At 34.0% G+C, this 230,686-nt stretch carries 227 protein-coding genes, 8 pseudogenes and 4 other annotated features (1 of these 239 only partly in view); of the genes and pseudogenes, 53 read left to right on the top strand and 182 right to left on the bottom strand.

Annotated elements, in window-relative coordinates:
• The 8 genes from ABH961_RS06410 to ABH961_RS06375 form a co-directional block, all read right to left on the bottom strand.
• A protein-coding gene (locus ABH961_RS06410; protein ID WP_000995761.1) for a YokU family protein crosses the window boundary here: on the bottom strand, positions 1–49 show its start. It extends 224 nt beyond the left edge of the window; only the first 49 of its 273 coding nucleotides appear in the window; the start codon lies at positions 47–49; the stop codon falls past the left edge of the window.
• Positions 46–1,467 carry a lysine 2,3-aminomutase gene (gene kamA / locus ABH961_RS06405; RefSeq protein WP_000902134.1) on the bottom strand — a complete coding sequence of 474 codons (1,422 nt, stop codon included), beginning with the start codon at positions 1,465–1,467 and terminating at the stop codon, positions 46–48. Before kamA ends, ABH961_RS06410 begins: the two co-directional genes overlap by 4 nt.
• A 210-nt stretch (positions 1,468–1,677) precedes the next feature.
• On the bottom strand, positions 1,678–3,063 hold the full coding sequence (gene rocR, locus ABH961_RS06400; protein WP_098631330.1) for an arginine utilization transcriptional regulator RocR: 1,386 nt from the start codon (positions 3,061–3,063) through the stop codon (positions 1,678–1,680).
• Positions 3,064–3,162: 99 nt separating this feature from the next.
• Entirely contained in the window at positions 3,163–4,008 is an 846-nt protein-coding gene (ablB, locus tag ABH961_RS06395) for a putative beta-lysine N-acetyltransferase (RefSeq protein ID WP_098079530.1), read from the bottom strand.
• Positions 4,005–5,273: a peptidase gene (locus tag ABH961_RS06390; protein WP_075311881.1), complete on the bottom strand. Its 1,269-nt coding sequence runs from the start codon at positions 5,271–5,273 to the stop codon at positions 4,005–4,007. Before ABH961_RS06390 ends, ablB begins: the two co-directional genes overlap by 4 nt.
• A 15-nt stretch (positions 5,274–5,288) precedes the next feature.
• Positions 5,289–5,951: a CoA transferase subunit B gene (locus tag ABH961_RS06385; RefSeq protein ID WP_048546596.1), complete on the bottom strand. Its 663-nt coding sequence runs from the start codon at positions 5,949–5,951 to the stop codon at positions 5,289–5,291.
• Entirely contained in the window at positions 5,936–6,634 is a 699-nt protein-coding gene (gene atoD, locus ABH961_RS06380; RefSeq protein ID WP_098631334.1) for an acetate CoA-transferase subunit alpha, read from the bottom strand. Before atoD ends, ABH961_RS06385 begins: the two co-directional genes overlap by 16 nt.
• Entirely contained in the window at positions 6,631–7,941 is a 1,311-nt protein-coding gene (locus ABH961_RS06375; protein WP_001205889.1) for an aspartate aminotransferase family protein, read from the bottom strand. Before ABH961_RS06375 ends, atoD begins: the two co-directional genes overlap by 4 nt.
• A gap of 1,003 nt (positions 7,942–8,944) precedes the next feature.
• Between ABH961_RS06375 and ABH961_RS06370 the strand changes: the two genes are divergently transcribed.
• The gene (locus ABH961_RS06370; protein WP_098642971.1) at positions 8,945–9,694 is read left to right on the top strand and encodes a DUF4397 domain-containing protein; all 750 of its coding nucleotides are present in this window, start codon (positions 8,945–8,947) and stop codon (positions 9,692–9,694) included.
• A 33-nt stretch (positions 9,695–9,727) separates the two neighbouring features.
• Here ABH961_RS06370 and ABH961_RS06365 read toward each other — a convergent pair whose 3' ends face one another.
• Entirely contained in the window at positions 9,728–10,861 is a 1,134-nt protein-coding gene (locus ABH961_RS06365; RefSeq protein WP_000425101.1) for a BA2291 family sporulation histidine kinase, read from the bottom strand.
• Positions 10,862–11,094: 233 nt separating this feature from the next.
• Between ABH961_RS06365 and ABH961_RS06360 the strand changes: the two genes are divergently transcribed.
• Complete coding sequence (locus tag ABH961_RS06360; protein ID WP_000247570.1) at positions 11,095–11,487, top strand: YueI family protein; 393 nt, start codon at positions 11,095–11,097, stop codon at positions 11,485–11,487.
• Between the two features lie 121 nt (positions 11,488–11,608).
• Here ABH961_RS06360 and ABH961_RS06355 read toward each other — a convergent pair whose 3' ends face one another.
• Together ABH961_RS06355 and ABH961_RS06350 are read right to left on the bottom strand one after the other, a co-directional pair.
• A complete protein-coding gene (locus tag ABH961_RS06355) occupies positions 11,609–13,033 on the bottom strand; it encodes an aldehyde dehydrogenase family protein (protein ID WP_048546594.1) in 1,425 nt (474 codons plus the stop codon).
• A 132-nt stretch (positions 13,034–13,165) separates the two neighbouring features.
• Positions 13,166–14,521 (bottom strand): hemolysin family protein, encoded by a 1,356-nt coding sequence (locus ABH961_RS06350; RefSeq protein WP_098049325.1) that lies wholly within the window; start codon positions 14,519–14,521, stop codon positions 13,166–13,168.
• A gap of 353 nt (positions 14,522–14,874) precedes the next feature.
• Between ABH961_RS06350 and racA the strand changes: the two genes are divergently transcribed.
• A complete protein-coding gene (gene racA / locus ABH961_RS06345; protein WP_000456016.1) occupies positions 14,875–15,417 on the top strand; it encodes a chromosome-anchoring protein RacA in 543 nt (180 codons plus the stop codon).
• A 96-nt stretch (positions 15,418–15,513) separates the two neighbouring features.
• On the opposite strand, the gene ABH961_RS06340 is transcribed toward racA, so the two are convergent.
• The 17 genes from ABH961_RS06340 to ABH961_RS06260 form a co-directional block, all read right to left on the bottom strand.
• Entirely contained in the window at positions 15,514–16,110 is a 597-nt protein-coding gene (locus tag ABH961_RS06340) for a hypothetical protein (RefSeq protein WP_000487799.1), read from the bottom strand.
• Positions 16,111–16,384: 274 nt separating this feature from the next.
• Positions 16,385–18,235, bottom strand: coding sequence for a hypothetical protein (locus ABH961_RS06335; protein ID WP_098079524.1), 1,851 nt, complete (start codon positions 18,233–18,235; stop codon positions 16,385–16,387).
• Complete coding sequence (locus tag ABH961_RS06330; RefSeq protein ID WP_142330317.1) at positions 18,225–20,045, bottom strand: AAA family ATPase; 1,821 nt, start codon at positions 20,043–20,045, stop codon at positions 18,225–18,227. The genes ABH961_RS06335 and ABH961_RS06330 overlap by 11 nt, the downstream gene beginning before the upstream one ends.
• 106 nt (positions 20,046–20,151) lie before the next feature.
• Positions 20,152–20,412: a hypothetical protein gene (locus ABH961_RS06325; protein WP_000391452.1), complete on the bottom strand. Its 261-nt coding sequence runs from the start codon at positions 20,410–20,412 to the stop codon at positions 20,152–20,154.
• A 75-nt stretch (positions 20,413–20,487) separates the two neighbouring features.
• Positions 20,488–21,915, bottom strand: coding sequence for a basic amino acid/polyamine antiporter (locus ABH961_RS06320; protein ID WP_000129474.1), 1,428 nt, complete (start codon positions 21,913–21,915; stop codon positions 20,488–20,490).
• Between the two features lie 213 nt (positions 21,916–22,128).
• A complete protein-coding gene (locus ABH961_RS06315; RefSeq protein ID WP_098076320.1) occupies positions 22,129–23,640 on the bottom strand; it encodes an ABC transporter permease/substrate-binding protein in 1,512 nt (503 codons plus the stop codon).
• 3 nt (positions 23,641–23,643) lie between these two features.
• Complete coding sequence (locus tag ABH961_RS06310; RefSeq protein ID WP_048546583.1) at positions 23,644–24,591, bottom strand: ABC transporter ATP-binding protein; 948 nt, start codon at positions 24,589–24,591, stop codon at positions 23,644–23,646.
• 100 nt (positions 24,592–24,691) lie between these two features.
• Positions 24,692–25,249: a YdcF family protein gene (locus tag ABH961_RS06305; protein WP_098076322.1), complete on the bottom strand. Its 558-nt coding sequence runs from the start codon at positions 25,247–25,249 to the stop codon at positions 24,692–24,694.
• An 86-nt stretch (positions 25,250–25,335) separates the two neighbouring features.
• Positions 25,336–26,805 carry an RNA-guided endonuclease InsQ/TnpB family protein gene (locus ABH961_RS06300; RefSeq protein ID WP_404519060.1) on the bottom strand — a complete coding sequence of 490 codons (1,470 nt, stop codon included), beginning with the start codon at positions 26,803–26,805 and terminating at the stop codon, positions 25,336–25,338.
• A gap of 169 nt (positions 26,806–26,974) precedes the next feature.
• Positions 26,975–28,204, bottom strand: a complete 1,230-nt coding sequence (locus ABH961_RS06295; protein WP_048541242.1) for an MFS transporter — start codon at positions 28,202–28,204, stop codon at positions 26,975–26,977.
• A 1-nt stretch (position 28,205) separates the two neighbouring features.
• Positions 28,206–28,742, bottom strand: a complete 537-nt coding sequence (locus tag ABH961_RS06290; protein WP_048541240.1) for an NADPH-dependent FMN reductase — start codon at positions 28,740–28,742, stop codon at positions 28,206–28,208.
• Positions 28,743–28,888: 146 nt separating this feature from the next.
• A complete protein-coding gene (locus ABH961_RS06285; RefSeq protein WP_404519057.1) occupies positions 28,889–30,043 on the bottom strand; it encodes a CgeB family protein in 1,155 nt (384 codons plus the stop codon).
• A gap of 34 nt (positions 30,044–30,077) precedes the next feature.
• Positions 30,078–31,298 carry a tetratricopeptide repeat-containing glycosyltransferase gene (locus ABH961_RS06280; protein WP_404519056.1) on the bottom strand — a complete coding sequence of 407 codons (1,221 nt, stop codon included), beginning with the start codon at positions 31,296–31,298 and terminating at the stop codon, positions 30,078–30,080.
• A 266-nt stretch (positions 31,299–31,564) separates the two neighbouring features.
• Positions 31,565–32,461: a phosphogluconate dehydrogenase (NAD(+)-dependent, decarboxylating) gene (gene gnd / locus ABH961_RS06275; RefSeq protein WP_000765992.1), complete on the bottom strand. Its 897-nt coding sequence runs from the start codon at positions 32,459–32,461 to the stop codon at positions 31,565–31,567.
• 18 nt (positions 32,462–32,479) lie between these two features.
• Complete coding sequence (locus ABH961_RS06270; protein ID WP_048541230.1) at positions 32,480–33,829, bottom strand: GntP family permease; 1,350 nt, start codon at positions 33,827–33,829, stop codon at positions 32,480–32,482.
• A gap of 14 nt (positions 33,830–33,843) precedes the next feature.
• Positions 33,844–35,382: a gluconokinase gene (gntK, locus tag ABH961_RS06265; RefSeq protein WP_048541227.1), complete on the bottom strand. Its 1,539-nt coding sequence runs from the start codon at positions 35,380–35,382 to the stop codon at positions 33,844–33,846.
• A gap of 442 nt (positions 35,383–35,824) precedes the next feature.
• Positions 35,825–36,262, bottom strand: coding sequence for an Lrp/AsnC family transcriptional regulator (locus tag ABH961_RS06260; protein ID WP_000372087.1), 438 nt, complete (start codon positions 36,260–36,262; stop codon positions 35,825–35,827).
• A gap of 142 nt (positions 36,263–36,404) precedes the next feature.
• On the opposite strand from ABH961_RS06260, the gene ABH961_RS06255 reads away from it, so the two are divergent.
• The 3 genes from ABH961_RS06255 (at position 36,405) to ABH961_RS06245 (ending at position 39,334) form a co-directional block, all read left to right on the top strand.
• Positions 36,405–36,986, top strand: a complete 582-nt coding sequence (locus tag ABH961_RS06255) for a DJ-1/PfpI family protein (protein ID WP_048541225.1) — start codon at positions 36,405–36,407, stop codon at positions 36,984–36,986.
• 429 nt (positions 36,987–37,415) lie between these two features.
• Positions 37,416–38,318, top strand: coding sequence for an ABC transporter permease subunit (locus ABH961_RS06250; protein ID WP_098642977.1), 903 nt, complete (start codon positions 37,416–37,418; stop codon positions 38,316–38,318).
• On the top strand, positions 38,315–39,334 hold the full coding sequence (locus tag ABH961_RS06245; protein WP_048541223.1) for an ABC transporter permease: 1,020 nt from the start codon (positions 38,315–38,317) through the stop codon (positions 39,332–39,334). The genes ABH961_RS06250 and ABH961_RS06245 overlap by 4 nt, the downstream gene beginning before the upstream one ends.
• 150 nt (positions 39,335–39,484) lie before the next feature.
• Here ABH961_RS06245 and adhP read toward each other — a convergent pair whose 3' ends face one another.
• The 5 genes from adhP to ABH961_RS06220 form a co-directional block, all read right to left on the bottom strand.
• Positions 39,485–40,516: an alcohol dehydrogenase AdhP gene (gene adhP / locus ABH961_RS06240; protein ID WP_098048466.1), complete on the bottom strand. Its 1,032-nt coding sequence runs from the start codon at positions 40,514–40,516 to the stop codon at positions 39,485–39,487.
• A 394-nt stretch (positions 40,517–40,910) separates the two neighbouring features.
• Positions 40,911–41,765: a MurR/RpiR family transcriptional regulator gene (locus ABH961_RS06235; RefSeq protein ID WP_001119633.1), complete on the bottom strand. Its 855-nt coding sequence runs from the start codon at positions 41,763–41,765 to the stop codon at positions 40,911–40,913.
• 192 nt (positions 41,766–41,957) lie between these two features.
• Complete coding sequence (locus ABH961_RS06230; protein WP_048541220.1) at positions 41,958–42,605, bottom strand: response regulator; 648 nt, start codon at positions 42,603–42,605, stop codon at positions 41,958–41,960.
• Between the two features lie 14 nt (positions 42,606–42,619).
• Positions 42,620–43,738, bottom strand: a complete 1,119-nt coding sequence (locus ABH961_RS06225; RefSeq protein WP_048541218.1) for a GAF domain-containing sensor histidine kinase — start codon at positions 43,736–43,738, stop codon at positions 42,620–42,622.
• A 157-nt stretch (positions 43,739–43,895) separates the two neighbouring features.
• Positions 43,896–44,789, bottom strand: a complete 894-nt coding sequence (locus ABH961_RS06220) for a mechanosensitive ion channel family protein (RefSeq protein WP_098048468.1) — start codon at positions 44,787–44,789, stop codon at positions 43,896–43,898.
• 254 nt (positions 44,790–45,043) lie between these two features.
• Here ABH961_RS06220 and ABH961_RS06215 point away from each other — a divergent pair, with 254 nt between their 5' ends.
• Positions 45,044–45,493, top strand: a complete 450-nt coding sequence (locus tag ABH961_RS06215; protein ID WP_098122433.1) for an NUDIX hydrolase — start codon at positions 45,044–45,046, stop codon at positions 45,491–45,493.
• Between the two features lie 36 nt (positions 45,494–45,529).
• On the opposite strand, the gene ABH961_RS06210 is transcribed toward ABH961_RS06215, so the two are convergent.
• The 10 genes and pseudogenes from ABH961_RS06210 to asnB form a co-directional block, all read right to left on the bottom strand.
• The gene (locus ABH961_RS06210; RefSeq protein WP_048541253.1) at positions 45,530–46,078 is read right to left on the bottom strand and encodes a cysteine hydrolase family protein; all 549 of its coding nucleotides are present in this window, start codon (positions 46,076–46,078) and stop codon (positions 45,530–45,532) included.
• A gap of 114 nt (positions 46,079–46,192) precedes the next feature.
• A pseudogene (locus tag ABH961_RS06205) lies at positions 46,193–46,447 on the bottom strand (hypothetical protein).
• Positions 46,448–46,512: 65 nt separating this feature from the next.
• Positions 46,513–47,001, bottom strand: coding sequence for a putative periplasmic lipoprotein (locus ABH961_RS06200; protein WP_048541213.1), 489 nt, complete (start codon positions 46,999–47,001; stop codon positions 46,513–46,515).
• Between the two features lie 259 nt (positions 47,002–47,260).
• Complete coding sequence (locus tag ABH961_RS06195) at positions 47,261–47,908, bottom strand: nitroreductase family protein (protein WP_046955687.1); 648 nt, start codon at positions 47,906–47,908, stop codon at positions 47,261–47,263.
• A gap of 98 nt (positions 47,909–48,006) precedes the next feature.
• Entirely contained in the window at positions 48,007–48,882 is an 876-nt protein-coding gene (gene dat, locus ABH961_RS06190) for a D-amino-acid transaminase (RefSeq protein WP_098131823.1), read from the bottom strand.
• Positions 48,883–49,013: 131 nt separating this feature from the next.
• Positions 49,014–49,979, bottom strand: a complete 966-nt coding sequence (locus ABH961_RS06185; RefSeq protein WP_404519049.1) for an ABC transporter substrate-binding protein — start codon at positions 49,977–49,979, stop codon at positions 49,014–49,016.
• 144 nt (positions 49,980–50,123) lie between these two features.
• Entirely contained in the window at positions 50,124–50,969 is an 846-nt protein-coding gene (locus tag ABH961_RS06180; protein ID WP_098848021.1) for a phosphatase PAP2 family protein, read from the bottom strand.
• 344 nt (positions 50,970–51,313) lie between these two features.
• On the bottom strand, positions 51,314–51,643 hold the full coding sequence (locus ABH961_RS06175) for a hypothetical protein (RefSeq protein WP_046955685.1): 330 nt from the start codon (positions 51,641–51,643) through the stop codon (positions 51,314–51,316).
• A gap of 48 nt (positions 51,644–51,691) precedes the next feature.
• A complete protein-coding gene (locus ABH961_RS06170; RefSeq protein WP_048541207.1) occupies positions 51,692–52,051 on the bottom strand; it encodes a GNAT family N-acetyltransferase in 360 nt (119 codons plus the stop codon).
• Positions 52,052–52,144: 93 nt separating this feature from the next.
• Positions 52,145–54,046 carry an asparagine synthase (glutamine-hydrolyzing) gene (gene asnB, locus ABH961_RS06165; protein ID WP_048541206.1) on the bottom strand — a complete coding sequence of 634 codons (1,902 nt, stop codon included), beginning with the start codon at positions 54,044–54,046 and terminating at the stop codon, positions 52,145–52,147.
• 217 nt (positions 54,047–54,263) lie between these two features.
• Between asnB and ABH961_RS06160 the strand changes: the two genes are divergently transcribed.
• Entirely contained in the window at positions 54,264–54,728 is a 465-nt protein-coding gene (locus tag ABH961_RS06160) for an Hsp20/alpha crystallin family protein (protein ID WP_001288088.1), read from the top strand.
• A gap of 34 nt (positions 54,729–54,762) precedes the next feature.
• Here ABH961_RS06160 and ABH961_RS06155 read toward each other — a convergent pair whose 3' ends face one another.
• On the bottom strand, positions 54,763–55,350 hold the full coding sequence (locus ABH961_RS06155) for an SCO family protein (RefSeq protein ID WP_046959312.1): 588 nt from the start codon (positions 55,348–55,350) through the stop codon (positions 54,763–54,765).
• A 335-nt stretch (positions 55,351–55,685) separates the two neighbouring features.
• On the opposite strand from ABH961_RS06155, the gene ABH961_RS06150 reads away from it, so the two are divergent.
• Entirely contained in the window at positions 55,686–56,660 is a 975-nt protein-coding gene (locus ABH961_RS06150) for an MBL fold metallo-hydrolase (protein WP_000167208.1), read from the top strand.
• Between the two features lie 200 nt (positions 56,661–56,860).
• Here the strand turns inward: ABH961_RS06150 and ABH961_RS06145 are convergent, their stop codons facing one another.
• The 4 genes from ABH961_RS06145 to ABH961_RS06130 form a co-directional block, all read right to left on the bottom strand.
• Positions 56,861–57,703 (bottom strand): DegV family protein, encoded by an 843-nt coding sequence (locus ABH961_RS06145; protein WP_033657798.1) that lies wholly within the window; start codon positions 57,701–57,703, stop codon positions 56,861–56,863.
• A gap of 152 nt (positions 57,704–57,855) precedes the next feature.
• Positions 57,856–58,107: a DUF2535 family protein gene (locus ABH961_RS06140; RefSeq protein WP_000629012.1), complete on the bottom strand. Its 252-nt coding sequence runs from the start codon at positions 58,105–58,107 to the stop codon at positions 57,856–57,858.
• Positions 58,108–58,435: 328 nt separating this feature from the next.
• The gene (gene tatC / locus ABH961_RS06135; protein ID WP_048541204.1) at positions 58,436–59,176 is read right to left on the bottom strand and encodes a twin-arginine translocase subunit TatC; all 741 of its coding nucleotides are present in this window, start codon (positions 59,174–59,176) and stop codon (positions 58,436–58,438) included.
• A 42-nt stretch (positions 59,177–59,218) separates the two neighbouring features.
• Positions 59,219–59,404 (bottom strand): twin-arginine translocase TatA/TatE family subunit, encoded by a 186-nt coding sequence (locus tag ABH961_RS06130; protein ID WP_000492443.1) that lies wholly within the window; start codon positions 59,402–59,404, stop codon positions 59,219–59,221.
• A 213-nt stretch (positions 59,405–59,617) separates the two neighbouring features.
• Here ABH961_RS06130 and trhA point away from each other — a divergent pair, with 213 nt between their 5' ends.
• Entirely contained in the window at positions 59,618–60,274 is a 657-nt protein-coding gene (trhA, locus tag ABH961_RS06125; protein ID WP_000136880.1) for a PAQR family membrane homeostasis protein TrhA, read from the top strand.
• 40 nt (positions 60,275–60,314) lie between these two features.
• On the opposite strand, the gene ABH961_RS06120 is transcribed toward trhA, so the two are convergent.
• The 6 genes from ABH961_RS06120 to ABH961_RS06095 all read right to left on the bottom strand — a co-directional run bounded on the left by ABH961_RS06120 (position 60,315) and on the right by ABH961_RS06095 (position 68,304).
• Complete coding sequence (locus ABH961_RS06120; protein WP_048541203.1) at positions 60,315–61,034, bottom strand: lysophospholipid acyltransferase family protein; 720 nt, start codon at positions 61,032–61,034, stop codon at positions 60,315–60,317.
• Positions 61,035–61,146: 112 nt separating this feature from the next.
• Complete coding sequence (locus ABH961_RS06115) at positions 61,147–61,782, bottom strand: FMN-dependent NADH-azoreductase (RefSeq protein WP_098076344.1); 636 nt, start codon at positions 61,780–61,782, stop codon at positions 61,147–61,149.
• A gap of 219 nt (positions 61,783–62,001) precedes the next feature.
• The gene (pbpC, locus tag ABH961_RS06110; protein WP_098076346.1) at positions 62,002–63,987 is read right to left on the bottom strand and encodes a penicillin-binding protein 3; all 1,986 of its coding nucleotides are present in this window, start codon (positions 63,985–63,987) and stop codon (positions 62,002–62,004) included.
• Positions 63,988–64,141: 154 nt separating this feature from the next.
• Positions 64,142–64,630 (bottom strand): dihydrofolate reductase, encoded by a 489-nt coding sequence (locus ABH961_RS06105; protein ID WP_000637215.1) that lies wholly within the window; start codon positions 64,628–64,630, stop codon positions 64,142–64,144.
• A gap of 19 nt (positions 64,631–64,649) precedes the next feature.
• A complete protein-coding gene (locus ABH961_RS06100) occupies positions 64,650–65,606 on the bottom strand; it encodes a thymidylate synthase (protein WP_048541197.1) in 957 nt (318 codons plus the stop codon).
• A gap of 115 nt (positions 65,607–65,721) precedes the next feature.
• Positions 65,722–68,304: a family 78 glycoside hydrolase catalytic domain gene (locus ABH961_RS06095; protein ID WP_404519044.1), complete on the bottom strand. Its 2,583-nt coding sequence runs from the start codon at positions 68,302–68,304 to the stop codon at positions 65,722–65,724.
• Positions 68,305–68,487: 183 nt separating this feature from the next.
• On the opposite strand from ABH961_RS06095, the gene ABH961_RS06090 reads away from it, so the two are divergent.
• Both ABH961_RS06090 and ABH961_RS06085 read left to right on the top strand, forming a co-directional pair.
• Positions 68,488–69,945, top strand: a complete 1,458-nt coding sequence (locus ABH961_RS06090) for a serine hydrolase (protein ID WP_098076349.1) — start codon at positions 68,488–68,490, stop codon at positions 69,943–69,945.
• Between the two features lie 123 nt (positions 69,946–70,068).
• Entirely contained in the window at positions 70,069–71,352 is a 1,284-nt protein-coding gene (locus ABH961_RS06085) for a S41 family peptidase (RefSeq protein ID WP_048541183.1), read from the top strand.
• Between the two features lie 35 nt (positions 71,353–71,387).
• Here the strand turns inward: ABH961_RS06085 and ABH961_RS06080 are convergent, their stop codons facing one another.
• The 6 genes from ABH961_RS06080 to ABH961_RS06055 all read right to left on the bottom strand — a co-directional run bounded on the left by ABH961_RS06080 (position 71,388) and on the right by ABH961_RS06055 (position 76,231).
• Positions 71,388–72,317, bottom strand: coding sequence for an aminoglycoside phosphotransferase family protein (locus ABH961_RS06080; RefSeq protein WP_048541181.1), 930 nt, complete (start codon positions 72,315–72,317; stop codon positions 71,388–71,390).
• An 11-nt stretch (positions 72,318–72,328) separates the two neighbouring features.
• Positions 72,329–72,715 (bottom strand): VOC family protein, encoded by a 387-nt coding sequence (locus ABH961_RS06075; RefSeq protein WP_048541179.1) that lies wholly within the window; start codon positions 72,713–72,715, stop codon positions 72,329–72,331.
• 1 nt (position 72,716) lies between these two features.
• Positions 72,717–73,352, bottom strand: a complete 636-nt coding sequence (locus ABH961_RS06070; RefSeq protein WP_141519951.1) for an HAD family hydrolase — start codon at positions 73,350–73,352, stop codon at positions 72,717–72,719.
• A 105-nt stretch (positions 73,353–73,457) separates the two neighbouring features.
• Positions 73,458–74,045, bottom strand: coding sequence for a YpjP family protein (locus tag ABH961_RS06065; protein WP_001134418.1), 588 nt, complete (start codon positions 74,043–74,045; stop codon positions 73,458–73,460).
• A 283-nt stretch (positions 74,046–74,328) separates the two neighbouring features.
• On the bottom strand, positions 74,329–75,528 hold the full coding sequence (locus ABH961_RS06060) for an ABC transporter permease (protein ID WP_098076353.1): 1,200 nt from the start codon (positions 75,526–75,528) through the stop codon (positions 74,329–74,331).
• Positions 75,521–76,231 carry an ABC transporter ATP-binding protein gene (locus ABH961_RS06055; protein WP_048540876.1) on the bottom strand — a complete coding sequence of 237 codons (711 nt, stop codon included), beginning with the start codon at positions 76,229–76,231 and terminating at the stop codon, positions 75,521–75,523. The genes ABH961_RS06060 and ABH961_RS06055 overlap by 8 nt, the downstream gene beginning before the upstream one ends.
• 153 nt (positions 76,232–76,384) lie before the next feature.
• Here ABH961_RS06055 and ABH961_RS06050 point away from each other — a divergent pair, with 153 nt between their 5' ends.
• Positions 76,385–76,816, top strand: coding sequence for a GNAT family N-acetyltransferase (locus ABH961_RS06050; protein WP_048540878.1), 432 nt, complete (start codon positions 76,385–76,387; stop codon positions 76,814–76,816).
• Between the two features lie 29 nt (positions 76,817–76,845).
• A complete protein-coding gene (locus ABH961_RS06045) occupies positions 76,846–77,373 on the top strand; it encodes an HAD-IIIA family hydrolase (RefSeq protein ID WP_098076355.1) in 528 nt (175 codons plus the stop codon).
• Positions 77,374–77,430: 57 nt separating this feature from the next.
• On the opposite strand, the gene ABH961_RS06040 is transcribed toward ABH961_RS06045, so the two are convergent.
• The 6 genes from ABH961_RS06040 to ABH961_RS06015 form a co-directional block, all read right to left on the bottom strand.
• Positions 77,431–77,871, bottom strand: coding sequence for a GNAT family N-acetyltransferase (locus ABH961_RS06040; protein WP_048540883.1), 441 nt, complete (start codon positions 77,869–77,871; stop codon positions 77,431–77,433).
• Positions 77,868–78,341 carry an SAM-dependent methyltransferase gene (locus tag ABH961_RS06035; protein WP_098076357.1) on the bottom strand — a complete coding sequence of 158 codons (474 nt, stop codon included), beginning with the start codon at positions 78,339–78,341 and terminating at the stop codon, positions 77,868–77,870. Before ABH961_RS06035 ends, ABH961_RS06040 begins: the two co-directional genes overlap by 4 nt.
• Before the next feature lie 87 nt (positions 78,342–78,428).
• Complete coding sequence (locus ABH961_RS06030) at positions 78,429–79,127, bottom strand: aspartate/glutamate racemase family protein (protein ID WP_000848584.1); 699 nt, start codon at positions 79,125–79,127, stop codon at positions 78,429–78,431.
• A 147-nt stretch (positions 79,128–79,274) separates the two neighbouring features.
• Positions 79,275–80,477, bottom strand: coding sequence for an alcohol dehydrogenase EutG (gene eutG / locus ABH961_RS06025; RefSeq protein WP_098076359.1), 1,203 nt, complete (start codon positions 80,475–80,477; stop codon positions 79,275–79,277).
• 52 nt (positions 80,478–80,529) lie between these two features.
• Entirely contained in the window at positions 80,530–81,969 is a 1,440-nt protein-coding gene (locus ABH961_RS06020) for a GntP family permease (RefSeq protein WP_098068634.1), read from the bottom strand.
• 205 nt (positions 81,970–82,174) lie between these two features.
• On the bottom strand, positions 82,175–82,840 hold the full coding sequence (locus ABH961_RS06015; RefSeq protein WP_098076361.1) for an HAD family hydrolase: 666 nt from the start codon (positions 82,838–82,840) through the stop codon (positions 82,175–82,177).
• 223 nt (positions 82,841–83,063) lie between these two features.
• Here ABH961_RS06015 and ABH961_RS06010 point away from each other — a divergent pair, with 223 nt between their 5' ends.
• Complete coding sequence (locus ABH961_RS06010; RefSeq protein WP_098076363.1) at positions 83,064–83,639, top strand: nucleotidyltransferase family protein; 576 nt, start codon at positions 83,064–83,066, stop codon at positions 83,637–83,639.
• A 38-nt stretch (positions 83,640–83,677) separates the two neighbouring features.
• Here the strand turns inward: ABH961_RS06010 and ABH961_RS06005 are convergent, their stop codons facing one another.
• The 4 genes from ABH961_RS06005 to ABH961_RS05990 form a co-directional block, all read right to left on the bottom strand.
• Positions 83,678–84,592, bottom strand: a complete 915-nt coding sequence (locus tag ABH961_RS06005) for an alpha/beta fold hydrolase (RefSeq protein WP_098076365.1) — start codon at positions 84,590–84,592, stop codon at positions 83,678–83,680.
• A gap of 37 nt (positions 84,593–84,629) precedes the next feature.
• Positions 84,630–85,970 carry a sodium-dependent transporter gene (locus ABH961_RS06000; RefSeq protein ID WP_098076367.1) on the bottom strand — a complete coding sequence of 447 codons (1,341 nt, stop codon included), beginning with the start codon at positions 85,968–85,970 and terminating at the stop codon, positions 84,630–84,632.
• 116 nt (positions 85,971–86,086) lie between these two features.
• Positions 86,087–86,335 (bottom strand) — a binding site (T-box leader).
• Positions 86,336–86,450: 115 nt separating this feature from the next.
• Positions 86,451–87,737: an aspartate--tRNA(Asn) ligase gene (gene aspS / locus ABH961_RS05995; protein WP_098076369.1), complete on the bottom strand. Its 1,287-nt coding sequence runs from the start codon at positions 87,735–87,737 to the stop codon at positions 86,451–86,453.
• A gap of 108 nt (positions 87,738–87,845) precedes the next feature.
• Positions 87,846–88,057 (bottom strand) — a binding site (T-box leader).
• 66 nt (positions 88,058–88,123) lie between these two features.
• Positions 88,124–89,506, bottom strand: a complete 1,383-nt coding sequence (locus ABH961_RS05990; RefSeq protein WP_116443125.1) for a UDP-N-acetylmuramoyl-tripeptide--D-alanyl-D-alanine ligase — start codon at positions 89,504–89,506, stop codon at positions 88,124–88,126.
• A gap of 219 nt (positions 89,507–89,725) precedes the next feature.
• Between ABH961_RS05990 and ABH961_RS05985 the strand changes: the two genes are divergently transcribed.
• Positions 89,726–90,208 carry a hypothetical protein gene (locus ABH961_RS05985; RefSeq protein WP_048540912.1) on the top strand — a complete coding sequence of 161 codons (483 nt, stop codon included), beginning with the start codon at positions 89,726–89,728 and terminating at the stop codon, positions 90,206–90,208.
• Positions 90,209–90,311: 103 nt separating this feature from the next.
• On the opposite strand, the gene ABH961_RS05980 is transcribed toward ABH961_RS05985, so the two are convergent.
• From ABH961_RS05980 to ABH961_RS05915, 14 genes are all read right to left on the bottom strand, one after another.
• Positions 90,312–91,823, bottom strand: a complete 1,512-nt coding sequence (locus ABH961_RS05980; protein ID WP_098076371.1) for a M36 family metallopeptidase — start codon at positions 91,821–91,823, stop codon at positions 90,312–90,314.
• 332 nt (positions 91,824–92,155) lie between these two features.
• A complete protein-coding gene (gene ileS, locus ABH961_RS05975; RefSeq protein WP_098076373.1) occupies positions 92,156–95,257 on the bottom strand; it encodes an isoleucine--tRNA ligase in 3,102 nt (1,033 codons plus the stop codon).
• A gap of 54 nt (positions 95,258–95,311) precedes the next feature.
• Positions 95,312–95,551 (bottom strand) — a binding site (T-box leader).
• A gap of 99 nt (positions 95,552–95,650) precedes the next feature.
• Positions 95,651–99,853, bottom strand: a complete 4,203-nt coding sequence (locus ABH961_RS05970; RefSeq protein ID WP_098076375.1) for a bacteriocin-processing peptidase family protein — start codon at positions 99,851–99,853, stop codon at positions 95,651–95,653.
• Positions 99,854–100,171: 318 nt separating this feature from the next.
• Positions 100,172–101,050: a class I SAM-dependent methyltransferase gene (locus tag ABH961_RS05965; RefSeq protein WP_098076377.1), complete on the bottom strand. Its 879-nt coding sequence runs from the start codon at positions 101,048–101,050 to the stop codon at positions 100,172–100,174.
• A 173-nt stretch (positions 101,051–101,223) separates the two neighbouring features.
• On the bottom strand, positions 101,224–102,912 hold the full coding sequence (gene argS / locus ABH961_RS05960) for an arginine--tRNA ligase (protein ID WP_098076380.1): 1,689 nt from the start codon (positions 102,910–102,912) through the stop codon (positions 101,224–101,226).
• A gap of 44 nt (positions 102,913–102,956) precedes the next feature.
• Positions 102,957–103,172 (bottom strand) — a binding site (T-box leader).
• A 36-nt stretch (positions 103,173–103,208) separates the two neighbouring features.
• A complete protein-coding gene (locus tag ABH961_RS05955) occupies positions 103,209–103,985 on the bottom strand; it encodes a class I SAM-dependent methyltransferase (RefSeq protein WP_098076383.1) in 777 nt (258 codons plus the stop codon).
• Positions 103,986–104,034: 49 nt separating this feature from the next.
• Positions 104,035–104,469, bottom strand: a complete 435-nt coding sequence (locus ABH961_RS05950; RefSeq protein WP_000063705.1) for a BrxA/BrxB family bacilliredoxin — start codon at positions 104,467–104,469, stop codon at positions 104,035–104,037.
• An 83-nt stretch (positions 104,470–104,552) separates the two neighbouring features.
• Complete coding sequence (locus ABH961_RS05945) at positions 104,553–104,936, bottom strand: thiol-disulfide oxidoreductase DCC family protein (protein WP_088080139.1); 384 nt, start codon at positions 104,934–104,936, stop codon at positions 104,553–104,555.
• Between the two features lie 3 nt (positions 104,937–104,939).
• The gene (locus ABH961_RS05940; RefSeq protein ID WP_098076386.1) at positions 104,940–106,067 is read right to left on the bottom strand and encodes a conserved virulence factor C family protein; all 1,128 of its coding nucleotides are present in this window, start codon (positions 106,065–106,067) and stop codon (positions 104,940–104,942) included.
• Positions 106,068–106,231: 164 nt separating this feature from the next.
• On the bottom strand, positions 106,232–106,570 hold the full coding sequence (locus tag ABH961_RS05935) for a single-stranded DNA-binding protein (RefSeq protein ID WP_046959283.1): 339 nt from the start codon (positions 106,568–106,570) through the stop codon (positions 106,232–106,234).
• Between the two features lie 158 nt (positions 106,571–106,728).
• Complete coding sequence (locus ABH961_RS05930) at positions 106,729–106,983, bottom strand: DUF4318 domain-containing protein (protein WP_046959282.1); 255 nt, start codon at positions 106,981–106,983, stop codon at positions 106,729–106,731.
• Between the two features lie 106 nt (positions 106,984–107,089).
• On the bottom strand, positions 107,090–107,821 hold the full coding sequence (locus ABH961_RS05925; protein WP_001260655.1) for a Bax inhibitor-1/YccA family protein: 732 nt from the start codon (positions 107,819–107,821) through the stop codon (positions 107,090–107,092).
• A 75-nt stretch (positions 107,822–107,896) separates the two neighbouring features.
• Positions 107,897–109,792: an ABC-F family ATP-binding cassette domain-containing protein gene (locus ABH961_RS05920; protein ID WP_000783185.1), complete on the bottom strand. Its 1,896-nt coding sequence runs from the start codon at positions 109,790–109,792 to the stop codon at positions 107,897–107,899.
• Complete coding sequence (locus ABH961_RS05915) at positions 109,789–110,436, bottom strand: HD domain-containing protein (protein ID WP_098076389.1); 648 nt, start codon at positions 110,434–110,436, stop codon at positions 109,789–109,791. The genes ABH961_RS05920 and ABH961_RS05915 overlap by 4 nt, the downstream gene beginning before the upstream one ends.
• 109 nt (positions 110,437–110,545) lie before the next feature.
• On the opposite strand from ABH961_RS05915, the gene ABH961_RS05910 reads away from it, so the two are divergent.
• Positions 110,546–111,331 carry a hypothetical protein gene (locus ABH961_RS05910; RefSeq protein WP_098069429.1) on the top strand — a complete coding sequence of 262 codons (786 nt, stop codon included), beginning with the start codon at positions 110,546–110,548 and terminating at the stop codon, positions 111,329–111,331.
• A 112-nt stretch (positions 111,332–111,443) separates the two neighbouring features.
• Here ABH961_RS05910 and spoVS read toward each other — a convergent pair whose 3' ends face one another.
• Positions 111,444–111,716, bottom strand: coding sequence for a stage V sporulation protein SpoVS (spoVS, locus tag ABH961_RS05905; RefSeq protein WP_000427790.1), 273 nt, complete (start codon positions 111,714–111,716; stop codon positions 111,444–111,446).
• A gap of 475 nt (positions 111,717–112,191) precedes the next feature.
• On the opposite strand from spoVS, the gene ABH961_RS05900 reads away from it, so the two are divergent.
• Positions 112,192–112,776 (top strand): hypothetical protein, encoded by a 585-nt coding sequence (locus ABH961_RS05900; RefSeq protein ID WP_002085940.1) that lies wholly within the window; start codon positions 112,192–112,194, stop codon positions 112,774–112,776.
• Positions 112,777–112,961: 185 nt separating this feature from the next.
• On the opposite strand, the gene ABH961_RS05895 is transcribed toward ABH961_RS05900, so the two are convergent.
• The gene (locus ABH961_RS05895; protein ID WP_098076392.1) at positions 112,962–114,563 is read right to left on the bottom strand and encodes an esterase/lipase family protein; all 1,602 of its coding nucleotides are present in this window, start codon (positions 114,561–114,563) and stop codon (positions 112,962–112,964) included.
• Between the two features lie 550 nt (positions 114,564–115,113).
• Here ABH961_RS05895 and ABH961_RS05890 point away from each other — a divergent pair.
• Positions 115,114–115,953 carry an arylamine N-acetyltransferase family protein gene (locus ABH961_RS05890; protein ID WP_048540941.1) on the top strand — a complete coding sequence of 280 codons (840 nt, stop codon included), beginning with the start codon at positions 115,114–115,116 and terminating at the stop codon, positions 115,951–115,953.
• Between the two features lie 94 nt (positions 115,954–116,047).
• Here the strand turns inward: ABH961_RS05890 and ABH961_RS05885 are convergent, their stop codons facing one another.
• Entirely contained in the window at positions 116,048–116,257 is a 210-nt protein-coding gene (locus ABH961_RS05885; protein ID WP_000830253.1) for a hypothetical protein, read from the bottom strand.
• A 216-nt stretch (positions 116,258–116,473) separates the two neighbouring features.
• Entirely contained in the window at positions 116,474–116,626 is a 153-nt protein-coding gene (gene exsG / locus ABH961_RS05880; protein ID WP_000395678.1) for an exosporium protein ExsG, read from the bottom strand.
• Positions 116,627–116,834: 208 nt separating this feature from the next.
• On the opposite strand from exsG, the gene ABH961_RS05875 reads away from it, so the two are divergent.
• Positions 116,835–117,770: an excalibur calcium-binding domain-containing protein gene (locus tag ABH961_RS05875; RefSeq protein ID WP_404519034.1), complete on the top strand. Its 936-nt coding sequence runs from the start codon at positions 116,835–116,837 to the stop codon at positions 117,768–117,770.
• A gap of 125 nt (positions 117,771–117,895) precedes the next feature.
• Here ABH961_RS05875 and ABH961_RS05870 read toward each other — a convergent pair whose 3' ends face one another.
• Complete coding sequence (locus ABH961_RS05870) at positions 117,896–118,465, bottom strand: group-specific protein (RefSeq protein ID WP_098076412.1); 570 nt, start codon at positions 118,463–118,465, stop codon at positions 117,896–117,898.
• Positions 118,466–118,739: 274 nt separating this feature from the next.
• On the opposite strand from ABH961_RS05870, the gene ric reads away from it, so the two are divergent.
• From ric to ABH961_RS05850, 4 genes are all read left to right on the top strand, one after another.
• Positions 118,740–119,447, top strand: a complete 708-nt coding sequence (gene ric / locus ABH961_RS05865) for an iron-sulfur cluster repair di-iron protein (RefSeq protein WP_098076415.1) — start codon at positions 118,740–118,742, stop codon at positions 119,445–119,447.
• A 432-nt stretch (positions 119,448–119,879) separates the two neighbouring features.
• Positions 119,880–120,842: an AAA family ATPase gene (locus ABH961_RS05860; protein ID WP_098076417.1), complete on the top strand. Its 963-nt coding sequence runs from the start codon at positions 119,880–119,882 to the stop codon at positions 120,840–120,842.
• Complete coding sequence (locus ABH961_RS05855; protein ID WP_098076420.1) at positions 120,842–122,056, top strand: DUF58 domain-containing protein; 1,215 nt, start codon at positions 120,842–120,844, stop codon at positions 122,054–122,056. Before ABH961_RS05860 ends, ABH961_RS05855 begins: the two co-directional genes overlap by 1 nt.
• Complete coding sequence (locus tag ABH961_RS05850) at positions 122,053–124,281, top strand: transglutaminase TgpA family protein (RefSeq protein ID WP_098076423.1); 2,229 nt, start codon at positions 122,053–122,055, stop codon at positions 124,279–124,281. The genes ABH961_RS05855 and ABH961_RS05850 overlap by 4 nt, the downstream gene beginning before the upstream one ends.
• Before the next feature lie 83 nt (positions 124,282–124,364).
• Here the strand turns inward: ABH961_RS05850 and bsaA are convergent, their stop codons facing one another.
• Positions 124,365–124,847 (bottom strand): glutathione peroxidase, encoded by a 483-nt coding sequence (bsaA, locus tag ABH961_RS05845; protein ID WP_098076426.1) that lies wholly within the window; start codon positions 124,845–124,847, stop codon positions 124,365–124,367.
• Between the two features lie 224 nt (positions 124,848–125,071).
• Here bsaA and ABH961_RS05840 point away from each other — a divergent pair, with 224 nt between their 5' ends.
• From ABH961_RS05840 to ABH961_RS05825, 4 genes are all read left to right on the top strand, one after another.
• Complete coding sequence (locus tag ABH961_RS05840; RefSeq protein ID WP_048540955.1) at positions 125,072–125,281, top strand: DUF3925 family protein; 210 nt, start codon at positions 125,072–125,074, stop codon at positions 125,279–125,281.
• A gap of 96 nt (positions 125,282–125,377) precedes the next feature.
• Positions 125,378–126,349 carry an MBL fold metallo-hydrolase gene (locus ABH961_RS05835; protein ID WP_098076429.1) on the top strand — a complete coding sequence of 324 codons (972 nt, stop codon included), beginning with the start codon at positions 125,378–125,380 and terminating at the stop codon, positions 126,347–126,349.
• 85 nt (positions 126,350–126,434) lie between these two features.
• Positions 126,435–126,869, top strand: coding sequence for a hypothetical protein (locus ABH961_RS05830; protein ID WP_048540960.1), 435 nt, complete (start codon positions 126,435–126,437; stop codon positions 126,867–126,869).
• Positions 126,870–127,179: 310 nt separating this feature from the next.
• The gene (locus ABH961_RS05825; RefSeq protein ID WP_000766029.1) at positions 127,180–127,422 is read left to right on the top strand and encodes a hypothetical protein; all 243 of its coding nucleotides are present in this window, start codon (positions 127,180–127,182) and stop codon (positions 127,420–127,422) included.
• Positions 127,423–127,476: 54 nt separating this feature from the next.
• On the opposite strand, the gene ABH961_RS05820 is transcribed toward ABH961_RS05825, so the two are convergent.
• Complete coding sequence (locus tag ABH961_RS05820; protein WP_098076432.1) at positions 127,477–128,157, bottom strand: DUF3600 domain-containing protein; 681 nt, start codon at positions 128,155–128,157, stop codon at positions 127,477–127,479.
• Complete coding sequence (locus tag ABH961_RS05815; RefSeq protein ID WP_048540965.1) at positions 128,154–128,732, bottom strand: sigma-70 family RNA polymerase sigma factor; 579 nt, start codon at positions 128,730–128,732, stop codon at positions 128,154–128,156. The genes ABH961_RS05820 and ABH961_RS05815 overlap by 4 nt, the downstream gene beginning before the upstream one ends.
• A gap of 207 nt (positions 128,733–128,939) precedes the next feature.
• On the opposite strand from ABH961_RS05815, the gene ABH961_RS05810 reads away from it, so the two are divergent.
• Both ABH961_RS05810 and ABH961_RS05805 read left to right on the top strand, forming a co-directional pair.
• Entirely contained in the window at positions 128,940–129,926 is a 987-nt protein-coding gene (locus ABH961_RS05810) for a quinone oxidoreductase family protein (protein ID WP_048540966.1), read from the top strand.
• A 29-nt stretch (positions 129,927–129,955) separates the two neighbouring features.
• Positions 129,956–130,594 (top strand): zinc dependent phospholipase C family protein, encoded by a 639-nt coding sequence (locus tag ABH961_RS05805; RefSeq protein WP_048540969.1) that lies wholly within the window; start codon positions 129,956–129,958, stop codon positions 130,592–130,594.
• Positions 130,595–130,638: 44 nt separating this feature from the next.
• Here ABH961_RS05805 and ABH961_RS05800 read toward each other — a convergent pair whose 3' ends face one another.
• From ABH961_RS05800 to ABH961_RS05780, 5 genes are all read right to left on the bottom strand, one after another.
• Positions 130,639–131,022, bottom strand: coding sequence for a VOC family protein (locus tag ABH961_RS05800; protein WP_048540971.1), 384 nt, complete (start codon positions 131,020–131,022; stop codon positions 130,639–130,641).
• Positions 131,023–131,145: 123 nt separating this feature from the next.
• Complete coding sequence (locus tag ABH961_RS05795) at positions 131,146–132,315, bottom strand: DEAD/DEAH box helicase (RefSeq protein ID WP_048540973.1); 1,170 nt, start codon at positions 132,313–132,315, stop codon at positions 131,146–131,148.
• Positions 132,316–132,334: 19 nt separating this feature from the next.
• Positions 132,335–132,862 (bottom strand): hypothetical protein, encoded by a 528-nt coding sequence (locus ABH961_RS05790; protein WP_116443145.1) that lies wholly within the window; start codon positions 132,860–132,862, stop codon positions 132,335–132,337.
• A gap of 90 nt (positions 132,863–132,952) precedes the next feature.
• On the bottom strand, positions 132,953–134,641 hold the full coding sequence (locus tag ABH961_RS05785; RefSeq protein WP_012644371.1) for a formate--tetrahydrofolate ligase: 1,689 nt from the start codon (positions 134,639–134,641) through the stop codon (positions 132,953–132,955).
• Positions 134,642–134,735: 94 nt separating this feature from the next.
• On the bottom strand, positions 134,736–135,416 hold the full coding sequence (locus ABH961_RS05780; RefSeq protein ID WP_060488566.1) for a class I SAM-dependent methyltransferase: 681 nt from the start codon (positions 135,414–135,416) through the stop codon (positions 134,736–134,738).
• Positions 135,417–135,620: 204 nt separating this feature from the next.
• Between ABH961_RS05780 and ABH961_RS05775 the strand changes: the two genes are divergently transcribed.
• A complete protein-coding gene (locus ABH961_RS05775; RefSeq protein WP_048540980.1) occupies positions 135,621–135,959 on the top strand; it encodes a hypothetical protein in 339 nt (112 codons plus the stop codon).
• Positions 135,960–135,989: 30 nt separating this feature from the next.
• Here ABH961_RS05775 and ABH961_RS05770 read toward each other — a convergent pair whose 3' ends face one another.
• The 4 genes from ABH961_RS05770 to ytfJ form a co-directional block, all read right to left on the bottom strand.
• Positions 135,990–136,202, bottom strand: coding sequence for a hypothetical protein (locus tag ABH961_RS05770; protein WP_000798747.1), 213 nt, complete (start codon positions 136,200–136,202; stop codon positions 135,990–135,992).
• A gap of 69 nt (positions 136,203–136,271) precedes the next feature.
• The gene (locus ABH961_RS05765; protein WP_048540982.1) at positions 136,272–136,592 is read right to left on the bottom strand and encodes a hypothetical protein; all 321 of its coding nucleotides are present in this window, start codon (positions 136,590–136,592) and stop codon (positions 136,272–136,274) included.
• A gap of 51 nt (positions 136,593–136,643) precedes the next feature.
• Positions 136,644–137,420 (bottom strand): oxalate:formate antiporter, encoded by a 777-nt coding sequence (locus ABH961_RS05760; protein WP_000014094.1) that lies wholly within the window; start codon positions 137,418–137,420, stop codon positions 136,644–136,646.
• 160 nt (positions 137,421–137,580) lie between these two features.
• Positions 137,581–138,006, bottom strand: a complete 426-nt coding sequence (ytfJ, locus tag ABH961_RS05755) for a GerW family sporulation protein (RefSeq protein WP_000349987.1) — start codon at positions 138,004–138,006, stop codon at positions 137,581–137,583.
• A gap of 132 nt (positions 138,007–138,138) precedes the next feature.
• On the opposite strand from ytfJ, the gene ABH961_RS05750 reads away from it, so the two are divergent.
• Complete coding sequence (locus ABH961_RS05750) at positions 138,139–138,924, top strand: GNAT family N-acetyltransferase (protein WP_098076435.1); 786 nt, start codon at positions 138,139–138,141, stop codon at positions 138,922–138,924.
• A 282-nt stretch (positions 138,925–139,206) separates the two neighbouring features.
• On the opposite strand, the gene ABH961_RS05745 is transcribed toward ABH961_RS05750, so the two are convergent.
• The 33 genes and pseudogenes from ABH961_RS05745 to ABH961_RS05595 all read right to left on the bottom strand — a co-directional run bounded on the left by ABH961_RS05745 (position 139,207) and on the right by ABH961_RS05595 (position 168,942).
• Positions 139,207–139,980, bottom strand: a complete 774-nt coding sequence (locus tag ABH961_RS05745; protein WP_141519953.1) for a DUF3952 domain-containing protein — start codon at positions 139,978–139,980, stop codon at positions 139,207–139,209.
• Positions 139,981–140,156: 176 nt separating this feature from the next.
• Positions 140,157–140,933, bottom strand: coding sequence for a hypothetical protein (locus tag ABH961_RS05740; RefSeq protein WP_098076441.1), 777 nt, complete (start codon positions 140,931–140,933; stop codon positions 140,157–140,159).
• A 188-nt stretch (positions 140,934–141,121) separates the two neighbouring features.
• Positions 141,122–141,898, bottom strand: coding sequence for a hypothetical protein (locus tag ABH961_RS05735; RefSeq protein WP_088093139.1), 777 nt, complete (start codon positions 141,896–141,898; stop codon positions 141,122–141,124).
• Between the two features lie 213 nt (positions 141,899–142,111).
• Positions 142,112–142,873 carry a hypothetical protein gene (locus tag ABH961_RS05730; protein ID WP_098131842.1) on the bottom strand — a complete coding sequence of 254 codons (762 nt, stop codon included), beginning with the start codon at positions 142,871–142,873 and terminating at the stop codon, positions 142,112–142,114.
• Between the two features lie 62 nt (positions 142,874–142,935).
• Positions 142,936–143,706: a hypothetical protein gene (locus ABH961_RS05725; protein WP_098076444.1), complete on the bottom strand. Its 771-nt coding sequence runs from the start codon at positions 143,704–143,706 to the stop codon at positions 142,936–142,938.
• A 218-nt stretch (positions 143,707–143,924) separates the two neighbouring features.
• Positions 143,925–143,972 (bottom strand): hypothetical protein, encoded by a 48-nt coding sequence (locus ABH961_RS05720; RefSeq protein ID WP_257141962.1) that lies wholly within the window; start codon positions 143,970–143,972, stop codon positions 143,925–143,927.
• Between the two features lie 141 nt (positions 143,973–144,113).
• The gene (locus ABH961_RS05715) at positions 144,114–144,935 is read right to left on the bottom strand and encodes a DUF3952 domain-containing protein (protein WP_098076447.1); all 822 of its coding nucleotides are present in this window, start codon (positions 144,933–144,935) and stop codon (positions 144,114–144,116) included.
• A gap of 33 nt (positions 144,936–144,968) precedes the next feature.
• Positions 144,969–145,771: pseudogene (locus tag ABH961_RS05710) on the bottom strand (DUF3952 domain-containing protein).
• A 199-nt stretch (positions 145,772–145,970) separates the two neighbouring features.
• Complete coding sequence (locus ABH961_RS05705; RefSeq protein WP_098076450.1) at positions 145,971–146,765, bottom strand: hypothetical protein; 795 nt, start codon at positions 146,763–146,765, stop codon at positions 145,971–145,973.
• Positions 146,766–146,861: 96 nt separating this feature from the next.
• Positions 146,862–147,007, bottom strand: a pseudogene (locus ABH961_RS30055) (DUF3952 domain-containing protein); the annotation flags it as partial.
• A 3-nt stretch (positions 147,008–147,010) separates the two neighbouring features.
• Positions 147,011–147,435, bottom strand: a pseudogene (locus ABH961_RS05700) (lipase); the annotation flags it as partial.
• Between the two features lie 19 nt (positions 147,436–147,454).
• Positions 147,455–148,276, bottom strand: a complete 822-nt coding sequence (locus tag ABH961_RS05695; RefSeq protein ID WP_098076453.1) for a DUF3952 domain-containing protein — start codon at positions 148,274–148,276, stop codon at positions 147,455–147,457.
• A gap of 199 nt (positions 148,277–148,475) precedes the next feature.
• Positions 148,476–149,270 (bottom strand): annotated as a pseudogene (locus ABH961_RS05690) (hypothetical protein).
• 92 nt (positions 149,271–149,362) lie between these two features.
• Complete coding sequence (locus tag ABH961_RS05685; protein ID WP_098076456.1) at positions 149,363–149,641, bottom strand: hypothetical protein; 279 nt, start codon at positions 149,639–149,641, stop codon at positions 149,363–149,365.
• Positions 149,642–149,735: 94 nt separating this feature from the next.
• Complete coding sequence (locus ABH961_RS05680) at positions 149,736–150,533, bottom strand: hypothetical protein (RefSeq protein WP_098076459.1); 798 nt, start codon at positions 150,531–150,533, stop codon at positions 149,736–149,738.
• A gap of 27 nt (positions 150,534–150,560) precedes the next feature.
• Positions 150,561–151,355 (bottom strand): hypothetical protein, encoded by a 795-nt coding sequence (locus ABH961_RS05675; RefSeq protein WP_098076462.1) that lies wholly within the window; start codon positions 151,353–151,355, stop codon positions 150,561–150,563.
• Between the two features lie 100 nt (positions 151,356–151,455).
• On the bottom strand, positions 151,456–152,280 hold the full coding sequence (locus tag ABH961_RS05670) for a DUF3952 domain-containing protein (RefSeq protein WP_176519554.1): 825 nt from the start codon (positions 152,278–152,280) through the stop codon (positions 151,456–151,458).
• A gap of 75 nt (positions 152,281–152,355) precedes the next feature.
• Positions 152,356–152,706, bottom strand: coding sequence for a DUF4176 domain-containing protein (locus tag ABH961_RS05665; protein ID WP_098076465.1), 351 nt, complete (start codon positions 152,704–152,706; stop codon positions 152,356–152,358).
• Between the two features lies 1 nt (position 152,707).
• Positions 152,708–152,968, bottom strand: coding sequence for a hypothetical protein (locus ABH961_RS05660; protein WP_016077813.1), 261 nt, complete (start codon positions 152,966–152,968; stop codon positions 152,708–152,710).
• 39 nt (positions 152,969–153,007) lie between these two features.
• Complete coding sequence (locus ABH961_RS05655) at positions 153,008–154,567, bottom strand: lipase family protein (protein WP_098076468.1); 1,560 nt, start codon at positions 154,565–154,567, stop codon at positions 153,008–153,010.
• A gap of 25 nt (positions 154,568–154,592) precedes the next feature.
• A complete protein-coding gene (locus ABH961_RS05650; RefSeq protein ID WP_098069216.1) occupies positions 154,593–155,387 on the bottom strand; it encodes a DUF3952 domain-containing protein in 795 nt (264 codons plus the stop codon).
• Positions 155,384–159,613 (bottom strand): annotated as a pseudogene (gene essC, locus ABH961_RS05645) (type VII secretion protein EssC); the annotation flags it as partial. The gene ABH961_RS05650 and the pseudogene essC, both read right to left, overlap by 4 nt.
• Positions 159,608–159,889 (bottom strand): annotated as a pseudogene (locus tag ABH961_RS30050) (FtsK/SpoIIIE N-terminal domain-containing protein); the annotation flags it as partial. The pseudogenes ABH961_RS30050 and essC, both read right to left, overlap by 6 nt.
• A 39-nt stretch (positions 159,890–159,928) precedes the next feature.
• Positions 159,929–161,128, bottom strand: coding sequence for a type VII secretion protein EssB (gene essB / locus ABH961_RS05640; protein WP_098076477.1), 1,200 nt, complete (start codon positions 161,126–161,128; stop codon positions 159,929–159,931).
• 73 nt (positions 161,129–161,201) lie between these two features.
• Positions 161,202–161,453, bottom strand: a complete 252-nt coding sequence (locus ABH961_RS05635; protein ID WP_001007566.1) for an EsaB/YukD family protein — start codon at positions 161,451–161,453, stop codon at positions 161,202–161,204.
• A gap of 4 nt (positions 161,454–161,457) precedes the next feature.
• Entirely contained in the window at positions 161,458–161,961 is a 504-nt protein-coding gene (gene essA, locus ABH961_RS05630; protein ID WP_048541007.1) for a type VII secretion protein EssA, read from the bottom strand.
• Positions 161,933–165,718, bottom strand: coding sequence for a type VII secretion protein EsaA (esaA, locus tag ABH961_RS05625; protein WP_404519021.1), 3,786 nt, complete (start codon positions 165,716–165,718; stop codon positions 161,933–161,935). Before esaA ends, essA begins: the two co-directional genes overlap by 29 nt.
• A gap of 126 nt (positions 165,719–165,844) precedes the next feature.
• On the bottom strand, positions 165,845–166,141 hold the full coding sequence (locus ABH961_RS05620; protein WP_000918598.1) for a WXG100 family type VII secretion target: 297 nt from the start codon (positions 166,139–166,141) through the stop codon (positions 165,845–165,847).
• 376 nt (positions 166,142–166,517) lie between these two features.
• A complete protein-coding gene (locus ABH961_RS05615) occupies positions 166,518–166,946 on the bottom strand; it encodes a GNAT family N-acetyltransferase (RefSeq protein ID WP_098079503.1) in 429 nt (142 codons plus the stop codon).
• Positions 166,943–167,314, bottom strand: a complete 372-nt coding sequence (locus tag ABH961_RS05610) for a cupin domain-containing protein (RefSeq protein ID WP_098079501.1) — start codon at positions 167,312–167,314, stop codon at positions 166,943–166,945. Before ABH961_RS05610 ends, ABH961_RS05615 begins: the two co-directional genes overlap by 4 nt.
• 12 nt (positions 167,315–167,326) lie before the next feature.
• On the bottom strand, positions 167,327–167,812 hold the full coding sequence (locus ABH961_RS05605) for a GNAT family N-acetyltransferase (RefSeq protein WP_000222830.1): 486 nt from the start codon (positions 167,810–167,812) through the stop codon (positions 167,327–167,329).
• A complete protein-coding gene (locus ABH961_RS05600) occupies positions 167,809–168,369 on the bottom strand; it encodes a 2'-5' RNA ligase family protein (RefSeq protein WP_098079499.1) in 561 nt (186 codons plus the stop codon). The genes ABH961_RS05605 and ABH961_RS05600 overlap by 4 nt, the downstream gene beginning before the upstream one ends.
• 6 nt (positions 168,370–168,375) lie before the next feature.
• On the bottom strand, positions 168,376–168,942 hold the full coding sequence (locus ABH961_RS05595) for a GNAT family N-acetyltransferase (RefSeq protein WP_098077113.1): 567 nt from the start codon (positions 168,940–168,942) through the stop codon (positions 168,376–168,378).
• 136 nt (positions 168,943–169,078) lie between these two features.
• On the opposite strand from ABH961_RS05595, the gene ABH961_RS05590 reads away from it, so the two are divergent.
• A complete protein-coding gene (locus ABH961_RS05590; RefSeq protein ID WP_098079511.1) occupies positions 169,079–169,705 on the top strand; it encodes a DUF1648 domain-containing protein in 627 nt (208 codons plus the stop codon).
• Positions 169,706–169,731: 26 nt separating this feature from the next.
• On the opposite strand, the gene ABH961_RS05585 is transcribed toward ABH961_RS05590, so the two are convergent.
• Both ABH961_RS05585 and ABH961_RS05580 read right to left on the bottom strand, forming a co-directional pair.
• On the bottom strand, positions 169,732–170,844 hold the full coding sequence (locus ABH961_RS05585; protein WP_098079497.1) for a metallophosphoesterase: 1,113 nt from the start codon (positions 170,842–170,844) through the stop codon (positions 169,732–169,734).
• A 147-nt stretch (positions 170,845–170,991) separates the two neighbouring features.
• The gene (locus tag ABH961_RS05580) at positions 170,992–171,414 is read right to left on the bottom strand and encodes a GNAT family N-acetyltransferase (RefSeq protein ID WP_048543069.1); all 423 of its coding nucleotides are present in this window, start codon (positions 171,412–171,414) and stop codon (positions 170,992–170,994) included.
• 130 nt (positions 171,415–171,544) lie between these two features.
• Between ABH961_RS05580 and pdxR the strand changes: the two genes are divergently transcribed.
• Complete coding sequence (gene pdxR, locus ABH961_RS05575) at positions 171,545–172,945, top strand: MocR-like pyridoxine biosynthesis transcription factor PdxR (RefSeq protein ID WP_098079495.1); 1,401 nt, start codon at positions 171,545–171,547, stop codon at positions 172,943–172,945.
• A gap of 46 nt (positions 172,946–172,991) precedes the next feature.
• On the opposite strand, the gene ABH961_RS05570 is transcribed toward pdxR, so the two are convergent.
• On the bottom strand, positions 172,992–173,837 hold the full coding sequence (locus ABH961_RS05570; RefSeq protein ID WP_000755133.1) for a YitT family protein: 846 nt from the start codon (positions 173,835–173,837) through the stop codon (positions 172,992–172,994).
• 169 nt (positions 173,838–174,006) lie between these two features.
• Positions 174,007–175,215, bottom strand: coding sequence for a macrolide family glycosyltransferase (locus tag ABH961_RS05565; RefSeq protein WP_404519016.1), 1,209 nt, complete (start codon positions 175,213–175,215; stop codon positions 174,007–174,009).
• A gap of 386 nt (positions 175,216–175,601) precedes the next feature.
• On the opposite strand from ABH961_RS05565, the gene ABH961_RS05560 reads away from it, so the two are divergent.
• The 3 genes from ABH961_RS05560 to ABH961_RS05550 are packed head-to-tail and all read left to right on the top strand — an operon-like array spanning position 175,602 to position 178,097.
• Positions 175,602–176,480, top strand: coding sequence for a nitrate reductase (locus ABH961_RS05560; RefSeq protein ID WP_098077118.1), 879 nt, complete (start codon positions 175,602–175,604; stop codon positions 176,478–176,480).
• A gap of 23 nt (positions 176,481–176,503) precedes the next feature.
• On the top strand, positions 176,504–177,391 hold the full coding sequence (locus ABH961_RS05555; protein WP_098048532.1) for a GNAT family N-acetyltransferase: 888 nt from the start codon (positions 176,504–176,506) through the stop codon (positions 177,389–177,391).
• Entirely contained in the window at positions 177,384–178,097 is a 714-nt protein-coding gene (locus ABH961_RS05550) for a class I SAM-dependent methyltransferase (RefSeq protein WP_048543080.1), read from the top strand. The genes ABH961_RS05555 and ABH961_RS05550 overlap by 8 nt, the downstream gene beginning before the upstream one ends.
• 20 nt (positions 178,098–178,117) lie before the next feature.
• Here the strand turns inward: ABH961_RS05550 and alr are convergent, their stop codons facing one another.
• Entirely contained in the window at positions 178,118–179,293 is a 1,176-nt protein-coding gene (gene alr, locus ABH961_RS05545; protein ID WP_033662679.1) for an alanine racemase, read from the bottom strand.
• A gap of 171 nt (positions 179,294–179,464) precedes the next feature.
• Between alr and ABH961_RS05540 the strand changes: the two genes are divergently transcribed.
• On the top strand, positions 179,465–179,926 hold the full coding sequence (locus ABH961_RS05540; RefSeq protein WP_048543083.1) for a DinB family protein: 462 nt from the start codon (positions 179,465–179,467) through the stop codon (positions 179,924–179,926).
• A 7-nt stretch (positions 179,927–179,933) separates the two neighbouring features.
• On the opposite strand, the gene ABH961_RS05535 is transcribed toward ABH961_RS05540, so the two are convergent.
• From ABH961_RS05535 to ABH961_RS05520, 4 genes are all read right to left on the bottom strand, one after another.
• Entirely contained in the window at positions 179,934–180,710 is a 777-nt protein-coding gene (locus ABH961_RS05535; RefSeq protein WP_098069221.1) for a Cof-type HAD-IIB family hydrolase, read from the bottom strand.
• A 6-nt stretch (positions 180,711–180,716) separates the two neighbouring features.
• Positions 180,717–181,307, bottom strand: coding sequence for a histidine phosphatase family protein (locus tag ABH961_RS05530; protein ID WP_098048535.1), 591 nt, complete (start codon positions 181,305–181,307; stop codon positions 180,717–180,719).
• Between the two features lie 264 nt (positions 181,308–181,571).
• Positions 181,572–182,543, bottom strand: a complete 972-nt coding sequence (locus tag ABH961_RS05525; RefSeq protein ID WP_046959225.1) for an SPFH domain-containing protein — start codon at positions 182,541–182,543, stop codon at positions 181,572–181,574.
• Between the two features lie 2 nt (positions 182,544–182,545).
• The gene (locus ABH961_RS05520; RefSeq protein ID WP_048543089.1) at positions 182,546–182,974 is read right to left on the bottom strand and encodes an NfeD family protein; all 429 of its coding nucleotides are present in this window, start codon (positions 182,972–182,974) and stop codon (positions 182,546–182,548) included.
• A 275-nt stretch (positions 182,975–183,249) separates the two neighbouring features.
• On the opposite strand from ABH961_RS05520, the gene ABH961_RS05515 reads away from it, so the two are divergent.
• A complete protein-coding gene (locus tag ABH961_RS05515) occupies positions 183,250–184,467 on the top strand; it encodes an MFS transporter (protein WP_048543091.1) in 1,218 nt (405 codons plus the stop codon).
• 45 nt (positions 184,468–184,512) lie between these two features.
• Here ABH961_RS05515 and ABH961_RS05510 read toward each other — a convergent pair whose 3' ends face one another.
• The 5 genes from ABH961_RS05510 to spoIIP form a co-directional block, all read right to left on the bottom strand.
• A complete protein-coding gene (locus ABH961_RS05510; RefSeq protein ID WP_048543580.1) occupies positions 184,513–185,988 on the bottom strand; it encodes an amidase family protein in 1,476 nt (491 codons plus the stop codon).
• A gap of 210 nt (positions 185,989–186,198) precedes the next feature.
• Entirely contained in the window at positions 186,199–186,645 is a 447-nt protein-coding gene (locus ABH961_RS05505; protein WP_048543093.1) for an NUDIX hydrolase, read from the bottom strand.
• Positions 186,646–186,668: 23 nt separating this feature from the next.
• Positions 186,669–187,409 carry a M15 family metallopeptidase gene (locus ABH961_RS05500; RefSeq protein ID WP_048543096.1) on the bottom strand — a complete coding sequence of 247 codons (741 nt, stop codon included), beginning with the start codon at positions 187,407–187,409 and terminating at the stop codon, positions 186,669–186,671.
• An 11-nt stretch (positions 187,410–187,420) separates the two neighbouring features.
• Entirely contained in the window at positions 187,421–187,918 is a 498-nt protein-coding gene (locus ABH961_RS05495) for a GNAT family N-acetyltransferase (RefSeq protein ID WP_048543098.1), read from the bottom strand.
• A gap of 226 nt (positions 187,919–188,144) precedes the next feature.
• Positions 188,145–189,299 carry a stage II sporulation protein SpoIIP gene (gene spoIIP, locus ABH961_RS05490; protein WP_048543100.1) on the bottom strand — a complete coding sequence of 385 codons (1,155 nt, stop codon included), beginning with the start codon at positions 189,297–189,299 and terminating at the stop codon, positions 188,145–188,147.
• Positions 189,300–189,388: 89 nt separating this feature from the next.
• Here spoIIP and ABH961_RS05485 point away from each other — a divergent pair, with 89 nt between their 5' ends.
• Positions 189,389–189,685 carry a hypothetical protein gene (locus ABH961_RS05485; RefSeq protein ID WP_048543102.1) on the top strand — a complete coding sequence of 99 codons (297 nt, stop codon included), beginning with the start codon at positions 189,389–189,391 and terminating at the stop codon, positions 189,683–189,685.
• 4 nt (positions 189,686–189,689) lie between these two features.
• Positions 189,690–189,995, top strand: a complete 306-nt coding sequence (locus ABH961_RS05480; RefSeq protein WP_048543104.1) for a hypothetical protein — start codon at positions 189,690–189,692, stop codon at positions 189,993–189,995.
• Here ABH961_RS05480 and ABH961_RS05475 read toward each other — a convergent pair.
• From ABH961_RS05475 to cbpA, 4 genes are all read right to left on the bottom strand, one after another.
• Positions 189,968–190,495 (bottom strand): DUF1572 domain-containing protein, encoded by a 528-nt coding sequence (locus tag ABH961_RS05475; protein WP_000351092.1) that lies wholly within the window; start codon positions 190,493–190,495, stop codon positions 189,968–189,970. The genes ABH961_RS05480 and ABH961_RS05475 overlap by 28 nt on opposite strands.
• Before the next feature lie 17 nt (positions 190,496–190,512).
• Positions 190,513–190,842 carry a chaperone CsaA gene (gene csaA, locus ABH961_RS05470; RefSeq protein WP_048543106.1) on the bottom strand — a complete coding sequence of 110 codons (330 nt, stop codon included), beginning with the start codon at positions 190,840–190,842 and terminating at the stop codon, positions 190,513–190,515.
• 66 nt (positions 190,843–190,908) lie between these two features.
• Complete coding sequence (gene brnQ4 / locus ABH961_RS05465; RefSeq protein WP_395940533.1) at positions 190,909–192,246, bottom strand: branched-chain amino acid transport system II carrier protein BrnQ4; 1,338 nt, start codon at positions 192,244–192,246, stop codon at positions 190,909–190,911.
• Positions 192,247–192,689: 443 nt separating this feature from the next.
• Positions 192,690–193,337, bottom strand: coding sequence for a cyclic di-AMP binding protein CbpA (gene cbpA / locus ABH961_RS05460; protein ID WP_001220512.1), 648 nt, complete (start codon positions 193,335–193,337; stop codon positions 192,690–192,692).
• Positions 193,338–193,581: 244 nt separating this feature from the next.
• Here cbpA and ABH961_RS05455 point away from each other — a divergent pair, with 244 nt between their 5' ends.
• From ABH961_RS05455 to ABH961_RS05445, 3 genes are all read left to right on the top strand, one after another.
• Entirely contained in the window at positions 193,582–194,451 is an 870-nt protein-coding gene (locus tag ABH961_RS05455) for a hypothetical protein (protein WP_048543110.1), read from the top strand.
• 208 nt (positions 194,452–194,659) lie between these two features.
• The gene (locus ABH961_RS05450; protein WP_048543114.1) at positions 194,660–195,967 is read left to right on the top strand and encodes a hemolysin family protein; all 1,308 of its coding nucleotides are present in this window, start codon (positions 194,660–194,662) and stop codon (positions 195,965–195,967) included.
• A gap of 1 nt (position 195,968) precedes the next feature.
• Positions 195,969–196,451 (top strand): DUF456 domain-containing protein, encoded by a 483-nt coding sequence (locus ABH961_RS05445; RefSeq protein ID WP_000217333.1) that lies wholly within the window; start codon positions 195,969–195,971, stop codon positions 196,449–196,451.
• A gap of 25 nt (positions 196,452–196,476) precedes the next feature.
• On the opposite strand, the gene ABH961_RS05440 is transcribed toward ABH961_RS05445, so the two are convergent.
• The 4 genes from ABH961_RS05440 to cls all read right to left on the bottom strand — a co-directional run bounded on the left by ABH961_RS05440 (position 196,477) and on the right by cls (position 199,383).
• Entirely contained in the window at positions 196,477–197,097 is a 621-nt protein-coding gene (locus ABH961_RS05440) for an NAD(P)-dependent oxidoreductase (protein WP_048543116.1), read from the bottom strand.
• A gap of 243 nt (positions 197,098–197,340) precedes the next feature.
• Positions 197,341–197,520 (bottom strand): hypothetical protein, encoded by a 180-nt coding sequence (locus tag ABH961_RS05435; RefSeq protein ID WP_001045960.1) that lies wholly within the window; start codon positions 197,518–197,520, stop codon positions 197,341–197,343.
• A gap of 188 nt (positions 197,521–197,708) precedes the next feature.
• Positions 197,709–198,167: a spore coat protein gene (locus ABH961_RS05430; RefSeq protein ID WP_048543118.1), complete on the bottom strand. Its 459-nt coding sequence runs from the start codon at positions 198,165–198,167 to the stop codon at positions 197,709–197,711.
• Between the two features lie 31 nt (positions 198,168–198,198).
• On the bottom strand, positions 198,199–199,383 hold the full coding sequence (gene cls / locus ABH961_RS05425; protein WP_141497543.1) for a cardiolipin synthase: 1,185 nt from the start codon (positions 199,381–199,383) through the stop codon (positions 198,199–198,201).
• Between the two features lie 160 nt (positions 199,384–199,543).
• On the opposite strand from cls, the gene ABH961_RS05420 reads away from it, so the two are divergent.
• Positions 199,544–199,630: a YjcZ family sporulation protein gene (locus ABH961_RS05420; RefSeq protein WP_000505094.1), complete on the top strand. Its 87-nt coding sequence runs from the start codon at positions 199,544–199,546 to the stop codon at positions 199,628–199,630.
• 126 nt (positions 199,631–199,756) lie between these two features.
• Here the strand turns inward: ABH961_RS05420 and ABH961_RS05415 are convergent, their stop codons facing one another.
• The 8 genes from ABH961_RS05415 to cotH form a co-directional block, all read right to left on the bottom strand.
• Positions 199,757–200,263, bottom strand: coding sequence for an acyl-CoA thioesterase (locus tag ABH961_RS05415; protein ID WP_000141167.1), 507 nt, complete (start codon positions 200,261–200,263; stop codon positions 199,757–199,759).
• A gap of 195 nt (positions 200,264–200,458) precedes the next feature.
• Entirely contained in the window at positions 200,459–201,328 is an 870-nt protein-coding gene (locus tag ABH961_RS05410; protein WP_048543124.1) for a TIGR03943 family putative permease subunit, read from the bottom strand.
• 3 nt (positions 201,329–201,331) lie between these two features.
• Positions 201,332–202,228 (bottom strand): permease, encoded by an 897-nt coding sequence (locus tag ABH961_RS05405; RefSeq protein ID WP_000418724.1) that lies wholly within the window; start codon positions 202,226–202,228, stop codon positions 201,332–201,334.
• A 198-nt stretch (positions 202,229–202,426) separates the two neighbouring features.
• Entirely contained in the window at positions 202,427–203,368 is a 942-nt protein-coding gene (locus tag ABH961_RS05400; protein WP_000932392.1) for a magnesium transporter CorA family protein, read from the bottom strand.
• 184 nt (positions 203,369–203,552) lie between these two features.
• Complete coding sequence (locus ABH961_RS05395) at positions 203,553–204,932, bottom strand: putative polysaccharide biosynthesis protein (RefSeq protein WP_048543127.1); 1,380 nt, start codon at positions 204,930–204,932, stop codon at positions 203,553–203,555.
• A gap of 96 nt (positions 204,933–205,028) precedes the next feature.
• Entirely contained in the window at positions 205,029–205,631 is a 603-nt protein-coding gene (gene uptA / locus ABH961_RS05390) for an undecaprenyl phosphate transporter UptA (protein WP_000881203.1), read from the bottom strand.
• Positions 205,632–205,735: 104 nt separating this feature from the next.
• On the bottom strand, positions 205,736–206,353 hold the full coding sequence (locus ABH961_RS05385; RefSeq protein WP_048543128.1) for an NUDIX hydrolase N-terminal domain-containing protein: 618 nt from the start codon (positions 206,351–206,353) through the stop codon (positions 205,736–205,738).
• A gap of 105 nt (positions 206,354–206,458) precedes the next feature.
• Complete coding sequence (gene cotH / locus ABH961_RS05380; protein WP_048543582.1) at positions 206,459–207,535, bottom strand: spore coat protein CotH; 1,077 nt, start codon at positions 207,533–207,535, stop codon at positions 206,459–206,461.
• A gap of 181 nt (positions 207,536–207,716) precedes the next feature.
• Between cotH and exsB the strand changes: the two genes are divergently transcribed.
• Positions 207,717–208,277, top strand: a complete 561-nt coding sequence (gene exsB, locus ABH961_RS05375) for an exosporium protein ExsB (protein ID WP_048543130.1) — start codon at positions 207,717–207,719, stop codon at positions 208,275–208,277.
• Positions 208,278–208,474: 197 nt separating this feature from the next.
• On the opposite strand, the gene ABH961_RS05370 is transcribed toward exsB, so the two are convergent.
• The 6 genes from ABH961_RS05370 to ABH961_RS05345 all read right to left on the bottom strand — a co-directional run bounded on the left by ABH961_RS05370 (position 208,475) and on the right by ABH961_RS05345 (position 213,342).
• A complete protein-coding gene (locus ABH961_RS05370) occupies positions 208,475–209,086 on the bottom strand; it encodes a phosphoserine phosphatase 1 (protein WP_098048543.1) in 612 nt (203 codons plus the stop codon).
• Positions 209,087–209,098: 12 nt separating this feature from the next.
• Complete coding sequence (locus ABH961_RS05365; protein ID WP_098077143.1) at positions 209,099–209,644, bottom strand: short-chain dehydrogenase; 546 nt, start codon at positions 209,642–209,644, stop codon at positions 209,099–209,101.
• A 12-nt stretch (positions 209,645–209,656) separates the two neighbouring features.
• On the bottom strand, positions 209,657–210,073 hold the full coding sequence (gene fosB, locus ABH961_RS05360; RefSeq protein WP_000943776.1) for a FosBx1 family fosfomycin resistance bacillithiol transferase: 417 nt from the start codon (positions 210,071–210,073) through the stop codon (positions 209,657–209,659).
• Positions 210,074–210,131: 58 nt separating this feature from the next.
• A complete protein-coding gene (locus ABH961_RS05355) occupies positions 210,132–211,793 on the bottom strand; it encodes a peptide ABC transporter substrate-binding protein (RefSeq protein ID WP_098048545.1) in 1,662 nt (553 codons plus the stop codon).
• A gap of 84 nt (positions 211,794–211,877) precedes the next feature.
• Positions 211,878–212,882 (bottom strand): DUF2628 domain-containing protein, encoded by a 1,005-nt coding sequence (locus ABH961_RS05350; RefSeq protein ID WP_088110210.1) that lies wholly within the window; start codon positions 212,880–212,882, stop codon positions 211,878–211,880.
• A 7-nt stretch (positions 212,883–212,889) separates the two neighbouring features.
• Entirely contained in the window at positions 212,890–213,342 is a 453-nt protein-coding gene (locus ABH961_RS05345) for a methylated-DNA--[protein]-cysteine S-methyltransferase (protein ID WP_048543142.1), read from the bottom strand.
• Positions 213,343–213,475: 133 nt separating this feature from the next.
• Between ABH961_RS05345 and namA the strand changes: the two genes are divergently transcribed.
• Positions 213,476–214,513 carry an NADPH dehydrogenase NamA gene (namA, locus tag ABH961_RS05340; protein WP_048543144.1) on the top strand — a complete coding sequence of 346 codons (1,038 nt, stop codon included), beginning with the start codon at positions 213,476–213,478 and terminating at the stop codon, positions 214,511–214,513.
• Positions 214,514–214,743: 230 nt separating this feature from the next.
• Here the strand turns inward: namA and ABH961_RS05335 are convergent.
• From ABH961_RS05335 to ABH961_RS05325, 3 genes and pseudogenes are all read right to left on the bottom strand, one after another.
• Positions 214,744–214,908: pseudogene (locus ABH961_RS05335) on the bottom strand (DinB family protein); the annotation flags it as partial.
• A 501-nt stretch (positions 214,909–215,409) separates the two neighbouring features.
• A complete protein-coding gene (locus tag ABH961_RS05330; protein ID WP_048543146.1) occupies positions 215,410–216,069 on the bottom strand; it encodes an oxidoreductase in 660 nt (219 codons plus the stop codon).
• A 115-nt stretch (positions 216,070–216,184) separates the two neighbouring features.
• Entirely contained in the window at positions 216,185–216,334 is a 150-nt protein-coding gene (locus ABH961_RS05325) for a hypothetical protein (protein WP_000540924.1), read from the bottom strand.
• Positions 216,335–216,601: 267 nt separating this feature from the next.
• Here ABH961_RS05325 and ABH961_RS05320 point away from each other — a divergent pair, with 267 nt between their 5' ends.
• A complete protein-coding gene (locus ABH961_RS05320) occupies positions 216,602–217,552 on the top strand; it encodes a metal ABC transporter substrate-binding protein (protein WP_001126161.1) in 951 nt (316 codons plus the stop codon).
• A gap of 135 nt (positions 217,553–217,687) precedes the next feature.
• A complete protein-coding gene (locus ABH961_RS05315) occupies positions 217,688–218,158 on the top strand; it encodes a GNAT family N-acetyltransferase (RefSeq protein ID WP_048543147.1) in 471 nt (156 codons plus the stop codon).
• Between the two features lie 97 nt (positions 218,159–218,255).
• Here the strand turns inward: ABH961_RS05315 and ABH961_RS05310 are convergent, their stop codons facing one another.
• Positions 218,256–219,206 carry a CobW family GTP-binding protein gene (locus tag ABH961_RS05310; RefSeq protein ID WP_048543148.1) on the bottom strand — a complete coding sequence of 317 codons (951 nt, stop codon included), beginning with the start codon at positions 219,204–219,206 and terminating at the stop codon, positions 218,256–218,258.
• 165 nt (positions 219,207–219,371) lie between these two features.
• Between ABH961_RS05310 and ABH961_RS05305 the strand changes: the two genes are divergently transcribed.
• Positions 219,372–220,274, top strand: coding sequence for an aldo/keto reductase (locus ABH961_RS05305; RefSeq protein WP_048543149.1), 903 nt, complete (start codon positions 219,372–219,374; stop codon positions 220,272–220,274).
• 24 nt (positions 220,275–220,298) lie between these two features.
• Here ABH961_RS05305 and ABH961_RS05300 read toward each other — a convergent pair whose 3' ends face one another.
• Together ABH961_RS05300 and ABH961_RS05295 are read right to left on the bottom strand one after the other, a co-directional pair.
• Positions 220,299–220,883: a GNAT family N-acetyltransferase gene (locus ABH961_RS05300; protein ID WP_048543150.1), complete on the bottom strand. Its 585-nt coding sequence runs from the start codon at positions 220,881–220,883 to the stop codon at positions 220,299–220,301.
• Between the two features lie 84 nt (positions 220,884–220,967).
• Entirely contained in the window at positions 220,968–222,431 is a 1,464-nt protein-coding gene (locus ABH961_RS05295; RefSeq protein ID WP_048543151.1) for a flavin monoamine oxidase family protein, read from the bottom strand.
• Between the two features lie 240 nt (positions 222,432–222,671).
• Here ABH961_RS05295 and ABH961_RS05290 point away from each other — a divergent pair, with 240 nt between their 5' ends.
• Both ABH961_RS05290 and ABH961_RS05285 read left to right on the top strand, forming a co-directional pair.
• Positions 222,672–222,863, top strand: a complete 192-nt coding sequence (locus tag ABH961_RS05290) for a DUF3896 family protein (protein ID WP_048543153.1) — start codon at positions 222,672–222,674, stop codon at positions 222,861–222,863.
• A gap of 105 nt (positions 222,864–222,968) precedes the next feature.
• Positions 222,969–223,970: an LLM class flavin-dependent oxidoreductase gene (locus ABH961_RS05285; protein ID WP_048543155.1), complete on the top strand. Its 1,002-nt coding sequence runs from the start codon at positions 222,969–222,971 to the stop codon at positions 223,968–223,970.
• Between the two features lie 45 nt (positions 223,971–224,015).
• Here ABH961_RS05285 and ABH961_RS05280 read toward each other — a convergent pair whose 3' ends face one another.
• The 3 genes from ABH961_RS05280 to ABH961_RS05270 form a co-directional block, all read right to left on the bottom strand.
• Positions 224,016–224,960, bottom strand: a complete 945-nt coding sequence (locus tag ABH961_RS05280; protein ID WP_098077149.1) for an alpha/beta hydrolase — start codon at positions 224,958–224,960, stop codon at positions 224,016–224,018.
• A gap of 207 nt (positions 224,961–225,167) precedes the next feature.
• Positions 225,168–225,623 carry a DUF3939 domain-containing protein gene (locus ABH961_RS05275; RefSeq protein ID WP_048543159.1) on the bottom strand — a complete coding sequence of 152 codons (456 nt, stop codon included), beginning with the start codon at positions 225,621–225,623 and terminating at the stop codon, positions 225,168–225,170.
• A gap of 107 nt (positions 225,624–225,730) precedes the next feature.
• A complete protein-coding gene (locus ABH961_RS05270; RefSeq protein WP_000105195.1) occupies positions 225,731–226,174 on the bottom strand; it encodes a Dps family protein in 444 nt (147 codons plus the stop codon).
• 241 nt (positions 226,175–226,415) lie between these two features.
• On the opposite strand from ABH961_RS05270, the gene ABH961_RS05265 reads away from it, so the two are divergent.
• Complete coding sequence (locus tag ABH961_RS05265) at positions 226,416–227,456, top strand: YkvI family membrane protein (protein WP_048543161.1); 1,041 nt, start codon at positions 226,416–226,418, stop codon at positions 227,454–227,456.
• 36 nt (positions 227,457–227,492) lie between these two features.
• Here the strand turns inward: ABH961_RS05265 and ABH961_RS05260 are convergent, their stop codons facing one another.
• The 3 genes from ABH961_RS05260 to ABH961_RS05250 form a co-directional block, all read right to left on the bottom strand.
• Positions 227,493–227,867: a DUF3979 family protein gene (locus ABH961_RS05260; protein ID WP_404519000.1), complete on the bottom strand. Its 375-nt coding sequence runs from the start codon at positions 227,865–227,867 to the stop codon at positions 227,493–227,495.
• Positions 227,868–228,163: 296 nt separating this feature from the next.
• Positions 228,164–228,469, bottom strand: coding sequence for a hypothetical protein (locus tag ABH961_RS05255; RefSeq protein ID WP_000539573.1), 306 nt, complete (start codon positions 228,467–228,469; stop codon positions 228,164–228,166).
• 195 nt (positions 228,470–228,664) lie between these two features.
• Positions 228,665–230,647 (bottom strand): HAMP domain-containing methyl-accepting chemotaxis protein, encoded by a 1,983-nt coding sequence (locus ABH961_RS05250; RefSeq protein WP_048543162.1) that lies wholly within the window; start codon positions 230,645–230,647, stop codon positions 228,665–228,667.
• Between the last annotated feature and the right edge of the window lie 39 nt (positions 230,648–230,686).

Here is a 230,686-nt window from a genome sequence, read left to right as displayed (position 1 = left end):
TATTCAAGCTTTCTTTCGCTTCTGTACTGTCACACCACATACAATTCATACTGCATCACCCTCATTTTTTTTGTCGTTTTCTTCTAATTTAGCCATTTGCGATTGATACTTTTTATCTTTAAGTTGATCACGCTTATCACGTTTATCTTTTAGTGATGCATGAGTGTCATTATCTTCATAGTCTTTACGACGGCTCATACGCTGTAAGTCGTCTGGAACAAGGTTAAATTTCTTATCACTCATAAGACCTGCGATACCAACATCTGAACGTTTTTCTTCGTAGTTTGGATAGATTTCTTTAAAGTACCCTTCTGCTCTTCCTGGGATATAACTCTCTGGCTCTGGATACGTTGTAATAACACCTTCAAAGTTACGAAGCACAACTTTATCTGCACTTTGCGAAATTAAATAGTTTGGTTGAAGCGCAATTTTCCCGCCGCCTCCTGGTGCATCTACAACGAATGTTGGAACCGCATAACCAGATGTATGACCGCGTAAACCTTCAATAATTTCAAGACCTTTAGATACTGGTGCACGGAAATGACCAATACCTTCAGATAAGTCACATTGATAAATATAGTATGGACGTACACGGATTTTTACTAAGTCATGCATAAGTTTTTTCATAATTGGAACGCTGTCGTTAATACCAGCTAAAATTACTGCTTGGTTTCCAACTGGAACACCAGCATTCGCTAGCATTTCACATGCTTTTTTCGATTCCTCTGTAATTTCAATAGAAGTATTGAAATGTGTATTTAACCATACTGGATGGTATTTTTTAATAATATTACATAAGTTTTCTGTAATACGCTGCGGGAATACTACCGGCGCTCTCGTTCCGATACGAATAATCTCGACATGCGGAATCTCTCGTAAATTTTTTAATACATATTCTAAAATTTTATCGTTAATAAGAAGACCGTCACCACCAGAAATTAATACATCTCGTACTTGTGGTGTATCACGAATGTAACCAATTGCATCATCTAATTGTTTCTTAGGCACACCCATTCCAATTTGTCCACTAAAACGACGGCGTGTACAATAACGACAATACATAGAACATTGATTCGTTACTAAGAACAATACGCGGTCTGGATAACGATGTGTTAGCCCTGGAACTGGTGAATCTTCATCTTCATGAAGCGGATCTTCTAAATCATATTTTGTTTTATATAACTCTTCCGAGATCGGTACAGATTGCATCCGAATCGGACAGCGTGGGTCATCAGGATTCATTAGCCAAGCATAGTACGGTGTAATATTTAACGGGATCGTTTTTGTTGAAATTTTAACACCTTCTTCTTCTTCAGGTATTAAATTGATCACTTTCTTTAAGTCATCCAAAGTTTTGATCGTATTCGTTAATTGCCAAACCCAGTCATTCCATTGCTCTTCAGTAACATCCTTCCACAACTCGATATCCTTCCAGTGACGATTTGGTTTGTATACATCATGTAACATTGCTATTCCCCCTTTTTATACGCTCATCCTTTATATAAGCAATAGTTATGCCAACTTTACATTATTGATAAGTAAATGTACGGTGAACGCTATTACATAAACGAAAAAATATTTGTAAGCACTGTATAAAATCCATACATACTATCATATTCATTACTTTTTATATATGTAAACGCTCTTTTATTGGTGCAAACACACAAAAACCGCCAATTATTCGGCGGTTTTGTCGTACTTACTCAATTTATATTGAAGCGTTTGGCGAGGGATACCTAACATTTTTGCAGCTTGTAATATATTCCCTTCCGTTTCAATTAACGCTTGATCTATTAATTCCTTTTCCGTTTGATGAAGTGCTTCTCTAAGTGGCAATATGCTCTTATTCTTTGGCAGATTCTCTTTCCGAAATGTACGCGGTAAACAATTGGCTGTTAGTGTATCCCCTTCTGCAATAATGACAGCATGTTCAATCGTATGTTTTAGCTCACGAACATTGCCAGGCCATTGATAAGCTTGTAGTCTTTCTTTCGCTTCCTTATCCATTTGAAGTACACCTTTTTTATAACTTTTATTATATTCGTTCAAAAAATAAGACGCTAATAATAAGACATCCTCAGTTCTTTCACGTAGCGGCGGAATATATAATGAAAAGACATTTAATCGATAATATAAATCAGTACGAATTTTATTCTCTCTTAAACATATTTCTGGTGGCTGATTCATTGCAGTAATAACGCGAACATCTACTTTTCTCGTCTTATTATCACCAATTCGACGAATAACACCATCTTCTAATACACGTAACATTTTCGCTTGTAAATCGAGAGGCATTGAATTCAGTTCGTCTAAAAACAATGTCCCACCATCTACAAGTTCAAATAATCCCGCTCGTTCAATTGCCCCAGTATAGCTACCTTTCGTCGTTCCGAACAATAAACTTTCTAATAGCGACTCTGGCAAAGCTGCGCAGTTTTGTGCAATAAATGGCTTGTTCTTCCGTTTAGAAGCTTCATGAATCGCTTGTACAAATAACTCTTTCCCTGTTCCTGTTTCCCCATATATTAAAACATTTGCATCAGTTGGCGCTACTTTTTGTGCTAATTCTTTCGTCTGTTTAAATCGAGCATCATCCGTCACAATCGTCTCAAATGCAACATGCTTTTTAATTGCTTTTTTTCTAGATGACCGCTTTATTTTTGACTGCAAATCTACAATTGTATCCGTAAGTTTTTGAACTGTGGAATAATCCTTTGCAATTTCAACAGCCCCAGCAATATTTCCATCTATAAAAATAGGTAACGTCGTATTTACTGTACAAATGTCTTCCCCATTTAAATTTTGATAATGCTGAACTTGATGAACGATTGGTTTTTTTGTATCTAACACTTTCATTAACGTACTCGTTTCCCTAGATAAAGAAGGAAACGCTTCTAACAAATGTTTTCCTAACACTTTTTCAATTTTTGACCCATTTTGTTTTGCAGCTACAGTATTATAGAAAATTGTAATACCATTTTCATCTACTGCGTGTATAGCCTCATCAATACTGCCCAAAATCGCTTCAATGACTTCTTGTGTCGAAACTGCTAGCAATGTCATCCCCCCTTTTGCCGAAAATTCAGCAATCACATGCCGAATTTCCGGCATACCTATATGCGATTATAAGCATGACGATTCCGTTCCATTTTTTATACCGTACTATTTAGACAAATCTTTCACCCATATATTCATATCTTCCAGCTTATCGAAAATGTAGCAATTGTTCGCCAGTCTTCCTGTATACGTATAACCTAACTGATGAAAGGCCGCATTCATTCCGAAAGAAAGCGATCGAGCAATTGTATAGGAGCAGAAAATCGATTTTTCTTGCAGTTCTTCTTCTAACTTAATTAGTAAACTTTTCATAAACCCATGCTTACGATATTCGGGTAAAGTAGCACAATTCGTTAATTCTGCATTTCCTTCTTTTATATTCATTTCTGCAGATGCTGTACTAATTATTTTCCCCTCGAATTCGTACACATAGTATATTGTATCGTCTTCCTTCATCGTTTGTTTTACATAACTCGCTTCGTTTAAAGGAGTCGGATAAACTTCAAATACTTTTCCAAAGACAGCCGCTAATTCTTCCGCATCCTCTTCTATCGCTTTTCTTAATAAAAATTTCTCTGGTACTATTTTTTCCTTTACTTCTTTTGCTTTAACACCGCTTAAAATGGTATCTTCCTCAGCCCAATGAATACTATTTCGTCTTTCATCATTAATAAATTTCACGAAGAAGTATGCATCGTGACCTTGAAAATAATGCGGTATTGTTGCTTCCAATAAAAAACCGAAAGAGAGCCATGTAGAAACATGCTCTCCCTTTCCTTTAATAATACATTTAGTGAAAGAATGCTTCTCTGCTAATTCGTCAATTGTTTGGATAATCCTCTCAATATTTCCTGTGTAGTGGTCTACTCGAATACGTTTATTAAAATAATCTAAAACGCCTTCTACTGTATAGCCATCCGTCTGTTCTCTAAAAGATTCATAGTATTTCATTTTTTCACCTCACACCAATCTAGTAATGTACATGCAATAATTTTTGCGGCAGCTATCATTTTATCAACTTCTATATATTCGTTTGGATAATGTGCTACTTTCGTCTCTCCTGGACCAAATACTATCGTTGGTACACCTGAGATTTGTGTAAATAAACCCCCATCAGTCCCCCACGGAGATGCTTCAATAATCGGTTCATTCCCTTCGATTTCAACAAAGTTATGCTCTAGTGTTGTAATTAACTCATGATTTTCTTCTAGTTCACCAGGAACCCATCTCGCTCCAAACCATTCTACTTCTACAGGATTTTCAACAAACCAATTGTCCACATTATTTAATTCAGCGATCCAATTCTCGAACTCTTCTTTTGCTGCCTCTATAGTCTCATTCGGCGCAATACCACATCTTCCTTCTAAATTTAATGAATCAGGAACAGAACTTGGCCAACTCCCACCTTCAATTTTCCCAATATTAATTGGAATTGGAATGGGGATTCCTTTAAATAACGGGTCTGTAATTCGGTCATTTCTCTTCACTTCCAATTTTCTCAAATGATCTACAACAAACATACTTTTTTCAATTGCACTTACTCCTTCATAACGCGTTCCACCGTGTGCTGCTTTGCCTTTCACATGTAGACGAAACCACATGGACCCTTGTTGTTTCGGGAAAAACTTCATATTTGTTGGTTCTGGAATAATGACACCATCTGCTTTATATCCTCGTAATATAGTCGCTAATGTTCCTGCCCCGCCACTTTCTTCTTCAATTACACTTTGGAAATAAATATCTCCTTTTAATTCAATACCAGATTCAATAATAGCTTCCATCGCAAGCATCAGTGCGACATTGCCGCCTTTCATATCCGTTGTTCCACGACCATATATACGATTCCCTATTTGCTCACCACTATAAGGGTGATGGTCCCACTGATTCACATCTCCTTCTGGTACGACATCAATATGTCCATTTAATATCATAGATTTCCCGTCGCCACTTCCTTTTAAAGTTGCCACTATGTTCGGGCTATCTGAAAAACTTGTACGCGGTGATACAAAATAAGGATGATCTTTCATTTTAGAAAATGAAGGTTCCCAAATATCAAGATCTAAACCTAGCTCACGTAATTTTTCAATCACAATTGCCTGCGCACCACTTTCATCACCAGATACGCTTTTTTCTTGAATTAATCGTTTTAAAAATTTTACGCTTTCCTCTTCATGACTCTCGATATAATCACAAATTTTCTTTTTTAATTGCTCCATATATTACATCTCCCCTCATTCGATTACTAGTAAGTTAGAGCCAATTTTGAAATCAGCTTCTGTATGTTGTTTTATATCTTCCACTGTGTATGGACTCATTAATTCTTGTAAAACGAGTCCACCCTGCGTCACTTCCATAACTGCCATATCCGTAATAATTACATCTACACATTTCTTTGAAGTTAATGGTAATGTACACTCCGAAACAATCTTTGCATTTCCGTACTTATCGACATGATTCATCACAACAACGACCCGCTTCGCTTTTTGTGCCAAATCCATCGCTCCCCCAATACCTGGAACGCGTTTTCCTGGTACAATCCAGTTCGCTAAATCACCATTCTCACTTACTTGTAATGAACCAAGAATCGTTATGTCTAATAAACCTTTTCGAATCATCCCAAACGCTGTGCAACTATCAAAATAACTCGCTCCTGTAATTAGAGAAGTCGGTAAACCTGCTGCGTTACATAAATTTTCGTCTTCATTCCCTTTTCTTGGCGTAGGTCCCATACCTACAATTCCATTTTCCGCATGAAACATAACGTTTATATCGTCAGGAAGATGATTCGGTACAAGCGATGGTATACCAATACCTAAATTTACAATCATACCATTTTGTATTTCTTTCGCTGCGCGCCTAGCAATCTTATCTCTCACTTCTACGCCCATACCCATTTCCAATTCACTCCTTCCGACGGTACGATATAATTTACAAATACTCCTGGGACAACAATTTCTTCTGGATCTAAACTTCCAAGTGGAACTATTTCTTCTGCTTCTACAATCGTTATATCCCCTGCCATAGCTACGTGAGGATTCATATTACGAGCACTTTTATCAAACACAAGATTACCAAACGGATCCGCTTTTTTCGCATATACAATTGCAACCTCAGAAGTTAATGCTGTTTCAACTAAATATGTCTTGTCATTCATTTCAACTGTACGTTTTCCCTCTTCTACAATCGTATCAACACCTACATCAACTAATACACCTCCAAGTCCTACACCACCAGCGCGAATACGCTCTGCTAATGTTCCTTGAGGAGAAAACTCGATTTGTAACCTTCCTTCGTTTAGCTGTCTTCCTGCATTTGGATTTGAACCAATATGTGAAGTAATTAATGATTTTACTCTTTCATTCGTAACAAGACGACCGATTCCTACATCAGGAAATCCCGTGTCATTTCCTATTAAATTTAAATTTGTAACTCCTTTTTCTAAAATCGCCTGTATTAAAGATGGAGGGGATCCAATCCCCCCAAATCCTCCAAACATTAATGTCATATCATCGTGGAACAAAGAAATTACTTCCTCTATCTCTTTTAATTTATCGAATGTATTCGTAATAGTTGTCATGCGATACTATGCCCTCCTTTTTGCATCATTTCTTCTACACTTTTTGCAAAAATTGAAAGTAATTCATCTAACTCGGAATATGTAGTTGTCATCGGCGGTGCTACAAGCAGTGCACTATCTTCTTTTCCTGCTTGCCCTGAAACAGCTTGGTATAAAAGAAGACCATTTTTAGCTGCAACCGAAATAAGTTCCGACGCTTTTGTAAACGGTTGCAATTCTACTCCAATCAGCAACCCTTTTCCGCGCACATCAGCAATGATTGTCGATTGTTGCTGAACTTTCTGTAGTCCTTTTATTAAATACTCTCCCTTTTCTGCTGTTTTTTCAGGTAGATTATGTTTCTCCATATATTCAATAACAGCTAGAGCTGTTGCTGCAGATAATGGATTTGCACTTAACGTATGCCCACTCATTACAGAACGCGATCCACGTAAAATTGGCTCCATAACACGGTCACTTACAATCGTCGCTGCCATCGGTGTATATCCAGCTCCTAAACCTTTACCAAGAGTCATAATATCCGGTTCTACACCCCAATGCTCCATCGCAAACCATGCGCCAGTACGACCAAGCCCTGTCATTACTTCATCAGCAATAAATAAAATATCGTAATGACTGCAAATATCTTTAATGACTTTATAATATTCTTTCGGCGGAACGACTGCGCCTCCAGCTGCTCCGATAATCGGTTCAGCGATAAAAGCTGCGATATGTTCTGCACCAATTCTTTCAATTGATCTTTCTAGTTCAGTCGCACAAGCAAGCTGACAAGTTGGATATACCTTTTGCACCGGACATCTAAAACAATATGGAGCTGGAATAGTTGGATAATCTTCTAAAATTGACACGAAACGTTGTCTGCGCAGTGGATGCCCAGACATTGATAAGGCTCCCATCGTAATACCGTGATAACTCATCCATCGTGACAAAATTTTATGCTTCCCTTGAATACCTCGCTCTTGAAAATGCTGGATTGCAATTTTCATAGCTGTTTCATTTGCTTCCGTACCACTATTCACAAAAAAGCTCCAGTTCAAATCTCCTACACTTAAATCGCTTAATTTCTTCGCTAATTTTTCAGCTGGTTCACTCGTAAACTGTGATCTATAAACGAAAGCAATCTCCTCTGCTTGCTTTTTTATAACATCTGCAATCTCCTTTACGCCATGCCCAATACCTGCCGTAATTGCCCCTGACGAGCCATCAAAATATTTATTTCCGTTTTGATCATACAAATACACACCTTTTCCATGTGAAATCATTGGATACGGCTGACCAACAAGTGGTTTAATTAAGTAATCGCGCATAGCGCTCCCCCATTTCTCCAATTTGTATATATATATGAAGAAAATTGACGTTTCTTTCATAAAAAAGAACCCTCTGCGAAAGCAGTGATTTTATCAAAAAACTATTATAAAATATACAAATGAGTGCTAAATATTAATTTCAAAAACAGAAAATTCAGAACTTAAAACGAAGACCAACCCTTATCTATACGCTCCAATAACCCTCCTTTATATAAAATAAACGCTTCACTACATATTTTCTTAAAATAATATCAGCTTCCCTAAATTGCCGACATTGTGTAAACTTCGACGAAACTCCCTTTAAACTCCTTCCTATTCTCCTACTTTATATTGCATATTTTCAAACAAATATCGACAATTAATCCTACTAAATGCATAGCAATTATTTTTATAGAAACCTATATTTCACATACATTCTCCTCCGTTTTATACAATAAAAAAAGAACCGATTAACCACATTAATCAGTTCGGCACGACGCTCTTTTATCGGTTAATATTGCCACTTGCTAACGTAAATAGAAAAAATAATGTTACAAATTCAAAATTCATCCTACATCGTAAAGCACAAAATCGTCCATAACTCCATTCACAATTCCTTTTTGGATATCCCCATCCCAATATTTTATTCCTTTCCTTATGTTTAAACTACCTTTCCTTTATAATTTATGTAGGACAATTATCACTTTGTATGTGTATTTGCCCATTATTAAAAAAATCCCTAGTTTCCTAAGGATTTTTGGACATGTTTTCGATGTGTTACTTCATACGCTCTTAAGATTTTTTATTTCGAAATATACATTGTAATCGGTATATCATCATCCAACATAGATGATATATTGCTGTATACTCTAGAAAATTATAAGGCTCTTTCGCCTAAAAAACACTTATCCATAAGCAATACTCTTTATTAATTTTCAACTTTTCTCCTTCAAAAAACAATTTTTTCGCATAACCTCTTTCTTGTTAAGCATATAGTTTTAATGATGACAAAGGAGGAATATTCATGTCTCAATCTGAAATCGAAAAATATGGACAAGAAGCTGCACGTTACGAACAGCTCGCTCGTTACTATCAATTTAAAAATCCGAAAAAATATGTAGAACTATATATGAAATATTACGATGCGCTTACGAAACTTGTACAGGCGTATGAAAAAAGAGATTCACAAGAAGCTGCTTTACCGTCACACATACGTTTTTTTCACTCTGCTTCCAATACACCTGCGGTTGACATTTTAGTAAACGGGCAAAAGGTTATTAAAAATATTTCATTTAAACAATTTAGTCCCTATTTAACATTAGTGCAAGGTAAATACCGTATAGATATTGTCCCTGTTGGAAATGAAACTCCCATCTTTTCAGCTTTAGTACCAATAATGGGGAATCACACTTATACTTTTGCCGCAATAAATAGTGACAATCATCTACAATTACAACCTATGCTTGATAATACACATTTACCAGCTGGTCAAGCAAAAATACGCTTTGCACATTTTTCTCCAGATACCCCTGTTGTAAATGTAGATTTAAAAGGTGGAGATCATTTATTTGAAAATGTACTCTTTAAACAAATAACAGATTTTTTGGAAGTTAGTCCTGGTACAGCAGATATTGAAGTTTCACTCGCCGATAATCCCAGCGTCTTACTAACTATACCGAATTTCAAAGTCGAACCGAACATCATATATACAATTTCACTTTTAGGTTATTCAACTAAAAATCCTAAATTAGAAGCCGTTATACTTACGAATTAAAACAGTCTACACCATTCATTTGGTGTAGACTGTTTATTTTTGAAATACAATTTGAAATTCTGTCCATTCGTTATCTGAACGGCACATGATGGACCCATTATGTTTTTCTACAATTTGTTTACATACAAATAATCCAATACCAGTTCCTAACTTTTTAGTAGTTACAAATGGTTCGAAAATCATTTCTACACTTTCAGCTGGAATCATTGGCCCATTATTTTTTATCACAATTCGAATCGATTGATCTTCTTCAAATACATCAATGATAATTTTCCGCTCTTCTTTCATTGATTCTAGAGCGTCAATTGAGTTCATTAATATATTTAAAAATACTTGTCTCACTTCACTCCGATAGCCAACAAGTGGAATTGGATACGGTAAATTCTTTTCAATCGAAACATTTGCATTGACCAAACTCGGATATAAGAACTGTATAATATCTTGAAACAAATCATTAAGCCAAAATTGTTCTGATTTATTCCACATTTCTTTTTTCGATACGAGTAAAAATTGCGAAATACGAAAATTTAATTGGTCTAATTCATGCGAAATAATATCTAAATAAGATAAACTTGGATGATCTGCCTTTAATAATTTAACAAACCCCATAATTGAAGTGAGTGGGTTACGGAATTCATGTACAAAACTTGCTGACATTTGCCCTAAAATCGTCAGCCTTTCTTTATGTGTTTCATTAATATATTGCTGTTTTTCCTCTAAATTTTTTGATATAATTTCCGAGTATTTTAAAACAGTATAATAAATTAATTTATCAAAACAAGTATGTATTTGGGCCATAATCGGTTTCAATTCACGTGCGCTAACATCTAATTCACACATCGCTTCGAAAAGTTCATTTCTTCCCACATTTGCATTATAAACAAAGTCTCCAATATTCGCATCTGCCCCTGCACGTTCAATAGCAATTTTCTCGCATAATGGCTGAAGATAATCTATATCTTTTTCTTCCATAGTAAGTTCGATAATTAACTCTAATAAATCCTCTCCATTTTGAACTGCTTCTAGTTTAAATGGATCTTTATCGGAAATTATCATTTTGTTTTTCCAGTTCTCAACGAATTGGTGCCTGTTGTTTTTCAAGTGCGAACAAAATACTTCTTTAATATCCTTATCGATTGGAAAAACCCCCATTCCCTCCATTTCCATGCGACGAACACCCTTTATATTTTGAATATTAACACAAAAAATGCGATTCGTTAATAGATTATTGTCACATTTTGTTAATATGTGTTGATAAAATTTTTAATGTCCTTATTAATTGTTTAGATTGATACATTCCATTTTCCTTCCTTTCATTCAAAGTTTTTTACATTCGATGCGACTTTTTTTGCATCCTGCTTCATTCTTTCGTACAATAGAAAATGAAAGGTGTGAAAAATATGGTAAATAAAAATGTGGAAGATTATCTCCAAGAAGGCATTTACGGCCAAAAGCAGAACAAACCAGAAGAACGTAATATGTATTTAACTACGTTACGTGAGCGTGTAGAAATCGCTTTAACTATCGGTCAAGTAATGCAAAGTAATGTATATTCTGAAGTAGCTAGTAGCATGCGCTCTTCTCAATCATTACAAATATTCCTAAATGGTGGCATTGCTTACCCACATTTATCAAAATACATTAAATTAGCAAATGAAAAAAATGTTCCTTTTACAATTGTTCAAAATAAAGGCATAGAAACACCAATCGGTTTAGTATTATCTCATAGCACTGCTGTTGACAAAGAACAAATTTATGTAGAAGATGCTATTTTCAAACAAGAAATGAAGTAAAAGGTACACTTGGTTAAATTAAATCGTTCCGAGAAACGTAAAACAAACAATAAAAAAACGAGTATGGAATCGTAAACATTTCCAGCTCGTTTTTTATTAGGATATTTAAGCTCGCTCTACTTTATTTTTTAATACACACTAATTTCATTTCTGTCATTTCTTCTATTGCATATTTAATTCCTTCACGCCCCGTACCACTTTCCTTAACACCACCGTAAGGCATATGATCTACCCTAAACGTTGGAATATCATTAATCATGACACCACCAACCTCTAGCTCATCAATTGCACGCATTGCTTTAAACAAATTATTTGTAAACACACCTGCTTGTAGACCATAACGTGAATGATTTACTTGCTCAATTGCCTCATCAAATTCTTTAAATGTATTTACTGTCATGAGTGGACCAAATACTTCTTGGCACTGAACAGATACATACTCTGGAACATTTGTTAATACAGTTGGTTCAAAAATCCTTGCATCACGTTTCTTACCACCGTATAAAACAGTAGCACCTTCCTTAATAGCTTCTTGCACCCACATTTCTATTCGCTCTACATCTTTTTTCGAAATTAAAGCCGATACGTCCGTTTCTTCCAGCAATGGATCACCAACAATAACTGTTTCCATCGCTATCTTTAGCTTTGAAAGAAATTCATCCATTCTCTTTTCATGTACAAAAACACGTTGTACCGAAATACAAACTTGTCCATTGTTTACATATGCTCCCCATTTTACACGTTCAATTACTTCATCTGTTAATTCTACATCTTCATCAATAATAACAGCAGCATTTGATCCCAGTTCCAACGTAACTCGCTTTAACCCAGCCTTTGCCTTAATTCCAATTCCAACTTTCGGACTTCCCGTAAAAGTAATGGAAGCAACATCATCATTTGTAACTATCGCCTCACCTACAGTTGAACCGGGACCAGAAATAATATTTAAAGCTCCTTTTGGCAATCCTGCCTCTTCAAATAATTCAACTAATGCGTAAGACGATAATGGTGTTTGATCAGCTGGTTTTAACACAACTGTATTTCCGGCAGCAATTGCAGGGCCGACTTTATGTGCCACTAAATTTAATGGGAAATTAAATGGTGTAATAGCTCCTATAACCCCTATCGGTTTTCGTATTGTGTATGCAATACGCCCATCTGCACCAGGTGCTGCATCAAGTGGCAGTGTCTCGCCGTATATACGCTTCGCTTCTTCCGCTGCAAATTTGTATGTCTGAACGGTACGATCTACTTCTCCCCTCGCAGCACGAATTGGTTTTGCAGCCTCTTTTGCAATAATCTCTGCAAATTCTTCTCTTCTTTCATCCATTTTTTGTGCAACCTTCTCTAAAATAGTCGCACGATCATATGCAGATAATGTATTCATTTTTTTCATTGCATTTTTTGCAGCAGTAACAGCCTCTTGTACATCTTCTTCCGTTCCTTGTGCAATTTCCGCTAACGTTTCTTCAGAATATGGTGCGTATAATGGTTTATAAGTGTTTACAGACTTCCAATCTCCATTTATATATAAATGCTTTTTCATAACTCTTCCCCTTCCAAATATATGTATACAAAAACATTTCACCTAGTGAAAGGTCTGGCTTATGCCATTGTATCATAGCCCTTATTCTGCCAAAAATATTATGCTCAAAAAAACCCTGCCATATAGCAGAGTCTACGAACTAATTTGTTCTTGAAATGAAATTTGTTTTTCATCTTCTAAAATAACAATTGATTCTACAGTTTTTGTAACTTCTAATCTCTTTATATAGTGTCCATCTAATTCTTTTACACAAAACTTATAATTTTCAATTTCAATGAAATCCTCTTCAGCAATTTCTATATTCTTCGTTAAAATCCAACCACCGATTGTATCAACACCATTATCATCAATTGTTAAACCTAATAACGTATTCACTTCACTAACAAGTACTTTTCCCTCTAGTATTGTTTTCGTTTCACTAACTTGTTGAATTTCTGGCTGTTCATCCGTATCAAACTCATCTTGAATATCTCCCACTATTTCTTCTAAAATGTCTTCAACTGTAACAAGTCCAGACGTACCACCATATTCATCTATCAATATAGCAATATGCGTTCTTTCTTTTTGCATTTTTAAAAATAAGTCGTGTATTGGGATAGAGTCGATAACTAAAATGATTGGCCTAATATATTGCTCTACTTTCTTATTACTTACTGCATTATGCTGCACAAAATCTGTGAAAATATCTTTAAAGTTTACAAAGCCTATTACGTGATCTTTGTCCCCATCTACAACTGGATATCTCGTATATTTTTCCCGAGACATTTTTTGCAAAGCTTCTTCAGCAGGCATTTCTTTACTTATAATATGCATCTCAGTTCGGGGTACCATTATTTCTTTCGCTATACGATCATCAAATTCAAAAATTTTATTTACATATTTATATTCAGATTGATTAATCTCTCCATTTTTGTAACTTTCTGAAACTAACAACCGTAATTCTTCTTCTGAATGAACCTCATCGTGCCCTTTCGGTGGTTTCAGCCCTAACAACTTCGTAATAATTCGGGCTGATCCATTTAATAGCCAAATAAATGGAAACGCCATACGATAAAAGAAAATTAACGGTTTAGCAACAAACAAACTCACTTGTTCAGCTTTTTGAATCGCGAATGTTTTTGGGGCCAATTCCCCTACTACAACATGTAAAAATGTAATAAACAAAAACACTAAAATTACAGCAAAAATGTCTGCTAGTTGAGTAGAAATGTTCAAATTTACAAAAAGCGTGTCAAACATTTGCTTTAACGCCGGTTTACCAAACCACCCAATCCCCAGAGCTGTAACTGTTATTCCTAGCTGACAAGCAGATAAATATTCGTCTAAGTTTGTAATGACTGTTTTGACAGATGTTGCGCGATTATTTCCTTCTGCAATTAAATAGTCAATTCGTGAACTTCGCACTTTAACAATTGCAAATTCTGCTGCGACGAAAAATGCCGTTAAGGCAATTAAAACAATCACTATACTTATACTATATATGTCCAAATACTTCTCCTTACTTACATTGTAAGCAAGGAAGCCACCTCCTACTTAATTTTATTCAAGTGAAGTAAGCATTCTAATACTCTAACAAAATTCTACATTAGCAACCACCTTTTTATATATTATATGCATACATAAAAAAGATATTTATCATTATGATAATCTAATTCATTTCCCTTAGTCAAATAGTTCTAAATCTTAAGATAAAACATTTTATATAAACGATATATTCTTCACAGGTTCATTTCGTGAAAAAACACTTTCTTTGCCGATTCCACACTTCTTTTGTCACACTAGAAGGGAACTTCCTTCATAGATCGAAATCATTCAACAGGATATATATAGGAGGGATTATTTTGGAATATAAAACACCATTTATCGCAAAAAAATTAGGTGTTAGCCCAAAGGCTGTTGTCCGGATTGCACAACAATTAAATCTTACGATAGAAAAAAATAAATATGGTCACTTTATTTTCACACAAGAAGATTTAGATCAAATGTTAGAATTCCATCTTTCACAAATAGAGCAGTCTCAAAACTCTCACCCTACTCAAAAAACATCATCAAATGATGTTGAAGAATTAAAAACTCAAGTAAATACAATTGTTCAAGACAAATCATCACATGAATTTGAGCAATTAGCAGCTCAATTAAACACTATTACGCGAAGGCTAGATCGAATGGAAGAACAAATGCAAGATAAGGCAAATGATGTTGTTACGTACCAACTTTTACAACATCGCCGTGAAATGGAAGAAATGTTAGAGCGAATTCAAAAGCTAGAAGCTTCCCTGAAGAAAGAAGAACCAATATATATTACTCCCGATTCAAAACCAACATATGAACGAGAAAAGAAGCCGAAGCGCCGCAAAATGATTTTTAGTATATTTGGATTATAATTTTTAGACCCTTATTAAAATAATAAGGGTCTTTTTTCATGAAGAATGACTTCATATTAAAATAGTATTCTCTTTATTATACATATTCATTTCGCTTTATTTTGTTAACATAATATTCTTACTGTATTCTGCGATTAATGCCTGTGCATGAGCATTCCCTTGAATCACATCTCGAAATTCTTTTAAAGAATACAAATGCGTAGCCCCTTTTCGGGCATGAATTCGCACTGGTACACCTTGTAAAGTATCATGAAACTGAAATGGCTTATCTACCGGTTCAATTGGGAAACCGAGTGTTAATAAATACATATACATTCTTTTTGTCACTGCTGCAATATACCATTCTGCTTTCGTTTCTAATGCATGCATAAATAAAATAGCTGTTAGTCTTTTGAAGTGTCCTCTCCCACGAGACGTTTTCGCAATACTCAACTTGCCTATTTCATACACATTTTTCAAATCTTTCACTAGATCATTTTTAGAAAACGGATAGAAAAACTCAGAATTCGATTGCTCTGGTTCCGTATACTTAATACATTCTACTGTACCAATATGATGTTCATCTTCTATTAATAAAAATCGTGATGGATTTAAATTACGTTCTACGAACATTAAGTTTCTTTCTTCACAAAAATCTCCCCATAGTTGCTCGAACCAAAAATGTTCTTCTTTTGTTTGAACACGCTGGAACATATTTACCCGCCTTTCCCATCGCCGCTCTGTTTTTGATAACGCTTTCACTATCTATCATATAAGAACAAATCTTCGTATGCAACTAAAAATATTTATGACTTATTATATTCTGCAAAACGAATTAAATTCCATCTTAATCGTCTTTTATCCCTCATGTACCGTTCTTCTAACAATATATTTATATTACTTACAAATTCAAATCGTATAAAGCTGTCTTCCATACAGCATATATTTCTTCTTAATCTAAAAAAATCCTTTATAAAAAAGGATTTTTTTACTTCTTCATGCTTTTTAACCACTTCTCAAAAATTTGTACCATTCCATGTTTTCCGGCTAATTTCTCTTCCCCTTGTTTCGTTTTATATGGATATAATTGCAAGAACACACCACATCCAGACTCAATTTTTTTACTATGCATATGACTTCCTGGATATACACAAATAACTTCATAAATGGCCCTTCGATAATAGACTCTCTTTCCATCCTGTTCTTCTACATATTTTATAGACCAGTACTTATACATTTGCTCAGTTGCCTTCGTATTTCCAACGTGCTGAAAAATGTTGTACATTGGGCTATACTTCACTTCAATAATAATAGAAGATTGATATACGTATTTTCCTTCTTCCTTTACATAACAGTCTAAGCGAATGTCTGGCTTCTTCGTATCTTCTCCATTATAAAAATTACTCCCTTTACTTAATGCAATAAGGGGATGAGTTTCAATTAAATCATTAAATGCGACATGTACTCTAATATCATCTCGGTGTAAAACTACTGTCGTTCCATCCTGTAATCCATCTACATAAAAATGTTCTTGAATTTGTTCACGAATGGAATTTCTAGCCTCAAAACCAATTTGCTCTAACATGGAAATAACGATAAAAAAAGCGTAATATTCATACACTAAAAATGTTGGTTTATAAACAAATAATAAAGATGGAGATTGTTCTGTATATTGTGGAAGTACATCTAAATGCTGTAGTAGTTGTTGATGTGGTATCGGTAAATTATGTGAGTACATGTTACCTGTTTCGGAAACTTCTCTCCAAAATGGAGAATGCATTAAAGTTTGAAAGTATTGTACACTTTCATGTACAAAGTGCGCTAATATTTTATATTCTTGTATCTTCATAGAGCTTTTTCGCAAATCCGCCTCTTTTAGTAAATGAATATTTTTATATTTTTGTTTCTCTCTATCGGTCACTGATCCATTACGCTCAATTGTTTGTATAATCGTTTTTACAGCTTGAAATTCTTCTGATTTCTTCCTTTTTGCTCTTTCTAATATTTCAATTGTTTGACGCAAAAAACTTTCAGCTTCAAGTAAATAGAAATAAAATTGCATCGCTTTAAATTTAAGAAATGCATTTTCCTTACTATTTTTTTGTTCTATAAACTTACGATTATAATATTTTGCATACGGTTTTCTTTCCGCCACTATGGCTCCTTTTCTCGTTGCTTTCCGCTCTTTTTCTTCCCATTTATATTCATGTATAAATTTTGAACTCGATTCTATTTTCTTAAAAATTTGCTTTATCTTTTTCATTTTTTGCGGCAACTTTCTAAGTAACACTAAATAAGAAGAATCTTCAATATCACTAAGTGCAGAGAAAGTCTTTTTATAATAACCTCTATCTAAAATCAACTCATTCAAAATTGACTTTACATAGTTTTGAATCATTTCAAATTGATCATCAAAAAAATTTTTGGGAACGATTTGAAATGCGCCATAATATGTTCTATCTTCTATATTCACTTCAAAATGATATAATCCACAACGCCATGGATAAAAGAATTCCGTTTTTCCATGTTCATATATTAATACCTTTTGTTTTTTTTCATTTATTTCATATTTTGACTCTTTTATATTTTTCTGTCCCTCATATACTTTATTCCATATAAAAGTAATATTCATTGGACTTTCATAATGGTAATGCAATCTAATTGGTTTTAATTCTTGTACTTTATAAATACATTGAACTAATGCTGTAGTAGATGTACAAAGACGATTTAATAAAATATATTCCCCCTTCGCCTCAGTTCCAATGATTAACTTTAATACAAAAGGGAGTGTTTCTTTCGTATCAACGATTTCTGTTTCATATCGCCCTTCATTTTGCATAGCCATACAGCTCCAGTTCTCTACGCTTTTCTCTTATATATGCTAAAGAGTGTTCAAATGTAGATACTCTGCTTGCAAGTGGCGATTGCAAAAGAGGTAGTAATGTCGCCCCCCTTTTTACGTCTTCAGAAAGTAAAGACCCAACCATCATTTCAGTACCTCTTATTTTCGTCAATACACGTTGCTTGATTTGTAAATCAAATCCCTCTTCTCTACTGATCATATAGGAATGATTATTTTGGAACGGTATATTTTGCAAGTAAGTAGCGATTGCGTTTGCACATCGAAATGAAATTCCCTTTGACATATCATGTGATGACAATACAACATGTAACTTATCTAATAGTTCTAACTCTTCTTCAGAAAACACCTCAATCATCGCTTTATTCCTGACCCAGCTTATACGAAATTCTCCTGCAGTTACTTTCAAAGGTGGTTGTAATACAATTTTCTCTTGTTCCATACACATCTCACAAAACGGAATCTTTTGTAACGTTATTAAATTCGTCCGATCTAATAATCGATCTGAGAGTTCTTTCGTTGTTTCATCAAAATTTACTGTACCTACAAATATAATATTTTCACCAATTTCAATCGTTGATGGAATTGGATTTTCTTTTTCTTGTACACCTTCATACAAATTTAGAATACGGTTTTGTTTTTCAAGTTGAAGAACAGATAGAAATGGAGTAAACCAATGCTCAATATGTGACATATTCATTTCATCAAAAACGATTATATATAGTTGATTTTGATTTTCTTTTGCCTTCATTAACGCCCTAACTAATTTTGTTTCACTTTCAATAAAAGTACCATTTGGGTGAAGGTAACCAAGTAAATCATGTGGTTCTTGATACGATGGTGAAATCGGAATCCAAACCAATTCTTCCCCATACTGTAATCCAAGTGCTTCTGCATAAGCTTGCACAAATCGAGATTTCCCAGCGCCTGGTATACCACCTAGAATCGTCAACATATTTGTTTTCGCACTTATATGGAAATTATAAATGTCCGTTTCATCCAAATATAGCCCTTTATTACGTACAAAACTTTTTACATACTGTAAAAAGACGGATTCACGCTCATCCCATTCCCATTCATCCTTGTGCACTTTTATTTCCTCTACTTCTACATGCTTACCTTCTTCAGTCATTCGTTTTTTTAATTGCTCATACATGTGATTGCTTACAAAATACAATTGATCTTCTACCGTTATTTCCACATACTTCATCCAGTCATTTAAGTCTATATACTTACATTCCCGCTGCTGTTCAAAATATGCGATTGAACTAATTGATGATGACTTTAAAGATATATTTCCATATAACCTTCCATCGTGCCACAATAATTCGGGAGGCTCAAAGTCTTTCGGATATTTTGGCATTAGAAATGACAAATAGCCATTTCCAAGTTTTCTTTCTAAAGACTCTCCTTTTTTGTATTCGGAAACTTTAGGTACTGGAATCATTTTATAGCCATTGGCCATTTCTTGTGGTTCTTCTGCACAAATTAACTCCACGTATATATGTCCTCTTTCATAATAGAGACGAAACATAACCAATTGCTTTTCTAATTTTCTTTTCTTTAATTCCGAAAAGACTTTTTCATTCTTTTTATTGCTACATAAACCTTCAAATACGTATGGTTCATTTTTTAATTGCTCTTGTAACGTGAATGGTATTGGCGATAGGCATTGTACAAAGAAGTTCTCTCCATTCTTCTCTCTCTCTGCTTTTGTAAACTTTCCGATAAACCTCATATAGTACATTCTTTTTATAAAACTTGGCTGAAGAGCTTTATGTAATCTCACCTTCGTCACCTTCTTTTTTTCATACTATTCTTAGTGTATGAAAGAAACGAAAAACTAGAAACAAAAAACCTGACGTTATCCGCCAGGTTCAAAATTAAAACGTATATTAATGAGATGGAAATGCTTTTTTCTCTTGTAAAATGGCATTATGAGCAATTTTCATTTTAGCAAGTACATATCGTAATCGATCTTCAGCGTTTTCATCTGTATTTTGCTGTAATTCCGCCAAATTCTCTACAGCACTCGCTAAATTTTCAATCACTCCTCGTAGTTCAGGATGATGATTAAAAAAGGATTCTTGCACTAATACTTTCCTTACTTCACTCGCTAAATCAACAATTCTGGTTAACTGTTCTTTTTCTTCCATTTTCATCCCTCCTGAATATCTTATGTATTAAATATTCTCTAGACAAAGAAAAAAGCCCTTTTTTTAAAAGGACTTTTACATTTTTATATTTCCAGTTAATAACATATAAAGTGATGTGATAGCTGCGATAACAATTGCCCACATTACATATCTCTCAATACCTTTAAAACAACGATTTCCTTTTTCTTTTCTTGCATACATGTAAACAATAATCCCAATTCCATACACGATTGAAACAAGTAATAAATTTTTCAAACCTGCTGCATATAGAAGCCATACAGAATAAGTAGAAGCAATTAAAGCTAACGAGCCGTTTTTTACTTTTGCATCTTTTAGTTCGTTTGTAATAACTAATTTAAATTGGAATAACGCTGATAATAAATATGGTACTAAAATTGATGTTGAAGCAATAAAATACATAATTTGATATGTTGATTCTGAAAACAGAACGATTATAAATATAATTTGGGCAACGCCATTTGAAATCCATAATGCCATATGTGGCGTTTGTTTTTTATTTGTTTTCGTAAAGACTTTCGGAAACACGCCATCTTTTCCTGCTACGTGGGAAATTTCAGAAACAAGTAAAAACCAGCCTATTAATGTACCTACAAGTGAAGCAACTAACCCAATGTTAATCGCAACGGCGCCCCATGTCCCAACAACATGTTCTAATACATGTCCCATTGACGGGGTTTCTAACACGGAAAGCTCTCCTCTTGTCATCGCTCCCATAGACAAGACAGAAATTAAAATATAAATAGACATTACTAAAATAAGTCCAAGTACTGTCGCTTTACCAACATCTCGGCTATTTTTCGCTCTACCAGATAATACAACCGCTCCTTCAACCCCAATGAAAACCCAAAGAGTTACAAGCATTGTATTTTTCACCTGACCAAGTATAGAGGAAACTGATATAGTTCCTTCTCCCCAAAAATCATGTGTAAATGTATCCCAGCGAAACGCTGTTACCATTACAACAATAAATAATACGATTGGAACTAATTTCCCTATCGTTGCAATAACATTCATAATAGATGCTTCACGAATTCCAAATAAAATTAGAAAATGAAGTGTCCATAATAAAAGTGATGCTCCTACGATAGACGCAACATTATTTCCACCTTTAAAAATGGGGAAGAAATAACCTAATGTACTAAATAGTAACATGATTGTTGCAACGTTTCCTAAAATTCCCGCTAGCCAATATCCCCAAGCACTGTTAAATCCGATATATTCTCCGAAACCAGCACGTGCATAACTATAAATTCCGCCCTCAAGCTCCGGTTTTTGTCTTGCTAACGTTTGATATACGAGCGCGAGTGGAATCATTCCCATCGCTGTAATACACCAACCAATTATTATAGAGCCGCTATTCGCTCCTACTGCTAAATCATGCGGTAAACTAAAAACACCGCCACCAACCATCGTTCCGACTACTAATGCAATTAATGGAAAAAAACCTAACTTCTTTTCTATTTGTACCACCCCATCTGTCATTCTAGGTGTTATGTTCGTTCAACTATTAAAGTCACCTTTTTCTCTAATAGACGTTTCTCTTATATTTTTTCAGGAAAACATTACTTATTCTAAAAGAAAATGAAGAAAAATGGAATACTTTTTTGAAAAAATGTATAAGTATGCACAAAAAAACCGTTCATTTTGTAATGAACGGTCATTTCATACATATAAATTTGTATATTTCTTGTAAAATTAACGAAGTAAATTCTCTTTTTGTAAAAATTGTTTCGCAACTTCTTCACTACTTTTCCCATTCACATTTACTTCATAATTCATTTTTCTCATTTCTTCATCTGTAATCTTCCCAGATAATGTATTTAATACTTTTTCAAGTTCAGGATATTTCTGTAACGTCTCTTTTCTTAATAATGGTGCACCTTGGTACGGTGGGAATAATCCTTTATCATCTTGTAGCACTTTCAGTCCATACTGCTCAAGTTCACTATCAGTTGAATATGCATCGATTACGTTAACATCCCCTGATTGAATTGCACTATAACGTAGTTTCGGTTCCATCGTTTTCACATTTAAAAACTTATAGTTATATAATTTTTGCATTCCTTTATAACCGTCTTCACGATCAACAAATTCTAATGTGAATCCTACTTTAGCATCCTGTGCCATTTTTCCTAAATCAGAAATTGTATTTATATTATTTTGATCTGCTATTTTTTTCGGCATAGCTAGTGCATATGTATTGTTATACTCCATCGGCTTCAACATAACCATATTATATTTCTTTTCCATTCCAATGCGAGCCTGCTCATATACTTCATCCCGATTTGTGCTTTTTGGCTCTTCTTTCACGAAAGTAGATAAAGCTGTTCCCGAAAACTCAGGGTATATATCTACTTCTCCTGATTTCAATGCTTCAAATACAAATGCTGTTTTTCCAAGACCTGGTTTTAATTCTACGTGTAAATCGGTATCCTGTTCAATAAGCTGCTTATACATTTGAATTAAAATTTCAGGTTCTGATCCAAGTTTTCCGGCAATAACAATATCTTTCTTTTGTGTGTTCCAAAGAAAGGGAGAAGCAATCATTATACAAGTAATACATATCGTCAATATAATACGCTTAGAAGAGCGTTTTGGACTCTCAAGCACTCGAAGTACTACATCAAAGAATAAAGCGAGTAACGCGGCTGGTACGGCCCCTAAAATGATAAGCGCATGATCATTTCGATCGATACCAAGTAATATGAGTTTTCCGAGCCCACCAGCACCTATAAGAGCTGCTAATGTAGCTGTTCCAACAATTAATACCATCGCCGTACGAATACCGGCCATAATAATTGGTAATGCAAGAGGAAGCTCTACCTTCCACAGTCTTCTCCAGCTATTCATCCCCATAGCTCTCGCTGCTTCGATTAAAGATTCATCTAACTCCCTTATTCCTGTATATGTGTTTCGTAAAATAGGTAATAGTGCATACACAACTAATGCAATAATGGCTGGGAGCTTTCCAATTCCTACTAACGGAATTAAAAGTCCGAGTAATGCAAGTGATGGCACTGTCTGCATAACCGCAGAAGTTCCTATTATAAATTCAGCCATTCGTTGTTTTCTCGTTAATAAAATGCCAAGTGGCACCGCAATAATTACTGCAAAAAATAGTGAAATAAGCGATATTTGTAAATGCTCACTTAATGCAGTTAGTAATTCTATTTTTCGCTCTTGGAACGTTTGTATAAAATCAGTCACTGTTTAGCCTCTTTCCTTCATTTGTTCAACAATGTAATTAACAATATGACGACTTGTTAAAGCTCCAACATATTGACCATTTTCTTCAACTGGAACGACTTCGTCAGCTCGTACACGAACTAATGCTTCTTGTAAAGAAGAATGCAATGATAATGCATCCCCTTCTACCCGTATACTTTCATCAAGTGGCAATACATCTTCTATACTTTTCCCCTCATACCAAGGTTGTCCACGATTTCCAATGAACTCTTCTACAAACTCATTTTTCGGATTATGTATAATACCTTCTGGTGTATCTAATTGAACTACTTTTCCTTCTTTCATAATACAAATACGATCTCCAAGTGATAATGCTTCTTGCATATCATGTGTTACGAATACAATTGTTTTTTGAATCTTTTTTTGCAATTGTACGATATCCTTCTGAAGCTGTTCCCTACTTAATGGATCTAACGCACTAAACGGTTCATCCATAAGAACGATTTTCGGGTTTGCGGCTAATGCCCTTACGACACCAACGCGCTGCTTTTGCCCTCCTGACAATTCATCAGGCATGCGATCGCGATATACGTCTGGATCTAGCCCGACCATCTGTAGCAACTCATCGACACGAGCTTTTATTTTTTCTTTGCTCCATTTTCTCATTTCAGGAACAACTGCAATATTTTCTGCAATTGTCATATGCGGAAACAAAGCGATTTGCTGCAATACGTATCCTATATTCCAACGCAATTCATTAATATTATATTGTTGAATATCTTTTCCATCGATTAAAATAGATCCTTCAGTCGTTTCAATTAAACGGTTAATCATTTTCATTGTCGTTGTTTTCCCGCAACCACTCGGACCAATGAGAACAAAAAATTCTCCCTTTTTAATTTCTAAATGCAATGAATCCACTGCTTTCATGCCATCTTCATACGCTTTTGACACATGATTAAATTGAATCACAAATACAACTCCTTTAATGTTGTTTCCTTTATTTTGATGGAATACGGCATTCATTTCAAATGATACGCTTTATAATTAAAAAAGAGCTCAAATTTGAGCTCTAACGGTCGAACAATATCGTTTTCATTATTGCAACATATTCACGTACATACATTTTTTTCTTAGAGCGCATTGGTGTTTCAGCAGCTAGTGCCTCCATCTTCATACCTAAACGCTTTGCAATTATTTTGGTCCTATACAAATGATACGTATTACTTACAACTACCGCATGTTTCACATCATATAAATCCATACTAAACTTTAAATTCTCATACGTATTTGTAGATTGATCTTCCATTAAAATACGATTCTCATCTATACCATGTACCATTAAATAGTTTCTCATACTATGAGCTTCCGGTATATCTTCATCTTCTCCTTGACCACCTGAAACAATTACTTTCACTTCAGGATGGGAATATAAATATTCCAACGCTACATCCAAACGGTTTTGAAGAGATAAAGACGGTCTATCTCCAAATAACTTTGCGCCTAATATAAGAACGTACGGAGAGTGATTACTCAATTTTTCACGAGCAACATTCTTCATTCGAAACGTCATATAAAGGATGTATAGTAGAGGTAATAATAAGATTATAAGTAATATCCATTTGTTCATATATACGTTTGCACTCCCTTTCTTTTTATTATATGAACACTCCCCCACTTAGCAAAGCTTGAAGTGGGGGTTTCTAACGTTTCAACCTAACGGACGATTAACGTCAGGGGAGTTAACACATTAGCGAGCTGTTTCACGCCTAACCCCTCTATCCCATTTGTCCATGCATTTGGGATTACTTTTCGTAAAATGTTAGCCGCAGCATTTACATCTGCATTAATTAAAGTTTTATTTGCTGAACGATATATGCCGCGCTCTATTCGTTTTCCTGAAAAAGTTGTATTTTGGTCATTATCTCCAAACGTTGGAATGAAGTCGTTATCCAGAAAACTTGCTTTCGATGTATATGATTCTTCAGTTACAACAACTTGAATGCCTACAGCATTTGCTTTGTATGTAATCATTTGAATCAGTAAATTATGCGGGATATGACAAAACGATTGGTTATTTCTTTTTCCCATATTCGTTTCTTGTTTCCAACTTTTGTTTTGACCAATAACGATTTTACAAACTTCTTCTTCTTGAGCTAGTTTCACGATATGGTGACTAACTTTATGGAAGACGTCTTTTATTTTCAAGTAACGTTTTTGATGAAGTTTTTCTATCCTTTTAGAAGTAAAAGGTCCTTCATTAGTTTGTTTTCCATTTCTAAGAATGCTTGTAAAATGAATCTTCATTTTATTGTAATATTGATTTATGCTTTTGACATGTTTGCCCTTAACAAGGACAGGTTTCATACCTGTGTTTGTTACGATGGTTGCAAGGTTATCAATCCCTAAATCAATACTCATATAACGAGCATTCTCTTCAATAATTTGTTGTTCAGAAGGAACATCAATCACCAATTCCACTACATATTCATTGTATTTTGGAATCACACGAACTTGTTTCAGTTTACCTTCAGTGAAACCTAGTTTCCCAATATTTAATTGTAATTTCGTCTTTGGAAACTTTAAAAATCTACCGTTTTTAATGATGCAATCTTGGTTTGTATACAGAATCTCTTTTTCAGAAGAACGAATATACTTTGGGATCCTAGGCATTCCAGCATATTTGTTTGGATTCTTTTTATAGTCTTTTAAACTAGCAAAAAAAGATTTCCAATTTTGGAACACCCCTTTCATGATTGACTGGCTACATTGCGTAGGCAAAGCTCGATAATCATTTTGAATCATAGCCTTAAATAGTGCATCTAGAAAGTTGTAATCTACATAAGGGTTTTCAAAATTAGGTTCTGAAAACAAATTACATGTAATCTCTTTCTGTTCTTCTTTAGGCTTTAATTTCTCTCTTTCCAATTTCTTCTGATAGACAAGAAGTTGTGTGTCATTCATCTTACCAATATTTTTATGAATATTATCCAGAACTTCTTTTTGCAAAGGCTGCAACTCTTTTTCTTGTGTTAATCCAGTGTACACCTGGCGTATATAAAAGTTTGTGGTGTTGTACATATTCTTAGCGTTATGACAACATTCTTGAAAATAAGAATACATACGATGCCCTTTTTTAATCCAGATTTGAAGAGTTTTATAGTTTGATGGATTTTCCTTTGTCATTTTATTCACCTCCTTGTTAAGGATATTATAGTAAAAACAGAACGTATGTTTCTGGTTTTTCTTGAAAATAAAATATTTCTTTCGAGAGGACCCCCATCTTCACTTACGTTTAGAGGTGGGAGTTCTCTCGAAAGGCATGATAGAAAAAGCTTGGAAGGCAGAAGTTTTTTTAAACAATTGATTTATTAGAAACGTTCGTCCCTACTTTACGTTGTGAATATACATAATAAAGAGCAATTCCTAATGATAGAATCAATATACAGCTAAGTACGTAAAACGGGAGCATTACCCCAGCTTTAGATACACCAGCTGTAAACAGCATTAATAATACAATTCGTATTCCTGTACCGATTAATCGAAATAAGCTGTCTACACGTCCCATTACTTCGTTTGGAATTTCCTCCATCATTAATACATTTCTCGCCACTCTTGTACCCGCATTTCCAATTGCATGAAAAATTGCAAGTCCATATAACAACATTACGGAAGGTTCAATAATCATTACGGTAATTGAAATTACATATAGGAACATCGTCATGACGATTGAAATTTCTATTTTGATATATTTCATCATAATTGGAATACTTATTCCCGCAAGAACCGCTCCCACACCATACATCATACCTTCTATCGCGTATACAGAGGCACTGGCTTTTAATATATCTGAAATATATACCGGGATTAAATAATTTGCCATCATAACACCGATAAACGGCATATAAGTCGCAAGTAAAAACCAAAATAACCTAGGACGCTTTTGCATAAAGTGAATCCCTTCGAATAATTGCTTCTTAAATGTTACTTTCCTTTTCACTTCCTTTTTCTTTACGTACGGTATACATAAGAAAAGGATGAAAGCTCCGGCAAAAGTTAACATATCTACTAACAAGATCCATTTTAAAGAAATGATTTCAATTAGGAAGCTAGCAGCCGCTCCTGAAATAACTTGAGTTAACTGTCCTTGTATTTCCATTGTTCCACTTAAATTTTTATAATGTTCTGCTTGAAATATCTCTTGGTTAAACGCAAATATTGTAGGATAAAATAATAAATAGTAAAATGACCCTGCTATATATATAAGAATATAGTGAATAGAATGATAAGGTTGCCCAGTAAATCCCCATATAGCCATCATCCCTATAACAACTATCCCAATACCTTCATTACATAATAATAAAGATTTTCTTGAAAAACGATCAATACTCTGCCCGATAAACGGTGTTAATAAAAACATAATAAGAGTTGCGATGATGGAGACATAACCAAACGTTGTCTCTCCTCCACTCTCTTTAATTAACAACCACGGAATCGTTATCATAACAATACCGGAACCAATAGCTGATAAACTATTGGCCCCTAGAATGAAATACAAGCGTGAATCTTTATACAGAGATGGCATATCACTCAACTCCTAGTTGTTTTTTCACCTCTTTATATACGCTCATATATGCTTTTAATTCTTTAACTAAATCATGAATTAATGGTTTTGCATCTTCTCCCAGTTCACCGTCTTGTACATGAAGCCCATCAAGTACAACTTGTTTTGGGATGGCATTTGCGTATACCCCTCTAGCAACAGTTCGCATACTATTTAATGCGTTAATTCCTCCTTTACCGCCCCCTGCAACAGCCAGTAATGCGACAGGTTTATGGATGAACTCACCACTACTTAAGTAATCTAACGAGTTTTTCAGCGCTCCGCTCATCGCATTATGATATTCTGGTGTACATAGTACTACACCGTCTGCAGTTTTCACTAATGCCTTTAATTTTTTTACCGCTTCTAATTCACGCTGTGATTCTTCCCCGTTATATAAAGGCAGTTCCTCTACTGATAAATCGTATAACTCCCCTTCAAATTGATCAGCAATATATTTTGCCACCACACGAGTTCTACCGAATTTTCTTGGCGTACCGTTAATAACGACTAGTTTCATAATTATTTCTCTCCTTTGTTTTTCAGTTATACTTATATATTATCAGAAATTTCTATACAAAACACAATATAAAGAGGGAACTAGCTTGATAAAATAGTATGATAGACGAAAAAAAGAACTCATACGAAAGTATGAGTTCTTCACAATTACTTTTCCTCCTCTTTATGACACAGTATGCCAATGTTTCCTTTCGCTTCAAAATAGTTATACGCTTTTTCTGCTAATTTAATACGCTCTTCTGGTAAAGCTACATATTTCATAATACTTTCTATTATTTTTTCATACGGAGTAAACACTATTCCCGGCCACTCTATCTCGTCCTCGGGATTACTATTTTCAGAGATAATAAATTTCTTATTTGCCACTGCATAAGAAACTCGAGGCGTTTCGAGAATACCCGATAAGTAAAAATGAATATTTAATATAATTTTAGACCTAGCAATTAACTCATTTCTAACTATTCCCCACGCATTATTTTTAAAAACAATATTTAAATTCGGGGCAACTACTTTTAATTGATCTAAAATAGCTTGTCGCCTTGGGTTAAGAGCACCTATAAACAGTATATCAATGTCTTCAGTTAACTCTTCATCAAATGCATCTTTTTTTATTTCTAGAGTTGGGGCATAGTTCATTTCCACATGTTTTATTCCTTTTCCTACTCCTTTTTGTTTTAACCATTCTATATTTTGTTTACTATAATCCCAAATTTCCTTATCTTTTAATAACATTAAATAAAGAGGATGCGCATAAGGACTTCCTTCATATAGCTGTTCTAAATTATAAATAATTGCATTTTTCGGGAGTAGATTCGGATTATGCGCATATGTATGCGCTCCAAAAACAATTGTATTTTTCACATTTTCTAGTATTGTTTCTGATATGATTGCTGTATTTCCCTCCTGCTCCAATCGCCATTTCAAAGCTCGCGCGACATCTATGAAACTACCATACGTCTTTGGGCATATAAAAAGACAATAATCATATTCTTTATTCAAATAAGCTTCCATTAGTCTTAAATTATTTTTATATAAATCCACATCCGGATATTTAATTAAAAGCTCACTTGCATGTTTTTTTGCTACTTTATACATTCCAGCATAATAAGCAGCGATGCACCTTCTTAATTCGATTTTTTGCCGATGCTCTTCTGCTACGTCCATGTCTATAAGAAGATTTGCGATACAATACGCTTTTAAATGATCACGATCATAATAATAATCTAGTAGTGGCATCAATTCTTCATACGTATTTCCATGCACTGATTCCCCTAGTTCTAGCGCCCATCGTATTAATTCCATGATTACTCCACTACTCCTTTAACCGAAAATGTATTTAATAAAATTTCGCATTACTTTCTACCATATTTGCTATATGCAACGGTAGCTCTTCTTTTTTCGATTCCAAATATTTTTGTGATACTGCACCTAAATGTTTTTTATGCGGTATATAAAAAGCGCTTATAGAAATCTCATAGTCAAATAAGTAATCATACACATGATAATCTACAAATAGCAGATCATTTTTCGGAAAAGGAATTTCCTTCCCTTGCAACGCATACATCAAAGCAATATTATTTTGAGATTTTAATCGATACATTCTTGCAAGTTGGTATAATGGCTCAGCCCGAGTTGGTCTATATTCCCACGCTTTTTGAAAATAAAGAATAGCTAATGCTGTATATTGCTCTTCCTGCGTCTTAGCATTTTCTTTTTCATCCGCTCCTGTTACTTCATATTGTTTATTTGCTGAGCGGTTTGCTAATTGTTCATAACAAAATCCTATTCGCAATAACGAATAGAACACCTCTTCAACCCATCCCCCTGCTTCCACTCGTTTTTTATACCATTTAATCGAATCTTCAAATTGACTTAAATGAAAATAAGTTTGGGCTAAGTAAAATAAATATCTTATATGCAAATCTGGCGTTGTTTCTGGATCACTCAATCCTTGTAACAACAACCGCTCATCTCTCTCAAATTTATCAGCTTTACTACCACCATCCCCAGGATCATTAACGACAAGCGTCTCTAACCTAGCTACCCTCGTATTGTAATTCGCACCAACTTTGGAACGATCTATATCCCAATACTCATGAGTAACACCGACAGATTTCCATGGTAAAGAAGCTTTCAAAAGGCGTGTAAGCCAATACTTAATATGAATATCATATTGCATTGTAAGATAGTGGTCTTCCGTTAAACTAGTCTTATCAAACTCGGGATCAACTTCTAATATCATATCTGCATCTAATATTAATAAATAATCTGCTTCTGGATATGTTTTTTGTGCTAATGAAACTGCTAAACTTCTGTTATAGCCAAAATTTTGAAATGATTCATGATGAACTGTTCCAGGGATTTCATTTTCTTCACACCAATTTCCAATAATTTCAGGGGTATTATCAGTTGATCCCGTATCACAAATAGAAACAAAATCTACAATTGATTTTGTAGCATTTAAACATCTTTCCATAATTCTAGACTCGTTTTTAACAATCATACAAAGACATAACTTTTTTTCTTCCCCTGCATTCTTCACTTGCTCATTTCCCATTTAACCACCTCATATTTTATTAACACGCTCTTTTCATATGTAACACCACTTCATAGCTACACTGATGACATAATCATCCTTTTACTATTTATGAAAATTTCATTTTATTTATTCTTATTTTTATGTTGGGACATCTTTCATGCTTCCCTTTATATTTGATACATCCAGTACAAATAAACAATGATTGATATTTTTAAATTAGAAATTTCTTAAACTATAAAAAAAGAAACTTGCGCCTATGCACAAGTTTCTTTTTAAAAACAACCTTATTTTTTCACAACTTCATGTCCACCGAACTGATTACGAAGAGCTGAAACTACTTTTCCGTGGAATGTATCATCTTCTTGAGAACGGTAGCGCATAAATAATGACATTGCGATTACCGGTGCTGCCGCTTGAAGTTCAAGTGCCGTTTCCACAGTCCATTTCCCTTCTCCTGAAGAGTTCATCACACCTTTAATGCCATCCAGTTTAGGATCATCTGCAAATGCCTTTTCAGTTAAGTCCATTAACCAACCGCGGATAACTGATCCGTTTGCCCATACTTTAGCAACATCTTCATAATTGAAATCAAAATCACTTTTATCTAACACTTCAAATCCTTCAGCGATTGCTTGCATCATACCGTATTCAATACCGTTATGAACCATTTTTAAGAAATGACCACTTCCGACGCGGCCTGCATAAGAATACCCATTCTCTACTGCTAAATCTTTAAATAAAGGTTCTAATTGATCGTAAATTTCTTTTTCTCCACCAACCATTAAGCAAGCTCCGTATCTAGCTCCTTCTACACCACCTGATGTACCAATATCAACGTAATGTAAACCAAAGCTTTTCGCTTCTTCCGCACGGCGTAACGTATCTTTATAGAATGAATTTCCGCCTTCAATAACGATATCGCCTTCCTCTAATAATGGATATACATCTTTTAATACTGACTCAACAACTTCTCCCGCAGGTACCATTACCCAAATTGTACGAGGGGCTTCTAATTCAGCAATCATTTCTTTTAATGTATGACGTGCAGTAATTCCTAAAGCCCCAGCCTTTTCAACAAGCTCTTTATTTACGTCATATACAACAACTTCATGTTTGTCTTCATATAAATGTTCCGCCAATGGGAATCCCATTTTTCCTAATCCAATTAAACCTAGTTTCATATTAATCAATCTCCCATTCTATACAAATATATTTAATAACGAAATGAGTCCAAGTGCTACAACAGATAATATTGTCTCCATTGCAGTCCATGTTAATAATGTTTCTTTCACAGTCATTCCGAAATATTCTTTAATCATCCAAAATCCAGAATCATTTACATGTGATAAAATTAATGACCCTGCACCTGTTGCAAGTGCTAGTAGTTCAACATTTACACCTGGTATACTTGCTGCAATCGGCGCAACAATTCCAGCTGCTGTCATCATAGAAACCGTTGCCGATCCAGTTGCGATTCGGATAAGTGCCGCAATTCCCCAGCCTAATAATATCGGTGAAATATGAGATTCTTTCGCCATTTCTGCGATTGTCGTTCCAATTCCAGAATCTAATAATACTTTATTAAATGCGCCGCCTGCACCAATAACTAACAGTATGTTCGCAATAGGCCCAAGGCAATCGTTTGTAAATTGTAATACTTTATCCTTTGAGAAACCTTTTGCATAACCAAGACTAAAGAAAGAGTATATCGTTGCAATTAATAACGCGACGATTGGATCTCCAATAAAGTGCAATACTTGTGCAAGTTGACTTGTTTTGTTTAGTGCTACTTCCGCAATTGATGCACCTAGCATTAGAAATACTGGAAGTAAAATTGTGAACAATGTATTTCCGAAACTAGGAAGCTCCTTCTTCTTATCTCTCTCAATAAATTGCTCCGCTATATCTAATGGTACTTCTTTATGTATACGAGCACCAATCCATTTCCCGTAAAGCGGACCTGAAATGATTGCAGTTGGAAGTCCGACGATTAAAGCATATAAAATTGTCTTCCCTACATCTGCTTTAAAAATACCTACTGCTGCCATCGCTGCTGGATGTGGCGGAACGAGTCCGTGTACAACAGATAAACCTGCTACTAGTGGTATACCAATTGTAATAAGTGATACCCCTGTTTCTAACGCAATTGTAAATACTAATGGAATTAACAGTACAAATCCAACTTGGAAAAACACTGGAATCCCTACTAAAAATGCAACGAACATCATTGCCCAGTGAACACGTTTCTTCCCAAAACGATTAATTAATGTGTTAGCAATTCGTTCAGCACCGCCAGATTCGGCCATCATTTTTCCAAGCATCGTTCCTAATGCTAATACTATCGCTAAAAACCCTAACGTATTACCAAGCCCTAGTTTAATAGAATCGATAATCCCTGGATCTTTTGGGGAAGTTCCAATCAATGGCATTCCCATTGCAAGTCCTACACCAATTGCTGTTAAAATTAACGCGACAAACGGATGCCATTTTACTACTGTAATAAGTAAAAGTAGTATGACAACTGCCGCTAGTACGATTCCAACTACCATTTCTCCCAATCCCCCTATTGTTTACGTTGGAAAGCAGCTATACAATCAAATTCTTCTTTCAAGCGATTGTAAAGTCGTTCATACATATAAAACATTTCTAAATATATAGCCGTATTTTCTTTATTCGGTACATGATGATGAACAATATCAATCCAATCCTTTACCTCTTCAAGAGAATCAATTTTTCCTACAGCATATAAAGCAACTGCCGCTGCCCCAAGCGCAGATGCTTCATGACTTTCAGGAACAAGCAATTCTTTTCCCATCATATCGGATAACATTTGTCTCCAAAATGCAGATTTCGCAAAACCTCCTGAAACGCGTATTTCAGTAAGTGGCCCTGTACAATCCCTGATTGCGAGTGCAACAGAATATACGCTCATACAAACACCTTCCATGACTGCACGTATAAAATGTTCTCGTTTATGCTGAAGGTTTATTCCAAAGAATGTACCACGAGCATTTGCATTCCAGTAAGGTGCACGTTCTCCAGATAGAAACGGTAAAAATAGCAATCCACCCGCTCCAGCTGGTACACTTTCCGCATACTTAATTAATAAATCATACGGATCAATGCCAAGCTTCCTTGCAACTTCTTGTTCCGGGCTACCAAATTCATCACGTAACCATCTCAGTAATATTCCGCCGTTATTCGTTGGTCCGCCGATCACCCAGTGCTCGTCTGTTAATGCATAACAAAACGTTCTTCCTTTTTCATCTGTATTAACACTTGATGAAATTGTTCGAACCGCACCACTTGTACCAATTGTAATTGCAGCTGAGCCAGGCGATATTGCCCCAACGCCTACATTCGCAAGAACACCATCACTTGCACCAATAACAACCGGCGTATCTTCACGAATGCCCATCTTTTGTGCTAATTCAGGTTTCATACCCGATAAAATATATGTAGTTGGCACAGGTTTTGATAATTGTTCTGGTGACATATGTAACAACGTTAAAACATCTTCATCCCAGTTTAATGTTTCTAAATTAAATAACCCAGTAGCAGATGCTATTGAATAATCCACTACGTAACGTGAAAACAATTGATAAATAACATACTCTTTAATGGAAATAAATTTATAAGCGCTCGCATATAATTCTGGCTCTTCCTCTTTCATCCACAATAATTTAGAAAGCGGCGACATCGGATGAATTGGTGTGCCTGTTCGTCTATAAATGTCATGCCCATTCATATGTTGTAATAACTTTTCCGATTGTTTCGTACTTCTATTATCTGCCCAAATGATAGAACGCGTTAATGGTGCACCGTTTTTATCTACTGCAATTAATGCGTGCATTGCTGTACTAATACCGATTGAAGAAATATCCTCTGGTAACACGTTACCTTTCTTTATGGCAACGCTTACAGTTTTATATACAGCGGCACATATTACATCAGGATCTTGCTCAGCCCATCCGACGTTCGGTTGAATAATTGGATAATCAACTGCATGTGATGCAACGACTTTTCCTTTTTCTGTGAACACAACCGTTTTTGTACTTGTGGTACCGATATCAATCCCGATTACTCTCCCCCTTGTTTCCATGCGAATCTTCCCTTCGTTTCTAGCAAAATACGATTTAGTAAACCGTTTACATGAATTAGTATATAAAATATTTTTTCATTAATCAAGTTTTAAAAAGAAAATTTTTTTCATAACAAAAAATATATCCCCTTCATTCCATTTCACTTACATACTAAATTTAGATTTTCCGCGCGGTAAAGTTGCGTTATATTCGTTACGTTACGCTACACACTCTCTTTTTCTTTCATTAACAACACATACATACATAGTCCTTCCTTACGTTCTACTCATTTGCATGAAAAAGGAGTTGAGAAGCAATATTCATTTTTAAGGGGCACTTTACATAACCATAAAGCTAAGAAAAACAATTAGTGCCCCTTATTTTTTATACAAGTCCGAAAAATAAGGGCTATTTTTAAAAGCTTATTAAGTAAGCAATGGTTAATTAATTAGGCCAGTATTTTTATTCTTCACTAATAAAGGGATCAATTATCTTTTTTTCATGTGAAGATAACACGATATTTGTTGATGGCGTACCATATTGCATCGAATCATCAATAAACTTTTCTAAACTTTCTACAGAATACGTTGCTAATTTGACAATATAGCTAATTTCCCCTGCTACTCTGTAACACTCAATTACATCTGGATGATTATAGCAAAAGTTAGATAATGATTTACAATTCGTTGATTTAAACAATATAAGTGCCGAAATTGGACGATTAATTTTTTTTAGAGAAACATGTGCATGGTAACCTTCAATAATTTGTTGCTCCTCTAACTTCCTTACTCGCTCAATTACTGACGGAGAAGATAAATGAACTGCTTCAGCTAAATCCTTCATTGAAATTTTTGCATTTGACTGTAATAACCCCACGATTTTTTTATCAATTTGATCCATAAACTAACCAACCTTTTTTTATAAAATAGAATAACCTAAATCCTTTATATAATAAAGACAAACAACCAAAAATCCTTATTTAACTTATTCATCAGCTTTTTATATTTATATAAAATAAGGATATCAGGAGGCGATTTACGATATGAAAAAGATTTTATTATTATTAGCTGACGGATTTGAAGCAGTAGAAGCTAGTGTATTTACTGACGTACTAGGTTGGAATAAGTGGGAAGGTGATGGATCGACCGAGGTCATAACAGTTGGTCTTCGGGATAAATTAACCTGTACTTGGAATTTTACTGTCATACCCGAAAAAACGATTGATAATATTCAATTGAATGAGTTTGATGCACTAGCTATTCCAGGAGGGTTTGAAGAAGCTGGCTTTTATCGGGATGCATACAGTAAAGAATTCTTACATGTTATTCAACATTTTCATACCAAACAGAAGCCTATTGCAAGTATTTGTGTTGCATCATTAGCGCTTGGTAAAAGTGGAATTCTTATAGATAAAAAAGCTACCACATACAGTCATCCAACGAGTAAACGAAAAGAGCAGTTAAAGAATTTCGGTGCAAAAGTACAAAATGATTTAATTGTTCAAGATGGAAATATTATTACATCTTCAAATCCAGGTACAGCTTTTGATGTTGCATTTTTATTACTTGAAAAATTAACATCTAAACAGAACGCTAAACATGTAAAGAATCTTATGGGGTTTTAAACATTAAACTTCAACAAAGAGATAATTCTAGAGCTTGTTAGAATTATCTCTTTGTTGAACCACAGGTGCCCTCCTAGGAATTCATTGATCCCTAGGAGTTTTTTTAATTTCCTACAAGTAGCCTAAAAGAAGAAACCATCTCGTCTAAAATTAACTTTGCATAAGCTTAGCTTTATCGCGATGAAGTCGCGTAACATAGCCGCTACCTCTCCAAATAAGAATTCTGTACATTTTGCTCTATTAATTGTTTTTGGTTGACTCATCCTATTACCTTAATAAACTTAGAGCGCGGATCCTACTATCACTTTATTAACTTGTAAATATATGTTCCATACTATACAATCTAATAGAATTTTTATTTTTCAGAAAAATAAAACAATATTTTAGACTTTATTGTATAATGTTGTAAAAAGATGTCGGAGGGATTTAATGTTACATAAAATATCTCAATTCACAATTAAGCTTTCATCCATTCTTTTATCACTGTTACTATTATTAAATTTACCTTATTTATTTATCACTCAACAAGGATTCACCTTTCAACCAATTTATTTTTTTAACCAGATCGTTACTATGTTAAAACAGGTTTTCTCACCTGAATCATTGTTAGTTATAGGATCAGACCCAAAGTTTGGTCATTTAAAAACAACACCATTATTTCCAACTGTTTTAGAACCTTACCTATATTCGTTTATTGTATTATTTGTGGCCTTTTTGCTTGCGCTCTTTATCTCATCTAGCATGGCATTTTTTTATTTTTTAGCAAAAGATTATATAAAAAAATGGATAAACCGAATTGTGTTCGTATTAGAAGCTGTCCCTGATATGATGATGATGATTTGTTTGCAAATATTTTTCATTTGGGTACTTAAGAAATTTGGGGAAGCTCCTTTCACCATTATTTCTTTTAATGAAAATCGCGCTTATTTACTCCCTATTTTATCTTTAGCGGTCTTACCTACATTACAAATGTTTCGGATGATGGTGTTATACATCCAAGAAGAACATGGAAAACATTACGTAGAGGTTGCATATGGAAAAGGTCTTTCATCAAGTTATATACTATGCATTCATTTATTCAAAAATATATCTATCCACTTCTTCTACCATTTAAAAACGATTTTTGTTTTCTTACTTTCTAACTTATTCATTTTAGAATTTGTTTTTAATATGCAAGGTATTATTCAATTTTTATTTAAGAAGGCGTTTATTTCACCTCCCGCTGCATTTATTATACTTGTCATGATTATTTTACCGTTTTATACCATTTTTCAAATAATCTCTCTCATGATGAATAGATGGAAAAAACAATTGAAAGGAGTAGCTTTATGAAATCTATTTGGAAATCAAAACGCTTTTTAATCGGCTTTACTTATTTATTCATACTTGTTTCAGCTAGTTTTATTTATAGTTGGTTCTTTAAAGATAACATCCCAAAACCTCCTCAGTTACTTTACAATGACAATAACGAATTACTTGGAAAGGCCCCCTTTCCACCATCGTTAATACCTCCTTTTGGATCTGATCGTTTTGGAGAGTCTGTTTTCTTACAAATTATAGAAGGAGCAAAATTCACTATCTTATTAGCTGTGGCAATTAGCTTCTTTCGAATTTTATTCGGAACATGTATAGGAATCCTCTTAAGTTTATATGCTCCAAAATTCAAGAGGTTTTTCCAGTCATGCTCAGAAGTTTTTTATTACATTCCTACTTTATTTATCGCATTTATACTCATCACACCCGTTAATATTGTAATCGTATCAAATGCTGATGGATTAGATGCAAATATTTCATTTGCGTTTTATCAAGTACTCGTACTTATTTTCGTCGCTCTGCCTACACTTTCTTTATATATATCCTCAGAGGTTGATGAATTTATGAAACAAGATTACATTTTAAGTTCCCAATTGCTAGGGGCTAGCCGTTTTCATATTATCAAAAAACACTTACGAGTCTTATTACTTGACCGCTTATTTGTGTTATTTATGGAACATATCGTTCAAACTCTCATACTCGTTATCCATTTAGCGTTGCTTGATATTGTAATTGGTGGGATACAAATGCGTGAACTCTATGACGGAGTACTCAAACCTGTTTCTCTATCTAATGATTGGGCAGGCCTTATTGGATTAAATCGTTATGAAATGAATATTTCATGGTGGATTATTTTGTATACTCTCGTTTCATTCTTTATTACGATTCTATTTATAAAGCTTATGACAATCGGGATTCAAGATGCACTGAAAGCAAGAGATTCGCAAGTTGTAGCAATTCAAACCGTTCCAAATCATAAAAAATTTGTTAAAAGTAAAGATTCTTTTTCGTTTGTAGATAAAGTGAACCTTTAATCCTTTCTCGTTAGTCGACATTGATAGTAGTGGAATGCAAAGAAGATGATTCCTGTTGAATGCAGGGATCATCTTCTTTCTGCCGTCTAACTTTTTTACATGTCTTTAGCTAGACTCATGCTTTTTATATTTAAAATGAATTATTTGCAATCACACACAATTATGCTGTTTAAAATCGATTACCATACGCCCTTGAATTCTACCTTGTTCCATTTCTTCGAATACATTTTGTACTTTATCTAGAGAACAAGTTTGAACAACCGGCACTACTTTTCCTTCTGCACCGAACATGAATGCCTCTTCTAAGTCTTTACGAGTACCGACTAGAGAACCAACTACTTCAATTCCATCTAGTACAAGTCGCGGAATGTTTAAATCCATAGTTTCTACTGGTAAACCTACTGCAACGACTTTACCACAAGCACGTACTGCATCAACTGCTGAATTGAACGCTACTTTAGAAACGGCTGTTACTACAGCAGCATAAGCACCACCAAACTCATCTTGAACAATCTTATCAGCAGGACCTTGAGAAATTGGATTGATAGTCATATCCGCACCAACCTCTTTTGCTAATGCTAATTTATCGTCATTAATATCTACTGCAATTACCTTTGCACCAAATACGTTTTTAGCATATTGGATAGCTAGGTTACCTAATCCACCACACCCATAGATGACGATAGGTTGACCAGGTTTAATGTCTGATACTTTTATTGCTTTATATGTAGTTACGCCCGCACATGTGATTGATGATGCTTGAGCAGGATCTAATCCTTCTGGTACTTTCACAGCATAATCAGCTGTAACAATACATTGTTCTGCCATACCACCATCTACTGAATAACCAGCATTCTTAACTTCACGGCAAAATGTTTCTCTACCAGTTATGCAATATTCACAACGTCCACAAGATTGGAACATCCATGCAATACTTACACGATCACCTATTTTTAGTGAAGTTACATCATCAGCAAGTTTCGTAACAATCCCTACACCCTCATGACCAAGAATACGGCCATCTGTGTTTCCAAAATCATGATTTGCAACGTGTAAATCAGTATGACAAACCCCACAATACTCTACATCTACTAGCGCTTCACCTGAGTGTAACGGACGTAATTCCTTTTCAATAACTTCAATGTTTGCTTTACTATTTTTATTAACTACTACTGCTTTCATATGTGATCTCCCCTTTAGTGTTTTAGAATTTTAATGAGTTCATCTCACAACTTCTACTTGCACTGTTTCGGCCAATTATTGCACCAAATTTAAATGTTCAATCATCATTACACGTTCATCATAACATGTAATTTTAAAAGCTTATTGTTAAATATTGAACAATATTTGAATTATTAACCAAATGTTTTCTTACTATATTTGAAGGAAAACTGAAATTTCACCCATATATAAGTTTATTAGAGTTCAATATGCGGAGTATAAGGCTCAATTAATAAAGTTTTTTTAACACAGGAAATTATAATTTTCGCAATAGATTAGATTATAACGAGTACACATAGAGTATGTATCATCAGACTATTAAACAATATAAAAAGCCCTTCAACTGAAGGACTTTTTATATTCGTTTCATCGAAATTGTTTCACGTATACTTTGCAAATTTTGCAACGTTTCTTCTTGGCGTTGTAACGATAACCCAACGTACAAAGTATCTAACAAACTTAACTGTGCTAATCTTGATGAACTTGCTTCTGTACGGAATTCTGTCTCACGTGTTGAGGTATACAAAGTAATATCAGCAAGTTGACTTAATGCTGATTTCTGATAGCTCGTAATTGCAATAATGTGAGCTCCCCTTGCTTTTGCTACTTCTAACGCTTCTAGTAACCCTTTATTGCTACCAGAATGTGAAATTGCAATTACCACTGCTTCTTTAGTGAGTAAACCCGCACCCATAATTTGAAAATGTGAATCTGTATGAGCAATACAAGAAATACCCGTTCTCATAAATTTATGATATGCATCCATCGCAATAATACCAGAACCACCATTTCCATAAAACTCAATACGACTTGCATCTTGCAATACCTTTACAGCTTGCTCTAGCGCTGTATCATTTAACAAATGCAATGTATCTTGCAGTCCTGTAATATGCGAATGAAAAACTTTTTTAGCAACAGTTACCATACTATCTTCTGCCGATACTTCTTCATGAATATTTTGCATAGGAGTATGTACAATTTCACGAGCTAATGTAATCTTTAAATCTTGAAACCCTTGAAAACCGAGGTGCTTACATAAGCGGAATATCGTAGCTTCAGAACTATTCGTAACTTCAGCTAATTCTGTAATAGATTTATGTACAACATCTTGTGGATGTTTCAATATATGTTCGGCAATACTTCGCAATTTCGGTGATAAACCGTTTAACGAAGCTTGAATTTTTCCAATCCCACTTCTTGTACCTGGCATAGCATATCTTCCCCTTCCATCGTAGTTTTATTGTACCTAATTATAGAAAGAAGAAAAACCTTTATTTAGCACTACTATAAATTGAAACTTTAATCAGTGAGAGTATTGTACATCTACCACTAATTATAAGCCCGCAAATAGCGGAATAAATTTTAAATATTCCTATGTATTCTGTCGTAACATGGTACATAATTATTCATACTTATTATTTCCCCCGTGTTTCACCGCATATAATGCAGCTTGCGTACGATCATCTACTTCCAATTTAGCTAAAACATTTGAAACGTGTGTTTTCACAGTCTGTTCTGTAATATGAAGCTCTGCTGCAATTTCTTTATTACTTCGCCCTTTCGCAATTTCACGAAGTACTTCTTGCTCTCTTTTCGTTAACATGGAAAAAGGGTTCTCTTTTTCTTTCTTGACTGCTGATCGTCCGAATAGTGCTGGTGTTACTTTCGGATGAAAATTCGCATTTCCTTCATGTACTGCAATGATAGAAGCAACAAGTTGCTCTGGTTGTACTTCTTTTAATTGATAACCATCTGCTCCAGCTTCCAGTGCTGGTAAAACATAATCTTGCTCTGAAAAACTGCTTAATATAAGTATCTTTATTGTTTTATCATATTGCTTTATCCGTTTTGTTGCTTCTATACCATCCATCTTCGGCATTGATAGATCCATTAATACTACATCTGGTCTTTCCGTTTGAATGAATGTTAATGCCTCTTCACCATTTTCTGCTTCCCCAACTATTTCAAATTCTTCTCTCGTTTTTAAAAAGAATACAAGTCCTCTTCGAACGATATGATGATCCTCAACTAGTAGTAATTTAATCTTCAATCTTCTTCTCCCCTTTAAACCGGCAATTGAATTTCAATTTTTGTACCCTTTTTCAGCTCAGTTTTTATTTGAAATGATCCCCTCATTAACTGAATACGTTCCTTCATACTTTTTAAACCGAGCGCTGACTCTCTTACGTGATCTTGTATAAATCCTATTCCGTTATCCTCTATGTAAAAATACAACTGGTTATTTTCTATTTTTAAAAGAACATTTACCTTTTCACATGAAGCATGTTTTTTACAATTATGTATTGCTTCTTGACTAATACGCCATAAAACTTCTTCTATTTCATCTTCAATTGAAACCATACCATCAATTCGAACTTCCACGTGGATCCCTAACAACTTTCCGTAATTTTTAATTGCTTCTGCTAAACCTTTCTCTAATCCTTCCGGTCTTAATTGCCAAATTAAAAGTGTCATTTCTTGTAATGCTTCCTGTGATAATTCTCCAATATAGCTCAACATCTCTTGCAAGTCTCTATCTTGCGTCATATTTAAAGTACCTTTTGCTGTTAGCATAATAGAAAATAACAATTGTTTTACTGAATCATGTAAATCACGTGCAAGTCGATTTCTTTCAGCTACCACTACGTATTTACGTTCTTTCTCTACTAACTGAATACGTTGTATTGTCGTTCCTATTTGAAATGCAATCGATTCTAATAATGCCAATTCTTCCTCTGAAAAGTGTTTTTTTTGAGGTGAGGCTACATTTAATAGACCAAACTTCTCCGATCCAGACCTAAGTGGAATCGTCGCATGATGCGTAACATCTTCTGTCTCTCCCCAATTACACTCAATCGCATCCTCTATTCGCTTACATTCAATAATATTTGTCGCTTTTTCCAATCTGCCATTCACAAAACGCTCTACACACCAGCAGTCCCCTTCACACATCGGCTTCTTCTCTTTCCATGTAAGAGCCGGTGGTAAGTTTTCATCTACAAGCATACGGTGCTTTCCACTTTCATCGATAAAGAATATCCACCCTGTTTGTAAATTCATAACTTGTAACAATGTATGTAACACTTTTTCTAACATGACTTGTAAGTCTGTTGCTTCATTTAATAATTCTGCAATTGCTTTTAATGCTTCTAAACGATGCATCTCTTTTTCTTCAAAGTTCATTTTCATCACCATCTACCATTATAACATTAAGAAATTTCTAAATTCTACAAATAAGAAAGAACTGAATTCCTTCAGTTCTTTCTTTAAATTAATCATTTTATTATTGTTTTTCTATTCAATGTTGGAAGCTAGATTTTTGTTAACAAACTATTCTATTTTAGCTGTCCGATAAAGATTGTCCACCATGGTTATGCTGTAAACTTTCAGTAGTAACGACCATATTTGCTGCTGGCATTTGCACTTGATTCTTATGGAACATAGACATTAATTCAAACCTTACTTGTCTAGAAGTTTCAAAATAATCTTCTGGCTTTATTAAACCTGTAATACAAAATTCATATCCAACATATTTAAGGTTCGGGTTTAAATCTGTGACACCAACATATTTAAACGGCTCAACAGCTTCATCCTCTACTTTATAAAGACTCGAAGCCAATCTTTCATTACAATTAACACAAACTTTTTCTAACAATTCCTTAACTCTTGTAGGATCTTCCTGATAACTTACCGTAATCCGTTCAATTACGCGCATCCATCCTTTATTAAAATTTTGTATCGTCCTAATCTCTCCGTGTGGTATCGTAAGAAGTTTTCCTGACCATTCACGAATTTGCATAAAACGAATACTAATTTCCTCAATTGTTCCTGAATTTGTTCCGTTAAAAGTAACAAAATCGCCAACACGAAACTCTTTGTCCGCTAATCTCGCAAAGCCTAATATAACATCTTTTAACATCTGTTGTGCAGCAAAACCAATAACAACTCCCGCTATCCCTGCACCTGCAATGATACTTTTTATATCTACAAATTGGCTAATTAAATATATGATTAGACTGATGATAATGATATATCTAAAAATAGATCGAATCACACTTTGAATCGTTTGCTCTACCTCTTCATCAAAAAAGCTTGATTTCCTAAAAAACCAATCAATAATACGGTTGATTACAAAAGAGATAATGATTAAAACTAATGCAAATAGTAAAAATCTTAAAAGTAAAAACTCACGTACATAATTAAAAAATTCTTCAGTATACGTTAATAAACTCATCCATCCACACCCTTAACTAATGAAAATTTCATGAAAAACTAATTTATTGTCATACCTTTTGATTTCCTTAAAACTTGTTACACTTTCTTCTATAAATATACCCTTTTTCATTATCTAAAGGGAGATTACATTAGAATTTTTTTATAACCGACTTTATTTTATGACTGCGCTACATATCTCGAAAAAGGAAAATATTAACACAATACCGAATAGTTCATTTGTAAATATTTTGACTCGCGGGGGGTTAACTAACAATGGGCTATATCGAAGAACTAAGAGAAGTTATTGGATCAAGACCACTCAATTTATCTGGCGTTGCTGTAGCTGTCCTCAATGAAAAAGGACAAATATTACTACAACAGAGACGAAGTGGTATTTGGGCTGTCCCTGGTGGATTCGTTGAACTTGGCGAATCAACGGAAGAAGCCGGAAAACGGGAAGTGCTTGAAGAAACAGGGATTGAAATAGGCTCTTTACAGTTAATAAGCGTATTTTCCGGAAAAGAATTTTTTGTAAAATTACCGAACGGAGATGAATTTTACCCTATAATAATCGCATATCTTTGCAAAGATATTACAGGTGGTACGTTAAAAGCTGATGGATTAGAATCATTACATGTACAATTTTTTGACTTAAATGGGTTACCAGAAAAAATTAGTCCGTTCATAAAAAAACTAATCGAGCGAAACCTCGTATCCATTTAAACGAAAAAAGAGACCTTTTTTAAAGGCCTCTTTTTTTCACTTCACTTCTGCATGTAAGCATGACTTAAAATGTCCAAGGGCAAATTCATGTCCTTGCTCATTAAAAGATGCAACCGCCTTTTCAAAAACAACAATTTTAAATCCTTTATTATAAGCGTCTACTGCTGTGTGAAGAACACAAATATCAGTACAAACACCTACAAGATGAACTTCTTCTATTCCTCTTTCTCTTAACTTCATCTCTAAGTTTGTTCCTGCAAATGCACTATATCGTGTTTTGTCCATATAATATACATTCTCTGCATTTTTATATGTTTCATACACATCTTGTAATTCACCAAACAAATCTCTTCCATTTGTACCAGCTATATTATGAGGCGGGAATAACTTTGATTCTGGATGATATACATCATTTTCATCGTGTTTATCGATCGCAAAGACAACATAATCTCCATTTTCAATATATTCTTTCGTTATATGGACAATTTCCTTCTCAATTTCTTGTCCTGGTTTCCCGCATGTTAAAGCACCTTTTTCAGCTACAAAATCATATGTATAATCAATATTAATAAGAGCTCGTTTCATAACCACTATCTCCCCTTCTCCTGTTTCACAGTAAACAATAGAAAATTTGTTATTACGACATCGTATGTACTATTCGACATTTCAAATGAAATACCTACATTTTTCATGTAAAACTTACCTTAACCTGAGTTTATCATATGATAGATAAACAATGGTAAAACAAATAGCTCCTATTAACAAATCATGAATTTGTTAATTGAGGGTAATTTGAGTCACCTCTTGGACCATAAACCAAGTGACTAACATCGTTAAAATAATTAAGACGATACGAATACACCGATTCACATCTCCAGCCTCTTTCTCTATCATAGTAGAAACAAGTGATTTCTTCTTACTTAATCGTATTAGAAAAAGAAACAAGTTATTCACTGTTACATCCTCTAGTATAAACAAAAAAGCACACTACTTTTTGAGTAATGTACTTTTTATTCTTCTTATGACGCTGGTTTTGTTTCGAATGTTGCTTGATTTAAACTAATAACCTTTCCTTTTGGATCATTGTTTTCATACTGAACTGCAGTAATCGTATGACTACCTGTCTCAAGTGTCTTTTCTTTTAATTGTACTGTTGTCTGTGTTGTACTAGTGACTTGATGTTTATCTGCATATACTTGATCTACAAATATAAATGTTTCTTTATCATTTTGAAAATTAGAAAGCTCTAATTCAACATGTTGAATTAAAGTATCCTTTTTGATGAATACAGTTGGTATATTGCCGTTTTCAGAAGTACCATCTGGTGTAATAACTTTTACTTTTCCTTCACCAACTGGTACTGCACCTTCAGGGAATACTACTATATTCTCATTACTTGCATTTACAACTCGTTCTTCCTGCTTTGATTGCGCATCCTCTTTTTCTTGTGGAGCACCGCAACCGGCTAATAACAATACAGACAATCCAGTGATTATGAATTTTTTCAAAATTCATCCCCCCTGTCATTTCATTATAATTTATTATACAAAAATAACTTTTAAATTTTAAAACTATTTTCAACACTTTCATGAACAAATAAAATCTTGCCCACGATTAATGTATCATACTTTCCTTAATAGAACATTAATTTTTTTTATGAAATAAATAGTAATTCCCTCTTATCTATCATTTTAGCCCAACAAATTAATTACATACCTGTCCAAAATAAAAAGACATTGTTCATTCAATGTCTTTTTATTTTAAGCTTTAAAAAACAAATGTTGTAATCTCATCTACTTCTTTTCTTGGAAGTTTCTTCGGCTTATCTTTCGGAAAACCGAGTGAAATAACCATATTTATTTGTTTTTCAGACTCAATTTGTAAATATTGTCGTAGTTCATCTTGAGCTAACAATACCGGTCCTGTCATTGGACAAGTACCCAGCCCTTTCGCATGTGCAGCCAACATTAAGTTTTGTGCCGCTAAACAGCTACTCTTAATTCCTTCTTCTTCCCAAACTGAATCTGGAACAAAAGCAATTGGATCAAATATCTTTTCGCGAAATTTTGATTCATATGGTGTTGCCAAACACACGATTAATACAGGTGCCTCTGAGAAAGCTGTTGCATATGGTCCAAATGAACGGGTAAGTAGTTTCCCTGCTTTCTCTTCTCCGTTTTCTGCCGCTTTTGCCGCAAGTTTATGTAATGCATCCCAAGTCATTTGCTCAATTTCTTTAATTTTCTCTCGGTTCATAATGACCAAGAACTCCCAAGTTTGTGAGTTCGTATCACTCGGTGCATAACGAGCACAATCAATAATTTCTTTTATGTCACTAATGGATACTTCTTGTTCTGTGAACTTCCTAACACTTCGTCTACCGTGAATTACTTCTTTAAAATCTTCATAATTCATACATTAAATCCCCTTTTTACAACGTTTTCAAATCTTGTCCTATGTTTGAATTATATCATGAAAAAAAGCTGGAGGAATACCAGCTTTTTTCTTCAATATTAGTTCGTAACTTTAAACAAACGAATACTTTCTTCATATGCAACTTGGAGTTTCTTTGTAATTGGTCCTCTTTCGCCGGTTCTAAACTGTTCATCACCTATTTGAACGACTGGGAATATTTCAAGTGGTGTCGCTGTAAAGAAGCACTCATCAGCCTCATATACTTCTTGTAGTGAAAATTCTCGTTCTTCTACTTCAATATGTAACTCTTTCGCTAATGTAATAACGAAGTGACGTGTAATGCCATGTAGAATGAAGTTGTCAGCCGGATGTGTAATCAATTTATTATTCTTCACCATAAAGAAATTTGAATGACACCCTTCAGTTACAATTCCATCTCGTACTAATATCGCTTCTTGATAGCCTTGTTCGTTTATTTTATTTTTAATCATAATATTAGGTAGCAGATTTAAAGATTTTATATGACAGAACTTCCACCGTATATCCTCTTCTACCGTAACTTTTATTCCCAGTTCCATAGCAGCAATTGGTCTTGGAAACGAAACAATATTTGCAAAATATGTTGGTTGCATATTTGACTCATATACATGATTACGTGCTTGAGCACCTCTTGATATTTGCAAATATACATTCCCATCTTCTTGAAATTGATTTTTTTCAATCATTTCATGCAACTCTTCCACTAACTCCTTCTTAGTAAAAGATGGAATTAGTTTTATTTCTTCCATAGAATTAAAGAATCGTTCCAAATGTAGATCTAATAAATGTGGCTTCCCATCATATAGTCTGAATACCTCGTATATACCATCACCAAATTGAAAGCCTCTCTCCTCTAATGGAATCATCGGCTGTTCTTCCTTCGTATTTACAATTCTTCCGTTAAACAAAATCCAATCTTTATGAGTAGCTTTCATTCATTCCCACTCCTTTATTCCATAATTGGTTTAATTGTACAACTTATCCACGCTCAAAAGAAGGAATTTTCTGTATTTTCACAAATAAAAAAGTACATCACCCATTTAAGGTGATGTACTCGACCATTCATTTACTTTAAAAAATATTTTTCAATATCATCTAACATAAGGTTTGCAGCTACAATACCACCTGCTGTATTCCAAATCACTTCATCTACTTCGAATACTTTATTATCTTTAGAAGCCTGTAACTGCTTAAAGAGCGGATCTTCTGTCCATTCTTTCGCTAACGTGTTTCCTTCATTATTCTTATCCGCATCTTTATCAGATGTGAAATAGAATAAGTAGTCCCCGTCCATATTTGGAATTTGTTCTTTTGTAATTCCTTTTATCGTAAATTCATCTTTATCTTGTAGTGGTGGTCGTTTAAATCCAATATCATTTAATACAACGCCTGAGAATGAATTTTTTTGATAAATACGAACATCACCTGGGACGAAGCGAATAATTGAAACTTTAGAGTTAATTTTATCACCTAATTGTTCTTTTATTCCTGCAATACGCTTTTTATAATCATTAAGTGCATTTTGCCCTTCTTTTTCTTTATTTACAGCTTTTGTATAAAGCGTAAAGTTTTCTTTCCAATCACCGCGCAATGTTTCAGCATATACTGTTGGCGCGATTTCTTTTAACTGCTCGTATATTTTTTCGTGACGCATTTTATTTCCAATAATTAAATCCGGCTGAAGCTTCATTACTGCCTCTAAATTAATGTCACGCTCAGTTCCTACTACTTTCGTATCTTTTAACTCATCCGCTAAATGAGGATACCATTCATCCCCAGCTCGTGGTTTTGTCGTTCCAACTGGCGTTACTCCAACAGTTAAAAGTGCCTCAGCACCCTCATTCGTTAAAACAACAACTCTTTTTGGTGTACCATTTACTGTCGTTTCGCCCATTGCATGCTTTATACTATATGAATCTTTTGCCTTTACTGATGTATCTTTATCTTTCTTCTCTTCTTCTTTACCGCAACCTGCAATTATGACCATTAATAACATAATGCAAAGTATAAAAATATTTTTAGTGCGTGTCATAAATCCTCCTAGTTGAAAATGATTTTCATTAACATTTAAAGATTAATGTATATCTCATGCATTGTCAATAGATATATCAGAAAACTTTTTCAATATATATAATTTCGACCTCATTTTTATTCAAAATATTTTTGTACTTATTTGCTATTCACTTTTTAACCGTAACATGTGAAACATAAACGGACATAAGAAAGTAATTGTAATTCCAGTCAATGCATAACGTACATAATACATATCAGGTATTACTTTTTTTAGTATGAGCTGTATCATTAACATGAAACTAAGGCCTAAAACTGTTTTTACTACTTGTATTTTAAAATTATTACTTTCACTTATTTTAATAAAGTGATTCTCTAACATGATACCAATCGTAGAACCTGTCAAAACTCCAAGTAATTTTAAATTATCTATTTGGTCAGTCATAAAATACATAGTAAGTGAAACTGCCAATACAATTCGTTGTAACAATATAAATTTCCTATCACTTAATTCCCCTGTTACTTTCGTATATAAATAAACAACTATGACACTAATTAAAATTGCACCTATTATATCACTGAGCCAATGTACACGTAAATATAGACGAGAAGTAGCAACTAATATTATAAAAATAATTCCAATGATCCAAATGATTCTCTTTTTACATAACATCATAAAAGAGCCCCAAAATGTTGTCGCTAACTGGACGTGTGTACTTGGAAAAGAATAACCTGCAGCTGATTTTTCATATAAAGCCTGAATTCCTTCGTATGTATACGGTCGCGGGATTTTCATGAATTCTTTTACCACTATCCCTATATACCCAGAGAAACAAAGCATAACAATCATATGAAATGCTTTTCTTTTAGAAACGCACCAATATAAAATCGAAATAATGACTAAATACAACGTTTCATTTGCAATACTAGATATAAATTTAAAAAGTATTGTAAGCACACTTCCCTCCACACTGGTCATCCATTCAAGAAATAAAATATCCAAATTAAACATAAAAAAAACGAAACCTCCCCAAAATTTAATCCTGCTATTTGTCAGCACTTAAGATAAACTAGTTGATTAACATTTCAAATTTATACACCTACTTACGTTACAGATTAAGAATATATAGTACCACATACTAATAATAGATAATATGTTAAATCATCTAATTATTTTTATAAATTTTAATGAAATTTTGAGCTTTATATACAAAAACATCTGTATCTTGTTATCCACTTATTTATATTCCATGTCAAATTGCACCTCGTTGTTTTTTGATATATGGAACTACTATTAAATAAATCAGCATACATATAACTTTCAAAACCATTACAATTACAAATAAAAAAACCGCCTTATGTAAGGCGGTTTCTATCATTGTGCTTTAACCAATTTAAAATAAATATATACGATTGATAGTGAATATAACGTATGCAAAATAAAAGAAATAAAAGGGCTATTCCAGTGCTACTATACAGCAAACCGAACTTTAAAAAAATATTTAAAAGCGGTGGAAAGTTCGTTATGTTTTGTAATGTAATAAGCATACAAAATAAAAGGAAAAACACAGGGGCATATTGTAATTCATACGGCTTTCTTTTCTTATTCATTCTTTTTCGAATGAACATATGGATTAGCTCTGCTACTATAAAACACCCTCCAATTAATACAAGACCAGAAGTCATCGTCATATATCCACCTGCCTTATATTTATCTCGCACAACTACTCATCGTTATATTTTCTTCACATATATTCCATCTTCTTCATTAAAACCAAAGCTCTCTATGAAAGTTTTTGCTTGTTCTGTTAATTCCGTTTGTAATACCTTTATCTCTTTCACGTTTCTTTCTTTCATCATCGTTTCAAATGTAAAATACGTATTTGTCCCATAACCGTAACTTTGATAATCAAAGTGAATAATTAACTGCGATAAAATTGCACTCTCCTCTTGTACACTATAGTCTATTACACCAATATATGTATCATCAACTTTCACACAATACTGTACTTGATTCTCAGTTAAACTATGTGAGCGAAACATTTCTTTAACAACGCTTTCATTATCTACAGTTACTTTTTCAAACGTAATCATATGTTGTCCATCCTTTTACTATTATTGTATCAATAATACGTCCTATTTATGAAAAAAACCTTAAGACCATATGCGATCTTAAGGTTTTTCTAATTAAACTAAGCTATACGCACGTTTCGTTTCTTCGTGGAACTTATTCGTATCGTATTTATGCTCAACATAAATTTGATGCCATACCATAAACGCAAGTACAGTCCAAATTTTACGGCTATAATCGCCTTTATCTGCACAATGTGCTTCCAGTAAGTTTAATACATACTGTTTGTCGATTAAATGCTCTGTTTTACTCTCGTTTATAATATTGATAGCCCAATCATGCATTTCGTCTTTTAACCAGTGACGAATTGGTACTGGGAATCCAAGTTTTTTACGATCTAATACGTGATCTGGGACGATTCCGCGTGCCGCTTCACGTAAAATAGCTTTCGTAGTTCCGTTAGCAATCTTAAATTCAGTTGGAATTTTAGATGCAACATCAAATACTTCTTTATCTAAGAACGGTACACGAAGTTCTAATGAGTTTGCCATTGTCATTTTATCAGCTTTTAATAAAATGTCACCGCGTAACCATGTGAACATGTCAATGTACTGCATTTTGCTTACATCATCATAATCTTTAATCTCGTTATACAATGGTTTCGTGATATCCATATAGTTAACACTTTCATTGTAATACTTCATTAATTCAACTTTCTCTTCTTCACGGAAGATTTTCGCGTTTCCATAGTAACGCTCTTCAATTGGCGTACATCCACGTTCTAGGAAGCTCTTTCCTTTAAATCCTTCTTTAAGAGCACCACTTAATGCTTTTAGAACGCTCTTACCTGGGCTAGGAATGTAAGAGAACATTTTTAGTGAGTTTGGCTCACGATAAATGTTATAACCACCAAATAGCTCGTCTGCACCTTCACCTGAAAGAACAACTGTTACATGCTTACGTGCTTCTTTTGCAACGAAGTACAATGGTACAGCTGCTGGATCTGCTAAAGGATCATCCATATGCCAAATGATTTTTGGGAACTCATCCATAAACTCTTTCGCTGAAATGAATACGTTATGGTTTTTAACGCCTAATTTCTCAGCAGTTTCTTTTGCAACATCAACTTCACTGAAACCACGTTGTTCAAAACCAATTGAGAATGTTAAAAGATTTGGATTCATTTCTCTTGCGATAGAAGCGATAATAGATGAATCGATACCACCAGATAAGAATGAACCTACTGGTACATCACTGCGCATATGCACTTTTACTGAATCATACAACACATCACGAATTGCTTGGATATGCTCCTCTTTCGTTGCGCTTGAAGCATTGAAATAAGGTTTCCAGTAGCGATAGATTTCCATCTCTTTACCGATTTCTTTTACGAAATAATGACCAGGCTCGATTTTATTAACATCAATTGTTAATGTTTCTGGCTCTGGACCATATTGGTACGTAAAGTAATGTTGTAGCGACGTTGGATTAACGCCTTTATCTTCCATCACATGCATAATACTTTTCTTCTCAGATGCAAAGAATGTAGTATCACCTTGTTGTGCGACGTATAAAGGTTTAATACCGAAGTGGTCACGTGCACCGAAAAGTTTCTTCTCTTCACGATCCCAAATCATAAATGCAAACATACCACGAAGATAGTCTACACATTTTTCTTTCATATGTGCATACAATGCAATGATAACTTCTGTATCAGATTGTGTTGCAAACGTTGCACCTTTTTCAAGTAACATTTCACGTAATTCTACATAGTTGTAAATTTCACCATTAAAAATAATTACATATCGATCATTTTCATAAGTTAGCGGCTGATGTCCTGCCTCTAAGTCAATGATGCTTAAACGGCGGAAGCCAAATTGTACATGTTCATCACGAAAATATCCTTCGTCATCTGGACCGCGGTGGAAAATCATCGTGTTCATATTTTCAAATTGATGTTTTTCTGTTTCTGAAAACTCTCTAGGGTTTTCACATAAACATCCTACAAAACCACACATACTTCTTACCCTCTTTCAGTTTTCATTCTGTCTATATACTACTATATCAACCCTATTTATACTAGCATAATCAATTGAATATGGCGACCAAAAACTATAAAAAAATCACTCCATTTCACATTTTTAACAATTTTTTATGAAAACATGAAAACTAGGCAATCACCTTTCTCCGCTTTTGTCATATGATATTGCAAATTGATTTCTAGGAGGGAATACCATGAGTGAAGAAAAAAAAGACTCTTCTCGCCCACCGGTTCGCAATTATTTAAAACAAATTGATGATTTCTTCGAGCAAACACCACTTCGCAATGTAATCGCTGATTTAAATCATTTTTTCCAAAAAGGAAATCGTTTATTAACATTCCCCGTAGATTTATATGAAGTTGGTGAAGAACTCGTTGTTACAGCTGAACTACCAGGTATACAAAAAGAACAAATTCAAATTGAAATACAAAGTGAATACTTAAAAGTCTCTGTAAAAGAAGAGATACTTGAAGAGGTCGAGGAAGAAACGTCTCATAACTATTATCGCCGAGAACGTTCCATTTCAGAAGCATCAAGATTGATTAAATTACCGTACTCAATTAATAAAAAAGCAGCGAAAGCTTCGTATCAAAACGGCGTGTTAGAAATTCGGGCACCAAAACTTCCACAACAACATGACATTTTATCCATAGACTAATGTAAAAAAAGAAGGGTGCTGTGCACCCTTCTTTTTAATCCACTAATCTCTTCATATCACGTATAATGTCTTCGTACGGCGTATTACTAATACCACTATACTTTTTCATTACTTTTCCGTTTTGATCAATTAAATAAAATGATGTACCATGTATAACTTGACCATCCTCAGGTTTATCTACAAGTGATTGGAAATTATCTTTGGAAAACTTTGTAATATCTTCTAATGAATAACCCGTTAATAAATTCCAGTTACTAGTATCCTCTGTAAACTTTTGAATGAAAGCCTTCAAATTCTCCGGCTTATCAAGGTCTGGATCTACACTAAACGAAACAAACTGAACGTCTAATTTCTCTTCTTTGGCCATCTTTTGCAGTTTTGCCATATTGGCAGTCATTGGCGGACAAACTGTTTGGCAATTTGTGAACATAAAATCAGCAACCCAAACTTTCCCTTTTAAATCTTTTGTACCAAATGACTTTCCATCTTGATTTGTAAATTGGAAAGTTTCTAAATCCCAATTCAATGGTTTACGAAGCTTTGAACCCGATCCACTACATCCAGCAAGTACAAAGAGACAAAATACAACCATAAGACCAATTATTTTTTGATAACGCTTCATTTATAAACCTCTTTTCTCTATCCTAAATTTAAATAGGTTATGTTTATCATAACAAAAGTTAACACTACGAGAAAATTGTTTACTACATTTGTTCACGAAATCGTACGAATTTACGTATGTTACTTCTTTATTTCAAGCCAATTACTAGACAAAATTTATTTTTTTACTATTATTTCTCTAAATAGAAGTTGCAAAACTAATTTTATTGTTACTTTTGTAAACGCATCCCCCTATTTTTTTACAATTCCTTAAACATTCATCCATGTTATACACTGTATTCCTTAACAACATTTCGGTACAATACAATTACAACGATTTTAAATGAGGTGATGTTCATGACAAAACGTTATGAAAACATGGATAATGTGAGTACAAAAAAATCAATTCGTTCCTTTATACGTTGGCGAAAAGAACGAAAACAAAATAAAAAGGATTTTTCTTTTTTAGTAGAACAATCACCTGTTAAACAAAGTAAATTCCTACAAAACAACTTTGAAAAGACGTCTGTAACTTGGATTGGTCATTCCACATTCCTTATCCAAACGAATGGGCTGAATATATTAACAGATCCAGTATGGGCTACTAAATTAAAATTAGTTCCAAGACTTACTGAACCTGGTCTTTCTATACAAGAACTACCTAAAATTGATATTGTCCTCATTTCACACGGTCATTATGATCATTTAGATTTTTCATCGCTTCGCCAGCTAAATGATGATGTTTTATACCTTGTACCTATTGGACTGAAAAAACTATTTACTCGCAAAAAATTTACTCGTGTAGAAGAGTATAATTGGTGGGAAAATACGATCATTAATGATGTTTCCTTTCACTTCGTACCTGCTCAGCACTGGACGAGAAGATCCTTATTTGATATGAATACATCACATTGGGGTGGATGGATTATTAATAATGAACCAACGAAAGAAACCGTTTATTTTTGTGGTGACAGTGGCTATTTCCAAGGTTTCAAAGAAATTGGCAGACGCTTTTCAATTGATATTGCCCTTATGCCCATTGGCGCTTATGAACCAGAGTGGTTTATGAAAGCATCTCATGTTTCACCTGAAGAGGCAGTGCAAGCTTATTTAGATTTAAACGCTACACACTTTATACCGATGCATTACGGAGCTTTTGCCCTCGCCGATGAAACACCCCGCGAGGCAGTAACAAGGCTTCGAAATAATTGGAATTTACGTATGTTACCGTGGGAACAACTGCATGTACTCTTTTTAGGCCAAACCTTTACTTATAATAACGCAACAAACGGTAAGCAAGTAAATGAAAAAATTGAAACATTACACGTATAACGTAACTACTTATTTTCTATATCCAACATATACTATAGAAAATCATAAAGTAAAACTTTAATCAGTGGGTGTTTTCTATGAATGAATATTTACAGACTCGCTATATAATTAGCGGGAGTGCCTGTATAACCCTTCTTATTTCTTACTTTCTATTCACATAAAAAAAGCTACTTGAAAATTCATTTCAAGTAGCTTTTTTATTACTCTGCTAAATACATAAATCCAATTGCACCCGGACCTGTATGAGTACTAATAATAGGCGTTGTAAAGAAAATTTCTGATTGAGCAAATCCACTCACTTTTTCAACAGCCGCTTTTACATTTTCAGCTAAAGGAATTGCTTTAGCATGCGGAATTGCAACAGCTTTTACAACTTTTCCAGCTGTATCTTCCTCAAATAACTTAGCTAACGTTTTTACAATTTGACCTTGGCTACGCACTTTCGTTACAGGGTTATAAACACCATCTTCAAGGCTAGCAATTGGCTTTATATTAAGTAGCGAACCGATAAACGCTTTTCCTTTACCGATACGCCCACCCTTCACTAAATTTTCTAATGTATCTACTACTACATATAAACGAGTATTCTTTCTCACTTCATCTACACGTTTTAAAATTTCTTCTAGTGAGCGTCCTTCATTTGCCATTTTTGCAGCTTCTATTACTTGATATGCTAAAGCATGTGTAATAAATTGAGAATCAACAACTGTTACTTTTGTGTCGGTCATTGATGCAGCACTATTGGCAGTTGCCACAGTACCACTCATTCCACTTGTCATATGAATGGAAAGTACTTCACTTCCATCTTCACCTAACTTGTCATACATTTCTACAAATGTACCCATTGCCGGTTGTGATGTTTTTGGTAATTCCTCTGATTTGATCATTTCTTCAATAAATTCATCAGGTTGTAAATCAACGCGATCTAAATATGTTTGTCCATTTACAGAGATTGATAATGGTAGCACATGAATGCCATACTTTTCGATTACATCCTGCGTTAAATCTGCAGTTGAATCTGTTACAATTTTAATTTTTTGCATATTATATTCTTCCCTTTCCAATACGCTCTCCTTGTTATTATACTAGCATTCCCTGTGCTTTCAACAATTTCGAACAAATTTCACCAAATTAATTATATTTTTATACCTAAAATGAAAAAGACAGAGTTTACTAACCCTGTCCATACTTTGTATCATGCATTTTTTTCAAGGGTATTTGTTTTATATACATTTAAATAATCATTCCACTTCAAACAATTTTGCAAATATTCACGGAAAGAATACGAAAATCTTGGGTGCTTTTGTTTTTGAATTTTTGCAATAAATAATTGAAGACGAGACTGAATTAGAAACGATAATGGATGCTGTGCCTGTAGGACAGGGATTTCGAATATTTTAATACAATCCCCTGTTGAATGAGTGAAATAAAAACTTTTCGTAATCACAATATCAATCCTCTTTTTCATTGGATTTTTGAACTTCCTCTACTTTACGCTGTAACACGTTGTTTAAAGTGGAGACTTCTATGAATACAAAAGTATCCTTAGTCAATCCCTGTAGTCCTTTTGGTTAGAAGATTTATACTCTATTCATCCTCCATCCTAAATATCCGATCAGACAGGAATCCCGTTATCCGTATATTGCTTAATAATTTTAGTATAAACTTAGCAAAGCGCAAAGTTTGTCTAAATTTTGGAGATTCTATAATTTTTTTCTTCTATATATTGTATACGTTTATGTCTAAAGTATAACAAATAAATAAAAAAAGTGCCTTTATAACGAGGCACTTTTCGACTGTATTTCTTCTCTTTTCTTTTTTCGCTTACTGACAATCTTTGATAAAGCGATACTAATTTCATAAATACAAATAAGCGGTACCGCTACTAAACTATGTGATAAAAAATCCGGCGGTGATATACACGATGCAATGATAATCAATGCTACATAAGCATACCTTCTTATTTTTATTAGCAATTCCGCCGTTAACAGTCCAATACTCGTTAAAAACATGACAACTACAGGTAATTCAAAAATTACAGCAAATGGAACTGTTAAATTAAGAACAAAATGAAAATACTTTTCTGTCGTAAACATCGTATTAAACATTTCATTACCTATCGTAGTTAAAAAATGAAATAAAAACGGCATTACAACGAAATATCCAAAACATAAACCTGCAACAAATAATATAGACAATACCGGTATATACATTACTGTCATTTTTTGTTCATTTGGATGTAAACCCGGTTTTACAAATAACCAAATTTGTATAGCAGCAAAAGGAATTGTACAAACGATAGCAAATACTGTAGCAATCGAGAAAAAAATCCATAATACATCACTTGGACCGAGAACAGTTAATTTCATTGGTAAATCTTTTACTAGCCAAAAATAAATATCCTTCGTAAAAGTAAATCCGATAATTAAAAATAGGACAAAGGATAGTACTGTATATATTACTCGTTTGCGAAGCTCAACAATATGTTCTACTACGCTCATTTCCCGATCTTCCATCTCGTTCACCACACTTTATTTATCCATTTCGAGGAAAATTCATTACATTTTTTCTTTCTTTTCCTTCTCTTGAAATGCATCATCAGTCAATTCTTTCGTTGATTTTTTGAATTCTTTTAACGTTTCCCCTAAAGCCTTTCCGATTTCCGGCAATTTTTTCGGCCCAAACAAAATGAGTACAGCTACTAAAATTAAAATTAATCCTGGAAAGCCAATATTTGAAAACATTTCTCCATCCCCTTTATTAGTAGATTCCTTGTCCTACTATTGCATAATTTTATTTTGTCAAAAAAGTTTGAAAACGTCAACAAATCCATTGCCTTTTGTCAAAAAAATTCAAAAATATAATCAATTATACAAATTTCATTTTCTATTGCCCTTGTGTATGATATGGTAAGGGAAATGACATATTATTTTATGATAGTAGAAAGGATTTGCATTATGACTGAAAAAATGACACGAATGACACATTTTGTGAAAGAAGAAATTGCAAATGCAATTACACATGGTATCGGTGCCATTTTAAGCATCCCTGCCTTAATTATATTAATTATTCATGCCTCTAAGCATGGTACCGCATCTGCTGTAGTTGCATTTACGGTTTATGGTGTAAGCATGTTTTTACTGTACTTGTTTTCGACCTTGTTACATAGCATTCATCATCCAAAAGTAGAAAAATTATTTACTATACTAGATCACTCAGCCATTTATTTATTAATCGCTGGCACATATACTCCTTTTTTACTTATTACGCTTCGCGGACCATTAGGCTGGACGTTACTCGCTATTATATGGACACTAGCACTCGGAGGTATCATCTTCAAAATTTTCTTTGTACGTCGCTTTATTAAGGCATCAACATTATGTTATATCATAATGGGATGGCTCATAATCGTTGCTATTAAACCACTTTATGAAAATCTAACTGGACATGGTTTTTCACTACTTTTAGCAGGCGGAATTTTATATTCTGTAGGGGCTATATTCTTCCTTTGGGAAAAGTTACCTTTCAATCATGCCATTTGGCATCTTTTCGTTTTAGGTGGTAGTGCGATGATGTTCTTCTGCGTACTCTTTTATGTCTTACCTACAGCATAAAAAAAGGTTTCAGCTTATATTAAGCTGAAACCTTTTTTTATTACTTATGTAATTGTGATGCGATAACATCCTGTGTATGCTTCGTTAATTCTTTAATATCCATATTCGCATACTCTTCAGCTGTAATCGGCTTAGAAATTGTTACTGTTGCATGAGCGGGTTTCATACGGTTTCCATTCGCTTCAAACATTTTATATGTCCCATCTAATGTTACAGGTAAGATTGCTACACCAGATTTTACTGCAAGGTGAAAACTCCCAGCCTTAAACTCTCCAATTTCGCCACCCTTACTTCTCGTCCCTTCTGGGAAGATTACGATTGAATGCCCGTTCTTTAACAGCTCAATTCCATCTTTAATCGCTTGAAGAGATTGACGACGATCATTACGAACCATAAATACACAATTCATAAGTTCCATCCAAGTTGGTACAACTGGAAACTTCTTAATCTCTGCTTTTGAAACAAATCCAATTGGTTTATTTAAGTAACCTAGTAAAACAGGAATATCCATATTACTCTGATGATTACTTACAACTAGTACCGGCTTATCTTTTGGAACATTTTCCAGTCCCTTTACTTCAACTGTCCCACCAGCTACACGCACCATTTTCTTACCAAACCAATTTGTCGTTTTATACACAACATTATCTTTTTCTTGTGGCGACATCGTATTTACTTGTCTTTTCAGACGCCACATTCTCGGTGTAATCGCAATTACGATTAAAATTAAATAAAAGATTTTAAAAAACGTTTGAATCATACAGAACCCCCACCTATTATCATTCCGACCTTCATTATACTAGACAAACGAAGGAAAAAGAAGAAAAAATGTCCAAACAGCAAGTGCTTGGACATTTTTTAAGTATTCTATATTAGAAACGTTTTGCTAATTCACGAGCATTAGCAATTGCTGCTTCTTTAATTTCTGGTGCTTTTTCAGGGTTTGCATTCATACCTTCAACTGCAATGTATTCAGTTTCATTTACACCAATGAATCCTAATACTGTTTTTAAGTGATTGCGGCCGAAGTCTACAGCTGCGTATGCTCCTTCAGAATAAACGCCACCTGTTGCTTGAATGTGAAGTGCTTTTTTGCCTTCTAATAAGCCAACTGGGCCATTTTCAGTATACTTGAATGTTTTACCTGCGATTGCTAAGTTATCTAAGTATGCTTTTACTACTGGTGGATAGCTAAAGTTCCACATTGGAGTTACGAATACATAACGATCCGCATGCATAAATGTTTCTAAGTTTGTGTTCATTGCTGCAACTTTTTGTTGTTGAACTTCAGTTAAAGTTTCAAAGCTTTCACCTGCTGCAAATTTACCCCAAGCAGCAAATACATCCGCATCGATTGCTGGTACTGTAGTGTTGAATAAATCAATTGTTACAACTTCGTCTTGTGGATGTTCGTTTTTATAAGCTTCGATGAAAGCTTCTCCTACTGCCATTCCGAAAGAACCTTCTGCTGAATTTGGATTTGCTGTAATAAATAGTACTTTTGTCATTGTATTCTCTCCCTTTTACACATCTTATCTTTAATTTGAGATTTATAATTCGAAAGTAAATAACTTACCTTATGTAAGTATAATACAAAAAGTTATGTTCAATGTCAATAAAAAATAGCTACTTTTTTTTCGTAAGTTAATAAACACTATCTGTTCAATATGTTTCTGGTGAAACAAAAAACTACCTCCACATTCCATGGAGATAGTCTTCATCATTTTCTATTTTTGAAACACATGTTTCACTTTTTCAGCTGGAATATTACTTCCGCCTCTACCTTTTACATCTTCAATCATCATTGTAATGACCATATCTGGTGAATTTAAATCAAATGCAGCGAACCAGCCTAGTTCTTTTCCTTCGGCCTCTTTTGATACTTTTAATTCCGCTGTACCTGTTTTTCCAGCAAGATTCATTCCATCAATTTTAGCAATTTTCCCAGTACCATCTGGATCATTAATTACTTTCGTCATGGCAGTTCTTAATATATCCTGATTGCCTTTTGAAATGACATTCTCTTTCCAAACTTTTGGTTGCTTATCTGTCTTAATAATATACGGAGAAGGTATGTTTCCATCATTAACAATTGGCGCGTACGTTAATGCTAGATGGAGCGGTGTCATTAAGACTTGTCCTTGTCCATAACCTGTGTCTGCCATTTGAATATCATTTTTAATACCATCATTGGCGATTTTAGAAGCTGGGAATCCATATTCAATTGGTAATTTCTCATCGAATCCGAATTTTTTCGCTTCACTCATAAATTTATCTTTTCCGATTTTCAAAGCTTCTTGTGCGAAATAAATATTATCCGAGTATTTCATCGCCTTATCCAAATCAATCGGATTTGCATCTTTCACACGTGTTACATAATAATTACCCCAAGAAGAATCTTTTGTCCATTTTAATCCTTCAATTTTCAACTCTTCTTTTGGATCAATCGTTTTCGTTTCAAGACCAATTGCAGCTGTAATAGGCTTAAATACAGATCCTGGAACTGATAATTGTGTAAATCGATTCGTCATCGGTTTTTTCGGATCATTATTCCATGCTTCGCGTTGTGCCTTCGATGTCCCTCGTGCAATTATATTAGGATCATATGCTGGACTACTTACTAGTGCAATTGTTTCTCCACTTTTCGGATTAATTGCTGCACTTGAACCAGCTTCGCCCTTCATTTCATTATACGTTTTTTCTTGAACAGCACTATCAATAGTTAAAGTTACATTTTCTCCATCAACAGCATCTGTTTTTGCTAAATTTTTAATTTCTTTTCCTTGCGCATCTTCTACAAAGACACGGCCACCTTTTTTACCGCGTAGCTTTTCCTCTAATACTTGCTCTAAACCGGCTTTACCAACTGGATCATCAGCTTGATAGCCTTTCTTTTGTAGCGTTTTTAAATCTTCAGCATTTACCTTTCCAATATAACCAGTCAGATGAGCTGCCGCTTCCCCTAACGGATATGTACGAACATTTACAGGTTTTGTTGAAACACCTGGTAAATCAATGTACGTATTTTGCGTTGCCCCCTCAGGCAAAATTCCAATTGGTACGAGATACCCTGGTTTTACCCATTTAGCAGCTAGTTTTTGATCAATTTCTTCTACAGACATATTTAACAACTTCGCTACTGTCTCTTTCGTTTGCGGAGCAGTATCGTCTAATTTTTCTGGAACTATTCCAATTTCAGAAGCTTTCCCATTCGTTGCAAGACCTTTTCCATTACGATCGTATATTTCACCACGTTTTGGCTCTGTCGTTTGCATACGCACTTTACTATCTTTTGTCATACCTGGGAATATAAAATCAGGAGTCCAATCTATTTTCCAAGATTCTTTATCTCCATCTTTTTCTTTCACCATTTTTGCTTCATGGGCAAAATTGATTTTACCACCGACTGTATCCATACTTACTTTAAAAGGAACAGGACCTTCATCTTTTTTATCTTCTTTTACTTCTCCTGCTTCTACTTTTAAGTTTTTCACTTCAATGCCAGAATAAATTTTTTCATATTTCTCAGTGAACTCTTTCTTCGAAATATCTTTTTTTGCCTTTTCTGATAATTGATCATACATTTCTGCAAATTTTTGTTTATTCCATGCTTTTGTATATGTATCAAACGCTTCTTGTGGTTTTTCTTCTTTACCGCATCCAACTAACATGAATGTTAAGCAAAGAAAAAGAATCCCCCATATCTTTCTCAATCAATTCTCCTCCTCTTTCTATATGAATACTTTTGAAAATTTTAGCATTTTTACATGCTAGATTTCATTATAGCACTATTGAATATCATCTATAAACTTATATTAATGAATACAAATAAAAAGATTGATGTGAATTTCACATCAATCCTTATTATTATTGTTGTTTCTCATATACATGATAATAGTACGTATACGGATTCTTTTCATCCGTTAAACCTTTTTCAACAAAAACTTCTTTCCAATTTGTCATATCCATTTCTGGAAAGAATGTATCACCTTCAAATGCGTAGTGGATTTTTGTTATATATAACTTGTCTACGTAAGGTAAAAAGAGATCATAAATTTGCGCTCCACCAAAAATAAAAATCTCCTCTTCATTTTTGCATAGTTCAAACACTTCTTCTACAGAATGTGCTACTTCACAACCTTCAACATGATACCCTTCATTACGAGTTACAATAATATTACGTCTTCCAGGCAGTGGTCTACCAATCGCTTCGTAGTTCTTTCTGCCCATAATAAGTGAATGGCCCATCGTTGTTTTCTTTACATACTGCAATTCACTTGGTAAACGCCAAGGTAAATTATTATCTTTGCCAATTACTCTATTCTCGTCCATTGCGACCATAAATGAAACAATCATTTTTTCATCTCCTCTACAATTATACTGCAACCGGTGCTTTAATTGCTGGGTGTGGATCATATCCTTCAATCGTTAAATCTTCCATTTCAAAATCGAATACAGATTTCACATCTGGATTTAATGTAAGTTTCGGGAATGGACGTGGTTCACGTGCCAATTGCTTTTCTACTTGTTCAAAATGATTCGTATAAATGTGTGCATCTCCAATTGTATGAACAAATTCTCCCACTTCAAGACTACATTCATGTGCAATTAAATGTGTTAGCAGTGAATAACTTGCAATGTTAAATGGAATTCCAAGGAATATGTCACCACTTCTTTGATATAGCTGACAAGAAAGTTTGCCATCTGCTACATAAAATTGGAATAGCGTATGACAAGGCGGTAATGCCATACTTGGTACATCTTCAGGATTCCAAGCAGAAACAATAAGGCGACGGGAGTCTGGCGTTTTTTTAATCATTTCAATTACATCTTTTAATTGATCAAGCGTCTCACCAGCTGTCGTTTTCCAGGCACGCCACTGCTTTCCGTATACATCTCCTAAATAACCATATTTATTCGAGAAATTGTCATCTTCTAAAACGTTCTTTTTAAACAATTCCATTTGCTCATCGTACTGCACTTTAAATTCCTCATCTTGTTGTGAACGAAGACCAAAATCAGTCATGTCAGGACCAGTATACTCATCGCTTTCTACCCAGCTCTTAAATGCCCATTCATTCCAAATATTATTATTATGCTGCAATAAATAACGAATATTTGTATCACCTTTCATAAACCAAAGCAGTTCACTTGCTACAAGGCGAAACGGCACTCTCTTTGTCGTTAATAAAGGAAAACCTTTACTTAGATCAAAACGCATTTGATATCCAAATACAGATACAGTGCCTGTCCCTGTACGATCTTCTTTCTTCGTACCATGCTCCATTACATGGCGGCATAAATTTAAGTATTCATTTTCAGCATGTTTCATATGTAGAAAAACCTTCTTTCAAATCTCTAGTCTATATGGATTTTATCATAAATTTAATGCTAACAGATTGAACAAACTAAATTTATAAAAAAACATTTCTATACTTAACAAAATTCTACTTCTGTATGTTCTTACAAAATCTAAATTCATATGCGCCTGAACCTAATTTCATTTCAGGCATATCACTTGCCTTCCAATCATCTTCCACTATTCGTAATGTGGCTGATGTATTTGTTGGCACATCAACGTTTAATACTGCTTGTCCATGTTCTACACGCCAATCAATTTTAATTTCTCCATATGCTGTTTCACGCTTTATACAAACCCAGTCTAAATTAGAATTAAAATGAGGCTGAATATAAAAATGTTTATATGCAGGTTTTGTCTCATCCATTTCTAATCCAATAATATATCGGTATATCCATTCAACAATAGAGCCATATGCGTAATGATTATAAGAATTCATGCTATCATTCCAAAGTGTTCCATCCTCTTTCACGCCATCCCAATGTTCCCAAATCGTTGTGGCACCTTTTTTCACTTGGTATAACCATGATGGATAATCTTCATAAAATAGAAGCTTACAAGCAAGGTCATGCCGGTTAAACTTGCTTAATATTAAATTCAAATACGGTGTTCCTATAAAACCTGTTGTTAAATGATTTTTATTTTCTTTTAGTAGCTCAATTAAGCGATTAAATACTTTCTCATTCACATCATCTTTCACTAGTTCAAAAAGAAGTACTAATATGTGGGCTGTTTGTGTATTTGAAATTAACCTACCATTTGGTGTAACGAATTCATTTTGAAATGCTTGAACAATATTCCTATGTAACTCTGCATATAATTTAGCATCTGTATTTTCACCTAAAATCTCAGCAATCCTTCGTAAAAGCGATGTAGAATAGGCATAATAAGCTGTCGCAATAAAATGCTTGTCTGTTCCGCCTTCATATACATCTGGTTTCGTATCTAATGCGAACCAATCCCCTAAATGATAGCCTGTATCCCATAAATACTCGTTCTCACCTTGTGAACGTATGTAATCTATATACTTCTTCATACTTTCATATTGTTCTTTTAAAATCGATACATCTCCGTAATGTAAATAATGAACCCACGGACATATAATTGCTGCATCGCCCCAACCACCGGAAGTATCCAGATTAAAATCCGCTCTTTTTCCAAACGCATCTGGTATAACTAAAGGCACAGCTCCGTTTTTATTTTGGTCAAGCGATAAATCTTGAAGCCATTTTTTAAAGAACAATTGGACATTCATAATTTGCGTAGCTGTCCCAATGAACATTTGTGCATCTCCTGTCCATCCGAGTCGATCGTCTCGCTGCGGACAATCTGTTGGCACATCAAAAAAATTCCCTCTTTGAGACCATTCCACATTATGATGAAGTTGATTGATTAATGGATTGGACGTTTCGAATTCAGTCGTTTTTTCCATATCTGTATGTAATACAATCCCTTCAAAATCTGCTATTTGAGGCGGCTGGGTTAATCCACTTATTTTCACATACCTAAAGCCTTGATATGTAAAATGAGGCTCAAACGTTTCCTCTTCCTCTCCTTTTGCTATATACACTATTTTTTGTTTTGCCTTTCGGAGATTTCCAGCGTAAAAACTACCGTCTTTATCCAATATTTCAGCGTGATGCAATTCTATCTTTTGACCACTATAAACATGACGGACTATAAATTGAACCCAACCTACCATATTTTTCCCCATATCAATAAGCCATTCGTGATTCGGTAGTTTTGAAATAGAAATTGGTTTTATAATTTTCATTTTACGAATTGATTTATTTTCTTGCGCAACAACTATTTGTTTAGAATGCTCAAGTACTTCAACATTTTCTAGCTCTTGCACACTTTCTTCTAGTCTAGCATCGTATACTTCACCTTCATAAATTTCTGAGTACAAAATTGGGCTTGAAGTTACCTTCCATGTTTCATCCGTTACAATTTTTTCTTTCGTTCCATCTTCATACGTTATATGTAATTGAGCAATTATTGCTCGTCTTCTCCCGTAATAATTACGTACATGATGCACGGTAATCGGCCCTTTATACCAGCCGTTACCTACCAGAGTAGAAATATCATTTTGCCCTATCTTTAATACATGTGTTATATCATACGTTTGATACAATACTCTCTTATCATAACTTGTCCATCCAGGAGTAAAATAACAATCTCCAATACGCTCTCTATTAATAGAAGCCTCATATATTCCTAAACTAGTGATATATAAGCGTGCTTTTTTAACTGCTTTTTTAATAGAAAAACTTTTATTAAAAGACATAACTTGCGTTCGTTCTTTTTTCGCAGTAATCCAGTTTCCGCTCCAATTATCTTGCCCTTGTAACCCCGTCTCCCAAAATCCTACTTTAGACCAAGATGATTCTTCTCCGTAATTATCCCATACCTTTACCCGGTAAAAATAACGTGTCTCTTCTCTGTATGAAAATGAATTGATTGGTATATGTAAACTTTGATCTGTTTCTACTTTTTGCGAATCAAACATTAAAATTTCAAAATCTCTATCTTTCGCAACCTGCAGTTGATAAGCAAATTGTTTTACATTTCGGTTACTCGACTCAAGCTGCCAACTCATTTTCACAACTTTTGAATCTATACCTATCGGATTTTTTTTATTATCACAAAGCACTCTCTTTATTGTTAGCACACTTCTTCACCATCTTTTCTAAATATTAATTTAAATTAATTGTAATAAAAATAAAATTCTAAATAAATAATAATTTTATTCATTCTTACAAAATTATTAACTTTCCATAATTAAAAAGGTTTTCATTTTCTATTACCGAAAGTATAGTGCGGAGAACAAAATTTATATTTGGAGGTTAGAAGTATGTCTAAAATTGAAACTCCTGTTATGTCTTCTTTGCAAACAACGGTTGAAAAAATGATGAAGGATTTAAATGTTCCTGGCGCTGCTGTAGCTGTTATAAAAGACGGTGAAGTTATTATTTCAGAAGGTTTCGGCTATCGAAATATAGAAACAAAAGAAGCTGTTACACCGAGTACTCGGTTCGCAATTGGTTCCTCAACGAAAGCTTTTGGGACACTTTCATTAAGCTTGTTGGCACAGCAAACAAAGTTTAATTGGGATACTCCTGTCCAGACTTATGTACCTAACTTCTCTTTATCTGAACTACTTGCTAGCTCACAAGTTACAGGACGAGACTTAGCTTCCCATCGCACTGGGGTTAGTCGTCATGAGGCTCTTTGGTACAGCTCTTCCTTATCTCGAAAAGATCTCGTTGAAAAAATAAAACATTTACAACTTGATGCACCGTTCCGCACAGCATTTCTTTATAACAACTTAATGTATGCAACAATTAGCTACATTGTAGAAAACATTACGAATCAAACGTGGGAGCAATACGCTACAGAACATATTTTAGAACCTTTAAATATGAGACATACAAATTTCTCTGTTACAGATTCACAAACTACAGATGATTATGCTTTACCTTACGTTGAAAATGAAGATGAAATAAAAGAAGTTCCATTCCGCAATATTGATACGGTTGGCGCTGCTGGGTGTATTAATTCTACAATTGAAGATATGGCAAATTGGGTCCTTCTTCACTTAAACGAAGGGAAATTTGGAGATCATGAATTAATCTCCTCTGAATTATTACAACAAATGTATACACCACATAATTCCATTCCAGATCAACCAGTTTTATCACTTCCTGAATCTCCATTAAATAGTTACGGCCTTGGTTGGTTTATTAGCGCTTATCGTGGTAATAAGGTAATTCATCATGGCGGTAATATTGATGGGTTTTCAGCACTTGTTTCATTCATACCAACAGAAAACATAGGCCTTGTCATTTTAACGAATGCTGGAGGCACACTACTTCCTACTTATCTCGCTAATCAAATTTATGACGAACTACTTGAATTAGAATCCATTAATTGGCATAAACGTGCTGTAGCAGATACTGAAAAAATGAAGGAAATGATGAAAGAAGCAACTGAATCCATTCCTAAACAAATTGAAGGGACTACACCTTCTCACAAATTAGAGGATTATACCGGTACTTTCGAGCATCCTGCATATGGAACATTACAAGTATACAAACGAGATGATTCGTTATATGTACAATTTATGGAGATGGATATTCAATTAGCGCATCATCATTTCGACATCTTCTCTGCAAAAGTTGATTTATTCCAAATGAAAATGAGTTTATTATTCGTTTATGAAATGAATATAAGTGGTGAATTCCCATCCCTTCAGTTACATGTACCAGCTATGTTAAGTACGCAGCCGCTTGCATTTAAGAAAATTAAATAAATATTTTAATAGAGGGATGATAACACATCCCTCTATTCCTCTTTTCTCTATGCAAAAAAGGATAATACGTAAAGGGTACAGAATTCTATTATTTAACTAATTAAATTATCTGGAGGAAAAGCTGTGTACACAGAAATTTTCAAAGAAGTTGTTTCGATTACTCATCACGATTATTCCGGTTGTATTGATAAAAAAGGATGGGACGATCCTACTACTTATTTACAGACAATCGAGAAATTAGAGAAACACGGAGAACTGACACCAGTTCATTTCACTGAAATTGTACGTGATTACTTACTAGACTTTAAAGATAATCATATGTTTTTCAAAATGTACTCTAACAATCAACCACTTAACAGTGTTGGCTTCCAAGTGAAAAGATACGAAGATCGCCTATATATTACATCCACTTCACACGAAGTAAGAGTGAAAAAAGGACAGTCTATACTAGCATTAGATAATATGAAAATTCCTGAGCTATTAATAAAATATAAGAAGTATTTAAATGAAGCTACATATGAACGCGAAAAATGGGATTATGTTTTATTAAAATCGTCAAATTGTACACTTATAGATGAAGATGGATTGACTCAAACAATTACTTTACAAAAGTATAAACAAAATGAATACACGCCTATTCATTCATTTAAACAGCATAATAAAGATACACTTTTAATTACTTTGACAGATTTCGCAAACACTGAAGCTATTAATAAATTATTAGACTCACACAAAAATGAGCTAAATTCTTTTCCCAATTTAATTATTGATGTGCGTTTGAATCGTGGTGGAAGTGATGATGCATTTTTTAAATTACTTCCTTACATATTCAAAGACAAAGAGATTTCCCTTTTCGATTCTTCAGATACAATGCAATTAAATCATACGGAACGAAACTTTCATTTACGTATGAAAGACATCGAAATGGAAGATTATGATTCTTTAGACGAACTTTCCAAAATATTCACAGATATATTTATTCAAGATTTAAAAAAGAATTATAAAAAAGGGTTCGTTACATTTGATCCTTCTGAATTACCAAAAGAACTTCAATCATTAACAATACACGGTAGAAAATCACCTACTAGAGTAGTGATATTAACAGATGTTACATGCGGAAGTTCTGGTGATTCTTTTGTAGAAGTTGCAAAAAAATCATCGAAAGTAAAAGTAATAGGTCGTCCTACTGCTGGTTTAAATGATTATTCTAATTTAGCGGTAATGAAATGGGCTGATACATTCGCTCTTTATTACCCTACTTCACGGCTTTCTATTATAGATAAAGGCGAAGGAATGTCCGGAATTGGTATACAACCACATATACATATCCCATGGACTCCGGAACATATACAAGAAGATATAGATGTAAAGTTAGCATTACAACTGCTTCAAAACGAAGAATGGTAAAAAATAAAGGTAGATGTGAATCACACCTACCTTTTCTATTTCATATCAATCTTTTCTGGTTGAAACCAAATTGGCTTTAATAACTCAAAGTTTTTATGATCCTCTAAAACGATAGTAAGGCGTTCTAACGTATCATCTAACATATGTGGTGCTGCTCGTAATGACCAGACAACTGATGAGAAAACCGTCATGCCAACATATACCGCATATAAATTCCAGAACTCCTCTGGTATTTTCCCATTAAAGTAGCCTTCTATTTGTCCGATTGAATACGGAATACTAATGTCTCTTGCAAATAGTGCAATCTTTACGAAATCATGAAGTGGGTCGCCCCAGTCATAGCCATTAAAATCAACAACACCTACATATTTCCCATCTCGCACAATTATATTTTCTAAATGAAAATCATCGTGTTGAAATCGATTTGGGCGGTTCTTTAAATATTTTTCATTTTCATCTATAAACTTTATGATTTTATCATCATTTTTTATTTTTATTCCACATGTTTTATATGCCTCTACATATTTTTGGTGTTTTTTCATTGCTCTTTCATACCATGGAAGAATATCCTTAGAAGCTTCATATGTATGCATTTTTGCTAAATCTTTTCCTGCCTCTATACCAATTTCATATTGTTCTTTTGGTGAATACGTAGGCAATAGTTTCTTCGCATCTTCCCCTTCTATATATGAGAAAATACTATATACACCTTCTTCTTCCAATACACCTATTTCAATCGGCCTTTGTGCCTGTACGTTACGTTTTACCATTTCATTTAAAATTTGAAATTCTATTTTCCTTCTTTCATACTCTTGTATATCGCCAATCCGTAACAAATATTTTTCATTATCAATTGTCGTAACTATATATTTCTTATCAGGAGAGAAACCTTTAGAAATTTCTTCAATATTAACTGCATCTTTTACTATCTGTATATTGTTTTGCCATGCTGTAATTGTTTTCATGTATATTCCCCTTACATTTCTACATTTTGTGTATACGCTACTTCTATAATAAATCCATTCGGATCGTAAAAATCAATTGTATAATACCCTTCCGAATAATGATTCATTTCAATTGGACCACGTATTATCTTTATTTTCGTACTAGAAAGAAACTCTGCTACCTCATCAACTACTTCTCTATGAATAGCTTGGTAACAAATATGTCTAGGGCCTAACGTCCTTACGATTTCCTCATCTACTTCTTTAAAATATATTTCACTTTCTCCCGTACTATATGATACTTCATTTAGCTTTCTCCATCCAATTATGGAAAACAACATATCGTAAAAAGAAATAGATTCATCTAAACTCGCTACCCAAAATTCAATATGATGAATACCTGCTCGAAGTGTATTCATATTAAGAATACGCCCCTTGTACTATTTGCACAATTTCCATTGGTGTATTGACCATATAATCTGGTGCATCTTTTTTCACTGTTTCAATAACATCATACCCCCAAGATACCCAAATTACGTTCACCCCTGCCTTTTTACACGCTACTACGTCTCGCTGTTCGTCACCGACGTATAACATATCTTTCTCTGTTATTTTTTTCGATCTTAAAAATCTTTTTATCATTTTATCTTTACCGAACAAATTTTTAGAACAATATACCTCTTGTATATTTTCTATATCATTATTGTGTAAAAATGCCCGAATGTGCTCTTCTGAGTTAGAAGATATAACGGCAATTCCGTATCCTTTTTTATGTAGTTCATCTAATACATCCTTCATCCTATGAAACAAAATAAGATCTTTTATAGCAGGTTGATACAATTTATAAAACTCAAGTGCTAATATCGGTAGTTTATACAGTGGTACATCGAGTTGTTTACATCGCTCTGGCATCGTTAATTTACGTAAATACTCAATTTCTTCTTCCCTTACCGTTTTATATCCGTGCTTTTCAGCAAGTTGATTATAAATTGGTACAAATATATTTTGTGAATCTACTAATGTGCCATCAAAGTCAAAAACAATATACTTTTGCATTCCCATACTCCCTTTGCTTCTTTTTCTAAACCTATCTTATTCAACACCGTAGTTGTCTTACCCTTCTATATACATAAAAAAGAACAAGATTTTCTCTTGTTCTTTTTAAGAAAGCCACTTTGGCGGTATATTCGTATTCCAATAAATATTCCCTAATTCATGGTGTCCTGAGTACCCATCATCAAAACGGTGATAGTGGAAATTAAAATAATAACCATCTTGCGGTGGATGATCTCTTCTTACATGAAATCGCAATAAGTCATTTCCTGATTTCGTGTCATACACATGAAAAATCTTTTCATTATTTCCGCCAGCTGGTCTTTGAGAAATCGCTAATGATTGCAATGACTCCTCTGGCACATCACTTGCAAGCTCAGCAATTGCCTCTTCAATTTTCGGTAATATTACATCTTTAAACTCATCTTCAATTACTGGACCAATTTTAGTGCCAAACTTTTGCATCGACTGCTTCTCTGCTTCTTGCATTGCGTACGTAATAAAAGTATCAGTGGTTAACCTGTCATTCGTTTCTTCATATGTATAGGACGTACTCTCCAAATTTTGTTGCCCAGCTGTGCTCGTAGGCTTGTCCGCAGCTTTGGCATTATCAAGCAATATGGAAGGAGGCGTCACTAAACCAAATGTAAATACGGTAATTAATGCGACTAAGGTTTTTCTAAACCAATTTGGCATGTATGTTCCCTCCCCTTTCACTCATTATGTTTTATATAACGGTTGTTCCTTCTATTATACAAAATGATTGTAATTTTTGCACTTTACAATTTTGTTAACGTTCACATATTTTTCACTTGAATATGAAATTGTAAGATTTCATACAATATAAGTACAACAACAATGAGGAGGCAATCCGATGACTTTAGACGTCATGTATTCCGCCGCAAGCATACTCGTTTTAGTATATTTTCTTTATCAATGTGTGACAGATTAGAAAAAGAGCCGTTTAGCGGCTCTTTTTCTATGGTAAAAATACAATCCAACCAATCCATATTATAAAAATAACCCCGGCAATTACAGCTGGTAATAAATAAAAATGAGAAAGGATAACTATTCCATACAAAAGTAGTACTGGAAGTAATAAATAGCGATCTGCCTTCCATCTTAACAATAGTAATTTTCCTTCATCACAATATAAATGAAGAAACATTTTTTTCGTAAATTCATTCCAATAATCGCGCGCATAACGAGAAATTGCAACTAAAGTAAATGCAAGAATAATAGCTGCAATCCACCTCGGACTCATAATAATACTGACAGTGCTTATACATACAATTTGAATATAGAATATTCGTGCACTACTTGTACGGAAAAATTCTTTTAAAAAGGATTCAACAATACGAGATTCCTTTTTCTTCCCTAAAAACTTTTTAGAACGCGGAAACATCCACGGTTTTTTATTCGAACTACTCGGTTTAGCTGTATGACCACCAACTTGCATAATCCCACTTGTCCAGCGCATACTTTCTTCTTTCTCTTTCTCAACTTCTTTAAAAAAGCAATTTTTATAATTCAATTTTTCTTTTATCAATACGATAATTAGTAAAACTGCTAGACCGATACTTAGTATAGAATAAAATGGATTTTTATAAATAAGAAGCAGACTCACTCCAAAAAAGGTTAAACTTATAGAAAACATTACATTTTTTATAATCCATAGTAGCCATCGTTTCCCCACACGTACATGAATAAATCTCGTTAATAATGACAACAGAAATCGAAATACAGTAAAAAACAGCCAAAATAATACGACTTGTATTTTCGTCACTCCGATACTTTTCATCAACACTGGTAACATAGCAACTACTACTATTACATTCGTTATCGCTATTCGAATAAACGTATATGTCATGCCATACTGGATTAACTTTTGCATGTGAGCGGGATACGAAATTAAAAATAAACTATCCGCTTGCTCAAAAAATGAGCGAACTCCTCTTCCATATGTCATCACATAAAATGCGAGTAGACCTAATCCGAAATAAATAGTCTCTCCCATCGATAATTCTTCCGTCCATAGTGAACGATAATAAATCCCCATAAATATAAATGCTGGAATAAGAATATATAGCGCAACTGTCCAATCCGTTATAGAACGTATGGACTTCCATTTGCGGCCCAGTTCATGGCGCAATCTTTTATAAAATTGTTGTTTAATCATGTTGTTCACGCCTTACAATTCCATCAAAACAGTCTAATAATGAACTCCCTGGCATTTCTGCTAACGTTTGGATTGCTTCTAAATGTCCATCTGCAACTAATGTACCTTGTGAAATGAGTAAAAATCTCTCACAAATTCTTTCAGCTGTGTCTAATACGTGCGTACAAAGTAATATACCCGCGCCACGTTCTTTTTCTTTATATAAATAACTTAAAAATTCTTTCGTAGCTACTGGATCTAAACCGATAAAAGGTTCATCAATGATATAAAAATCTGGTTCAGTTAAAAATGCCAAAATGAGCATCGATTTTTGTTTCATACCTTTTGAAAACTTTGATAAATACTCATGCTTATGCTTATCCATTCGAAACATATGTAATAACTCGTCCGCTTTCCTTTCCCAGCTCCCTACTTCGTTTCCTCGAGCAGCCATTAATAATTCAATATGTTCCCAGAGCGTCAAATAATCATAATAAGTTGGATGTTCGGGCACGTATGCATACGGATTTTTCTTTTCACCAAATGATATTTCACCATTCACATTTACAAGTAACCCGAGCATCGTTTTAATCGTTGTACTTTTCCCGGCACCATTTGCGCCAATAAGAGCAACTAATTCGCCTTGCTCAATCGAAAAGGCAATATCATGAATTGTTTTTTCACCTATTTCATATCCAGCAGAACGGATATTTACTTCTAACATACATTCCCCTTCTTTCCATTTCCAATACAAACTAGGAAAAGAATAACATATAACTATCTATATATCATTATAAAATATTTATTTTCATAGCAGGAATAAATATTTTTTAACAGAATACTTAATGTTTGATTACATTTAATTGGAGTGGATAATATGTCTTTTCAAATTCGTGAAGCTACGATAGACGATATAGATGCACTTTGCTCTTTAACAACAGAACTAAAAGGTTCCTCTATTTCATATGAAGATATGAACAACCGATTACAATTCGTACAAATGAGTCCTTTTGATTTTCTATATGTTTATGAAGAAGAGGACACTATATTTGGATTACTTGGGTTTCGTATACGTGAAAATTTAGAAGATGTAACTCGGTACGGGGAAATTTCAATTATTAGCGTTGATTCTACAATACGACGGAAAGGCATTGGGCAAGTATTAATGGATTACGCAGAGCAATTAGCAAAGAAACATAATTGTATCGGCACATGGCTAGTCAGTGGAACAAAAAGATTAGAAGCACATCCTTTTTACAAAAAATTAGGATATGAAGTGAATGGATATCGATTTGTGAAACACTTTTAAACTACTTATAAATGGAAAGGACTATAACTATGACAAACATGGAAGCTATTTTTATTGATCGTGACGGTACAATTGGTGGTGACACTACAATACATTATCCAGGCTCTTTTACATTATTTTCTTTCACAAAAGCAGCTCTGCAAAAACTAAAAGCTCAAAATATAAAAATTTTCTCTTTCACAAATCAACCAGGTATCGCAGATGGGATAGCAACTGTAGCTGATTTTGCACAAGAATTAGAAGACTTCGGTTTTGATGATATATACGTATGTCCTCATAAACACGGTGATGGTTGTGAATGCCGTAAACCTGGTACAGGTATGCTGCTGCAAGCAGCTGAAAAACATGGGCTTGATTTAAAAAAATGCGCTGTAATTGGTGATCGCTGGACTGATATCGTTGCAGGCGCAACAGTACATGCGACAACGATATTAGTTCGAACAGGCGCTGGATATGATGCTTTACATACCTACCGAGACAAATGGGTACATATTGAACCAAACTACATTGCAGAAAACTTTGAAGATGCTACAAATTGGATTTTAAATCAACAATAATACAAATTAAAAGAGACGTTTTCACAATGAAAACGTCTCTTTTAATCTTATATTTTTTTAAAACGTTAATTCATAATGGAAATAACGATTATCTCTCAAATAACCATTTTCAGCATATAATCGCTGTGCTGATAAATTATCAATCTCCGTTTGTAATTTTACACCTTTTGCACCATTTTCTAATGCAAATTCTTTAGCAGCTTCTAGTAATTTTTTACCTGTTCCTGCTCCGCGCTTAGTGGCTTGTACAAATAAATCATTTAAAATCCATAATTCTTTCATCGAAATGGAAGAAAATGATGGATATAATTGTGTGAAACCAATATATTCGCCGTCTTCAACTGCCACAAAAATAACGGATTCTTTTCTCTCGATTCGACTTCGCAAAAATACTTTTGCTCCTTCTAAATCGGAATCTTGTCTATAAAACATACGATAGTTATTAAAAACTGATGCTAGTCCATCTAAATCTGCAATTGTTGCCTCATATATTCTCATTTTACTCCATTCCCCTTCCAATACTGTCTCATTATATCCGTTGCCCATTTAGGCTGTACAATTTCTTCTTTCGGCATAAACTCTTTCATTATCGGCTTTATATCCAATATAGGTGTGCCATCAATAGCATCTAACCCCTCAACAATAATTGATTTACCTTCTCTTTTGATCACTTTTACAATTGTTGCTCCTATGCGATTCGGACGATTTTTCCCGCGCTGTGCAAAAATGCCTACTTTAGGATAATCTTGATTATTTCTAGGATGTCTAGCAAAATATTGAATTTGTTCATCAGTTACTTTATGAAAATAAAAAACAACTTCAATATGAGAAAAATTTTCAATCCCTTGTATACTTTCTTCTGTATACATTTCAGTTAAAGTAATATAGGATCTTACTTCTCCCCACTCATCGTCTTTTATTTCCTTTCTTTCATTATGTACAAATGCGATTGGCTGAACTGAAAACATACGCATTCCCCCTTGAATGTAACCACTTACATTATAAAATATTTTCAGAATGTTTTCCACAAACGCGAACTAGGTTACATAATATAATTATACTCTATTTTGTAAAGCAAAATTAACTGCTTCAACTGCATGTATATGAGTTGTGTCGAATATCGGAACTGATACGTCTTCCTGCTTTATTAATAATCCTATTTCTGTACAACCTAATATGATTCCTTGTGCCCCCTCTTGTACTAGCTCTTCTATAACTCTTTTATAATACTCCCTAGATGGAGATGTTATCTTTCCTAAACATAATTCTGTATATATTACTTCGTTTACCTTATCTCTATCCTTTTTTGATGGAACCATTACTTTTATATGATTTTCCTCTATGCGTAATTTATAAAAGTCTTGCTCCATTGTATATTTAGTTCCAAGTAAACCAACCTTTTGAATATCTTTCTTTTTAATTTCTTTTGCAGTTGCATCAGCGATATGTAAGACTGGAATATGAATATTCTCCTTTATTTTCTCAATTACTTTATGCATTGTATTTGTGCAAATAATTATAAAATCGGCTCCTCCCTTTTGTAACGAATATGCTGCATTTCCTAATAATTCTCCTGCTCCATTCCAATCTCCGTTAGACTGGAATCGTTCAATCTCTTCAAAGTCCACACTATTAATCATACATTTTGCTGAATGTAACCCTCCTAATCTCTCTTTTATTTCTCCATTTATGATTCGATAATATTCAGAAGTTGATTCCCAACTCATACCACCAATTAAACCTATTGTTTTCATTACATAACACCTACCTTTGACTATTTTCTTTAGCTAATCATAACATTTTATTATGTATATTATACACAATAAAACAAGACTTTACGTTTATAATATAAAGTCTTGTTTTAACTATTTCCAAGGAAATTTTATAAGAATATTCTGAAATTATTTTTCTAATGTTTTTATAGAATCTTCATATTGATAATGGAAACACTCTCGATACAACTGTTTAATTTCATCATATGATGGCACACGTGGATTATTTGCTGGACTTCCACTTTCAATTGCATCTGATGCCATTTTAGAAATAGCCTTTTCAAATTCAACTTCACCAATTCCGTATTCTTTTAAGTTTGGAATTCGGAGATCAAAACAAAGTTTTTTTATTTCCCTCAGCGTGTAGTCTGCTACTTCTTCATCACAATAGGAATACAAATCTTTATTTAAACAACGTCCAATTTTCGCTAGTCTTTTTACTGCACTAACTTTTGTATATTGTAAAACTGTAGGTAATAGTATTGCATTCGATATACCATGTGGTACATGAAATAACGCCCCTACTGGCCTGGACATTCCATGAACTAGCGTAACAGATGCATTTGAAAATGCGATTCCAGCTTGTAAGGACGCAATCATCATCGCTTCTCTTGCCTCCATATTCTCTCCATCTTCATATGCAATACGTAAATATTTCATAATACTTTCAATTGCGGAAAGTGCAAGTACATCGGTAAGTGATTGTGAAACTTTAGAAATATATGCTTCGACTGCATGACATAATGCATCTATCCCTGTTGCTGCTGTAATATGCGGTGGTACCGAACGTGTTAGAATTGGGTCAATAATCGCTACTTGCGGGGTGAAATTTGGATGCTTCATCATCATTTTTACATCTGTTCGTTTATTCGTAATTACTGCTACACTTGTTACTTCCGATCCAGTACCAGAAGTTGTTGGGATTGCAATTAGTGGTAGCGGATCGTTGTCTATTTCCATATCTTTTTGGACATAATCTTCCACTTCTCCACCATTTGTATATAACACCGCAACTGCTTTCGCTGCATCAATACAACTTCCACCACCAATACCGATAATAAAATCACACTTTCCTTCTTTACAAAGTGTTAACGCTTCTAACACGTGTATATTTGTAGGCTCAGCATTTACTTTATTATATGTACTAACAGTAATACCTTTCCTATTTAATTGTTGTATACACCTCTCAACATATCCTAAATCCTCCATAATTGTATCCGTAACTATAAACGCTCTTTTCCCCAACTTCTTAGATTGTTCCCCCAGCTTTTCAAGCGAATTTCTTCCATATAATACAGACTTCGGCATACGGAACTCAGCAACTTCTTGCAAGTACTCCACCCCTTCTTACCCTAATTAATGTTTTAGTTTATAAAATATCGGCTTAATAAATTCCTGTTACAGTATAGAATGCAATAACTAAAAACACAGCAACCGTTTTCAAAACTGTAATAGCAAAAATATCTTTATATGACTGTTTATGTGTTAAACCTGTCACTGTAAGAATAGTAATAATAGCCCCGTTATGCGGTAATGTATCCATTCCTCCTGATGCCATTGACACAATACGATGCATCACTTCTAATGGAATATCAAATTGATTGGCCGCTGCAATAAACTTATCTCCCATCGCACTTAAAACAATTCCCATTCCTCCTGATGCAGAGCCTGTAATTCCAGCTAAAATATTCGTCGTTACTGCTCCATTCACTAGAGGATTTGTGAATGTGGCAGAAATGCCATCTCTCATAATTGCGAATCCTGGAAGTGCTGCGATGACACCACCGAATCCAAACTCAGCTCCTGTATTCATCGTTGCAAGTAACGCTCCACCAATACTTGTATTCAATCCAGCTTGAAATCCTGTTACTACTCGTTTCCAATATAATAATAACGTTGTTACAATACCTATAATAAGTGCTAATTCTACTGACCAGATTCCAACTACTGCACTTAATTCTACTTTTCCAAATGCTTTCATACCAATTTCAGAAAAATCAAAACCATCCGGATACCACTTCGGTATCATAATAGTAAACACCTTATTCATTACACCTACTAAAATAAGTGGTATAAAAGCAATCACTTGCTGAATTCTTGTAATTTCAATACTTTTAAGTAACGGCATATCTTTTTGTTCTACTTGCAAAGAAGCTGCCGTTTCAGTATCCCCATCGTTAAAACCAAAATACCCTTCTCCTGCTGACTTCGCCTTCTTACGTCTACTCTCTAAGTATAGTAAACCTAACGTAAGTACAAAAATTGCCCCTACAATACCAAGTATCGGCGCAGCATAAATGTCCGTTTTAAAAAATGTTGTAGGTATTACGTTTTGAATTTGTGGTGATCCAGGTAGCGCATCCATTGTAAACGTGACTGCTCCAAGTACAATCGTTCCAGGGATTAAACGCTTCGGGATATTCGCTTGTCGAAACAGCTTAGCTGCGAACGGATATACAGCAAACACTACTACGTACACACTAACACCACTATACGTTAAGATCGCACCCATTAATACAATCGCTAAAATCGTACGTTTTTCACCAACTAACTCTATAATTGTCTTTGCAATCGAGTCTGCAATTCCTGACATTTCAACTACTTTCCCAAATATTGCCCCAAGTAAAAATACCGGAAAATATAGTTTAATAAAACCTACCATTTTCTCCATAAAGATATTCGAAAAGAAAGGTAATACAAAACTAGGCTCTGTCAAAAATACCGCAAATAATGCAAATATCGGTGCAAATAAAATAACAGAAAACCCTCTATATGCTACAAACATTAGTAAACTAAGTGCTAATAATATAATAACTAGCTCCAATTATACCCCTCCTTTAGACTGAAAATTCTAACTTTTATAGATAAACTTCTACTAATCTTTTGATTCTGACACCCCTCCTCTTATTCATACAAATTTTTCATGCTAAAAATGTCTAATTATACATATTCGATTACATATGAAAAATCCCTTTAAACAAATACGATTTGATCATCATACGTTATAAAGGGATTTTTAGTCTCTATATTTACTTCTTTATCAACCTATTTTCTAAACAAAAATGATAGAGTTCTTTTACATCATTTACTATATGAGTCGCACCAACTTCAGTCAATTCTGTTTTACTACCATAACCGTATAAAACACCAATTGAAGCAATCTCATTATGATTCGCACCGATTATATCGTGCTTTCTATCTCCAATCATAACAATGTCTTCTTTACTAAATTCTTCATTTGTTTGTAAAATATGAGCAATGATCTCTTCTTTCGTTATTCTTGTACCATCTAAATTACTTCCAATGATACCTTCAAAATAATCCGTTAATTGAAAATGATCTAGTACTTGTTTTGCAAATACAGTAGGTTTTGAAGTTGCTATTAATAAACGATTGCCCGAACTTTTTAATTGTTGTAAAAGATCCGGAATACCTTCATATACATTGTTTTCAAACAATCCACTCTGCTTTAAATACTCACGAAAATAAAAAACCGCTCGTTCAACTTCTCCTTCCCCCATATTATATCTCTCTATGAATGATTGCTGAATCGGCGGTCCAATAAATGAATCTAACTCTCTTTTATGTAATTCTTCAATTCCAACCTTTTTTAATGCATACAGTACTGAATTAATAATTCCTTCTTTCGGATCAGTCAATGTTCCATCTAGATCAAATAGAAATGTTGTATACAAATTTAATCCCCCGCTCCTTTTTACTTTCCATATTATATGGAAGACTTTTTCATGCCCATCTTTTACTACACTATCATTATTTATCTTTTCGAAAAATTATTTCTTCTATGTCATATACTTTCAGTTACAAAGTGTAATACATATGATAAAGTAAAAAAGTTACAATTATTTTAATAGAATCGGATGAATTAGTCCTCTATAACAATAGTAGGTGGGATAACAAATGACTATACAAACAGAGCAAGATATAATTCGCTTAATAGAAAACGACGAATGGATGATGAACGTATTACAATTAGCAAAATCACTAGAGCTACCAGATTGGTGGATTTGCGCCGGATTTGTTCGCTCTAAAATTTGGGATACTTTACATAACTATGAAGCTAAAACAACTATGCCTGATGTTGATGTGATTTATTATGATAGTCTACATAAAGATGAGATATACGAACAATCATTAGAAACGAAATTAAAGAATATTGATGCTACGATCCCTTGGTCGGTAAAAAATCAAGCTCGTATGCATGTAGTGAATAATATGCCACCGTATTCTTCTTCTGTTGATGCTATTTCTAAATTTCCTGAAACAGCAACCGCTTTAGGAGTTGCACTTGATGAATTAAACAACGTCATATTAACGGCTCCATGCGGTATTGAAGATGTTCTTTCCTTACAAGTGAGACCAACAGATCATTTTCTTGAAACAAAAGAGCGATTACATATGTACAACACTAGAGTTAATAAAAAGAAATGGCAAAACATATGGCCTAACATTGCAATCACTTATCCTAAAATCTAAAAAAGGAGCTTCTCATTATACGAAGCTCCCTTTCTATTTTATTTCAAAAACTGAATGACTATTTCCGCAAATCGATCTGCTTCTTCATAATGCGGTGTATGACCACTCTCTTCGAATACAATACAATCCCCATTTTGAGCATCTTTATTAAATATTTCAATTTGTTTTTCACACGTTACTGCATCGTATTTTCCTACAATTAATAACATTGGATTTTGTATATCTTTTATTTTTTGTAATAATGAAGTATGAACTGCTCCTTCTATTTTTAATCTATCAAAATGAATTTTGGAGCGATTTGAAAATACTTCCCACTCTTCATCACTATGCAAACTCTCGTCTGTCACATCTTCCTTATAATTGTAAATCTCCATTCTATTTTCTTCTAATTCATTGCTTAGTCTTATATAAGCTTCTAGCAACTCTTCTGAAGTAGCATTGCTAGATGAATAAGCGATAGACTCTTCTGCTACTTCTTCTTTTCCATACTTTTTTAATAAATGCCCTGTCTTTTGTAACAAAGCTCTACTTGTTAATGCGAAATCGAAAGTTGGTCCTTCAAATATTATTTTCTCTATTGAGCTTGGATATATCGATGCATATAACAATGCTACATATCCACCGAAAGAATGTCCAATTATAGACCACTTCTCAATTTGTAATACTTTTTTTAGTTCCTCACAATCTTCAATTAAATCTTTTAATCCAAAAGCTTCGTCCTCAGTAATTTCTTCTGAGCGACAAACACCTCTTTGATCTATCATTATTACATATAAAGAATCTTTTAAACGTTCCGCTTGATGAAATGAAAAATCATAGCAACTTTCTCCTGGTCCACCATGCAAGTATAGGACTGGTTTATTTTTAGGATTTCCATGCGTTTCAACGTATAGTTTTTTCCCCCTAATATTCATATATTTTCCTACTTCTATCAAATTCGCTTTTATGACCATCACCTTCTTTTTTTACTGAATATTATAACATTTAATTTTAAATAATCCCTATTACATTTAAAAAGACGATGATTATTGCAAGTGGTGCTATAAATCGAAGTAAAAACGCCCAACAAATAAATACTTTCTTTCCATAATTTCCACCTACAAAAAACTCTGCTTCTAGTACCTTCTTTTCCATTTTGAATGAAACAAAAATACTAATAAATAGTGCACCAAGTGGCATTAGTATATTACTAGATAAGAAGTCTACTGCATCAAAAATATTCTTTCCGAAAATCGTAATATCACTCCATACTCCAAATGATAACGCGGATGGTATACCTACTAAGAAAATGCCGAAACCGATTATCCATGATAATTTCGTTCTTTTTTCTTGTTCACCATTTGCTAATGCTGAAACAACTGTCTCTAGTAGAGAAAATGCCGATGTTAATGTTGCAAATGTAAATAGTGCAAGAAATACTGTTAAGAACAACCCGCCGAATGGAATTTGACTAAATACAGATGGTAATACGATAAATAATAATCCAGGTCCTTCTGTCGGCTCCATTCCTAATGAAAATACGGCTGGAAAAATAGCAAGACCTGCAAATAATGAAACAAATAAATTCAATCCAACAATTGTAACTGCTGATTTTGGTAAACTTTCTTTTTTATTTAAATACGAGCTATAGGTAACCATAATCGAAATCCCGATACTAATCGCAAAAAATGATTGTCCCATCGCGAATAAAATACTTTCTGAAGTAACCTTTGAAAAATCTGGTTGTAAGAAAAACTTCACACCTTGTATTGCATTATCAAGTGTTAATGAACGAATAATAAGAGCAACAAATAAAACAAACAATGCTGGCAACATATATTTACTTGCTTTTTCAATTCCATTTTGTACACCCTTTGATACAACCCAAATCGTAATGAACATAAAAGCGAAATGTCCCATAATCGCCCAAGCGGGATTTCCAATTGTTTCAGTAAATAACGCTCCATAATTTTGTCCCGGAGTAATAAGTTGTCCCGTTACTCCTCTGAATAAATAAATTAACACCCATCCACCTACAACACTATAAAACGAAAGTAGTATAAAACATGTTCCAACGCCAAGGCGTCCAATCCAGTGCCATCCTGTATTAGGTGCGATACTTTTAAATGCTCCAACTGCTTGTTTCTGTGTACTGCGCCCAATCATAAATTCAGCTATAAGTAGTGGTAATCCAATTAATACAGTAAATAATATAAAGATTAAAAAGAATGCCCCTCCCCCACTCTTCCCAGCGATATAAGGAAACTTCCATATTGCGCCAAGTCCAATTGCTGATCCTGCTGCAGCCATTATAAAACCTAATTTCGAAGTCCATTGCTCCGTCTGTTTCATCTTATTTTCCTCCTAATTACATCTTTTTATATAAATAATTAAATTCTATAAACCAATCCGAATAAACCCTCCATTTCTATTTCCATAAAATAAAAAAATGGCTCAACGTCTCTATATAAAGAGACGCTAAGCCATTTACTTAACGCGGTACCACCCTTATTGATTCCATTATGAATCCACCTTAGTAGTAATCGTTTGATTACAAACCTAATATCGAAGGTTAACCGTTAAGATTTACTAAGAATGTGATTCCGTTCCACCTTACTGCTCCTAGGCGAGTTCAGGATGTCATTTGACTATGTCACACCAACCCATAGCTCTCTGTACAAATATACGACCTTACTACTCCTATTCAACACATTTTAATATTTAGAATATATTTTCTTTTGAAATTAATATGAAGTATATAGGTTATATTTATAACTGTCAAGGGCTATATTAAAATTTGATGAGAAAATGCGTAATTTTCTTCCCCTATTATTAAGGGATAAGTCTTGTACAGTCCCTTGGAAAAGCACTCGCCTCTCGTACATTTATTAATTCTAATAGTTTGTATACAACTCTCTCTAATCCAATTCCAAAGCCACCGTGCGAGGGACAACCATATCGGAATGTATTTAAATAAGATTGAAACGTATCTGGATGTAATCCTTTTTCTTTAAAAGAAGTTAGTAACATTTCGTAATCATGAATTCGCTGCGCCCCTGAAGTTATTTCTAATCCTTTATATAGTAAGTCGAACGAATCAGTAATAGATGGATTCTCTTTATTTGGCATCGTATACATCGGCCTAGCTTCTTTCGGATAATGTGTAATGAAAACAAACTCACTCCTATATGTTTCCTTCACATATTTCCCTAGTAGCTTTTCACCTTCTGTATCTAAATCCCCAATTGGCGATTCTTTCCGGTATTTATTTTTCAAAATTTCTTGCGCTTGTAACAATGTAATTTTAGGTATTTCTGTAATAACAGGTACTTCTATTTGTAATAGTTGTAGTTCTTTTTCACAGTTTTTTGCTACTTGTTGAAACATATATCGTAAAACATCCGTTTCTAATTGCATCACTTCATAAAAATCATGAATAAATCCAAGTTCTACGTCTAACGATATATATTCATTCAAATGACGGGAAGAATTATGATGTTCCGCTCTGTAAACAGGTGCAACTTCAAAAACACGTTCTAACCCTCCAGCTACCATCATCTGTTTATAAAACTGTGGCGATTGTGCTAAATAAGCTTCTTTTTGAAAGTATGGAAGCTTAAAAACATTCGCTCCTCCTTCTGCCCCTTGTGAAACAATTTTCGGAGTAAATATACGTGTGAAATCGTTCTCTATAAGAAATTCACTAAAGCTCTGAACAAGTGTAGATTTCACTTTAAATATCGCCGCAGTTCTCTCATGTCTTAATGATAATACCCGCTCATTCAGTAGTTGATCTAAGCCAACTTGCAATTTCTTTTTATTTATTTCAAACGGAAGTGGTTCTGCGCGATTTAATATTTTCACGTCGTGAGCGAGCACTTCAACTCCTAATTCTGTTTTCGAAGTCTCTACTATCTGACCTACTACTTGAACGACACTTTCCACATCTACCTTATATCCAGCTAACTCATTTTCTAGTACACATTGCATAACTCCTGATCGATCCCTTATTAATAAAAAACTAATATTACCTAGATGACGAATTTTTTTTACCCATCCTTGAAGTAATACAACCTTGCCGCCTTGCTCCGTACATTCTTTTGTGAGTGAACGCTTCATTACATTTCCCTCCAGTAATTTTATATTTATTTACGTTATTGTTGTTGTCATCGTCATCATCCACGGTCACTCACCTCCTTTCAAAGAATACAAAAATCCGCCCCTATAAATAGGGACGGATTGTTCCGCGGTACCACCCAAATTGTCATAATGACCATCTTAGCCCAGATAACGGTAGGTACCGTTTGCTTTTACTAATTATCACGTTCAAAGCAACACTCACAGGTGTCTTTCCATCATGCGGTATCGCAATCTTCTCAGCAACCGATTGCTCTCTGTAGACCTTTGCATCATGTACTTTTCCTGATCCTCACTTTTTATATTTACAGAGTATTCTATCTCTTTGTTTTATAAAACGCAAGCCTTTTTAAATATATTTTGATCTTTCATATCCAATTTTGTACAATCTCCTCTAAAGCCATTCCACGTGAGCCTTTCAATAATATGATATCCTTTTTCGTTATAACTTTTGATACTTCCTCTGCTATCTTAGCTTTACTATTAAATGACTGTACTTTTCCTATATCGTATTTCTTTCTCGCTTCTTCCGCTACAATTTCAGCTAACTCTCCATAAGTGAATACATATTGAATGCTCTCTTGATTTAACATTTTACCAATTTCTCTATGATATGTTTCAGCATTCTTCCCTAACTCCAACATATCCCCAATTACTATCATTTTTTTCTTATAGGCATTTAATGTCTGTAACGTTTCAATTGCGGCCTTCATTGAAGAGGGACTGGCATTCCATGCATCGTTAATAATTGTAAAACCTGTTTTAGCAGTTAAAAATTGAAAGCGCATATGAGTAATATTTACTTGTCGCAATGCTTTCTGTATTTTTTCTGTGGGGACATTATAAAATTGACCTACGGCGATTCCGACAATCGCATTTAAAATATTATGTTTTCCATGCAAGGGAACATCGTACTGTATTTTTGAATCATTTAATTTAAAATGAACACCATATTCATCTAATTGCACGTTTGTTGGAAACAAATCATTTGTATACTTTTCACCAAATGCCTTACAAGTTATACTCGATAAATTCTTATTTTTCAACAGCAATGGCTCATCACCATTATACAAACATAATCCTTCATCTTTTAATCCATCAATAATTTCTAATTTAGCCTTCGCAATTTCTTCTTTTGATCCAAGCGTCTCTAAGTGAGAATGACCAATCATTGTAATGATCACTACATCTGGCTGTGCTATTATTGATAAGTTTCGAATTTGTCCTTTTTCACTCATCCCCATTTCAAGAATTAAAAACTCTGTATCTCGTTTCATTTCTAAAATAGTTAATGGTAAACCGATTTGACTATTAAAGTTTCCCTTTGTTTTATGCACACGATGAGTTGTACTTACAATCGTGCTTATTATATCTTTTACCGTTGTCTTGCCATTACTACCTGTAATTCCAATTACTTTTACATTTAGCTCTTTCCGATAAAATTGTGCCAATTGTTGCAAAGCAAATAAAGTATCATCTACAAATATAATTGGCATCCCTTTTGGCGGAGTGCTGTAAGACTTTTTCCATAAGGAAGCGACAGCTCCATTATCGAATGCCTCTTTTACATAATCATGTCCATCTTTCACCCTAATGATTGGAACAAATACACTTCCTTCTTTAATGCTTTTGGAATCTATGCAGACACCATGTATCTCTATGTGATGAAATGATTCTTGTAACCCTTCACCGCCTACTACCTCTTCAAGTTTTTTCAAATTCATTTGAATCAAATTATCACCTTTTTCCATTTCATTACATAATTTCCGTTTCATTTACGCATATTGATAAAGTGAAACTTTAATCAGTGGGGATTTTGTTCCTCCCCACTGATTATCAGCCCTCACCAATCGGGCTTTTACGGTAAGCCCGCCCCCCCACCTAACTTCTTTGCTTTCCCTGAATTTTGAGGTGGAGGGTCTTACTGCCCGGCAAATAGCGGGATAAAAATTTTATAGCGAGGTGTTTATATGAAAAAAGCGATTAGTTTCTTTCTTCTTTTGTTATGCCTAATTGCAGTGAATGAAACATACGCCTATTCACCAAAATCTTTACCAATCTCCCAAAACTCTGATCAATGGAAAGTGAATATTGATGAACCGAAGAACATAGATAAAAATATGCTTCAAGCTAAAGAAGATGAATTTAAAACATATCAATTTTCAGTAAAAAATGTTGGTAACAGTGAAGTATATAACGTACAAGTCGAAGTATTCCGCAACGAGCCAAAAACGAAAACGAAATATGAACTTTTCTCACGAAAGGAAAGTCGCTTAGCAAGTGGAAAAACTGGATTTGAACATACTAATTTTCCAGTTGCCACAAAAGCAGATGAAGTTGATGTAATCATTACTTGGCAAGAACACCCTTTCCGCTCCATGAGAAACGGTCAAAAAGTTGAGTCTAGAAAATTTAAAGAGCATTTTGTTTTTAAAGACGATAAAAACAACTAGAATACGGATGAATTTACATTAGCATTCCTATAGCTTACTTTACTAGTACCAGTGCTTAAGCAAATTAAAAAGTCGTGGCTTATAAACGCCACGACTTTTTATATTAATTCGTACTAATTCCTCTTGCTGCCCAAATACGATCGATATCAGCAGCATGTTGTCCGCCATATAAAAGAGCATCCGCTTGCTTAATCGCTTTTGCTCCATCACTGAATTTAGAGTTTGGTGTTAATGACCAGTGTGATTGTAAAATAATTTTCGTTGCTACATCACGTCCAAAAGCTTGTGCCATCTCATATTGACCTTGTGCCCAAATTTCCCCATCATCATGTACCTCATTTGTAACATCTTTCGGATACACTTTATTCGTATCTAATCGGCGCAAGCACGTCGGATCTGAACTAGAATAAGCAGTCGCATCCCATTCTCCAACACATGCTTTTCCGTAGCCTGTTGTCGATACTGCATCTTCATACGTAGCACCTAAGAAGTCACCAAATCCTTCTCCCATCGCTCCGCCTTCTGCAGAACTACCAAAGCCAGGTACTTGGTTATCTTGAATGGAATGCCCGTATTCATGTGCGATAATACCAGCATCTTCTGCATCATCTACTCCGCCAGTACCAAAAGTTAAAGCTTTCGTTGTCGGAGAATAAAATGAGTTATCCGCCGTCGTTCCATTCACATTCACTTTAATAGAGCGATTATTAATATTTTTAAATCCTAACCCTTGAATGTAACGCTGTAATGTATCGATATGATAATACGACATAACATCTTCAAAGCTATCATTTGCACGTGTATAGTTAAATTGTAAATTTGTAGATTTTGTTTTTGCTTTTGAAGAAATCGTCACATACTCTCCAATTAAAAATCCTGTCCCATCTAAACCTTTTAACGTAACAGTCTTCAATTGATTCGTTAACGCTGTTGAATCCGCATCGTTATTATCTTTTAAGCCTACTTTACTACCGCTAGATACGACTGGATTAGGTAAAAATACTTTTCCTGTCCCTTCAGCTTTTCGGTTTATATCAACCTTTTTAATTAACTTCCCATTTTCCGCATCAATAAATGTTTCCCATGCACCAAATGGATTATTAGAATGGACTACCACTTTATATACTGGACGAGCAATTCCCTCTTCCACAATATATCCGAATTCTTTCTCTGTAGGAGCCCATAAGTTTTGCTCACTTGCTTCTCCAACATACGCCATTGATTTTTGTATTGCATCTTTTTCACTAATTTTTGTCGTTACTTCCTTCACACCTTTGACGGATTGATAATCAGAAACAGCAAGTACGCCCTTTCCCTCTCCGTTAAGAGTAACTGTAATTTGTTTTGAAAATACAGGTGTACCATTAACAACTTGCTGGAACCTAACATATGAAGCTACTGACGTTTCTGTTGTAGAAATATATTGCAAGTCTGAAAGGTCTGTTTTTAATCCATACTGCGCAGCATTTTCTTTTAAATATTCAGTTGCTTTTTTCTGCGGCGAATAAGCTTCTAGCTTTACTTGCTGCTGTTTTTCCAATGCCGAAACCGTAGAAATCGTCCCCATTACTAACGGTACAGTCATTGCCATTGCCACCATTTTTTTATTAAACATAGAACCACTCCCCCTAATAAAGTAGCTCAACCTTATCCCATTACCACTAGGCAATCATTCCCCACAAAATGGGGGGATAAAAATTGAATCTACGAGTAATTCTCTATAAACAATTCTATTACCTTTCCATTTAGGTTGAGTGAAATTTTCTCAATATTTATGTATAAAATGAGAAAAATACTGTAGAAATATATTTCTACAGTATTTTCTTTAGTGTGCTATGAAGAAAGACATTTACTAGAGGACCTATCGAACGGATTATGAGAAAGTTAGCCGGATAAATTTCCATCATACAAAAAGGAAGTTGGAATGATTCCAACTTCCTTTTTTCTTTAATGAGCCGCGCTTAATTTAATTCGAACTTTCGCTTCACCTAAAGATAGTTCATCGTCTTCATTCGTTAAGTGATCAAATGTAAATTGCTTAACGAGTAAATTTTCTTCCAATAAATCTTTATGGTTCGTTAATGTTCGTTGTAGCTCTTCCTCTGTATCAAGAATAACATCTACTCGTAAATTAACCGGTAAATTTAACTGCTTACGATATTCTTGAACCGCTCGAATAAATTCACGCGCCACTCCTTCTTGTAACAACTCTTCTGTTACATTCGTATCTAACATAACTGTATATTGTCCGTTAGTCGTATTAGAGAACCCTGATTTCGCAACTTTCTCTACTACTACATCTTCAGCCGTTACAACTACTTCTTCTCCTGGTGCAGTTTCGTAAACTGCTCTTTCTGTAGATACAAAGTGTTGTACTTCTTCTTTTGATAATTGTTTTAACCATCCATTTATTGCATTCACATTTTTACCAAACTTCGGCCCAGCTGTTTTAAAGTTCAACTTTAATTGATAGGACGTGTATTTCGTTTCATCGAGTTCAACATGAAACGCTTTGACATTTAGCTCATCCATGACGATATCACGATAAGATTCCCAATCCATATCATTTTCATTATGCGCTAGTAATACAAGTTCCGCTAACGGCTGTTTTACTTTTAAAGAATGTTGATTACGGTTACTTCTTCCTAGTTCAACAACTTGTAAAACAGCATCCATTTCCGCTTCTAGTTTCGGCTGAAGTAGTGATTCATTTACAACTGGATAATCCTCTAAATGAACGCTACTTCCAGTTAAATTCAAATGAATATCCTCAGCGACAAACGGTGTAAATGGTGCAATTAACTTACTAATTGTCACAAGTACTTCATGTAGTGTCTCATAAGCAGCTGCTTTTTCAGCATTCATACCAGATTCCCAGAAACGATTACGTGATCGTCTTACGTACCAGTTACTTACTTCATCTACAAGCGCCGCGATTTCACGAGCTGCATTCGTAAATTGATAATCATCAAGTGCTATTCTCACTTTTTTCGTTGTGCTATGCAATCTTGATAATACCCATTCATCCAATTTCGTCCGCTTTACATCATACGTTTCTTTCGGATTATACCCATCTAAATTTGCATATAAAACGTAGAAGCTATACACATTGACTAATGTATCTACAAACTTAGATTTTGCTTCCAGTACTGTTTTTTCAGAAAAACGTTTCGCATTCCACGGTGCACTGTCAACGAGTAGCGCCCATCTTAAAGCATCTGCACCAAACTGATTTACTAAATCAACTGGATCTAGTGCATTCCCCTTACTTTTAGACATTTTCTGTCCTTCTTCGTCTAATACATGTCCTAGTGATAACACTCGTTTATAAGGCACTTTTCCTGTATATAGTGCTGATACTGCTAATAAACTATAAAACCATCCACGTGTTTGATCAATGCCTTCTGCAATAACATCCGCTGGGAACTGTTCTTCAAATAACTCTTTATTTTCAAATGGATAATGATATTGCGCAAATGGCATAGAACCACTATCAAACCAAACATCAATTACTTCTGGTGTACGATTCATTGTACTTCCGCATTTTTCACAGCAAACTTGCACTTCATCTACATATGGCTTATGCAATTCCAAATCTTCCGGTGTTTCTTTTGTACTATGCTTTCTTAAATCAGCAATGCTTTTCGGTGCGAATTGATGATCGCAACTTTCACATTCCCATACGTTTAATGGTGTTCCCCAATATCTATTTCGGCTAATATTCCAGTCCACCATATTTTCTAAAAACTTACCAAAGCGTCCATGTTTCATATGGTCTGGATACCAAGTAACAGAATCGTTATTTTGCAAAAATGTATCTTTAATTGCAGTTGTTCGGATTAACCAACTCTCTCCTGCATAATAAAGAAGTGGTGAATCACAACGCCAGCAATGTGGGTAGCTATGTTCATACTTTTCTTTATGATATAGTAAGCCTTCCTTTGCTAAATGACGAACAATATCCACGTCACAATCTTTTACAAATTTCCCTTTCAAAAATGGTACTGCTTCTGTATACTCACCTTTCTCATCTACAACATGCAAGAATGACAATCCTTCACTTTGAACGACTCTATAATCGTCCTCCCCATATGCTGGAGCGATATGAACGAGTCCTGTACCACTATCTGCCGTGACAAAATCTGCTGCGATAACGTGATAGCCATTTGTAACTTCTTTCATTGGAAATGGCGGCATATAAGATGTGTTTACTAATTCTTCACCTTTATGAACGGATAATACTTCATAGTCTTCTTTTAATACATCTTGTACACGTTCTTTCGCAACAATGTATACATGACCTTCTTGTTTCGCTTTCACGTATTCCATATTTGGATGTACAGCGAGCGCAACATTTGCTGGAAGTGTCCAAGGTGTCGTTGTCCACCCTAGGAAATATTCATTTTCACTATCTTTTACTTGAAACTTAACTGTTGCACTTAAGTCTTTTACTGTTTTATACCCTTGTGCAACCTCATGTGAACTTAGTGAAGTTTGACAACTTGGGCAGTATGGTGAGACTCTATGCCCTTTGTACAATAATCCTTTTTCATGAATCGTCCCTAAAATATGCCATACACTTTCGATATATGGATTCTCTAGCGTAACGTATGGATCATCCATATCTACCCAATAACCGATGCTTTCAGTGAATTCACGCCACTGCTTCTCATATGTGAATACACTCTCTTTACACTTCTGAATAAATGGCTCAATTCCATACTCTTCAATTTCATGTTTACCAGAAATACCGAGTTGCTTCTCAACACCTAATTCTACAGGTAAACCGTGTGTATCCCATCCCGCTTTTCGTAGCACTTTATAACCAGCCATCGTTTTATATCTCGCTACTACATCTTTAATTGTCCGTCCAAGTGCATGTCCGACGTGTGGTAAACCGTTCGCCGTTGGTGGTCCTTCATAAAATACGAAAGACTGTGCGCCTTCTCGATTCTGAATTGATTGCTCGAAAATACTTTGCTCGTTCCACTGCTTACGAATACGTGTTTCCCTCCCTACAGCTGACTCTTTTACATCTACTTTCTTCATCTACAATCACTCCTTTTGAATATTTTAAAGCACACAAAAAACCCGTCCCTATGAAGTAGGGACGGGTTTAACCGCGTTACCACCCTAATTCTATTAGCTCTTCGCTAATAGCACTTAGCAACGTACTATCATACGTGTTCTTTGTAACGGTAGACATCCGTCCGGGCTTACTTATTTTCAGCCTCGGCTCCTCGGAGATGATTTTCAAATAACGTCTGCACACCGGCTTTCAGCTATACACCGGCTCTCTGGGGAACAATTCATTATTTTACTCGTTCTCGTCTTCAGATTTGTATACTTTATTAAAAGCTATTTTATGCCATTGGGCAATAAATTGTCAACCAATTCGAAACATACATTTAATTATACCCTTTTTTCACAATTCCTATACAATTATTTCTTAAATTCTTGTATTCCGGCTAAATCTTCATCTTCTTCAATAAGCTCAGCAAAGAATCCTGATTCATCCTCACGAAGAACAATTTCAAGCTCTTGCTTCGCCTCTTCAATTCTATTTAACTGTGCTAAATAACAAGCGCGATCGTATCTTGCTAACAAATCACTCGCATCTATTGTTAATACATCATTTGTTATTTTTTCTGCCTTTAGTGTTTGTCCGGCACCATGATACGAAGATGCTAAAGAAAGAAGAATTGCTGCTTCATTTGGATGATGTATAGACGCATTTTCCAATACATGAATTGCCTCTTCAAACCTTTCTTGACTTTGATACATTTCTCCTAAAGCAAGAAACGCTCTACTTACAAACGGTGTTTGCTCCGTTAATTGTAAGGTAATCTTTTCTGCTTTTCTTTCTTCTCCTATTTTAAAGAATACTTGTGCTTGTAAAAGAAGCGTATCATAATCATCTGGTAACTCTCGAACCATTTGCTTCGTTAATTCTGAAGCATCCCGTAACATATCTTCTTCCTCACACGCCATGAAAAGATTTACAAGTTGCTTCGCTATATCGTAATCCCATTTATTTTCTAACGATGTTTGCAATACATCTATCGCCTCTTTATACATCGCCACATTCTCGTAAAATAGTGAAAATCGCTGCGCTGCCATACTATTTTTTTGATTTAACTTTAATGAGATTTCATATAAATCAATAATTGTAGTAATAATCGAAATTTCTTTCGCACGGTTTTTCATGCGATAAAAAGCTCTTGTAATTATGGATTTCTTCGGCTGTTCATTTTGTTGACGTTCAATCCATCTTTCCGTCACCGCAGATGCAGCATACATAAATGCCATACTTCTTTCTGCCTTCTTCACCTTTAATGTATGAAGAAAATCTCGTATATTAGACAATTTCTTATGTTGTTCTATCGCTTTTACATACACATCAAATATTCGTTCATTATTTGCATCTTTTTGTATAACTTTCATTGCAATTTCAATTGCTTTTGCATTTCTTTTTTTCACTAACACTTTGGCATAATGATATAGAACTTCTATATGCTCACTATCTAATTGAAGTGCCTCTTCAATCTGTGCTTGTTCTTTATCTATTTCATCCATCGCTCCATACACATATGCAATCGCATCTAATCGCCATATTTCAGGTGCTTCGTCCGCTAATTGTTCTAGTTCTGTCAGTAACTCTTCCTGAAGACTCATTTCTACTGAAAGCTGTGCCAAATATTCCATATTAATATGCATCGGCTCTTCTTTCATAGCCTGAACCATATGACTTTGTTCTTTAGAACGATTTTCTTCTTTTTCATATATTTCTGCAAGCTGTAAATGCACACCTACGAAATTCTCATCAAGCTCTAAACATGTTTCATACGCTTGTTTTGCTTCCGGCAATTGTCCTAATGCCATAAGTATTTCACCAATTCGGTAATACGGTAATGCCGTTTCCTTTTGTTCTATCGCCTTATTATACCTTTTCATCGCTTGGCCGTACTGCCCAATAGATTCATATAAAATACCTGTATAACAACCGTATTCGCTTATTTCATTTCTTTCTTTGTGTAACGTTCTTAAGAATGCTATACCTCTTTGTACAAATACCGTTCCTTTAATTCGATTCACATATTCATCTAACGCACTTGCCACATTATATTCACTCTGCTTTATACCACTCTCTAACTTAGACAAAGCTACTTTAAACCCTTCTTCATTTCCACCAAGTTCAACCTCAGCATCCCATAGAACCATTCCCGCATTCATAAGAAAATCTTGGCTCTTTTCAATTTGTTTTTCAATACCGAGAATATATTGTTTCGCTTCCTTGTATTGTTCTTTCGCCATATAAACTTGCGTAAGTCCAAAGTGAGAATAAACATCATCATGATTTTCTTCTAAAGCACGATTATACAATGTTTCTGCTTCTTCCAGACTATCATTTTGAAAATGATAGTCACCGAGTTTTACGTATAGAGGTGCCTTATCGTCACAATTCTCAATACCTTTTAATAAAATTTCTTTCGTACTTTCCTCATCCTTCAAATCAGACTCGTATATTTCCGAAAGTTTCGTATAGATGTAAGGTGCATTACTATCCAAATAAATCGCTACTTTAAGCCCTTTTATCGCTAAATGTAATTTCCCTAAATGATGCGCACATCTCGCGCGCTCATACCATACATGTGCCTCATTTTTATTCTCTCTTAATAAGTCATTAAAAATTTCATACGCTTCTTCATATCTTTCTAAATCTATTAATATTAATCCGTGATTCGTTAAAGTGAATCTTTCTGGACTACGTTCTAAAGCAACTTGAGAAAACTGCAACGCCTTTTCAGATTGATCGATATACATGTATGATAGAGCGAGAAAACTCCAAGCAATCGGCTGATCTGCGTCTAATTGTAATGATGTACGAAAACTTGAAATCGCTTCTATATAACTTTCCTGTTCAAAAGCATATCTTCCGTTTATTAAATGATATAAAGCACGATTATTTTTCTTCTCAACACTTGTCAGCATTTGCCCGGCTTTTTCTAATTCTTGAAGGCGAATAAAGCACTGCGCACCATGCAATTTAACAAAATCTGAGTTCGGAAACTTCTCCATTAACTTTTCAATACAACATATAATAAACTCATTATCTACTTCAACATCTAAATGCTTAACTGTATATAACCACGTATTCGGATTATCACTCGACTCTTTTAAAAATTGTACTAAGTTATAAATCCCCTCTTTATCATGTTCATCTAAATGATCCGTAAGAGAAAAAATAGATTTAAAATAATAATTTTCTTCTTCATTAAAAAATGCTAATTGCTCCTTCTTTTCTTTCGGAACAAACGTAATCGCTAAACAACCTGTGTAACGATATTTTTCTTGTAACTTACTATATTCCACAATAACTGGTTCTATAAAGTTCGGATCTTGAACATAAAAAGCTTGTAACGTATCATCATATCCAGATAGCACTTGTACATGTGAAGCATGCTCAATATCTATACTTAATAAAACAGGAATCCCTTCATCCAGCAGTCTCTTATAATTTTCCTCATTCCCTTTAAAATAACGATATTCATAACCTAATTCTTCTAAATAAGAAACAGTATCTGAAAACTTTGAGCCTGTCATATCAAAAATAAACTCTGCTATTTCATCTTGTGTACGTTTTTCTCCCCATAACTGCAACATCATTTCTAAACTTGTCGGAACACAATAATTATCCTTTTGTACAATAGGAACTATCGGTAAGTGCACCTTTTTTCCATCTGGATTTTTTTCTAAATTATGATATAAAGACTCTTTTAAACTTTTTTCTTCTTTTAATAACTGTTGTAAATCTACAAGTTTATTCATTTTGTAAAGCGCTTCTGCACGTAAATGTACAAAGTAAGCTTTATACGCATGATAAGGAAGCTGATTATTTATGTTATCTATTACCGCTAACATTTCTTCATACTTCCTTAAATCTAATAAATATTTTACCTTTTCAAAATGAAAATATGGTACTTGCGGGAACTTTACAATCGCATCATCAATTAGCTGTAATGCACGTTTTTGTTCTCCTTGATTCGCATATAATTGTGATAATAAATAGGTAGATAGCTCTTCACAATCTTTATGCTGCATGCCGGCTATAAATTGTTCTTCTGCTTTCTCCCATTCACCTGTATGCATATAGACGTAGCCCCATTTATCAAATACGGCACGTGAACTGTACTCCTCTGCCTTTTGCATATAGATTAGGGCTTCTTCATTTCGTTTCATTTCCAACAAACATCGTACTAACGTAAAATATGTTTTCGCTAAAAGATCAGCTTCTATTTCTTCTTTACTTACCTCTTCTAATGAGTCTTTTAACAACTGTTCTACTTCAAGTATTTTCCGCTCATCAATTAACTCATCACAATATAAAGAGAGCGTTCTCATATTTGGGAATTTTTTGTAGGCGTAGCGAATGAGGAATGAACTGTATTGGTGCATAAGCCCTTCATCAGTAAGACGTATTAATATGTCAAACTCCTTATGTGAAGGAACACTAGCAAGCCAACTCTTCAAATAAGATAAAGTATTCTTTTCTTTTATATATGAAATTTCATTATTTATTTCCTGTAATCCATCTATAAATCTCTTGTCTTTCAAACAAGCATCTAACTGCTTAAAATCTAGCATGTATTCACCTCGAATATTTATTTGTACTGCTACTTGCTTAGATTTTACACATCATATTGTAGGTATTCAACTAAAATCTCTTATAATGGATGGTATTAATTAATATTATTCAAATTTATAACAAAATATAGTAAAAATGATTGTTTTTCTCCATATTTTGTTTAATTAAATGGAATAACGTAACATGAGGATTTTATCTTTTGGAAGCTGAAATCCGTACATGAAATTATATCGGCGATAATTTAAATATATCAGCGATTATACGGTGGATGTCGACTTACCGACAAAAAATGACACTCCTCAATAAATCGCTATCTTTTAACATACTATTTCACCAAATGTAATTTTCATATTCGGAGCATATACTAAAGAAGAATGTAGATGAAATGCCTTAAAAAATCGGAGTTCAGCTTCATATTGAGCTAGCGCATCATCATATGTTAATCCTCTAGCCATTAAACGTTCTGTAAAATGCTGTTTATCACCCGGATCCCCTGCAATCCCCTCTTCTTTTAATGAATGATACAACCTTTGTTTATCATTATTGTGCATATTGGAATCTAAAAAGTTCACTTTATCACTTACTCTACATTCAATATTTTTTACGCCTAGTTCACTTAAACACATCGGTATTTTCATACCAATATTTCCATCTTTTCCGCTTCTCTGCATGTCATTTTCAAATAACTTCTGCAAAGCACCTAGCCTAATAATTTCCGATTGATTCTCTCCATCTAAAAAGTATGAAGACATATTTGATATCCAATGTGGTTCAAAACAGATTATTTTTCCGCCCTTTTTAATTGAATGTATCATTTTTTTTAGCATCATTTTTGGCGAACTCATATGTAATAAGAAAGCATGACAAATTGCTATATCATATGTATCTTTCAATTCAATTTCTGTAGCATCTCCCTCAAGAAATTCTGTCTCATACGGAAGTAAACGAAACAACTCTCTCGCTTCAGATAATAATGTTTCTCCACTATCAATGCCTGTATACTTTGATCCTTCTGGAAGTAAAGGCATTAATAATAAGCCTAAATAACCATATCCACAACCATAATCAATAATATGTACTGGCTTAGTAATCTTCCAAACCATATTTACTAAAAAGCTTACATAATCGTCGTTGTAATATAAATCTCTTGTGTTTTTTAAATATGCTAGTTTACTGTTCCAATCGTATGTTTCCAAATTTCACGCCTCCTTTATATATGACATTACAATTCTCCATTTAATAAGGACATTCCTACACTTGAAACAATTCTAGAAAAATTTAGATTTAATAAAATAAAACTTCTGCTTTCACATTTTCTATAAAAATAAATAGGCATACATATCTACTATGATACGTATACCTATTTGTTTCACATCTCCTCAGGAGCCTCTACCCCAAGTAAACGTAATCCCTCTTTTAATACAACTGTCACAGCATAAACTAATGCCAGTCTACTTTCTTTCTCTTCGCTCTCTTCCAATATACGAACATTACCGTAGTATTTATTGAACGATTGTGCTACATCTAATACGTATTTCGAAATGATTGATGGCTCATTTTTGTTGAAGGCTGCTTCAATTACTTGCGGGAATTTATTTAGTAATTTTACGACGCTCCAGCTATGATCATCTTTTAATGCAAACATACACGTTTCAAATTCTATACTTTTTTTTCTTAAAATAGAGCAAGCACGTGCATGTGTGTACTGTACGTACGGTCCTGTTTCACCTTCAAATTTCAGCATGTTTTCTAATGAGAATTCGATATTATGCATACGCTCGTTTTTTAAATCGTGAAATATAATTGCGCCAACACCGACTTGCTTCGCTACTTCTTCTTTCTGTTTTAAGTTTGGATTTTTCTCTTCAATATTTTGTTTTGCAAGGTCTATTGCTTCTTCAAGTACTTCTTCAAGTAAAATAACTCTTCCTTTACGTGTCGACATTTTCTTACCGTCTTTTAAAATGAACCCAAACGGTACATGTTCCATACCCTCAACCCAATTGTAACCAAGCTTTTTTAATACAGTGAAAAATTGATTAAAATGTAAACTTTGTTCTGGGCCAACTACATATAACGCTTTATCAAATGCATATGTGTTTTGACGGTATACAGCTGCCGTTAAGTCACGTGTTGCGTAAATCGTCGCACCATCTGATTTTCTAATTAAGCAAGGCGGCATTCCCTCTTCTTCTAAATTAACGACTAACGCGCCGTCAGACTCTTCAAGCAAATCATGTTCTTCTAAAATTCCAATAAAATCTTCCATTAAATTATTATAAAAAGCTTCTCCTTGAAAATTAGTAAATTCAACACCGAGAAGTTCATAAATACGAGAAAATTCTTTTAAGGATTCGTGACGGAACCAATTCCAAAGCTCAACCGCTTCTTCATCACCTTCTTCTAATTTCTTAAACCAAGCACGTCCATCTTCTTCTAGTGCTTCGTCGGTTTTTACCTCTTCATGGAATTGAACATATAACTTAAATAGCTCACGGATTGGATCTTCTTTAACTACTGCTTCATTTCCCCATTTTTTATAAGCCGTAATTAACTTTCCAAACTGTGTTCCCCAATCCCCAATATAATTAATTCCTACAACTTCATAACCACATTTTTCAGCGATATGTTTCAATGAATTACCTATCATCGTAGAACGTAAATGCCCCATTGAAAAAGGTTTCGCGATATTCGGAGAGGAATAATCGATAACTACCGTTTTTTCACAGCCAAAGTGATTTTGACCGTACTCTTCTTTCTCCGATAAAACCGTTTTTAATACTGCATCACTTACAATTTCACGATTAAAAAATACATTTACGTAAGGACCAACGGCCTCTACTTTCGTAAAAAATGGATTACTTAATTTCTCCGCAACTTCCTTTGCGATAATAGCTGGTGATTTTTTATATTGTTTCGCAAGTGAAAAACATGGAAATGCCGCATCTCCGAATTCATCTTGTTTCGGCGTTTCGATTAAATCTAAAATTTGATTTTGTGTTAATTCATTTGTAAAAATATTGGATAAACTTTTTGCAAACTGCTTTTTATAATCCATACTACAACCTCCTTCATTTTTAAAACACAAAAAACTCGTCTCTAAAAAGAGACGAGTTTAAACCCGTGGTACCACCCTTGTTGTTCATTACGAACCACTTTCCCGTTTATAACGAGGACAGGGGGCCTCGGCTTACTCTAACTATTCGTTCAAGAAGCATCTCCGAAGTGCGCTTCATCTTTTTCTTCCGCACTAGGCTCACACCATCCCTAGCTCGCTTTCCTTCAAAAAAAGACTACTCTCTTCATCACCGACAGTATATTTAATTATTGCTTATTATACATCTTTTCAAACAATTAGCAAGGGTCAATTACACCAAAGTGAAACTTAGCACTTCTTCTTTTGTATACATGAAAATTATGTTTTTCAAATCTAGAACTACGGAAATGATCTTTCAGAACGACACGCTTTCTCGCCACACGCTTCGCTTCTGCAATTGTTTCGTCAGTAATATCATGATACAAAGCGAAGTGTTTTAATCCTTTTATTCCATCTGATTCTATAACAGTTTCTTCAAACATCGGATCAAGGTACACAACATCATAACTATTGTCTTCACATTGTGTTAAAAATGCGTAATGCTCCGTTTGCTTCACATCGATTCGTTGCATTGCCTCATCAATTTCAGAAACAGTTGAAGACCATGTTTTTAAACCATTTTCCATAATATAAGCCATATACTCATTGCCTTCAAGTCCCGTTACTTTTCCGCTTTCACCAACAATATAACTAGCTACAATACTATCTGATGCCATACCGAGCGTACAATCTAATACTGTCATTCCGCTCTCTAATTGCGCGGCTTGTACAAACGGATCGTGTTCTCCGCGCATTAACCTTTTCACACGAAACATCGCTGAGTTTGGATGAAAGAAAAATGACTCTTCCGTTCCTCTCGGATAAATAGCTAATCGGTTTTTCCCTACAACAAGTACATCTTGTTCATACTGCTCATGCAGTTTATGTACTGGTACGTCATTACGTTTAACGAAAGAACGATTTAATTCTGCTGCTACCTTGTTTGCATAATCTGTCATTTCTTTGTTCGTTCTTCCTGCTGTTGTTACGATCATTTTTTCACCTCTATATAAAGAAAAGAGGGAGATTTACTCTCCCCCTTCTTTAGCAATTCTTTTCGAAAGCTTGTTCTAAGTTCGTAATAATTTCGTCCATAGTTGCACCTTCAATTTCATGACGGTGAATGAAGTGAACAACTTCTTTTCCTTTTAATAATGCCATAGATGGTGAAGATGGAGGAATTTCTCCGAAGTATTCACGCATTTTTGCAGTAGCATCTTTATCTTGACCTGCGAATACAGTTACAAGATGATCTGGTTGTTTTTCAGCACGAACAACTGCTTGACCTGCTGATGGACGTGCTAAACCAGCTGCACAACCACAAACTGAGTTTACAACTACTAAAGTTGTCCCTGCCGTGTTTTCCATAAATTCTGTTACAGCTTCTTCTGTAGTTAACTCTTCAAACCCAGAACGCACTAATTCTTGACGCATTGGGATTACCATTTGGCGCATGTATTCTTCATAAGCATTTGACATCGTGTAATCTCTCCTTCAACTTTCATTCCAAATTCATCATATCACGCTCTATTACTAGGTGCAAAAGAAAGATAACGATGATTTCATTTTTTTGTAGGGATTTCACAAACCCCACCGCGGCAATGTCCAACTGGGACAAGTTTTCTATTGTTAGCGATATAATCGTATACTTTACTTCCAAATCCGAGTACGATAGATAGTTTTATAAAAGGAACGGCAAACCAATAAGATGGAACTGCCTTTGCTAATACATGTATGCTATGAATTCCGGTATACCACTTATTATTTTTTAAAATATACAATCTTTGTTCCATCTTACTTTGTAGTTCTTGAGAAAGTTCATACTTCTCAACCACATCTTCATCTCGAAATGAAACAAATTGCATCTTACCCTTTTTATCTAGTTTTTTCGTACGTTCTGCAACCGCGGTACACATCGGACACCAACTATCATAGAAAACAATCATACATTATTCCCCTTTACGAGACTCCGTCATTTGTTTCCATACAGAACCTTTTGCTTCTTCTCCACCTTCAATACGCTCTAATGCTAGACGCGCTTGCATCGCTACTTCAAACTCCGGATCATCTTGCGCTGCTTTTAATGCAGGAATCGCACTTTCATCTCCAAGTTCAAATAAGAACATTGCTGCACGCCAGCGTACTAATTTACTTGAATCTTTCAGAGATTTAATCATAACGAACATCGCTGCTGGATCACCTACATCTGATAAGCAATCGCCCGCTGTACGGCGAACACTTACTGAACGATCTAATAACGCTTTATATAATAACGGCAATACTCCATCACCTTTTACCATACCTAAATACGCTGTTGCTAAACGGCGGATTGAAACTTTTTCATCATCTAACGCCATCTTCAACACTGAAATATCTTCTTCAGTAGGATCCATTTGTTCTAATGCTGCAAAACGGTTTTTCCAGTCAGCATCTTTCATCATCTCTTCTGTTACTTTATATGGCTCACGCTTTTGAATCGTTACTTCAACAGCACCTGCCTGGTTTAATAATTCTTTAACTGTTTCATTTACACGTTCTTCTGAATAAGCAGCAACAATCTCTTCTACTACTTCTTTCCCGATTTCTTCAAAATTACCGTAACGTGTACTTTGTTCCACCCATTTACGTTCTTTTACAACGTTTGGTGCAGACATTTGTACTTTCATAATTGATTCTTTAAAACGATCTGGTAAGCCAACACGTTCTTCCGATGTTCCATCTGTTAACTTTACTTGCATTGGAATTGTAAAGAACATTTGAACAAACACTTTCACTTCCCCAAAATGAGCAAGTTGTTGTTCTTCACTTTCTTCTACTACCTGTTCGCCGAAAACAGAACGAACTTGTTGTAATAAAACTTTCCAGTCAAACTTCGCATTTCGCTCCACTGCTAAAAAGTCGGCTACATGATATACACCTTTAATGCCTTCAATTTTCAAAATTTCTTGCACTTGCATTGGTGCTTGTTCTTTATTTTCATTTGTATAATTATTTCGCGCTCCTGATGGTAATACTTCATTCAAAATAACTTTCATTGTATTTGGACTTGGCGTCGGTTCAATTGCTTTAATCTTCACGTAAAAAACTCTCCTTTATTGCGTGTTCTTACGTGTATTGTAACATGTTCCACCTCTCTAAACCTACTCGGATGCTTTATCTTGCTGATTTCTTTCCATCATCATACTTTTTCATTCTTTCTCTTTCCACCTAATTCCCCCAAACCATTGTTTAACGTCCTCTCTTATTGTGATGCGCCCTCCCGCCTTCTCTCCAAAAATGTAATGCTCTCTATCACAACTTCAGTTCTATATATTCTCTTGCCCTGATCATCCTCGTAATTACTCGTATGAATACGTCCGGTAATTCCAACAAGTGACCCCTTCGTACAATATTCAGTTACATTCTCAGCCGATTTTCTCCATACGAGACAATTAATAAAATCTGCTTGTTGCTCACCTAAACTATTTCGAAAACCTCTATTTACCGCAACACATACTCGTGCATAAGCGACGCCTTGCTTTGTGTAGTATAATTCTGGCTCCTTTGTCAATCTACCGATTAATACAACTCGATTCATCATAAGTTATACCACCTCACATATTTTTCTTCATTGTAAAGAAAAATGTATGAAGGGTAAAAAGCGTAAAATAATATATTTTAAAGTAAAAAATATTATTTTATATGCTATAAAAGAAAAAAAGAAACCTTACATATATTAAACATGTAAGGTTTCAAAATTTATACTTCACTACAGGAAATGTAATATCCACCGCGAGCCATCTTTATCTCAACACGGTACATTACATTTTCTAAGTAAAAAGTAATCGGTTTAACTTTACTCTCAAAATTCAATTGTTCCTGACATTCAACCGCATACCTTTCGATAGTGGAAATAATAACTTCTGATGATGGATACGTTAAAGCATCTTCTAGTTCTATGAAAAAACTTTTAGAAAATAGTTTTTTCATAATCCCTTTCTTCTCTTTCATCACATTCCATCCCCCTTTAACTCAAGTTATCAACATCCACATTATACCATATCATCAATTTATCTTTAAAAATAAAAAAATCCTGCATTTTTCATGCAGGATTTTTTTATTAGTCATTTTTCGTAAAGTAAGAAACGAAACGAAGAATTTCCAAGTATAACCAAACTAATGTAAGCATTAGTCCCATCGCAGTGTACCACTCCATATATTTCGGAGCTTGACTACGTACACCATTTTCGATTAAATCGAAATCTAGTAATAAGTTTAATGCAGCAACTACGATAACAACTGCACTAATAATAATACCAATCGTACCGCCTTGGTGAATGTACGGAACAGTTACACCAAACATGTTTAGTAGAAATACGACTAAATACATAACCATAATTCCAAGTGTTGCTGCCATCACGCCTGTACGGAATTTATCCGTTACCTTTACTACACGCGTTGCATATAACACTAACATTGCAAATAGAATTGAGATTGTTAGTAATACAGCATTTAAAACGATAGAATCGCCAAACTTCATTGTATAAACCGCTGAAATACTACCTAATACAACCCCTTCTACTGCCGCATAGATTGGTGCACCAAAAGGTGAAATACGTGGGAAGAACATAGACGCAAATGCGATGATTGCCGCAACGATTAAAGCACCAATTAGTACTGGCATCTTCATCGTCCCCTGCATCATCTGTATGTATGAATAGACAGACGTTGCAAGTAGCAAGATAAGCATAATAAACGTTTTGCCTACTGTTCCGCCAATCGTCATCGCAGAAGCGCTTGCTCCCTCTTTACGGAATGCCTCTTTTTTCAACATTGGATTAGATGTTCTCATTTTTTCCCTCCTAAAATAGGTTCTACCAATAGTGTAAAGTTTTTCTCTTTACTTTTCAATATATGCAGCTTGTTTTTATTTTAATCCTTCAACGATGTCTGATAGTTCACTCCATCTTTCCATCGTTTTTTCTAGCTCTTCTTCTGTTTTCTGCTGTGCTTCAGATAATTCTTGTGCCTTTGTGAAGTCAGATCCAACTTTCGCAAGTTCTTCTCCAATTGACTCAATTTTCTCTTCTAGTTCGGCAATTGTATCTTCAATTGTTTCCCATTCACGCTGCTCATTGTATGAAAGTTTACGTTTACGTTGTTGTTTCGGAGCTTCTTCTACCACTTTTTTCTCTTTTTGAACTTCCGCCTTCTCAATAAGTTCTTTCGTCTTTTCCATTTCTAAAAAGTCCGTATAACTACCTAGGAATTCACGCACTTCGCCTCCGCCACTAAAGATGAACAATTCATCTACTACTTTATCTAAGAAGTAACGGTCATGCGATACAGTTAAAACGACACCTGGGAAATCTTCTAAATAATCTTCCAGTACTGTTAATGTTTGTGTATCTAAGTCATTCGTAGGTTCATCAAGTAATAGTACGTTTGGTTCTCCCATTAAAATACGTAATAAATATAAACGTCTTCTTTCCCCACCAGATAGTTTCCCAAGTGGTGTACCATGTGAATGCGTCGGGAATAAGAAACGTTCTAACATTTGAGATGCACCAATTACTTTTCCGTCTGTCGTATGAATAACTTCTGCAATCTCTTTAATGTATTCAATCATACGTTGATTTAAATTCATCTCTTCATTTTCTTGCGTATAATAAGCAACTTTTACAGTTTGTCCTACTTCAACTTCACCACTATCAGGAGCTAACTTGCCTGCAAGCATATTTAATAGAGAAGATTTTCCGCTTCCATTCGCTCCAATGATTCCGATACGATCTCCTGGTTTCACAATATGATTAAAGTTGTGTAATACCGTTTTATCACCGAATTTTTTCGTTACATCTTTTAACTCAAGTACTTTTTTGCCAAGGCGACTCCCGCTAAGCGCAATATCAACTGACTGTTTTGCAGCTGGTCCTTCTTGACCTTTTAACTCATCAAATCGTTGAATACGTGCTTTTTGCTTTGTCGAACGAGCTTTTGCACCGCGGCGGATCCATGCTAGTTCGCGGCGATATAAGTTTTGACGTTTTGATTCTTGCGCAATTTCTTGTTCTTCACGAAGTGCTTTCGCTTCTAAAAATGTACTATAGTTTCCTTCGTAACTATATAGTTTACCATTGTCTAATTCAAAAATGCGGTTTGTCACACGATCTAAGAAATAACGATCATGGGTTACAAGTAATACCGCACCAGTATATCTTGCTAAATATTCTTCCAACCATTCAACTGTCTCATGGTCAAGATGGTTCGTAGGCTCATCCAAAATTAATAAATCAGGTGTTTCAATAAAACATTGCGCCATTGCAATACGCTTTTTTTGTCCACCAGATAGGTTTCCAACAGTTGCTGTAAAATCAGTAATTCCTAATTTCGTTAATAACGATTTTGCATTCGCATTTGCTTCCCATGCACTCATCGCATCCATACGTTGCTGCACTGCAAATAATTGTTCTTGTACTTTTTCATTACTTGGATCTTTTTCGATATTTAATAACGATTGTTCATAATCACGAAGAAGACGAATTAAAGGTGTATCACCATGGAACACTTGTTCTAACACTGTTAGTTTTTCATCAAACTCTGGTTGCTGTGATAAATAACTAATTGTATAACCACGTGAATGCGTCATATCACCTGTATCAGGAGTTTCTAACCCTGCAATAATTTTTAATAATGTCGATTTCCCAGTACCGTTTACACCTATAATTCCGACACGTTGTCCTTCTGTAATACTACATGATAATCCATCAAATAACGGTTTTTCTCCGTATGATTTCGATAAGTTTTCCACAGTTAACATTTTCATATTTGTGCATTCCACTCTTTCATAAATTGTTCAATAAACTGTTCCATATAACGATGACGAACTTCAGCCTCTTGTTTTGCTGCGTTCGTGTTCATTAAGTCTTTTAGTTTCAAAAGTTTTTCATAAAAATGATTTAAAGATGGATCGTTATTTTTTCTATATTCATCTTTCGTCATCACTTCACGTGGAGGAATAGTTGGATCATACATTAATCTCCCTTTCGCTCCACCATACGCAAATGTGCGAGCTATTCCAATTGCTCCAAGAGCGTCTAAGCGATCCGCATCTTGAACAAGCTTCCCTTCAAGTGAATCCACTTTACCGCCATGACCACCTTTATAAGACATATTGGCAATGATATGAAGAACATGTTTACTTTCCTCTGCTTCAACATGTAACTCTTCTAACCAATCAGAAACTTTTTTCATTCCTGCTTCTTCACTTTCATTTAACTTCTCATCTGCCACATCGTGAAGTAATGCTGCCATTTCAATTATAAAACGATTTCCCCCTTCTTGCTCGGATAAAGAAATCGCCAGTTTATGTACGCGTTCAATATGATACCAATCATGCCCACTCGCATCTTTTTCTAAAATATGTTTTACAAAAGTAACTGTTTTTTGAATCTTTTCTTGTTTTGTCATTTTATCTTCACCCAGTTACTTATTGTAACACGCCCGCATTTTTTCATCACATATTTTCTTGTCCGCCCATACACTGGGTGGTAGGCATCATCATGAAGGAGGAATAAACATGTTCTATAATAATCAACCGCCTTACCCACAACAACCATTTTATCCTCAGCAACAAGAACAAAGATACACAGAACAATATGAAGAACAAGAGCAACAATATGAACAAAATCCATACGAAACACCGCAAAACCAAGAAGCTAATTATCAACAAAGCTCATACGACACACGTCCTAATTATGAATATCCTCAAAACCCATATGCAGCACCGCAAAATCAAGAACAACAATATCAGCAAAATCCATATGCAACAACGCAAAATCAAGAAACTGAATATCAACAAAATCCATACGACTCACGTCCAAATTATGAATACCCTCAAAATCCATATGTAGCACCACAAAATCAAGAGCAACAATTTCAACAAAATCCATACGCAACTCAGCCGCAACAACCACAATACCAACAACAAATGTACCAACCAAACTACAACGCGCGTGTCTCACCGCCTAAACCACCAACAATTGATCCAACACAACCACAAATTTTACCACCAGGACCAACATTTGATATTACACAACCGCAAATCTTACCGCCTGGACCAATTACAGAACCAACACAACAACAAATTCAACAAGTCGTCGGTACACAGTTTTTACCTTTAAAGAAACCTGTACTAGATTTCGTAAAACCTTGGGTAGATTACGGTTTAAATGAAGCAAAACATACATCACACAAACACGCTTTAACAGAAGTTGCTGCGATTATGTTTTTAGTTGGGAAAGGGTTCAACCCGACGATTGCACATTATATTGTGGAATCTTGGGAGAAGAATGAGCAGTTTTAGGGGTTTTTATTCTCACAAAACTATAAAAGTGTCACAAATGCCTATTTCATAAGCATTTGTGACACTTTTTGTTTGTTATGTTAAATGTCATTTCAATACTGAATTACTGCAGTTACCTTTTCCTTCTAGGACCTACAATTAATTTAATTGCCGTTCTTTCTTGATCATTAATAGTAACCTCTTGAAATGCTGGAACAAAGGCCAAATCAATACCACTTGGAGCAACAAATCCTCTTGCGATTGCAATTGCTTTAATCGCTTGATTTATAGAACCCGCTCCAATCGCTTGAATTTCCACATTGCCACTTGTTCTTAGTACACCAGCTATTGCACCTGCTACTGAATTTGGTTTTGATTTTGAAGATACCTTTAATATATTTTCCATGTAAGTTGCTCCCTCTATTATTTAATCGCTCTTTTGTTACGGTTTAAAATATTTCAACGTATCTTTTATTACTTATTCACACCAAAAGCAAACAATGCTACATATGTACATTCATTCGATACTTTTCGTCTTCTTCCTGCCCCACTACGTAAATAAAAGATAACAACCATAAACTCTAATATACAAACACTTCAAAATAGACATTCACTTAAACGATCACATCATTGCAACTGAGGATAATGGTTTTACTTTCACATGTAAAATATGAGTGCCCGCTTTACTTCAATCTTTCAAGATATTCCACTGATATTTCCACCAAAACATCAACCTTTTCTTCTTCAAAATCGTTACAGCTACTATTCTATTACTACATTTCATCGTATTAGCACTTTATACTCCAAATCTATCACCTTTTATATAAGACAAGCATAAAATACTATGAGTATACACTTCATTCATAATAGGAGGTAATATATTGGGTTCATACTATCATTCTTCAAATTCAAATAAAAAATGTTCATGTAACTCTTCTTCCAGTTCATATAAAAAATGTTCATGCAACTCCTCTTCTAGTTCCTATAAAAAATGTTCATGCGACCATTCACATAAAAAAAGCTGTCCAGCATACGGCACTTTTTGGCAAACTGAGTTTATAACTGTTCCTTTTGGAGATCCTTTTCCATTTAATCACGTTGGCCCTATAGCAGGAGGAGTTTCCTTACTAAATCCTACTACTATACAATTTAGTCAAGCTGGTGATTATAGAGTTTCTTTCATTTCAACGATTAACACTACTTCAAATCCTGTATTTCCACATATTCCAGTCATGACTATATTTTTAAATAATAATCCACTCGCTAATAGTCAAGGTGATTTCGCTTTCCAAATGAATACTTCATCAAATAACGAATGTCTTCAACTAGCAGGCGAAACGATTGTTACAGTGACAGCTAATTCCACTCTTCAACTGAAAAATAATAGTGGTTTTAATCGTCAAAGTATTGCAACTTGTGATAATGGTATTAATTCAGTTGAATTAACAGTTATAAAACTAAGTTAATAATCCTCTTCACATTCAGATGCTATTTCAGCATCTTTTTTTATTGAATAATGCTCTTTTGATTCCTATAATCAAACATAAATTCCATTGTACGTTTCTGTTAATCTAATAAACATGAAAAAAGTACCGAACTCTTCTACTACAAAAGTTCGGTACTTTTTATATTAAAAACTTCTCATTCTTTCTTACTTCTCCACATAAACCGACTTAACAATTGTACGATTATACGGTTGTCCTTCTTTATTCGTCCCTTTTATATCCATCGTAACGTTATATACTCCTGGTTGCTTTATGTCCTTCAAAGCACCAGTAAACGTATTGTTATTACCCTTTTGTAATTCATTATATTCAGAGACTAGTTTCCCTTCTTTATTAACTACTCTTACTGTTATAGAAAGATCCCCTTTCATTTCAGGTGCCACAGGTGATTTTTTCAGTTTATACTCAGATTTATTCACTTTAACTTTTGTAGGCATTTGGAGAACAAATGGTGCACCACTCTTGTGATCGCTTACAATTAAAAATGCATCTTTCGACTGCTTCGCCATCATTTTAACTTTCCATTCTCCTACATCCATTTTATCAAATTTAAATGTTCTAATAGTCGCACCACCAAAGAAAGATTCACCTTCACCAGTAGTTATAACGCTATCTTTATTTGTATACATTTTTCCTTTTGGAGATATCATTTGTACTTCTACATCTGAAGACGCTGTTAAGATAGAAACTATTCCTTCAGCTTTTTTATCAACCGTAACGGTTTGCTCTATCCACTGATTTTGTAGCAATTCTCCTCCTAAAATGTTTTGATTTGAAGTTGTATTTAGTTGTTCTATATTTTCATTTGAACTAGTGCTGGATGCTACTAAAGTTGGTACAGCTACATTTGATGTACGTAAATATGGTTCAATTCGAGAGAAAACAGCAGATCCTTTTCTTATATTATCATGATCAAATCTGGAATCTGTAAATAAATGCGTTCCATACGGTAACTTAGTACTCCACTCATTTACTAGTCCATCATTTGAACCGTATGATGACAAATAGAACCCGCCCATAGATAACGCAGAAAATACTGGTCCCCAGCTAGTACCAGTAACCGTATAGTAACGATTTAATTTAGCTGATGGATTATTATCAATCGTTGAACGAAATTTCGCCATTTCCCCCATTTGCAATGAATACGTACCATCATCTTTTTGACCTAATATAGAAGCAAGCCATCCTGCCCACCAACTATATGATAAATCCGCCAAGTTTGATCCATGATGTGGCGTCGCAAGCGTTATAACATTTCCAACAAATCGATTTGCACCATATCCTACTAATGCAGCCTGTGTATCGATACCGCCTTTACTATGTGCTACAATATTAACTTTTTTACCGAAGTGATTATATATTTCTTCTAACTTTTGTGCTAACAATTTTCCGTTGTCCCACTGACTAGCTGACCCTTTCCCAGCAGCATCATATAATTGTATAAATACTGTTTGATAGCCTGCTTTCAAAGCATAGTCATACATATCATTTATATCGTGATACACTGTTTTTCCATACCAACTATCAGCATTCCCATTCCTTCCTTGTACAAAAAGAATTGGAGGCTTATTCTCATCATAATTAGTAGGTTTTTGACCTAAAAACCATTCTCCAGGTGTAAATACTTCTGTATCAGGAAATCCCTTTCCAAGCTCTTTTACAACTTCTGCCCGTACATTCGTGCTAATCATTGGAGCCATAATTAAAAATACAATCAGTAAGGCAACACATCTTCTCATCAATCGCATGTTACTCCCCCCACTTTTTTTGAAAGAAGGTGCTCTTTGTAATATTTTTTTATCTTCTCTCTTAATACTAGATAATCTTTTTACTTAAACAAAATCTTGTCCCTATTTGCAAGAGATTACTAGTACACCTTCTTTCTTAACTCACGTTATTCTCTTTGTTTCTATCTCTTCCTTTTGAGAGAACACTATAAAAAAGTTTCTCAATAATTGTTAACCGTACTAAATCCAAATATCTCTAAATCATTATTGTCTATATAAAGTATACAAATCTTGAAAAAACTTTAGGAAAAAAACACTTTATTACCACCTAGTTATAAAAAAGATTAATGAAGATATGTACTTTTATTTAATTTTATACAAAACAAACGAATAGAGGCTTATACTGTAAGACTTTCCTACCATTAAATTTTAAACTGAATTTTTCGAATAGAAAATATTTTTCCGAGAAACATATATTATGATAATTTTCGCAGACTTGAATTAAACTTTTATAAGTACTAACCTATCGGTGAGCAGAAGAAAATTCTGTAAAAAGAAAGGAGAATGCTTTATGATGACCAATTTACAAAAGGAGTTTTTTAAACGACTAAAAATTCCTGCAAAAGAAATAACATTTAATGATTTAGATGAAATTCTCTTGAAAATGGGCTTGATTCTCCCCTATGAAAATCTCGATATTATGGCTGGTACTATTAAAAACATCTCAAAAAATAACTTAGTAGAAAAGTTACTAATTCAAAAACGAGGCGGTCTTTGTTATGAATTAAACTCCTTATTGTATTACTTTTTAATGGATTGTGGGTTTCAAGTATATAAAGTAGCTGGTACTGTTTATGATCTTTACGATAATAAATGGAAACCCGATGATGGTCATGTCATTATCATATTAAATCATAATTATAAAGATTATGTTATAGACGCAGGTTTTGCATCTCATCTACCTCTACATCCCGTCCCTTTTAACGGAGAAGTGATTTCTTCTCAAACGGGAGAATATCGAATTCGCAAACAAACTACCCGAAAAGGTACACACATTTTAGAAATGAGAAAAGGAGCTAACGGGGAATCTACAAATTTCTTGCAATCTGAACCTTCACACGAATGGAAAATAGGCTATGCTTTCACTTTACATCCAATAGATGAGAAAAAAGTGAATAACATTCAAAAAGTGATTGTAGAGCATAAAGAATCGCCTTTTAATAAAGGGGCTATTACTTGTAAATTAACTGATTATGGTCACGTATCATTAACAAATAAAAATTATACAGAAACCTTTAAAGGCACAAAAAATAAACGACCAATAGAATCAAAAGATTATGCTCGCATTCTTCGTGAATCTTTTGGAATAACACAAGAAAAATATGTAGGAAAAACACTAGAAAGAGGATAGTTGACTAGAAGTATTTCATAATAAAGCAGATTCCATATTTAGAATCTGCTTTATTTTATATTTTGTTATAAAGAATTTTTTTTGCTGGTATCCTTTAATTTTCAATGATATACTCATCATCATATTTATCGTATTGGAGCCCTGATCCTATTTTTGATTCCGTAACTTGATCTCTTAAAAACGGTGCAGCTTCCATTTTGCTAGTTGCAATTTCAATTCCATATTTTTTCGTTAAATGGGCTAATTCTATTAAAAACCACTCTCTTCGCAATGTAACTGGAATATCAAATGTTCTTCTTTTCATATATAATAGCACCTCTTTAATTTCATAACTTAATGAACATCATTACATGCACGTGTGAAAACTACCTTTCATCACTAACATCCAATGAAACATTATAGTATATGCATGTCCATTTTAAACGTGCTATTACAAAACAATATTTTAGTTTACATAATCAGATTATGTAAGAGTAGAAGAGAAAGGTATATCCCTTCCCTTCTACTCTAGAAATTTAAATTAAGAACATCTTGGTACACCTAAAGCTAAGAATAAACCTGCTACTCCCGCAGTAATCGGTACTTTTAACGTAATAACATCGTCTACTTTCGTTACTAAAAAGAAAGCATTACCTTCTTGTAATATACAAGTTACCAATAATTGAAATTCCATTTAAACCCCCTCCTTTCAATCGATATATTATACTTTATGAATTCTACTTAAAAATGTAATAGGAAATATATCTATTTTTCCTTATATATAAAATAAATGATTATAAGTCTATTAAAAATACTAATTTTCTAAATTTATATAAATCGTGTAATATCCAATAAGTTCCTATATAATCAATAGTGAAAATCTTACAAATGGAGGTATAAAAATGGCGATTTTGAGTAATATTGGTGCAGCTTTATTTTTTATTGCTTTTATTCTTTTAATACTATGTATCATTTCATTCTTTAAGAAAACTGGAAAAGCAAAACAATATGGTCGTCCTACTGTTATTCTTTTTATGATTTCAATTCTCTTAATAGGAATGGGCACTACAAAATCTGAACACCCAGTCATCGATTTTTTTGCTACTTTAAGTTTAATTTTATTTATTTTTTTCCTTGTTCTAGCAATCTTATCCGTAATTAAAAAGACAGGTGTAGCAAAAAAACAATTTATTATCACTGCTATTTTATTTGTCATTTTTGTTGCATTATCAAGTATTTCAGCTCCTTCTTCTGAAAAGACGACAGCAACAAATAAACAAGTCGCTTCTAATAATGCAGAGAAAAAAGATGATAAAAAGAAAGAAGCGGACGAGAAAACTCAAAAGCAAGAAGATGAGAAGCGTCTAGCCGATGAACAAGCTCGTAAGCAAGAGGATAAAAAACGTCTAGCCGATGAACAAGCTCGTAAGCAAGAGGATGAAAAACGTCTAGCCGATGAACAAACTCGCAAACAACAAGAAGAGCAAAAACGCCAAGCCGAAGAGCAAACTCGCAAACAACAAGAAGAACAAAAACGTCTAGCTGATGAACAAGCTCGCAAACAACAAGAAGAGCAAAAACGCCAAGCTGATGAACAAGCTCGTAAACAACAAGAAGAGCAAAAACGCCAAGCTGATGAACAAGCTCGTAAACAACAAGAGGAACAGAAAAAAGCACAGCAAGCTCAAACACAACCTGCTGCAAGTAGCAATAGTAATGTAACTTACAAAAATTGTACTGAAGTTAAAAATGCTGGAAAAGCTCCATTATATAGAGACCAACCAGGTTATAGCTCTAAACTTGATCGTGATGGCGATGGAGTCGCATGTGAAAAATAGCAATGAAAAAGAAGCTTCTAGTAAGCTTCTTTTTTACTATTACGTATAAAACTAAATTACTCTTCCATTCTTGTAAGCCATATATCCATTCAAAATGGCATCTTATTTTTTTAATGCTTATAATATTAATCATTAACGGGATCAATACTCCAATTAATGATTTCAATATTTTTCACCTCCACTTTTCCTTTGACAAGAACATGTGGAATTAGGTGAAACATCCCGAATCTTCTACCCTTTTCATATTCCTCTCTGTAATATTCTTTTGTGCAGGTATTTAATTGCTTTAATTCTCTATATTCATTAAAGTTGATGAGTTCTATTTCGCATTCTTCTAATTCTCTATTTGGTCCACCCCAATTATGCTTTGAGTACTTGTATATTGCCATACACTGACCATTCAGTACGCTAACAGGAATTTTATAAAACAGTTTATTTGTATGAAGGTTTATTCCTATCTCCAGTAATACTTTATAAATCTCATAAGGATGCAGTGGTAAACAATGCACAACATCATTCCATAAACATTCTAGTTTTGGTATTTTACGTTTTAATAAGCTCTCCCTTTGAGTATGATCTTTATATTTTTGTATATACTCACCATATAAATTTGGATATACCCTTTTCAATTCATTTAATGGGATTAAATATTCTCCTTTTAGTTGCTCTGGTACCATATGATAAACATATTCCATAAAAACCTCCTATAATAGATACACTTCCTACCCAAAAACAATCTTAGATTGATAGAAAATACATTTGTAAACCATCTATATCATAATAATGCTCTTTTAATAATTTCCTAACTCAAAAAATCTTCGCTATCGGTTCTGTAATATCCTCTGTTGAATAACAATCCTATTATTCTCAAAACTGACACACTAAAAGTGATTTCAATCACTACATTGTTTTTCAAGTATCACTATTCTTAATTTAGATATTACATTAAAACTTTATGGAGGCATTCATATGGAACATAAATTTACTGAAACTTCAATTGTTGGTGAGATTGTTACGCAATTTCCGAAAGCTAGTGATCTTTTTAAATCGTATAGAATAGATTTTTGCTGTGGTGGTAATAAGCCGCTTATTGATGCAATTCATGAAAGAAATTTATCGGCGGATGAAGTAATTACAAAGTTAAATACACTTTATCATAATACGAAACGATTAAATGAATCTGAAATTGATTGGAAAAGTGCTTCTTATCGTGAATTGATTGATTATGTAATTCATAAGCATCATCGTTATTTACATGAAGAGTTACCGCAGTTAAGTCCATATGTGACGAAAGTATTACGCGTTCATGGAGCAAATCAGCCTCATTTAGCCCAAATTCATAAGCTATTTCATGAACTTAAAATGGAATTAGAACAGCATTTAATTAAAGAAGAAACGGAAGACTTCCCATTAATTTTAGAATTTGAACAAAATCCAACTGATGAAAATTATGTAAAGTTACGTAAAGTAGTAGATGAACTAGAAAATGAGCACAATCATGCTGGAAATATTATAAAAGAAATTCGTAAAGTGACAAATGACTTTACTCCTCCAGAAGACGCTTGCGGTACTTATCGACTTGTTTACCAACGTCTTGAAGCGCTAGAGTCTGATTTATTTGAGCATATTCATTTAGAAAATAATATTTTATTTCCACGTGCCATTACGAGAGCATAAAGTGAAACTATAATAAGTGGAGCGGTTTTGTTTATCCCACTCATTATTAGCCCACACTTAACTTCTTTGCTCCAACCGAATTTTGAGATGAAAGTTTTACTCCCGGCAAATAGCTGAATAAATAAGTCACAGGACATGAATAGCAATGCTCATGTCCCTCTTTTTCATTGTGTGAAAAATATTGATACTTCTCCACCCTCTCTATCCATATAACTAAATTTCCTATCCGCTTCTCTTTTCACATAAAACGAGAAATCATTATTTACCATATTGCCCTAAGTTACGGAAACAATTATACTAGATGTAATCACAATAAATAATCTGAATATTCTTAGAATTAAAGATAAAATCTTTACTGCCCGCAATTAGATGGATACACTCTATTTTCCACTAAATAGATTAAAAAACGATAATAACATTAGGAGGATTACGATGCACCAGCTTGATTCATTACATCCCATTATAGAAAAAATAATTAACAATATTGAAAAGTTAATGGTCGGAAAGCGAAAAGAAACGATCTTAGCTTTGACAGCTCTCTTAGCTGAAGGTCATGTACTATTAGAAGATGTTCCTGGCGTTGGGAAAACAATGTTAGTACGGGCCCTTTCTAAATCTATTGATGCTGATTACAAACGCATTCAATTTACACCTGATTTACTTCCATCAGATGTAACAGGTGTTTCTATTTATAATCCGAAAGAGCTCCAATTTGAGTTTAAGCCTGGACCAATTATGGGAAATTTTATACTGGCTGATGAAATTAATCGTACATCTCCAAAAACACAGTCTGCCTTACTTGAAAGTATGGAAGAAGGTAATATTACAATAGATGGCATGACAAGACCGTTACCAAAACCGTTCTTTGTAATGGCTACACAAAATCCGGTCGAATATGAGGGAACATATCCTTTACCAGAAGCACAGCTCGATCGTTTCTTATTGAAACTAAAAATGGGATATCCTACACCAGAAGAAGAGTTTGAAATTTTAAACAGGATGGAAAAAACAAATCCCCTCTCCCATTTACAAGCTATTACAACAATAGAAGAATTACTTTATTTACAACAAAGCATACGGGAAGTAAGTATGGAGAAAGCAATTAAGCATTACATTGTAAAGCTTGTTAGTCAGACTCGTTCTTATAGTTCTATACAACTAGGTGCAAGTCCACGTGGCTCGATTGCTTTAATGAAAGCTTCACAAGCTTACGCATTCATCCATGGCAGAAATTATGTTATTCCGGACGATGTTAAATTTTTAGCTCCTTACGTGTTGGCTCACAGACTCATTCTAAAAATGGAAGCAAAATTTGAAGGAATTACAGGAGAACAAGTTATCGCAAAAATCGTTGCACGAACTACCGTACCTACTCAAAGGAAGATGAACCTTTGATGAAACGGATACTACGAGCACTCTATCATTTTACTAAGTTATCACTCATTCCGTTATGCCTAGTCTTAACATTTGTATACGCTATGCTTCAAGGAGGATTTGTAAGTTGGTTTTTGTTTTACAGTATGATTCCTATTGGCCTTTATTCACTACTGCTTCCCTTCTATGCTTTACGGAACGCCGAGGTAAAACGAACAACAAATCAAGACGAATATGTAGCAGGAGAACCCTTTTTAAGTACGATTACACTAAAAAGAAGTTTTCCTTTTCCCTTACTGTATTTAATTATAGAAGATGTGCTGCCATCACAATTTACAAATTGTAAACAAACGAAGATGAATAAAGTAATACTCTTTCCAGGATTGAAACGAAATATTTCGTTTCAATATGCAATTGACACAATACCTAGAGGAGAGCACACTTTTTCAAGCGTACGTGTCAAAACTGGTGATTTATTCGGTATGATGGAGAAAGAAGTAACTTTTTCAGTTCCAGATACATTTTTAGTCTACCCTCAGTATGTAGATATAACATATCGACAAATGGAAAATCATTTCGAACAAGGAGCACTTTCAGCAAATATAAATTTAGTAAAAGACTCTACCATTTCTGTCGGTGTGAGAGACTATAAACCTGGTGACCGCTTTTCATGGATTGATTGGAAAGCAACTGCACGAACAAACAACATTATGACGAAAGAGTTTGAACAACAGCGCAGCCATAATATTATGATATTCATGGACAGAACCCCATCCCCTCTATTCGAATCAGTCGTCACATTTACTGCCTCTATTGTCAGGTCTGTCTTGAAGCAAAATTCACCGGCGTCATTCGTATCTGTCGGAAAAGAACGAACTTTTTTCCCTTTAGACAATGGAGATAGTCAGTTACATCAAATCTTTTGTCATTTAGCGAAGGTACAAGCAGATAGTGTATTCCCACTCTCCCGGAGTGTAGAAATGGAATTAAGAAAAATTTATGAGCCCGTCACGATTATACTCGTGACAAGCGATCTTTCTCCCGATATTCAAAAGGCGGCTGACTTTGCTGCTATAAAAAATAGAAAATTAATGGTGTTTGTCGTAAAAGAAAAAGTAAACCAACTCTCACATCGAGAACTCAGTATTCTAGAAACTCTACAAAAACGAAAAATATTTGTAAATATGATTTATGGAAACCGGTATACAAACGTGTTTTTTGAGGTGAGCAAATGATAACATTACAGTCAAAAAAACAATTGGATATGACTAGATTTTTCATGCATGCATGCGCATTTCTACTTTTACTAGAATGGCTAAGGCCCCTTATAGGTATTACAAACGTAGGTAGATTAGATATTTTCGTAATATTTATAGGGATTTGCTTCACACTCTATTTTTTTCAAACAAGGTGGCAGATTCCAATAAAAATCGTCACAATTTTATTCATCATTCATTTCCTATATTATAAAAATGCTTTTATAAACCCATCTTGGCTAACGAAATTTTCCACTGATATTTCTCGAAATTTCTCCCTGTTATTCCAGGGGAATTTGCTGGATATCTCTCCAGTTTTTCCAACACTTTTATTTTTTTTATCATTTTGGTTTTTGAGTGCTTTCATCTCTTTTTGGATGATTCATAAAAAACGTGGGCTGTTATTTCTTATATTGACTATTATTTATATCACCGTTTTTCATAACTTACATTTATATCATGCAAACTACGCTATTATTCGTACTGTTGTCATCGGCTTTTTTATGCTTAGTCTTCTCCGCATAGAACGAATAAAAGAGATGGAACACTTACAAAATTATGCTAGAGAAATCTCAAAATTACTTAAACCTCTTACAATATTTATTGTATTGTCAGCAACTATCGCATACTTTGCTCCAAAATTTGGCCCTCAATGGCCAAACCCAATGGATTTTTTTAAATTCAACACATCCGAAGCAAGTAAAAAACAAGAAGTTTCTAAAATTGGGTATGGTTTAGATGACTCGCGATTAGGCGGTCCTTTTAAGGCAGATCCTACAATTGTTTTCACAGCACAAACGCAAAACAAACAATATTGGAGAGTCGAAACGAAAGATTTTTATACAGGAAAAGGCTGGGAAGTTTCTGAAAATCAAAAAAAGGTTTCTTTTAAAAATAAAAACGACGTCGTGAGCTGGTACGAACAAAATACAAAAACGGAGACAACTAAGGCAACAATCAACATGCAAAAAAGATATCCTCACCTTACCTATCCAGCAGGGTTAATCTCAGTTGAGGCTTCCTCAGATGTATCATACAGCGTTGACCCATTTTCTGAAAAAATCTATACGATGGACGGAGGTTCTTCTACTACTTTAAATTCATATAAAGTAACATATGGGGTCCCAGAGTTTTCCATAGAAAACTTGAAAGCTGTAAAAACGAATGAAGGTCAAGAAACAAATCCTTATTTCATGACAAAGTACACGCAACTTCCCGAATCATTACCGCAGCGAGTAAGAGACTTAGCTATTAATCTAACAAATGATAAAGACAACCGATATGATAAAGTATTAGCTATTGAAAATTACTTCACCGACCATTCTTTCGTATATGAAACAATGAATGTGTTGTTCCCTACCAAAAATCAAGATTATGTTGATCAATTCCTTTTTGATACAAAAAGCGGCTACTGTAATAATTTTTCGACATCTATGATCGTGTTACTTCGTTCTGCTGGGATTCCTGCTCGATGGGTAAAAGGTTATACAGAAGGAACTCTTGATAACACACTAGTTGGTGCAGAAGGTGAGGCTGTATATAAAATCGCGAACGATAACGCACACTCTTGGGTCGAAGTATATTTCCCAGGATACGGATGGATTCCATTCGAACCAACAAAAGGATTTACCAATCCCTATAATTTCACAAATAATACTCCTGCTCCTACTACACAAAATAGCGAAGAAACTAATTCTCAAAATGCGCAAATGCACCAAAGAAACAATGAAGCAAAGCTCAAAAGTTTAATTGAAGATACAGAAGACGCTCCTACTAAGAAGCTTACAAATTCTAAAAATGGACTTTCTTGGTGGTACGTATTCCTCTCTACGATACCAATTAGTATCATCGGATACATTCTCTTCACCACTAGAATGAAATGGATTACATTTTTTATCATTCTTTTCTACAAATACCGAAAAGATGATGCTGTTTATAGCAAAGCTTACGGTGCACTTTTAAAACAATTTGGTAGAATTGGTATACCACGAGGGGAAAGTCAAACATTCCGAGAATATGCTCTCCACATTGATACACTTTACAACTCGGCTCATATGCAACAACTTACTTTCAGTTATGAGAACGCTATGTATCAAAAGGGACAGGCCGCAGCAGAATGGAAGAAATCCGTACACATATGGGAAATTCTTATGAAAAAAGCAGCCTCTCCGCCTAAATCAAATGACTTCCATTCAGCGATTTAATCTTGATAATGTGAGTTGAAAGAAAACGCCTCAAAGAACTACATTGTTCTTTGAGGCGTTTTTTAATAAAGTGAAACTTCTAGTTATTCTCCAAGTACCTTCTCAATCTCAACCTCTAAATCCACCGGCTTCGTCTGCGGCGCAAAACGCCCTACTACTTTCCCGTCTTTTCCGATTAGAAACTTCGTAAAATTCCATTTCACTGTTTTCATACCGAGTAAACCTGGTGCTTGTTCTGTCATGTATGTATAAAGCGGATGTGCCTTATCACCTTTCACATCAACCTTTGCAAACATCGGGAAATTCACACCATAGTTTAATTCACAAAAACTAGTAATATCTGCTTCTGTACCTGGTTCTTGTCCTCCGAATTGGTTACAAGGGAAACCGAGTACTTCTAGTCCTTGGTCTTTATATTTATCATATACTTCTTGTAATCCTTTATATTGTGGTGTAAAACCACATTTGCTAGCTACATTTACAATAAGAAGTGCTTTTCCTTCGTAATCTTTTAACGATTTATCTTCTCCTGTTATCGTTTTAGCTGAAAAATCATAAACTGTCATTTTCCTTACCCCTCTCTTCACTATCATTCTATGTTTATACTATACTACATTCATGAATATACAGCTCTTATTACGTACTTACACCCCGATATGATAGCGCTTTATTTCTGTTCGAAAATTCGACACAAACTACTAGACTTTTATGATGGAAAGTTTTACAATTAAATTATGAACAAAATGTGACAGTTTATATTCCATTATAAAAGCAAAGGATGGTGTTCATTATGAAAACTGCACAACATGAAACGATTTCAAATCGCGAGTTTTATTTCGTACTATATATGATGTTATTGTATGTGATTGGCTGGATAATCGATGTAAATGGTTTATTTTTAAGCTCCTACTTTAATTTAGCAGGAGAAATTATGCTTCCAATCGTTGGTGGCATAGTTGGACTGTTCGTTATGTCTATCAATAAAGAACAAACGAAATAATAACACTTTAAAAAGGCAGAAGACGAGCGTTCGTTTTCTGCCTTTTTTCTATTTTAGCGTATAATAGAAACATACAGTAACTAAGGAGTGGTAATGATGAAAAAAGTAGAGCAATTATCTTCTCACCTATATCTTATTGATGATTTTGATTTACAACATAATGAACGAACTGGTACGTACGTTTTATTAGGTGACGATATTACTTTAATTGAAACTTGTGCAGCCCCTTCTCTTCCGTATATTTTAGACGGCTTACAACAATTACATATTGATTTAAACGAAGTTAAAAACATTATCGTTACACATGTTCATTTAGATCACGCCGGTGCTGCTGGTTTAATGATGGAAAAATGCCCAAACGCTACTTTATATGTGCATTCTCGCGGTGCTCGTCATATGATTGATCCAACAAAACTCATTTTAGGTGCAAAAGCTGTATACAAAGAAGATTTCGATAAACTATTTGATCCAATTCTTCCTATAGAAGAAGAACGTGTTCATATTGTACAAAATGGTGATACGTTAAAAATTGCCGCAGACCGTACACTTACATTTTACGATACACCGGGACATGCTAAACACCATATTAGCATTCACGATTCCTTAACAAACGGCATTTTCACTGGCGATACAATTGGAATTTATTATAGAGAACTCGCAGACCTTGGTGTCGAACTATATTTACCATCAACGTCCCCTTCACAATTCCAACCAGATGCGATGATTGCTTCTAAAAATCACATTCAAAGTATGAATGTAGATACTATTTATTTCGGTCATTACGGTGCATCCTCTAATGTTACAGAAGTATATAACCAACTGGAACATTGGCTACCTATTTTCGTTCATACTGGAAAAGAGGTCTTTGAACAGTATAATGATTTCGATGAAGCGACTAAAGCTTTACAAACTGTATTAATGGATAGGATCTCTTCTCACCTTACAAAGGTAAACGTTCCATCAGATCATTCTATTTACAACATTTTACATTTAGATATAGAAATTAGTGCGATGGGCATTATAGATTATTTCACGAAGCAAGAAAAAGCAAACTCCACTATTATATAACCGTAAAAGAAGAGATATACAACAGTAGTTATTGTATATCTCTTCTTTTTTTGAATATATTTTGAGTAAAGGATGGTGGAATGTAATGCAAAAAGTGATGCTATATCTCTGCTTCACCTTATTTATCGTCTTATTATTATTTGTCGGAGTGAAAATTCAATTTTATTTAGATACAGACGCACAGGTGAACTTTAACGTTTATCCAAGATTATTCTACTTTACACTCTTCCCTCTTATAGTTGGCATTTTATTACGATTCCTTCAATCCATTAATCGCGAAACGAGTAAACAAAACTGGCGCTTTCAACCGGATAAATTTATCGCTATTACTGTGCCGACGCTATTCATTTCCTTTTCTCCAGCTCTACTCTTTTCACCAGTTGGTGCATACCTGCCTTATTTAACTAATATTATTCTTATAAATACTACTTTTGTTACGATAATAAGTTTAATAGCTGGCTATTCTATTTTAGATTGTTTTATACAAAAAGATAAGGAGAATAGTAAGGAATATAACTAAGTGATTTCCCACTTTTATTTTATTAAGCAAATCAAGATAATTATGCCCTGACTTGTATGCAAAAGAACTTAATGTTCAATTTTTAAGTGTCGTTGGTTATGGTAGTTTATTTATAAGTGCAATACTCCTTGTAAGAGTTGCTATACATGCGGTAAGGAAATTTATGTAATAACAAAACGAGTATGAAATCGCATAGATTTTATACTCGTTTTTTATTGTTCATATTTTCAATCGGTAATAGGAAATTTATGTTAAACTTAAGAAAGTCGCGCACTAAGTCAAAATACATTTCAAACAAGGGAGACTTATTATGAAATTAGGTACTTTCTCGTTTCTAACGTTTCTCGCAAGTATATGTTCTTTCTTTATTTTAAGAGGACCTCATGCAAATTTAACTTTAATTATTGCGATTCTCAGTATACTTTCATTACTCGGAATTATTTTTGCGATCGCATCAAAAAATTGGTTATTCGGAATAGTTGGTACAGCATTAAATGCAGTAATATTAGTATTTGTATATTTCTTATTGCTAGCAAAAGGAATAGGTGGTTAATATATTTACGTTTCAATAAGAAAAGCTCACAGCTTAGGCTATGAGCTTTTTTATTTATCGCACCTTTTCATCTACATACTCCATAAACTGCTCTGCTTTCATAAATCTTTCTTTGTATGCCTCAGGTATATCTTCTACTTTTATTCCACCAGTTGATTTAGTCTTCACTCGTACTATTTCATGTGTCATTAAAGCTTCCATATAGCGATCAAACTCTTCTTGCGTTAATATTTCTTTACTAGATTTATGACCATTTAATTTATCAAAGTATGGTTGAAGGCCCATACTTACTTTTTTCATTTCTTCTCTTTTTTCTGGTGATAATTGATCATAATCAATATTACCGTTCGAATCCCCGTACGCAAGCTTTGCATTTGTTAATTTTTTTAGTTCTTTTGTAAATTCTTCATATTCCTTCGCACCCATTTCATCTTTCGCTTCTGATAATTTTGCATTAAAACGCATATATGCTTCTAACGTCATTGCTCCAGCATGTTTTTTTAAATTCTCAAACGATCCGTATATACCATCCGCCATAATAGATTGATACGCAAAACCAGTCGTTGGGAGTAAAAATGCTGCCGCAAGCACTCCTGCGATAAGGCGCTTCTTCCTTTTACTTCCCCCGCTCTTCATTTTTATTTGGACAATTACTTTTTCTTTTAACTCCGGAGGGGCAATAATACCCTTCGCTTCTTCTTGTATAGATTCTCTAACTCTACAATCTAAGCTCATTTCACATTCCCTACCTCTCCTAAAAAGATTTCTTCTACTTGCTCTTTTTGACGTAGTTTTTTTAATGCCGCGTGAATTCTAGATTTCACAGTACCAATTGGAATATGTAATATGTGTGCTACTTCTTCTTGTGAATAATCGTGTAAGTATCTTAAGATAATAACTTGTTTCAATTTATACGGTAATTTATGTATAAGTTCGATTAGTTTTTTGTTTGATATTTTACTTACAATATCGTTAGAAAAATCAATTTGTACTGGTTTTCTTTGCTCTTCTGCTTTTTTTATAATTCGTAGTCGCATCCACCTCTTTCTTCTATAAGAGTGAATTTGTTTAATCGCAAGTCCAATTAGCCAAGGGCGAAATGGCTTCTCGCTATCATACTTACGAAGCGATTCATATAGTTGTATGTATATTTCTTGAACGACATCATCTACATCCGTTTTATCACCTATTAAAAAATGTGCTGTTTTATATACTTCTTGAATCGTTTTATCATACAATTCGCCATACGCTTCTTTATTGCCTGATAAAGTTAATTGGATTAAATTTGTATACAATGTTTCATCCTTCATTTACCTTCCCTCCTTTGTCTTACACTATATATTGGCAAGTAATTGATGTTTCGTTCGATTTTTTCAAAAGTTTTTTTATATAAATTAATATAGTGATTCAATCAGTTCATAAGCTTCACTTATAATCACACATAACTATTATATAATTTCCCAATTTCTAATGAACATTTAAAATGATTTATATAGTCAAATTTAGGAGGATATATAATGAAAGCTATCATTGTAACGTCGTTCGGTGGTCCTGAAGTGATGAAATATACAGATGTGGATATGCCGGCTATTTCAGAAGATCAAGTTTTGATTCGCGTTGTTGCTACTAGTATAAATTTCGCCGATATTAAATCCCGTTATGGTAAAAAAGGAAATAAAGCTCTACCTTTTATACCAGGGATAGATGCCGCTGGTGTTGTAGAACGAGTCGGTTCTCATGTGAAAAATATTTATCCTGGACAACGTGTCATTGCTTTTCCTCAAGATGGCTCTTACGCAGAATACGTTGTCGCAAACGAAAACCTTACTTTTGCTTTGCCTGATGAAGTCGATTTTCAAACTGCAGCTGCTTGTCCGATTGTATCTTTTACAAGCTATAATTTACTCGCAAATGTAGCAAGGCTTCAACAAGATGAGTCTGTACTCATTCATGCAGCGGCTGGTGGGATTGGTACGACAGCAATTCAAATCGCTAAACTATTAGGGGCTGGAACTGTTATCGGTACTGTCGGAAATGAAGCGAAAAGTAAAATCGCTTTAGACGCTGGAGCTGATTATGTTATATGTCGTCAAGATGTAGATTTTGTAGAGAAAGTCAATGAGCTGACCAACGGTGAAGGCGTTGATGTAATTTTAGATTCTATTTCTGGAACGGTTTCGGAAAGAAGTTTAAAATGTCTTGCTTATTATGGTCGCCTCGTTCATTTCGGAAATGCAAGCGGTGAAATTGGTAACTTCCAAACGAAAGATTTACACGCAAGTTGCCGCTCTATACTCGGTTTTAGCTTTGGTACTACACGAAAAAAACGTCCTGAACTACTCCAAGAAACTGCAAATGAAGTTTTCCGTTATTTAAGTGACGGAAGTTTGCAAATTAAGGCTACGAAATCTTTTCCACTTCAAGATGCAGGGAAAGCACATGAATGGGTCGAAAGTAGAAAAAGTACAGGGAAAGTAATACTAACTGTCCAGTCCTCTTCCTGAAATGAATACTTGAAACCGAGGTGTCATTCATGGGATCACGAATTATGCATGCTATTATCGCTAACAGGATTGCCGAGAAATTATCTATTCAAGATAAAACTTCTTTTATACTTGGAGGTGTGGCCCCTGATGCTGTGCATTCAAAGATAGAAAAAGTCACCTCACATTTTTACGCCGGCTCAACAAAAGACTATACGAGACGAATTGATTATGGATCATTTATTCATAAATATAAAGATTATATGGAGTCCCCTTTTCTCCTAGGCTATTGCACCCACCTCATTGCCGATGATAATTGGCTAAGCGGCTTTTTTCTACCTTGGCTTAAAAATAGAATCGAAAATGACGAAACTATCGCGCCTATGTACTACAACGACTTTAAATTATTGAACGCAAAATTACTTTATCATTACGATAAAGAACAACGGCTCTTCTCTCTTCTCAATCAAGAGGCTCACATTATAGATATTGAAGAGGTTTCTAAAGAAAACGTTTTAGCTTTTCGAAAGTATCTTTTTGAAGATATGTTGTATCCAGAGCAACATTTACATGAAAACTTGCAAGTATTTACGTTCGATCAAATCGTTGGTTATATTGAAACAGCTATTGAAAAAGGGGCATTTTTTATTAAACAACTCTCTCATGAAAAATTCATTTCAAAGATTTAATCCCCCTCAATATATTTGAGGGGGATTTTCACATAACAATATTATTATTGGTTCTTTTCCATAACCGCAAAATAATTGCTTTCACTATCAGCAAAGTTAAACACTTTACCAGAAGGCATAGTGACCATTTCACCAACAGTAACATTTTTATTTTTTAAATCTGTATATAATTGATCAAGATTTTCTGAGAAGAACATTAAAGATGGTGTACCAAGATTTAATTCTGGGCTCATCTTAGAAATCACTTCTTTATTATGTAATATAATGCTCGTTTCTGCACCGCTTTTCGGAGCGATTTCAATCCATCTCATTCCTTGCTTATTATCTTCCTCTGCAACTACATGAAACCCTACCTTTTCCGTCCAAAAATTTACTGCCTCATCTTGATTATTTACATATAACATAATTTGTCCGACTTTATGAATCATTGTTTTTCCCCCTAATGGTTTTTATATTCTATGTAGGTTTCTACAGATGTTATTATTATTCCTTTTTCATTCAATTACAAACATAAAAGACGCAACTACAAGTAGTTACGCCTTCTCCATTATTTATCTAGGTTTTTTCTTCCCAGTAAATGCTGGTTTCTTTTTCTTTGGTGCTTTCGGTTTCGTTTCTACAAATGATCCGTTGAACATTTCTTGCTTCGTAAACACGATACCTAATTTTTTTGCAAATTGAAGTAGTTTACGCTCTTCTTGTTGTGTTACAAGAGAAACGACAGTTCCTTCTTTACCCATACGTCCTGTACGTCCTGAGCGGTGAATATATTGGTCTACTGTGTCTGGTAACTCTAAGTGGATTACATGTGTTAAATCATCGATATCTATTCCACGTGCTGCAATATCAGTAGCAAGTAAAATTTCTAATTTCCCGCTGCGGAAAGCACGCATCGTTGCTTCACGCTCTTGCTTACTTGCCTCTGAATGAAGAGCTGCTGCTTTCATTTTACGGAATTGCAATTTCTGAGTAATTTCATCTAAACGGAATGGGTCATTTAAGAAAGCAACTGCTTTTACATCACCCATATGCATAATTCTTCTTACGTAATCATTTTTTTCGCGTCGCTCACAAATGATATACGTATGCTCAACTAAGCTTTTTGACTCTGCACGTGTTATACGTACTAATTGTGGTTCAACTGCTAAATCACGTGCAGCATCTTCTGCCACTTTTGTAATTGTCGCCGAGAAGAATACTAATTGACGATCCCGCATTGTAGATTTAATTACATCTTGTACTGCGCCCATCATCTTTTGTTTTACAATTTGATCAAACTCATCAAATACAATCGTTTTCACTTCATGCATCTTTAGCTTTTTCATTCGAATTAATTCTAAAATACGTCCTGGTGAACCGACAATTACTCTCGGGTGTTTCTTTAATTTTTCAACTTGGCGCTTAATATCTGCACCACCAATTAAAGATGCCCCTGAAATTTCAGTCCCTGCTGTAAACTTTTGAACCTCTTCGTGAATTTGCATGACAAGCTCACGTGTTGGCGCTAAAACAACAACTTGTGGTTGTTTTACTTCAGGATTAATTTTATGTAAAAGGGGTAATAAGTACGCTAATGTTTTTCCTGTTCCAGTTGGAGATTCAGCTATAACGTCTTGTCCTTCTAAAATAGTTGGAATCGCTTGTTTTTGAATTTCAGTTAATTCTTTAAAACCAGCCTTCTCCCAAGCTTGTTGTAAAAATGGTTGCATATCTTTTATCATTTGTTTTTCTCCTTTATCTCTATTTTTGAAGAAAATGTTGTATTGTTCGCACCGTTTCTATCATGTGTGAAATAACAGCTATTAAATCATCAACATGGTCTTCTGTAATCGCTTTTTGAAATATAACCTCTACCTTATTATGATATGAAATCGCTTGCTTATTATATTCGTATGAAATTTTCTGCGTAATCATTCTTTCTTTTCCCCATATAGAATGCATGAAATTTTCAATTTCTTCACACACTACCTCTGGCTTTTCTATCGGGAATGAAAATGCTAACTTCATTTCACAACCTGGTGTAAATTGTGGGACTTCCAATATTTCACCAGATAAGTTCTTTGCATCTACAGATAGTGAAAATGTTGCTTCTACTAACTGTTCGAACGGCTCTGTTAATTGAAATGAAATATTGTATATACGACTTAATGAGGCAAGGTCCATCATATCTTTTCGATCTGTTACAAGAATATCTCCATGTAAATCAAAATCATAAACAGCACCTTCTACGATTACTTTTAAATTATCAAAAGCAGTTGGATCAAACATAATTTCCTCCAAAAAACAGGCGCCTTTCGATGGAAAGGCGCCACTTGATGTATATATAGTTTACAGATAAACGAGATGAATTACAACCTTTTAGAATAAACCTACTGCTTTTCCATCTTCATTTACGTCCATTTGTAGTGCTGCTGGCTGTTTTGGAAGGCCTGGCATTGTTAACATTGTTCCTGTTAACGCAACGATAAATCCTGCACCAATTGATGGTTTCAGCTCACGAATTGTAACGATAAAATCTGATGGACGACCTAATTTTGTTGCATCGTCAGAAAGAGAGTATTGTGTTTTCGCCATACAAATTGGTAGGTTACTCCATCCTTCTCCTTCATATTGAGCTAATTGCTTACGTGCTTTCGGAGCAAATTCAATATCTTTTGCACCGTACACTTTTTGAGCAATTGTACGGATTTTTTCTTCTAATGGTAATTCTAATTCATAAAGTGGTGCGTAGTTGTTCTCACCTTTTTCGATTTCTTTTAACACTTTTTCAGCAAGGTCAACTCCGCCTTGGCCACCTTTCTCCCAAACTTCCGTTAAGGATACTGCATAGCCACGCTCATTGCACCACTCTTGTAAGTATGCAACTTCTGCATCTGTATCTGTAATAAATTTATTAATTGCAATTACGAAAGGCACACCGAAGCTTTGAATTGTTTCAACATGCTTCTGTAAGTTTTCCATACCTTTTGCTAATGCGTCTACATTTTCTTCTTTTAATTGATCTTTTGCTACGCCACCATGCATTTTAAGCGCACGAATAGTCGCAACAATAACAACTGCTTCTGGTTTAATGCCAGCTGCACGAGCTTTAATATCTAAAAACTTCTCTGCACCTAAATCAGCACCGAATCCAGCTTCTGTAATAACATAATCACCTAATTTTGCTGCCATTGTTGTAGCGATAACACTGTTACAACCGTGAGCGATATTCGCAAATGGTCCGCCGTGAATGATAGCTGGTGTATTTTCTAACGTTTGTACTAAGTTTGGTTTTAATGCATCTTTTAATAATAATGTTAACGCACCTTCTACACCTAAATCTTTAACCGTTACAGGTTGATTTGCAAAGTTATAAGCAACTACGATGCGAGATAGACGCGCTTTTAAATCTTGAATATCTGTTGCAAGGCAGAATACCGCCATAATTTCAGATGCTACTGTAATATCAAAACCGTCTTCACGTGGTACACCTTGAACTGGTCCACCAAGACCAATTACTACGTTACGAAGGGCACGATCATTTAAGTCAACACAGCGTTTCCAAACGATTTTACGTGTATCAATTCCAAGTGTGTTTCCTTGTTGGATATGATTATCAATAAACGCCGCTAACGCGTTATTAGCAGTTGTGATCGCATGGATATCTCCAGTAAAGTGAAGGTTAATGTCTTCCATAGGTACTACCTGTGAAAAACCACCACCTGCTGCTCCGCCTTTTAGTCCCATTGTTGGTCCAAGAGATGGTTCGCGAAGTGCAATTACTGTTTTCTTACCAATTTTATTAAAAGCTTGACCTAAACCAACTGTTACTGTTGATTTACCTTCTCCAGCTGGAGTTGGGTTAATCGCTGTTACTAAAACAACTTTACCGTCTTTCTCGTTCTGTAAGCGCTTAAAAATGTCAAGAGATAACTTACCTTTATAATGCCCGTATGGCTCTAATTCATCTTCTAAAATATTTAATTCAGCTGCAATTTCTTGAATCTTCTTCATACTCGCTTCTTGTGCGATTTCAATGTCGGATTTAACTGTTGTAGTAGTTGTCATATACCCTAGTCCCCCTTTAATTGGTTCTGATGATATTGTATCAGTTTTTTGTATTTTCTGCACTTATTTACCTCCTAAAAATTCTTTCATTTCTTTATGCGTTTTTTAACATAAATACCCATAAGAAGGTTAACGATTGTTGTAACTCAATAGGTAGTTGACCTAGCATCTTCTCATTTACTCCGCGCTTATATACACCGATGCCATCTACAACTTCAAAACCTTGTTCTTTCGCTAACTGTTCAAACTCCCAAGGCATCATCGTATTACAAACAACGTCTTTGCCATATAAACGAGGATAACTGTTCTCTCGAGGCTTTGCTGTCGGTCCTAAAATTGCAATACATGCATACCCATCTCTTTTTAAAACGCGCTTTATCTCATTTAATGCTCGTAATGGCTCCTCGGTCCATTCTAAAGAATTTATTGCCATAATTGATTCGAATTGCTCATTTTCAAATGGTAAGGAAGAAAGATCCCCTTTTATAAAAGATAAATTCGGTCCTTCTCCACGCTCCTTCCCTTTTTGAATCATCACTTCTGATAAATCTACTCCAACTGCTTTATAGCCCGCGCGACTTAATTTATATGTACCATATCCATCCCCACAACCAACATCGAGCACCTGAGCTTCTTTCTTCACATACTGTTCAAAAAATGGAATAATTGTACTCCTACTCCCGCTGTCCCACATCTCTTGACTATTTTGATTCCAAAATTCTGCACTACTATCCCATTTTTTCTCTGCTGATTCATGCCAATTAAATTTCGTCATACATTCCCCTGCCTTCACGTTTTATCACTCATTTCATTCTACATCATTTTCCAAAATTCCTGTTTATCTTCATTAGGAGATGTACAAGCTAATAATGGAATCTTTATTCTCCAATTTTTGCTTTACTTGGGTTTAACTCATACTCATGTTCTTCTCTTTGTGTAAGATACTATAGGTACACCCAATTGAAAGAGAGGGATGTACATGCGAAGAAAGAGAAATCATCATTTTAAAAGTGGTGAAAAACACGAAGAGTATGCAGCTGAAATATCACCAGCTGGCATACCAATTAGACATAAGCGTAAAGAAATTGCAAATGAAATAGAAGGTACAAACACCGGTGCAATGATAGGCTATGTCGCTTTATTTCTTTCGCTTTTCTCAATTGCATTTTATCCAGTTACACTCGGCTCTCTTGCGATTTTAGTCGGCTTATTAGCTGTCAATTTCGGAGCGAGAACACTTGGATATACAGCAATTGGTTTTGGTAGTTTTTCTGTTTTATTTACTTTACTCTATCCGCTTTCTTTGTCAGCGTTTTAAAAAAAACACACCAAGTTATACTTGGTGTGTTCATTCGTGATACAACATAATATGACCGCATCCACAGCAATGTTTCGCTGTAATTTCTTGAAACACTGGATAATTTTCTTCATCCCTATGTTCAATAAACACCTTTTCAAAACGGTACATGTTTGGCGCATATGCCCAATCTTGTTTCGTACGTGCATACAAAGTTGAGGAAAAAAACTCCTCACCACCGCAAACGATACATGTATTCTTCATTACTATCCCTCCTATGCTTGTCTTACTTCATCTATATGAACATAAGCATAAGAAAAAGACCTTCTATTACTAGAAAGTCTTCTCTGAAACAAAAAGAAATGTACCAAACATTCCTACTCCGCTATATTCTTTCGTAACACCAGCTTCTGTTTTAAATGTTTGCTTTGCAGTCATAAAGAATACACCATTTCGTGCATCTGTACTTTCAAATTGTAATTTTTCTTTTTTACCATCTACATTTTGTGTGCATTCAAAACTACTCTCATCACATTTCAATGCATACTTATCCTCTACATATACTTTAAAATCCGATTCTTTCGGACAAGTAATAAGTAAAATCGCTACGAGAATAATACTTACAATACCCACAATTGTATAATATTTCTTCATTTGTACTCCTTTCAAATGACAAGAAAACTTGACTTCATGCGCCAAGTTTTCTTAGTCCACAACCCATTGCCATTCTTGTTCTTTCTTATCAAAAATAAGCCAGCCCGTCTCTGTTGCTTCTTCTTTCAATTCATCGATATTATCTAGCACCTCATCCGTACTTTCATACGAACCAACTACATATACCGGAATTTCAAGACCTCTTCTTGACTCAATTTTCCCTGCTAGATCAATATAAAGACCGTCCTCCATTAATGGAAGAAGCCCCATGATCACTTCTTTCGAAATTGCTGGGAAAATTTTTGATTTTTGGAACAAAGAAAAACGTTTCTTACCGAAAGCACCGAGTTTATAAGGAATGACTTTACTTAACATCCCTACAAAGTCAGCAATTCTACGATAATACACTTTGTTGTACCATCCGTCATCATGTGAAAAATAAACAAATCTATTTTTCAATAGCGGAAAGAATGTTCTTGCAAGTGGTTCTTTTTTGTGAGCCAAATATAAAAGCTCTGCAATTTCTTTTGGCTCTAATTCATCTAAATCGCTTGCATCATCAAAATCTACCCAACAAAATTCATCAAATTCATCAATCTCTGCTTGAATTAGCTTATGTATATTTTCTTCCTCAACATATTCAAATAAAGTATGATAATGAAAATCTGTCCATTCAAAGTTATGCTTCAAAAGCAACACTTGATGAAGCGGTGAAGGGATGTTACTTGCAAACTCTTTAAACGTAATTCCTGATGTAATAAAACAATGACCCCGACGATTACCATTAATATATATCATATTTTTTACTTGGTCAGATCCTCCAGACAAAGCACCTAGCCACCTTCGTTTTATATGTTTCAATTCTATAGCATATTTTAACATGAAAAATTTTAGAAACATAGAAAAAAATTCAAAAACTATTTACAATTTCATGTGTTTTATTACATAGTGATTACAAGAAAAAACACCTGCTCGTGAGCAGGCGTTTTTAAAGGATTTCATCTGGGTTTTGAGGATGATGATTTCCCTCTTTCTTTTCATCTTTTTGGAACATCGATTGAATTTTATCAATTGTTTGTGGAGCTAATTCAATCATTTTTTCTGCTAAATGTGTCGCATTTTGTAGATGCAGAATATTTACTCCATCTTTATTCACTACAAGAAATGCTACTGGTGTAATAGAAACACCACCCGCGCTACCGCCACCAAATGCAGGGTTACCGTTCGCTCTTTGTCCATCATTCGTTTGGAAATCAGAACCTCCTGCTCCAAACCCGAACGCTACTTTAGAAACCGTTAACACCACACCACCGTCAGCCGTTTGAACAGGCTCTCCAACAATCGTATTTACATCAACCATTTCTTTTAAATTTTCCATTGCTGCTTTCATTAACCCTTGAATTGGATGATCCACCGTTCATAACCTCCTTTGTCATATCTTTCCTAGTTTTTCCGAAAGTTTGTGAACTAAACATAAAATTTTATATTGATTTCAAAAAACTTAAGTTGTAATATTTAGAAAAATAAAAAAAGAGGTCGATTCGTTATGATGCGAAAATTAATAAAGAAAGATCATGAACAAGTATTTTCCTTTCTAAAAGAAGAAGCAGCCCTTAACTTATTTATTATTGGAGATATTGAGGCTTTCGGTTATGATACAGATTTCCAAGAACTATGGGGAGTATTTAAGGAGGATGGAACATTACAATCGATTTTACTCCGCTTCCATGATGCATTCATACCATATAGTAAAGAAGCATTTGTTACATCTGATTATGAGACGCTTCTTTCCTCATATATGCCGCTTAAACTATCTGGCAAGTCAACTATCGTAGAAAAATTTGAAACTTCTCCTGCTATTCAACTAGGTGCCAAAAGTGATATGTATTTTTGTGAATGTCTAAATGGCAACAGCTTACCTGACACGCCTATTCATGAAACGATTAAGCTTGCATCAATAGATGATGTAGATCGAATTATGCAATTAAGAAGTAGCATCGATGAATTCTCGACTGCTAATGAATCAGAGAAAATATTAAGACAAGCTCTCGAAACAAATACGGGACGTACTTATTATATTGAAAAAGACGGCGTAATCATCGCATCCGCCTCTACTTCCGCTGAAAATTCATTATCCGCTATGGTTGTTGGCGTATGTACACACCCGAATTATCGCAGAAATGGCTACGCTTCACTCATATTACAAAAAATGATTCAAGACTTTACGAAAGAAGGCCGAACACTTTGCTTATTTTATAACAATCCAGCTGCTGGACGAATTTATAAACGTCTAGGGTTTAATGACATCGGGATGTGGACGATGTATCGATAATAAGCAATACTTTATAAGAGGAAATAGTTGTAACTTAGCAATAAAGCAGATTATACAAAAACTTCACACCGTTATTATGAAGATGGAAAAACTACTTGCGGAGCAATACTCTAACTAAAACATGTTATGTATTCAAGCTAAATTTAGATAGATAAACGCCCCAATTGTTGCACCTACTCCAGCAATTGGGGCGTTTACCTTCAAATTCTTTCCACTATATTTATGAAACATTTATTCCACTTATGTCGCTATTATCATTACGTGCAAATGCTCTTTTTAATATTACTGCTTCTTATTATACTGTGCTTTAAAATCAATATATTCCTGTCTCGCGTCCTGATTATTACCTTGTTGACTATCAAAGTATGTGTGTATTTGTGATATGTGTTCTACTGACTTTCCTTCTTCATTTCTCTTTTTATAATTCACTACAATACTCACTTCCAATATCTGCTCTGAGCCCTTTGTAAACTCAATATGCAGTGCGATCGATCCACCACCATATTCATCATATTGTATTTTCAACTTATCATTAATAATATTTTGAAACTCTGATTCAGTTAGTGTATATCCAACAGTACTAGGCTGACCAAACTTTTTTATATCACCTCCTGGCTTCATCTTTAGTTTCCCTATCCCTTTTAAACGATCTACAATTAAGTTCACGTATGAAACATCTAGATTTGAATCCGGACTTTGCACCTTTTCATTTTTATACATAATATTTGTACTATAATTAACTTTTTCTTTATAATTTTTATCATCTACTTCCGAGGTAATTTCTTGTGTTGTATTCCCATATAAACTTTTATCTTTTATATTATATACACCTGTCGAAGTTTGGTAGATTGTTTTACTATGCTCTCCATCTTCTTTTTGCTCATATGTACTATATATACCTCTTTGTTTCACATACGCATATCCATCATCACTCGCAGACATAACCTTTTTCATATCACCTTCATCCAAAGCTTTGACAAATGGCTCATATTCTATCTTTTTTTCAAAAAAACTACATGCTTGTAATAGGCTGATTGCTATTATGATACTAATCATTTTAGAAACCCTTTTTTTGTTCATTTCATCATCACACTACCCACTCTATATTTTCAATTAGATAACCTACTAATCACTTTTATCACCTTACATAAGTAAATTTTCTTTTCGTAGTTCAAATACTCTCCTATAAATTATTACTTTTTCATCATCAAAACTTAAAATACACACTTTCTTTATGCCTTACGTTTCGATTTACTTTTTTTATTTTTCTTTTGATATCTTGGAGTCTCTCTTTTATGTTGCTCCCATGAAATGTTAAATGACGGAAATTTAAACCTGCAATATGCTAATAGCTGAAATTCAGCTGCACCGATGGCTATCGTATACATTAAAAAGGTCCCTACTACATACATAAATAAATCATCAAACCCATAATCATTATGAAAATATATCAAAATAAGAATAGTTACTGCGTATAGTGTAGCCCACTTCATCATCTTTCCTTTTGTTTTACTAAAGAAAGAAGTAGACCTTTCATCCATACTAAACGCACCTTCACTCGCTTGTTTAAACGTATCAATTGTTGTCAAAATATGAAAAATCACTGCTCCTAAAAGCAATAAACCCACATACATTATTGTAATCCAGTCAATTGAATTATTAGCCATTTTAGTAACAGTCAAAGCAATAGGAGCTATTGTTGCCAATTGGAATGAACATAATAATACGACAAGGGTTTGTAGTTTTTGAAATTTAAATTGAGCTATCGGAAATGAATAAATAACGAAAAGAATTATTTGTAGGCTGTACAATAACACTTCTAACTTAACAATTCCTATATTAAAGAGAAGCATACAGTAATCCCACCCAGCTGATAAAACAATAGAAAAAATGGTTATTGAACTAAATAGTATTCCTCCAAACATAAACCCTGTAGTACCTTGAGGGTCTAAACGATATTCACATGTCATCCTAAACTTATCTAAATCTTCTTCTTTTATATTCCACATCCTGGCTCTTCACCTTCTATACAGTTTAAATAATTTTCATTCACTTCAATTCTATTTCACTCTTATTTACTTTTCGATTGGGATTTTGTATTTCGCTTTCAAAATCTCCCACGCATTCTCTCACTCTCTCATTCTCTTCCCACGTTATATTAAATGGCGAACATTTAAATTTATTCTGCCATTTCCCTTTATGTCTTACGTTTCGATTTACTTTTTTTATTTTTCTTTTGATATCTTGGAGTTTCTCTTTTATGTTGCTCCCACGTTTTATTAAATGACGGAAATTTAAATCTGCAATACGCTAATAGCTGAAATTCAGCTGCACCTATGGCTATCGTATACATTAAAAAGGTCCCTACTACATACATACCTAAAGTATCGAATCCATAATCGTTATGAAAATATAGCAAAATAAGAATAGTTACTGCGTATAATGTAGCCCACTTCATCATCTTTCCTTTTGCTTTACTAAAAAAGGAAGCGGATCTTTCATCCATACTAAATGCACCTTCACTTGCCTGTTTAAATGTATCAATTGTTGTCAAAATATGAAAAATTACTGCTCCTAAAAATAATAGTCCTGCATACAGTAATGTAATCTGATCAATTGAATTATTAGCCATTTTAGTACCAATCAAAACTACGAGTAATATTATTGCCATTTGAAATGCATTTAATAATACAACAATTGTTTGTAGCTTTTGAAATTTAAATTGAGCTTTTGGAAATAAATATAGAATGAAAAAAATTACTTGCAGAGCATATAACAACACTTCCAGCTTAACAATTCCTATATTAAGGAGAACCATACAGTAATCCCAATCACCTGATACAATAATAGAAAAAACGGCTATTGAACTATAAAGTATTCCTCCAAACATAAAGCCTGTAGCACCCTCAGGACTTAAACGATCATTACATGTCATCCTAAACTTATCTAAATCTTCTTCTTTTATATTCCACATCCTGGCTCTTCACCTTCTATACGTTTCAATTATTTTTCGAGTACTAAAATTCTATTAATATATTATTTATCCCGCTTTAATGGGCAGTAAGACCCCCAGCTCAAAATTCAGCGAAAGCAAAGAATTTAGGTGGGGGATCAACTGCCCATAAAAGTCCGATTGGTTCAACTAATAATCAGTGGGGGATGAAGAAAACCCCCACTGATTAAAGTTTCACTTTATTTTTCGTTTTGAATTTCTTATTTTATTTTCGACTCTCCCACGCATTCTCTCATTCTCTTCCCACGTCATATGAAATGACTTAAATTTGAATCTACAGTACGCCAATAGTTGGAATTCTGCCGCTCCGATTGCAACCGCATACATTAATACAGTTCCCACTCCATACATAACAAAAAAATCAATTGAATAATCATTTTGAAAATACATTAAAATAAGTAGTATTAATATATATATTATAGCCCCCTTTATCATAGCTCCTTTTGTCTTACTAAAAAAAGAGGTGGATCTTTCATCACTACTAAATGCACCTTCACTTGCTTGTTTAAATGTATCTAGCGTTGCTACAATATGGATAATAACTGCTCCTACAACTAGTAGCCCGGTATACATCCTACCAATTGAATTGTCAGCCATTTCAGAAACAATCGAAACTACAAATAATATCGTTCCAAGTTGAAACGCATATAGTAATACGATTAGCGTTTGTAACTTTTGAAATTTATAACATGCTTTCGGAAATAGATATATAATTAAAAATATAATTTGAATACTAAATAACACAATTTCAGTTTTAACAATAGTTCTATCAAAAAAATTGTTGTAGTAATTCAAATCCCCTACAAAAATAACAAACATAAATATCGAAATATAAAATATTGTTCCAAGCATAAATCCCGTAGCACCCTCAGGACTTAAACGCCCTTTACATGTCATCCTAAACTTATCTAAATCTTCTTCTTCTATATCCCACATCCTGACTCTTCACCCTCTATAAGGTTTAAATAATTCTCATATACTTAAATTGCATTTCACTCTTACTTACTTTTCGTTTTGGATTTTGTATCTCGCTTTCGAATTCTCCCACGCATTCTCTCATTCTCTTCCCACGTCATATGAAATGACTTGAATTTGAATCTACAATACACTAAGAGCTGGAACTCTGCCGCTCCTATTGCTACTGCATACATAATAACATTACACATAACATAACCAAACATTGTGTTTAATGAATAATTATTATTTATATAAATTAAAACAAGAAGAATTATCACATAAATTACAGCACCTTGTATAACATGTCCCTTTGTTTTACTAAAAAACGAAGCTGATTTGTCCTCACTACTAAATGCACCTTCGCTTGCTTGTTTAAATGTATCAACTGTTGTCACAATATGAACAATAATTCCACCTAATACTAATAGACCTACATAAACACGTGTATGGAGATCAATTGAATGCTCTATCATCCCAGAAAGTACAAATAAAGTGCATCCGATAGTTCCAAGTTGAAATGCATATAATAATATAACGAGCGTTTGTAATTTTTGAAATTTATAACGTGCTTTAGGGAATAAATATAGAATTAAAAACATTACTTGCAAACCATATAACACTAATTCAATCCTAACAATTACCTTATCAAACAAGGTAGTATAATAATCCATTCCTCCCACAAAAATAATAACCATAAATAATGAAGTATAAAATATCGTTCCGAGCATAAAACCCGCAGCACCTTCAGGACTTAAACGCCCTTTACATGTCATTCGAAACTTATATAAATCTTCTTCTTTTATATTCCACACCCTGACATTTCACCTTCTATACAGTTTAAATAATTTTCTTGCACTAAAATTCTATTACATTCTTAATATTTTTAAGTACATAGATCTTTGTACAACTAAATTCAGAAAATCTTTTAAGTATACCATTACCACATTAATTACCATAATCATATACTCAGAATGCTTTTTGATAAATCAAATAGTATCCTTTCTCCTCAAAAGTTCCAAATATTCTTCTTTCAATTAAGTATAACCGTCTTCTTGTCACCTTCATTCAATGCCTTTATTAGGCTCTCATACTCTATTTTGATTTCCCAAAACTATACGCGCTCAGCAAAACATAACTGTCATCACAGTAACTATTTTTTACTACCCCTTTACTCATATCTTCACAACATTTATCATTCTCAAAATTCAATCAAAATATGTTATTTTTGATTTATATACTCTTTTTCATAATTTACATATTCTTTTTTGGAACTTTGATTATTATCTTCTCTGGTATGATAATATGTTAAAATTTCTTGATTGCGTTTTATAAGCTTATCTTCTTTTCTTTCTTCATAATTTACCGATATTGTTATTTGTATTATTCTCATTTGATTTTCTTTTGTATCATTAGGCGTATTAAATTCAATCATCAATATTGCAGAATCAAATTTATCATATTTTAAATTTAACTTGTCATTTATTATGCTTTTAAACTGTAATTCAGTTAAATCATAGCTTATTATGCTCGGTTCACTAAATCTTTTTGTATCTTCACTCGGTTTCAATTTACTAAGTTCATTTAATCCTCTAAACATTAATTTTACATATGAAACATTCATAGCTTGATCCTGGGCTATTGAACGGGATTTTTCATTTTTTAAATTTGTACTATAGACCGTTTCTTTTTTGTAATTTTGATTACTACCAACGTTTTTATCATTTTTTATATCAGTAGCAATCTTTTGAGTTGTTTTCCCATATAAGTCGTTTTCTTTCACATTATATATTCCATGGGTTGTTTGATATATTATCCTGCTATGTTCACCATCTTCTTTTTCTTCATAAGTACTGTCGCTAGTCTCTTCTTTCACATATGCATATCCATCATCACTCGCAGACATTACCGTCTTCATATCACCTTCATCCAATGCCTTTACTAATCTCTCATACTCTATTTTTGTTTCCCCGAAACTGCACGCGCTTAGTAAAAACATTACAGTCATTACAATAACTATTTTTTTAACTAACCTTTTACTCATACCATAACTACACCTTTCCCCTTATTTTATACATTACTTGCTATTCGAATATTGTTTTTCATACTTCTCATATCGGGTTTTAGAAGCTTTATCGTTATCTTCTTTACTATTTAAATAGATTGCTATTTTTTGATCATGCCTTATTAATCGGCCTTTTTTATTCTTTTTTTCATATCCCATTGTGATGCTTATTGTAGTGAATTCCATTGGATTTTCTTTTGAATCTTTCGCCGAACTAAATTCCATTAATAATATTGCTTCATCAAATTTATCGTAGTCCACCTTTAACTTATTATTAATTATTTCTTGAAATTGCGATTCAGTTAAGTAATATGTTACCTTGGATGACTCACTAAATCTTTTTTATCTTTTTTGGGTCTTAAACTATCTATTCCCTTTAATCTATTAAATATAAATCGAACATTCGAAACGTCCAAATTTTGATCTGGACTTTTTGATTGATTATCTTCATATTTAATACTAGTTCTATATACAATCTCTTCTTTTTTTTGCTCACTATTTAATGAACTAGCAATTTCTTGCAAAGTTGTTCCATAGAACTTTTTTTCTTTAATATTGTATACTCCTCCTGTTGTTTGATATACAACGCTAATGCGATTATCATTTTCCGCCCAAAACGTGCTATCCCTAATCTCTTCTTTTACATAAGCATACCCGCCATCACTCGCAGACATAACCGTCTTCATATCACCTTCATCCAACGCCTTTACTAATCTCTCATACTCTATCTTCGTCTCCCCAAAACCACATCCACTTAATAAACTTGCTACTATTGACAGAACTATCATCATCTTAGATTTTTTCTTTAACTTCATACTGACACCCCGTTAGTTACTATAGGCATTTTTAGGTTCATTATGTTCCCTTTTGGAAAGTAATACACTTCACCTTTACTTACTGCTATTTATTCACTTATGCAGATTAAATTGAATATTCTTTAATTTTCAATAGCATCGATTTATATACAATCCTTAATTGCTCATATATTCTATTCGAATTTTCAGAAACCAAAACTTATTTTATTTCTTTAGTTTTCTTTTTTTCCTTCTCTTCATAAAGCTTTAGTCTTTTCTGACGTTCCATTTCGTGTTCCTCCCACGAAATATAAAATGATGGAAATTTAAATCTGCAATAGGCTAATAATTGGAACTCTGCTGCACCTATGGCTACCGCGTACATTACAAGGGTTCCTGCCATATACCCCACTAAAACCCCTGTTTCATAATTATTATGAAAATAAATTAAAATAAGAAGGGTTAGTACATATATCGTAACACCAATCATTGCATTGCCTTTTGTTTTACTAAAAAATGAAGTTGCTCTTTCATCCATACTAAATGCTCCACTCTCTGCTTGTTTAAAGGTATCAATCGTTGTCACCAGATGAACAAAAACTGCTCCTAGAAACAATAAACCCACATACAATAATGTAATTTGATCAATTGAATAATTCGAAATTGCTGGAAGTATAAATAATGTGAATCCTATAGTTCCTAGCTGAAATGCAAATAATAATATCACAAATGCTTGCAACTTTTGATATTTGAAACGAGCTTTTGGAATTAGATATAGAATGAAAAAGATTACTTGCAAACCATATAACACTAATTCAATACTCACAATTATTTTGTCAAAGAGATTTGGATAATAACCCCAGCCAAATTTAAATAATGCTCCCAAAATAAAAAGCATGAATAATGAACTATAAACTATTCCTCCAAACATAAACCCCATAGAATATTCTGGGCTTAAGCGATTTCTACATGTTATTTTAAATTCATCTAAATCTTTTTCTTTTATATTCCACATATAATTACACCATCTTTTCTAAAATCATATAATAACTCTATTTTTGTAGATAAACTGAGAGTAAATAAATATTTTTGATATTTATTATTAAACTAACTTTTCTTTAAAGTCTATATCTATCCTCATTTGCAAAATTTGTTTTGGATTTTTTGGACACCCAGGTGCAATACGATTGTTGCTCCATCAAATTCATCGCATTGTATCTTTAATTTATTATTAATAATATTTTTAAATTCAGATTCAAAGTGCCCTAATAAAGTTATCTTCTTTCCTTTATTACCCGCCTTGACTTTTTCATAAATTTTTTCTGCTTGACTATACTGAAATTCCGCTAATGACCCCAATATAGGTGAATTAGTTAAATTATGCAGCCAAATTGCTCCATCGGTTGCTAAATCGCCTATTTGGCTCGGTTGGGTTCCAACGTATACAATGAAAATTCCATGCGTGTTTCTATTCTCTAAAGCATATGCCCCAAATCCAGTTACTGAATGAATATCATCAGAAGCTATAAGATTAGCATTAAAGTTGTCTTGTAACTTCTGTTTATTTATTATTGGATCAGAGTTATTATATTTTTTTCTTGTGCATTATAATCATAAATATCTCTTGCTGATAATCTTAATTTTCCTACATCACTACTTAATTTATAATCTTCCTCGTTCACCATATTCTCCCCCTTATATATATTAATGGCTTTCTTTAAATTTCTTTTCATATTGTAAGTAATCTTTTTTTGATTTCTGATTATTTTCTTCTTTATTATGTAAATATGTTGTTATTTCTTGATCATGCCTAATCATATTATTTTCTTCATTTCTTTGTTTATAGCCTATCGAAATTGTTATCTCTGTTATTTCCATCGGATTTTTCTTTGTATCCTTAGCAGAATTAAATTCAATTAGTAGTGTTGCATAACTAAACTTCTCATACTCTAATCCTAAATTCCCATTAAATATCTCTTTAAATTGAGTTTCTGATAAATTATAGCTTATCGTAGCTGGTTGGCTGAAGCTTTTTTTATTCACATTTGGTTTCAATTCTTTTATTCCTTGCACTCTATTGAGCATTAATTTTATATTAGACATATCTTTCCCTCGATTTGAAGCTTCTAGCTGTCCATTTTCGTATCTTATATCTGACTTGAATACAAATTCTTCTTTATATTGTGGGTTGTCAATATGTTTTTCATCCTCAACTGGAGTATTGACTTTCTTTTGTGTCTCACCAAAAAGAATCTTATCTTTAATACTATAAATACCTTGCGTTGTTTGATAAACTACTCCTATTTGCTTATTATTATCCTCAATAAAAGTACTATCCCTCACCTCTTCTTTCCCATACGCATACCCTTCATCACCCGCAGACATAACCGTCTTCATATCACCTTCATCCAATGCCTTTACTAATCTCTCATACTCTATCTTCGTCTCCCCTAAACCACATCCACTTAATAAACTTGCTACTATTGACAGAACTATCATCATCTTAGATTTTTTCTTTAACTTCATACTGACACCCCGTTGATTTCTCTAGGCATTTTTAAGTTCATTATGTTCCTTTTTGGAAAGTAATACATTTCACCTTTACTTACTGCTATTTATTTACTCATACAGATTATATTGAAGATGCTTTAATTTTTAATAGCATTGATTTATATACAATCCTTAATTGCTTATATGTTCTGTTCGAATTTTCAGAATCCGAAACTTATTTTATTTCTTTCGCTTTCTTTTCCTCTCTCTCTTTATAACGCTTTAAGAATTCCTGCCGTTCCCTATCATGTTCCTCCCACGAAATATAAAATGACGGAAATTTAAATCTGCAATAGGCTAATAATTGGAACTCTGCTGCACCTATGGCTACCGCGTACATGATTAGAGTTCCTCCCGCATACAATCCTAAAATCTTCAGTGTATAATCATTATGCACATAAATTGAAATGAGAAGAATTAGCACATAAATTACAGCACACTTTATTGTAATCCTCTTTGTTTTACTAAAAAATGAAGAGGATTCTTCTCCCTTATTAAATGCCCCTTTACTTGCCTGTCTAAAAGTATCAATAGTCGCTAAAATATGTAAAATGACTGCACCTAAAAATAATAACCCAACATACATTAATGTACTTTGATCAATTGAATAATTTTACATTCCTGGAATTATCAACATTGTAAATGTTATAGTGCCTAGCTGAAATGCATATAATAGTACCACAAGTGTTTGTAGTTTCTGTAATTTAAATGGCATCTTAGGAAACAGATAAATAATTAAAAAAATTACTTGAAGACTATAAAGTACTAACTCAAGGCTAACAATTATTTTATCAAAGAGAGTCGGGTAATAACTCCAACCAAACCTTATTAACCCTACAATAAGAAAAAACATTATTAATGAAATAAAAAACATCGTTCCAAACATAAACCCTGTAGCCCAGTCGGGACTTAAGCGGTTCTTACAAGTACTTTTAAATTCATTTAAATCTTCTTCTTTTATATTCCACATATAATTACACCATCTTTTCTAAAATCATGTAATAACTCTATTTTTGTAGACAAACTGAGAGTAAATAAATATTTTTAGTATTTCATATTAAACTAGCCTTTTTTACTTTTTTTAACAAACAAAAAATACAGCGATAGCATTAGTATTAAGCCTATTCCACAAACCAATACACCTCCATATTCTTTCTGGTATAAAAAAATAAACATAGTAACAATATAGCTCGGTATTGACAAAATAATGAGCCACTTCCCCAGAAACTCTGCTACTTTATATAGAAGTAAAAAGATAAACATACTCCCAACAATAATAGGTGCTATTACACCTTCAAAAAAACCTTTTTCTTTTTTTACAGTTTTTGAATCTTTATTCAAGACATTACATCCCTCTCTTTACTAGTTAATTTATGAATAATGTATTCATTCTATCTTCAATATAAGTTTACAAGTATCATTTACAACTTTCATTTCAGTTTTTGTTTCGCTTTTGTTCTTTCTCTCTTATTCTTTTTCTATTTGCTATAAATTCTTGGCGTTCCTTTTCATGTTGTTCCCACGTAATATTAAATGATGGAAATTTAAAGCGACAATACACCAATAGGACGAATTCTGCTGATGCAACGGCAAATACATATAATATAATTGTTTGTAAAAAATAAAACACCATCGGCTTTAGCGCAAAACGAATACTTGCAAAGATTAATATCAATAGGACAACTATATAAATTACCATTCCAATTAACATCCAGAGTTTTGTATTAGTAAAAAATGAGACTGATTCCCCTTCTAACTTATAGCCTCCATATTTTGCTTTTTTAAAAGTATGGATTGTTATTACAATATGAGTAATTATCGCTCCTAATAATAATAGACCTACATAAAATACCGTTAGATTTTCACAAGAATATCCAAATATTGCTTCAATTAATACATACGCATAACCTACCGTTGCAACCTGAAACGAGTTAAAAACAATTAAAACGGCTTGTAACTTTTGTAATTTAAATCTTAATTTCGGAAATGAATAGATAATCAAAAAAAGGATTTGCAGAATATATAATGCTAACTCTACAGAAACAATTATTCGTTCAAAAGATTTTGGATAAGCCTCCCAACCAAGTTGTAAAAAACCCAAAACAATAAAAAACATCGGTAATGAAGCGTATACAAAAACTCCAACTAAAAAGGCCATTACACCATCAGGACTTAATCGGTTTTTATTTGTAATTTCGAAAAAACCTAAATCTTCTTCTTTTATTTTAAGCATTCATCTTTCCCCATTTCGACGCAAAACTTATTTTATTTCTTTAGTTTTCTTTTTTCCCTTCTCTTCATAAAGCTTTAGTCTTTTCTGACGTTCTCTTTCATGTTCCTCCCACGAAATATAAAATGACGGAAACTTAAATCTACAATAGACTAATAGTTGGAACTCAGCTGCGCCTATGGCCACCGCGTACAGTATAAGGGTCAATACAGAATACCAACCTATTTGCTCCATCGTATAATCATTATTAATATAAATTAAGATTAGGAGAGTTAATACATATAATATAGAGGCAATCATTAAAAAATCTTTTGTCTTACTAAAAAATGAAACTGAATTTTCCCAATTACTAAATGCGCCTTCGCTAGCTTGCTTAAAGGTATTAATTGTTGTAAAAATATGAATAATAAAAGCTCCTAACAATAATAAGGCTACATAAGTCAATGTAACACGATCATTTGAATAACCGAAAATACTCGAAACACCTACTGTTACAAATCCTATAGTCGCAAGTTGAAGTGTATATAACAATATAACCATAGCTTGTAACTTTTGTAATTTAAAACGAGCTTTTGGAAATAAATATACAATAAGAAAAATGATTTGTATGCTATACAAACATAACTCTATTTTAATAATTGTTTCATCTAGTAAACTAGGATATACGGACCAACCAAATTTCACCAAACCATAAATTACACCTAACATTATTAATGAGGTGTATATGATTGAACCTAACATAAAACCTACAGCAGCCTCAGGACTTAAACGATTTCTACATGTAATTCTAAATTCATCTAAATCTTCTTCTTTTATGTTCCACATTTGTTAACTCCACCTTTCCCCGAACTATAGTATATTACCAAAATAAAGATGCAATTTTCTTATTCACTGATTTTATACCTTTTTATTTTCATCGCCACTCTTAACAATCTCTTTTGTTGTACTGCGCCTTGTATTTTAAATATTCCTGTCTCGCATCTTGGTTATTATCCTGTTTTCTATTAAAATACGTTATTATTTGGAACATATTTTCTACTAATTTTCCATCCTCATTCTTTTCTTTAAAATCTATATCTATCCTCATTTGCAAAATTTGTTTTGGATTTTTTGGAGCATCCAGGTGCAATACGATTGTTGCTCCATCAAATTCATCGTATTGTATCTTTAATTTATTATTAATAATATCTTTAAATTCAGATTCAGTTAGTCGATATCCCACTGAATTAGGCTGATCAAACTTTTTTATATCATCCTCGGGCTTCATCTTTAGTTTCCCTATCCCATTTAAACGATCTGCAATTAAGTTTACGTATGAAACATCTAGATTTGAATCCGAACTTTTCACCTGTCCATTTTCATACTTAACATGAGTACTATAAATAGTTTCTTTTTTATAATTTTCATTTGTCCTTTTTCCCTTGTCTTTTTCTATATCAGTCGCAACTGTTTGTATCGCCTCTCCATATAAACTTTTATCTTTTGTATTATATACACCTTCCGTAGTTTGACGAATTGTCTTACTGTGCTCTCCATCTTCTTTTTGCTCAAACGTACTATAAATACCTCTTTGAGTCACATAAGCATATCCATCATCACTCGCAGACATTACCGTACTCATGTCCTCTTCATCCAACGCCTTAACAAATCTCTCATACTCTATCTTTGTCTCCCAAAAACCACATCCACTTAATAAACTAGCTACTATTGACAGAACTATCATCATCTTAGCTTTCTTCTTTAACTTCATACTGTCACCCTTATTCAATCAAAATAAGCTTTCCTCTTTCCATTTTGGAAGAGGAAAGCTTATTTCCTTTTAAATTTATTTTTTTCTCTTTATTTCTAACTCTTGTGCTTGTTGTTGCTTTTTATTTTTTTCAATTACTTTTTCAACAAACTCATTCCGCCACATTTTAAACTTAGCTGCGAATTGACCTTCAATTTTATTTCGATACCCTTCAAATTTAACCTCTGCAATATCCGCGTGGTTAAATAATTTATACGTCTCTTCGGTTAAACCCACTGGATGCAACACTCCGCCATAATCATAGAATGTGTTTTCATCAAGTAATAAACCTCTCGTAGTAATTACATACTCCGCATCTTCCTCTTCTTTAAGACCCAATCTTACAACACTGCCTAAAGGTAATACTTTATCCATATAGTCTTTCATATTAATTCACTGTCCCTTTTAGTACGCTAATTTTCTCTTCTATTTTTTGTCTTTTTTTCTCTAATTGACGGATCCGATCAATAAATGCCTCACGTGTTTTTCCTTGTAATGTACTATCAATACTACTCTCTAACCTTCTAATTTCCCCTGTTAAAGATGCAGCTGCTTTTTCTAATTGCACTACAACGTTTATAATTTGTTCTCGTCCACCACTAGCTGGAAATGTACTATGAACCCTTGACATTATCGTATGTAAATCCACCTTCATACCCCTCTCTTTTAAATTTATAAACTTGGAGCTTTAATAATATGAAACTGCTCCTAATTCTTCGTCTTTTGCAAACATAGAAAATACCGCTTCTGAAACATCGTCGTTTAATTGCTTTAAATCTTTTGATAACTCCTTCACATCTTTAGCAATTTCACCTAATAAAGAACGGTTTATCCCCCTGCTGTTATCATTCATAAAGAGATTTAACAATGAGTGACGATGACTTAATATATGTTCAGATACAATTGCAGCTACATTTGTATCAACTACAAAATCTCCTTTAAACAAATCTAGTAAATCTTGCACGTAAGAAGCTGCAACTTCTTTTGCAATTTCTAAAATTTCACTTGTAGCTAAATATACTACAACACTTCCAGCTAAAAAATTTATAGCAGTATTAAATACAGACTCTAATACTTCTAAAACTTTTTCCTTACATTTCGCTAAAGTTGTTTCAATCCATTCTACAGCGATATCTACCGCTCCTTTAATTTCACTTGTAGCCATTATACTAAATTGGATTGCTTCTGCTGTAATTTGAGATTTTAGTCCTTCATACTTTTTATTGAGGTTATAAATACTTTCTTTCACTTGACCCTTTATTTTTCTATACTCTCTCCCAGCTTGTACAGCATCTGAATAGGTAAGTGCCACCCATAAAATCGATGAAATCGGTGTTCCTTGTATGATAAAGTTTATTCCTATACCTGCGACTTGTTCTTCCGCTAAAGAAACTTTTCTATCAAATTTTTTATTTATAAGACCTGTATAAAAACCACCTGCCGATTGGGTAAACTCTACAAAACCTGGAATTATATCCCCTCCAGTATCATTAGTACTGGGTAATTTATCAAACCATATTAACTTGCCATTATTATCATAATCTTTCATAGAGAAAACGTAAGAATGCCATGCTTGGTTTGGAATTATATACATTCTCCCAGGTATTGTAAAATCCGCCATTTTTATTCCGAGATGTAATGGATCCTTTTCATTAATAACATTCCTAATATTATTCATATCAAATCCATTACCAAATTTATCAACATCTCGATTTAATATAGGTGCTGGATTTAATGTTAATGATTCAATATTATCTTCTTGGTGCCTTAACGATACCGTATTAGCTAAACCACCACCTAATGAATGCCCTGTTACACTAATTTTGACAGCAGGGTTATCATGTTTAACCTTCAAATAAAATTCTTCTCCTTGATCATACTGTTTGACTGTAAAATCGTGTTCCCAATTACCTAACACTATTTTATTTGCACCAGTTATATTATGTCCTCCAATTTCACCATCTGTTATTGCATCCGTTGCATCTTCCGTTCCTACGTATGTTATAACAATTTCTCCTGTAGAGTTATCTTTAAAAGCGTATGCAGCAAATCCTGTATTCTCATCAACTTGTCGATCTACAATTGTTGCATTAAATCTTTTTTCTAATCTCGTTATATTATCTATTTTTGATTTATCATATGGAGGCTTACCAGCTTTAAATTTATAGATATCCTCACCTGCTAGCTCTAATTTCCCCCAATCAGAACTTATTTTTAACTTATTACCTAGTTTCACTTCCTTACCCATTTTCTCCCTCTCTCCTAAGCATTTATTATTTTGTGTAATCTTCCTTATAATTTAAATATTCTTTTTTCCCATCATGAATATTATTTTGTTTCTTATCAAAATATGTTATTATTTGGACCATATTTTTCACTATTTTTCCATCTTCATTTTTTGTTTTATAATCTATATCAATACTTAATTGTAATATCTGTTTGGGATTTTTTGCAGAGTCAAAACTTAGTGAAATTGTTGATCCATCATATTCATCATAATTTATTTTTAACTTACCATTAATAATACTCTGGAATTCGGATTCAGTTAGTCGATATCCCACTGAATTAGGTTGATCAAACTTTTTTATATCATCTCCAGGTTTTATCTTTAGTTTCCCTATTCCTTTTAAACGATCTACAATTAAGTTCACGTATGAAACATCTAGATTTGAATCCGGACTTTGCACCTTTTCATTTTTATACATAATATTTGTACTATAATTAACTTCTTCTTTATAATTTTTATCATCTACTTCCGAGGTAATTTCTTGTGTTGTATTCCCATATAAACTTTTATCTTTTATATTATATACGCCTGTCGAAGTTTGGTAGATTGTTTTACTATGCTCTCCATCTTCCTTTTGTTCAAATGTACTATATATACCTCTTTGGGTTACATACGCATACCCATCATCACTCGCAGACATAACAGTCTTCATGTCCCCTTCATCCAACGCCTTTACTAATCTCTCATACTCTATCTTTGTCTCTCCAAAACCACATCCACTTAATAAACTTGCCACTATTGACACGACTATCATCACCTTAGCTTTCTTCTTTAATTTCATACTGTCACCTCGTTAGTTACTCTAGGCATTTTTAGTTTCATTATGTTCCCTTTTTGATAGTAATACACTTCATCTTTACCTAATGGCGCTTCGTTGCTTATATATTTTATGTTGAAGATACTTTGATCATTTAATGGCATTGCGATAATTGCTGCTGTTAGTTTACTTCTCATTTTCATAGGTAGAGCTTCACGATTTCGGTCCATGTAATCGTGGTGACCTGCTAATACAAAGTAAATGCCTACTGTACGAGATAGATCAATTAAAGTTGCTGCATCCTCCATTTCTAAATAAACAAATTTACTAAATTCTTCAACATTTGTCATGATAATGAGTTGTTTTGTGAATGTAGGAATTTCTCTACCTTCTTGTCTTGCTTGTGCTAATTCAAAAGCTCGTTCGCGAATTACTTCCATCCAATACTTCGCATGCATATTTATTTCATTTTCGTCTACAATATAATGCGTCACATTATCTTTATATTGAACGAAACTATACTCTGCTGTATCCACTAACGTCACACTTTCAAAATAATCTTTATTCAATTGAGATAGGATGCTAGATACAATTTGTTTTCTCATACTATCATCTACACTATAAATCATTAAATGATCATTCACTGCAATATCATGAGCTACAACTTCTACGTTTGCAAAATCAAGTCCCATTGGAATTCTTGCTGCTTGTAGAGCTTTTGTAACGTCTTTATTTTTACGATAAGTAGCAATATCAATAATTTCTGGCATCATTGGAATTGCCTTCGGACGTTCTCCATCCCATTCTCGGTCCATATCATTTGCTTCTTGTTGTAATAATTGAATTTGTTGTAGTTCATCTTCTGCTTTCGTAGGCAATGCAGCCTGGAATAATGTAGGAGATTCTAGTTTTATTAACGCTCTTCCTGCTGTTTCTTCCACTTTTATATCAGATCTCCCTACAATACTAGCTACTTCACTTTGATCAATCATATATAGGCAAGTTTGGATTTTAATATTATTGTACAATTGAATTCTAAGTGCATTTTGTCGCCCTGCACTAATTAAAGTATGAATTCCTAAACTTGCACCATCTCGGACAATTTGCATAATTAGCATTTCAAAGCTTTCATAGAACTTCGCTTCTTTTACTGCATCATAATTATCAATTGCAATAATAATATGTGGTATTTCTTTCCCGCTTGCCTTTTCATACATTTCAATATTTGCAACGTCATATTCACTTAATAATCGTTTACGATTTTTCATTTCTTGAGTTAATCTTTCAACAAACTTTAAACATTTTTCTGATTCGTCAATTGTAATCGTATCCGCTACATGAGGTAATCCTTTTAAAGGTAGAAGACCATTTGTTCCAAGGTCCACTAAATACACATGCAAATGCTCCGGACTATGCTGACGAGCTACATCCATAATGACTGATTGTAAGAATGTTGATTTTCCGTAGCCTGGGCTTGAGAAGACCGCTACGTGTCCGTCTTTACTAATATCTAGTGTTAATGGTGTTTGTGATTGTAATTCAGGCTGATCTAGTAGACCAACTGTTGCTTTTAATGGTTTCTTTTCTTTCGTCCATGCTTCTTTGAACTGAATAGCGTGTAAGTCTTGTAAATATACGCTTTCTGGAAGTGGCGGTAACCACGGTCTAGCTAACGCTTCAATTTCATTTATTTCTGCGTAATCGTGAATGTAGTCAATAACAGCATCCAGTTCAGATGGTACGCTTATTACTTCTTTACTGCTACCAAGTCCACTTAAGTCTTCACTTAATATTTCATATTGTCCTAGATCATTTATTGCATAGATTGTTGCGTCTAAATGTTCTTTATCCTCTTTGTTTTCTACATAGTCTGCTCCGCTCCAAGCTGATTGGAATAGTTCATAAATTTCATTATTCCCAACTTGTAAGTAAGCACGTCCTGGTAATGTAATTTCAGCAGCATCTGGTGTTTTTAAAATTTCATTACTATCTGACGTATTTTGAACTTTTAGTGCTAGTTTGAATTTCGAGTTACTCCAAATTTGATCATCTACAACACCACTCGGTTTTTGCGTAGCTAATATTAAATGGATTCCGAGTGAACGACCGATACGCGCTGTTGAAACTAACTCTTTCATAAATTCTGGTTGTTCTGACTTCAATTCCGCGAATTCATCACTAATTAAAAATAGATGTGGCATCGGTTCACTTACTAAGCCTTCTTTATACAGTTTTTGATACTGATTAATATGGTTTACATCATTTTCCCCAAATAATCGTTGTCTTTTTTGTAATTCAGCTTTAATTGATGCGAGCGCTCTCATACTTTGCGCTCCATCTAAGTTCGTAATTGTTCCTAATAAATGCGGTAAGTTTTTGAATAAATTCGCCATACCGCCGCCTTTATAGTCAATTAGTAGAAAGGCTACTTCGTACGGATGGAAATTGACTGCTAGAGATAAAATATACGATTGTATAATTTCCGACTTACCTGAACCTGTTGTACCTGCTATTAACCCGTGTGGTCCGTGTGCTTTTTCGTGTAAGTTTAAGTTTACGATATCTTCTTTACCACGTAATCCAAGTGGTACAGCTAAAGATTTATGCGCTGCATTTTTCTCCCAGCGACTTGTGATATTCAGTTCTTTTACTTTCTCAACACCGTACATTTCTAAAAATGTTACACTTTCTGGGATACTATTTTTTAAGTTTTGTAAATGATTTAACGGTGCTAATGCTCGTGAAATGTCTTCTAAATTGAACCCTTTCGGTACGTGATTGAGTTTAAATTGACGGTTAACAAGTTCTCCTTGCTCTAAGATGATGTTCCCTTGTTTTGCATCTCTTATATCAATTACCGTTTTCACGTGCTCCGGTAAACTTTGCATAACATCTTGTACAAATACAAGCGATACACCTAATTGACTCGGATCATCATTAAAGAATTCCATAACAACATGGTCTAGTATTAGTTTTTCATCTGTAATGAGAACGACATAGTGCGGTGCAAAGTACATTTTTTCATTAGTTGAACTTTTTTCATCTAGTTTTAATTTTCGTTCTTTCAATATTTGATACAAACTATTTAACACTTGATCACGGCTACGATCATGGTATACAAATCCACGTACATTTATATCGCGAACACTTCCATGAGGCAACCAACGCATCCAATCCCATTTTTCTTTTTCTTCTTCAGGAAAAATAGTAATAAACTGCAAGTCATAATAACTATGGAATAATGCGGTTTGTACAACTAATAATTGTAATTGCTCTAACACTAAAGAGCGTTGTCCAATATAACCGACTGGTCCATTCATTAAATCTGTTACAACTGGTACATCTTCCAATGATAGATAACGCTGTCTTAGTTCACGTGCTATATCAATTAATTCATCTTTCGTTTGACTAAATTCTTCTTCATTAAATTGGATTTCAAAACTTGTATTAGCTTGTCCTGTTCCAACGCTAAATGTTAAGAAATCATGATGTAGCATTGTTTTTTCATATATACGTGGATTTACTTGCACAGCCATATTACGTATCACTTCAACATTTGGATTATGATATTGTAATGCATGACGTTGCTTTTCACTTTCTGCATGTAAATCTTTCGTTTTTTGTTTTATATACTCTCTATAACTTTTATCACGTTCCACAATGTCAATTTTATATTGCTTTAAATTTTTTATATAAGATGTGACAGAAACAATAATCGTTACTAATGTCATCGCAATCGATGCGATAATAAACATTCCATATTTCATGAAAATAGCAAGTAATACAGTTACGACAATCATGACAAGTGAAGGTGCAATGATTCTTGCTAAATGCTCCGTTGGTTTTGATGGCATACTTGAAGGCTTTGCAATTATCATTTTCTCTTCTGGTTCACGGTAAATAATACGTGGTGAACGATGATAGTCTGGATAACCACTTTGATAATTCGTTTCTGATTCTACTAAAATAGGTAACGCAGATTTCACTTTATCTTCTGAAGAAAGTACTTGAATGTCTTCACTACCAATCTCCAATAAAATACCATCAAAATATAATACGTCTCCTGATTCCAACATAACGCTATCTTTTAACTTCGTATAATTATGAAATACATCCCCGCCATACACGTTCACTTTAAAAGAATCGTACAACGTTTCGCGAGATAGCATTAAATCTACACTAGTCCCAGTAATAGAAATATCATCGTAATCGTTTTGACTCACTGTAAGAGAATGTTTCGTTCCGATATCAAACACTTTAGTTGTGCCAACAATAGATATAAAGATTTTCAAGCTCACATCTCTTGTTTTCCCAATCTCAATTTCCTTATTGAATTCTATTAATTGATCTTGTACCATCCAAGCATTTACTTCATTATTCCACTTTAACTCTATTTCTTGTTCTAAACTTGGATTCGTAATATCATTTGTCCACTCTTTTCCAATCGACACTATTGATTGCTCATTTGGATGTAATGTGCACTTATATATTTTGTCTCCATAAGTCAATACTAATAGTTGCTCCATCCGTGTTCACTGCTCCTTTTCAACTGTCTCATCAAGTGCTTACTCTTTTTTCTCTGTGTCCGACAAATTTTTATCGCTTGATGAATTGCCATATTTCTTTTTATATTCATCTAATTGTTGCTCATATGTTTTTAACTTTTGATCACGTTCTTCTCCTGATAAATCCGGATTATTTTTCAGTGATTCAATTTGTTTAACAAGGCCGTACATAATAAGCTGAGGATCATCAAGTGTCTTAGCTAGATCTAATGATTTATCAAAATTACCTTTTCCGTTATACATCCAATACAGCAAATACTTTTCATCACTTTTCAAACTAATGTTTTTCATAATCGATTTCTTTTGAGCTTCACCTAGTTTTTCAGCTGTAATGTATGCAAATGCTAACTCATATTTAGATGCAATCGGTAATGATTCAAACTCCTCTTCATTCAATTGCGTAATGACTTTGTCATAATCAGTTGCTATGAAACTCGCATTTGCTTCTAATAATTTATTTTGATAAGGAAATTTTATAAAAGTGAAATATATTAAAGGAGCAGCTAAAATAACTGTCGCCGCTATGAAGGAAAAAGCTAAGTATTTAAACGATTTATAGCTTTTTTTAGGTACTAACTGCATATTTTTTTCTGTTTTTGTTTGTTCCTTCTCAAAGCTGTCATCAAGAAACTGCAGTAATGCATCTAAGCTTTCCATTTGAGCAACGGTCTGTTCAAATGTTGTTTCTTTTGCATCTTTTAGTAACCCAGCATACAAATCATCAAAGTTATGTTTTTGGGAGAATAAAGCAATAATTAGACACTTATATTGCGTTAAAAATTGCTCTTCTAATAATGGGGTTGGCGGAACAATATCTCGAATTCCTCTATGTATAATGCTTGGTATTAAATTCGCATTAAAAACTATATTGTCTGGATGTAAAAAGAACGTGATTCGTTTATTTAAATATTTACGAAACTGCGCAACATTCCGAAGTAGTCTTAATTTCTCATTTCTTCCAAAGCGGCTAAGATCGTCCCACTTATATAATTTTTTATCTACTTGATATAGAAACGTAAACATATCATCCGTTTCTTCTATCGTTAATGGTACAAATTCAGATGATACGCCCGCAATTATATCGAATTGACGGAAGTCTTTTATACGTGTTTGAGATTTGGTCATCTCCAATTTCCAATTTTCTTTTTCTATTTGAAATTGATAGTTCATTGCATCAATTTGAATTGTTTTTTCCGTCATGTTTATCCTCTTCTCCTTTTCTTTATAACCCCTAATAACTTATTTACAAATAACTAAAAGTAAAAAATATTCTTTATAAAACTTGCAAAATATCTCCATCTGTTATTTGGTGATCAATTAAACGATCATTATCTGTTAAAACAATTGACTTATTTTTCACTTTAATTACAAAATGTGAACCTTCATGATTATCAATCTTTAGCGTATCTAATAAGTTTTTCAATAAATATTTAATAGATTGATGATTCGGAATACGCAAATCGTATGTATTTCCATTCCATTTATTAAAATCTACTGTTACATTAATATGTGTTTGTATTGCCATCGCTTTACCTCCAACTTTTACGAAGAACCGTATAAATACCGATGCAAATAAATAGAATGCCGCCGCCAAATAATAATATTATTGTTATACTAATTGGCTCTTCATTCATTGTTTCATTACTCGCTATTTCATCTGCACTTTTTCTGACAATGTATTCACTGCTAAACAAACTATTTTTCGTATCTTTAACACTATTATTCTCTTTTTGTTTTATAAAAAGAGAATCTCGCAGAGCTTCCATATCTTTTTGTTCTTTCTTTTTCTTTTTCTCAATTTCTTCTTCTATATCTTGGTTAAATAACTCAATTGATGCTTTATCTAATTCTGTTTCCTTATGTTCCTTTTTATTTTTTTCTTGGTCGCTTTCTTCAAGTCGATCCACTTTAAACTTAATCTTCCCATCATCACCAAGATAACTGTCAGCCGCGCTCCTTATCGGTAGCGCGACAAACAGTAAAAGGATAGAGAGAAATGATAACTTAGCCACTATGCTCCATTGTTTGATCATTTACTTCTTTTTCCTCCCATTTCTTATGCCATACAAATAGATTACTAACCAATCCAATAATGGCAATTACAAACAATACGATAAAAATAACTTTTCCTGTATCTTTACCGCTAATAAAATCATTTAGAAAACCCTCTATATATTGAAGCGGTGAAAATTGACGCAATTTGCCTACAGAAGACATTTGGTCTACTTTACTTCCAACTGCTTCAGTTAAAAATAGATACATACTTAAAAATACTAATAAGATAAACATTCCTACCATTTTTATTTGTCGTAGTAAGTATGTTGAAACTAATACGAACGCCATCATAATGATTGTGATAAACGCAATCCATAGTAAACTTTGATCCTGACCGAATTTTAAAAGACGGCCTGAGATGACTCCTATACTGATTCCTTCCACAATCGATATTCCAAATGCTACTACTGTAGTTGGTACATTCATATCAATTAAAGAGAATCTCTCTTCAAAATGATCTGATTGCGTTCGTTTCTTTTCTTGATTCGCAATTGCATATGCTGTAAATAACGCAACAATGAAACAAGTTAATACGATTAAGTATGGTGTAAAAGCATTACCAGCTACAATTACCCCATCATTTTGTTTCTGAACTGGACTAGATAAAAACTCATATAGCATCTCATTTTGACGGTCTCCAATACGACTATTCGCCAAAATCTTCGTAAAGTTTTTCGAGAATGCTTTATCATCTTCCATTTTCTTCGTAAAATCATTTAATAAGGAATCTGCTTTCGAAACAATTGTCGTTCCGCTGTCTTGAATTTCTTTTGCTTGTCCATTAATTTGGTCAAATGTTTTATACACATCATCTGATGTCGCTAAACTATGCTTTGAACTCTCTACTAATGACTGAGTTTGCATCGTTAAAGATTTAATACCAGAGTCTAACGATAGTACAGCTGTTTGCTCACCTGCATTATTAGTCGTTAATACTTGTTGTTCTTCAGCTAACTTTAAGCTACTCTCACGCCATTTCGCTAAACCTTTTACATACTCTCCTAAATTTTGATTCATACTAGTTGCTTGCTGCATCGTTTCATTTAATTTCTCCGCTAGTAGCATTGAATTTTGATCTGCACTAGTAATGAGCTGTTGGTAAGAGTCTATTTTTTGTTTTAAACCTGTCATATCTTGCTTTACTTCACTCGTAATACTAGCTGAAACAAGATTTGAAATTAAGTCAATTAAGCTTTGTTTATTTAATACGTAATACAAAGATTGTTCAGTTGCAATTGCATCTAAACTTCCCTCTTCTAGCTTAGGACCTACATCTTTCGTTCTTAAATCAATCCCATAATACATTTCGTAAAGGCTCATTAAACCTTGATAACTTTCAACTGTATCTACTGCTTCTTTTATTAATACATTAGATATATTTTTTGTTAATACTTCTGTTTTTTGATGTACAACTTGATTCGTTGTACTTTCAATAACTTTACCGTTATCTGTTCCTGTTTCGCCTCCTGGATTTCCTCCGGTTCCGTTATCTGTCCCCGTTCCGCCTCCTTGGTTTCCTCCAGTTCCGTTATCTGTTCCCGTTCCGCCTCCTTGGTTTCCTCCGGTTCCGTTGTCTGTTCCCGTTCCGCCTCCTGGATTTCCTCCGGTTCCGTTATCTGTTCCCGTTCCGCCTCCTTGGTTTCCTCCGGTTCCGTTGTCTGTTCCCGTTCCGCCTCCTGGGTTTCCTCCAGTTCCGTTATCTGTTCCCGTTCCGCCTCCTTGGTTTCCTCCGGTTCCGTTGTCTGTTCCCGTTCCGCCTCCTGGGTTTCCTCCAGTTCCGTTGTCTGTTCCCGTTCCGCCTCCTGGGTTTCCTCCGGTTCCGTTATCTGTTCCCGTTCCGCCTCCTGGGTTTCCTCCAGTTCCGTTATCTGTTCCCGTTCCGCCTCCTGGGTTTCCTCCGGTTCCGTTGTCTGTTCCCGTTCCGCCTCCTGGGCTTCCTCCGGTTCCGTTATCTTTCCCTGTTGTGTTTTCCATTTTTTTAATAATAGGGTTTTTAGCACTGTGTACTAACGGCATTATGCCATACTGTGATTTATGAACCACATTTTCCACCTTGCTATTTTCTGTTTGTGTTCCTTTATCCTCTTTATTAGGTTCTTCTTTTTCAGAACTAGTTTCTTTTTTATGAGTCCCGCTCAATTCCCACTGCCACGTTACAGGAGAGAAAACATCTATATTGATGTTTGGATCTTTTAACTTTACATGCAAGCTAATCTTTATATCCCCTTCATTACGAGGAGCTATTGTAATTTCTCCTGCTTCGCTTTGAAGAAAGTCACTTGTACGATCCACACCATCAATATGTAACGCTTCTGTACTTCCATCTAGTTTAAATTCTTCTGGAATATTTATCTTCAAAGTTTGTGAAGATTCCATTTTAATTACTTTCGCAGTATCACTAAATGTAATTCCCTCTGTATAAAGTTTATCCTTTACTTCTTTAATAGCGCTTCCTAAAGATATTTTATTTACAGGATCATAATAAAAATTATTTTCTTTATTATATTTTTTTGTAAATTGAATTACATTTTGCAGTTGTAATTTCGTTGTATCTGGCAAATCACTTTGACCGATTTCTTCCATGTTTAAACTCGGTAATTTCGCAATTAAATTTTCGATTTGTTTCTTTATTCGAACATCTGGTTGCTTCATTAATGTATTTATAAAGATTTCTTGCTTTCCATCATTCGACATAGATTGCTTTAACTTTTTAATTACCGTCTCTTGAATATCACTTTCTAACTTTCCTGCAAGTTCTGTATCATATTCTGACACTTGTTTTTTTACATCTGTTAAATACTTTTGAATTGTTGAAGCATCAGCTAAAATATTAGGATCTTTCTCTGAAAGCGTAAACTGATTTGCGATAATTTTATTCGCAGATTCTAATGCACTTAACTGTTTTAAAACATCGCCTGAATTCATATCACTCATATACTGATTAAATTGATTTGTAAAATTATTCGCTAACAGATTATTATCCGTTTGTATTTTTTGAAAGTTATTAAATCCTTCTAAATACGTATTATTAGATTTATTCCCTTCATCTAAAGCTTGTCCAAACCCTTTTAAAACATCTTGGAATCCTTTAAAACTATTAACAGAAATACCAGTGTAATCTTGTACCGTTTTAAATTGGTTTGTGTAATTTGCCAACGGGCTATGTACATCTTTTTTATACATAGTCGTTTGATTGGTCCCTTTTTCAATTATTTTACCTATATTATCTTGTGCACCTTGCAACTTACCGATAACACTTGCAAAATAAACATCGATAATTTGCTTATTAAAATCTTCTAAAATAGCAGAAGCTGTATTTTCTGCCTCAGCTTTCAAATCTTTATTCCCAGTTGCATTTACTTTATAATTTAAAGTTAATTTCTCTGGAAGTTCTGAATCAATTGCAACAGCCTTTCTAGAAAAATCGTTAGGTATTACAATCATCATATTGTAATTATTATTTTTCAAACCACTTTCTGCTACACCACGACTTACTACGTACCATTCTTGTTTCGTATTTTTATTTACATTTTTAACAAATTGATCTCCAAACGCTATTTTATTACCTTCAAATACAGTACCTTGATCTTCATTTACCAATGCAACTGTCATTTTTTTCGTAGTATTCTCATTTGCTTTCTTAACATTTTGATTTAACGCTAAATAGGAGACCCCTGTTGATAACACAAGAGCTAAAATAATAAACAACAAGATGCTCCACTTGAACTTTTTCACTACCTATCACTCCTGCGACTGCGAGTCTATTAAGTTAAAGACTTCGTATCTTACTCTAGTTTTAAAGTAATTTAGCCATACAACGTATGGTTGCATGGCTAAATTATATAGTTCTTTTTATCTGTCTTATTGTAGACCGAAATTACGAGAAAGATCTTCGTCATGTCTTGCAACAGCTTCTGCAGTTTTATTAAGCTGCATATTAATTTCTTGTAATAACTCTGCGAAGTTTTGTACTTTTGGCTTTAATTGATTGAACTGTTGATCAAAACCTTCGAAAGCACGACCTTCCCATTCTCCTCTTAATTCATTTTGTAAGTTTTGTAGTTGACGTAAAATGTCCTCAATTTGATTTGCACCTTGTCCATATCGAGTCGCTTTCGATTTAAGCTCCTCTGGTGACATGCGAATTTGTCCTGCCATGAATAAATCCCCCTTAAAATTTAAAAATAGTAAAATTAACCAAAAATCAATTCTACAAATTGATTATATCAATAATTTAAAAATTTCTAAACAAAAAAATGATATTTTTCCAAATTTTATCTTTTACTATAATAACATTATATTATATAATACTAATTTATTTGTTTTTAAGCATACTCTATAAATCAACTATAAATTTAAAGAAAATCTTTTATTTTATGTATCTTTAAGAACTTATCCATTTTTAATTTCAGCAATAAAGTGTTCACTAAATCATTATTTTGTCCTATCTCATTTATGTAAGTTGATTCTATTTGTAATGCCGGATACACCATTTACAAATAGGCAACATATTCTCTTTCTCTTTTTATTTTTCTCACTTCAAAGTCATAATTACCTGTCTTTCAACAAAACCAAACTCTTCGTACATCTCTTTCGCAAAATTTCCAGCAAATACATTCAAACGAATTTCTGAATAATTCTTTTGTAATTCCTTAATACCAGCCCCCATTAACTTTCTTGACAACCCTTTCCCGCGGTACTCTGGAAAAACATATAATTCGTATATAAACCCTAGTTTTTCATGAGAAAAATAGTCCGTATTTTCCCCTATTAATATCCACCCCATCACATTATTTTCTTCTTTAACGACTAAATAATATGCTCCCTTTTCTACAATCGGCCTTGTAATTTCAATCGCTTTCTCTGTACTTAACTGACAATTTCCCCTCGTGCCTTCAAAAAGCGATTGAGCTGCATATTGTATTATTTCGTCCGTTTCTTCCCGATTTGCCTTTTCTATCATTTTTCACAACTCTCCTCTTTAATAGGCATTAATATTGCTCGTTCAAGTTCCTCCGACTCAATTACAATTGCGATCAATCCCTTTTCCGTTCTCGTCTCATGAAATTCACCCTTCTCCCAAAACACAGCCTGTCCCGTTTTCACCTTTACTTTTTCTTTATCTGCTCCGCATACATATCCTTCTCCGTCCACAATAAGAAGCAGTTGCGATACAACTGCTTCATGATATCCAATTATTCCATTTTCTTTTAAATGCATAGCACCGATATGTATATTCCCTTGATGATTTACTATTTTCGACATTATGAAATTAGATTGAAATGCTGAGATTTTCTTTCCCACTTTTTCACTAAAATCAAAAATTTTCATTACTAATCCTCCCTATACGTATAAAACCATCCTTACTGTCTGCATCATATGTCCTTCAAAATCTTCTTCAAATTCCTCTAATTGTGCAAAACCTTTCGCTTCATAAAAACGTTTTCCTTTTTCATTCGCTGCTTCTACATGAATGTATAGTTTCCGAATTCCTTTTAATTCCGTTAACCCTTTTTGTAATAAAGCACTTCCTACCCCTTTCCCTTGCTGATCTGGTAACAAATAAATCGCTCCTAATTCTGCTTCGTTTTGCAATCTAACAGGTGAAAAATTCGCAAAGCCAATTACTTCTCCCTCTTCTTCCGCAACGAATAAATGTGTATTTTCAAGACGATATTTCATTTTTTCATCAGAATAGGCCTCGTCTAAAAATCTGTCTTGAATCTCTCTCGGAATAATGCTTTCGTATGTATCATGCCAAGCAACTTTCGCTACTGATTGTACCGCATGGATATCTTCTTGCTTCATTTCTCTAATTACATATGTCATCTCGTTGTCTCCATTCTCTTTAAATTATATTCTGCTAATATACTAGAAGAAATGGCAAAACCTTTTTCATAATTCACCTCAATTAATTTTAATTTCTCAATTGAAGCTGTTGCATAATCAAATTTTTCATAAATATATTCCATTGCAATTAAAAACTGATTTGCATGTAACTTATTTGCAATCGTACAATGCGGAACCCATTTTCCTGGCACATAATATGAATTTAAATTATCATGAAAAGTTTTAAAATTATCATGATAAGAATGATGAAGTTTTAACAATTCATCTGTAATGGTCGGTGCTAAAAAGATCGTTCCATTAGTAGGAAAAACTCCAACAGAAGGAAAATTTATTGCAGACATATTTTCTTGAACAGCTACAAACTCCTCTAGTTTCTTAGTATATAAGTTAACATCTACCTCATTGTAATCAGCTAATTTAATATGAGGTTCTACTCCTGCTAATTGATTTGTGCCAATGATATTTGTTATTTCATTTTGCAATTCTATAATTTTATTAGTAAACACACGATCAAATGTAGCAATAATAGCGTACATACTTCCTCACCCCTTCGTTACATATAACGCTTCCCATTCTTCACGAATCATTCCCATTCGAATAGAATCATAGTACGTTCCGTTATAATAACGGCATTTGCGCATTCTACCTTCTAAACTCATTCCTATTTTCTCAGCTACTTTCATCATTCGTTCATTACCAGACCAAGTCGTGATTCCTACTCTACCAATCTCCATCTCTTCAAATAGTAAATCTCGATATAATGTTAACGCCTCTGTACCATAACCACCATTCCAGTAATTTGGATTATAAATAACAAGCCCCATCTCTAACCAACGCGTCGGTTTATATTCCCAATAAAACCCGATTGTCCCTATAATTTGACCGTTATTTTCTATAATTAAATTGGATAGAGGTTCCTCTTTTAAACGAGTTTTCATCTTCTCTTTATAAGACGAGTATTCTTGCATTGAAAACGGAAAATACGGTGCATCCCATTTTTTCCATTCTGGATTTTCTTCTTTAAATACGAGATCCCATAATGTTTTTATATCTGATTCTTCAATTGCACGAATTGTAACTTTATCCCCTTTTACTCTTACGTTTTGCATAATTTCCTCCTACACTCCTCTTTATTTCATATATAATTATAATGTTTCTTCAGAAAAATCAAAACAAATATCCTTTATTATATTGTATAATTTTGTTATAAGATACCAATTATTCATGTGGAAAGCTGGTGATTCAATGAATAATCGATTTAGTATTACTTTATTTCTCACTATTATTACAACAAATATTATTCTCTATTTCTTCTTACCATTACGTATTGTTACTAAATGGGACTTCAATGGAACGCCTACATCAACAATGGATAAAAGTACTTTTGTTATCGTAAATATAATTATATGTACCTTCTTATTCTTTTTATTTTTAGCTTTATCTAAAGCAGCGAGTAACCAGAAATTTCTCCTTTGGATTGGCAACACAATTTTACTATTTTTATTTTTTGTCGATATTGTCATTGCTCTCATCGCTCTTGGCTTCACTCTTCCTCTTGATCATTTAATATTTTTAGCATTAGGGCTTTTATTTATATTAATAGGCTATTTCAGTTCCAAAATTGATACGAGTAAATCAACGGTTTCATTGGAATGGAATGATAAACACCTTGAAAAAAGAGCTTCAAATATTAGTAGTATTTCAATGATAATAGCAGGTATTTTCCTAGCCGGGCTTCCATTTATCGTTCCTGTTCCGTATAGAGGTTATGCTATAATCGCAATTATTTTAGGAATGACGCTTGCCATTTTACCGAGTACGATTTACTTACTTATGAAAGACAGCAAGCAATCTACTCATTTAAAAAGGTAATAAAAAAATAGGAGGCTCCATACCTCCTATTTCATCTTTTCTATCTCAACTAAAATACCTTTCTCTATCCAGCCTTCTACTCCATCTCTTTTAATTAAATCATATCCTGAGCAGCTATTATCAATGAGAGACACAATGTTCCCTTTTCTTACACTTATTTGTGCACAAGAAATATCGGTTTTCACTGTGTATTCACCTGAATCAAGTTGCCTAATATATTCATTTTTCACAGAGAGTAATTTATTCGTTTCTCTTTGCTTACATACCGTATAATCTTTCATCTTCTCTATAGGATCTATGTAATAATACGGATATGTCACCCCGCCCTGCATTGATGTGTTCGCATTAAAATCCGCTATCACTTCAAACTCTGGAAAATAGTCTACATATGTATAAGAAAACGTATCACCTGCTCTTGTCCTTTGAATGATAAATGCGTTTAATTGTCCTGCTTCTTTAATCGCATTTCCACCGTCAATTGCAATAATCTTTTTCTCCTCATCAATAACTGGATTGTTAGACGGTGCCTTGTCTGAATAGTTTACAACAGGCCAATGACCGACAACTACATACTTATTTGCTCTATGTGATTTATTGAAAAACTCTGGCATTGCTATCGCATTTTTGCGCACTGTTTCTTTCCAATCTTCTTTATCATCAAGGCCAGCATGTACAAAAATATAATCTTCTGTTTCAATCGCTGTTGGTAATTCTGTTAGCCACTTTATTTCTTTTGAAAAATGCCCCATCAATATGTTTTTCACTTCACAAATATCACTTTCTTCATTAACGGTAACACTCAATTCCGCTAGCCACTCATTAAAAATTGTATTCTTTCGCGTACATAAATAATTTATTAGCGCGGGATTTTCATTCACAAGTGCTTCAACTACAACTTCACAATTCCCTTCAATTACATAAACGTTTGGCTTGCTAACTACTAGATCCATCACATAGTTTACGACGCCAATGCTATTTCTTCCTTTCTCACAAAGATCACCATTAATAATTAAATAATCCTCATCTTTAAAATTAACTTTATGTAGTAGTTCATTAAAAAGATTTAATTCTCCATGAATATCAGAAATAATGATGACTCTTCCATCATTTGGTATAGATAATTTCTTTATTTTTTCCAAGTATAAACGCTCCTAACATTCTCCAAATTCAATATTCCCTTGTTATTTTCTAATATTCGACAAATTATATTACTGGACCTGTTGCTAGCTCAAATCCAGAAAAGAAAATAGGTTCCATATATTTTTAAACATGGAACCTACTTAATATTATAGCTCTTTATAAAAAGAATAGCTTACCTTATCATAGCCCTCTCTTTCATAAAAACGATGTGCATCCATTCTTGGAAACGCAGATGTAAGAACGATAGAGCTGCACCCTTTTTCTTCCCCCCATTTTTCTACATATGACAGCAGAACTTTACCATATCCTTTTGATCTGTGTGCTTCCGCAGTTACAAGATCATATACGAAAACATGTTTCTCATTATAAAAATTCGTACAAATCGCTACACCAGCTAGACTAACTGCTTCATCCTCTTCATTACGTAGCGAAAATAGTTTATAATTCTCTTCTTTCATTTTTTGAAACAAAGAACTTGCTTCTTCCCTTGAAAGTTTCGTTCGTAACTGCTGTAATACGGGAAATACATCATGTAAATCCGCTTCTGTTACTACTTCTCTAATATTCATTTTGATTCTCCCCTTACTATTTATAAAATTTTCTAAATGTTATATCATTATTATAGAAAGCCACTGCCCTTAGCTTAAGTGACAGTTTTATTCTTTTTTATAAGGCCAGTATGAAAAGGAGCGTCCACGAATGGATCTGACTATCCCATTAGTATTACAAAGTAAAACACCCCTTTACTTACAAATTTATGAATATATGAAACGAGAAATCTCTCATGGGTCACTATGTGCCGGTACACGCCTTCCTTCTCACAGAAATTTAGCTATGCAACTTAATGTGAGCCGTATTACAGTGGAATCCGCTTATCAACAATTACTAGCTGAAGGGTATGTAGAAAGCAAACCGAAACGTGGGATTTTTGTTGCAGAAGTTGATATTGATGTCATTCAAAAGAAACAGCAAATTGCGTCAAACAGTGCTAACAATAAAAAAGACGAACAATATGATTATGATTGTAGTCAAGGACTTATTGATCAAAAAGCTTTTCCAATAACAAACTGGAAAAGAGCAATATACGAAACTTTATTTCAGTATGAAAATGAATTATTTGCTAAGGAAGATCCACAAGGTGAGCTCGTTCTACGAGAACATATTTCAAAGTATTTATATCATGCTCGCGGGGTACATTCTTCACCTGATCAAATTATTATTGGAGCAGGTACGCAGCCTCTTCTTTGGCTACTACTTCAACTACTTGGTTCAAAAAAGGAATTCGGAATCGAAAACCCTGGATTTCACCGTATTCCTGCTATGATTCAAAGTTCTGGTCTTACCGTTCACCCTATCCCTTTAGATGATAAAGGGATTCATATTTCCGCTTTACGTGAATCGGGTTGTAATGTAGCGTATGTCACTCCATCTCACCAATTTCCACTTGGAATCATTATGCCGTTATCTAGAAGACTCGAGTTATTAAAATGGGCGAATGATTGTAAGGGCTATATTATTGAAGATGATTACGACGGGGAATTCCGTTATATAGGAAAACCTATTCCTTCTTTACAAGGACTAGATGCAAATGAACGCGTTATTTATATGGGAACTTTCTCGAAATCTTTTTTACCTTCTTTACGAATGGGATATATTGTTTTACCACCTCATCTGTTAAGAGCCTATGAAGAGCTTGGTGGTATGTTTAAACAAACAGTTTCTACGCTGCAACAACTTACCTTTGCCACCTTTATTCAAAATGGTGATTGGGAACGTCATATTAACCGAAGTCGGACGTTATATAAAAGAAAACATATTTCTTTAATTAAATCTATTACAAACGAGATGGGAAATAACGTTCATATACTCGGTGAACAATCCGGACTTCATATTGTACTTCACGTTCATAACGGGATGAATGAACAAGAACTTATTCATGCAGCCGCAAAAGAACGTATTAAGTTATACCCTCTCTCCACATACGATTCTGTTCATAATGTAATGGATGAGTCGTATGTATTGCTCGGTTTTGGCAGTATTCCAGAGGATCGTATCGAAACCGTTGTCCAATTACTGAAAAAGGCCTGGTTCGCTAAATAAAAATAGCTCCACGCAAGTTATACTTACGTGGAGCTATTTTCATTCATTATTTTTCTGATCTCGCAGTCCTTCCCGGACGCTTAACACCAGTTGTTTCTGTTGAATAGGAAGCTTCAATGATAGCAGTTGGATCTACAGAGAGAACGAGATCTTTCATTTTCGGATAAATGAAACGGTTTGTAATACAATAAATGATTCTCTTATGTTCTCCTAAAAAACCACCTTCTCCATGTAGATACGTAACGGATAATTGCAATTCTTTCATAAGTAGATCGCCTATTTCTTTATTTTTACCAGAAATAATCATAACGCTCTTTCCTTGGTTAATACCATCTAATATGAAATCAATCATCTTCGTAACAATATAGAAAATTGCTAATGAGAACATCGCTTGTTCAATTGAAAATAAAATGGCAACAAAAATGAAAATAACCGCATTTACAGCAAGTAAAAATGTACTAATCGGCACTTTAAAATGTTTATTCATCCAAACAGCTAACATTTCTGATCCATCAATTGCTCCGCCCATTTTTACTACAATCCCTACTCCCACACCGAATAGAACTCCTCCATAAAGAACAATTAACAATTCAGAAGTTGTAATTGCTGGAAACGGTTTTAAATAAATCAATCCGAGTGTTGTAACAACATTTGCATAGGATGTACGGATAAAGAACTTCTTTCCCATTACTTTTGCAGTAAATAATAAAATCGGGATATTAATTCCTAAGAACACTCCATAAAGCGGCAATCCTGCAACTTTATTCGCCATAATAGCAATGGCTGTTACCCCGCCATCTACTAATCCATTAGGTGCTAAAATAAGTTCTAATGAACCCGCTACAATAATTGAGCCAATTGTTAATAATACGTATTCAAATACTTTCTTCATTCATTACCCCCAAAACTTATATATTTTCTTAGTATTATTTTAACGTAATTTTACTACTAATTCAAAGATATGAGTTTATATACACAAAAGTTTCACCTTTACAGTGATTTTTTATGTAATTTATTTATAGAAACACACTTACATATTACAGTAAGTGTGCTCCAAACATTTATTTAAGTTTTAAGTATGAATTCATCTTCATTTTATATATTTCATCAACTGCCCTATTATACCCACCAGCATTTCGAAGTGACTCTCCAACTTTACGACTATTTTCCTTAAACGTCACATCATCTATAACTTTTTCTACAGTCTCACGTAACAATTCAGAAGTTAATTCTTTACGATTAAGCCTTATTCCAGCCCCTACTTCGGTCACTCGTTTCGCAACTAAAGGCTGATCTCCTGTTACCGGAATTACAACTAACGGGACACCATAATATAACGCTTCACTCGAACTATTCATACCACCATGTGTCACGAATACATCAGCATACTGTAATACTTCTAATTGCGGCACATAATTATACAACTTAAAGTTATTCGGAATGTTTTCAAATTGATTTATATTTATTTTCTTACCAACAACTAATACGACTGTCGCTTCTACATCTTTAAACGCTTCAAAATATTTTTCATATAGTTCAGGTTGTTCATTAAAAACTGTTCCCATAGAAATGAAGATCAATTTTTCATCTTTTAAATCTTCCATAGAAAAGCTGTCTACTTCTTTTCGAGTAGCAATTGATGGGCCGACAAACTTATACGATCCATCGAATACATCTGAACGCGGCTGGTATTCTTTTGAAGTATATACAATAGTAATATCACCAGGATGATTCATAATATCATACATACTATTACATTTCATTCCATACTGCCTATTCCATTTTTCCATTCCCGCTAAACAAGATTGATATAATGGATTCGTTTCATCTACTTGTCTTGATTCTTGTTCATCATTAAAAGTAATGTACTGATTAAAAGCAAATGTTGTACAAGAAGAAACGCTAGGTAATTTTAAAACATTGGCTATAATACGTCCTACGGGAAAATGATTATCGTATATTAAGTAATCGTACTTTTCCCCTTTTGTTTCTTCTACAATTTGAGTCACAATACGCTCTGATGCCTCAATCATATGAGATAGCATCGTCAAAGGACTCCCACCTTCATTTACTCGTTCCATAATATTAATTTGAGAGAGGAAATTCTCAAACACTCGGAATTCTGCACCTGTTGCTTCAATCTTCTTTCTATAATCTTCAATACAATACGAAACAACTGTCTCCCCTCGCCGAATTAACTCACTTACAATAGCTAAAGTCGGATTTATATGACCTTCTCCAGGAAAATTTATTACGAGTACATTTGCCATCATATTCTCTCCTATCTAACAATATTAATAGTTAATTATATTGATTAATTTAAAACTATTATAAAGGAATCTATTCTACTTCTTCATATTTTTCACTTCATTTTATTATTGAGAAATATTTTTCATAACCTACATTATAACTCTTATAAAAGTATGCTTAACCTTTCATTTATTGAAAAATACGGGATTTACATTCAGGCATTTTTACAGATTTATCATCAGAAACATTATTTTGATAATTCATACAAAACTAGAAAAATATAATTTCCACACTGATTTCTCACTATAAATTTATTTAAGTTCTATGTTGTCCTTATCTTTATCCATTTGAAACATATTCTGTTATATAATGAATTTATAGAATTTACAGAAAAATGAGCAACTTCATGCTACAACAACTATTCACTTCACCTATTTTATCTATTCAAGCTTTACACCCAGGTTATGAAGACCATGCAAGCGATGTGTTTCTCGTCCGAACAGAAGATGCAGAAGTCATCGTTCGTTCTTCTAAAATGAATGAAGAGCCAAATAATGATTTTTGGTGGGGATGTAAAAACCTATTTGGAATTAATCCAAGGAACGTACATCATTTAAAAGCTGTACATACATTGCTGCAAGAATATACTAATCTTCCTATCCCAGCAATATTAGAAAAACATATTTTAAATGGCCGTGAATTCGTTGTAGCCGAAAAGTTAGTAGGTAACACAGTTCAATCTTTTATCGGGCAACCAGATTCTATTTTATTCAGTCTAGGAAAAGGGCTTGCAGAAATACATACATTTAAAGCCGATTACATAGGAAATGTGTCAGGTTCCTTCCAAATTACACTAGATGAATTCCAATCACACATTTTAAATGTGAGTAAAGAGCTTGTGAATATGTTTTATTCCGATAATGCAAGCATACAAAATGCATTTCCTACTTTTGAATCACAACTTTCTTCCTTACCAGCACCAAAGGAATCAACGCTCGTTTTAATTGATATGGACCCTACTCAGTTTTTATCAGATGGTACAACTATTACGGGATTAGTAGATACAGAAGCCTATGCCGTTGCTCCCCGGGAGTTTGATTTTATCGGCTTAGAATATGTGTTTACAGAAAAAGAAGCACATGCTTTTAAACAAGGTTACGAAACCATTATGCCCCTTCCTCATCTTGCAGAATGTAGACCTCCCTATCGATATTTGTACCGGTTATTATCTGTTCAGGGCAGCGTGGAGTTAAAAAAGTGGCTTAGTCATCCATCCTATTTTTAAATACGAATGAGAGGGGTTATGAAATGAATATTGAACACAAGAAATCTTTAACAGCGAACGAAATTCAGCGAATGAAAGATTTGGCTCATATTTGTGGGCAACACGATCAAATTGATTACTCATCAGATTTACATATAAACTTTTTAACTGCTCGTACTAATGAAGAGATAAATGATTTCCTATTTTATGATAATACTCAATTAATCGGTGCATTAAGTATGTATGATTTTGAAAGACCGACAAAACTGGAGTTAATAGGGTTTGTTCATCCGAACTATAGGAAACAACATATAGGCACTACTCTTTTACAAACCGCAATGAAAGAAATACGAATACGAAAGGCAGATGAAGCTCTTCTTATTATGAATGGGGATTCTGCTTCTGGGAAAGAATTTGCAAGACATATGAAGTTACCTTATTTATATAGTGAATATAGTATGGAGTTCAATGCAAAAGAAGTTCAAAAAACAACAAAGAATTCTATACAGCTTACTCTTGCATCTTCAGGGTCACTTCTTGATCTTATTGAAATTTCCAGTAAAGCTTTTGGAGATTCAGCAGAAAATACCGCTACATGGTTACAAAAAATGATGAATTCCCCTTCCTATCAAGTTTACTGTGCTCTAATCGGCGAAAAAGTGATAGGAACGATTACAGTTTCTGAGCAAGAACAATCTACTACACTATCAGGATTCGCCGTTCATCCTTCTTATCAAGGTAAAGGATACGGAAAAGATATTCTTAGTTATATGGTACATACCCTTATTACAAAAGGAATTTCAACAATTGAATTAGACGTCGAAACGAAAAATAACCACGCTTTAAAACTATATACACAATGTGGTTTTGAAATGAAAAAGAAGCATGACTATTATAATGTAATGAATCTTGAGGTGAATACATATGTGTAAAAAACTAATTTATTCTGATTATGATATTTTCGCATCCATTTATAATAAACATTGGGGGCATTATGCTGAACACTCCTATCTACTTTTGGAAAAACTCGTTCTAAAATATGCACCACCACATTCTCATATTTTAGATCTTTGCTGCGGGACTGGTCACCTTACTAAGAAATTAATTGATAATACTTTTTTAGTAACTGGTATAGATGGTTCTGCCCAAATGATTGAATACGCACGTCAAAACGCGCCAGACGCAACCTTTATCGTCGATGATGCTCGTTATTTCAATATAAATGAGCAATTTCACTATGTTATCTCTACTGGCGATAGCTTAAACCATATTTTAAAATTAGATGAATTAAAAAATGTTTTTCATAATGTTTACTCCGTATTACATAGCGAAGGTACATTCGTATTTGATATGAATATGGAGAAAGGTTTTCTTGAAAATTGGATTGCTTCATTTCATATTTCAGCGGAAGAATATGTATGTACAATTGATTCTACATATGATAACGAAAATAAAAAAGCAGAAATGAACTTTATACTATTTCAACATGACATAGATAATAATTGGAAAAGAAGTGACTTTTCTTTTGAGGAAGCTTGTTATTCCAATGAAGAAATAATTTCTTCATTGGAATCTGTAGGTTTTAAGAACATTCAATTACACGGTACAAATAGAACATTTTTCATTTGTCAAAAATAAAAAAACTGAATCATAACGATTCAGTTTTTTCTTAGTATATTTACGACAGCAGCCGTTTCATTATTTTCTTTATAAACTCGCGGAATTCTTCTGTCTAACATACATGTAACTTCATAGTTAATTGTACCTAACATATCCGCTACTTCTTCTACCGCAATTTCTTCTTCACCTTGTTTACCGTAGAATACTACTTCATCCCCAACTTGTACTGGCATTGCTTTTGAAACGTCTAACATAAGTTGATCCATACAAACACGGCCAATAACAGGTACTCGAACTCCATTTATTAATGCATGCCCTTTATTAGATAACTGACGATTATATCCATCAGCATAGCCAATCGGTACAGTTGCAATCCATTCTTCACCAGTCGTTACATACGTATTCCCATAACTTACACCGCGATTCTTCTTCGCATGTTTAATATGAGCTACTTTTGATTTTAACGACAACGCAGGCTGTAAAGAAACGACTGCATGATCTACCTCTTTTGAAGGATACATTCCATATATTCCAATACCTACACGAACCATATTTTGAAATGTATTGCTAAGCTCCATTGAACCTGCACTATTTGAACTATGAATATATGGAATATGAATTCCTAATTCTTTTGCTGCATTGACAGCTTTCTCAAATAAACTTGTTTGCATATTCGTATATGATTTATCAATTTCATCTGCCGTAGAGTAATGTGTAAACATTCCTACTACCTCTACATACTCCATACGGTTTAATTCTTCTAAAAATGGTTTAACCTCTTCTTCTTGTAAACCGATACGACTCATTCCTGTATCAATTTTCACTTGAATTTGCGCTTTCTTTTGAAGACGGTTTGCGATTTCATTTATACCTTGTAAATCTTCACTTCTATAAACAGTCATCATAACGTCATATTGAATTGCCTCTTCCGCAGCTGCTACTGATGTATAACCTAAAATTAAAATCGGCACGTTAATTCCTGCTTCTCTTAACTCTATCGCTTCATCTACAAATGCAACTGCAAGCTGATCTATTCCTACTTCAATAGCAGCTTTCGCAACTTCAACCGCCCCGTGACCATACCCATTTGCTTTTACAGCAGCCATCATTGCAATATTTTCATCATTCACACGCTTTTTAAATTCTTTTACATTATGTTTTACTGCATTTAAGTCAACTTCAATAATTGTATCTCTTCCATATTTCAAACTCATTGGTCTAACTCCTAACTCAATAATTGCATTCCATTCTATTTCACGTTTCATATGACCTTTTACAATATAATACTTTTCAATATGCTAGTCAAACTACTAGAATTTTCGGAATTTTGAGCATGATATAATACTCTTAAGAAACTATTATATACGGAGAAGAGGAGAATTACAATGTTTGTACAATCTGCATTGCATCAACTACAAGTTGCTGTTGATACTTCTATTCAAATGCTTAACCAATATAATGAAGATAGTTTAAAAATACAACCAATTCACTCGAAGCGATCTCTATTTGAAATGTGTGCACATCTTTCTCTTATTTGCCATGCGGATTTACTCATTTTAAATGGTAGTACTGAAAAACAACTACACACTTTCTATAAAGAACAAACACCCGAAACAATTACGCAAATGCAAAAAACGATGCTACAGGGCTACGATGTACTTTCTAAAACTTTTTTATCCTATTCCAATGAAGAATTAGCGGAAATTAAGACTGCTTATTGGGGTATTTCTTATTCCCGTTTTGAATGGTTGCTTGAAATTGTTGCACACTTTTATCATCATCGTGGGCAAATTCATATTTTATTGTGCGAGCACATTAAAGATCCTAACATACCTTTATTCCAATAAAGGTATGTTAGACGACATGAAACTTCTCTAAAGCAAATAAAATACCACCTTCACTCGCCTTCTTTGTAACGAAATCAGCTTTTGTTTTTAGTACTTCTCCGCCATTCCCCATCGCAATACCTAATCCTACATACTGCAACATCTCAATATCGTTTCCACCGTCACCAAAAGCAATTGCTTCTGATTTACAAATGTTAAAGTGATCCAATACTTTTTGAATTGCGGTGAGCTTCGATACTTTATTATCTTCCAATACATTTATGACATAACCATGAAAACGGTCGAATGTAAGCATTGGGTATTTTTCAATAAATTTTTGAGATTCTATTTCATCCGCATACAAACATAAACAATAGATCTCTTCAGACAAATCCTTGCTTTTTTCAGGGTACTCCCCTAAATTTAACGTCTCGCTAAGCGCTTGCATTACACGCTCATTATCTGAGGCTATTCCGTTCATTGTAAAACCCTCAGTAAAATAAGAAACGCCGTGACCATGTAATTCTGCAAACTCTGAGATATCATGAACGATTTCACTTGAAAGTACCGATTTATGTAGAACTGTTTCCCCACATTTAATATGTGCACCATTTGCAGAAATAATTGTATGTATGCCCAGCTCTTTAAATTGCGAACATAAACTATATGGTCTCCCTGTTGTAACAACTACGTGAATTCCTTTATCTATTAATCTTTGTATCGCTTCTTTTGTACTTTCGTGCATACCTCTATCAATCTCACTTAAAAGCGTACCGTCAACATCAAAAAACACTACTTTGTACACGGTTCTTTACATCCCGTCCAAATGATTCGTATCATTTATGAAATGCACCGTTTTTTGTTCGCCATCAATTTCAATTAAGCTTATTCCCGTATCTCCCATTTTAAAATAATAGTCCATTGAAATGGGCATTTTGAAAAACGCACGTAATAGACTATTTATTACACCACCGTGTGCAACGATTGCTATCCGTTCATAAGTATTCTCTGTCACGATTTTAGAAAAGATTCCTTCTATTCTCATTCTAAATTCAATAAATGATTCCCCATTTTCAAAACGGTCATGAAGAAACTTTGGCTCTGGATATTTCTTTGCTTCTTCAAAAGATAAGCCTGCTTGCACTCCATTATTAAACTCCATTAATTCCTCTTCTAGTTGAATTGGGCATCCAATTCCTTCAGCTAACGTTTCACCAGTTTCACGAGCACGCTTTAATGTACTTGCCCAAATGAAATCTGGTGGAAAATCTGCTTTCACTTTCTGTACAAGCCTTTGCACTTGCCGTCTTCCTTTTTCTGTTAATTCAAAGTCAGCTCGTCCTTCATGTACGTTTAAGATATCAGCTTCTGATTCTCCGTGGCGTATTAATAATATTTGCACTTGTTTCCCACTCCTTTGTTTAATATCCACAAAATTCCATTATATCATATTTTAAATTTTATTTAACAAAAATATATTACTTTGACAGTTTTTTAACCGTCTAGTAAACGTGTTATTCCACTTAACAATTCCAAACACTCTAAACTTATAATTCTTTGAAAAGTGACAAACAAAAAAGCCCTATCCATAATGGCAAAGGACTAATATTTTTTATCCTACTCAAAAATAAAAAGAGAAATGGAATCCCATTTCTCTTTTTCACTCTTATTGTTCTTTTGGTGTATCTGAAGAAGGCAATTTCTTCGCTTGTTTTTCTTTAAAGATTTCTCCAATTGCCCCAAGAGTACCAAGTGTTTCAATTGCATTAGACGGAATAAAGACTTTATTTGCTGGCCCTTTTGCAACCTCAATCAATGATTCAAATGATTTATAAGCAAGTACGCGTTCATCTAAATCTGCTGCACGAAGTAATTCAATTCGATTTTGTTCTGCTTTTGCAATTTCCTCAATCGCTCTTGCTTCCCCTTGCGCTTCTAGTTCTTTTGCTTCCTTTATACCTTCAGCTTCTCGAATACGTGCTTCTTTATCACCTTCAGCCATTAAGATTTTACTTTGCTTTTCACCTTCAGCACGAAGAACTTTATCTTGTTTTGCAGCTTCAGCTTCTAAAATGATCGCACGTTTATTACGTTCTGCTTTCATTTGTTTTTCCATCGATGCTTGCACATCTTTTGGCGGATTAATATCAACAACTTCAACACGCTCAATGCGAACGCCCCATTTTTCTGTTGCTTCATCAAGTGCTAAGCGAATTTCTGTTGAAATTTTTTCACGACCAGATAACGTTTCATCCAGTTCCATTTTACCGATAATTTGGCGCATCGTTGCAGAAGTAATGTTACGAACACCATATTCATAGTTCGAAATACCATATGTCGCAAGTTCTGGTTCCACAATTTGATAGAAAATGATTGTATCAATTTCTACTTGTACATTATCTTTCGTAATTACTTTCTGCGGTGGTACATTTGTTTGTTGAATACGTAAGTCATGATATACACGAACGCGGTCTACAATTGGTATTAATAAATTTAACCCTGGCTCCATAATACGCTGAAACTTACCAAATCTTTCAACGACTCCAACTTTTTGCTGTGGAATAATTTTAATTGTTAATGCGATAAATGTAACAACAATTAGTGCTAAAATAATCGTTAATGTTAATGCTACTGCCATATTTATTCACTCTCCTTTTTAACTTGTAATATAGTACTATGCCTCTTTATAACAATAACTTTTTCTCCAACATCAATTGGATCATCTGCAATAGCTGTCCAAGTATCTCCATCCACCTTCACAATACCATTCGCTTCATTTGTAATCGCTTGCATAACAATGCCTTTTTTACCGACAAGCAAATCTACTGTATCAGTAAAACCTTTTGCTTCTCGAAAGTTTTTTGAAATTCTTTTCGTAAAGAAAGTCAATGTTAAACTTACAATCGCACCAGCAACAACTTGTAACAGTAGTGCTTCAGGGGCAAACAAAGCAATTAGACCTCCGACAACAGCTCCAATTCCAAGCCAAAGCATATAAAACGTAATCGACAACAGTTCCGCAATAAATAAAATACCAGCTATTATAAACCAAATTACCCAAGCAGCCATATGCAACCCTCGCTTTCTTTCTCATCTTCTATATGTATATGAAGAAAAGAATGGTTTATCCGCCCTTTCTTATACCGGGGCATTTACTACAAGCTATTGTACATATTCACTGTTATAAAAAGCATTAATAAAATACTATATTAATATATTCTTCATTATACATGACATTTCCTTTCAAAAAATGACAAAAAATTAAATTCTTTCACAAATCCAACTTTCAAATTATAATTATTCTAACTATTGGAATGTTTTTCCTCAGGAAGGTTGTGTACTTATTGCAAAATCGTTCACTAATTTACTATTTAGGCTCTAAAATATGCATTACTCTTGCTGACATCGTATACATCATGATTATTACAACTCATATGTATACCACAACGAAATCAGCTACATTAACCGCGCTTTTTCCATTAGTACAAGTCATAACTAATCTTATAGCAAATACATCTGCACCACTTATCATGAATCGTTTTTCATCTTATTCCTTACTTTTCACACTACAATGGACAAAAACTGTTCTATTATTTTTATTAATGATATTATTCCCAGCCCTTTCCTCAAACGTTGTAACACTATTCATTTTCATTTTTTTCATTTCTTTATGTAGCGGCTGGAGCGCACCGTTATTATACGGTATCCTTCCTCGCCTTACACGAAAAGAACAATTAGTAAAAGTAAATAGTATTTTTTCCTTTTCCACACAAATTGCGCAAGCCGCTGCTTATTCATTTACAAGTGTTATAGTTCTTCTTATCGGTGCTACTTCTACACTCATGATGAATAACATTTTGATGATTTTTGGGTGTGTTGCACTACACGTTTCATTACGTTCCATACATACTGAACGAGTAATTGAACCTTCTTCTTCAAAAGGCGCTGCTTTACTAGAAGGTTGGAAACTCTTATTTCAGAACCCTTCTCTCCGTACCGTTACATGTATGGACTTAATTGAGACTTTCGCAGGGACGATATGGATCGGTGCTATTACGATGGCTTATGTAACAACTGTCCTTCATAAAGGAGAAGAATGGTGGGGATATATTAACACAAGTTATTATGTGGGGACGTTAATTGGCGGGATATTAGCTTGGAAAATGAGTACATACATTCAAAACAATTTAATACGCTCCATGGCGATAGGCTCTCTTATGTTTAGTATTCTTACATTTTTATATGGTATGACAAGTAGCGGGTTTATTGCGCTTTTTCTATGTGTTCTAATGGGGCCATGTTATCAAATTAGAGATATTTCTCAAACGACGGTTTTACAATCCAGCGTCGCTCCTTCTTTATTATCCAAAATGTATACAGCACACGGCGCACTTCTTTCAACAGCTTCTGGTCTTTCTATGCTTAGTGTTGGCATTATTACCGATTTGTTTGGTGTTCGTACTATTTATATTCTCGCTTCAATCCTTATATTGTGCTCTGCTTGTTTATCATTTAACTTATTAAAATATGATAAGACAAAGCAAAAAAACATTTCACTTTAATGAACAAAATAAATAGGACAGGATTTCCTGCCCTATTTATTTTATTTATGATAAGTTAGGGATTTTCCGATGCTTTGTCGCTTGTTCAAAAGCGTATGCGAGTTTAATCAAAGTCCCCTCAGAAAAAGCACTGCTTGCAAACGTGATTCCAAATGGTCTCCCGTTATCCATATATCCCGCAGGTATCGCTATAGACGGATAACCTGCTTTCGCACATATAGTCGAGCCGATATAGGAAGGGAATAGAATCGCATCGAGATTATATTTTTTCAGTGCAAAATCAATACCTTGTTCTTGCGAAAAATATATATCTTCTAATCTTGCATTTAAATATTCTGGATTTCTTAACGTATTAGGAAAATCTTTTCTTCTTTCTAACTTAGTTTGTCCATATTTTAAAGCTCTTTCAGCTATGTTTTCATTAAACGCCATTAACTCTGAAATAGAATGTACTGGCATAGTAGAAGGTAATTTAGAAAGATAGTTATCTAAGCTATGCTTCAATTCATAAAGCGGAACTCCCCAGCTCCATTCTCTATGAAAAGAAGGGATATCAATATTTTCTACTACTGTTGCTCCCTCACTACGCAATACTTCAATCGTTTCCTTAAACAATTTCTCATCATATTCACCAGTTTCATAATAATCTTTTGGTGCATTGCTAAATACACCAATCTTCGCTCCATGTAAGCCATTAACATCAAGATATTTTGTATAATCATGTTCTGCTATACCTTCACTTTTATGAGTAGCTACATCCTTCTCGTCTACCCCAGTTAAACTCCCTAGCAAAATAGTAGCGTCTGTAACCGTTCTAGCAAATGGACCAGCTGTATCTTGCGAATACGTGAACGGAATAATGCCTCTACGACTAATTAGACCAACAGTCGGTTTAATACCGACTACAGAATTTTGAACAGCTGGGCTTAAAATAGAAGCATCCGTTTCCGTTCCAACAGATACTACTGTAAAGTTAGCAGCAACTGCAATCGCAGACCCCGTACTAGAGCCACCAACAAACATATCAGCCTCGCCCGTCCCATATGGATTGATTGTTTGTCCACCTCTTGCACTATATCCAGCCCACATGTCAAAAGACATTGCATTTGCTAATTCTGTCATATTTGTTTTTCCTATTATTACTGCTCCTGCTTCTCGAAGTTTCGTAACGAGAAATGCATCTTCACTACTTATATTTTGTTCCAGGGCAATCGTACCTGCACTTGTATGCATAGAGTCATTCGTTTCAATATTGTCCTTAAGTAAAACAGGTATACCATGTAATGGTCCCCGTCCACCTTTTGTCTTTCTTTCATAATCTAACGCTTCTGCAATAAAAATAGCGTCTGGATTGATTTCTAAAATAGAATTGATTTTTGGTCCTTCTTGATCATATTTCGCGATTCTATGAAGATAATACATAACTAATTCTTTTGAAGTTAATTGCCCAGCTTCCATCGCTACTTGTATATCATGAATTGTTAATTCTTTTTGTAATCGAGCATTGAACTGAATCTCCATCTTCATCTTCATCTTCATCTTCATCTTCATTCTCCTTCTTTAAAAGCTTTCATTGATAACGTGTATCTATTACTTTTTCATTTTCTCCGCTCCTCGCATATATAACTACAATCCCTTTCAAAGAATTCAACTTACCAATGTAAAAACCTTTTATTTCCTGAAAAATAAAAAAAGTCTGAAACGATTAAATTTCCGCTTCAGACTCTTTTATTACTTTACATATACCTCATCTAACAAATGTAAAAACTCACCTTGTTTCCCAGCTAATGCAGGGCATTTTGCAATATCCATCCATTCGTAGCAAAATACTAATCCTTGATCTTCCTCACCGGCACTTACAATATGTTCCCAATCATCTTTTACATCCGTTAGTAAAGTTACGTGGAAAAAATGCCGCTTTTGATATTCCTTTTTCTCTTTCACAAGTATGATGTAATCGGCTAGGAATCTTTCTATGCATAAATGACGTAATCCAGACTCTTCCTGTACTTCACGTAAAATTGCTGCTTCTAACGTTTCCCCTTCGTCAACTGTTCCCCCTGGTACTTGTATACCAGCTTCAGGTATATCACGATGTTTAAAAACAAGCAGTTGCATAACTCCTTCTTTTTCTCTTGTCACATATGCGTGTACTTTTTTCTTATATAACACCGTCATAATCCTTCTCTCCCCTCAATTGTTCACTGCGTTACTTCTTCAAGCGTCAGTTGATTTTCATATAAATATGTAGCTTGTGGGTTACCCACATACCTTACGTGCCATGGTTCATATCGATAGCCCGTAAGCGATTCTTTCTCTTTTGTATATCGAATGACAAACCCAAATTTATGAGCATTTTCAGAAAGCCACTGCCCTTCTTTCGTTTCACCAAAAACTGTCTCTAACTGAAACTTAGCAGCTTGAGATGTAATATCCATAGCAAGCCCTGTTTGATGTTCACTCGTACCAGGAACCGCACTTGACATCGCTGTTTTTACTTCTCCATCTTGCTTTTTATACATCGTATTTAATGCTTTTTGTCGATCAAAAGATCTAAATCCCGATACTGCAAATAAGAAAATATGCTCCTTATCAGCTTGCTGAAACATTTCCTCTAGCGCCCCAGCTGCTTCTTTCCTCATTTTTTTCTTTTCTTGATCACCTTCACTTGAGTAGCGCACTTTCGGAATAACTAAATCTGGCGGTCTGTATCCATCTGGTAAACGTCTACTTTTATTCACAAGCACAAGCATCGAATTCGGATTACTAATTACCGCAATATCACCATCCATATTGGCAATCGTTTCTTTCGCTTTCGGAAATATGTTATTCACATTTACCTCGCGCGCCTGCTTATCCTTATACATTTTATAATTGATTCCTGCTACTCCAACAATGAGTATCATCGCTACGATACCAAGTAGTATCCATCTTTTTTTCATATAACGACCTCTTATTTTAATAATTTGGCCATTTCATACTCATCGATGTTCTCTCCACCGATAATAAGAGCTGCTCTTTTGACACCTTCTTTCTCAAATCCAACTTTTTTATATAGTGCCTGAGCTCTTGTATTGTGGGCCATTACCGTTAATTCTAAACGCCATACATCATGTAATCTTGCCCACTTCTCAGCCTCTTTAAACAATCTCGTCCCAATACCTCGCCCACTATACTCTTGCAAAATACCAATTACAATACTTGCTACATGTCTCTTTCTTTGAATATTATTTCCATTCACTAAAATAAACCCTACTATACTTTCTTCTTCAACTGCTACGAATATTGTTGCATATTCATTTTCTATAAAGCGATGAATCATTTGTTCTTGTTGCTCGGCTGTAAATTTTCTTTCTCCTGGTTCATATAGCATAAATTTCGTTTCTTCATCTAGTTGCTTACTTAATTGTAAAAATGGTGCTGCATCTTCTATTTTGATCTCCCTAATCACTTTTATCACCCTACCAGTTTTATAATAAAAAGTTTTCCTTGTAAAAAGATTTTCTCTAATTTTCCGAAAATCCCTTTGTAAATCTCCCAGTATAATTTGACAAATTTCGATATTATCATAACAACGGCAAATTATGTCTATTCTGTGACACCTCATCATTACAAAGAAAAAACGCAAGCTTTACACTCACGTTTTTTCAGACTCTCCCACTAATTTATGTTTCATTTTATCCATTCACCTTTTCCGCCTGCCAGAAATATTCACCAAACGCTTTAGCAAGTACATCAATTGATCGATTTAGTTCTTCCTCCGTATTATCTACGCCACCAACTTCAATTAATATCGCTTGTCCTGATAAGTCTTGATTGTAGACACCATTTCCTGTTTGGAATCCTTTTTGAATGACACCACGACTCACTCCTGGATATTTCTTATTAATTTCCTCATGAAGAGCTGTTGCTAATTGTAAGTTCTTTTCATAATTTTTATTGCCTTTCCCTATTACGAAAGCAAGCTTTGCATATGATTTATCTCCAATTGCTTTTGTCGTGACATTTTTCCGAGCACTATCACGATGCAAGTCAAAGAAGTACTGCAGTTCTTTATTACCTGTCATTGCTTCTTGTACAATTTCCCGTGACACTTTGTAAGAACTATTACTATTTAACCCTTTACTAATCAACTTTTGGCCGACATCAGTCTTGTCGTTAGTAGCTCCTATCCCTTCACTTTCTAATTGTTCACGAAATCGATCGCCCACTATTGAAATATTAGTGACGGAACTTGTTGCTTTATTCGGATTTGGATCGTTTGCTAAATTTAGTAACGGCAAATAAGATTCCCAACTATGCGAATGATAAATAAGCGCAACTTGTCTTTTTCCTGTTGTTTGAGCCGGTTGCTTTTTCTCTTTGTTCGTATTCGGCTTTTGAGCCTGTCCACCTTCACCAGTTCGTTCTTTTACCACTTCTTCAAGCGGAACACTCGACTCTATCGGTAAGTTAGAGTAATTTGTCCCTTCACCCGCAATAACAATTTCTGTATCGTACTTTCCAAAACCAGGTAGCTCTTTTCCGACAAAACTGCGTACATCATTAAAACGAATATTCGTAGCCATAGAAAAGAGAAACGAAGAAATTGAAAAATCTTGATTTAAATTTCGATACTCCTGTGTAAAATAATGATTCTCTTTCCCAAGAACGTACATGTAACCATTCATCGATAACTCATTTAACCAATTATATAAATACGTTGACTTTGTCTCTTTCATAGAGGTTACCATCATACTAATAAGAAAAAAAGTCGCTAGTACTGTAGTAATAATAAATAAAACTAACTTACGTACACTTGTGAACTTCACATAAAAAAAGCCTCGATTCATACTATCACCCTCTCTATTTCAAGTTATGTACAAGCTCTAGAGAATAGACCGTCTAAATTCCGGCTATATTGTTAATGAGGTGAAATGAATTGAAGCTACTAATAGGAACATTACCCATTGTACTATCATTTATTTTTTATTGGCTTGCTAAGCATCCTACAATCCGTGTTGCTTTACATATTTCAGCGTACTTAGCACTTTATGTACTCGGTACAATTATTTCTATTAATATATATGATGTTTTAATACAAGATTTAGTTTTCATGACAAGCATTCATGGAATTTTACTAAATCCATTTTTTCTTATATCAGGAGCATATATAGGGATATATACCTTGCACTTAATCTTGTCTTACGTTATTACGAAAATAAAAAATGGAGCGTAATAAAATGCAACCACCATTCATCTGTCATACATGCAAAAAAAGAATTGTGCGAAAGAAAGATCTTATTATTGCCACATCGTACTTCCGCTTTTATTTATTTCACAGTGATTGCTTTAAACGACAGCAAGTGTTCATCTCACGATTTATCCCTGTAAATACGCTTTTTAATTTCTTTCTTATTATATACGGACTTATTTTTGGCAGCATGCTTATGATTACAGAACCATCTATTATTTGGGTGATTTTCTTATTTCCCATTTTATATCGGTTTCTTTCCTATTATTATGTTGAACGTTTTTTCTCTACATAACGTGCAGACTGTCCTCTAGGAATACTTAGACATTCCCACTCATTTTCTTTTAACATCTTCCCAATGTAAATAATCTGTCCAATATGCAAAGCATAATGAGAAATTTGTCTTTCAATTGCTTGCATGACAGTATGTGCTTCACCACGAATATATACCGTCTGTAATAAATCTTCTGGCGTTAGCACATGCATCGTTTTCAAAACATATTCCCATCCTTCATTCCATGCTGCGAGAACCTCTTCCTTAGAATGATAACCATCTTCAAATTCAGCGTCTCGGTTACGATCTATTTTTTCACCATCAGATGTTAAAAAATCCGTCCATCTAGAACGCATATTACCTTGCAGATGCTTTATAATAACCGCTATACTATTTGTTGCTTCATGAGAAGACCATTCAATCTGTTCATATGATAATTGAGAAAGCACCCGTTCCCCTTGTTTCTTTGTTGCTTCAAAATTCGAAATGGCACATTGTAAATATTCTCGTCCAATATCCATGTTCCCCCGCCTTTACACTAACTAATTTTCGTTCCATTTGGTAATTCCATATTGGGCTGAAGTAATACGACATCATCGGCTTCAGGTACTCCCCCTAAAACAAGCACTTCTGATTTAAATCCAGCTACACGTTTTGGCGGAAAATTTACAACAGCAACGATTTGCTGACCGATTAAATCTTCTGGGGTATATCTCTTCGTAATTTGAGCACTTGACTGCTTAATTCCAAGCTCTCCAAAATCAATTTCTAGTTTAATCGCTGGAACTCTTGCTTCTTTAAATTCCTCTGCATGTGTTACAGTTCCAATTCGTAAATCCAAAGCTAAAAAATCTTCAAAATTAGCCATTTTATCATTCCTCCCATTTATTACTTAGACAAAACAATAAAATCCCCTTTTAAAAAAGAAAGGCGCCTAAGCACCTTTCTTTTGTAGTTCACTTGATTCATTTGATTTATAGAAGAAGAAACCAAGAATCCCGCCAATACATGATGGGATTAACCATCCTATTCCTTCATTATATAATGGTAACATTTGTAGTACGTTAGAAATCGCGTCAATTTTAATGTTCGCACTTTCTAAACCGTTAAAGAAACTAATTAACAATGCGCCTAAAATAGCTCCAATATAAATGGTATTACGCTTCCCAATCCATTTATGGAAGTAAGAAAGTACGATTAATACGATTGCAACTGGATAAATGATCATTAACACTGGTAAAGTAACTGTGATTAATTGTGTTAAACCTAGGTTAGATACAATTAAACTAAACACACATACCATCGTTACAATCGCTTTATGCGAAAGTTTAGGGAATAAGTTTGTAAAAAAGCCAGCACAAGCTGATGTTAATCCAACAGAAGTTGTTAAACAAGCAAGTATAATAACAAGTCCTAATAAAATTTTACCACTTGTTCCATATAACTCATTTACAACATTCGTTAAAATAAGTCCACCATTCTCTGATACACCAAGTGATGTACTTGTTGAACCAAGATAAGCAAGTGATAAATAAATTAACGTTAAACCAAGTACTGCAATAATACCTGATACTACTGTTATTTTTGCAACTTGACTACTTTCTTTTATTCCTTTAGAACGGATAACTTGTACAACGACAATTCCAAATACAAGCGCACTAATTGCATCCATCGTTAAATATCCTTGTATAAATCCACCAAAGAAAGCATTTTCTTTGTATGCTGCTAGCGGCGCAACTGGTTCTCCAATTGGATCAATAATTGCCTTTCCAACAATAACAGCAACAATCAATACTAACAATGGGGTAAGAAATTTTCCGAACCAATCCACTAATTTAGATGGATTTAATGATAAATACCAAGTTATTCCGAAGAAAACTATCGTGAAAAGAAATAGCATGTACCATTCGGAAACCAATGCCTCTGATAAAAATGGCTTCATACCCATTTCAAATGAAACGGCTCCAGTACGCGGAATCGCGAAAAATGGTCCAATTGCTAAATAACTAATCAATGGGAAAATAAACGCGAATATTGGGTGAACTCTAGAAGATAGCGCTTTCAAGTCCCCCTCTACAAACGCGACAGCTGTTACAGCTAATAGGGGTAATCCGACTCCCGTCACAAGGAATCCAATTGTAGCAATCCAAACATTCTCTCCAGCTTGTTGCCCTAAAACTGGTGGGAAAATTAAATTTCCTGCTCCTAAAAATAGTGCAAATAACATTAAACCGATTGCTACCGTATCACCTGGCCTTAAACGTCCCTTCATACTTTTCATTTGCATAGCACTTTTTCATTGTTTATCTCTATTTTCACAATATGCTATGCATCCTCCTCTCTGCTCAAGCTGATAAAATATGCCCCTTACAAAGCAGTGTCTTTCTCCATAATTTCTCCATTCCCCTTATTTTTACTCTAATTATTAATTTTTGATTTTTGATTTTTTTGAATATTTAACTCATTAGAGTGGTATTGCGTGGAGTATAGTTGTCAGACCTCTTTGTTTTTATCACACATATAGTAACATATTTAGTTGAAAAATAAAAACATATTTTCAAATTGATTTTTTTGAAAATCAAAATTATCTACATTTTTTATTCTTTTACACAAATATTGTTACAATCTCGACTTTTATCCTATCATTATTTTTAAATAACTTTATTCAAGTAACATAACAAAAACCATCCAACATAATTAGATGGCTTTTGCATGTTACTCTATCGTTTCAACTTCGCGTGGATTTTTCATCTCTTCCACATACACAACTCTAAATCCGTGATCTTCTAAATCTTTCAGTAACGTCTCTAATTCACCGTCGTTAAACTCTTCTCCTAATGTAAACATAATTCTCCGAACTAATAAGGCGTCATTATCAAAAGTCATTAAACTTTGGATACCTGTATATTTCTTTAATACTGTCGATAATTTTTGAATGGCCCCATTATAATCTTGTGTCCCAATCATGACAGAATATTTACTAGAATGAACGCCCCAAGCATCTTCTAATAACTCGAAAACCTTTTTATGCGTTAAAATTCCAAGAAAGACTCCATTTTCATCAACTACTGATAAATAAGGTAATTTTTTTATTGTAAAAAATACTTTAAAGAACGAAGAATCTTCTCTAACATAACCTTCTTTATCGTTTAATAATTGTACTACACTCTCTTCAAGCGAACCTTTATATTCTAAAATATCTACTTTGTATACATTCCCTAAATATTTCTCTTTTTTTTCATCTAAAACGGGTACACAACGATACCCAGTTTTATTTAAATGCTCCAGTGCTTCTCCTATCGTAATTGAACTTGAGCAAAATAAAACTTCCCTTTTCGGCACATAATTCCCTTTAATCCTCATAAACAGCCTCCTTATGTTAAAATACTTTCTGTGCCATAACTATATTATATTTTCAGAAAAAAATAAATAATTTATTTTACTTTTCTGAAAATTATTCATTTTCTTGTCATAATTTATTCACGTTTCATTCACTTATATCCCCTACAATACTAAATTTCTTTAAGAAAAATATATTGTAACTTACGCCGAAAAAAGCTAAAATAAGAATAAGAATTTTCTGAATATTCTAAGAGTAGGTGATTACATGTCTTTATTGCGCTCACATATATGTAAATTTATCGTTGGTGTTCTCATTATATTTATCATTAGTCCTATTCCTGCATTATTCATTACACATAAATACTCATACATAACTGGCTTTATAAGCATTTTTCATAACTTCGCACAACTTTCTTCTATGACAATTCCAAAGATTGATTGGATGCACGAATCTATCTTTTTCTCAGCAAATCAAATGGTTAACACTTCTAATCATTCAACACCGTTATTCCCTTACATATGGGAAATATATTTTTTATCGATTGTTCGTTTTACCTTTACTCTTGCAATCGGATTCTTTATCAGCTTAGGGATCGGCCATTTATTTTTTAAAGCACCTCAATCGGTTAAGAAGTTCACTTCTTTATTAAAATGGATACCGTACTCTTTTTGTACTGTATTATTACAATGCTCAGTCTTATTACTACTCCTATACATCGCAAAATTGATAAAGCTTCCTTACTACTCATCTTTTATCATCGTTTGTAGTACTTCTATGATTATCGTTATGCAAGCAATAAAAAAGTGGGTTCCTTTCTTAAGTAACACCAATGAATATGAAATAAAACAATCTTCTTTCCTTGTAGATACATTGTTTTTAGCGCTTACTTCGAATCACAAATCTATTCTAGGTTCCATTATTCTTTCATTCGTTATTATGGAATGCGTTTTTCATGCAAGCGGACTATTGCAATTTGTCGTTCAATTCGGTGGAAATGCACCTGTTATTGTTACAATTAGCTTATTACTTTTGTATATCCCGTATTGCATACTCTCTTTCCTTCAAACACTATGGACGACAAATCACGTTACACAACAATCATACGCTTTAACGAGAAGTATTCCAAAACCTTAATTTGAAATAACCCTCTATAATCTGAAAGTAGGGGGTTATTCCTTTTGTATAGCGGACAAAATAACAGCAAATTCAAAAACTATTGCAGAAACATACCAATATTTACCCTTTTTCTTTGACTATTCTTTTCGTTTGGATTTATTATAAAAGCATAACATAATCGCAGGAGGTGACATCTTTATTCCAAACTACGGAATAGAGAACACACTTGGACATATTAAATATTTTTCTCATCTTTGTGCTCATCCTTATTTCCGGCTTTTTCGTTGCATCAGAATTCGCTGTTGTAAAAGTACGAAAAAGTCGCATTGACCAACTTGCAAATGAAGGCAATAAACAAGCTTTAGCTGCAAGAAGTGTCCTATCTAATTTAGATGTTTATTTATCAGCTTGTCAGCTCGGGATTACGATTACTTCTTTAGGGCTTGGTTGGCTTGGTGAACCGACTGTGGAACATTTACTACGACCGCTCTTTGAAAAGATTAATATTACTGGAACAATGGCGAATACTTTATCCTTTATTATTGCTTTTAGTGTTATTACATTTTTCCATGTTGTATTAGGTGAATTAGTTCCAAAGTCTTTCGCCATTCAAAAAGCTGAAGCAATCACACTTAAGTTTGCACGACCACTTATTTTATTTGATAAAATTATGTATCCTTTCATTTGGCTACTTAATAGTACGGCAATCTTTTTCACAAAACTACTCGGTTTAGAGCCTGCGAAAGAAAATGAACTTGCCCATTCTGAAGAGGAACTACGACTCATTTTAGGTGAAAGTTTCAAAAGCGGCGAAATAAACCAAACCGAATATAAATATGTAAATAATATTTTTGAATTTGACGACCGGGTCGCGAAAGAAATTATGGTCCCTCGTACAGAAATGATTTGCTTATCTACTGAAAATACGTTAGAAGAGAATATGGATATCGTCGCAACTGAAAAGTATACACGCTATCCGATCATCGAAAAAGATAAAGATGATATCATCGGTATGATCAATACGAAAGAAGTATTTCACGATCAAACGAAAGGCATTCATAAACCACTTGAATCTTACATACATCCAGTACTAACTGTATTTGAAACTGTTCCAATTCGCAAAACATTAGTACATCTACAAAAGAATCGCGTTCAGATGGCAATCATTATGGATGAATATGGTGGTACTGCTGGACTTTTAACAATGGAAGATATTCTTGAAGAAATCATTGGAGAAATTCAAGATGAGTTTGATGCGGATGAATCACCTATGATTGAAAAACGTACGCCGAAGCTTACTGTTTTAGATGGGAAGGTGCTCATTTCTGAAGTAAATGATATGTTTGGCCTGCATATTGATGATAGCGATTTAGATACAATTGGAGGCTGGCTCCTCTCTCAAGCAGTTGATTTAAATATTGAAGCTGGTTATTCCATTGAATTTGCCGGTTTTCAATTTAAAACACTAGAACTTGATGGACATCAAGTGAAAAAAATTGCGGTACATAAATTAGACACGAAGAAGGAGTTATAAAGTGACAGTATTATTAACAATCTGTATTATTGCCTGTTTCATTGTTTCATTTCTCGCCTTTATTTATCCTATCATTCCAGGCATCCTTGCTGTCTGGGCTGGGTATTTAATTTACCATTTTGGTATAAATGGCGGAGAACTAACAACTTCCTTTTGGATTATTCAAGTCATTTTCACACTATTTATTTTCATTGCTGATTTTATTGCAAATGGATATTTCTTAAAGAAATATGGGAGTTCTAAATGGGGAGAGCGTGTCGGTATGATTTCTATTATTGTCGGATCTTTCTTCTTCCCACCATTCGGTTTAATTATCATACCGTTCTTATCGGTATTTATTACAGAACTAATGCATAAAAAAGCGCCAAAAGACGCCTTTCTAGTAGGAGTTGCTACTGTAGTTGGTTTTTTAAGCAGCACAGTAGCGAAAGCTATTCTCCAAATCATTATGATTCTCATATTTGTATGTTATATCATCTTTTAACCATCCCAATTTCGGGATGGTTTTTTTAATATGAAATACCTACTCGACTATTCTCATATTTGTTTTCACTACACAGATTCCACGTAAATTGCGCTGTATCACCAACTGTTATTTTCACTCCCCCTTCTGGTAATACATCTTTTTCAGTTCGATACACTCCTGTCACATCACCGTCTATTAAATGCGTCGGACAAACGACCGTCCAACATAAATTACTACTACTAAGTATCTTATATGCAGCTAAATGATCTTCTGCTGCTGTTGTCATTTTCCTTTTCGATTCAGCTGATTGAAAACGATATAAATTTAGATTTGTTCTTGCTTGTAAAATACCTGCTGTTCCTATTGTAATGATTTTATGTACCCCTTCTTCTTCCATTTGCTTTATAATTTGTGGCATACTCTTCGCTAACGTTCCATTTCGATCCGTACCAAGTGCACTTATTACTATATCGTTTCCTTCTATCGCTTTCTTTATATCATTTTCATTTAGTACATTACCTTCTATTACTCGTAACCTTTCATGTTGTATTTCTATTCTATTTAAATCACGTGCTAATGCAGTTACTTCAGCTGCATCCTTTAATGCTAATTTTATTATATTTGAACCTACTCGACCTGTTGCTCCTAATATACATACTTTCATTTGTTTTCCCCCTATTTCATTCTCCCTCTATTTTTCAATAATCTCAATCAATTTACAACAAAAAAGCTTCCTCCTATATAAGAGGAAGCTCTATTATTATTTTACCCCGCTTTAACGGGCAGTAAGACCCCACCTCAAAATTCAGTAAAAACAAAGAAGTTAGATGGGGATCAACTGCCCGTAAAAGCCCGATTGGTTCAACTAATAATCAGTGGGGGATGCCCCACTGATTAAAGTTTCACTTTATTTCTTTTCTTTAGAATCTGTAGACTTCTCAGTTCCACTTGTTTCTTTATCCTTTTTGTCCTCTTGTTGTGTTGTTGTATCGTCTTCTTTCTTCTTGTCCTCACCTTTACTACAACCTACCATTAATAAAGAACTTGCAAGTGCCATAGCAGTTAATGATTTAACCCATTTGTTCATTTGCGTTTCCTCCTTTAGATAGAATATGTACAACCCCCATATTACTCTCTATTTTTAAAGAAAAGATTGAAAAATAGTAAATAAACGGTAAATATTTGTAAATTTTCTAATAATAGATATGTACACCTAGTCTTTTTTTCTCCATGAAAAGTAAAAAACTAAGGCGCCTATCTTTCCGCCTTAGTTTCTTATGCAAACTTCTCATTTTCATAAACATGTTTAATCTTATACTCTTTCTTCACAACATATTGCCATACACTATAGGCATAACGATTCATTTTCAGGAAGCAATTTTCTAAAAACGAGCGGAATTCTGGATTCGCAACTTCAACTGCCACTTGAGCGAACTTTAGTGCTAACCGTTTTAAATGCGAAATATAACAAGTTGCAATATGGATATCCCCTGTATATTTACTATCAGTTTCCTTTTCCATTTCATGAAAATGAAATGAAATTGGTTCACAAGTTATATGCTGTACATTCTCTCCTTCTTGAAAATTCACTTGTTCATTATACGCTTGCAACATATATGGTAAATGATGCTGTAATAGCTCTTTTAATTCTTCGTCTCTTACCTCCCCTGTATACTCCCCAACCTTATAAATAAGCATATAACTATACCTCATTAATTCTTTCATACAATCCATGAAAATACCTCCCTTCTCTTTTGTCTATATGTTATAAATATGATGCTATAACATTTGCTATTCTTGCTAAAAACCAATCCCACTTACTAATTTTCTCAAAATCTTCTTCTGAAAATCTTTTTGATTTATGAAAGTCTTCTTTTAATCGGTTCCATACGTCAGCAACAACTGTTGTATCATATATGATACAGTTAGATTCACAATTTAAATAAAAACTTCTATTATCAAAATTCGCTGTACCTATATCAACAATTTCTCCATCAATGATTGTTACTTTCCCATGAAAAAAACCATTCCGATATTGATAGATCTCCGCTCCAGCATGGTTCATCTCTCTCAAATACGGATAGGCAGCTTGTTTTAACAATACTGCGTCGCTTTTAAATGGTACGAGAATTTTCACATTGACACCTCGGTTTAATGCACCTTTTAACTCTTTCATCATTTCTTTACTTGGTACAAAATATGGCGTAGCAATAATTAAAGACTTTTTAGCCTGCTTTAAAAGCGCTCCATATTTTTCCCATAACCCTTTTCCATCTGAAAATAAATATTGATATTTTACATGCCCAATTGCAGGTAGACTTTTATGTATAGGCATTTTTTCTCCCGTATCTTCTTTCCAGTCAGCAGCAAATTTTCTTTCCATATCTTTAGCACCATTCCCGTTGACTCGCACATGATAATCACGCCACGGACCAAATTTCGGATCTTGTCCAAGGTACTCCTTTCCAATGTTAAAGCCGCCGATATATGATATTTTTCCATCTATCGTAACAATGCGTCTATGGTTTCGTTGATGCAACGAATAAAATAAATGTTTCAATTTAGGTTTTTTACTAAACGTAAACTGGACACCATTGCTTTTTAGTTGACGAATTATCTTTTTCTTCAGCTTATATCCACCTATTCGATCAACTGACAATTTTACTTCTGCTCCACTCGATGCCTTTTTCTCGAGCAACTGCAAAAACTCTTTGCTTATTTCATCCTTACCTACAATATAAAAATGGATATATATGTACTTTTCTGCATTACGTATATCCTCAAATAATTTCGTATATAACTCTTCACCGTTCGTATATAGTTGAAATTCACCTAATCGAACTTGCCCTAATTCATATTCACTAGCCATTTTTTTCCCCATTTCCACATCGATGTTCATCCAAATGAATACACCTATTAAACAAAGGATTACAACGAAAAAGTGTTTCATGGATATTTCCCTTCCTCCACTTACTGTTATTTCTATATCTTCCCTTTTTTAATACAATATCATTCAAGAAAATATGTCATTACATGATATATGTCCATATCAAACGATAGCTCATTTGCATATTGTATGTTGTATCTTAAAATAAAAGGAGGAAATAACAATGGGCTTCGCACATGGTAATGGATTCGCGCTATTAGTCGTATTATTTATCCTCTTAATCATCGTCGGTGCTGCTTGCTTCTGCTAAGTAGTTATCGTCATATGATATGTGGATGAAAAAACTATAAAAGCGGACACCTATTTTTAGGTGTCCGCTTTTCATATGAAAAACATTTCCGTTTGTTATTGTACCTTTAACGACTACATATTCAACTCAAAAAGTTAATAATGTAGCTACTTTCTTACTCTCCGCCTTACGTATATGGCGTTGTTCTGCACGTAACACTGCAATGCGATGTAATTCTTTCTCTTCTTCTGTTTCAGGGATAACTCGCGGCACAGGAACCGGATTATTTTCCTTACTAAGTGCAACAAAAGTAACAAATGACGTTGCTGCTATACGTTTCTCACCCGAAATTAAATCTTCTGCTACTACCTTCACAAATACTTCCATAGAAGTTCTACCCGTCCAAATTACAAAAGATTCATAACTAACACAATCTGAAGAGCGAACAGGATGTAAGAAATCTACCCAATCCATAGATGCTGTGACACATTCTTTTCTTGCATGCCTCGTTGCTGAAATAGAAGCAACCATATCCATCTCGGCTAATATCTTCCCACCAAATAGCGTATTATGATCGTTTAAATCTGTTGGAAATACTCGGCTCGTTTTAAACACTCTAGACTCATTAGCTGTTTTCCCTTTTACTTCAGTCATTGTTATCACCTCTTTGATTATTTAACCCGCTATTTGCAGACATTAAGACTCCCACCACAAAATTTGGCTGGAGCAAAGAAGTTCGGTAAGAGTCCCATTTCCCATTAACACTAGAACGGTATGAGCTTACTATCACTACACGCTTAATATTAACAACATTCAGAACTCTTAGTCCACAAAAAAGAACCGATGTTATCAATCGGCCCCTCTAAATACATATTGTTCTTTTGGCGGTTCAACCTTATTCCATTTCGTTACTTCTAATACAGGGATATTTGCATGGAATGGCTGATAAAATTCCGTTGATATTTCTCCTTCAACTTGAATCCAATCATCATTTTTCCATTCTACCCCTTCTGGTTTTTTCACTAACATACCATATACACCAGAATCCGCTACACAATGTATAATCCCGAAACGGAATAAGAAATATTGTTCTTTTTGAGAAGAGTCATCTTTGAAAACAAACCCTTTAAAAGATAATTTTTTCCCAGTAAACTCGCCAGGATAATTATAAATTGTTTCCATCCCTTTTAGAAAATCTTCATCTTTTAAAGTAATATTATCTTTCGTAACAAACTCTTTTTTCCCCTTTTCCATTACACCACGGTATCCTTCTTTCCCGTAATAAATGCTCGTATCAGGTCTTAGAAATTGCCTTGTCATAAATGGATCTGTACTTTCTGCTTGTGCAACAGGAAAATGAAATCCTTTCGCCTTAACGATATCTGAATCTAACGTTGCAATCGGGAAAAACAGCCCTGAGACAATCGGAAAACAAAACAATGAGTACGAAAATGCTTTTTTCCACCATGTATTCTCATCTTTTGAATGATCATGCCCGCAATGGCTATGATCACAACTACAATCTTGTTTTTCTTGTTCTTTCTGATGTTCTTTTTGGAATACGATAATAATTTGAACGACCGTTAAAAACCCTAAAATAATAGCTGCTGTTGTTGATAAATAAGCATACTTCATATTGATATACTTCGTAATATTACCGGAAATATGAAGCTGCGCGATTAAGATTGTAAAACCTAATAATATATATGCTCGAAACATAACCTACCACCCCATCGCATAAATGAGTAGTGAGCTTGCATAAACAACAAGTGTAACTGTAACTGTAACGACAATTACAAATTTCGTTTTAAACGTCGCAAGCATCATAAACATATTTTTAATATCCACCATCGGTCCATATACGAGGAACGCGACAAGTGACGCTGTTGAAAATGTACTTTGGAATGACGAAGCAATAAACGCATCCGCTTCTGAACAAAGTGATAAAATGTAAGCTAGTCCCATCATAACAGCTGGTGAAGAGAACGGCCCTTGTCCTATAGCAAGAAGTGTTGAAGTTTGTACGAACGTTTGAACTGCCGCTGCAATTAACGCACCTAATACTAAGTATTTTCCCATCGAGAAAAATTCCTCAACAGCATGTGTACAAACATCCCACATTTTCTTACGTAATGGACGCTTATGATTCACTTCTGGAAAGTGATCATCTCTTAATTGATGTTCTTTAAACATAAATGATAATATAATTCCAACGATAATTGCTACGATAATCGCTACGATAGAACGATACCATACCATGTGCATACTACTTCCAAAGGCAACGTATGTTGCAAATAATACGACCGGATTAATAATTGGCCCAGTTAACATAAATGCAATCCCGGCATATGGCGGAACCCCTTTTCCGATTAATCGCCTTACAATCGGAACGATTCCACATTCACAACCTGGAAACATCATACCTAAAAAAGTAGCCATTAAAACAGACAGAAATCGGTTTTTCGGCATCCATTTCGCTACCATATCTTCTGTCACAAACATTTGAATGAATCCTGAAATAAATACACCTATCAGCACAAAAGGAAGTGCTTCGATCAATATGGAGATAAAGATTGTATTCATTTGCAGGAATGCTTTCGGTAATTGAAACAATTCCATGATGTATTTCCTCCAACTTTTCATTAACAATATGTAATTTTAACCCCATTTTATTAATTGGACAAGACTTATACGGAATTCACTTCCTTCATATACATTACATTTTATAAGTTATATTCTATTCAAAACTTTTGATTTCATAGCAAAAAAGCTGCTCTAGCGCAGTTATATAACTATGCTAGAGCAGCTTTCTTCTCGTTAAAAGTAACGTTTCTTCCAAAAAACAAACGCTAATGTGAAAGATAGTGTTACACATATTATGAGTACAATTACAAAACCATGTGCTTCCCCTTCAAACGGAACCTTTACGTTCATTCCAAAGAAACTAGAAACCATCGTTGGTAACGATAAAATGATTGTAATAGACGTTAACAGTTTCATAACACTATTTAAATTATTTGATATAACGGAGCTAAAAGTATTCATCATTCCACTTAAAATGTGACTATATATTTCCGCCATTTCAATAGCCTGTTTATTTTCAATTAATACATCTTCTAATAAATCTTGATCGTCTTCATACATTTTTAAAAATGTACTGTTACGCATTAATTTTTGAATTACAATTTTATTCGCCTTTAATGATGTTGTAAAGTAAACTAAACTTTTTTCAAGGCCTAGCAATGTGAAAATCTCTTTATTTTTCATCGACTTATTTAATTGATGCTCTAAATCGATTGTTTTTCTGTTAATTTGCTTTAAGTATCTTAAATAATAAGTAGAAATCGTATATAAGAGCTGAAGTGCAAAGCGCGTCTTTTTAAACGTATAAAATTCTTTAATACGTTGATTAATAAAGCGTTCGAAAATTGGGTTTTCTTCTAAACAAATTGTCACAAAGCAATCTGGCATTACAATCATACCTATTGGAATCGTGTCATAAATCGAATTTCCTTCTTCATCATGTCTAACTGTTGGAATATCCACGATTATTAAGGTATTATTGTCTTCCTTTTCAATACGAGAGCGTTCTTCATCATCTAAAGGGTCTTTAATAAAATCTAAGTCTACATTTAAAGTTTGTACTAGATATTGAATTTCTTCTTCCGTTGGATGAAGTACATTAATCCAGCAACCCTTTTGCATTTCCTCAACCTCTTGTAGTTTTCCGTTTCGGTCTGTTAAATAAATATTTAACATACTATCACCCCGATTCTTTTTACATGTAGGAATCTACCTCTCTTACATAACAGTTTTTGAACCGCCATTCTCAGCATATGAAACATACGTTTAAATTTCAATAGAAAAATTATTTTGAAAACGTTTTTATAAGAAAAATATTCTAAAAAAAGAAAAAGACAGAGTGCTCTCTGCCTTAAAAAGCTTATGTTGCCTTTATAACATATTTAGAAAGCATCCACAAGTTAAAGCCAACTGAAATCGTATAACCAGCGTATGTTGAAATAATAAAACTTACATAATCGAAATGCGGAAGCAATACGATATTTAAAACTATCTTTACAATAATGCCAATTACTAATCCTAGCACTGTTTTCTGTTGTTGGTTAATTCCTTGTAACATCGCAGCTGTTACTGTAAAAAGCGAAAATAGTATACAGGCAGGAGCATAATACTGTAAAATAACTCTCCCCATCTCCGGATCATTTCCGGCACCAAATAAAAGAGTATATACTGGTTTTGCTAACAACATCATTCCAATCGCCGCTGGTACCGTAATACCTACTACTAATACATTCGTTCTCGTAAAATGTTTGTACAGTAACTTCATATTCCCTGCTGTATAAGCTTTTGTCATCTCAGGTACGAGAGACATACTAAAAGCAGTCGCAACGGAAACTGGGATGAGTACAACCATCTGAACAAGACCAATTATTGCATTTATCTTCTCCGCTTCTCCTTGCATATACCCTATTTGTATAAGTAGTTTATTAATTGTAAATGTATCAATCGTCTGATACAACGGGATTGCTAAACCAACTACAACAAACGGTATTGAATATGTAAAGAGCTCCTTATACAGTGAGAAGAAAGATTTCGTTGTTTGCGGAATACTCGCCATTTCTTTTTTCTTTAAGTGCTTTCTCCTTCTTATGTAATACGCACTTAAAACAGTTAATCCACCTATCGCTCCCATAAAGGCACCGAACGTTGAAATACCAACTGCTAGCGAGATAGAAGATTTTAAAATATATAAAACGACAAAGCTTCCTATTAAAATGGTTAAGACCCGAAAGAACTGCTCAACAACTACACTTAAAGCAGAAGGCCCCATCGATTGAAACCCTTGAAAGAATCCCCTTAATAAACTCATTACCGGTACAAGTATTAACGCAAAACTTACAATTTGGATATTAGTAGTGACCGCTGCTACACTATTCCCTGTTTGATCATTTCCATCGATTACAAGTTTAGCTAAATGTGGAGCTAATATATATAGCGTAAAACATGAGATTACTCCCATTATTAACATAAAAAAGATACCGCTCTTTAGCACTCTCTTAACCGTATGATAATCATTCAGTTGATCATATTTTGATACCATTTTTGAAACAGCAAGTGGTAGTCCCATCGTCGCAATGCTGAGCATAATCGTATAAGGACGATATGCATATGTGTATAAAACGTAACCACTCGTACCAACCATTGCTGTAAATGGTATAACATATATAAATCCTAACATTTTAGATATCATCGTTGCCATCGTTAAAAATATCGTTCCACGTATAAACGGTGACCCTTTCATCACATTCCTCCGCTACGCTTTATTATTACACATTATGGACAACTCCTTTTTTTTAGAACCGAAACAAATAAAAAAGCCAATGAAAAATCATTGACTTTAACGCGCTGCTTTTTTCTTTTTTAAATACTTTAAACCGAAGTATAGAGCAACAAAGAGAACAGCTCCTATAATTATGTAATGTGTGTAATCAGATGCATACTCTTTAATGTGTCGCCAATTTCCACCAAGCTTTTCACCTAAGTATATAAATAGTATTGACCATGGAATAATCGCAACTACTGTATATAGTGTAAATAGTTTTAACGGCATTTTAGCTAATCCTGCTGGAATAGAGATTGCATGACGTACGACTGGGATAAAGCGTGCAGAAAAGATTACTCCTGCTCCGTAACGCTTAAACCAACCTTCCGCTATGTCTAAATGGTGTTTATTAATAAGTAGATATTTCCCATATTTCTCTACAACCGGACGCCCTCCGTAATATCCAAGCCAGTATAAAAAGATTTGGGCTAAAGTACCACCAATAGTTCCGGCGATAACTGCACCGACAAAACTAATTTTACCATCCGCTACTAAAAATCCAGCATACGAAAGTACAATTTCACTCGGGATAATTTCAATCATTAAAGCTAGTGCTACTCCAAAGTAACCTAAGCTTGCAAAAAATTGCAATAACTGATCTATTATGCTTGCTAACATTTTATTTTCTATCTCCTTTTTTCTTCACATACCATCCCATTATTACATAAAGGTTGCATTTTGCCAATATCTTCATTTCAACAATAGCATCGGCATAAGCATTATTAATCTATTAATGTTTCTTTTTGAGGTTCTTTCATGTAGGCAAACATTTCTTTAATTTGCGCTTCTGTATTTCTAGCAATCGATAAATTAGGCAATTCATTCTCACCAAAAAACTCCACATCTTCTGTTTCAATACTAATTTTCTTTTCACCACCAACAATCTTACAGCCAATAAAAATTTTATATACATGTGTTGCTGAAGGCGATGGTTGATGTTTTTCTTTATCAAATATAGCGAGTAGCTTAAAATCATCTACTTCATAACCCGTCTCCTCTAAAACTTCTTTTGCTGCTACTTCTGTCGGCGTATAACCGATATCAGCCCATCCACCTGGCAATGCCCATTTCCCATCACTTTTTTCTTTCACAAATAATAGTTTTTCATTTTGAAAAATGACTGCCCTTATATCAACTTTAGGTGTTTGATAGCCTGTCTCACTTGCAAATAACTTCTCTACTATTTCCCAATCTGTCTTTGTATAATGTGACATCATTGAAATGGAAATATCCCGTAATTGTTGGAAACGCTCTATATCATACACATCTTTAGAATACGTTAAACCCGCTTGAGCTATAGATTGTATTTGTTTTACCCAATCAACCCACTTAACTGTCATGTTTCCACATCTCCATTCTTTATTAAGTAAATATTACTTCAATTCAATTGATACATCTTTATTATACAAAAAAAGAGATTGATAATGTTCCAATCTCTTTCAAAATTAATCCAATTCATGTAAGTGGTCTTGTATATACTTTCTTCTTTTATTTATATATTCATCAATCATATCAGCTTCTTGATCAAATGTTTCTAATTTTTCTTTCATATATGGATCTTGTAGTAAATATGGGCGAATCGATTCACACAAACCTTCTACTTTCGGCATCATAAATGAAACGGTAAATTGTTCTTCTAATATTTCTTCCAAAATGCTTCGGTATTGTTTTCTAAATACAGGTATATCTAACAATCTTGCACTTAACGTGTTATAACCTTGGATACGAATATACTCATGATTAAGTGGTCTCCCTTGTACATCTCGCCCCCAAGTCGCATCATAATCCCACGGTATCACTTCAAATAAATTTGTTTCATCGTTATGATATAGTGCATAGTTATGAACGAAACCATCAAAGTTTTGTGTAAAAATAACGCCAGCTAACCATCGTAAATATTTATCAACATGCAAAAACTTTCCAATTTCTTTTTCATAAGCTTCCCTCGACAAAGCATTCGCTTGAAATACAAATTCACTCAGCTGTTCTTCACTATTTTTATTCGAATATTTAAATTCATAACCCGCAAAGAGCTCAGTCTTAACATCTTTATCTCTCTCACTCATTAAAGAAAAATTCGCATCATCATCTATCGCATAATAAATAGAACCACTCGGTAATCCTCTATTTTTCAAAAAGTTTTCATCAACTGATTCTAACTGTAAATATACACCTTGAATTTGACCATTAATTTTTATAAATACATGTTGTGATTTTGGTGAAAGTACACCAATATCATGAAAAAAATCTAAAGATAATTTATTTCGTATGAGAGACGGATCCATAAACTCAGAATTTAAATGAATCTCTTTCGCACCTTGAAATTTTTTCGGTTTATAAAACATAACATGATAAGACTTTTTCTCAAATTCACGAATATGAGCGCCTCGGTATACGATATCAATGTCATACTTCTTTTTTCCATAAGTTAATTTTGCTGGCACTGGACTATCTGACCAAATTTCTTTTTTCAATTCCACTAAGTTCATTGGATGAATAAAAAAATCATATGAAGGTAGCATATTTCCCCATCCCTTCTCAGTTCTCTTCATTCAATGTATGCACCTTGCCTTGTCCATACATCCGCTATCATCTATTTATATAAAATTACACTCTTGTCCTGTTCAGAAAGACGTCATATCTCATATCATGTTAAGGAAAAAGAATACCTTTTCAACTTAATACATGATAAGGAGGATTTCTATGAAACGTGATATTAGAAAAGCGGTTGAAGAAATCAAAAGTGCTGGGATGGAGGATTTCTTACACCAAGATCCAAGTACTTTTGAATGCGATGATGATAAATTCACTCATCATAATTGTACAACTGGATGTAAATGTACAACTGGGGGTAAATGTCCAAGAACAAGATGTACTCGCGTGAAACATTGTACTTTCGTTACAAAATGTACGCATGTGAAAAAATGGACATTTGTTACGAAATGTACTCGTGTACGTGTTCAAAAATGGACATTTGTTACGAAAGTAACGCGTAGAAAAGAATGCGTTTTAGTTACAAAACGTACTCGCAGAAAACATTGTACTTTCGTTACAAAATGTATACGCTTTGAAAAGAAATTTTTCTGGACAAAACGAAGTTTCTGTAAAAAATGCGAATTCTTCCCTAACAGACACGGTCACTCTTGCGACGATTCGTGTGATGACGGAAAGAAATGGAACGATTGCAAAGATGGTGGACATAAATTCCCATCTTGCAAAAACAAGAAATTCGATCACTTCTGGTATAAAAAACGTAATTGCTAGTTTTTATGCCTACAAAAAAAGGCCGTTTTGCGGCCTTTTTTACGTTTATCCCGCTTTAATGGGCAGTAAGATCCCCACCTCAAAATTCAGCGAAAGCAAAGACGTTAGGTGGGGGACCAACTGCCCATAAAAGTCCGATTGGTTCAACTAATAATCAGTAGGGAATGAAGAAAACCCCTACTGATTAAAGTTTCACTTTATTGAAAATGACTTATATCTGCAAATTGCTTCACTTCACCTTTCCCTTCTTCAAATTCTATTACACTTAGACTAGCACTATGCATAAATGGATCACCCCATACATTTTCTATTTTAATACCCGCAAAATGTCCTACAAGTAGCTTTGCCGCTGCCGCATGAGAAACAATTAATATACTTTCTCCTTTATGCTTTTCTAAAAGAATCTGTATCCCCTCAATTACTCTTTTATAAACAGACTCAAAATTTTCTCCTGATGTTGACTGAAAAAGATGTGGCTCATACCAAAATAACTGTATTTCGTCTGGGTACTGCCTTTCTATATCATCGACTGTCTGTCCTTCCCATATACCCATGTTAATTTCATAGAAATGCTCATCCGCGATTATCGGTACATCACGTTCGCCCTTTATTAACTCTGCAGTATGAAGGGTTCTTTCACTCGGACTACTATAGATCGCATCGATAGGTAAATCTTTCATTCGATCTCCTAATTGCTTAGCTTGTAACATACCATTTTCAGTTAAAGCAGAATTTTTCCTGCCTTGCATTCGTTTCTCTACATTCCATTCCGTTTCACCATGCCTTGTTACATATACCGTTGTCTTCACTTCAATTCCCCCTTACCATGTCGGCCGCAATTCCCACGGTTCTACTCGTCCTACAATCCATTCTTCACATTTACTTTCAATTCCTTTTATTACTCCATCCGATATTTCTTCATGGGTAAGCCATCTCCCGTATGTATCTTCTAATATAAAACCTAATATTATTCTATGGTAGCTACATCGCGTACCACCTATTTTTTGTGCGGGTATACGCGACGCTTTACTACCTAAAATATGAAAAACGTTGTATGTTTCAGACGACAAATCCACTTCTCTACAAATGAATGACAACGTATCCTTCGCACTTGCGTGTACCCATGCGACAACTAATGTTATGGGTCCATTCCACTCAATTGTGCTTTTAATAGCTAGCTTTACATCGTCGTCATTATGATAATCTAATGGAAGACATGTGATATTTTCTGGTATAGCACTCTCTCGCTTAACATTTTCTAATTTCGCTTCATCTCTTCCAATAATAGAAACATGAAACCCTTGCTCACAAAGCCACATAGATACCCTCTTTAGCATTCCCGTTCCACCAATTACTAACGCATGCAACTTCTTCCCCCCTTAGTAAAATGTCATATGAGGTTTATCTTCCCTATAATAATTAATTCGGTCTTGCAATGTCCCTGAATGAAACTCAAACTTATGTCCATCAGGATCAACAAAATATATAGACTCACAATCTCTTACATCCCGTTCTCTTCCTTGTAAAATATGAACATCGTTTTCTTCTAATCGTTGCAGTAGACGTTCAAAGTCTTTCTGTTCAACAGAAAACGCAATATGCGTATAAGATTGATGAATCTCATTTCTCGGAATATGTGTTTCTTCATTAAGTGCTATCCATACTCCACATATGTTAAAATACGCCAATTTTCTCCCTTTAACTAATAATTCTCCCCCTAATACTTTTTCATAAAACATAATAGAGTTTTCTAAATTAGATACCGAAAAACAAATATGATTGATTCCCCTTAACAACTATAATTCCTCCTTATCCAAAAAAAGATGAGCGAAAATTCACTCACCTTTTATTGTACTATTTTTTTGTAATATATGCCCATTTATAACTGAAGTCCCCCCCAAACGTATGATTAGCAATACCTTTTACAAACGGCTTCTCTAAATAAGCTGTGCTTTGTTGATACGTAGGAGAAATTGCTGCATCTTGACCAATTAAGATTTTTTCAGCTTCCGCAAGGGCATTCCAGCGTGCTTTATCATCTTTTAATAGCTCTCCTTTTGATTTTGCTACTAAATCATCATACTTCGGATTAGAATAATCCATTTCATTAAATGAGCTTCCAGTCACAAACATATCAATATAAGTCATTGGATCTGGATAGTCAGGGCTCCATGCAGATAATGAGAATTCATATTCGAATTTCTTTTCTAAATCTAGCTTTTGCTTGTATGGTTGCTGTTTCAAATTCACTTTAATACCAGGTAAGTTTTTCTCTAACTCTTCTTTAATAAAGTCGCCTACTTTTTTACGGCTACCATTATCATCATTTAGTAATTCAACCGTAATTGTATCTTGACCAAGCTCTTTCTTCGCTTCTTCCCATAATTTTTTTGCTTTCGCTGCGTTATCTTTACTATCACGGAAGTTTTTATTTACAGAGCGGAAGTCTTTTCCATCCGGACCTGTCGTGAATTTTTCAGGTACTAAGAAATATGCTGGCAAAGAACCGTCATTTAAAATGACATCAGCAATTCCTTTTTTATCGTATGCTAAATCAATCGCTTCACGTACTTTTTGGTTTTTAAATGTTGCATTTTTTTGGTTAAAACGCAAGAAATACATACGTGGATCTAACTTCGTTTTAAATTCATCTGGCTTATTCTTTTTATATTTATCAACAAATTCAGAAGTTAAAATAACTCGATCTGCTTGATCACTATCATATAAATTTACTCCAGTGCTTGTTTCCTTCACAATACTTACATTAATTTCGTCTAACTTTACAGTATCTTTATCCCAATAATTAGGATTTTTCTTTAACTGATAATTTTGTTCATGTTTCCATTGACTCATTGTAAATGGTCCATTATATAGTAATTTATCTGCTTCTAATCCGTATTTATCTCCTTGCTCTTTCACATATTTTTCATTTAATGGGAAAAATGTAGGGAACGACGTAAGCTCAAGAAAATAAGGTGCTGGTTGCTCTAATTCTACTACCAACGTTTTATCATCCTTCGCTTTAACACCCAATTGATCTGATGGTAATTCTCCTTTATTTACTTTCTGTGCATTTTTCACATCAAATAAAATGAATGCATATTCTGCCGCTATTGCTTTATCTAATGTACGTTGCCATGCATATACAAAATCTTGTGCTCGAACTGGATCACCATTTGACCATTTCGCATCACGTAATTCAAATGTATATGTCTTTTTATCTTCACTAATCTTCACATCTTTTGCCATGCCTGGTGTTGGTTTATTATCTTTATCTAGACGATATAAACCTTCCATTGCATTTACAAAGGCACGGAATGATACAGAATCCGTTGATTTAGATGTATCCATTGAAGGAATTTCAGCTGTTTCTAGCAAATTTAAAACTTGTTTATCTGCCATTTCCTTATTCGATTCTTTCTTCGTTGTCGAAGCCTTCTCACCATTCCCACATCCTGCAACCAATACACTCGTCGTTAACGCAAGTGCAGCAATTGTTGTTGTCTTTCTCTTCATTCTTCCTTCCCCCAATCTATATGTATAAGTTAAATCTTGCATAATATATTTCATTATACAAAAGATTCTGATTATTTTAAATATTTATTTTAACAAACATAGAAAAAAGCGGTCGGAAGTTTCTTTCCAGCCGCTTTGTTGAATCGCATTTACTTGTAATCCATCCTCTATATCAAATGGATTTTGAACCTTAAATATTTCGTCCATCATCTTCAAAAACTCTTCTTCATTTTTAGATTCACCATTAACCGTAAGCGAATACGGTTCCACTTCACCCAATTTATAATCGACAACAAATTGAATCGTCACCTTTTGTCTTGGTGCTCCCGCGTTATATCCTTGGAATTCTACTAATTCTAACCCTTCCGTTCCACGATAATATATCCAACCTGAATTTTGAAAATAATTTTCGAAAGATTCACCTATTGAAAAGAAAGGATATTCATAAAGCGAGCTTGTACGAACCTTTTGTATAACGTCTCGATCAGTCGGAAAAAAGAAATGACTAAAAAATATGCTAGCAACTGCTAAAATAGTAACAATTGTCGCTCCCATTTTGCTCGTTCCGCCGCTATCATGGATAAGATAGTTTTCAACTGATTTATCTTTTATTTCTCTTGCTTTTATTCGGTATATACGTCTTTCCGCAAATTGATAGTATAATCCATTTGCAAAAATCCCCATTCCAAACAGAATAAAAATGAGTAATAAAAACGTAAGAGGCACCATATTAATGATTGGCAATGCTACATTAAAACCCATATAATAAGAAAACGCATCACATGCTACTAATAACAGTAAAAATAATGCTGCAGGTACATAATACTTACGATATCCAAGCCAACCCACATTGAAAATTGCAGCCCAACCATTCCAGCTCCATCTAGCAATCCGCTTATCCTCAAGTTCCCATTTCCTTTTGTAATACCGATATTGTCTACCTACATATACTTCTAATTCCTTGTCTATTAACGAGCATCCTTCACCTTGTTCAGTATGCGAAGTCCGCTGGCAACTTTCACAATTCAACTGATCTCCCTCGCAAAGTCGCCCACAATTTATACATTTCAAAACAATCCCTCTTCCCATCCATACGTCATTTCAAAATACCTTCGTGTTTTAATAACCACTCTTTCCTCCATAAACCGCCCGCATACCCAACAAGCTTCCCGCTCTTTCCTATTACACGATGACATGGAACGATAATTGAAATTGGATTACGACTATTTGCTCCTCCTATCGCTCGTACAGCTTTCGTATTTCCGACCTTCTCTGCAATATCTAAATATGAAGCACTTACGCCATAAGGGATAGTATAAAGCGCATCCCATACATTTTTTTGAAATGCTGTTCCCTCAGCAGACAGCGGGACCGTAAACTCTCTTCTTTTCCCCTTAAAATATTCATCTAGCTCATTTATACATTGATCTATCATTTCATTTTTATGTTCTTCTTGTCTCTCATCAACAAATATAACAGACGTAATTCCTTTATCGTTCGCTGTAATTTCCAGCAAGCCTAATTCACTTTCATAATAAGCCTGGTACATATGTCATCCTCCAATTCAATTCATATTAATTATTGTAACACGAATAGACAAAATTTTTCGTATAAGCGTTTTATTAGGGAAACAAAAACAAGAATGATACAATATAAGAAAATTCAATCTAGGAGGCTATTGGATGAATTCTGAACTTTTTTCACCCTATACAATTAAGGACGTTACATTAAAAAACCGTATCGTTATGTCACCTATGTGCATGTATTCATCAGAAAACGAGGATGGCCAAGTAACTAATTTCCATCACGTTCATTACGGAACAAGAGCTGCTGGTCAAGTTGGTTTAGTTATGATTGAAGCAACAGCCGTGTTACCTGAGGGAAGAATTTCTAATAAAGACCTAGGTATATGGGATGATAGCCTAATTGAAGGCTTACATAAAACAACAACTTTTATACATGATAACGGCGCAAAAGCCGCCATTCAACTTGCTCACGCCGGAAGAAAAGCTGAATTAGAAACGGATGCTCTCGCTCCATCCGCAATTCCGTTTAATGAAACTATGAAAATCCCAGTAGAAATGAATATACAGCAAATAAAAAAGACCATATTAGCTTTTCAAGAGGCTGCAATACGATCCAAACAAGCTGGATTTGACGTTATTGAAATACACGGCGCTCACGGTTATCTTATTAATGAATTTCTTTCTCCACTTTCTAATAAACGGACTGATGAATATGGAGGTTCACCTGAAAATCGCTATCGTTTCTTACGTGAAATCATTGACTCAATAAATGAAGTTTGGAACGGACCGTTATTTGTTCGCATTTCAGCAAACGATTATCATCCTGACGGTTTAACGGTTCAAGATTACGTTCCATATACAAACTGGATGAAAGAACAAGGAGTAGATTTAATTGATTGTAGTTCTGGAGCTGTTGTTCCGGCACACATCGATGTATATCCCGGGTATCAAGTGCAATATGCTAAACATATTAAAGAACATGCTAACATTGCAACTGGGGCTGTTGGTTTGATTACGACTGGAGTACAGGCAGAACAAATTTTAAATAATAACGAAGCAGATTTAATTTTTATCGGACGTGAGTTACTTCGCAATCCTTACTTTCCAAGAATAGCCGCCAATGAACTTAGCTTTGAGTTAGAAGAACCGTATCAATACAAACGAGCACCGGGGAAAATCCATACAAATAAATAAAACCGAGAATAATATGTACTACTGAATCTAGAGGAATAAAAAGTATACTATAAGATAACGTATGTTATTTCATAATATCGTTTTAAGGTGGATCAACATTTTGCTTGATACACCTATTTTTTTATGTGTTTATCTCCCTTTCTGAATATGTGACAGGGTTAAAAATCGAATTCCACAATCATGATTACGAAAAAAAACAATTCCTCAGATTAAGTGAGAAATTGTTTTTTCATATGGTTTACATTTTCCCAAATCGTATTACTAGCCTCTCCTTCTGGTTGCCAACATGCTTGTGCAGCAGTAAGATGCTTTAACGCGTCTGATAAAGGTGGATACCATTCTTCTTCGTAAAACACTTGCTTAATTCCATTTTGCAACATTTCTTTTTTACTCATTCGTATATCCTCCTTTTGCAAATCTCCCAAAAATACGGAGTAGTACATATAGGACTTTTATATCTTCGGAACCCAATTCCCTTCAGATTTTACTCAAACAGATATAAAAACAGATTATTTCCAAATAGAAAGTATATTCTATTTGATTTATTGGCATTACAAACAATGGATATATGATAGTAGTATATTTTCAAATGAAGTGAAACATTCTTATAAGACGAAATCATCCGTTAGTATAATACGACTCTAAAAATAGCATTGCAATAAATGAGGTCACTTGTCGTACTAGAGTTGGAGACGTATAAAGTGAAACTTTAATCCGCGGGGGTTTTGCTGTCCACAAATAGCGGGATAAGAATGCGATTTGCATAATAAATTATCGTAAAAAAGGAGTGGGCTTCCCACTCCTTTTTTACTTTCTTATAATTGCTAAACTACATGTATTTACTATTCATTCAAGATTCAAACTTGATTTTTAATACATGCCATTTTTCACAATTTTTATTCTATCGTTGTAATTTCATTTGAGTTATAAATATAAATACCCGTTTCTTCTCTCAATGCAGTTATATACATCCCTTTCGCTACATCTTTCGCTGAAATTGGTTTATACTTTTTGAAAGCCCCTTTAAATATAAAAGGAATGATACGAGATAACTTTTCAGCCATTCGTTCACCGAAACGAAATTCTTGTCGATTTCCTACTAATAAAGATGGCCTAAAAATGTGAATACCACCAATAACTAACTTTTGTAATTCCTCTTCCATTCTCCCTTTAACTTGCGAATAAAAGAAAAACGATTTAGGATTTGCTCCCATTGAAGACACAACAAGGAAATTTTGTACCCCTTGTTTTTCAGCTAAACAAGCAGCTCGTAACGTATATTCATAATCTACCTTTTTGAAATTTGCCTTTGTTTTTGCTTTTTTGATTGTCGTTCCTAGACAACTAAATACGTCATCTACAGCAAAAAACTCTTTATATTCCTCTAACGTCGAAAAATCTATTTGCTTTTGCTGTAACTTTTCATGTTGCCATTGCATTGGTTCCCTTACAAAAATAGTAACCGAATCGTAGTAATCTGATTCAAGTAATAGACGCGTTATCTCTTGTCCAACTAAACCACTTGCACCAAGTACTAACGCTGTTCGCTTATTCATATATGCATATACCTCTTATTTTACTTTTCTCTCCTTCAGTAAAATACAACTTTTAGGAGTTTCCTTCTCTCATTTTACCACAAGTAAAGCACTATGCGTACGCATAGTGCTTTACTCACTCTTTTTTCTCATCTTTCTCTCGCAATTTTGTTACTGTTGATGCATCTCCTAAATTACTTATTAATCTTCTTAAAAAAATTAAGACTAATGCTAATGGGAATACTACCGCTAATATCAATAAAATAGCTTCCATTAAGTAACCCAAACACTCATCCCCCTCTACACCCTCCTTTCAAATATATGAACGTAGCGTTGTCACATATGCATGCATTCCTAAAAATAATACATCCAAATTTGACAACTTTATAACAAAAACAAATCGGAATGATTATTATTTATTGCAACTTTATAAAAGATGTATTATACTAAGTTCGCAAACTAAAACGTAATTATTCCGTTTTGTATTAAAATGATATTTTTCTTCTATAATTGGGGAAAATATATCCGTAAAAAAAGAAAAGAGGAGAACTTCATGCCTAAAAGATTGACTATATTTTCATTTTTACTTATTTTCACTTTAATTTTTACTGGCTGCTCAAATAAAAAAGAAGGTAATGCCAAGAAAGACGGAAAGCTAACTGTTTATACTACTATTTTTCCTCTTGCAGATTTTGCAAAAAAAATTGGTGGCGACTATGTAACTGTTGAAGCGATTTACCCACCTGGTGCAGATTCACATACATTTGAACCAAGTCAAAAACAAACAGTACAAGTTGCAAAAGCCGATTTATTCGTTTATAACGGCGCTGAATTAGAACCATTTGCTGAAAAAATGGAAAAAGCATTGCAAAAGGAAAATGTTAAAATTGTAAATGCATCAAAAGGTATTGAACTGCGTACTTCTACTGAAGAAGAGCATCATGATCACGGAGACGGCCATAAAGAGGATGAACATCATCACGATAAAGACCCGCACATTTGGTTAGACCCTACTTTAGCAATGAAACAGGCAGAAAAAATTAAAAATGCACTTGTAGAATTACAACCTGATCATAAACAAGAGTTCGAAAAAAACTTCGCAGCACTTCAAACAAAATTTACTGATTTAGATGATCAATTTAAAGCAGCTGTTGCGAATGCAAAAACGAAAGACATTTTAGTGTCTCATGCGGCTTATGGATACTGGGAACAACGCTATGGCCTGAAACAAATTGCTATCGCTGGTATTTCAGCTTCTGATGAACCATCTCAAAAACAGCTTGCTGACATTACAAAAACAGTAAAAGAACATAATCTACAATATATTTTATTTGAAACTTTTTCTACTCCAAAAGTAGCATCTGTAATTCAAAAAGAAACGGGTACAAAAATTTTACGCTTAAATCATCTTGCTACTATTTCTGAAGATGATGCGAAGAGCAATAAAGATTATTTCACTTTAATGGAAGAAAACGTAAACACATTGAAAGAAGCTACTAACTAATCAAATTTTTAAAAGAAGCTGAATATGTCATTCAGCTTCTTTTTTATTTGTTCTTACTTGACTTGACCAAAATAACAAGTAAAATTATCCATATTAGCTTTTAAGCTATATTAATTTAGAAGGTGAGTTGGAATTATGACTCTTCACATTCGTGAAGTAACAGAAAAAAATTGGCGTTCAGTAGCTGCTTTAAACGTCGCAAAAGACCAGCAGCAATTTATTGAAAGCAATTCGTTTTCTCTAGCAGAATCATTATTTGAAGGAAACGGAACGTCAGTAGGTTTATATGATGGAGAAACACTTGTAGGGTATGCAATGTATGGATGGTATTTTGAAAAACGCAAAAGCGTATGGTTAGATCGCTTTATGATTGACGAGCAATATCAAGGAAAAGGATACGCAAAACGTTTCCTTCGCATACTCATTCAATTCTTACAAGATAAATATGAATGTAAAATAATTTATTTAAGTTTACATCCAGACAACAAACTCGCAATGGGATTATACGAGTCATTTGGTTTCCGTTTAAATGGTGATATTGATGACGATGGTCCAGTTGTAGGTGTTGTAATGGAGTTACTATTAGATCAACATACAAGCCTGTGAAAACAGGCTTTTTATTATCCTTCGTTTTTTGCAATCTAGCATTTTTCTATAAAATACTTAGTTAAGTTAAAAAAATAAGCCTGCAATATATGCAGACTTATTTCACACACTCCCCGAAATGTTCTTGGAACCATTCCTTATTAATATCTTTTCCGATAAACACAACTTCACTTACTCGTTCTTCGCCCTCTTGCCACTCTCTATCATATGATGCAGCAAACAGTGTATGCACACCTTGGAAAACGATACGTTTATCTACTCCATCAATCGATAAAATTCCTTTGTAACGATATAAATACTCCCCTAGCTCTTGAACGACAGCTGACATCCACTCATTTAATTTTTGTAAATCTAACGGTCGCTCCTCGCGTAGTACAAACGACTTTACCCCTTCTAAATGATTATGCTCTGTATGAGGATAAATTTGTAACGTATCTTTCGTTTTAAACGTTTGAATTTGTAGTAACGATGGAATATCTACATCACAGTTAGTCGCCTCGATTAACTTTGCAGTTGGATTAATACCTTGCAGTTCCTGCAATAGATTTTCCTTTTCACTTTCATCCACTAAATCTAATTTATTTACTAAAACGACATCAGCAAATGCAATTTGTTCCTTTGCTTCTAGTCCTTTTTCAAAATGTTTATGTATATGATAACTATCTACTACTGTTACAACGCCGTTAATTTGGTATGCAGATTGAATCACAGGATCTAAAAAGAATGTTTGAATAATCGGACCTGGATTTGCAAGACCAGTCGTTTCAATTACTAATCCATCAAATTCCATTTTACCTTCTGCTTTTACGTCCAGTAATTGTTTTAAAGCGACTAGTAAATCTTCACGTACAGTACAACATAAACATCCATTCGTCATCTCCATAATCTCTTCTTCGACATTCATAATCAGCTGATTATCAATACCAATTTGTCCTATTTCATTTACAATCACTGCTAATTTATGACCGTGATTTTCTGATAAAATGCGATTTAATAATGTCGTTTTCCCTGATCCAAGAAAACCAGTTAATATTGTTACTGGAATCATTTCGTACATCTCCTTATAGCTATATGTTTTTACATTATAGCATATAGAGAAAATCGTTTTTGTAGCAAAACATATTTATTGTATGTACGACACTGTAACTATATAATAATATGTAGCAAGAAAGCCTTTTCAAAAAATGATTCATTCATCAAGGAGGTACTTATAATGGAACGAGTTAAAATGGCCGAAACACTAGAATTTTCTCGTATTATTCAAGGTTTTTGGCGTTTAGCAGAATGGAATATGCCAAAGCAAGAGCTACTTTCTTTTATGGAAGCGTGTATGGATATGGGAATTACTACTTTCGATCATGCTGATATTTATGGCGGATATACGTGTGAAGGATTATTTGGAGAAGCGTTACAACTCAAGCCTTCCTTACGCGAAGACATGCAAATTATCACAAAATGTGGAATCGCTCCCCCATCACCAAAATTTCCAGAGCGATATGTTGCGCACTACAATACGAGTGCTGAACATATAATAAAAAGCGCGGAAGACTCACTACAAAACTTACATACAGATTATATTGATGTACTGCTCATTCATCGCCCTGATCCATTTATGGATCCAAATGAAGTAGCAGAAGCGTTCTCACGCTTAAAGCAAGAAGGAAAAGTCCGTCACTTCGGTGTATCTAACTTTTTACCTTCACAGTTTAATATGTTAAGTTCTTATTTAGATTTCCCGCTCATTACAAATCAAATTGAAGTATCTGCGATGCAGCTTGAACATTTCGAAAAAGGAACAATTGATTTATGCCAAGAAAAGCGAATCAATCCTATGATTTGGTCGCCTCTTGCTGGCGGAGAAATCTTTACTGGTCAATCAGAACGTGCTGTACGTTTACGTGAAACTTTACAGAAGGTTGCTACTGAACTAGATGTTACTAGCATCGATACAGTTATGTATGCATGGCTGCTTGCTCATCCAGCTAACATGATGCCAATCGTTGGATCTGGTAAATTAGATCGTGTTAAAACAGCCGCCCTTGCTACAAAAGTTAATTTAGATCGTCAACAATGGTTTACAATTTTCGAAAGCTCTAATGGACATCCTGTACCATAATACACAAAAAGAAGAGCTGTTTCTTTACAGCTCTTCTTTTTCATATGTATTTCTAGTCATGGCAAATACACACATATCCCTTAATCCATTTCCATCTACCGCTACACTCGCACTTTCCAATGTACCTTCTAACTTAAATCCTAATTTCTCCGGTATCGCTCTACTCTTCTTATTTAAAGAATCACATCGAATTTCTACGCGATTTGCTTTCAGCTCAGAAAAAGCATAATCTGTTATACCCTTTGCAGCCTCTACCATATAACCCTTTCCACTAAACCTTGAATCAATCCAATACCCAATTTCAAATTGAGGTATATCCCAATTAATACGATGCAATCCAGCTGATGCAATAAATTCACCTGTTTCTTTCGAAAAAACTAGTAATCTTAAATCCTCACGCTGTAAAAATTGAATATGCGATTTTCTAATGCTCACTTCTACTTCTTCCTCTGTTTGCTCTTTTTGTGCAAAAACCATCCAAGGTTTTAATTCTTTCATAGAAGCTTGAATTGCATCGTATACAGATTTACCGTCACCCGGTTTCGGCATTCGAATAAATAGCCTATCAGTATAAAATTCAGAAGGAAAATCAAATAATAACGGATTCACTTTCAACACTCCTTTTAATTCTTTTATATATAATAATATCCATCTCAAACTATACAGTAAAGAAATTTCTGAATTTTACACATTTTAATTATTTACCTCTACCGCTACACGAACTCCAGATTCAATTGCACCTTGTATCCATCCGTGATATAACGTTGTATGATCACCTGCAAAGTATAATCTCCCCTCTGGTTTTATAATCGCTGGTTGTAGCTCAGATTCTTGACCTGCCTGAAATAGCGCAAATCCTCCAAGTGCATATGGATCCAATGTCCAACTTTTTGATATGCCAGACATGAACTCATCATATACTTGACCGCCTAATATGGTCGCTAAATTTTGTAGTGTGTAATAAATACGATCACCTTTTGATAACCCATCCCATAACAACGCATCATAAGACCATGTATAGCTTCCTAACATCATAGCAGGTCCTTTTTCTCCAATTCCGTGACTTGGATAATAGGCGTAACGAATTGGTAAATCCGTTATAATCCTGCCACCTAATTGTCCTTGTTCTTCCCAAAATCGACTTTTAAATTGAATTCCTATTTTCGTCGCTGGCATATAATGCAATTCGCGAATTGCTTTCCATTTTTCATGAGATATAGAATTAAATGGATCTACTTCCACAAAACGCATTGTCGAGAATGGGATTGTAATAATAACTAAATCCCCATTAATACTACTATATTCAAAAGTTTCCTCGTTTCGATAGAAAGCTGTCACACCATTATCATGTTGTTGTAGCTTCATTAATTTTTGATTATATATAATATTTTCTTCTAATTGTGGTAAAAAGGACTTCGGTAATTTATCATTCCCGCCTACTATTTCACAAAATCCACTCTCCACTTGCATAATATATAAAAAGCGTAACGTCTCAACAAATGACCTTTCCAAAAAACCTTCTAAATCTAATAAAACACCAATCATCTCGATTGTTACTGGTGAAAAGTAAGTATTATATTGATAAGGGTAATACTTTAAAAATTGTCCTGTAGAATATCTCCCAAAATCCTTTACTACAATATCCCAATTTTTCTCTGGGTTCTTTTTTATAAAATTTATAATGGGCTGCACCGCTAACATTAATAGCTCCTCAGACGTTTTCCCAACTTCATTCATTTCCACAGGATACTTTAATATACTTGGATCTTTTTCATATTGTTTTAATGTCGTTTTTCGACCATTTACGTAAACGATATCTGTCTCATTCCTATTAATAAAAGGGCTTACCTGTAGCCCGAATTTTCTTATATATGCCATCGTTAATGTGTGCGAATACGGAATTCTCATTGCCCCAACATCTAAATATAATCCGGTATCTTCCATTCTAACCGTCTCTATGCGGCCACCTACCCGGTTGTTTGCTTCAAAAATCTTCACATCATGTCCTGCAGCTTTTAATAAAGATGCCGAAACCAACCCAGCCATACCGGCCCCTACTACTATAATTCGCTTCGGACGAGTCGTCTTCTTTAACCCTTTATTTATAACTTTTAACGTTTCATCCATCTCAGTGTTATACATTATATCTTTCTGCACAATTCCACCCCTTACTTCATAAAGTGAAACTATAATCAGTGGGGGGTCTTCCCCTACTGATTATTAGTTGAACCAATCGGGCTTTTATGGGCATTAGTGGTTTAGTGCATTTTATTCATAAATTGCTATAAACATAACAACATAGAAAGAGGAATATTCACTAAAAGTACATAAGAGTTAGCTTTCACACCTCTTCACGCTTCGTATAATATAGCAACAGCAAAGAAGGAGTGGTTAAAAATGAAACAAACTTACGACTACCACGCTACAAAGAAGTATTTAGAAGAAAAGAAACAACAACTATGCAACAAACTTAGTTGTAAGCATCTATCTAAAAAAGAGCGTGAACAACTAAAACTTGAGATTGATAACTACGAATATATATTAAATTTAGCCGAAATGAATCATTATGAACGAGGATTTTCTCGTTAAAAGTAAATATAGAATTTATCCACTTTTTATTTTGAGCATTTTATTACGCATTTTTCGTAAGTAAATATATAATAGGATGTACATTAAGATTGAGAGGTATATTCTATGATCAAATTAAGCGTATTAGACCAATCACCTATTTCAGATGGTAGTACAGCAGCCCAAGCTTTTTCACATACAGTTACACTTGCGCAAGAAGTTGAAAAACTCGGATATACACGCTTTTGGGTATCGGAGCATCACAACTCTGTCAGCCTTGCTGGTTCAAGCCCTGAAATACTTATTTCTCATATTGCAGCAAAAACGGATCGTATGAGAGTGGGTTCAGGTGGTGTTATGTTACCGCACTATAGCCCTTATAAAGTTGCTGAGAATTTCCGCGTTTTAGAAGCGCTTTATCCAAATCGTATTGATCTTGGTGTCGGCAGAGCACCTGGTGGTATGCCAATTGCAACTCGCGCACTTCAAGAAGGCAAAATGGTCTCACTTGATCAATACCCAGAACAAATTGCAGATGTTGCAATGTACTTACATGATCAAGTACCAGAAAACCATCATTATGCAAATTTAAAGGCTACTCCTGTCATTCCAACATCTCCCGAGATGTGGATGCTTGGTTCTAGCGGAGAGAGTGCAATGATTGCCGCAAAACAAGGTGCTTCTTTTGCATTCGCACAGTTCATTAACGGATACGGTGGCCCTGAAGTAATGAATGCTTATCAAGAACAGTTCCAACCTTCTTATTTAGGAGATAAACCAAAATCAATCGTCTCTATTTTTGTTATTTGCGGAGAAACGAATGAAGAGGCGGAAAAAATTGCTTCTAGTTTAGATTTATCAATCTTATTACTAGAACAAGGAAAGCGTACAACTGGTACTCCTTCTATCGAAACTGCACAAAATTATTCATACAGCGCTTATGATTTATTCCGTATAAAAGAAAATCGTCAACGTATGATCGTCGGTGATCCCTCTTCTGTGAAAGAACAAATCGTAAACTTAAGCAAAGCGTACAATACTGATGAATTTATGATTGTCACAATTACTCATCGATTTGAAGATAAATTGAATTCTTATCGCTTACTAGCAAATGCTTTTCATTTATAATGACAAAAGGGAGATACATCAATTATGATACATCTCCCTTTTTTACTACTTATTATTTATGTCGTCTATATATTCAATAGCTTCTTTTAATAGTTCATCAAAATCCTTAGGATAATCATGATTTAAATTGGGTACAACTTTAAACTCATGTTCTATATTCTTATCTCTTAATAATTGTACAAATTGCTGCGTACATTCGAAACAATCTTCATCTTGATCCCCACACACTATATATCCCTTTATATTTTTATTCTGTAACACTCCCAACAACTCATTCCATTCTTCAATCTCTGGAAGCCACGGCGCCACAAAAATAAAACCATCTACATCTATATCTTTTTGTAAAATTGTATACAAAGCTACTCTTGCGCCAGCAGAAAAACCACCAATTATTACACTTTCTACTGTATGATTTTCCATTAACGTAACGTAATGCTCTTTTAATTCCTCTTTCCCTCTATGTATATCGTCCCAAACAAATCCATCTGAAAACTGAATTTGCGAAGATTGTGGTAAAGCTAACGTATAATCTTGTGTCAAAACAGATTTCCAATATGGTTCTATTATTTCTATATTTTCTTGATCCCCGTGCATTGCAATAAATAGTTTTCCTTCTTTATTGCTGTCTAAATATTTCACGTCTACTCGTTCTGTTTTCTTTGCTAATTCTTCTCTTTCTTTACATAATTGAACCATTTTATGAAACTCTTCAAATTTATGTAGCGGTGTTAAATCATCGTCCGAAATTAAATACTCATTTCCGTACCAAAATCCATTGTCTATAATAGCTTCCTTCATTATCTGTAACGCTTCTTCTTCAAGCCCCGCTGCACTCGCTAGCGCATATTTAAAATTATATATTTGCGCTTTATTCCCCACTACACCTTTAGCATGCTCCATTATATAAGTGTACGCTTCCAAACTCCCTTTATTTGTGTAACAATGTAACGTTTCATTTAATAATTGAATGTAAGTCATACTATTTTCCATACACCCATTCCCCCGTAATCTTTTATAATATTTATTTCTCAAACCTTTATACGATTCTGTAATCACTGTATATAACTCACGCTAACAATACTTAATCATTACTTCTCTTCGTCCAATAAGTTTAGTATAAAATTTAATAAACTGAAAAATCAATATTTTACTAAACAAAAAAAGACAACAATATATTTATTGTTGTTTTCAATACATCTACCCACTCTTTTGTTTTTTTCTGTCTGGTTTACTTGAAACTAAATAGTGTTTTTCTGAAATATATAAGTCTCTTTTTAATATACGATTTAAATACGGCCCTAATTTCATCCCGCATATAAGGCGATCTTCACTACCTTCAACAATTGGAAACATTTCTTTTTCTGTTACGTATTGATCTACTGCTTTTTGTACGATATCAATTTCTTTAACTAGGTTTAGATTTTCTTCTGTATGTTCAAATACCTCAAGCGTTTCCTTCGTAATAAGAAAACTATTTGTTGGAAATGCAAGTAAATACGGCTTTAACAAATCATAATTTACTGTATAATCATCATTTACTAATACTGTATAAACGATATTAGCATTCTTTTCTAGAAACTTAGCCATCGCTTGTTCTAATTCATCTTTCGTAATTTCACGCTCTTCTTTTCCAGTTCTGAAAAAGCGAAACATCGCATCGCCTCCTTTTTACTATATTATAGCATAAAAGAAAACTGAAAAATTACAAAAAAAGCCATTGAAAGAATTTTTCAACGACTTTTTTCTTAATATACTTATATTTATTTTAAGAACGCACTTAGCATCCATACATGTTGTTCTAATGTTGTATGAATCGCTAACAACATGTCTGCTGATGTTTCATCGCCAGCTTCGCCAGCAACTTCCATACCTTCTTTTAATTCTTGAATAAGTGCAGAGTAATCATTCACTAATGTTTGCACCATTTCTTCTGCAGATTCCTTGCTTGTCCCTTCACTCACACTAGATGTTGCAAGATATTCTTTCATTGTCGCTAGCGGTTTACCTTCCAACGCTAAAATACGTTCTGCTAATTCATCAATATTTGTTCCAGCTTCATTGTAAAACTCTTCAAATTTCTCATGTAACGTAAAGAAGTGTGGTCCTGTCACATACCAGTGATAATTATGTAGTTTCACATATAACACATTCCAGTTTGCTACCTGCTTGTTTAATACTTCAACAACATTTGTTTTCGTACTCATACAATCCACTCCTCTTATCATTTCATAATGTTTATCTTTTAATAACATAGTTACATGTTACCATACATTTCCTATCCTTTCGAACGATTGGCTCATATGTAACAAAGTTTTAACACCTTTAATACTTCCCTAATATCTTTTAATTCATGTATGTTTTCAAACACTTCATACGTCTAATTGTCCAAGCTCATACATATGCATAATAGTAAATCAAGCTCATCGTAGTAGAAAGAGGGATAACATGGACAATCAACAATGGCAAGTAGCAAAGAAGGTCGCTGCTACTTATATTGGAACAGTCGTTGGAGCTGGATTTGCTACTGGACGAGAAATCGTTGAATTTTTTACAGTGAACGGATTATATGGAACAATTGGCATATGTGTAAGTGGATTTTTTTTTATTTGGCTTGGCACAAAGATGATGTTACTTTCATCACAAATCGGTGCATTTTCAGCACAAGAATTTAACAAATATTTATTTGGGGATGTAGTTGGCAATGTTGTAAACACACTATTATTACTCGTATTATTTGGTGTAACGAGCGTTATGTTATCAGGAGCTGGGGCGGTATTTGAAGAGCAACTTCGTTTACCAAGACAACTTGGTATTTTCATTATATTGATCGCCTGTCTCATTATAGGTAGTCGCGGATTACAAGGGGTTTTTGAAGTTAATACACTTGTCGTACCTATTATGATGATTTTTATTATCGGACTTGCTATTACAACTTTTTTTCACGGTACAACTCCTATTAGTGACACTATTCCTGCAGAAAGCTGGAATATGAAGTGGATTACTAGTCCTATTACATATGTCGCCTTAAATCTTTCTCTCGCCCAAAGCGTTCTCGTTCCGTTAGCCAGTGAAGTAAAGGATCGAAAGGCCATTTTATGGGGTGGTATTTTAGGCGGTGCAGGACTTTCTTTAATTTTATTATGTAGCCATTTAGCTATTTTATCAGTCGATCAATTTTATCAATATAATATCCCAATGGCTGAAGTCATAAGAAAATTCAATGCAACTTTTCACTTTTTCTTTGTTCTTATCATTTTCGGTGAAGTGTTCACAACTTTAGTTGGTAATGTGTTCGGAATGACAAAACAAATGCAATCCATCACCGGATGGAAAAGTAACAATATTATTTTCTTCATTTTACTAATTAGTTATTGCTTTAGTTACATTGGTTACAGTGAACTACTCCACATTCTATATCCTATAATTGGATGGGTCAGCATCATTTTACTGCCAATTATTGCTTTTAAACAACTTCAAAAAACATAAAAGAAGCATCCATGTTATTGGATGCTTCTTTTATGTTCATTCACAATCATCGCATACTTCCCAGTACGGCCCCATTTCGAGTGCTAAATATGGCTTTAATTGCAACCGAATCATCCGACTAGGCATACGTTCTAAAACGAATTGAATTCCTTCTTCCTCTTCGTCTTCGTCTAATTCAACTTTTGAAATCGCAATTCTTTGCATAGTAGAAATAGGCATTCCATCTTTATATAAAGTGATTTTCACCTCATCATATTCATTAAAATACAATTCAACACTCGTTTGATTTTTCAACAGTTCATCAACAATTTCATATTTATCATTTCGTTCCTGGATTATATATTTCCAGCCGCCTCTACCTTCTTCTTTCGGAGCTGCTTGAAATAATGTCATCAAATCCTCGTATAGCATAAGATAACCCCTCTCTTACTAAAAAACGATGAGTATTTTATATACCCTTTATCTCTATCACTATCCATATGTATTGTACCATATATCGTCGTTTTTACCGTATTCATTTGCTTCATAATTGCATGTAAAACACCTGATTCTCTTCATTATTATATGAATTGTCTCTCATTATATTTCTTAATATGCTTCTAACGCTTTCCAAGCATATCAAACATAAGTAAATGCACTCTTTGTCCATCCTCCGCTTAGTATTTCCTTACAATAACAAAAAAGAAGAGTGACTTTTATCACTCCCCTTAAAAGAATTTCCCCGTAGCTACTAACGCTAATACTAGTATTAAAATTGTAAATAATAATGATACAATGAAACTAAAAATAGGTAATGCTTTCTTTTCATTCTTCTTAAAGAGTAACTTTAAACTAAGAAAGATGTTTACTGGTACAAGTATAAAATAAAAATATTTAACAATTTGCACCGAACTATTCGAAAGTGTTTTTAAAATAAACACTTCAATTAGAAAGACAATAAAAAATGAAATACTTAACCAAAATGAGACATAACTAAGCCAAGAATGTCTTTTGGTACCCCAATAAACTCCCATAGTAATCTCCTTTATTTGCATTTTATACGATTATAATTATACACAAAGCAAACAAATACCTCTATTTTCCGACAAATATCATACAAAATATACCTTTAAATATTATAAAGATACTCTCAATCTCATTTCATTTTACATAATAAAAACAGACTACTCCAATAGCATACTGCTATTTTGGAGATAGTCTGTCCTCTGTTAAACTTTAAATCTTTCAATTAACCCTTGTAACTCTTCAGCCATTTGAGATAATGTACCAGCCGCCGAACTAATCTCCTCAATGGACGCTAGTTGTTCTTCTGCTGATGCTGCAACGTTTTGAGTACTCGTCGCATTGTTCTGTGCTGTCATTGCAATTTGACCTACTGAAATAGACACTTCATTTGCACCTTTTGACATCCCATTAGCCGTTTCAACCATCGTTTTAATTTGATCTGCAATTTCATTTGTAGATAGTAAAATCTCAGTAAAGTTTTGCTTCGTTTCATTCGCAATAACAAGTCCAGATTGAACTTCTTCATTTACATGCCCCATAGATTTTACCGTCTTACTCATGTCATCTTGTATTTCACATATTAATTTACTAATTTCACTAGAAGATACACTAGACTTCTCCGCCAATTTACGTACTTCATCTGCAACGATTGCAAATCCTCTTCCGTGCTCTCCTGCTCTTGCAGCTTCAATTGCCGCATTCAAAGCTAGAAGATTCGTTTGATCTGCAATATTTTGAATGACTTCTAGTATGTCACCAATTTGTTTTGATTTATTATTTAGCAACTGTATAACTTCATCTGATTGTGAAACAGATTCTGCAATAGACTGCATTTGATTTACTGTTTTTCCTACTAGTTTCCCACCATCTTCTGCTTTTTCACGAGTATGAGCAGAAGCCGTATTAATTGATGATGAACTTTTTGCTACATGCTGAATTCCTTCTGTTACATCAAATAATAACATTGCACCATTTTCTACGCTCGTTGTTTGCGTTGTTGCCCCGCTCGATATTTCATCCATTGCCATTGTAATTTGCTCAGTTGCTTCACTCGCTTGTCTTACACTTGCCGTTAGCTCTTCTGATGCTGCTGCAACATGTCCAGCCGAAGTATTAATTCTTCCAATTAACGTTCGCAATGCATCTGTCATCTCATTGAATCCTTTTGCAAGTTGGCCAATTTCATCATTAGAATGAATCTCGATTGTTTGCGTTAAATCTCCCTCACTTATTTCTTTAGAAGTGGCAACTAATCTTTTTAATGGCTTCGTTATAGAAAGTGTCACAAAATAAATAAGTGCTCCGCCTATAACTAATGAAATGAACATAACAATTAACATATTATAAAATACAGGCTGCGCAGCTTCAATTATTTCATTTGAGTACATCGTTCCACCGATTTTCCAACCTGTTTTTACATTTGTAGCAAATACCATTTGTTTTTCGCTGCCATCATACATATATGAAAAAGCACCATGGTTATCCTCATAAATTTTCTTCGCCCAAGAATCAGCTGCTTTTTCCCCAGATTTTTCTTGAGGATGTGCAATTATTTTTTGTTTTCCATCTAAAATGAAAGCATATCCCTTTTTACCGATATTGATTAACTTTGTTGTTTTTAATAAATTATCTAAACTTAAATCTATTGCTACAACACCGTTTTTATCTTCTGCTTGTTTTGCAATCGTTACGACAATATGTCCATTTCCTTGCGCCTTATACGGCTCAGTAACGACAATACCACCTTGTTTTGCCACTGCATCTTTATACCAAGAACGTTCTGTTGGATCATAGTCTGCTGCCATTTGTATATTTGGTTCTTGTACAAATTTCTTATCATTCCCGGCAACATAAACTTGTTCAACATCTTTATTTAAATTGATATATTGAGATAACATTTTTCTTAATTCATCTTGATTATCCCCTTGATACATATTACCTTGAATCACACGTGCAAAATTATTTACATCATTAAATTTCGCCTCAATCATTTGATTGATTAAATTATCTAATATTTTTATATTGTCGTGAGCACTGCTCGTAATTTGTGATTCAAAATTCTTTTTAGCTGTTTGATAAGACATGCCTCCGATAATAGAGACAGCCGCAATTAAAATAACAAAAAATGAAATTAGTAGTTTTTTTGCTACTTTCATATCACGAAACAAATTTAATAGTCTACCCATTACAAACCTCCTGCTTTTCAATTTCAATAGTTAAATCTA

The organism is Bacillus sp. RC251 (assembly GCF_044908765.1).
Taxonomy (GTDB): domain Bacteria; phylum Bacillota; class Bacilli; order Bacillales; family Bacillaceae_G; genus Bacillus_A; species Bacillus_A wiedmannii.
Note: the sequence above shows the minus strand (reverse complement) of the source record. Positions and strands in the feature narration are given on the sequence as shown.

Coding starts and splice junctions, on each gene's coding strand:
- ABH961_RS06170 (WP_048541207.1), bottom strand. CDS start 52,051: ATGATTACGTTTGAAAAAGTAACTGTAGATAATGAAAGCGTTGTTAAA.
- alr (WP_033662679.1), bottom strand. CDS start 179,293: ATGAGTTTGAAATATGGAAGAGATACAATTATTGAAGTTGACTTAAAT.
- ABH961_RS06055 (WP_048540876.1), bottom strand. CDS start 76,231: ATGTTAGAAGTAAATATCCGTTCTGCTGGATATGAAATAGGTGAAAAA.
- ABH961_RS05750 (WP_098076435.1), top strand. CDS start 138,139: ATGATGCGAAAATTAATAAAGAAAGATCATGAACAAGTATTTTCCTTT.
- ABH961_RS05925 (WP_001260655.1), bottom strand. CDS start 107,821: ATGAGAACATCTAATCCAATGTTGAAAAAAGAGGCATTCCGTAAAGAG.
- ABH961_RS05550 (WP_048543080.1), top strand. CDS start 177,384: ATGTGTAAAAAACTAATTTATTCTGATTATGATATTTTCGCATCCATT.
- ABH961_RS05730 (WP_098131842.1), bottom strand. CDS start 142,873: ATGTGGGATATAGAAGAAGAAGATTTAGATAAGTTTAGGATGACATGT.
- ABH961_RS05790 (WP_116443145.1), bottom strand. CDS start 132,862: ATGTTTGATCCAACTGCTTTTGATAATTTAAAAGTAATCGTAGAAGGT.
- ABH961_RS06250 (WP_098642977.1), top strand. CDS start 37,416: ATGTTACATAAAATATCTCAATTCACAATTAAGCTTTCATCCATTCTT.
- ABH961_RS05385 (WP_048543128.1), bottom strand. CDS start 206,353: ATGACAGTTAAGTGGGTTGATTGGGTAAAACAAATACAATCTATAGCT.
- ABH961_RS05665 (WP_098076465.1), bottom strand. CDS start 152,706: ATGAAAGACTATATGGATAAAGTATTACCTTTAGGCAGTGTTGTAAGA.
- ABH961_RS06365 (WP_000425101.1), bottom strand. CDS start 10,861: ATGGAAATGGAGGGAATGGGGGTTTTTCCAATCGATAAGGATATTAAA.
- ABH961_RS06225 (WP_048541218.1), bottom strand. CDS start 43,738: ATGAACTTTGAAGAAAAAGAGATGCATCGTTTAGAAGCATTAAAAGCA.
- ABH961_RS06030 (WP_000848584.1), bottom strand. CDS start 79,127: ATGAAAACAATAGGTTTAATTGGTGGTATGAGTTGGGAATCAACTTCT.
- cbpA (WP_001220512.1), bottom strand. CDS start 193,337: ATGAGGATTAAAGGGAATTATGTGCCGAAAAGGGAAGTTTTATTTTGC.
- ABH961_RS05820 (WP_098076432.1), bottom strand. CDS start 128,157: ATGAGCTTAGATTGTAGAGTTAGAGAATCTATACAAGAAGAAGCGAAG.
- ABH961_RS05935 (WP_046959283.1), bottom strand. CDS start 106,570: ATGATGAATCGAGTTGTATTAATCGGTAGATTGACAAAGGAGCCAGAA.
- gntK (WP_048541227.1), bottom strand. CDS start 35,382: ATGGAAACAAGGGGGAGAGTAATCGGGATTGATATCGGTACCACAAGT.
- ABH961_RS06040 (WP_048540883.1), bottom strand. CDS start 77,871: ATGAGAATATATGAGGCAACAATTGCAGATTTAGATGGACTAGCATCA.
- ABH961_RS05315 (WP_048543147.1), top strand. CDS start 217,688: ATGACTCTTCACATTCGTGAAGTAACAGAAAAAAATTGGCGTTCAGTA.
- ABH961_RS05635 (WP_001007566.1), bottom strand. CDS start 161,453: ATGGCAATACAAACACATATTAATGTAACAGTAGATTTTAATAAATGG.
- ABH961_RS05680 (WP_098076459.1), bottom strand. CDS start 150,533: ATGCTTAAAATAAAAGAAGAAGATTTAGGTTTTTTCGAAATTACAAAT.
- ABH961_RS05950 (WP_000063705.1), bottom strand. CDS start 104,469: ATGTCAAATGCTTATGAAGAATACATGCGCCAAATGGTAATCCCAATG.
- ABH961_RS06355 (WP_048546594.1), bottom strand. CDS start 13,033: ATGAAAAAGCATTTATATATAAATGGAGATTGGAAGTCTGTAAACACT.
- ABH961_RS05985 (WP_048540912.1), top strand. CDS start 89,726: ATGAAAAAAGCGATTAGTTTCTTTCTTCTTTTGTTATGCCTAATTGCA.
- ABH961_RS05855 (WP_098076420.1), top strand. CDS start 120,842: ATGAAACGGATACTACGAGCACTCTATCATTTTACTAAGTTATCACTC.
- ABH961_RS05270 (WP_000105195.1), bottom strand. CDS start 226,174: ATGAGTACGAAAACAAATGTTGTTGAAGTATTAAACAAGCAGGTAGCA.
- ABH961_RS05800 (WP_048540971.1), bottom strand. CDS start 131,022: ATGATTCATAAAGTCGGACAAATTATGTTATATGTAAATAATCAAGAT.
- kamA (WP_000902134.1), bottom strand. CDS start 1,467: ATGTTACATGATGTATACAAACCAAATCGTCACTGGAAGGATATCGAG.
- ABH961_RS06130 (WP_000492443.1), bottom strand. CDS start 59,404: ATGTTTTCAAATATTGGCTTTCCAGGATTAATTTTAATTTTAGTAGCT.
- ABH961_RS05770 (WP_000798747.1), bottom strand. CDS start 136,202: ATGAAGAATACATGTATCGTTTGCGGTGGTGAGGAGTTTTTTTCCTCA.
- ABH961_RS05805 (WP_048540969.1), top strand. CDS start 129,956: ATGGGATCACGAATTATGCATGCTATTATCGCTAACAGGATTGCCGAG.
- ABH961_RS05350 (WP_088110210.1), bottom strand. CDS start 212,882: ATGGGAAGAGGGATTGTTTTGAAATGTATAAATTGTGGGCGACTTTGC.
- ABH961_RS06245 (WP_048541223.1), top strand. CDS start 38,315: ATGAAATCTATTTGGAAATCAAAACGCTTTTTAATCGGCTTTACTTAT.
- uptA (WP_000881203.1), bottom strand. CDS start 205,631: ATGTTAGCAAGCATAATAGATCAGTTATTGCAATTTTTTGCAAGCTTA.
- ABH961_RS05775 (WP_048540980.1), top strand. CDS start 135,621: ATGCGAAGAAAGAGAAATCATCATTTTAAAAGTGGTGAAAAACACGAA.
- ABH961_RS05670 (WP_176519554.1), bottom strand. CDS start 152,280: ATGAAGTTAAAGAAGAAAGCTAAGATGATGATAGTTCTGTCAATAGTA.
- ABH961_RS06300 (WP_404519060.1), bottom strand. CDS start 26,805: ATGACAAAGGAAAATCCATCAAACTATAAAACTCTTCAAATCTGGATT.
- ABH961_RS05735 (WP_088093139.1), bottom strand. CDS start 141,898: ATGTGGAATATAAAAGAAGAAGATTTAGATAAGTTTAGGATGACATGT.
- ABH961_RS06175 (WP_046955685.1), bottom strand. CDS start 51,643: ATGACTTCTGGTCTTGTATTAATTGGAGGGTGTTTTATAGTAGCAGAG.
- ABH961_RS06075 (WP_048541179.1), bottom strand. CDS start 72,715: ATGAATACACTTCGAGCAGGTATTCATCATATTGAATTTTGGGTAGCG.
- ABH961_RS06270 (WP_048541230.1), bottom strand. CDS start 33,829: ATGGTAGTTGGAATCGTACTAGCGGCAGTTGTCATACTACTTTTACTT.
- argS (WP_098076380.1), bottom strand. CDS start 102,912: ATGGATTATAAAAAGCAGTTTGCAAAAAGTTTATCCAATATTTTTACA.
- ABH961_RS05405 (WP_000418724.1), bottom strand. CDS start 202,228: ATGGAATTGTTTCAATTACCGAAAGCATTCCTGCAAATGAATACAATC.
- ABH961_RS06305 (WP_098076322.1), bottom strand. CDS start 25,249: ATGAACAAATGGATATTACTTATAATCTTATTATTACCTCTACTATAC.
- ABH961_RS05785 (WP_012644371.1), bottom strand. CDS start 134,641: ATGACAACTACTACAACAGTTAAATCCGACATTGAAATCGCACAAGAA.
- ABH961_RS05825 (WP_000766029.1), top strand. CDS start 127,180: ATGAAATTAGGTACTTTCTCGTTTCTAACGTTTCTCGCAAGTATATGT.
- ABH961_RS06235 (WP_001119633.1), bottom strand. CDS start 41,765: ATGCCAGGTACAAGAAGTGGGATTGGAAAAATTCAAGCTTCGTTAAAC.
- ABH961_RS05525 (WP_046959225.1), bottom strand. CDS start 182,543: ATGGCAGTAGCATTAACATTAACGATTATTTTAGCACTAATTGTTGTT.
- ABH961_RS05310 (WP_048543148.1), bottom strand. CDS start 219,206: ATGATTCCAGTAACAATATTAACTGGTTTTCTTGGATCAGGGAAAACG.
- rocR (WP_098631330.1), bottom strand. CDS start 3,063: ATGACATTGCTAGCAGTTTCGACACAAGAAGTCATTGAAGCGATTTTG.
- ABH961_RS05355 (WP_098048545.1), bottom strand. CDS start 211,793: ATGAAGAGAAAGACAACAACAATTGCTGCACTTGCGTTAACGACGAGT.
- ABH961_RS05290 (WP_048543153.1), top strand. CDS start 222,672: ATGAAACAAACTTACGACTACCACGCTACAAAGAAGTATTTAGAAGAA.
- ABH961_RS05765 (WP_048540982.1), bottom strand. CDS start 136,592: ATGAAGAAATATTATACAATTGTGGGTATTGTAAGTATTATTCTCGTA.
- ABH961_RS06195 (WP_046955687.1), bottom strand. CDS start 47,908: ATGAATTATGAAGATTTTAAAGAAGTAATTCACGGTAGACGAAGTGTT.
- ABH961_RS06145 (WP_033657798.1), bottom strand. CDS start 57,703: ATGCAAAAAATTAAAATTGTAACAGATTCAACTGCAGATTTAACGCAG.
- ABH961_RS06185 (WP_404519049.1), bottom strand. CDS start 49,979: ATGACACGCACTAAAAATATTTTTATACTTTGCATTATGTTATTAATG.
- ABH961_RS05285 (WP_048543155.1), top strand. CDS start 222,969: ATGATCAAATTAAGCGTATTAGACCAATCACCTATTTCAGATGGTAGT.
- ABH961_RS05565 (WP_404519016.1), bottom strand. CDS start 175,215: ATGGCAAATGTACTCGTAATAAATTTTCCTGGAGAAGGTCATATAAAT.
- cls (WP_141497543.1), bottom strand. CDS start 199,383: ATGAAACACTTTTTCGTTGTAATCCTTTGTTTAATAGGTGTATTCATT.
- ABH961_RS06060 (WP_098076353.1), bottom strand. CDS start 75,528: ATGATTAAACAACAATTTTATAAAAGATTGCGCCATGAACTGGGCCGC.
- ABH961_RS06290 (WP_048541240.1), bottom strand. CDS start 28,742: ATGAAACTAGTCGTTATTAACGGTACGCCAAGAAAATTCGGTAGAACT.
- ABH961_RS05920 (WP_000783185.1), bottom strand. CDS start 109,792: ATGAAAATGTTAACTGTGGAAAACTTATCGAAATCATACGGAGAAAAA.
- ABH961_RS05910 (WP_098069429.1), top strand. CDS start 110,546: ATGTTCTATAATAATCAACCGCCTTACCCACAACAACCATTTTATCCT.
- adhP (WP_098048466.1), bottom strand. CDS start 40,516: ATGAAAGCAGTAGTAGTTAATAAAAATAGTAAAGCAAACATTGAAGTT.
- ABH961_RS05605 (WP_000222830.1), bottom strand. CDS start 167,812: ATGACATATGTAATTAGAGAAATGAAGCAAGAAGATATCCATGCGGTA.
- ABH961_RS05410 (WP_048543124.1), bottom strand. CDS start 201,328: ATGTTTCGAGCATATATATTATTAGGTTTTACAATCTTAATCGCGCAG.
- ABH961_RS05890 (WP_048540941.1), top strand. CDS start 115,114: ATGATGACCAATTTACAAAAGGAGTTTTTTAAACGACTAAAAATTCCT.
- ABH961_RS05830 (WP_048540960.1), top strand. CDS start 126,435: ATGCAAAAAGTGATGCTATATCTCTGCTTCACCTTATTTATCGTCTTA.
- ABH961_RS05850 (WP_098076423.1), top strand. CDS start 122,053: ATGATAACATTACAGTCAAAAAAACAATTGGATATGACTAGATTTTTC.
- ABH961_RS05980 (WP_098076371.1), bottom strand. CDS start 91,823: ATGTTTAATAAAAAAATGGTGGCAATGGCAATGACTGTACCGTTAGTA.
- ABH961_RS05870 (WP_098076412.1), bottom strand. CDS start 118,465: ATGGAATATGTTTATCATATGGTACCAGAGCAACTAAAAGGAGAATAT.
- ABH961_RS05275 (WP_048543159.1), bottom strand. CDS start 225,623: ATGTTTCGCTTTTTCAGAACTGGAAAAGAAGAGCGTGAAATTACGAAA.
- ABH961_RS05570 (WP_000755133.1), bottom strand. CDS start 173,837: ATGAAGAAAGTATTTGAATACGTATTATTAACAATTGGCTCAATTATT.
- trhA (WP_000136880.1), top strand. CDS start 59,618: ATGACTGAAAAAATGACACGAATGACACATTTTGTGAAAGAAGAAATT.
- ABH961_RS05430 (WP_048543118.1), bottom strand. CDS start 198,167: ATGGATTGTATGAAAGAATTAATGAGGTATAGTTATATGCTTATTTAT.
- ABH961_RS05480 (WP_048543104.1), top strand. CDS start 189,690: ATGCAACCACCATTCATCTGTCATACATGCAAAAAAAGAATTGTGCGA.
- ABH961_RS05560 (WP_098077118.1), top strand. CDS start 175,602: ATGCTACAACAACTATTCACTTCACCTATTTTATCTATTCAAGCTTTA.
- ABH961_RS06070 (WP_141519951.1), bottom strand. CDS start 73,352: ATGCAAAAGTATATTGTTTTTGACTTTGATGGCACATTAGTAGATTCA.
- ablB (WP_098079530.1), bottom strand. CDS start 4,008: ATGAAATACTATGAATCTTTTAGAGAACAGACGGATGGCTATACAGTA.
- ABH961_RS06035 (WP_098076357.1), bottom strand. CDS start 78,341: ATGTTTTCAGTTCAGCCAATCGCATTTGTACATAATGAAAGAAAGGAA.
- ABH961_RS05255 (WP_000539573.1), bottom strand. CDS start 228,469: ATGGGAGTTTATTGGGGTACCAAAAGACATTCTTGGCTTAGTTATGTC.
- ABH961_RS06065 (WP_001134418.1), bottom strand. CDS start 74,045: ATGCCAAATTGGTTTAGAAAAACCTTAGTCGCATTAATTACCGTATTT.
- ABH961_RS06385 (WP_048546596.1), bottom strand. CDS start 5,951: ATGGGTATGGGCGTAGAAGTGAGAGATAAGATTGCTAGGCGCGCAGCG.
- ABH961_RS05305 (WP_048543149.1), top strand. CDS start 219,372: ATGGAACGAGTTAAAATGGCCGAAACACTAGAATTTTCTCGTATTATT.
- ABH961_RS05840 (WP_048540955.1), top strand. CDS start 125,072: ATGAAAACTGCACAACATGAAACGATTTCAAATCGCGAGTTTTATTTC.
- ABH961_RS05280 (WP_098077149.1), bottom strand. CDS start 224,960: ATGGAAAATAGTATGACTTACATTCAATTATTAAATGAAACGTTACAT.
- exsB (WP_048543130.1), top strand. CDS start 207,717: ATGAAACGTGATATTAGAAAAGCGGTTGAAGAAATCAAAAGTGCTGGG.
- ABH961_RS05400 (WP_000932392.1), bottom strand. CDS start 203,368: ATGTTAAATATTTATTTAACAGACCGAAACGGAAAACTACAAGAGGTT.
- ABH961_RS05555 (WP_098048532.1), top strand. CDS start 176,504: ATGAATATTGAACACAAGAAATCTTTAACAGCGAACGAAATTCAGCGA.
- ABH961_RS05260 (WP_404519000.1), bottom strand. CDS start 227,867: ATGCTATACGAGGATTTGATGACATTATTTCAAGCAGCTCCGAAAGAA.
- ABH961_RS05330 (WP_048543146.1), bottom strand. CDS start 216,069: ATGAATAAGCGAACAGCGTTAGTACTTGGTGCAAGTGGTTTAGTTGGA.
- ABH961_RS05835 (WP_098076429.1), top strand. CDS start 125,378: ATGAAAAAAGTAGAGCAATTATCTTCTCACCTATATCTTATTGATGAT.
- ABH961_RS06360 (WP_000247570.1), top strand. CDS start 11,095: ATGGTAAATAAAAATGTGGAAGATTATCTCCAAGAAGGCATTTACGGC.
- ABH961_RS06160 (WP_001288088.1), top strand. CDS start 54,264: ATGAGTGAAGAAAAAAAAGACTCTTCTCGCCCACCGGTTCGCAATTAT.
- ABH961_RS05945 (WP_088080139.1), bottom strand. CDS start 104,936: ATGATTGTTTTCTATGATAGTTGGTGTCCGATGTGTACCGCGGTTGCA.
- ABH961_RS05815 (WP_048540965.1), bottom strand. CDS start 128,732: ATGAAGGATGAAACATTGTATACAAATTTAATCCAATTAACTTTATCA.
- ABH961_RS05675 (WP_098076462.1), bottom strand. CDS start 151,355: ATGTGGAACATAAAAGAAGAAGATTTAGATGAATTTAGAATTACATGT.
- ABH961_RS05265 (WP_048543161.1), top strand. CDS start 226,416: ATGGACAATCAACAATGGCAAGTAGCAAAGAAGGTCGCTGCTACTTAT.
- ABH961_RS06105 (WP_000637215.1), bottom strand. CDS start 64,630: ATGATTGTTTCATTTATGGTCGCAATGGACGAGAATAGAGTAATTGGC.
- spoIIP (WP_048543100.1), bottom strand. CDS start 189,299: ATGAATCGAGGCTTTTTTTATGTGAAGTTCACAAGTGTACGTAAGTTA.
- ABH961_RS06180 (WP_098848021.1), bottom strand. CDS start 50,969: ATGTTTAATTTGGATATTTTATTTCTTGAATGGATGACCAGTGTGGAG.
- ABH961_RS05435 (WP_001045960.1), bottom strand. CDS start 197,520: ATGAACAAATGGGTTAAATCATTAACTGCTATGGCACTTGCAAGTTCT.
- atoD (WP_098631334.1), bottom strand. CDS start 6,634: ATGACAACTATTACGAATACATTCGATAAATTAAAAGAGATAGAGGAA.
- ABH961_RS05345 (WP_048543142.1), bottom strand. CDS start 213,342: ATGTACCAGGCTTATTATGAAAGTGAATTAGGCTTGCTGGAAATTACA.
- brnQ4 (WP_395940533.1), bottom strand. CDS start 192,246: ATGAAGGGACGTTTAAGGCCAGGTGATACGGTAGCAATCGGTTTAATG.
- ABH961_RS06335 (WP_098079524.1), bottom strand. CDS start 18,235: ATGCAAAATGAAGGGCGATATGAAACAGAAATCGTTGATACGAAAGAA.
- ABH961_RS06375 (WP_001205889.1), bottom strand. CDS start 7,941: ATGCGCGATTACTTAATTAAACCACTTGTTGGTCAGCCGTATCCAATG.
- ABH961_RS05695 (WP_098076453.1), bottom strand. CDS start 148,276: ATGAAGTTAAAGAAAAAATCTAAGATGATGATAGTTCTGTCAATAGTA.
- ABH961_RS05510 (WP_048543580.1), bottom strand. CDS start 185,988: ATGGAGATTCAGTTCAATGCTCGATTACAAAAAGAATTAACAATTCAT.
- exsG (WP_000395678.1), bottom strand. CDS start 116,626: ATGGAATTTCAATTATTGGTAACTTGTATATTACAAGAAGGTAATGCT.
- ABH961_RS05395 (WP_048543127.1), bottom strand. CDS start 204,932: ATGAAAGGGTCACCGTTTATACGTGGAACGATATTTTTAACGATGGCA.
- ABH961_RS05745 (WP_141519953.1), bottom strand. CDS start 139,980: ATGATTAGTATCATAATAGCAATCAGCCTATTACAAGCATGTAGTTTT.
- ABH961_RS05915 (WP_098076389.1), bottom strand. CDS start 110,436: ATGACAAAACAAGAAAAGATTCAAAAAACAGTTACTTTTGTAAAACAT.
- essB (WP_098076477.1), bottom strand. CDS start 161,128: ATGACGGAAAAAACAATTCAAATTGATGCAATGAACTATCAATTTCAA.
- ileS (WP_098076373.1), bottom strand. CDS start 95,257: ATGAAGAAAGTAGATGTAAAAGAGTCAGCTGTAGGGAGGGAAACACGT.
- ABH961_RS05475 (WP_000351092.1), bottom strand. CDS start 190,495: ATGGATATTGGACGAGAATATTTACAATGTGCCATTTCGAATTTTGAA.
- ABH961_RS06220 (WP_098048468.1), bottom strand. CDS start 44,789: ATGAGTTTATTAACGTATACTGAAGAATTTTTTAATTATGTACGTGAG.
- ABH961_RS05780 (WP_060488566.1), bottom strand. CDS start 135,416: ATGACGAAATTTAATTGGCATGAATCAGCAGAGAAAAAATGGGATAGT.
- ABH961_RS05885 (WP_000830253.1), bottom strand. CDS start 116,257: ATGAAAAGAAGAACATTTGATATTCCAGTTACATTGCGAAGAGAGTGG.
- bsaA (WP_098076426.1), bottom strand. CDS start 124,847: ATGACAGTTTATGATTTTTCAGCTAAAACGATAACAGGAGAAGATAAA.
- ABH961_RS06090 (WP_098076349.1), top strand. CDS start 68,488: ATGTCTAAAATTGAAACTCCTGTTATGTCTTCTTTGCAAACAACGGTT.
- ABH961_RS06045 (WP_098076355.1), top strand. CDS start 76,846: ATGACAAACATGGAAGCTATTTTTATTGATCGTGACGGTACAATTGGT.
- pdxR (WP_098079495.1), top strand. CDS start 171,545: ATGGATCTGACTATCCCATTAGTATTACAAAGTAAAACACCCCTTTAC.
- csaA (WP_048543106.1), bottom strand. CDS start 190,842: ATGGCTAATTTTGAAGATTTTTTAGCTTTGGATTTACGAATTGGAACT.
- spoVS (WP_000427790.1), bottom strand. CDS start 111,716: ATGGAAAATATATTAAAGGTATCTTCAAAATCAAAACCAAATTCAGTA.
- ABH961_RS05250 (WP_048543162.1), bottom strand. CDS start 230,647: ATGGGTAGACTATTAAATTTGTTTCGTGATATGAAAGTAGCAAAAAAA.
- ABH961_RS05860 (WP_098076417.1), top strand. CDS start 119,880: ATGCACCAGCTTGATTCATTACATCCCATTATAGAAAAAATAATTAAC.
- ABH961_RS05740 (WP_098076441.1), bottom strand. CDS start 140,933: ATGTGGAATATAAAAGAAGAAGATTTAGATAAGTTTAGGATGACATGT.
- ABH961_RS06280 (WP_404519056.1), bottom strand. CDS start 31,298: ATGGGAAATGAGCAAGTGAAGAATGCAGGGGAAGAAAAAAAGTTATGT.
- ABH961_RS05705 (WP_098076450.1), bottom strand. CDS start 146,765: ATGTGGAATATAAAAGAAAAAGATTTAGATGAATTTAAAATAACATGT.
- cotH (WP_048543582.1), bottom strand. CDS start 207,535: ATGCTACCTTCATATGATTTTTTTATTCATCCAATGAACTTAGTGGAA.
- ABH961_RS06005 (WP_098076365.1), bottom strand. CDS start 84,592: ATGGTCATAAAAGCGAATTTGATAGAAGTAGGAAAATATATGAATATT.
- ABH961_RS05540 (WP_048543083.1), top strand. CDS start 179,465: ATGTTTGTACAATCTGCATTGCATCAACTACAAGTTGCTGTTGATACT.
- ABH961_RS05610 (WP_098079501.1), bottom strand. CDS start 167,314: ATGAAAATTTTTGATTTTAGTGAAAAAGTGGGAAAGAAAATCTCAGCA.
- ABH961_RS05505 (WP_048543093.1), bottom strand. CDS start 186,645: ATGACGGTGTTATATAAGAAAAAAGTACACGCATATGTGACAAGAGAA.
- ABH961_RS06210 (WP_048541253.1), bottom strand. CDS start 46,078: ATGAAACGAGCTCTTATTAATATTGATTATACATATGATTTTGTAGCT.
- ABH961_RS06115 (WP_098076344.1), bottom strand. CDS start 61,782: ATGACAAAAGTACTATTTATTACAGCAAATCCAAATTCAGCAGAAGGT.
- ABH961_RS06120 (WP_048541203.1), bottom strand. CDS start 61,034: ATGATTCAAACGTTTTTTAAAATCTTTTATTTAATTTTAATCGTAATT.
- ABH961_RS06080 (WP_048541181.1), bottom strand. CDS start 72,317: ATGAAAACAATTACAGCATGGCAAAACAATATACAGATAGTAAAAGAT.
- ABH961_RS05320 (WP_001126161.1), top strand. CDS start 216,602: ATGCCTAAAAGATTGACTATATTTTCATTTTTACTTATTTTCACTTTA.
- ABH961_RS05795 (WP_048540973.1), bottom strand. CDS start 132,315: ATGATAAAAGATATGCAACCATTTTTACAACAAGCTTGGGAGAAGGCT.
- ABH961_RS05650 (WP_098069216.1), bottom strand. CDS start 155,387: ATGAAATTAAAGAAGAAAGCTAAGGTGATGATAGTCGTGTCAATAGTG.
- ABH961_RS06100 (WP_048541197.1), bottom strand. CDS start 65,606: ATGAAACATGCTGAAAATGAATACTTAAATTTATGCCGCCATGTAATG.
- ABH961_RS05955 (WP_098076383.1), bottom strand. CDS start 103,985: ATGATCGTAACAACAGCAGGAAGAACGAACAAAGAAATGACAGATTAT.
- ABH961_RS06150 (WP_000167208.1), top strand. CDS start 55,686: ATGACAAAACGTTATGAAAACATGGATAATGTGAGTACAAAAAAATCA.
- ABH961_RS05715 (WP_098076447.1), bottom strand. CDS start 144,935: ATGAGTAAAAGGTTAGTTAAAAAAATAGTTATTGTAATGACTGTAATG.
- ABH961_RS05420 (WP_000505094.1), top strand. CDS start 199,544: ATGGGCTTCGCACATGGTAATGGATTCGCGCTATTAGTCGTATTATTT.
- ABH961_RS06285 (WP_404519057.1), bottom strand. CDS start 30,043: ATGGAATTAATACGATGGGCGCTAGAACTAGGGGAATCAGTGCATGGA.
- ric (WP_098076415.1), top strand. CDS start 118,740: ATGGAACATAAATTTACTGAAACTTCAATTGTTGGTGAGATTGTTACG.
- ABH961_RS05580 (WP_048543069.1), bottom strand. CDS start 171,414: ATGAATATTAGAGAAGTAGTAACAGAAGCGGATTTACATGATGTATTT.
- ABH961_RS05655 (WP_098076468.1), bottom strand. CDS start 154,567: ATGGGTAAGGAAGTGAAACTAGGTAATAAGTTAAAAATAAGTTCTGAT.
- ABH961_RS05590 (WP_098079511.1), top strand. CDS start 169,079: ATGAATAATCGATTTAGTATTACTTTATTTCTCACTATTATTACAACA.
- namA (WP_048543144.1), top strand. CDS start 213,476: ATGAATTCTGAACTTTTTTCACCCTATACAATTAAGGACGTTACATTA.
- ABH961_RS05440 (WP_048543116.1), bottom strand. CDS start 197,097: ATGAAAGTATGTATATTAGGAGCAACAGGTCGAGTAGGTTCAAATATA.
- ABH961_RS06260 (WP_000372087.1), bottom strand. CDS start 36,262: ATGGATCAAATTGATAAAAAAATCGTGGGGTTATTACAGTCAAATGCA.
- ABH961_RS06340 (WP_000487799.1), bottom strand. CDS start 16,110: ATGTTCCAGCGTGTTCAAACAAAAGAAGAACATTTTTGGTTCGAGCAA.
- ABH961_RS05520 (WP_048543089.1), bottom strand. CDS start 182,974: ATGGCTGCTTGGGTAATTTGGTTTATAATAGCTGGTATTTTATTTATT.
- essA (WP_048541007.1), bottom strand. CDS start 161,961: ATGATCAAACAATGGAGCATAGTGGCTAAGTTATCATTTCTCTCTATC.
- ABH961_RS06000 (WP_098076367.1), bottom strand. CDS start 85,970: ATGAAACAGACGGAGCAATGGACTTCGAAATTAGGTTTTATAATGGCT.
- ABH961_RS06370 (WP_098642971.1), top strand. CDS start 8,945: ATGTCTCAATCTGAAATCGAAAAATATGGACAAGAAGCTGCACGTTAC.
- ABH961_RS06050 (WP_048540878.1), top strand. CDS start 76,385: ATGTCTTTTCAAATTCGTGAAGCTACGATAGACGATATAGATGCACTT.
- ABH961_RS05895 (WP_098076392.1), bottom strand. CDS start 114,563: ATGCGATTGATGAGAAGATGTGTTGCCTTACTGATTGTATTTTTAATT.
- gnd (WP_000765992.1), bottom strand. CDS start 32,461: ATGAAACTAGGTTTAATTGGATTAGGAAAAATGGGATTCCCATTGGCG.
- tatC (WP_048541204.1), bottom strand. CDS start 59,176: ATGGAAGATCGGGAAATGAGCGTAGTAGAACATATTGTTGAGCTTCGC.
- ABH961_RS06215 (WP_098122433.1), top strand. CDS start 45,044: ATGGGCTATATCGAAGAACTAAGAGAAGTTATTGGATCAAGACCACTC.
- asnB (WP_048541206.1), bottom strand. CDS start 54,046: ATGTGTGGTTTTGTAGGATGTTTATGTGAAAACCCTAGAGAGTTTTCA.
- aspS (WP_098076369.1), bottom strand. CDS start 87,737: ATGAAGCGTTCACTCACAAAAGAATGTACGGAGCAAGGCGGCAAGGTT.
- ABH961_RS05970 (WP_098076375.1), bottom strand. CDS start 99,853: ATGCTAGATTTTAAGCAGTTAGATGCTTGTTTGAAAGACAAGAGATTT.
- ABH961_RS06390 (WP_075311881.1), bottom strand. CDS start 5,273: ATGGAGCAATTAAAAAAGAAAATTTGTGATTATATCGAGAGTCATGAA.
- ABH961_RS06010 (WP_098076363.1), top strand. CDS start 83,064: ATGACTATACAAACAGAGCAAGATATAATTCGCTTAATAGAAAACGAC.
- ABH961_RS06155 (WP_046959312.1), bottom strand. CDS start 55,350: ATGAAGCGTTATCAAAAAATAATTGGTCTTATGGTTGTATTTTGTCTC.
- ABH961_RS06295 (WP_048541242.1), bottom strand. CDS start 28,204: ATGCCATCTCTGTATAAAGATTCACGCTTGTATTTCATTCTAGGGGCC.
- dat (WP_098131823.1), bottom strand. CDS start 48,882: ATGAAAGCTACTCATAAAGATTGGATTTTGTTTAACGGAAGAATTGTA.
- ABH961_RS05875 (WP_404519034.1), top strand. CDS start 116,835: ATGGCGATTTTGAGTAATATTGGTGCAGCTTTATTTTTTATTGCTTTT.
- ABH961_RS05990 (WP_116443125.1), bottom strand. CDS start 89,506: ATGGAAAAAGGTGATAATTTGATTCAAATGAATTTGAAAAAACTTGAA.
- ABH961_RS06325 (WP_000391452.1), bottom strand. CDS start 20,412: ATGGAAGAAAAAGAACAGTTAACCAGAATTGTTGATTTAGCGAGTGAA.
- ABH961_RS06320 (WP_000129474.1), bottom strand. CDS start 21,915: ATGACAGATGGGGTGGTACAAATAGAAAAGAAGTTAGGTTTTTTTCCA.
- ABH961_RS05455 (WP_048543110.1), top strand. CDS start 193,582: ATGTCTTTATTGCGCTCACATATATGTAAATTTATCGTTGGTGTTCTC.
- ABH961_RS05415 (WP_000141167.1), bottom strand. CDS start 200,263: ATGACTGAAGTAAAAGGGAAAACAGCTAATGAGTCTAGAGTGTTTAAA.
- ABH961_RS05810 (WP_048540966.1), top strand. CDS start 128,940: ATGAAAGCTATCATTGTAACGTCGTTCGGTGGTCCTGAAGTGATGAAA.
- ABH961_RS05600 (WP_098079499.1), bottom strand. CDS start 168,369: ATGTACGCTATTATTGCTACATTTGATCGTGTGTTTACTAATAAAATT.
- ABH961_RS05500 (WP_048543096.1), bottom strand. CDS start 187,409: ATGAAAAAAAGATGGATACTACTTGGTATCGTAGCGATGATACTCATT.
- ABH961_RS05620 (WP_000918598.1), bottom strand. CDS start 166,141: ATGGCAGGACAAATTCGCATGTCACCAGAGGAGCTTAAATCGAAAGCG.
- ABH961_RS05595 (WP_098077113.1), bottom strand. CDS start 168,942: ATGCAAAACGTAAGAGTAAAAGGGGATAAAGTTACAATTCGTGCAATT.
- ABH961_RS06255 (WP_048541225.1), top strand. CDS start 36,405: ATGAAAAAGATTTTATTATTATTAGCTGACGGATTTGAAGCAGTAGAA.
- ABH961_RS05615 (WP_098079503.1), bottom strand. CDS start 166,946: ATGATAGAAAAGGCAAATCGGGAAGAAACGGACGAAATAATACAATAT.